The sequence below is a fragment of the Collimonas fungivorans genome, from assembly GCF_001584145.1.
Taxonomy (GTDB): Bacteria; Pseudomonadota; Gammaproteobacteria; order Burkholderiales; family Burkholderiaceae_D; genus Collimonas; species Collimonas fungivorans.
Genome location: NZ_CP013232.1, coordinates 2012501 through 2236576 on the forward strand (window position 1 = coordinate 2012501; position 224076 = coordinate 2236576).

Here is a 224076-nt window from a genome sequence, read left to right on the forward strand (position 1 = left end):
CAGCAGGCTCAACGCTGGGATCGGCAAGGTGCCGTCCGACAGTGCTGTGATTTCGACATCGCCGAGCTGCATCCGGTAGTAGCCAGCTTGGGTCTGCGATAAATTCGGTTGCTGCGTCTGCGCGTAAGTGCTGGTGTACGCGGCCCCGACGCTGACCATAATCGTTGCTGCAATGAGTTTGCGAAGTAAGTGGGACATGTTGTTCCTTGATGGTGAATGAGGGAATCTAAAACATCAACTTGCAGACAGCAGGGGACGCTCGTCAGACATTTTGGGGAAACATGGCACGCCGAGCTTCTTCGTCGAAGTCGGTTTTCAGTAGCAGTTTTTCCTTGAGCGCTTGGGCACGCACTGCCGCCGGGCGCGCCGAGATTTCGTCAAGCACGCGCTGTACATGCGGATAATCGCGCAGTCCCTGCTCTCCAAAAATGTAACCGGCGGAAATGCCCCAGCCCCACAGGGCCATGTCGGCAATCGTGTAAGCATCACCGGCCAAGTAAGGAGACACTGCCAGGCGCTCATCAAGTACGCGGTAATGGCGCGCGACTTCTTTCACGTAACGATTGCGGGCATACGGGAGAACTTCAGGGGCGTAATGCAGGAAGTGCGCCGCCTGACCCGAAAATGGCGATAGTCCGGTGGCGACAAACATCAGCCATGCCAGCATCTCGGCGCGCCCAGCGCTGCTGTCCGGCAGGAATTTTCCGTGCTTCTCGGCCAGGTAGAGCAGGATGGCGTGGGAATCGAAGACGCGCACGCCGTCGTCCACCAACGCCGGCACTTTGCCATTCGGATTAATTGCCAGGAATGCCGGCGCATGTTGCTGCCCCTTGAGCGTATCGACTGCGACCAGTTCGTACGGCATTTGCAGCTCTTCCAGCAACAATGCTGCCTTGATCGGATTGGGGGTAGGATGAAAATAGAATGTAAGCATGAAAATTCTTTCGTGTGTTTAGGGGAGTCAGGCTCAGCATGGTGCCGTGTTCTCGCCAGCGAACCAAGGGGGCTGCTACTAATTGACTATTCCATCTTGAGCAACAAAGTGGCAGAATATGTATTTGGTTACGGATGGTGAGAGCATGGCCTTGGATAAATTATTAGCCATGCAAACGTTCGTCCAAGTCGTCGATGCCGGCACGTTCACCCGCGCGGCCGATGTCATGCATATGCCGAAATCGACCGTCACACGCATGGTGCAAGCCCTGGAAAAGGACGTTGGCGCCAAATTACTGCATCGGACCACCCGGCAATTGAGTGTGACGCAGGAAGGGGCTATTTATTACGAGGGCGCACTGCGCCTGATAAACGAACTTGGGCAATTGGAACATCGTGTGGCGGGTGCCACTGCAGTGCCAATTGGCCGGATCAAGGTCGAGGCGCCGGGTGCGATTGTGTACAGCGTCTTGCTTCCCGGATTGCCTGCTTTTTTTGAGCGCTATCCGCAGGTACAAGTCGAACTCGGCGTCGGAAACCGCACAATCGACCTCATTGCTGACCACGTCGATTGCGTGATACGGCTCGGACCGATCATGAACGAGATGCTGGTTGCCCGGCCGCTTGGGTCGATCCCCATGATTACTTGCGCTAGCGCTGGGTATCTGGCGCGATGCGGCGTGCCCAACGATTTGAACGATGTGGCGAAGCACCACACACTGATCCAGATCGTTGCACCGAGCTCTGGCCGCACCTTCATCAATACGCTAGCACATGATGGTGCAGAGGCAACTATCGAAGGCCGTTACCAAATCGCCGTCAATGATTCGACGGCGGCGCTCATTGCTGGGGTAGCCGGTCTGGGAATCGTCACTACCTATGAGTTTCTTGTGCGCCCCTACCTGGAATCCGGCGTATTGCAGCGCGTACTGCCGGAATGGCAGGGCGAGATCGTTCAGGCCCATGTTGCTTATCCTCTAAACCGCCACCTGCCGTCCAAGCTGCGCGTGTTCGTCGAATGGGTCGTTGAACTGTTTCAGCAACGGGCATAAAACCTGTCCTCGTGTATGAATCAGGCTTCCTGGTGTGCTGCTTGCCGATGAATCGCTGAGGCGAAAATGTCAGCCGTCCATGACTCTCTAAGCGCTCGGGCGAACAGCATTTGCTGGCTTTCCGGCGCAAGGCCGCCCACCGGCGGGTCATTGTCAAGGTTCGTGGGAAACGGATAGCCCTCGGCGCAGGATGCAATGGCTGCATTGGCTTCAGCTTCAGTCATCTTTGACGTCGCGAGCTTGTCCAGTAGGACCGGATACAAGACCTCGCACATTCTTGCCCGATTCAGCGACTCCATTGCACGGCCGTAGGCTGAGGAAATCTGCAGCAGATTGGCCATGCGCTGAACGCCTGCGGTCCGGTTCGCTCCTGCCGCGTGAAAGAGTGCGGGACTGAAGAAGATTACGTCGCCTTTCTCGAGGGGCAGCTGGACATGGTTGGCCTCAAAGTAGTCTCGAAAATCCTGGCGCCGCCATGCAAGATAGCCTTCAGCGTATCGCTGCGAGAACGGCAGCAGCTTGGTGGGGCCGCTTTCCACGGGCATGTCGCTGTGGGCGACGGCGCCTTGCAGCGTCAAGAAGGGCGACATCGTATGGACGTGCGCCGGATAACGTTCGGCCTGGGCGACGCTCTGGAATCCCAGGTGATAGTCTCGGTGTGCCTGTTGCGCATCTCCGCCGGGGCGCACGACGTTCACCTGCGACGTCATCTGGTAGCAGGGCCCTAGCCATGCTTCCGCTGCTGCAACCAGCATTGGGTTTGAGTAGTAACGGGCGAACACGGACGGAGCGCGCAAACAGAGTTTTTGCTGCGCATTCCATATCCTGTCGTTGGCTCCCGCCTTTGCGAAATGATCGGCGGCAGCTGCGCCAGTTTCCCGCTCGTTGCGGATGATCGCTTCAAAGACCGCTGTCGCATCGTCAATCTGCGCGGGATCAGGAAAGGCGCGCTTCAACACCAGCACGCCCGCGCCGTGGTTCAGGACCTCCACCCACTCATCTTGCAGAGCGGCGCGGCTGGCTGCGTCGTCGAGCAGGCGCCCCAACTCGGCACAGTCGTAAATCGGCACGTGCTGCCATACTTCGCGGGCGTATTCGAGCTGAACGCCGTCGCGGCGGTCCTGCAAGACTGCGAGAAAGTCGCGCAGCGAGCAATCCTGCTCCCGATATCGCCGGCGTCGGTTTTCATCTGAGTGCAAGTGGGCTTGATCCATGGTGTTTCCTCACGTAGTCCCTCATGTAGTTCCTCATGTAGTTCTTCAATCATACCCATCCTGCGGCGGCTTGCGTTACCATGAACACCTCAAAAACACCTCAACCGGGATCCATGCCGCATCGTTTTCTCATGAAGGAAATCGCCCTGCAGGCCGGCGTTGGCCTGGCCACGGTCGACCGCGTGCTGAATGGCCGCTCGCACGTGCACGAACGCACCTGTCAGCGGGTTCAGCACGCGATCAAGGAGCTCGAAAGGCAGCAGTTCCAGCTGGCGACCAGCGGTCGAAAGCTCATCGTCGACGTCCTCGTGGAAGCACCGGGCAGGTTTTCCGAAGAGATACGCGAGGCACTGGAATCGGAACTTCCGATGTTGCGCCCGGCCGTGTTTCGACCGCGGTTCGCGATGCACGACACCATGACTACTGCCCAGGTCGTGGCGGCGCTCGAGTCGGTGGGCCGCCGAGGCAGCCATGGCGTATTTCTCAAGGCGCGCAATGTCCCCGAGATAGCTGACGCAATTGCCGACCTGCAGCAGCGAGGGATCCCCGTCGTGACCATATTCACCGACATACCGGGATCGGCGCGGATAGCCTATGCGGGTCTCGACAACCGGACGGCGGGTGCAACAGCCGCCTATCTCATCGGCCAGTGGCTTGGCCGGCCCCAAGGGCACGTCCTGATAACCATGAGCGACAGCTGCTTCAGGGGCGAGGAAGAGCGCGCGGCTGTCTTTCGCGGCGAGCTGCGTAGGCGCTATCCGAACTTGACGCTGGTAGACGCCAGTGGCGGGCACGGGCTCGATGCACAGACTGAGGAGCGAGTGCGAATAGCCGTCGGCAGGAAAAGAGAAATCGCGGCGGTGTATTCAATGGGGGGAGGGAATGTCGCGATACTCCGCGCCCTGCATGCCATGAAGAAAACGCCAAGTTGCTTTATTGCGCATGACCTCGACAGGGACAATATCCGCCTGCTGCGGAACGGGCAGATCAGTGCGGTATTGCACCATGACCTGCGACAGGATCTGAGGAACGCCTGCCACCAAATCATGTATTTCCACAAACTGCTGCCTGTGTCGGCCATCGGCGATTCATCGTCCGTGGTTGTGGTCACTCCGGTAAACATTCCGCAGTATATAGACCGCCGTTTTGGCAAAGCCCAACAGGATTAGTCCATTTTGCACGCCAGTTCCTGCGACAACTCGATTTGGGCACGTCGCAAAGTTCGAACGATTCCGGGCCGCCAAATGTTTGAGTATTATCGCTTTCATTGCAAATCCTTATTTCTATAAAAAGGAATATCGGGAATTTTCGATATTTACTCGTAAAAATTACAATTCTTTCCCTATGATCTCGGCAAGAGCACTGATGGTTGCTTCGTTCCGCTTCGTACCACGGTTTCTCTTGGTGTCGCTCCGGATGTCGGAGAATGCCAACAAGAGTGTTAACTCTTGCAAAATTTTCCATTCCTCAATATTTCCTCTTGGTAACTAAAGACATTGCCAGTTATGATTTAGTGAAATACTTATCAAGTAAGGCGTCAATAGAGTTTGTTGTCAAAAAAACATAACATTGATGTCGATCTAATTTCCAGGGCGTCGCATGAGCAGTGTGTTTAAGTCTTTGATAATGGGCCGTCAGCATGGCCGCATATTGCGGCTCTCTTTCCCGCACGACGATGGCCCGCAAGCCCAACTCCTGGTTAATAAACTCGATGCAGTAGAAAGCCTGTCCCGCGATTTCGAATTCAATGTCGAATTACTGTCAGATGATTCGGCACTGGCACTCAAGGACTTGCAAGGCAAGCTGTTCAGCGTAGAGCTGGTGCGGGCAGATGGCAGTCTTCGATATTTCAGCGGTTTTTGTTTCGAATTCAGTTTGACCAGGACCGATGGCGCCATCACGTTCTACCAGGCCAAGCTGGGTCCGTGGCTGCAGTATCTGCGGCTGCGCAAAGACAATTATATTTTTCACGGCAAGACGCTGCGCGAGCAGACAGAAAACATTTTCAGCGACTACGGCACTCATCCCGACTGGGATTTTCAAGTGCGTGGCGAAGATGCTGTAATGACTGACGCTTGCCAGTTCGACGAGAGCGACCACAATTATTTGCATCGTCGCTGGGAGGCCGCCGGCTGGTCGTACTGGTACGAACATACCGAAAAGGGTCACAAGCTGATCCTGACAGACGATACCACCCAGGCTGCAGCCATCGACAATGGTCCCGATATACGTTTCCAGCGCCACGGCGGCGCAACTGAAGAAGACGGCATAGGCGACTGGTCGCCGGTGCGGCAGATCGTGCCAGGCAATGTCACGCTGGCGGGATTCAATTTCAAAAGGCCCGTTCCGGTTAGCGCGGGCGTGCCGACACTGAACAAGCAAGGCAATGTCCTCGACATCGAATCTTATGAATATACCGGTGCCTACGGCGTCAAGGATGCCGGGGATGCGGATACATTGGCCCGGCTGCGCATGGAAGAAATCGAAGCGACCGGCAAGCATTTCGAGGCAGCAGGCAATAACCGCTCGGTCCTTCCCGGGCGTTATTTTCGTCTGACGAATCACTTTGCCTTCAATCCCTTCGGCGGCAATGAAGAGGCCGGCAAGAGTGAGTTCCTGATCCTGTCGGTCCATCACGTTGCCGTCAATAATTACCTGCAACAGGCCGACGAAAAAGCAAACTACGACAACCGCCTGACCTGCATCCGCAAAGCGATCCCATGGCGGCCAGGTCGCGGTTTCAATAGTGCCGCCACGAAAATCCTGGGACCGCAAACCGCCACGGTAGTCGGTCCCTCCGGACCGGACAGCATCCACACCGATGAATACGGCAGGATCCGTGTGCAGTTCCATTGGGACCGCATCGGCAACAACGACGAAAAGAGTTCGGCCTGGGTGCGTGTCGCCAGTTCGTGGGCCGGCAGCCAGCTCGGCGCCAAAGCGATTCCCCGGGTTGGCGCCGAAGTGATCGTGATGTGGCTGGACGGTAATCCGGACCGCCCGCTGGTGACTGGCGCTGTCTATAACCAGCGCAATATGCCGCCATGGAAACTGGCGACGCAACAGGCGCTGATGGGATTGCGTAGCCGCGAGCTGACGCCCAACGGTGGCAATGTTGCCGGCGGCCGCAGCAATCACTTGATCCTGGACGATACTAACGCCAAGATCCAGGCACAGCTCAAGAGCGACCATCAGCACAGCCAGCTGAGCCTGGGACATATCACGCGCATCGAGGACAACGCCGGCCGCAAGGATGCGCGGGCGAGGGCTGGGAGCTGCGCACCGACGGCCATGGCGTGGTACGTTCAGCGAAGGGCATGCTGATCACCACCGAAGGCCGTGGCAACGCAGCCTCGCACATGAAAGACATGGGCGAGACTGTGCAAAGGCTGACATCTGCGCGCGACCAGCATGAGACTCTGGCAGAGATGGCGCAGCAGGCGGGTGCCCAGGACAAACAGGGGCAGCAAGCCGACATCGCGAAAATTCTTAAAGCCCAGAATGATGCGGTGAAAGGCAATGGCACCGGCAGCGACAGCACTTTCCCTGAATTGTCGGAACCGCACCTGGTGCTGGCCAGCCCCGCCGGTATCGAGTCCACCACCAGTGGTAGCACCCATATTGCCAGTGGCGACCATGCCGCCATCACAACGGGCAAGAGCCTGTCGATTGCCAGCGGCGACAGTTTGTTTGCGAGCGTTCGCCAGGCATTTAGATTGTTTGTACAGAAAGCAGGGATGAAGATGGTCGCAGCAGCTGGCGACGTCGACGTAACGGCTTTGAAAGATAGCATCAATCTGCTGGCCAAACTCAATATCACGCATACTGCAAACCGCGTCACGATTACGGCCAAGGAAGAAGTGTTGATCAACGGCGGCGGTAGCTACGTCAAATACAATGCTGCAGGCATCGAACACGGAACGAATGGCGCCTATGTTGCGCATGGCGCTACGCATAGTTTGCCTGGAGCGAAGAACCTGCCAGTGCCTTCCGTGGCTCTTCCCGTGGTGGAAATGGAGCAGGACGTAGCGCACAAGTACGTCCAGACATTCGACATCACCACCCTAGTTGATTACGCTCCCATGGCCGCAGTGTTGCAAGGCCAGCCTTACCGAATTTATTTGCCGGACGAGAGCCTGGTTCAGCAGGGTACAGTTTCCGAGACAACAGCTCAGGTCCGCACAGAAAATTCGACCAAGGTGCGCTGTGAGATCGGGGCCGGCGATTGGAAAGTGCATGAAAACGGCTACGACCACGACCAGATCGCCGACGGCGACATCAAGCAAAATGACCACAACCAAGGCATCGCGTAATGGCTAACCCTTCTTCCAATACCCCGACCGATGGCACTTCACCCGCAGGCGCCAATGCCGCGCAACCATCGCCACCAGCGGCAGCAGCTCCTGACCCTGTCGCACCTGTTGTACATAAGCCTGGCGACCCCGAGGTAGAAGCCACTTTCGTCTTCGTGGATGCGGTCAAACATGGCATTAAAGGGTTGACTGTCAAGATAGAAGGAGGCGGTAAAAGCGAGACTGCCACGACCGGGGTCGATGGTACTGCTGTTACGTGGACCGATGCCAAGCGTGGTCAACCCATCAAAATTTATGTCAAGAAGAAAAGCGGCGATTTCGATCTCAAAGGCACCGTGACGCCCAAGCTGGATGTCAATAATTACACCATCCAGAGTCCGGAATATCACCTCGAAGCAATCACTAAACTGGACGCTGAAGAACAGCTAGAAACGGACTTGCATATTCCCACCGTCAAGGACGGTGAAGTCATGACAGTGGAGCGATTGACGGGGGAACTGGCGCCATTTATCGCATCCAAGCAAATGGTATCGGAAATAGGCAAGGTGCTGAAGGATACACCAACCAAGAAAAAGACTGTTACGGAAGACCCGAAGACGCACAAGAAAAAAACAAAGATCGAGATCGAGCACCATTACAAGGCTGTAGAAACCGGTAAACCTCGTACGGTCGCGATGTATGTACTGGGATCGCGTTTAAATTATCCAAAATCATTGGATGTGAGTGACGCAATGTACAAGTGGATGCAAAACGAGCTAAATCAGACGTTGATTTCCATGAAAGTCATCAAGGCCGGTGATCCGGGGATTGAGATTGCGGCAATTAAAGCAGTAACTACACAAGAGGCCGGTGGCAGCGGATTCGTCATAAATGGTTTACCAAAAATTCTTTTTGAGAGGCATATTTTTTACGATCTGACTGCTCCACCAGCGCCAGCGAAAGGAAAGAAACCGCAGCCGCATCCTTACGCAAAATTTCCCGATATTTGCAATCCCGATCAAGGTGGATATGACAACGGACTTGGCAAAGAGGTATTCGGAGAGGTCGAGTTTGAGAAAAAACTAAGCTATGAAGATAGGCACGAACTCTTTCAATACGAACGGTTTGTCAAAGCAGCGCTATTGGACAAAGATGCTGCAATACGCGCATGTTCGTGGGGAGCGTTTCAAGTAATTGCAAAGCCTTACGCAGAATTCGGATACTCAAGTCCATCTGAAATTGCAAATACTTGTATGGAATCAATAGACGGGCATTGCCGCTTGTTCATTGCATTTTTAAAGTCCAAAGATAAAAAATCAGCAATTGCGTCCTTGTACAACAAAAACTGGGAAGATTTTACAACAAAGTACAATGGCGGAGGCTGGAGAACCACTAATCCGGATTACGCTTCCAATATGAAAAGAAATTATGAAAATTTTAAATAAACTGGCTTTTTTTTTATGCCTATTTTGTTCCTTGAACTCACTTGCTGGGACGCTTTATAGTTTTGATAACGAGAATTTGATCGGGTTTGAGGATGGTGGGAAAATCATTGGTTCTTATTTGAGCGAAGACCATGCAGATGGTCATTTGCTTGAGTGCAAATTCAATTTTAAGACAATAAATTCAAACACAAAAAAAGAGAAAAATAAAATAACGGCATGGGAGAAAAATAAATACTTCCAAGCTAAAGCCAATGGCTATCTTTATATTGATGATGATGGCTGGAGAATTCAGATAAATTTTCCAAGTCAAGGGTGCAAAGGCTTTCCACGATCGGTATTTTCGTCAATCAAAATGGAGGCCGAAACAGCCGCCATCTCGGGGAAGAAAAATGCCTTGGGGATTTTTGTTTTAAACAAAAATACGAACTACTACAGCAAAAGTGTTGATGGTTTTCATCCTATACAAACCAAAGGCGATAATTTGGCAAAAGATGATCTAGTGTCCGCCATCGAAAAGCAAGGTGACTTCACGTATATCGAGCACTATTCATGGACGTCCCGCGCAATAAAATCGTCTGGATGGATTAAGTCGATTGACCTCGGGGATTCTATTTCTCAATAGTGATGGCGTGATCAAGATTGCTGATACCTTCAACATTGGGGAACTTAGGTTACTTGCTGTTGAAGAATCGATGACTGACCTACTTCCTCGTACCTTCGTTCGTTATGACTGCTGGGGTATTCAAATGAAGATTGGGATTTGTTTATTGGCTATCATTACGTTCAGCTGTGGCATGGCCAGAGCAGAGGTTCAATCAGAAACAGCCTGTTATGTGTATGTGCCACGCGATAGTTCCAGCAAGCCCATCAAATTTGCGTTGCGGACATATGTCGACAAAGACCTGAAAAAAGAGGTTGGTGCTTTCGTTCAATACAATGCTTCAAAAGAAACCATTCCTCTCGTATTTACAAAGTACGTCAGTACCGACACGGACTCTCCTGATTTAGGTAATTACGAAATTTCCAGGGTTGAAATCGTCGATAAAAAAATAGCAGGCGAGTATGTCTTTATTCAGTCGGGTGCTGGTAATACTCAAGGAAAATACGTGGTGTATACGAAAGCTAAAACAGGAAAACGTATAACATTCATGTACACGGGTGATAATGATGCCGACTGCAAAATCGTGAACTGAGTGTCCAGATCAAGAATTCGTTTTGAGCGGTTTGCGCAATTTGACGATTGAATGACATGCTGCCTATCCGGCAGCATTGACACCCAAGTTACAGCTTGCGGTGGATGAAAACAAGAATGACAGACCCTCGTGACCTGCACCGGGATTTTCAAGATGTCCTAAGCTTGTAATTCCAGGGTAGGCAGGTCTGCCCACCCTATGAGAATTACTTGATATAACGTCCTTGACGCATCACCCGTTCAGCTTGCGCCTGCGATGTCTGCAAGGCAGCGTCGACTGTCGACTTGCCTGCCAGTGCGCCGGCAATCGCCTGGCCGACTACCGTGCCCAGCGACTGGAACTCGGGAATCGTCACGAACTGGATGCCGGTGTAAGGCACTTTCTGCAAGGTGGCGTCCTTGGTGTCCGCCGACTGGATCGCGTTCAGCACGAAGTCGGAGTAGGGCGCAGCCTTTTTATACTCAGGCGAGGCGTAGGTCGACATGCGGGTGCCTGGCGGCACCAGGCCCCAGCCCTTTTCCTTGGCGACCAGTTGCACATATTCCTTGGAAGTCGCCCAGGCTGCGAATTTCTTGGCGGCGTCCTGCGATTTCGACGATTTCGGAATCGCCAGCGACCAGATCCACAACCAATGCGAACCCTTAGGCGTGACCGCCACCGGCGACGGCGCGAACGCTACTTTGCCGACTACCTTCGATTCCTTGCTGCTGTAGACCATGCCGGCAGCCACCGTGGCGTCGATCCACATGCCGCATTTGCCGCTGGAGAATAGCACCAGGCTTTCGTTGAAGCCGTTCGAGGTGGCGCCTTGCGGGCCGTACTTGCGCAGCAGGTCGACATAGGCTGCGATGGCGTTTTTCCATTCCGGCGCATTGAGCTGCGGCTGCCATTTTTCATCGAACCAGCGGCCGCCGAAAGTATTCACCATGGTGCCAATCAATCCCATGTTTTCCCCCCAGCCAGCGCGGCCGCGCAGGCAGATGCCGGCGATGCCATTTTTTTTGTCGTCGAGTTTTTCAGCGAAACGGGCGATGTCCGCGTAGGTCGGATGCTCTGGCATCGTCAAGCCTTTTTCCGTAAACAGATCCTTGCGGTAGTAGGTCATCGAGCTTTCGGCGTAGAACGGCAGCGCGTACAGCTTGCCGCCTTCGGTCAGGCCTTCGCGTACGGTCTTGATCAGGTCGGCTTCGTCGTAGTTGGCCGGCAAGCCTTCCATCGGCGCCAGCCAGCCTTTCTTGGCCCAGATCGGCGCTTCATATGCGCCGATGGTCATCAGGTCGAACTGGCCGCTGCCGGTGGCGATGTCGGTGGTGACGCGCTGACGCAGGATGTTTTCTTCCAGGACTACCCAGCGCAGCTTGATGTCGGGGTTGGCGGTTTCGAAATTCGAGGAGAGTTTTTGCAGTTCGATCATGTCCGGATTATTGATCGTTGCGATGTTCACGGTAACCGGGGCGGCCCAGGCGCTGCTGCAGAGCACTGCCATGGAAAGCGGGGCCAGGATTGCTGCCAATGAACTGCTGCCGATGCTGCGACGTTTCATGTTTGTCTCCGTGGTTGAAATCATCGATTAGCCGTGCCGACTTGTGCGGCTTCGCTATGTTATTTTCTGCAGTATCCGGCGTATTCCCGGCGCCCTGCCATACAGCTACGATGAAAAGGCGAGCTTATATCGGCGGTTTTTTATGATCTCTGGCTGGATAGATTCCGATTTTTCCCATTGAACATTCCGATGCGCTTTTCGAATTTGAATTTTCTACGCATGACGAATCAATTCTTTTAAGGCAGGAATCTGAATCCGTTTAGCGGCCGAGAATTATCTTATCGGCCAATGCATGCCTCGTCTATTTCCACAATGCCGGTTCCCGCATTTAACTTAAATATGACACCACATGACATTTGTTGTGTGTTGCATCAGCCACACACCGCGCATTTCGTCACGGAACAACAGGCATAGGGGTGCCAGCCAGCTGCCTGAATTTCCGGCCTCATCTCTAAATGCATTCTCAAAAATATTGGCTGCAATAGTGCTCGCGATGACGGCACCAGGCAAAAAAACATGAAGGTTTTCCGGCGGCGTGGAAATAAAGCGATGCCAACGCATCGTGGCACGCGGTTTGGCGCTGGCTAAATACAAAAAACCGATCGTCACTGACGCGTCATTCAATGTCACTTGGTGACAACCAAAGTCAATTGAGCCAATCCGCATAAATTTTTCTGAAAATGTGGCCCTGTTTTTTCTTCCAATTGGCATAGCTAATAGAAGTGCAGTAACGATCTGTCAGATGGCTCTTTGAATCACCGTTCGGAATTTTGCGCCATTACTCGCGATGGAAATGAAATGCGTTCAGAACGATTTTCTTTTTTTGTTAACCCAGTTACCTCAACCGGATTTTGTTTTTTTGGGCGGCATCGCTAGCGATGGTTTTTGATGCCGGGCATCGCAGATGTATGAAAAACGGAGGCAGGAAATTTGATGCGAGTTGGGGTGGTTTTCTGCGCGATAGCGCGCAGCGCAAGGCGACGCCTTTCCTGCCCGGCCCGGCAAGATATGCCCAAAGCTTGCCGCGAGCGGGAAATAAGCGATGAGCAGAGGTGCGAAAACAATCCCTGTCGTTGGGCAAGCAGCCATTACTAGCCTATGCAGAAATTTCCCCAGCCGGATGTAATAAAAGGATTCGCGCCAAGCGGGTTGGTGCGCTTGCTGTTTGAATATCTGAAGAAACAGGATATAGACCCTGTTGCCCTCCTTGGCATCCCCGCCCCTGAGCCATTCGATCGCGGCCTGCGGCGCTATCCGATGCAACAGTGGCGGGCGATGCTGCAGCTTGCTTCCGACCGATTGAATGATCCTCTTTTGGGCCTGCGGCTAGGCGGCAATATCACGGCTACTCATTTGGGAGTAATGGGATATATCTTTTCATCCTGCCGATACTTGGCTAATGCCCTGATAAGGTTGAAAGATTATCATCGTTTAGTATATGAAACCAGCAAGCTTCATATTGGTGTTCAAGGTTCTGATCTGACTCTTACCTGGGAAGCGGAGCCTGGTTATTATCATGGACCGCTTGTGGACGAATGTGCGATTGCAAGCTTCGTACAGTTTGTCAGGAATATTTCAAGCAAGCCTATCTCACCGTCACAGGTCTGTTTTATTAACAAGACGCCGCCGGATATCCAGCCTTATATCGATTTTTTTGGCTGTCCTGTGTTATTCGAGCAGCCAGTGAATTCGATACGCGCCAGCTTATGGCATCTGGCTACAAGAATACATCAGCCGGACGAAATGTTGCTGCAAATGCTTGAGCAGCTAGCCGATGCGATGTTATTGGAGCTGCCTCAAACCAATAATATCGAACAACTTGTCCGGCAATCCATTGTCCGGTTGATTCACGATGGAAGACCTGAGTTGGAACAGGTAGCTCACGAACTGAATATGACTGCACGCACTCTTCGGCGCCGCCTGGACGAAGAGGGATTAAATTATCGGGCATTGCTTGAAAATATACGCAAGCATCTAGCTGAACATTATTTATCGGATCCTCGCCTGCGGCTGAGCGAAATTGCGCAATTACTTGGCTATTCCGAGCAAAGTACTTTCAACCGAGCGTTCCGACGCTGGACCGGACAGACTCCTCATGAACGGCAGCAGCAACTTTTACACGGGCATCGAAAGGAAAGGTAAATGCACAACAGAATGTTATTATTGTTATGTCCAATCCTTGCAAATCCCGGCATCACCACAGCGACCTGTTCTCGTTAAGAGACGCCATTGTTTTTCATCATTGTGCGGCTTGATTTTTATTGATATTAAGTAATAAGATTTCATTAAAAGATATCGTCGTTTAGCACTGATCTACGCTGTTTTATCGGACACATGGGGACCGTCGCTTTTGAGTATTCAAGGGCATAGATGGGTTCAAAGGATTCCGTAAAAACAGCTGCGGGGTCAAATCTGCCAATCATTTGTCCATTCGAAGTTACTCATCACATCACATCGCAGAGAAAGGCAAAGCAATCATGGCTACCAACACAGTTCGTTTTCACCGTGTGCTCCGGGCGCCTCCGGAGAGAATCTACCGAGCGTTTCTTGACGCCGACGCGATGGCTAAATGGCTGCCGCCGCATGGCTTCACGGGCAAGGTCCATCATATTGATGCCAAAGTCGGCGGCACTTATAAAATGTCGTTTACGAACTTCTCCACGAAAAATAGCCAATCCTTTGGCGGAGAGTATCTCGAGCTGATACCCAACGAAAAAATCCGGCACACGGACAAATTCGACGACCCTAATTTGCCGGGGAAATGCAGACGACGATTTCTTTACGGAAGGTCTTTTGCGGCACTGAAGTGAATATCGTGCAAGAGGGCATACCGGAAGTGATTCCGGCTGAGGCTTGTTATCTCGGGTGGCAGGAGTCGCTCACTCTTCTCGCGCAATTGGTTGAGGCTGAGATTCCAGAGTAATCATTTGGCGAGCCGATGCCTGGGCGCGGCGGATGCCATGTTCCTCCGGCATTGGCGCCGCCGGCTTTTCTACAAAGTTCTGGCCCAATCCATGGCGCCATCGGCAAACTTGCGAAGCAGGCGAGACAAGTTGCGCACGTCTTCGGTTTCCCAGCCTGCAAGCAGGTCATGAATGATCTTCTGGCGTGCAGCATCCAGCGCCGCTGTCATGGTCCGCCCTTGATCCGTGATGATCGCTGCGCGAACCCGGCCGTCCTCGGGACTTGGGCAGCGGGCGACCAGTCCCAGCCCCTCCAGCTTTGTTATCTGCCGGCTGACCGTACTGTGGTCCCGTCCGGCCAGTTCCGCCAGTTCAACGATGCCAATCGGCCCTAGCCGGTCGATGCGGACAAGCAGTGGAAAAAGTGCGCGGTCGAGGTCGACTCCCGCGGCTTCAATAAGCGCGCTATCGGGTTGGGGGCGGTTCAGCACGCCCGCGAGGTCCAGCATAGCTTCGCGCAATTCGCGGATTTCTTTTTTCATGAAACTCAACTCCTTACCGATTTTAATTATGTGTATAATACACGCATATTGGGGTTGCCCAATCCCGGATGACGCCGATACCCAGACACTTTACCAAGGAGAACGGATATGAAAGCAGCACTCGTTCAAGAGCCCGGCACAACGCCGGTTTACGCCGACTTCGCCGAGCCGGCCGTTACTGAAGGCACGGTGCGCATCGCGGTTACAGCGTCCGCTCTGAGCCATCTCACGAAAAACCGGGCATCGGGCAAGCACTATAGCTCCAGCGGGAAGTTTCCTCTTGTGCCCGGCGTCGACGGCACCGGCATTCGCGAAGACGGAACACGCGTCTATTTCGTGCTGCCGGAAGCGCCCTTTGGCGGCATGGCTGAGTACTGTGTTGTCAAGGAGACGCATTGTATTCCTTTGCCAGCGGCGCTGGACGATGTGACGGCAGCGGCAATCGCGATTCCGGGAATGTCGTCATGGGCCGCCTTGCTTGAACGTGCCAAGCTGGTCAAGGGAGAAACCGTGCTGATCAATGGTGCGACAGGTGTCTCGGGTCGTCTTGCAGTGCAAATTGCAAAGCATCTGGGCGCCGGCAAAGTCATAGCTACCGGCCGCAATGCGGAAGCCCTGCAATCTCTGCGAGCGCTTGGTGCCGACGTGACGATCAGCCTTGCGCAAGACCAGGAGGCGCTCGAAAGCGAATTCCAAGCGCAGTTCCGCGATGGCATTGACGTCATTCTCGACTATCTGTGGGGGCAGAGCGCAGAGCTGCTGCTGGTGTCCGGCGCCAAGGCGGCGCCGGAGGCGGTCCCGGTCCGCTTTGTTCAGATTGGCGCGGTTAGCGGGCCAAACATTACGCTTCCAGGTGCGGCGCTTCGATCATCGTCCATCGAACTCATGGGCAGTGGCTTGGGCAGCATTCCGATGCCGCGCATCTTCGATGCGATTGAGCAGCTGCTCAAGGCCACGATCCCGGGCGGCTTCAAGATCGCAATCAGGCCGGTCCCGCTGTCCCAGGTAGCAGATCACTGGTTAGGCGATGAAAGCTCGGCCCGGACTGTATTTACGACTGGACTCCGGTAGCATATGCCACCCAGCCTTTGATGCTCAAGCCGGCGTAGAAAAGGCTGATATCCGAAAATCCGGCAGCTTCAAGCATCGCCACATCTTCCTCTGGCGACAGGACTGACAGCTTGCTGCTGATTGCTTCTCGGGTGGCTTGCGCATGGGCCGGGCCTGCTCCATCGGGGAGGCCATAGGCGACATGGCGAGCTATCCATTTCGACCGCTCGGGCTCAGTCTGCGGGAAGCTCAGGTGGACCACGATGAACGGCGCACCATCTTTCAATCGGCGCCGCAGTTCTTTCAGGGTTTCGAGACGCTGTTCGCGTGAAATGAAATGGAAGGTCAATATGCATGTGGCGGCGTCGAAAAGCTCCTCCGGTGCGCTGCCGATGTAACCCTCATGCAAACGCACCCGCGCATCGTGTGAACTAGTCACCCGCCTGGCCAACCGCAGCATGTCGGCCGAGGGGTCGACGCCATCGAATGACCATCCTGGATGCGCTTCCGCCAGTGCCTTGATTTCCTGGCCGCCGCCGGCTCCCAAGACCAGCACGCGTCCGTCGGCAGGCATGTGCTCGGCGAGTAAAAGAGACACCATGCGATGCAGGCTGGAATAGCCCGGAACCTGCCGTGGCGGACCTTCGTTATAAGAATCCACGGTGCTTCCGGAAAACGCAGAGTCGGTATTATTGGACATGGAGCGCGTCCGAGAAATGGCTGGTTTTATTCATGCAACATATGTTGTTACATAATATCCGATGTGTCAAGGACAATGCCTGCTACTCGTCGTCCTATTGGTAATCAGGTATGAATCGCGCGGTCCGGGAGGAGTCGCCGTCCATCTGGATGCGGTAGAAGTAGCTTTTGTCGGCCTTGAGGTCCTGGTCTATGGCATTCAGGGAGCGCATGTCAAACGGATCGGTTGGCGCCGCGCCGAAAACATGCTTGCCTGGCGTGAGCATGAATTCCACTTTCTCGCCGGGATTCAGTGAGGCCGCTTTTTTGCCGTCTATGTAGAGATGCTGATATACGCCGGGGCCAGAAGATCCGGCATCTCTCACAAACACCGCGCGGGCGCTGTTCGCCAGCGGCAGCGCATCGGCGCGGAATACGCGTTCCATCGGCACCGACCGGGCATTGTTGATAGGGGCCGTGACAGTGGCGCAGCCGCCGGCCGAAATGAGTACCGAGAGTGCAAGCAATGTGTTTTTCATTTTTACTCCAAACAATTGATTGTCATAAAGTAATTTGCAGCATAACCGATAGCGCATTTTTTACCAAAATAGTTTACGCGAGTCGCCAGGCTTGATCTCATCAAGATCATTAGCTGTTGTGGCTCGAATGTACCGTCGCGCAGGGGATAGTTTGTGAGAAATTGACGATATTCCTCATTTGCAAAAAATACTGTTTCCTGCAATGATCGCCGCTTGGCAATGCCTGGGAAAAGCCGCGCAATAGCCTTTTGGATCAGTCGATCTTAATGCTCGAAGTGAAATGAACCGTCATGCGTTACCAGGGAAAAATCGCCAATTGGAAAGATGACCAGGGTTTTGGTTTTGTCATCCCGAACGGTCGCAAGGAAAAAGCTTTTGTGCATGTCAAGGCCTTCGCCAGCCGTTCGCGTCGCCCGGCTGAAGGCGATCTCATTACCTATGAGTTGATCATGGACGAGAAGGGGCGTTTTCGTGCCGACGAAATCAGGTTTGCCGGCGAGAGGGCTGTGTCGGCGGCTTCCTCAGGAACCAGGTGGTTCGGCTTTGTCTTTATCGCTCTGTTCTTCTGTTTCTTGCTGGCGGCCGCATTGACGGCGTGGATTCCGCTGGCAGTGCCTGTCCTCTATCTTGCGGCAAGCGTCATTGCCTTTCTTGCGTATGCATTCGACAAGGACGCCGCGCAGAACAAACGATGGCGAACCAAGGAGAGCACGCTGCACCTGCTGGGACTTGCCGGCGGCTGGCCGGGCGCTTTCCTGGCCCAGAAAATCATGCGCCACAAATCGAAGAAAGAAGAATTCCAGGCAGTATTCTGGATCACCATCATCCTGAATTGCTGTGCGCTCGGCTGGATTTTGACAAAGCCTGGCGCCGGTTTTTTGCGATCCGCCATTGCCCTGGCGGCGTGATCCAAGGATTGTCGATTTTCACTTTGAATTTGGGCCTGATGAATTTGGGCCTGATACATGATATTGCGCAGACGAACTAAGATGTCGTTGGCGAGAGAGCAATATGTTTGCAATGCTCGGTATCGCACATACGGCCGTGAAGGTTTCCGATAGATTCAAATTTTAGATCGGAGACTATCATGTCAGCCAAGCGAAATTTTTCCCTATCCATATTTATTGCTTGCAAGGCAATGCGGCAACTGGCCATGGCGCTTTTTATCTCTGGCGCCTCGCTGGCCGCAACGGCCGCCGGCAATCCGCAAGATGCGAATGCGCGCTACCAGGCGGAACGGGCGGCCTGCCTGAACGGGCAATCGAACCAGGCGCGCGCAACTTGCCTGCGCGAAGCCGGCGCGGCTTTGCAAGAGTCGAAAAGAGGCCGTCTCGGCGACGATCAGGCGGCCGATCAGAGGAATGCTCTGTTGAGGTGCAATGCCTTGCCGGCCGATGACCGCGACGCTTGCCAGCGTCGCATAGCGGGCGAAGGCACGACCACCGGCAGCCTGCTTGAAGGCGGCGTGCTGCGCGAGCTGACCGTGCCGGATCGCAAATAGGCGTGCCGCCGCGGCGAATTGAAATGGGCCGGCTTGGCGGCAATCACGGGTATTTCCAGGCCGGCCAAAACCATGCCGCGCTGTTTGCTGCTTGTGTGGTCTGGATGTTTCATTGCTAAATGTTCAATGCATCAGTTTTCATGCATTCAGACGCTGCTAAATGCATGGAATTTTGAACTTGCGAAACGGGCGTGATGTCTTATTCCATCAGCTCCATCGCAGGCGTCCGTGTGGCTTCAGGGCAGGCGCGGTTGTTAATGTCCAATACTGAGATGGGAATGCTGGTTTTACCACCTATTTTCAGGAGAGAAGAAAATGCGAATTTCCTTTCTCGGTGCAATAGTTCACGATCCCAATTCCAACAGCGTCATCATTCCAGTCGTAATCGATAACAAGCTGACAAAATGCAATGTCACCAAGGAATGCCTGGATAATAAATTCTATGCCGGGCCGCAGCCGGAAGACCGGCTGGCGACTTACCGCGGCCACAAGGTCGAGATCCAGATAGCGCTTGCCCACAAGCTCAGGGCGACGGGACGCCGCAACGGCGTTACACTGTTGGCAGACGATTTTAACGATTAGACAATCCTTCATTATTGCAAGCCGGTATACAACCGGAACAGCGGATGGCCTAGCCTGCATATCAAACCAGTCATATCCAGGCTGATCGCTCTCTGCGCGGTCAGCCTCGTTTTGTGCGCGGGTGCGGCGCAAGCGGATGAAATCGATGTGATGAACTCGGGCGGTTTCACTGCCGCCTACAAAACCCTGCAGCCAAAATTCGAAGCGGCTGCCGGCCATGTGCTGATAACCGCCTGGGGGCCGTCAATGGGCAAGGCGCCGGAAGCGATTCCCAACCGCTTGTAGCGGGGCGAGCCGGCGGATGTGGTGATCATGGTCGGCTATGCCCTGGATGACCTGATCAAGCAGGTCCAGAGCATCACCACCTTTGCGGTCGGCATTCATCGAATATTCATTCGTAGGCAGCGGCGGCAATCGATTACCATGTCTGATCTGCCGACCAATATCTCTATCTGAACCATATGAAATTACCGATCGCTATAGTCATAGGCTGCGCCATCATCGCAGTCGCCATATTCCTGGGCCTTACCTACGACAAGCGCACATGGATGGAGTCATGCACCAGCGGTAACGAACTTTTCCTCAAGGACCAGACGACGCAAACCTGCGAGCTGCAATACGTCAAATCCAGAAAATGAATCGCGAGGGTGGGTAGCTTGCCATTGTGACCTGGCGCTGCTGGGACGATTTTTTCATCTTTCGGTCAACGCCAGCTTGACCGCCAAGGCGCCGAACGCCGCTGCAAAACTGCGCCGCATCCAGGCCATGACATTCGGCCGCGACACTACGCGGTCGCGCATGACTGCGGCAAACACGCCATAGCCCGAAAAAATGACGAAAGTGGCCAGCATGAAAGTGCCGGACAGCTCCAGCATGCGCAGCAGCGGGTGCGCTTCCTGGGGGCTGACGAACTGCGGCAAGAACGCGACGAAGAAAATCGATAGCTTGGGATTGAGGATGTTGATGAGGATGCCATCGATGATCACGCGCAGGTCCGAGCGTTGGTCCTGGACCTGGTCGACCCGCAATGCGCCTTTTTCGCGCAGGGAGTTCCAGGCCATGAACAGCAGATAGGTGATGCCCGCATATTTGATGGCGTTGAAGGCGAGCGCGCTGGCGTGCAGGATCGCCGCCAGTCCGAAGATGGCGGCGCCGAGGTGCGGCAGGATGCCCAGCGTGCAGCTGAAGGCAGCCAGGACGCTGGCTTTAGCTCCGCGCGACAGGCCGGCAGACAAGGTGTAGATCACCCCGGTGCCGGGCGATGCGACAATGATCAAGGTCGTCAGCAGGAATCCGAGCGTCATGGGCTTGCCCTCAATGGTTTGAGCTTGCAGGGTGGATGGCTAGTCGCGATTGCAAAGTCTATCATTGAAAACCGGTTTGGAATCCGGGGAGCAGCCGCGGGAGAAGGAGGAGGGCAATGGGAGGAGGGCAATGCGGGGGAAAATGCACTGACGCACAAGCCGGCAACGGCAGCGAGTCACGGCTTCCAGTCATGTTTGCTGCGCGCCATGCCTGGACTTTACTGGCCGGTCCCCATGCTGGCGAAACCAGATGACACCGTCCAGCTTTGTGCAGGCAAGTCTTGCGACGCCAGGTATTTTATTCGAAAGCTGCAGGACAGCTTTCGAGGTCTAACACTCGTAATCGAGTTTCAGGGATTTTGAATGTTGGATGCCTGCTTGCCTTTCGGGCCTTGGGTAACATCGAATGTCACTTTCTGGCCTTCTTTGAGCGTCTTGAAACCTTCCATGTTGATCGCGGAGAAATGCGCGAACAAGTCTTCGCCACCATCGTCCGGCGTAATGAAACCGAAACCTTTGGAGTCGTTGAACCACTTAACAGTACCTGTTGCCATAATGATCTTTCAAATGTGTTAGCTACGGGCCAAGGTTAGTAGCGCCAGGAAAATGCTTCTGTACGTTAATTAACATAGCGCCGCGGGTCGGGCCGAAAACAGGGTGCGTCCCGGCATCGATAAGTATCCTCCTAAATTTCTGTTTTTGCCAAGAGAGTTGCCGAAATAATACAGATATCCAGCTATTTGATATCTGCCATCCCTTAGCGAACGTTCGCCAATGCTTCCAGAAACTGCCCGCACCACCAGTGCACATCGTATTTGCGCACGTTCTCCAGCAGCGCCGCATGGCGCGCCTGGCGCTCCGCCAGTGGCATTTGCAGGGCGCGCTGGATGGCTTGCGCCGTGCCCGGGATGTCATAGGGATTGACCAGCAGCGCTTCCTTCAACTGTTCGGCGGCGCCGGCAAAACGCGACAGCACCAGTACTCCCGGATCGGCGGCATCCTGCGCCGCGATGAATTCCTTGGCGACCAGGTTCATGCCGTCGCGCAGCGGCGTTACCAGCGCCACGTCGCAAGCCTGGTATAAACCTGGCAGCCGGCGCCGCGCCACCGCGCGATGGATATAGCGTATCGGCATCCAGTCGAGGTCGCCGTAGTTGCCGTTGATGGCGCCGCACAGGCTTTCCAGCTCATGCTGGATGTCGCTGTAGGCGTCGACATCTTCGCGGCTGGGCGCAGCTATCTGCAGCAAGGTCGCGCTGTGCCGGTTCTCGGGATATTCATTGAGCAGTTCGCCGAAGGCGCGGATGCGCTGCGGCAGTCCTTTTGAATAATCGAGGCGGTCAACCCCGATCAGTAGCCGCCGGCGCGAATATTCGCGGCAAGTGGTTTCATAGGTTTCCTGCGATTCGCGCGCCCGCCCCAAGCGATGGAAGTCGTCGATGTCGATCCCGATCGGAAACGCACCGGCTTGCACCGTGCTGTTGAAGGCGCGGAACTGGCCGACGCCGACGGTTTCCGCGGTGGCTTCGGCTTTCACGTAGTGAGCGAAATTCAGCAGGTCGGCCTCGCTCTGGAAACCCACGAGGTCGTAGGCGAACAGGGCACGCATCAGCCATTCATGGGACGGGATCGCCGCCAGGATCTGTTGCGGCGGCAGCGGGATGTGCAAAAAGAAGCCGATCTTGTTGCCGCAGCCCATGGCGCGCAGTTCGGCTGCCAGCGGGATCAGGTGGTAGTCGTGGATCCAGATCATGTCGTCCGGCTTCAGCAGCGGCATCAGCTTGCGCGCGAACAGATGGTTGACGCGGCGATAGCCGCTCAGGTAGCCGGACTCCAGGTTGGCCAGGTCGAGCCGGTAATGGAAGATCGGCCACAGCACGCCGTTGGCGTAGCCGCGGTAATAGGCGTCATGGTCTTCCTGGCACAGGTCCATTTCGGCCAGCGTCACTTGGCCGGCCTGGTGCACGCGCAGTTCTCCCTCGCCGGGAGTGCCGTCCTTGACCACCGTACCGCTCCAGCCGAACCACAGGCCGCCGGTTTTCTTGAGGGTTTCGCCTAGCGCCACCGCCAGACCTCCTGCCGCGGGTTTGCGCGGATCAGCGAGTCGGTTGGATACTACGACCAGCCGGGACATGGGCAGATTCCTTTCTTGTTGTGGATGAGGTGTTTTGCAATCGCGTTCAGATGGCGCTCTCCCAGGCTGCGGAAAGGCGCATGGCGCAGTTGATGATGCCAACCATGGAATAGGTCTGGGGGAAGTTGCCCCACATTTCGCCGGTGACCGGATGGGTGTCTTCGGACAGCAGGCCGAGATGGTTGCGGGTAGCCAGCATGGTCTCGAAAATCTCGCGCGCCTGTTCTTTGCGGCCTATGCGCGCCAGCGCGTCGATGCGCCAGAAGGTGCAGATATTGAATGCCGTTTCCGGCCGGCCGAAATCGTCGGGTGCTTCGTAGCGCCGCATGTAAGGGCCGTCGCACAGATATTTTTCCAGGGCGTCGACGGTGGCGATGAAACGCTGGTCGGTCGGCGCGACCAGGCCGACTTCCACCATCAGCAGCACGCTGGCGTCGAGGTCGCGGCCGCCGAAACTTTCGGCATACGCCTGGCGTTCCTCATTCCAGGATTCGCTCAGGATGCGCTGGCCGATGGTCGCCGCGCGTTCGTGCCAGTAAGCGGCGCGTTCTCCCAGCTCCAGTTTGCTGGCGATCTTGGCCAGGCGGTCGCAGGCGGCCCAGCTCATCAGCGCTGATGAAGTATGGATGCGCGAACGGGTGCGCAGCTCCCACATGCCGGCGTCCGGCTGGTCATACAGGGTAAAGGCGCGCTCGCCGCAAGCTTCCAGATGCTGGAACTGTTCGACGCCGGAGCGGTGCAGCAGCCGCTCGTCGTGGAACGACTGTGCAGCGCCGAGCACGATATTGCCGTAGACGTCATGCTGGAAATGCTCGTAAGCCTGGTTGCCGACGCGCACCGGCTGGTGGTTGCGGTAACCGGGCAGGTGGTCCAGGGTGACTTCCGGCAGTGCTTCTTCGAGGCCGATGCCGTACAGGGGCTGGATATGGCCGCCGGCGCTCCTGACAACGACATTGCCGAGCCAGCGCAGGTAGTCTTCCATGGTGCCCAGTTCGGACAAACTGTTGAGTGCGCGCACCACAAAAAACGCATCGCGCAGCCAGCAAAAGCGGTAATCCCAATTGCGCGCGCTGCCCGGCGCTTCCGGCACGCTGGTGGTCATCGCGGCGACGATGGCGCCGGTGTCTTCGCACAAGGACAGTTTGAGCGTGATGGCGGCGCGGATCACGGCGGCTTGCCATTCCAGTGGCGTCGCCAGGGCGCGGCTCCAGCTGCGCCAGTAAGCCAGGGTTTCCTGTTCGAAGGTGCGGGCGGTGTCGCCGATGCCGTTGACCAGGGTTTCGTCCGGCCCCAGGAGAAAGTTGTAAGGCCGGCTGACCACGAACGAGGTTTCCGCCAGCAGGTAGCTGATGGGAGCGTCGGTATTCAGGCGCAGGGTCTGTTCCGAGCCGACATATCGCAGGTGGTTGCTGCCGCGCGTGATCACCGGTATTTCGCGGCCCCAGTCGAAACGCGGGCGCAGCAATATGCGCAGGCGCGGCGCGCCGCTCAGCGGATGCAGGCGGCGCACCAGGGTCAGCGGCCGGAAGAAACGGCCACGGCTGGGAAAGCGCGGGGCGAAATCGGTAATTTCCACGCCTTGTCCCAGAGTGTCGAACAGGCGGGTATGCAGCACCGCGGTGTTCGGTTCATACCATTGCTCGCTATGGGAAAAATTCTCCAGCTGGAAACTCCACAAGCTGCCGTTTTCGCTGGGATCGAGCAAGGCGTTGAACACCGGGTCGCCGTCGAAGCGGGGCAAACAGCACCAGACCACGCGTCCGAGCTTGTCGATCAACGCATTCAGCGCGCAGTTGCCGACGACGCCGAGGTCGAGAGAAGAAGTGGATGGTATGGCGCCGGCTGTAATCACATCGGCAGCCGGCGCTGCGGCAGCCGTTGCTGCTGCAACCGGCGCTGCTGCAACCGGCGCTGCGACAACCGTAGCGGCCAGCGTTTCGGCGGCCGACGCTTCGGTAGGTGGCTTGGTCATGACTTCCCCTTCGATTATTATTGTGAATGCTTCAGCACCTGCGCCAGCATGCTGCGTACCGCGGCCGGGCTGGCGATGCGCGCGCGCGCCAGGCTGGGGCCGGGGCCTACCTTGATGCCGAGGCCGCCGGCTGCTTCCGACTGGACCCAGGCAAAGCCGACCTCATCGGTAATGTCGTCGCCGATGAACAGCGGCCGGCGGCCGGCAAACGGCGCTTCTTCCATGAAAGCTGCAATCGCCTTGCCTTTGTCGGCGTCGGCCGCCTTGGCTTCGACCACCATATTGCCGCGCAATAGCGCAAATCCTTGTTCGTGCGCCAAGGCTTCGCTCATTGCTTGCACGCAGATCTGTTCCAGGTGAGGAGCGCGCCGGTAATGCAGGGCCAGTGCGCCGCGTTTGACTTCCAGCAGCAGTCCGGCATGCTGCTGCGTCAGCGGCTGCAGGCAAGCCAGCAAGCGTTCGATGTCGGGCACCTGCAGTTGCGTCATGCGGCCATCGGCGCTGCGGCGCTCGGCGCCGTGTACGCCGGCCACGGGTAAACGCAGGGGCGCAAGAAAATGGTCGATCTGCTTTAACGGACGGCCGCTGACAATGGCCAGCGCTCCGTTTGCAGCATGTTGGAGCCGTTGCAAGGTTGTTATCAAGTCTGGCGGCAGCACCACGCTTTCCGGCAGCGGGGCAAAATCGACCAGGGTATTGTCGAAGTCCAGAAACAACGCATCAGCGGCAAAGTCGTAGTCACGATTTTGTGGAGGCATGTTATGTATGGTGGCGGAACGCCGGATTAGTTCCATGACAAAAGTGACAGATGATCATTTGTCATCAAAGCCAGGCTGAAAAAACGCTCGGGAAACGGGGCGGCGGCGCTGTCGATGCGCCGCCCCGGCTTGCTATAGCTGAGCTTTCATTGCTGCCGATTCCATCGCCGCATTGCGCTCTTCGCTGGCTTCGATCGGATCGACAATATCGTCGCTCGCTGCCGCCGCGCGCTCGGCGGCAGCAATGGCCGGATCCAGGCCGGTGCCGAACTCTTCCTCGTCGTCGCCCGGCGGCTCCAGCATGTCTTTCAGCATGGCGCTCAGCTCCGCCGTATCCCACGGCTCGCCATGGCGTTTTTTTACCGTAATGTAGTGCCTTACTTCTGCGTCTTGCTCCGGAGTCAACGGCAGCCCCCGGAAACTGCTCTTGGGTTCAATGTCGGTCATGATGTCACTCCCGCGTTGCGCTGGCTGGTGTGGGTTTCATGGTTTGCGAAACACCACACTGAGAGTGTAGACCTATTGCGCGAGCTGGTGGGGCCTTCGGCGGTTTTATCTGGCCGCACTGGCCATTTGCGCCTTTGCTTACAGTTTTGGAATCCTGATGCGGCTTACCATCAAGGCCCCGGACAGGGCGAACATCAGCACTAGCGGGTGGAACTGGAAGCCGGCGACATACACCACGCCCAGCCACAGTTGTTCGCCCAAGGCGCCGTGCCAGGCAGCCGCCGCCAGCACCATGACCAGCAGCAAGGAAGTGGGGATCGGCGTGCCTTCGAAATATTTCACTTTGTCGCCGCCTTCCGAAAGTTTTTCGGATGTGACGTTGTAGCGCGCCAGGCGCGAGACGCCGCAAGCGACAAAAAACACCAGGATGATGCGGTCCACCAGCCCCTGCATGCCGCAGCCATAGGCAATGATTGCCGGCGCCACGCCAAACGAGATGATGTCGGCCAGCGAATCGAGTTCGCGTCCCATGGCGGAGCTTTGCGCGCGCCAGCGGGCGATGCGGCCGTCCAGCACGTCAAATACCAGGGCTGCCGGAATCAGGCTGCAGGCCAGGAGGATATGCAGCACTTCGCGGGTCTGCAGATAAGTCATCACGGAAAACAGGGAGCCGACGCCGCAGAACGCGTTGCTGAGCGTGAACCAATCGGCGAGATGGAATTCACGTATCATCGAAAAAGGCTTAGGTCTGGTCATTGATTCAATCCGGATGTGATAAAAAAAGTGGGGCAATCAATTGCCCGCACCAAATTTATCACATACGGCGCGCCAATCCATACCTGAATGCCTGATCTAGGGCCTGTTAGCACTTAATTCGGGAGATGCGTTCCCACCAGAACGAGCGCTGGCAAGGCGCGTGGCACAGCTGGGGCTGATGCCCCAGCAAGCCATGCAACGCGGCCAGCGCTCGTTCTGGTGGGAACCCTCCGGGAACGGCTGCAGGCGTCACATGCCGTCGTTGCGCCTCCTTGCCGTAGCACCGCTACGCCGCGTCGTCGCGCCTAGGCCTGTAACGCCTGCCGCGCGTTCGCACTCCCGAATTAAGTGCTAACAGGCCCTAGCGCGATGCGACCTTGGTAAGTGCCGGCTGGGCGCGGTACATGGCTGGAAACAGGCGCTTCAGGTCGTCGATTTTCGGCAGGTCGTTGACGACGATGTAAGGGTAGCCAGGATTACGTGTGAGGAAATTCTGGTGATAGGACTCGGCGGGATAGAAGCCGTTGAAAGGCTCGATCCGCGTCGCCAGCGTTTTGCCGAACACTTTGCTTTTGTCGATCTGGCCGACATACGCTTGCGCCAGGTTGCGCTGCATGTCGTTGGCGGGAAACACCGCCGAGCGGTACTGGGTGCCGGAGTCTGGACCTTGGCGATTCAACTCGGTCGGATCATGGGCGACCGAGAAAAATATCTGCAGCAGCTTGCCATAAGTGACCTGGGCCGGATCGTAAGTGATCTGCACTGCTTCCGCGTGCCCGGTGTCGCCATCGCTGACCCGCTCGTAGCGGGCCGTATCGCGGCTGCCGCCCGCGTAACCGGACACCACGTCAGTCACTCCACGCACATGCTGGAACACGCCTTGCACGCCCCAGAAACAACCGCCGGCGAAGACAGCCGTCTCCGTGTGCGCAGTGGCAGGCGGCTGTTCATCGCTGGCGGGCGGCGGCACGACTTTCGCCGTCTCTGACGAGAGCGCCGGATTCTGGCTGAGCAGCGCGGCAAGCCCGAGCCCGCATGCCGCCAGCAATCCCTTGGCCCAGGTAATGGCAACTGCCTGCCGCCTGGTTTTGCTTGATAAGTTATCCATGACATCCATCCTCTTCGATATGATCGGTTTTTTGCGACACTGGTACTTAGTCGGCAAAGCCTGGATTTCCTTACGGAGAATGGAGTTTATCTTTGTAGATTGCGTAGTTCCAGCATACACCCAGGCGGAAATGCAGGCTCGATGTTGCTTTGCCAATTTGTCCGTGGCAACATGCTGCGAGGCATTTTGTGTCTTCGATTGTTGTCTGGAAGAGAGCGTATGACCGTATTGATGTTGAGGCCGCCTGTTGCAGCGGATTATGCCGCCGTCGCCTCCTGGATCCCCGATGCCGAGGCTTGCGTGCGCTGGGCCGGTCCGCAGCTGGCGTATCCGTTTGACGCCGGCGCATTGCCGCAATTGCTGGCGGTAGAGCACGGCGCCAGTTACGCTCTGTGCGACGCGCAGGCCGCTTTGCTCGGCTTCGGCCAGTACCGCTTGCGTCAGCCCGGAACGGCGCACTTGTGCCGCATCATCGTCGCTCCCGAGGCGCGCGGCCAAGGCATGGGCAAGGCGTTATGCCGCTTGCTGATTGATGAAGCAAGCCGTGCGACTGCGGCGGACGCCGTGACACTGCGCGTTTATCGCGATAACCTTGCCGCTTACGCAGTTTATCTGGACCTGGGATTTGTCCCGACCGACGAGGAAGCGGACGCCGAAGTGCTCATGATGAAATTGACGCTCAAGGCCTGACCGCTGCCGGCGGCAGCGGCGCGCGCAGGAAGGCCGCCCTGAGCCAGGCGTTCACCGGTTCCGAATAGAATCGGGCGACAAGGCCGGCGACGATCGCCGAAATCGCCAGGAACAGGGTCAGCAGCGGCAGCTTGTAGCCATAAGCCATGGTCCCGCGCGGTATGAAGCTGCGCATCAGCCCAAGTACGATGATGTGGAACAGGTACAGCTCATAGCTGTGCCTGCCGAGCCAGCGCACCCCGGCCAGCAGCCGGTTGCGCCGTAGCCAGGCGGGTGTGGCGCGGCTGCCGGACCCTGCCAGCAGGACGGCGGTGCCGGCCGCGACCAGGCTGAAGCCGAACACCTCATGGCCGATGATGCCGCGCAGGTAAGTGACGGCGACCAGGCAGGCCGCGGCAAGCTGGATCAGCGCTCCGGCCTTCCCCTGCAAACGATTCCTGGCCGCAAACAAGGCAGCACAGCAGCCAAAGGCCACGGCGTCGAAACAGGCCGCGTAGGCATACATGAAATAGATCTCGTCACTGGCATGGAAGCTGCGGTAAACCGGGCCGATCACAATCGCCAGGATCCATACCGAGGCGATCGCCCACTCGCGTTTCAAGCCGAAACAGAGCAGGGGAAACACAAGATAGAACACCTCTTCCACCGACAGCGACCAGTAGATATTCATCGCATAGTTGAAATACCATGCGTGCTGCATCAGCACATTGTGCCAGAAGGTCAGGACAGACAGGACTGCTAGCGGGTAGCCGACATCCGGCCAGCCGTGCTGGGCGGAATTCATGAACGCGGGCTGCCCGAGCAGCCCCAGGATAACGATGGCTGCAAGCGCCACCAGCAGGCACGGCATGATCCGCGCCAGGCGGAAGACATAAAAGCGGCGCAGGTTGACCTCGCCGAGGCTGCCATAGCGTTTGATGGCAGTCGAGGTGATCAGGTAGCCCGAGATCGCAAAAAACATCGTCACCCCGTAGTTGCCGTTGACCGCAACCGCCTTGATGGCTTCCTTGGAAAACAGCAAGGCCAGCGGACTGTTGGTGAGCGCGTAGGACAGATGATAGTGGAGGACGAGCACCAGGCTGATGGCAATCCCTCTGAGCAGATCTATCCTGAAGTTGCGCGAGTCATCAAGAGCCATTGGGGGTTTCATTTTCCAGGACGATAGGAACTGCGGGCCGGCAAGCATCATAAACGTAAACTGCGACTTAAACTGCGTGGCTTGCGTTCGCAGATAGGGAGCTCAATTTGCGAACTGAAGTTTAAATTGCCATTTTTTCTATTCGGAAACAAAGTTGTTTCTAAATGTTTCCGTATGCATATGCTTGGTGACGCCGGGAATTGGAGCCGATATGATGCATTTTTCTCAATCACAATCTCCTTCCATGAAAAACATCGTTCTGGGCTTGATCGGCGCGTCCCTTGCATTGCCTTGCTTTGCGCAATCCGTCGATGCGCCATTGGTCAAGGCCGGCGATAGCTGGACCTATCGCCTCACTGTGGAGAGAGGGCCTTCCGGATGGAGCCAGAGCCGTTCCGAAGTTGCGGTTTCCCATGTCACTTCTTCCAGCATTTATTACTCGACAAAACAAAGCGGATCGACGCAGGCTGCCAATGACATGTTTGCCGGTACCGACTGGAGCCGGAGCCGCGATGTGAACGGTAAGGAGACAGTAGTCAACAAGCCGTTTTCATTTCCATTGAGCGCCGGGAAAACCTGGGAAATCCAATACACTGAGCAACATCCCAACAAGGCGCACAGGTTTGAGCAATGGAGCCACAAATTCACGGTGGTCGGTTTTGAAACGGTTGAAGTACCGGCGGGGAAATTCAAGGCAATCAAGATTGAAGAAGAAGGCCGATGGAATGCGGAGATGGAGCCGGCTCAAACAATTTTGCAAGGAGCACAAACAGGACAGGGCGGCGCCACCATGGTCACTCAGGTGCAAAAAACCACAGCCGGACCGGCGACTGGCAGGACCTACAAGGCATTCTGGTATGTGCCGGAAGTTAAACGCTGGGTCAAGTCGGTAGAAGAATATTACGGAAATGGCGGCGTCCGCACGGAACGTTACACCGGCGAGCTGGAATCATTCAAGTTGAGCGAGTGACTTCCCGGTCTGGGCGAAATGCCATAGGATGAGGGTCTCGTCCAGCTGGTTTCTGATACATGAAGACAGCCTCATTCCGTGAAATTTAATTTATGCGCTACGTTGATCTTCCTGGATTTGCACATGAACTCGTTTACATGCGTCCGCTGAGCCGTGCCGATGCGCCATCCTGGTATGCGTATCTGACCAAACCGCATGTGCTGGAACATACCAGTTGGCATCTCGCTTCAATGGATGAACTGCAGCTGAAATTCGACGCCATGGAATCCTCGGACCTCGGAGCAGAAATGCGGTTCGCGATTATCCTGAATGACTCCGGCGCGCTGGTCGGAACTGTCGGCTTTCATAGCGTATCGCCGCTGAACCGGACAGCGGAAATCGCCTACGACCTTGCCCCCGATGTCTGGGGCAGGGGCATTGCGGCTGCAGCATGCAATGCCGTGGTCGAATGGGGATTCTCGCATCTTGGCGTGGTCCGGATCCAGGCTACCACACTTGACACCAATACGCGGTCAGCCAGGGTATTGGAAAAATGCGGTTTCCAATGCGAGGGCTTGTTGCGCAGTTTCCGCATGGTGCGCGGCAATCCGCGCGATTTCTGGATTTACTCCCGCCTCAATCCGCACTCCGCGGTTGCAGAAACCTAGATAGCGTCAGTCATACTCGCCCGAATCGTCGTCGGCGAGAACCGTCGCGGCATTGTCTCCCAACAGGTAGCGCGGTCCCGTGCCGCGCCGTTTTGCGGCATCTTCTGGATTGTATAGCGCGCACTTTTTCAGCGAAAGGCAGCCGCAGCCGATGCACGAAGTCAGCTGGTCACGTAGCGCCGTCAGTGTATCTATGCGCTGCTGGAGTAGGGGGTGCCAGGAACGCGAGAGCCGTTCCCAATCCTGTTTGGTTGGCGTGCGTTTCTGCGGCAATGTCGACAAGGCCGCCTTGATTTCGTCGAGACTGAGGCCGACTGTCTGCGCCACGCGGATGAAAGCGACCCGGCGCAATACGTCCCTGGAGAACTGGCGCTGCCGTCCGCTTTCGCGCGTGCTGCTCAATAATCCTTGTTCTTCATAGAAGCGCAAGGCGCTGGCTGCCACGCCGGAGCGTTTCGCCAGTTCGCCGATGGTGATCAATATTTCGCTCATGCGGTTTCCCTGAAAGTCATTGAATTCAAGTTTACTTGAACTTCATGATAGTTGTGCGTGATGGTCCCGGTTATTTTCCGAATTCATCCGGTGCCAGGGAAGATCCGTGCTAGATTCTCGGTTCGGTGTATGAACTCATGGAAGGTACGTATTGCCAACATGACACAGTATCCTCATTCGCAATTCGGTAGTTGAGCGCGATGGCCCAACACCGCTTCACCCCAAGCTCGGGTCCATAGCAATGATTACCGCCATCCAAACTGTCGAGCCTCAAGATATTCCAGAATTGCGCAGTTTCATGGAACGCGTTATGCGCTCTGAACGCGTATTCGACGATCTCAGCCTGCAAGCCGAACTTGTCCATAACGTGAATCAGAATCTTGACTGGTGGTCGATGAATAGCGATGAATGTTGTCATCTCAAATTCATCCAGGACGGACAGATTGCCGGAGTGGTGTTGGTGAAAAATTTCTGGAACCTATGCAGTTTGTTCGTGGCGCCGGAACTGCATCGGCAGGGTATCGGCCGGCAGCTTGTTGTTGCGGCCATTCAGCATTGCCGCAATTTTACTGACAGGTCGTCGATTCGACTCAATGCCGCGCCCAATGCAGTCGTTTTCTATGAAGCAATCGGCTTCTTGCCGGCAAGCAGTACCAGGATCCTTCCGCCTGGATTTAAACCCATGGAATTTCATCTATGAAGCACGATGTGCCTCAATAGGAACCGAGGAAACGGCGAGAGAGCCAAGTTGAGCGTGTCGATGTGGGCGCTGCACCCGACGCCGGCTGAAACCGGCAATATCTTCGGAACCGGCCTGCCGATTTAACCTAGCATTTGGCAAAGAACATTTTTGTCTTGGCGTCCTTGCGTTCCTTGTCTATCCACTCCTTGGTCTGGACCGGGCTTTGCTGTGCGCCGGTCCGTCCGCCACGGGCGATGCGTTCGTCGTCCATCCTGTCGAGTTCGCTGACGCGGTCTTGCAAGCGCCGGCATTCTTCGCTAGCTTGCGGTTTTGCCGTATCCAGCGATACGCGCGGGCCGGCTTCCTGGGCCTGCGCTACGGCAAGGCTGGCCGCCGTCAGCAGCATGGCAGCAAGGGGTTTGTGGAATGTCATGGTCGTCATAGATTGATGTTCCTTTGAATCCAGGCACCGGCACTGGCCTTTGCCTGTTGTCATGCAGTGCAGCGCTTAGCGATGATAGCGGTCGTTGTCGCGGTGGTCATAGCCACGGCGACCGTCGCCGCGGTGATGGTCGCGCCTGCCGTCATATCCGCCGCGATGGTCGCCGCGCTGCCAGCCGCCGCGGCGGAGTTCCCAGCCGTTTCGTCCCTGGCGCCATTCCGGCCGGTTATACATATAGCCGTTGCGCGACCTTTCCCAGTGCCCGCCAGCCCAGACATGGCGGCGGCCATCCCAGTTCCAGTATCCGGGCGCCCACATGTAGCCAACGCGCGGCGGCGGCATCACTTCGTATCTTGGCGGCGGTGGCGGCGTGCCGATGATGATGTTGACGCCGACTTGCGCCATGGCCTGGGTCGGCACTAAGGCGGCGGCGCTGACGGCGGCGAGGGCAACTGCGCAGAGCAAACGTTTCATGGATTTTTATAGTGTGGATGGATTGCACTAACTATACCTGCGAATGTAAACCGGCCAAGCAATGATGCAATTAATTACATTCATTTATAACTGGCATTTAAATACGCTTCCGCTTATATTATGTATGCATACATACATAATTCAGGAGTTTGCCAACATGCAGGATTTTCGCGGACAGATGATTTTGAAAGCCATCCAGCTTTTGCCGACGCATGGTTACGCTGGCATCACGCTGATGCATGTCGCCCGCGCCTGCAAGGCTCCCAGAGGATCGCTTTATCATTATTTCCCCGGCGGCAAGGATGACTTGATGGCGGCAGTGCTGGAGGCGGCCAAGGAATACAGCCTGGGCACTTTCATAACTTCCTGCTCGCGCGCGCCGGAACTGCAGGATTACATCGCTGACATGGGCAGGGCCTTGTCGGCCGCGCTCAGCAAATCCGGCTTCGAGCTCGGCTGTCCGGTGGCGGCGATTGCGATGTCGACTGCAAAGACCCATGTCCTGAATCAGGCATGCAAGGCCATTTACGCCGACTGGCGCCTGGCGCTGCAAGCAAGGCTGCAGGCTTACGGCTTGCCGTCCCGCGAGGCGGCTGTGACGAGCCTGAACATCCTGAATGCCTTCCAGGGAGCGCTGCTGCATGCCCGCATGGCGGCCTCCTGCGAGCCGATCGAACAGGCTGCGCTGCTGCTGCAGCGGGATATCCAGCAGCGTGGCCATTAACACACACTTACCGCCGACACCTACCGGAGCAATCGATATGAACCTGTTTCTGCGTCTTTTTTATGTGCTGCTCTCGTCTTTCTTTCGTCCGCGGCTCACGGTAGGCAAGACCGTCAGCGAAATCAGCATGCTGACCATGCCCAACGATCTCGACATCAACCTGCACGTCAACAACGGCCGTTATCTCACCTTGTGCGACTTGAGCCGGGTCGATGTATTTATCCGCACCGGGCTGGCGCGGGTCATGATCAAGCAGGGATGGATGCCCATCATCGCCGAGCACACGATGACTTACCGCAAGTCGCTGGGCATGTTCAAGAAATTCAAGGCGACGCTGGAAATCACGCACTGGGACGAAAAATATTTTTTCATGACGCACCGTTTTTCCGTGAATGGCACGATCATTGCCGACGGCACTTCCAAAGGCGTGGTGAAAGGCAAGCAGGGCGTGGTCCCGCCTGACGCGGTGATCGCTGCGGTGCTCGCTGCAAATGGCGGCGCCGTGCTTCGATGAAACCTGGCGGAAAATGGTAAAGTTCCTGCTTGCCGGACATCCTAGAACGATCTCATGCTGCAGACTTCCATCGATCACCTGGTCATTACTGCGGCGTCCCTGGCGGACGGCGTGGAGTATGTGCGGCGCGCGCTGGGCGTGACGCTCGAAACGGGCGGCGAACACCCGCGCATGGGAACCCACAATTGCCTGCTGAAACTCGGCGACGAGATTTTCCTCGAAGTGATCGCGGTAAACCCGGATGCACCGCGTCCTGTCCGCCCGCGCTGGTTCCAGCTCGACGAACTGGCTGCCGATTGCCCGCCGCAGCTGGCGACATGGCTGGCGCGGACCGGCGACATCCATGCTGCAATCGCAGCCTCGCCGGTCGATGCCGGCGTGATCGAGCCCATGACGCGCGGCCGGCTGAACTGGCTGATCAGCATTGCAGCGGATGGCAAGCTGCCTCTGCACGGCATCGCACCGTCATTCATCGAATGGCAGGCCGCAACCCATCCGGCCCGCAAGCTGCAGGACCTGGGTTGCTCGCTGATTCGCCTGGAAGCGTTCCATGCCGAAGCAGAGCAAGTCGACCGCATGCTGGCATGCGTCGGTTTTCAAGGCGCATTTTCGGCAACCGCCATCGCCGCAAGCGAACAGCCTTACCTGGTCGCGCATATCCAGACCCCTGCCGGGCTACGCCAGCTTGGCGGGCCGGCAGCTTACGCCGCCAAATAACCCTTCTCCCCACCTGAATCATCAGCCAGCCCTCATGACGGCTGTCGCGCATGCGCCACGCCTGGCGAGAATTCCTGTTTGTCAGGATTTTGTCAGCTTCCCTTCAGGTTCCTGACAGGATAGCCCGGTAGCCTGTGCGGGTCCCGGTTTGCTGGGACTGTACTTATCTCCGGAGCTGCAGCGGACGACATGTGTCGCTGCATGCAAGATCCCTGCGCCGCTCTTCTGCCGCGCTGACCCAAACCGGTGCCGCCGGCGATGTCCGGCAACTGTCCCGGTTGAAAAAAAAACGGCATTCCGCCCTCCGGACAGCGATCTGGCCAGGGGCTGACGTGAACCACAATCTCTTAACACGAGCATGACCATGAACAAGAATATTTTCCGGCGCAAACCCCTGATGGCCCTCGTCGTCGTCGTCCTGATTGCCGGCAGGCTTGCCTTCGTCGTATTCGACAGCAAGGCGTCCGCCGGCGCTGCCGACACGGCATCGACCGTGAACTTCACCAAGCAAGGCGAGCGCATCGCCATTCCGGAACATTCGCCGCTGCGGCAGCGCCTTGCAGTGCAGGCGGTGGCGGCGCTGGATGCTTCACATGTTCTGGAGCTGCCAGCGCAGGTGGAGGCGGATCCTGCCCGCACCATCAATATCCTGCCGCCGGTGGCCGGCAAGGTGCTGGAATTGAAGGTAGGCCTTGGCGACCGCGTGCGCAAGGGCCAGCTGCTGCTGGTGATGGCTTCCGGCGATTTCGCCCAGGCTAGCGCCGAGCTGCAAAAAACCCGCGACGCCCTGCAACTGGCTAAACGCGCGCTGGAGCGGCAACGCGGCGTGCAGCAGGCCGGCGCCGGCGCCGCCAAAGACCTGGAACAAGCTGAAAGCGCTTATGCCCAGGCCCAGGCCGAATTCGCCAGCGCCGATACGCGTCTCAAGTCGATCAGCGCCGCCGGCAGCAGCGGCCAGCGCCTGAACCTGGCCGCACCGGATGCCGGCAGCATCACCGAACTGGCGGTCGGCGCCGGGCAATCGGCCAACGATACGAACGCGGCCCTGATGACGATCGCCAACCTGGAAAACGTCTGGATCACCGCCAACGTGCCGGAAAACATGCTGTCGTCGATCAGGAAAGGGCAGGCGGCCAGCATCAGCCTGCCGGCATACCCTGGCGAGCAGTTCCACGGCAAGGTGTCGTTCATCAGCGACGTGCTGCAGGCCGATACGCGCCGGGCGCTGGTGCGCATCAGCGTGCCCAATGCCGATGGCAGGTTCAAGCCCAACATGTTCGCCAATGTTTCTTTTGCCGTGGCACAGACGGCAGCCCCTGCGGTGCCGCCGTCGGCGCTGCTGATGAATAACGAAAACACGACCGTGTTCGTCGAAGTCGCGCCCTGGACATTCGTCCGCCGCACCATAGAAACCGGCAACCAGGAAGACGGCAGCATACGCATCCAGAGCGGCTTGCAGGTTGGCGAACGGGTTGTCACCAAGGGCGGAGTGCTGCTCAATGATTAACAACATCGTGCGTTACTGCCTGCAGAAGCGTTATGCCGTCATCCTGGTGACCCTGATGGTGACGTTGTTCGGCTACTACTCGTGGACCCGGATGGCGGTCGAGGCTTATCCCGAGCTGTCCGATATCACCGCCCAGGTGACAACCCAGGCGCCAGGGCTGGCTGCCGAGGAAATCGAACAGCAGATCACCATCCCGCTGGAGCGCGAACTGAGCGGCACGCCAGGCCTGGTGCACATGCGTTCGTCCAGCACTTTCGGCTTGTCGCTGATTACCCTGACATTCAAGGATGGCGCAGAAGATTACTGGCAGCGCCAGCGCGTCAGCGAGCGCATGGCGCAGGCGAAACTGCCGGCCGGCATTACGCCAGGCCTGGATTCGGTGACCAGCCCCGCCGGCGAGATCTATCGCTATACGCTGGAGTCAGACAGCAAGAACCTGATGGAGCTGTCCGAAATCCAGCGCTGGATCGTGATCCCTGAGCTGCAGCAGGTGCCGGGCATCGCCGAAGTCGGCAACTTCGGCGGCCTGACCATGGAGTACCAGCTGGAAGTCGACCAGAAGCAACTGGAGCGTTTTGGGGTTTCGCTGTCGGATGTGACGACCGCCATCGGCGCCAACAACGCCAACGCCGGCGGCAGCCGCATCACGCGCGGCGAACAGAGTTACGTGGTGCGCGGCATCGGCCTGATGCGCAGCCTGACCGACCTCGGCAACGTCGTGGTCAAACAGACTGGCGGCGTACCGGTGCTGGTGCGCGACCTCGGCAAGCTGCAGTACAGCCACCAGGAAAGGCAGGGCATCCTCGGCAAGGACAATAATCCCGATACCATCCAGGGCGTGGTCAAGCTGCTGAAATATGCAAACGCCTCGGAGGTCATCAAGGGTGTGCACGCCAAGGTAGATCAGCTGCAAACGCGGCTGGCGGCGATGGATGTCAAGCTGGTGCCGTACATCGACCGGAACGACCTGATCCAGATGACCATACACAAGGTCGGGCGTACCGTGATGGAAGGCATCGGCCTGGTGTGCATCGTGCTGATCCTGTTTCTCGGCAGCCCGCGCAGCGCGCTGGTGGCCGCGGTCACGATTCCGCTGGCGCTGGTGGCGGTGTTCATCATGATGTACCTGACCAAGATGCCAGCCAACCTGTTTTCCCTGGGGGCGCTCGATTTCGGCATCATTGTCGATGGCGCGATTGTGGTCACGGAGGCGATACTGCGCCGGCGTGAAGCCCGGCCCGACGTCGAGCTGAGCGAGACCGACGTGCGCGACGCCACCACCGAAGTGATCCGTCCGATCTTCTTCGCGACCCTGATCATCATCGTCGCCTACCTGCCGCTGTTCGCTTTTGAGCGCGCCGAAGGCAAGCTGCTGTCGCCCATGGCTTTCACCGTGGCGTATGCATTGATCGGGGCGCTGTTGTGCAGCATCGTGCTGGTGCCCGGCCTGGCTTACATGGCGTTGCGCAAGCCGCGCCGGATTTTCCATAACAAGCCGCTTGAATGGCTGGGCGCCGCTTACCGGAAAACCCTGGGCCGCCTGCTGCGGCATCCGCTGGTTTCCTATGGCATCGGCGCCGCGGCGCTGGCCGGGGTGATCATACTGGGCGCTGCTACCGGCCGCGAATTCATGCCGAACCTGGACGAGGGTACCTTGTGGCTGCAGGTGCAGATGCCGTCCGGCCTGTCGCTGGAGCAGGGCAGCGAGATGGCCAGCGAATTGCGCCGCACTTTGCTGGAGTTTCCGGAAGTGTCATATGCGGTGACCCAGCTCGGCCGCAGCGACGACGGCACCGATCCCTGGACGCCCTCGCACATGGAAGTGCCGGTCGGTCTGAAACCCTACAGCACCTGGGCCAGCGGCGAAACCAAGGAACAGTTCGTGCGCCGGCTCAATGCGCGCCTGGCGCAACTGCCTGGCTTTTCCATCGGCATCAGCCAGCCGATCAGCGACGGCGTCAACGATGCAGTGGGCGGCGCCCACAGTCCCTTGGTGATTCGGGTCTATGGCGACGATTTCAAGGAGCTGCGCCGCATCGGCAACCAGATCGTCGAGGTGCTGCATGGCGTGCCGGGATCCGCTGACGTGGCGATATTCCAGGAGCCGCCGGTGCCGCAGGTGGCGATCGACATCGATCGCGCTGCCGCCGCCCGCCTGGGCATCAACGTGGCCGATATCGCCGACCTGATCCAGACCGGCATCGGCGGTGCGCCGGTGACCCAGCTGTATGTGGCGGACCGGGTGCATGACGTTACGGTGCGGTTCCCCAAGGGCAGCCGCAACAGTCCGGAGGCGCTGGGCCAGCTGCTGCTGACTGCCGCCGACGGCGCGCGGATTCCCCTGGCGCAGGTGGCGCATATCCGCAGCACCACCGGCGAGAGCACGATCGCCCATGAAAACACGCATCGCCAGCTCACTGTGCGGCTGGACTACGCCGACCGTGACCTGCAATCGTATTACAAGGATGCGCAGGCACAGGTGGCGCAGAAGGTCCATTTCGATAAAACCAGATACCGGCTCGAATGGGCCGGGCAGTTCGAGAACCAGGAACGGGCGCAAGCGCGCCTGGTGCTGGTGTTCGGCCTGGTGTTGGGCCTGATGGCGGTCATCTTGTATGCGGGTTTCGGCAAGCTGCGGCAGGCATTGCTGATCCTGGGAGTGGTGCCGCTGGCGGCGCTGGGAGGCTTGATTGCATTGCGGGTCACCAATGGCACCATCAACGTTGCGACCGGAGTCGGCTTCATCGCGCTGTTTGGCGTCGCGGTGCAGAACGGCATCATCATGGTCTCCAATATCAACCGCGTCCGGCGCCAGGGACTGGCCTTGCTGGAGGCAGTGCTGGCAGGCGCCAGCGAACGGTTCCGGCCGGTGCTGATGACCGCCACCGTGGCATCGGTAGGCATGCTGCCGGCGGCGCTGGCGACCGGCGTCGGCACCGATGTCCAGCGCGGCCTGGCGACGGTGGTGGTGGGCGGCCTGGTGGTCGCCACCATGCTGACCTTGTTCATCCTGCCGGCGTTTTATTACACGCTGGAGAGCTGGATCGAGAAACGTCGCGGCGTAAGCAAAGAACTTGACGGCCGCTAAGCCGGACCGTATCAACATTGGCAGGTAAAAACATGAACACAATACAATTCAAACTGAAGACGCCGGCGCTGGCAGTGTTGCTGGCGCTCGCAGGCTGCGCCGCCGGCCCTGATTTCAAGCAACCGGATGCGCCGCAGGTACAGGGCTACGCCGGGCAGCCGCTGCCGGAAAAGACTTCTTCCGCGGCTACGCTGGGCGGCGATGCCCAGCAGTTCGTCGCCGGCATGGATATCCCCGCGCAGTGGTGGACATTGTTCAATTCGCCGGCGCTGAATGCCGTGATCGAGGAGGCCATCAAAGCCAGTCCCGATCTGCAATCGGCGCAAGCCGCCTTGCGCGCGGCGCAGGAGCTGGTATCGGCGCAGCAAGGGGCATTCCTGCCCAGCGTCAACGCCGGCCTGGCGCCGACGCGGCAGAAGCAGCCGGTGTCTGCCGGGCAGGGCACATCGCCATTCAATCTGCATACCGCTCAGATCAGCGTCTCTTACACTTTTGATGCTTTTGGCGGCAACCGGCGTCAGGTGGAGGGGTTGCAGGCGCAGGCCGAACAGCAAAGATTCTTGCTGGAGGCGGCTTATCTGACGCTGGCCTCGAACGTGGTGGAGGCGGCAGTGCAGGAGGCGGGATTGCGAGCGCAGATTGCTGCGACTCAAGAGGTGCTCAAAGTGCAGGGGCAGCTGCTTGAATTGCTGCAGCGCCAGTATGCGCTCGGCGATGTTGCCCAAGCCGACGTCCTGACCCAGCAGGCAGCGCTGGCGCAGACCAAGGCCAGCCTGCCGCCCTTGCAGAAATCGCTGGCGCAGCAGCGTAGTCGCCTGACCGCATTAGCGGGGCGTTTCCCGAGCGAGGAACTGGAGCAGACGTTCGACCTGGCCGGCCTTGAGCTGCCGCAGAAGCTGCCAGTCAGCCTGCCGTCCAGCCTGGTGCGGCAGCGGCCCGACGTACGTTCGGCAGAAGCCCAGCTGCACGCGGCCAGCGCTGCCGTCGGCGTCGCTACCGCAAACATGCTGCCGCAGGTCACCTTGAGCGCAAACATCGGCAGCGCGGCGGCGGAAATGGGAAACCTGTTTACCTCGGGCACCGGCTTGTGGGGACTGGTCGGCGGCCTGGCGCAGCCCCTGTTTGCCGGCGGCGCGCTGTTGCACAAGAAGCGCGCCTCGGAAGCCTTGCTGGAACAGGCCGCAGCTCAGTACAAGAGCACGGTGATCCTGGCTTTCCAGAATGTCGCCGACAGCCTGCGCGCCTTGCAGTACGACGCCGATGCGTTGCGAGCCCAGGATGCCGCCGAGCGCGCTGCTGCCCGCAGCCTGGAAATTTCGCGCAAGTCGGTGCAACTGGGCGAGGCCGGTCCGCAGACCCTGCTGGCGGCGCAAGGTACCTACCAGCAGGCAGTGATCAGCCTGGCGCAGGCGCAGGCGGCTCGTTTTGTCGATACGGCCGCCTTGTTCCAGGCTTTGGGCGGGGCTGGTGGAATTGCGGCGAGACTCTGGCTGAGACCGTCAGGTAGAAGGATTTGCATAGGAAGCTGTCGTCACGGATCGCTTGTCCGCAAGCACTCGTGACCGGTTTCCTCGCCGCTCTCTATGCCATTTCTTAAATATCATCCAATTGACGCTGGCGCCGATGTGACATCCGTAACCTAAGCAAGCTCGGCCACGCTGCATCATGTAGCTACTTATGGGAGGCTGATTTGACGGGATGTAATTTATGGGATACAGTTGTCGGTGAAAATTATTCAAACAACGCCGGTATTTGATAATTGGTTTGCCTCGTTGCGCGATCGCAGCGTCAAAGTGCGCATCCAGATGCGCATTGATCGTGCCGAGTTCGGTAATTTTGGCGATTGCGCACCGGTCGGAGAGGGTGTCTCCGAGATGCTGGTTCATTTTGGCTGCGGCTACCGAGTATATTTTGTGCAGCGTGGCGATGAAATGGTGGTATTGCTTGCCGGTGGCGGGAAGCCAACACAAAGCAAGGACATCAAGACGGCGTTGAAACTGGCGCGGAAACTTTAGGAGTAACGCATGGGAACGATCAAATTGCGTCAGTGGGACTCTGCCGAGCATCTGCAAACCAGCGCCGATATCGTTGCCTATTTTGATGCATGTCTTAAAGAGGCGGGCGATGATCCTGCCTTCATCGCGCATGCCCTGGGCAATATTGCGCGCGCACGCGGCATGAGCCAGATAGCGCGGGATACCGGGCTGGCGCGCGAAAGCCTGTATAAGGCACTGTCTGGCGAGGGTAATCCCGAGTTCGGAACCATTCTGAAAGTCATGAAAGCGCTTGGATTGAGGCTGCACGCGACTGCGGCATAAATCAGGACTGATCAGCGATAAGCTGATTGGAGGCAACGATAAGGCGGGACCTGGGCATAGGGCGGGCGAAGGTTCTTTTTTGGCAAACACGCAACACGATATCTTGCGCACTTGCCATGCCACATAGATTTTCTGGTATGATCGGAAGCATCCTGTTGCCGTCGCTTTTTTCACTGTTGGCGGTGGCAACTGTAACGAATTCACCATCTGTAAGAGCGAGAAAGGCATCCCGGTTATGACACCGCGAACTACCACCACAATCTGTGAGCGACGCTAGTCGAGGCCTTTTTCTACCTGCATGATGAAAAAAGCGCGGCTGGTCCGCGTTTTTTTTCGTCCGCGTTTTTGTTAAGCACACCTTAGTTAAGTACACCTTAATTTCATTCAATCCGGCGTGGTCCCGAGCGACCGCCGATATGGGGCTCAAAATGATAGCAGTCAAACTTCCCGATGGTTCACAGCGTCAATTCGATGCGCCGCTGACCGTGGCGCAGGTCGCCGCCAGCATCGGCGCCGGCCTGGCCAAGGCGGCGCTGGCCGGCAAGGTCGACGGCAAGCTGGTGGATACTTCTTTCCTGATCGAGCGCGATGTCGAGCTGGCTATCATCACCGACAAGGATGCCGACGGCCTGGAAGTGATACGCCATTCGACCGCTCACTTGCTGGCGTATGCGGTGAAGGAATTGTTTCCCGATGCGCAGGTGACTATCGGCCCGGTGATCGAAAACGGCTTCTACTATGATTTCGCCTACAAGCGCCCGTTTACTCCGGAAGACTTGCTGGAAATTGAAAAGAAGATGGCCGAGCTGGCCAAGAAGGACGAGCCGGTGACGCGCAAGGTAGTGGCGCGCGACGAAGCCATCGCCTATTTCGAATCGATAGGCGAGGCTTACAAGGCTGAACTGATCGGCTCGATTCCCCAGGACCAGGAAGTCTCGCTGTACACCGAAGGCAAGTTCACCGACCTGTGCCGCGGTCCGCACGTGCCGTCGACCGGCAAGCTCAAGGTGTTCAAACTGATGAAGCTGGCCGGCGCCTACTGGCGCGGCGATGCAAAGAATGAAATGCTGCAGCGTGTTTACGGCACCGCCTGGGCAAAGAAGGACGAACAGGAAGCTTACCTGCACATGCTGGAAGAAGCGGAAAAGCGCGACCACCGCAAGCTGGGACGCGCGCTCGACCTGTTCCATTTCCAGGATGAAGCGCCGGGCCTGATTTTCTGGCATCCGAAGGGTTGGACTATCTGGCAACAGGTTGAGCAGTTCATGCGCCGCGTCTACCAGGATAATGGTTATCAGGAAGTCAAGGCGCCGCAGATCCTGGACCGTTCCCTGTGGGAAAAGACCGGCCACTGGGATAATTATCGCGACAACATGTTTACAACTGAGTCGGAAAATCGCAGCTACGCGTTGAAGCCGATGAACTGTCCGGGTCATATCCAGATTTTCAATTCCGGCCTGCACAGCTACCGCGACTTGCCGCTGCGCTATGGCGAATTCGGCCAGTGCCACCGCAACGAACCGTCCGGCGCCTTGCACGGCATGATGCGGGTGCGCGGTTTTACCCAGGACGACGGCCATATTTTCTGTACAGAAGAACAAGTACAGGACGAAGTGGCGGCCTTCGATAAGGTAGTGCGCCAGGTGTACACCGATTTCGGTTTTACCGAAGTGGCGGTGAAGCTGGCTTTGCGCCCTGAAAAGCGGGTTGGCGCAGACGAAGTCTGGGACAAGGCGGAAAACGCCCTGCGCGAAGCGATCCGGGCTTCCGGCACGGAATGGGAAGAATTGCCGGGCGAGGGCGCGTTCTACGGTCCGAAAATCGAATATCACCTGAAAGATTCGATCGGCCGCTCCTGGCAATGCGGGACCATGCAGGTCGACTTTTCGATGCCGGGCAGGCTCGGTTCGGAATATGTCACCGAAGACAACGGCCGCAAGGTGCCGGTCATGCTGCACAGGGCGATTGTCGGTTCGCTGGAGCGTTTTATCGGGATCCTGATCGAAAATCACGCCGGTGCGATGCCTTTGTGGCTTGCTCCTGTGCAAGTTGTTGTTTTGAATATCTCCGACGCACAGTCAGAATATGTTAAAAATGTTGCACAAACGCTGAAAAAACAAGGGTTTAGAGTAGAGACCGATTTGCGTAATGAGAAGATTACCTATAAAATACGGCAGCATTCTTTGCAGAAGCCGCCTTATATACTGGTTGTCGGTGATAAAGAGCGGGATGCAAACACAGTGGCCGTGCGAGCGCGGGCAATGTCGACCTGGGCGTGATGCCTATCGACGTACTGGTGGAACGCCTCAAGAACGAGGTTGAAACCAAAGCCTGAACGGGGCGACCCGAAGCGCAAGAGCACGGCTTAATTATTTGATTTTTAAAGGAAACTGCAATAGCTACGGACAAGTCACATCGCATCAACGGCGAAATTACTGCGCCAGAATTGCGCTTATCCGGTGTCGAGAACGAAGCACTCGGTATCGTCAGTCTGGCTGAGGCCTTCCGCCTGGCGGAAGAGGCAAACGTCGATCTGGTGGAAATCGCACCGACTGCGCAGCCGCCAGTAGCCCGTTTGATGGACTACGGCAAGTTCAAGTACCAGGAACAGAAAAAGGCGCACGAAGCCAAGTTGAAGCAGAAGGTGATCCTGGTCAAGGAAGTCAAATTCCGCCCAGGCACCGATGATGGGGATTACAACATCAAGCTGCGCAATTTGACCCGCTTCCTGGATGAAGACGGCGACAAAGTCAAGATCACGCTGCGTTTCCGCGGCCGTGAAATGGCTCACCAGGACATCGGTGTACGCATGCTGGAACGTCTGAAGCAAGACCTGGAGCCGTACGGACAGGTCGAGCAGTGGCCGAAGATGGAAGGGCGCCAGATGATCATGATCATTGGGCCCAAGAAGAAAAAGTAAGATTTTAGGTGGTCTCGGCGAGCGATCGTCGAAGCCATCCAAAAGCGGCGGACTTGATTCCGCTGCGAAATCCAGTTGTGGCTGTGGTGCAGCTGGGTTTAAACAAGTGAGAGCAGGCATCCAAGCGTAACGTCATGTTGCCACCTGCAATCATGTTAAAAAAGGAGCTGTCCCTAGAGGACAGATAGTGTCATGCCAAAAATGAAGACGAAAAGCAGCGCCAAAAAGCGCTTTCGTGTGCGTCCGGGTGGAACCGTTAAACGCGGTCAAGCGTTCAAACGCCACATCCTGACCAAGAAGACCACCAAAAACAAACGTCAATTGCGCGGTTCCGTTGGGGTCAATGACCACAACATGGTATCCGTTTCGCGCATGTTGCCGAACGCTTAACCTCATACTAAGGAGTTATTATGCCTAGAGTAAAACGTGGGGTTACAGCTCGTGCCCGTCATAAAAAAATCTTGGTGCAAGCCAAGGGTTACCGCGGTCGTCGCAGTAAAGTCTATCGTGTAGCCAAGCAAGCGGTTATGCGCGCTGGTCAATACGCATACCGTGACCGTCGTAACAAGAAGCGCGTATTCCGTGCATTGTGGATCGCCCGTATCAACGCCGCTTCGCGTGAGCATGGCGTGACATACAGCGTATTCATGAACGGTCTGAAGCGTGCTTCGATCGAACTGGACCGTAAGGTTCTGGCTGATATGGCAGTGATGGACAAGCCAGCGTTTGCTGCGATTGTCAATCAAGTCAAGGCCAACATCGCTGCGTAACTTAGTTGCGTAGTTTTGCCACTGCCGCGCGGTTCTGCGGCTTGGCAATCCCGAGCGGGGCAGAGGTCAACACCTTGTGCCCCGTTTGTGTTTTTAACCGCTGGTTTTAGTTTTTATATTTGCGGGAAAGAGTTTATGAGCCGCCGCAGTGCGGCGAATTACTCTGTCCCCAACTAATATCAGCGTATTTCGGCTTCATTGGAGCAGGAAAACTGCATGAACTCCCTAGAACAATTAGTAACGCAAGCCCAGGCTGATTTCAGCGCCGCCGCCGATGCCGCCGCGCTGGAAAATGCCAAGGCCAAGTATCTCGGCAAGACCGGCCAGATCACCGAGCAGATGAAGGGGCTGGGCAAGCTGGCGCCGGATGAGCGCAAGGTCCAGGGCGCAGTCATCAACAACGCCAAAGAGCAGATCGAAGCCGCGCTGAATGCGCGCCGTGATGCCTTGGCCAACGCACAGATGCAAGAGCGCCTGAATGCGGAAGCAATCGATGTCACCTTGCCCGGCCGCGGCCGCGGCGTCGGCGGCATCCACCCGGTGATGCGTTCGTGGCAGCGTATCGAAGAAATTTTCCGTTCCATCGGTTTCGACGTGGCCGACGGCCCCGAGATCGAAACCGACTGGACCAACTTTACCGCGCTGAACAGCCCGGAAAACCATCCGGCGCGTTCGATGCAGGACACCTTCTACATCGACGGCAAGGACACTGAAGGCAAGCAGCTGCTGCTGCGCACCCACACCAGCCCGATGCAGGTGCGTTATGCGCGCATGAACAAGCCGCCGATCAAGGTCATCGCGCCGGGCCGTACTTACCGCGTCGACAGCGACGCCACCCACTCGCCGATGTTCCACCAGGTCGAAGGCTTGTGGATCGCCGAAGACATCAGCTTCGCCGACCTCAAGGGCGTGTACCTGAATTTCGTCAAGGCTTTCTTTGAAACCGACGACCTGCAAGTGCGTTTCCGTCCATCCTACTTCCCGTTTACCGAGCCTTCGGCCGAGATCGACATTGCCTTCGGCAGCGGTCCGCTGAAAGGACGCTGGCTGGAAGTATCCGGCGCCGGCCAGGTGCATCCGAACGTGGTGCGCAACATGGGGCTGGATCCGGAACAGTTCATCGGCTTCGCGTTCGGCTCCGGCATCGAACGCCTGACCATGCTGCGTTATGGCATCAACGATCTGCGCCTGTTCTACGAAGGCGACCTGCGTTTCCTGAAACAATTTAACTAAAAGCTCCTCGCCGAAGACGCTTGGGTTGTCTTGGAGTCATGCTCCCGATCTTGCTCCCGATTTTGCTCCGATAATCCAGCGTTCCCTGCTTCTGTGACTAAAGGTTTTTGAAGGTTTTACCTATGCAATTCTCTGAAAGCTGGCTGCGCTCCATGGTCGATCCGAAGATGACTTCGGACGAATTGTCCCATCTGCTGACCATGTCAGGTCTTGAAGTGGAAGAGGTCGAGCCGGTTGCGCCGCCTTTTACCAATATCGTGGTCGGCCTGGTGGTCGAGACCGCCAAGCATCCGAACGCCGATCGCCTGAATGTCTGCCAGGTCGATGTCGGCACCGGCACCATGCTCAATATCGTGTGCGGCGCGCCGAACGTGCGCCCAGGCCTGAAAGTGCCGTGCGCGATGGTCGGCGCAATCCTGCCGCCGGGCGCGGACGGCAAGCCGTTCGAAATCAAGCTGGGCCAGCTGCGCGGCGTCGAATCGCAGGGCATGCTGTGCTCGGCGCGCGAACTGAAACTGGCGGAAGACCATGGCGGCTTGCTGGAATTGCCGGAAGATGCGCCGGTCGGCCAGAATTTCCGCGACTATTTCGAACTGAACGATCTCAAGTTCACCATCAAGCTGACGCCGAACAAGGCGGACTGCCTGTCGGTGCTGGGCGTGGCGCGCGAAGTGTCGGCGCTGACCGGCACGCCGCTGAAGCAGCCGCTGTTCAAGACTGTCAGCGCCAATATCGCTGAAATCCTGCCGGTGAAGATTTCGGCGCCGGACCTGTGCGGCCGTTTCTCCGGCCGCGTAATCCGCGGCCTGAACGCCAAGGCAGCTACGCCGCGCTGGATGAAGCAGCGCCTGGAGCGCAGCGGCCAGCGGCCGATCTCGGCACTGGTCGACATCTCCAACTACGTCATGCTGGAACTGGGACGTCCTACCCACGTGTTCGACCTCGACAAGATCCACGGCGGCCTCGATGTGCGCTGGGGCAAGGCAGGCGAATCGCTCAAGCTGTTGAACGGCAATACAGTCAGCGTCGATGACTGGATCGGCGTGATTGCCGATGACCGCCAGATCGAATCGCTGGCCGGCATCATGGGCGGCGACGCCACTGCGGTATCGCTGGAAACGCAGAATATCTATCTGGAGGCCGCATTCTGGTGGCCGCAGGCGATACAGGGCCGCGCCCGCCGTTTCAATTTTTCGACTGACGCCGGCCATCGCTTCGAGCGCGGCGTCGATTTCGCCACCACGGTCGAGCACATAGAACGCATTACCGCCTTGCTGGTCGAAATTTGCGGCACACCTGAAACCCAGGTCGGCGCGGTCGACGACCAAAGCGTCAACCTGCCGAAACGCGATCCGGTCAAAGTGCGTACTTCACGTGCCATCAAGGTGATCGGTGTACCGTTGTCGGACAGCCAGATCGCCGATATCTTCACGCGCCTGGGACTGGGTTTCACCCAGGAGAACGGCGTGTTTTCGGTGACGCCGCCGTCGTTCCGTTTCGATATCGAGATCGAAGAAGACCTGATCGAGGAAATCGCCCGCGTCTACGGTTTCGAAAATATCCCGGCCTTGCCGCCGGTGGCGCCTAACGCCATGTACATCGCGCCGGAAAACCAGCGCTCGCTGTTCCCGATCCGGCGCCAGCTGGCCGACCTGGATTACCAGGAAGTGATCAATTTCAGTTTCGTCGAAGAAGCCTGGGAAGCCGATTTCGCCGGCAACCTGCAGCCGATCAAGCTGCTCAATCCGATTGCCAGCCAGATGAGCGTGATGCGCTCGTCGCTGGTCGCCAGCCTGGTGGCCAACGTCAAATACAATCTGAACCGCAAGCTGAACCGGGTCCGTATTTTTGAAACAGGCGCCGTGTATACGCGCAACCAGGAAGTCCAGAACGGGCCGCTGGCGGTAGCCGGTTTTGAACAGCCGAAGCGGGTCGCAGGCCTGGCCTATGGTCCGCAAGCCGACGAACAGTGGGGACAAGCCAGCCGCACCGTCGATTTCTTCGACGTCAAGGCCGACCTGGAGGCCTTGTTTGCGCCTGCCGTTTTGCGTTTTGCCAAACTGGAGCATCCTGCTTTGCATCCGGGTCGTTCGGCGCAGGTGCTGCTGGGCGACGTGGCGGTAGGTTTTATCGGCGAATTGCATCCGCGCCTGCAGCAGAAATATGAGTTGCCGCTGGCGCCGGTTTTGTTCGAAGTCGACGCCTTGGCGTTGCAGCATCGGCAAGTACCTGCGTATGTCGAGATTTCGAAGTTCCCGGCCGTGGTGCGCGATCTCGCGGTGGTGGTCAAACAAGCCGTTTATGCACAGGATTTACTGGACGTTTTTGCTGCTGAGCAGCAAGGAAATCCAGCTTGCCGGATTCTGCAAGCCATTGTTTTATTTGATGAATATCATGGCAAAGGACTGGAAAATGACGAAAAAAGTCTTGCTTTCCGTTTTACCTTGCAAGATACTGAAAACACCCTTCAAGATGACACAGTAGAAGCCGCCATGTCGGCTTTGATCGCTGCTGTCAGCAAGGTGCCAACAGCAAGATTGCGCGCCTGATCTGTAATTGAGTGGCTTTAACTGAGTGGCTTTAATGATGATTAAACCTGCAGCAAATGCCGGTGCGCTCGACACAGAGCGGCGTCGGCAGCGGCAATCCCAAAAAGACAGGGGCGTAACGACAGAATGAACAATATGCAGACAGTAGAATTCGAATCCGTTCTGGACGCCGACCTGAACCGGGCGATGCGTGAAGCGCAAGCCCGTTCGCAGGCAGAAAAGAATTTGCCGACATTGACCAAGGCGGAACTGGCTGAACTTTTGTTTGAACAGGTTGGCCTCAACAAGCGTGAGGCCAAGGACATGGTTGAAACGTTTTTCGATGAAATCCGGGATGCGCTGGAACGCGGCGAATCAGTGAAATTGTCGGGTTTCGGCAATTTCCAGCTGCGCGACAAGCCGCAGCGCCCGGGCCGCAATCCGAAGACCGGGGAAGAAATTCCCATCACTGCGCGCCGCGTGGTCACTTTCCATGCCAGCCAAAAACTCAAGGGCATGGTTGAAGCTGCAAGCCTGCAGCCGATCCAGCCTATCCAACAGTTTGCCGCCGCTCTTCCAGCTAATTCATGAACGATCGCATTAGTAAATCCGAACTTGTCGTATTGCCGCCGATTCCGGCCAAGCGTTATTTCACCATCGGCGAAGTCAGCGACCTGTGCGGCGTCAAGCCGCATGTGCTGCGTTATTGGGAACAGGAATTCACCCAGCTCAAGCCGGTCAAGCGGCGCGGCAACCGTCGTTATTACCAGCACCACGAAGTGCTGCTGATTCGCCGCATCCGCGAATTATTGTATGAACACGGTTTCACCATCAGCGGCGCCCGCAACAAACTAGATGGCCGGCTGGGCGGCGCGGCCGAAGCCGAGCTGGCCGAGGCCCGGCAAAACGAAGTCAATCTGGTCGAAGTGCGGCACGAACTGGAACAGATACTCGATTTGCTGATACCGAAGGTCGAGCAAGCCACTCAGTGAATATTGAGTGAATATTGAATAAACTAGGGAGAGCAATCTCCCTTTTTTGTATTTGGAATAATTACACTTATGCTCAGCGATCCGCGTTTCCCCAATCTTTTCATCCTCAACCACCCGCTGATCCAGCACAAGCTGACCCACATGCGGAGCAAGGAAACATCTACCCGCACATTCCGCCAGCTGCTGCGTGAAATCACGCTGCTGATGGGTTACGAAATCACGCGCGACCTGCCGCTGACGACACAGCAGATCGAAACGCCGATGCAGAGCATGCAGGCGCCGGTGATTGCCGGCCGCAAGCTGGCGGTGGTGCCGGTGCTGCGGGCCGGGATAGGGATGAGCGACGGTTTGCTGGACCTGGTGCCGTCGGCGCGGGTCGGGCATATCGGGGTGTATCGCGATCCCGATACGCATCAGCCGGTCGAGTACCTGGTGCGCTTGCCGGACCTGGCGGAGCGGATCTTCATCGTATGCGATCCGATGGTGGCAACCGGCAATTCGGCAGTGCATGCCGTCGACGTCCTGAAAAAGCGCGGCGTCAGCGACGAGCAAATCATTTTCCTGGCGCTGGTGGCGGCGCCGGAAGGCGTGCAAGTGTTCCAGGGCGCCCATCCCGGCGTCAAGCTGTACGTGGCAAGCCTGGATTCGCACCTGGACGAGCATGCTTATATCGTGCCCGGACTGGGCGACGCCGGTGACCGCATCTTCGGCACCAAATAATCCGCCGCAGCAGTTAAATAGGGTCGGAGTCGAATTATTTTAATTCGACTCCGACCCTATTTAATGGTGACTACATCAGCTCAGAAATTTCAATACATGCTGCGCCACTGCAACTGAAGACGCCGGATTTTGTCCGGTAACCAGATTGCCGTCGGTAACGGCATAGCTCTGCCAATCGGCCAGCTTGCTGTAATTTCCGCCCAGGCGTTTCAGTTCAGCTTCCACCAGAAACGGCACGATATCGGTCAACTGCACGGCTGCTTCTTCGCTGTCTGAAAAACCGGTGACTTTCTTGCCTTTCACCAGCGGGCTGCCATCTGCCGCGCGTGCATGGCGCAGTACGCCAGGTGCGTGACATACGGCCGATACCGGCTTGCCCGCAGCGTACATGGTTTCGATCAAAGCGATCGAGTCCTTGTCTTCCGCCAGATCCCACAGGGGGCCATGGCCGCCCGGATAGAATACGGCGTCATAAGATGCAGCTTGCACGGTCGACAGCTTGATGGTCGCTGCCAATGCGGCCTGCGCCGCGCCATCTTTGCGAAAACGTTCGGTGGCCTCGGTTTGGGCATCGGCTTCGTCGCTCTTCGGATCGAGCGGCGGCTGGCCGCCTTTTGGCGACGCCAGCGTGATGTCGGCGCCGGCGTCCAGGAAGGCGTAATAGGGAGCTGCAAACTCCTCAAGCCAGAAACCGGTTTTTTTGCCGGTATTGCCCAACTGGTCGTGGGAGGTAAGCACCATTAATATTTTCATCTGGATTCCTTTTGAGTGTTTACTGCGTGATGTCTCATTCGTCGCCGGCGCGTATCACCAGCTTGCCGAAGTTCTTTCCCTCCAGCAGGCCGATAAAGGCTTGCGGCGCATTCTCCAGGCCGTCGACGATATCTTCCCGGAATTTGATTTTGCCGGCGGCGAGCCAGCCGCTCATGTCCTTGAAGAACTCTGGGTAGCGATGGTAGTAGTCGAAAATGATGAAACCTTGCATCTTGATGCGGCGTACCAGCAGCTTGCCCATCAGCCCCGGCAGATGATCCGGTCCCTCGGGCTTGCCGGCGGCGTTATAGTTGGCGATCAGGCCGCATACCGGCACCCGGGCGTGCAGGTTCAGCAACGGCAGGACGGCGTTGAAGACAGCGCCGCCGACGTTCTCAAAATAAACGTCGATACCCTTGTCGCAGGCGGTTGCGAGCTGTTGCGGGAAGTCGGCGGCGCGATGGTCTATGCAGGCATCGAAGCCCAATTCTTCGACTGCGTATTTGCATTTGTCGGCGCCGCCGGCGATACCGATCACGCGGCAACCCTTGATCTTGGCGATCTGCCCGACCACCGAACCGACCGCACCGGTGGCTGCCGCCACCACCACCGTCTCGCCGGCCTGCGGTTGGCCAATGTCAAGCAAGCCCATGTAGGCGGTGAAGCCAGGCATGCCAAGTACGCCTAGAGCGTAGGATGGCTTGGCGAGTTTTGCGTCGAGCTTGGTCAGGCCCTTGCCATCCGACAGCGCGTAATCCTGCCAGCCGCTGTAGCTGAGGACCAGGTCTCCGGCTTTGTAGTCGGCATGTTCGGAAGCTTCGACTCGCGACACGGTGCCGCCGACCATCACTTCACCGATTTCGACATGTGCCGCATAAGAAGGGGCGTCGCTCATGCGCCCGCGCATGTAGGGATCGAGCGACAGGTAAACGGTGCGCAGCAGCAGCTGGCCGGCAGCCGGCTTCGGCACCGGGCCCTGGTCGAGCTTGAAATTGTCGGGCGTCGGCGCGCCTTGCGGACGTGAAGCCAGCAAGATGCGGCGATTGACTGTTTTATTTTGTGGCATGTGGTTACTCCTTCAGTGGAATGAGCGCCGGCGACGAACTGCCGGCACGGACAAAATCAGTTGTGCATCACAACGCTGCTTCGAGAATGGTGCGGCTGACAGCCAGGGTATGGTCCTGATGTTCGCCCAACGCCGTCATGCCATGCTTGTCCAGCTGCCCGAGCACGGTTTCGACCGCGTCCTGGCCCAGTTCATAATCCGCCAGGCGGGTCTTGATGCCCAGGCTTTCGAAGAAGTCGCGGGTGCGCTGGATTGCCAGGTCGATGCGCGCATCTTCGCTGCCTTCGGTGATCTGCCAGACGCGCTCGGCATACTGCAGCAGCTTGGCGCGCTTGCTGTTGCGGCGCACCGACAGCAACGACGGCAGTACGATCGCCAGCGTGCGCGCATGGTCGATATCGTATTGGGCGGTCAATTCATGGCCCAGCATATGGGTGGCCCAGTCCTGCGGCACGCCGGCGCCGATCAGGCCGTTGAGCGCCAAGGTGGCTACCCACATCAGGTTGGCGCGGGCGTCGTAGTCGTTGGGTTCGGCCAGCACTTTTGGTCCGGTTTCGATCAGGCTCAGCAGCAAGCCTTCGGCGAAACGGTCCTGCACCTGGCCTTGCACCGGGTAAGTCAGGTACTGCTCAACGGTGTGTACGAAAGCGTCGACCACGCCGTTGGCAATCTGCCGCGGCGGCAAGGTGAAGGTCTTGATCGGATCGAGGATGGAGAATTGCGGGAACACCAGCGGGCTGTGGAAGGCCAGCTTGGCTTGTATCGATTTGCGGGTGACGACGCCGCCGTTGTTCATTTCCGAGCCGGTCGCCGGCAAGGTCAGCACACTGCCGAAGGGCAGGGCGCTGGTAATGTTGGTACCGCGCTTGACGGCGATATCCCAGGCTTCGCCTTCAAAATTCGCCGCCGCGGCGACGAACTTGGCGCCGTCGATGACCGAGCCGCCGCCTACCGCCAGCAGGAAATCGATCTTTTGCGCGCGGACTTGCTCGACTGCCTGCATCAGCGTTTCGTAACTTGGGTTGGGTTCGATGCCGGCGAACTCGTGGATTTCACGTTTGCCTAGCGCTGCCTTGACTTCGTCCAGGGTGCCGGTTTTCTGGGCGCTGGCGCCGCCGTACAGGATCAGCACGCGGGCATCATGGGGAACCAGGTCGGCCAGTTTGGCGATGGTGTCGCGTCCGAAGACGATCTTGGTGGGATTGTAGAATTCAAAATTCAGCATGGGGTTTCCTTGGGAAGTGATCCGCTCGTCGGCGGAGTGGTAAAAAATGTGCGAACTGTGTTGTGCTTCAGTTGTGCTTTAGTTTGGGGGCGGCGCCAGGATGTTGAGGGTGACGTCCATGGCGCTTTCGAGTGCGCTGCGATCGCGCTGGAGTTTTGCCAGCAGGCTGGCGCCCAGCCACAGCTGGTAAAGCATCTGCGCGGTTTTCTGCGGTTCCAGTTCGATCCGCAGCGAGCCGTCCGCGATGCCTTCTGCGATGCAATCGGCCAGGCGCGCCATTACCTGCGTCGTGCCTTCGCACAAGGCCAGGCGCATGTCATCCGACAGGTCGGAGACTTCGGCGCTGAGCTTGACCACCAGGCATTTGTCCATGGCTTCCGCACCGGACTGGGTGTCGAGCCAGTGGCCCCAGTAACGCAGCAACCGTTCGCGGGCCGGTTCCTGCGCCGGTTGCACCGTAATCTGCAAGACTTCATCCATCGCCTGCAGGTAGTTGTCGACGTACTGCTCCATCAGGGCTCGGCCGTATTGTTCCTTCGATCCGAAGTAGTGGTAGAAGGAACCCTTAGGTATCGCCGCGGCGCTCAGGATTTCGCTGAGGCCGACGCCGGAAAAGCCTTTGACGGCGATGATCTTTTGTCCGGCGTCCAGGATGTGGCGCTTGGTGGTGTCGTATTTTTCTCTCATGATTCAGCTATTCTAATTCAAAATTAGACCGGTCGTCTAACGATGGCTGTTTTTACCGTAATTTCCCTATGGAAAACTTGATACGATTCGATACCTGAGGTAGCGCCTGTCGTGCTCAGGCGATGGCTACCCATGCTTATGCATATCCGTTATGCTAGTGGGGTTTATTGTGCAATTTTCTTGCGCATTTTTGTCTAAACGTTCGCACTCCTATACTAATTCTAGCGCCGCCCATGACATCGCGTACCAACCATCACCTCGATACCTATCTGCTGCGCGTTTTGCACACCTTGCTGGTGGAAAAAAGCGTATCGCGCACCGCCATCAAGCTGGGACAATCGCAGCCGACCATCAGCAATACGCTCAAGCGCCTGCGCGAGCTGACCGGCGACGCCATCCTGGTGCGCGGCAAGACCGGCATGGTGCCTACCGAACGCGGCCAGGAGTTGCTGGCGCTGGCGAAGCAGGGCCTGGAAGTGATAGAAAAAATCGCGGCGCCGGTAGCGGCGTTTGAGGCCGACAGCACGGCGCGGGTATTTCATATCGCCACGCCGGATTACCTGAACATGCTGCTGATTCCCTCCATCATCGAGCAGCTGCGGCGGCGCGCCCCTGGCGCCAGCCTGATGGTGCACGCGCTGGACGCCAACCTGGACTACGCCAGTGCGCTGGAAAACGGCCGCTTCGACCTGGTGATCGGCAACTGGCCAGATCCGCCGGAGCATTTGCACCTGGCGCAACTGTTCGATGACGATGTGGTGTGCATGATGCATCGCGACCACCCGGTGGCGAAGAAGGGCTTGACCCTCAAGTACTATCTCGAAATGCCGCACCTGGCGCCGACGCCTTATATTGAAGGGCATCGCAGCGGCATCGACGTCGCCTTGGCCGAGCAAGGCCTGAAGCGCAACGTGCAGGTAACGATTCCGTATTTCGCGCTGGTGCCGCATGTGCTGGCAAAATCGGACCTGATTTTCACCACCGGCCGCCAGTTTGCCGAACACATCATAGAAGACTGGCCGATAGGCATGTTTACGCTGCCGTTCGACATGCCGAAGATGCGTTTCTACATGCTGTGGCATGCGCGCTCGCATGTGGCGCCGGACGTGGTGTGGCTGCGGCGCCTGATTGCCGAGGTGTCGGCCGACCTCGGCAAGGCGGGAAAAAAATAGAAAGAAGTAGGGTGGCACGATGTGCTCACCCTACATTAGTTGCCTGATTTGTCGCTGAAGTCGACCGTAGGCCGCTGCGGCGATTTGCGTGAAGTCGCGCGCATGTATTGCGGCGCCCATGAAGTGACATCGTGCAGCGCATCGGCCGCGTGCAGCGGCCAGTAAGGATCGCGCAGCAGTTCGCGCGCCATCAGCACCAGGTCGGCCTGTTCGGTGCGCAGTATGTGTTCGGCCTGGCCGGGATCGGTAATCATGCCGACCGTACCGCTGGGGATGCCGGCTTCATTGCGGACCCTGGCCGCAAACTGGGTCTGGTAGCCTGGTCCTACCGGAATCGCGGCGGCCGCGATATTGCCGCCGCTGGAAACGTCGATCAGGTCAACCCCGGCTTCGCGCAGCAAGCGGCTCAACGCCACCGTTTCATCTACATTCCAGCCGCCGTCAATCCAGTCCGTGGCCGACAGGCGCACCAGCAGCGGCAGCTGCTCCGGCCACACCTGGCGTACCGCCGCCACTACTTCCAGTGCCAGGCGCGCACGGTTTTCAAACGAGCCGCCGTACTGGTCGGTCCGATGATTGCTGATCGGCGACAAGAACTGGTGCAGCAGGTAACCATGCGCCGCGTGGATTTCGACTACCTTGAAACCTGCTTGCTGGGCGCGCAGCGCGGCGTCGGCAAACGCCTTGACGACGCCCTTGATGCCGTCGACGGTGAGCGCGCTGGGCGTGGTGTAGTTGGTGTCGAACGGAATCGCCGACGGACCGTCGGTGCGCCAGCCGCCCTGGTCGGGATGGACCCGGCCTTGCTGTTCTTCCCACGGACGCCAGACGCTGGCCTTGCGGCCGGCATGCGCCAGCTGGATGCCGGCTACCGTGCCTTGCTGCTCGATAAAGTGCGTGATGCGGCGCAACGGCGCAATATGCTCGTCCTTCCAGATGCCGAGATCCTGCGGCGAAATGCGCCCCTCCGGCAGCACCGCGCTGGCTTCAAAAATGATCAGGCCGGCGCCGCCGACCGCGCGGCTGCCCAGATGCACCAGGTGCCAATCGTTGGCGAAACCGTCTTCTGCCGAATACTGACACATGGGGGCAACTGCAATGCGGTTTGCCAAGGTTACGCTGCGCAGCGTTAGCGGAGAAAATAAAAAAGTCATGTCTGTCTTTCTTTCTGTAGGTTGGTTTATGCGTCGACCAGGCCGTTGAACTGCAATGCCGCCAGGCTTGCGTACAAGCCGTTTTGCGCCACCAGTTCGGCGTGGTTGCCGGTTTCCACTATGTGCCCATGCTCCAGCACGATGATGCGGTCGGCGCGCTGCACCGTAGCCAGGCGATGGGCGATGACCAGGGTAGTGCGTCCCACCATCGCCGCTTCCAGCGCGCCTTGCACCGCACGTTCCGATTCCGCGTCGAGCGCGCTGGTGGCTTCGTCCAGCAGCAGCAGCGGTGGATTCTTCAGCAGTGCGCGGGCAATCGCAATGCGCTGCCGCTGGCCCCCGGACAAACGTACGCCGCGCTCGCCAAGGAAGGCCTGGTAGCCTTCCGGCAGGCGTTCGATGAATTCGTGGGCGGCAGCCATTTTCGCCGCCGCGATGACTTCGGCGTCGCTGGCGCCGACCCGGCCGTAGCGGATATTCTCCATCGCATTGGCGGAAAAAATGACGGTGTCTTGCGGCACGATGCCGATCGCGTTGCGCAAGGTATGCAGGTCGAGATACTTGATGTCGACGCCGTCGAGCTTGATGCTGCCTTGCTGCGGATCGTAGAAACGCAGCAGCAGCTGGAACAGGGTGGTCTTGCCGGCGCCCGAAGGGCCGACCACGGCGACCGTTTCGCCCGGCCGGATGTCTAGCGACAGGGCAGACAGGGCGGCGCTGTCGGGGCGCGAGGGATAGCGGAAATTGATGTTTTGCAGGGTTAGCGCAGCACCTTGCGCGGTGCGCGGCGGCAGCGTGTCCGGCAGCAGCACTGATTGCACCGGCGACTGCGCCGCCAGCAGTTCCAGCAGCCGTTCGGTGGCGCCGGCGGCGCGCTGGGCGTCGCCCAGGACTTCCGCCAGGGCACCGATGGAGCCGGCCAGCAAGGCCGCGTACAAGATGAACTGGCCGAGTTCGCCGCCGCTCATGCGGCCTTGGACCACGGCGTGCGCGCCCAGCCACAGCACAAACACGATGGCGCCGAACACCAGCAGGATCGCCATCATGGTCAGTACGGAGCGTGCGCGTATGCGTTGCATCGCGGTGCCGAAGGCATTTTCAATCGAGACCTCGAAACGCTGCGCTTCGATGCTTTCATGAGTAAAAGCCTGCACGGTCGGCATGGCGTTGAGAATTTCGCCAGCCATCGCCGAGGCATCGGCGACGCGGTCTTGCGAATCGCGCGACAGCTTGCGTACGCGGCGGCCGTACCAGACTATCGGCAGCACTACCAGCGCCAGCATCAGCAGAATGATCGCACTCAGCTTGACGCTGGTGATGAACAGCATGGCCATGCCGCCGGCGAACAGCAGGGCGTTGCGCAAGGCCATGGAAATGCTGGTGCCGACCAGGGCCTGGATCAGGGTGGTGTCGGTGGTGATGCGCGACAGCACTTCGCCGGTCTTGGTGGTTTCGAAGAACTGCGGGCTTTGCGTGACGACATGCGAATAGACCGCGCTGCGCAGGTCTGCCGTGACTCGCTCGCCAAGCCAGGACACCATGTAGAAGCGCGCCGCGGTAGCCACGCCCAGCACGCAGGCAACGCCGAACAGGGCCAGGAAATACATGTCAATATGGTTGGCTCCTTGTATACCGCCGGCGCTGAAGCCAAGATCGATCATCTGCCGGAACGCATAGGGAATCGCGAGGGTGGCGCCGGCCGCTACCAGCAGGGCCAGGCTGGCCATCACGAACTGTCGTTTATACGGGGCCAGGAAGGGGACCAGCCCGACGAGCGTGCCCAGACTGCTTTTTTGAGGTTCTTTGGAAGTTATGGTTGTCATGTCGGTTTCAGTGGAGGCTGTGCAATTGCCTGCAAGCTTGGTCTGGCAACGCTGGCGCAAGGTACGGCAGATGCCGCGGGTGCGCCGGAAAAATGTGTTTGTGCCAATATTTTTTGCATTTGTATTGCAATCCGTTAAGAGACCGGCTGCGCATTGTATTCTCTTGAAAGGGAACTTCAACCGTCAATCGAATATCGATATACTTTGTACCGCATGCTTAGCTTGAAAGAGCAGCTTGCTAGTGTAGTGGATGTTGCGCGATAGCGCAGGCCCTCAATCGAGCGGACTTGAATCCCGGCAGTGGAATATGATTGCCATCTCAGGAGAATCTTTTGGCTCAATTGTCGCAAGTGGCGCAAACCAGCGTGGCGCAAGACGAAATCCAGGAGCAGCTGGTGGCCGGCCTGCTGGCCGCGCACGCTCATACCTCTCCCAAATACCTCTACGACGTGCTTGGTTCGCGCCTGTTCGCGGCGATCTGCGAACTGCCCGAATATTATCCGACCCGTACCGAGGCGGCGATTTTCGCGCAGAACGAACAGCAGATTGCTGCCGCGGTCGGACCCGCTTCGATTTTCATCGACCTCGGGGCCGGCAATTGCAGCAAGGCGGCCCGCTTGTTCCCGAGCCTGCAGCCGCGGCAGTATGTAGCCGTCGATATCTCGGTGCAGTTCGTGGCGGAAGCGGTGAGCGCGCTGCAGCAGCAGTTCCCCCAGATCAAGATGACTTGCCTGGGCATGGATTTTTCCGCCGAACTTGAATTGCCGGCGACGCTGGACATGCGCCATCGCCAGTTCTTTTATCCGGGATCGTCGATAGGCAATTTTGCGCCGCTGGAGGCATTGATGTTCCTGCGGCGGATTCGCAAGGCCATGGCTGGCAGCGACAGCGGTTTGCTGATCGGGGTTGACCTGATCAAGGACAAAGCGATCCTGGATGCCGCTTACGACGATTCGCTGGGTGTTACCGCAGCGTTCAACCTGAATCTGCTGCATCATCTGAATCGTTTGCTGGATGCCGATTTCCGGCCGGCCGACTGGCGCCACCGCGCTTTCTACAATAGCGGACAGTACCGCGTAGAAATGCATCTGGAAGCCAGGCGCGAGCTCACCGTCCGCTGGCAGGATGGCGGCGAGCGGCGCTTTGCGCGCGGCGAGCGCATCCATACCGAAAGCAGCCATAAATATACCCGCAAGGGATTTATCGAAATGCTGCAGCTGGCCGGCTTCGGCGCCGTGCAGACATGGTCCGATCCCGACAACTGGTTCATGGTCTGCCATGCCCAGGCCGCCTGAACAAAAACATCCAGACAGGAACACGATGCACAAGCTGGCAAAAGCTTTTTCCACGATCCGCGACCAGACCCGCAAGCTGGTGCAGCCGTTGTCGGCAGAGGATTGCTGCGTGCAATCGATGCCTGACGCCAGTCCGGCGAAATGGCACCTGGCGCACACTACCTGGTTTTTTGAAACCTTCATCCTGGAACGGTTCGAAGCCAGCTTCCAGCCGTTTCATCCAGCTTTCCGGGTGCTGTTCAATTCGTACTATGAAGGAGTCGGCGAGCAGCATCCGCGCGCGCAGCGCGGCCTGATGACCCGGCCCGCCCTGGATGAAGTGCTGGCTTACCGGCACAACGTCGATCAGCGGCTGCTGGCTTTGCTGGGACAAACGCTGGTCCCGGAGCAGGCGCAGCAGTTGTCGGTGCTGGTCGAACTCGGATTGCAGCATGAACAGCAGCACCAGGAGTTGATGCTGACCGATATCAAGCATCTGCTGGCCATGAATCCCTTGCTGCCGCCTTATCTGGCGTCGCATGCGATGACCGAACCTGGCACCGGAGCCGGCGCGGCGGCAGCCTTGTCATGGCAGCCGTTCGAGGCCGGGATTGTCGAGGTCGGCCATGCCGGGCAGGGGTTTTTCTTCGATAACGAAACACCGCGCCACCGCCAGTTTGTCGAACCGTTTTCGATGGCGTCGCGGCTGGTCAGCAACGGCGAATACCTGGCGTTTGTGGAAGATGGCGGCTACCGCAATCCGCTGCTGTGGCTGGCGGCCGGCTGGGAATGGGTGCAGCAGCAGAAACTGACGCGGCCGCTATACTGGCAGAGCGCGCACGCGCAATTCGACTCCGCCTGGCGCGAATTCACCTTGCAAGGCCTGCAACCGCTGGCCCTGCATGAAGCGGCTACCCATCTTTCCTTTTTCGAAGCCGAGGCCTATGCACGCTGGGCCGGCGCCCGTTTGCCTACCGAGGCGGAATGGGAGTGCGCGGCGGCGAGCCAGTCTGCGGATTATTTCGGGGTGGCGTGGCAATGGACTACCAGCAGCTATGCGCCGTATCCCGGCTACGTCGCCTTGCCGGGCGCGGTAGGCGAATACAACGGCAAGTTCATGGTGAACCAGTATGTGCTGCGCGGCTCGTCCTCCGCCACGCCGGCCGGCCACGCGCGCCTGAGCTACCGCAATTTTTTCCCTGCCACCGCGCGCTGGCAGTTCAGCGGGATCCGCCTGGCGCGTTCTTAAGCGATTTTGTGCACGATTTTTTGCGTCATTTCCGGCTGGTCAGCAGGAAGCTGCACCTTGCTCAGATGTTCAATCAGAAAATCGACGAATACCCGCACTGCCGGCAACAAGCCGCGCTGGGTCGGGTACACCACTTGCACATGGCCGGCCGGCGTGGTCCAGCCTGGCAGCACATGGACCAGCCGGCCTTGCGCCAGGTCTTCGCTGCAATACTCGGTAGGGAGCATGGTCAGGCCGAGGTGCCGCAGCGCCGCCCGTTTGCGCAAGGGAAAATCCTCTACAGCCAGGCGCGCTTCCGTGACCAGTTCATAGCGTTCATCGCCGGGTCCGTCGAGCAGCTGGTGGACGCGGCGATCGCGTTCAACCGCGCCGAGGAAGGGCAGTTTTGTCAGTTCGCGCGGATGGTTAAGCACGCCATACCTAGCCAGCAGCTCGGGCGTCGCCACCAGCACGCCGGAGGCGGAGCGCAAACGCCGCGTCGCCAGGTTGGGATCTTCATCGTCGGTGGCGCGCACCCGCACCGCGACATCCACCCCTTCTTCCAGCAGGTTGATGCGGCGGTTGGTGAACAGCAGGTCGATATTCACTTTCGGATAGCGCTCGAGGAAAGCCGGCAGCGCGAACGCCACTTCCGTCTGCGCAATCGCCACCACGCAGCTGACCCTTACCGTGCCGCTCGGTTCCGCCAGCGAACTGGTCACCGCCAGCTCCGCCGCCTCGGCGGCGGCAATCACCACCTGGCAATGCTGGTAATAGCGATTGCCGAGGTCAGTCAGGGCGATGCCGCGTGTATTGCGCTGTAGCAAGCGCGCGCCAAGGCGGGTTTCCAGGTCCGATATGCGCCGTGAAAGACGCGACTTGGGGATGCCCAGGCTGCGGCCGGCGGCCGTGAAACCGCCTTCCTGCACTACGTTGGCGAAGAAATACAGGTCGTTCAAGTCTTGCATGGCAGTCATCCATTGTTCTGTATATAGAACAATATATCTTATTTTTGCTATCTAGTTCTATTTTTGAGGCGGGGGTAGGATGTGCCCAATGGTTCAGAAACCAGTAAATCAAACTCTGTCGGCATCGCGATATTACGGACGCTATAGATTTTGACCCACTCTTAATTTAATCGAACGGTATATATCATGAAACTCTTACAACTCGACTCCAGCATCCTCGGCGATGCTTCGGCTTCGCGCCAACTGACCCGTGAAGTGGTGGCTACGCTGCAAGCCGCCGATCCGGACCTTGAACTGACTTACCGCGACCTCAGCAAAGACGTTACCGCCCATTTGAGCGGCGCCACCTTCGCCGCCAAAGGCACGCCTGCGGAAAAACGCAATCTGGCGCAAAAACTGGAAGTGGATCTCAGCGAAGCGATCCTCAATGAATTCATGGCATCCGACGTGATCGTGCTCGGCGCGCCGATGTACAACTTCAGCGTGCCGACCCAGCTCAAGGCATGGATCGACCAGATCAGCGTCGCCGGCGTGACTTTCCGTTATACGGAAAAAGGCCCGGAAGGCCTGGCCACAGGCAAGCGCGTCGTGATCGTGTCGACTGCAGGCGGCAAGCATGCCGGCGGCCCTACCGGCATCGCTCATGAAGACTACCTGAAACTGGTGTTCGGCTTCCTCGGGATTACCGATATCGAAGTGGTTCGTGCCGACGGCCTGGCCTACAGTCCGGAAGTGAAAGAAGCCAGCTTCGCGGCAGCGCGTGCGCGTATCAGCGACCTGACCAGCGCCGTGGCAATGGCCTGAAAGACAGGGCAGAAATGAAAAAACCGCTACCTGGTAGCGGTTTTTTTTCGTCTGCTGCTGATAGCGGCAATCGGTGCCTTGCACTTGGTAGGGTGGGCAGATTTCTGCCCACGCTGAAATCACTCCTGGAATAACCAGCGTTCTGCGTGGGCACAGGTGCTCACCCTACGGCTGCTGAGGGCACGGTAATGCCCAGGCTGCACCGGACCGGTTGTCGCGTGATCGCCACGGCAACCGGATAAACAAAAACTAGGCTGCGGCTGCGCTGCCCGCGATTTCCTGGTTGGCGGCGTTGCCGGCGATTTCGATCTGGCGGTTGACTGCGCTCAGGATAGCCTTGAACGATGCCGTCAAGGTATTGGCGTCGATGCCGACGCCGAAACCGGTAGGAGCGTCGTTGAGGCGCAGTTCGATGTAGCTGGCGGCTTGCGCATCGGCGCCGGCGCTGATCGCGTGCTCATGGAAATCCATTAGCTTGATGTCCAGTCCCAGCGCGTTGACGAAGGCGTCGATCGGGCCGTTGCCATGGCCGCTGCTGGTGTGCGCCTGGCCGTCGCGGACGATGTCGATTTCGATCTTCACCGGCTGCGCCTGGCTCGAATCTTCGCTCATGCGGTGGCCGCGATAGACATATGGCGTTTGCTTGTCCAGATACTCTTGCTTGAAGATGTTGTAGATGTCGCTGGCGGCGATTTCCTTGCCGGTGGCGTCGGCTGCTTTCTGGATCGCGCGGCTGAACTCGATCTGCAGGCGCCGTGGCATGGCCAGGCCGTATTCCTGTTCCAGCAGGTAAGCCATGCCGCCTTTGCCGGACTGGCTGTTGACCCGGATCACGGCATCGTAGCTGCGGCCAAGATCGGCAGGATCGATAGGCAGGTAAGGGATTTCCCAGATGGCGTCGGCTTTTTGCGCGGCGAAGCCTTTCTTGATCGCATCCTGGTGCGAACCGGAGAAGGCAGTGAACACCAGGTCGCCGACATATGGATGGCGCGGATGAACCGGAATCTGATTGCAGTCTTCGACGCACTGGCGCACTTCGTCGATGTCGGAAAAATCGAGACCCGGGTTGACGCCCTGGGTGTACAAGTTCAAGGCCAGGGTCACCAGGTCGACATTGCCGGTGCGTTCGCCGTTGCCGAACAGGCAGCCTTCAACCCGATCGGCGCCGGCCATCACGGCCAGTTCGGCGGCGGCGACGCCGGTGCCGCGGTCGTTATGCGGATGGACGCTGATGATGGCCGCGTCGCGCCGGGCCAGGTTGCGGTGCATCCATTCGATCTGGTCGGCGAATACGTTCGGCGTACTGCATTCGACTGTGGTGGGCAAGTTGAGGATCACTTTGCGGGTGGGGCTGGCGTGCCAGGCATCGACCACGGCGTCGCAGACTTCTTTCGAAAAATCCAGCTCGGCCATGCTGAAGGTTTCCGGCGAATATTCGTAGCGCCATTGGGTTTCCGGACGGGCGTCGGTCAGTTCCTTGATCAGGCGCGTGCCGGACACGGCGATTTCCTTGACTTCATCGCGGCTCTTGTCGAACACGATGCGGCGCCAGGCAGGCGCGATCGGGTTGTACAGGTGGACAATGGCTTGTTTGGCATTCTGCAGCGAATCGACGGTGCGGCGGATCAGGTCTTCGCGCGACTGGGTCAAGACGATGATGGTGACGTCGTCGGGTATATGGTTTTCTTCGATCAGCTTGCGCACGAAATCGAAGTCGGTTTGCGAACCGGAAGGGAAACCGACTTCGATTTCCTTGAGGCCAATCTTCACCAGCAACTTGAAGAAGCGCAGCTTGCGATCGGCATCCATCGGTTCGATCAAGGCTTGGTTGCCGTCGCGCAGGTCGGTGCTCATCCAGATCGGCGGAGCGCTGATGATCTGGTTGGGCCAGGTGCGGTCACTCAATGGAATCGGCGGGAACGGGCGATATTTGACAGCAGGGTTGTGCAACATCATGGTAGGCCTCTCTTGGAGCTGGTGATTGTGCTGAAGAAAAATGAAACGGAATGGTGCGGTGGCGGGAGGGTTGCCTGACTGCCACTCGGAAATTAACGCGAGGCCAGGCAACCGATCGCTAGCGATAGCAGGAATAGGGCCGGCAAACGCAAGGCGGCGAGCGTGTTGCTGTAACGAAAGGATGTAGGGCGAATTGGCTGGGATTGCATAGAATCGTGCTCTTCAAAATCGGGATTCCGTATTGGAACTAACTATCGGAATCTCAGTTTTACTACCGTTGATTTCTTGGCTGGCGCTGGTGTTGCCTTTGCTGCCAGTTGCGTCCCCGTCAGAACGGGGTCGAGATCATAGTGCGCGTAGTAGCGATAGCGCTAGTAGCGGCACTAGCAGCATCGCTGGCAGGGCGCCAGCAATGTGCAGTAGGGAGCGGGATTGGATGCGTGTGGAAAACATGCACTTAATGTATGAGATAAAGCCGGATCTTGTCAAGCGCCGCTTGCCGCATGGCGAAAATATGGCGGAATCTGTGCAGATATAGCGGCCAGAGGGCGTTGTTAGCGGCCAAACAGGCCGATCAGGCCGATGACGATCAGGTACAGGGCGATGATGTAGTTCAAGAGACGCGGAATCGCCAGTATCAATACCCCGGCGATCAGCGAAACGATAGGGGTCAGGTGCAGGCTGGTAATCATGTGCGCTCCTTTTTTCGAGTGGGGGAATTGCTGTGCTGCTGACTCGATGGTACGTCGCCGGCGTTTATTCCCGTGTAGGACAATGTCGCCCGATAGCGTAGGAGTTGCACTGATTCTGGGAGAAAAAAACGGCTTGGCTATCCATTGCGGCAGGAGGAGATACTGCAGCAATGTTGGCTAATGCCGATAAGGACACACACTCCGTCAGGTGTCCGAGCTGGAACTTGGCGGTCATCGTCAGCAACGGGCAGGTCGTTGGCGATCACCATTCCAGGTCGGGCAAGAGACGGATTTACTCCCTTCCCGGGGAATCCATCAGCGGTTTCGCAAATCTGCCGAAATCCGCCTTAAATCAATATGGCATTACAGCGCGCGGGTGCCGGAAATCAGGCGCGTGACGAATGCCGAATATGCCGAACGCTCGGTCTTTTGTTTGGGCAAGGCGCGTTCGATGACCGAGGTCCATTGCTCCGACAGCTGCTGGCAGGTGGCGCGCAGCACCGGCGCCAGTTCAGGCCAGTCGGACAGGGTGCGCAGGTGCCGCTCAATCGTCCTGGCCGACTGCACGCAGGCGTCGTTTGCCAGGTTGTGCATATTGTATTGAGAGATCAGGTGCAGCACCGCCGAGATCAGGAGTTCAGGCGGGGTGCGATATTCCTCGGCCGCGGCCGGATCCGCCGCATTGCGTGAACTGTTCATCAGATGCTCCTAGCTCGGCTGGTTTTAAATAGTAATGATTCTCATTTAAATTATTATCCAAGCCGATCCCGAATGCAAGCATTTTGCTGTTTTTTTATTTCCGGCGCAGGTCAGGCGGCCTCAACCAGCCGGGGAAAGCCGCTCTGGCCAGGGCGGGCAGAGCATCAGGTGTTCGGCGTCCTCCTGGCTGATCTCCTTGAAGCCGAGCGCTTCGTACAGGCGCCTTGCCGGATTGCCGGTCAATACCTTGAGCGCCGTCGGCAATTGCTCACGGCTGGCTTGCTCCAGCACCTTCTCGATGATGGTTCGGCCCAGGCCTTGTCCCTGGAATTGCGGCGCGATCTGGATTTGCGCGATATACCACTGGTTTTGCTCGCGGTAAGCTTTCAGCAAGCCGGCATCCTGGCCGCCGACGGAGACGATCCGTGCATGTTCGAACTGGACCAGTACGCGAGCCAGCTGCGATGCCTCATCGCGCGCAGCGTTAACGCGCGCCAGGTGTTCGCTCATGGTCGCATGGCGCAGGGCAATCAGGAAAGGCAGGTCGGCCGTGGTGGCGCTTCTGAATTCCAAGGCTGGCATGCTTTCCTTCCTGGCGGCGAGGCGACTCGGGGTTATTTGTTCACCAGGTGCTTGGGCACCGATAGCGTCAGCAGGGCGCCCAGCACCAGTGATGCCGCCAGCACGAACATACCGCTGTTGGTGCTCTGGGTCTGGTCTTTCAGCCAGCCGACCAGGTAGGGGCTGACGAAACCGGCCAGGTTGCCTAGCGAATTGATCAGCGCAATCCCGGCCGCCGCCGCGGCGCCGCCAAGGAACGCCGTCGGCAAGCTCCAGAACAGCGGCAGCACGGTAATGATGCCGATGGTCGCCAGGGTCAGCGCCGACATCGCCAGCAGGGTATTGTGGTCGTATACCGTGCTGAGGATCAGGCCGATGCTGCCGAGCAGCGCCGGGATCGCCACATGCCAGCGGCGTTCGCGCCGGCTGTCGGCGCTGTGGCCGATCAGGATCATGGCGACAGCGGCGCTGGCGTAGGGAATCGCGGTCAGCAGGCCGATGTTGAAGGTGTCGGTGACGCCGGTAGCCTTGATGATGGTCGGCAGCCAGAAGCTGACGCCGTACAGGCCCATGACGAAACAGAAGTAGATCAGCGCCATCAGCCACACGCGCGGGTTGGCGAACATCTGGCCGAGCGTAGCTTCCGGTTTCTGGCTGCTTTCGGCGTGTATCTGCGATTCCAGCAATTGCTTTTCCGCTTCGCTCAGCCAGCCGGCGCCGCGGATCCGGTCTTGCAGGTAAAAGATCACGACCACGCCCAGCAGCAAGGAGGGAATCGCTTCCAGGATAAACATCCATTGCCAGCCTGCCAGGCCGTGCACGCCAGGCATGGCTTTCATTATCCAGCCGGATAAAGGCCCGCCGATCACGCCCGAGATCGGCACGCCGGTCATGAACAGCGCCGTCATCTTGCCGCGCCTGTGGGCCGGATACCAGTAGGTCAGGTACAGGATCACGCCCGGGAAAAAGCCGGCTTCGGCCACGCCCAGCAGGAAGCGCATCACGTAAAACGTGGCCGGGCTGTCGACAAAAATCATGGCGCCGGAAACGATGCCCCAGGTGATCATGATGCGGGCGATCCAGAGCCGGGCGCCGACCCGGTGCAAGATCATGTTGCTGGGTATTTCAAAGATGAAGTAGCCGATGAAAAAAATCCCCGCGCCCAGGCCGTAGACGGTTTCGCTGAATTTCAGGTCGTTGAGCATCTGCAGCTTGGCGAAGCCGACATTCACGCGGTCCAGGTAGGAGGCGACATAACAAAGGAACAGCATGGGCAGCAGGCGCCAGGTGACCTTGGCGTAGGTAGCGGCTTCGAATGCACTGCTGGCTGGCGCGTTTGAATTATCTGACATGTCTCTACCTGTTGGTTTAGTTGTAAGAAACGGCGGGGAAGAATTCAGCTCGGCCGGGATGCCGGATTGGAATGCATTGTAGCTGCACCACGGTGGAATGGCTACGGCGCGCTTGCCGCCGCAAAGGTCTGGGGAGGAGCAGGAGTTGCAGGTCGATGATTGGGGAAAAACGGTTTGACCCGCGCAGTTTTGGGCTGCGCGGGTCGGTCTGATTCAACGTTTCCGGCAGCCCAGATCGCCGCGCAGATACCAGTCCGCGCGCGGCTCGGTTTCCTGGGCAATGCCGGGAGTGGCTTGCGGTATCCGTGCATCTAGCAGGACAAACTGCCAGCAGTGCCCGGCCCGGTCGCGCAGCCTGACCGGTTTGTCGAGCTCTACCGGCTGTGCTGCTGCCGGCCCATCGACGCGGATGCCGCCGCCGGCGTCGCGCTCCAGCAGGAAACCAGGCAACAGCTCGCGATGGAACGGACCGTTGGCTGTCATCCTGAGCCAGGGCGTCTTGGCGCGAGGAGCACGCAAATCGAGCGACTGGATCGCACCGGCCGGATGCATGGTGCGGCGAAGCGTGACGTATTGCGCACCGAGATGCCTGGGTAAGGCAGCCGGCCACGGCGCTATCCTTGCCGGCTCCTGTTTGCCGAGATCGATCACCAGTGCGCCGTCGGCAGCGACATCCAGGCGCTCTGCCAGCAGCGTCTGAGCCTCGAAAGGAACGCCGTCAAACCGCAACGGCGCGGCTGTGCCGTAGGCGGCGCAGCCGAGCAGCAGGGCGCCGCACAGGCATAGCTGAAAGGAGCGCGGCAAGGCGTCCATCAACGTGCCGACTTGCGCATGTTCGCCAGGTCCCTGAGCAAGCTGGCCGGCGGTGCATCTTCCTTGACCAGCGTGCCGAGCACCGGCAGGCTGGTCGTCCTGCTGCTGGCTTTCGACTGGGCTGCGCCTGGCAGCGGATCGGTATGCGAATTGAGCACCAGCTGCAGCTTGCTCCAGTCGTCGTTGTCGCTGAGAATGCCCGCGCCGGATCCGTTCAGGTCCATGCGATAGCGTTTTGCCTGCTGCACGCCATCGTAGTTCCAGTCGCCGTAGGCGCCGGCGTCATGGCCGCGTCCGATATTGTCGCTCTCCAGCAGCGAGGCTTCGTTCAGGTTGGCGCCAGAGCCATTCGAGTAATCGATCCTGAAACTGTTGGTCATGGGGCCGTCGTCCAGCGCGCTGGACGGCATGGCATCGGCTGCATATCCCGGCACTGCCACGTGGATCGTTGTATTGATGGTGTGATACCAGCGCTGGGTCGGTCCTATGCCTTTCGGGTTGGTGGGCAAGCCGTCCAGCTGGTACAGGTAGTTCATGATGCTGAAATAGTTGGGTTTGTAATTGGCATCCTCGAATCCGCCGTGATGCAGGCCGATGGTATGGCCGAATTCGTGCATGATGGTGCCGGCCTGGTAATTGATCAAGAGATTCTTGTATTTCTGGACGGTCAGGTCGAGGCCGCTGAATCCCCATTGCCCAAGCGTCACCAGGAATTTATTGCCAGGCAGTTCAGCGATGCCTGAACTGCCTGAACTGCCGTCGGACTCCTGCGAGGACGCCATCAGCATGTAGCGGAACACCGGCTTGCGGCGGACGTCGAGCGAACCGCTGGAATACTGGTAGAGGGAGCCGCAGTTGGCGTTCTGCGGGTCGTCAGGCGTGTTGGTGCATTTATCAAACACCTGTGCGCGGCTGACGTCGCCCGACAAATTGAAATCTGCGGGGGCCAGCGCCGCGTTGAACAGGTTGCCGACGTCGAAATGCACTTGCGTGTTGTGCGCCTGGAATGCCGCCGCCACTTTTTGCAATGCTTCCTTGCGCGGACTCAGGGCCGGGTCCGCGCTGGTCATGTAGTCGACCTGTATGAACAGGTCTTTCTGGCCCTTGCGCGCACCCAGGCTATACAGGTCGAGGCCGGCGAACCTGCCTCCGGCGACTTTGGCGGTGTCCGGAATGCCATCGTTGTCGCTGTCCACCGTGCCTGCTGGCACATCGTTAGGGCCGCCCGGCGTGGGGAACTGCACCAGGGTCCAGTCGCTTTTGCCGGCGCTGGCTCGGAAGTCGCTGCTCAGGCGCACGATTGAACGATCGAAGTTGTCGAGCGGATCGAGCGTCTTGGCTGATACAAAATTCGGCAAGGTGGGAAATGCGGCTACGTTGTCGCCGCTCCATGCGGCAACAGTGGCCGGCTTGGCCGCCTCGCTGCCGAAGCGGACGAAGTCCACTGTCTTGCTGTCGGCGACAGTCACCAGTTCGACAAAACCGGCTTTGTCGGTCCAGTACGGCAGATATGTTCGGGCGCTTCCCGTGGCGGGCGGCTGCGGTGCGACCGAGGCCAGGATATAGGCCGATTTGTCGGTGTCCTTGAGGTAAGTTGAGGATTTGCCGGCAAGGACAAAATAGCCGCCGGCCGGGATATCGATTTTCGGAAGGTCAAATGTTACCGGATTCGGACTCAGCGCCTTGCTGGCGTTGTCCAATCCGTTGGCGCGCAAGCGGTAGTCGTTCAAATGAATCGTTGCCGGCGAATTGTTGAAAACTTCCACCCAGCTTACTCCCGCCGTTCCGCGATAGTTCGCCGCCACTTCGCTGAGATACAAGCCTGGTGCAACCGCGGCTGCCTGCTGCGCCGGCGATTGCGCCTGGGCCTGCGAGGAAGCGGCTTTTGCCTGGGCACTAGTGAGATTGCCGCCATTGCCGTTGCCATCGCCGCAGGCGCTGAGGGTTGCGGCAAGGATCACCGGTAATGAAGCCTGCGTTATTTTGTTAGATCCAAGACTGAGCAAATAGGATTTGATATGCATAGGAACTTTCAGTGATATAGAAATGACGGTTTTCGCGTAATCGAAATGGCGGGTAAGCCTTTCATCTGCAAAAACCTGCGCTGTGCGGTTGGCGTGATCAGATCCGGATTCCTCCTTCAGTAAAGGCTTGCGATATTTGGCCGGTTCGCCGGAATGCGGCCGGACCGGCCTAAGCAAGGGAAGGCGGGCTGTGCGGGTGCTTGCCGTTCCCTTATTAGGGTTGCCCGTCAACAAGAAAAAAGGGGACATGTTTTGGTGAAATTATTTATATCGATTCGGCGGATTCCTCCAGGCCCTTGCTAAGTGCTTGATTGCGCAGGGTGCACATTGCCTGGCTGTGTTTGATGGAGGCGGGCCGGCCGCGATGGCAGGATTGCAATTCGGCGGCGCCGGAACCGGGATGAAATGCGTCCCGATTGCAATGATCTCAACTATACTCAGCGCATCCACCCCACAGCACTGAGGTTCCTATTTCATGGAGTTGCGTCAACTGCGCTATTTTGTCGCCATCGTCGACCATGGTTCGCTGTCGCGCGCTGCGCGAGTCTTGCATATCGCCCAGCCGGCCCTGACGCAACAGATCAAGCAGCTGGAGGATGAGCTGGCGGCGCAGCTGCTGCATCGCTCGGCGCAGGGGGTGATCGCCACCGACGCCGGCAAGATTTTCTATGAACATGCGCAGGCGATCCTGAAGCAGGTGACCGACGCCAGATCGGCCGTGGCCCAGTCCACCGACAAGCCGGCCGGCACGGTCGCCCTCGGCATCCCGCAAAGCGCTTCCGGCATCCTGGCCTTGCCTTTGCTGACGGCGATGCGCGCCCGCTATCCGGATATTTCGCTGCAATTGACCGAGGAACTGACCGGCAACCTGATCGAGCAGTTGAAGACCGGCCGCATCAACCTGGCGATACTGTTCGACGATGGCCAGCTGACTGCGTTCGCCACCACGCCGCTGGTGGAAGAGGAGATGATGTTCATCACGCGCAGCGGTTCCCAGTATGCGGGCAAGCGCCGCTCGATAACCTTCGCGCGCGCCGCCAAGGCCAGGCTGATATTGCCCGGCATGCAGCACGGCGTGCGGCCGCGCATCGAAAGCGTGGCCCGTGCCGCCGGCCTGACGCTCGATAACGTGGTGGAAATCAGTTCGGTGACGATCATGAAATCAGCCATCCTGGCCGATATCGGCGCCACCATCCTGCCGGTGGCGCCGCTGCTGCCGGAAATCAAGCGCGGCGAGATGAGCGCTTACTCCATCAGCGGCGAAAAGCTGTCGCGCACGCTGACGTTATGCGCGTCGAAGAATATTCCGTTGACCACGGCGGCAGCGGCGGTAGAACGGCTGGTGCTGGAGGTGACCGACGAATTGTGCCGCAGCGGACAATGGCTGCATGCGAAGATTCTGGCGCGGCCGTGAGTCCGGTATCCGAGCCATCGTTTTTTCTTATATCCCTATCCAGAATCAGTATTTCCTGTTGGCGCCGCCAGTCCCTTAGACTTCAGTCACAGCAGAGTTCAATGCGTGCTGCGAGGGCCGCCACCATGGCCGTCTGGCCTGACAGTCGGATACCTTATCGGGTGTTCACATGGCAGGTTTGTTTCCGGACCATCATTCTGGAATCGTATCGAAAACCGCACATGCAGCGTCGTCTGCCGTTATCCGGAATCCGTGCCGCAGCTCCGTCCTGATCAAACGGAGCGAGCCGGAATCACGCCTGACTCCGGCCGTATTTTTCAGCGTGTGTTTTCCTGGCGCCGGGCCAGTTCGTCGTGTTCGGCAAATACCTCTTTTGCCGCAAACATGCCGTTCAATGCCGCAGGAAAGCCGGCATACAGCGCCATCTGCATGATCGTTTCGGTGATTTCCAGGCGCGACAGGCCAACGTTTAGGGCCGCCGCCAGATGCACCTTCAATTGCGGCTGGGCCGTGCCCATTGCGGTGAGCGCAGCCACCGTCGCCAGTTCGCGCTGCTGCAGGCTGAGGCCGGGGCGGGAATAAATTTCGCCGAAACCGAATTCGATGACGTAGCGCCCGAGATCGGGAGAAATATCGGCCAGGCTGTCGATTACCTTTTCGCCGGCGATGTCGTCGACTTCCTTCAAACGTTGCAAACCTCTTTCATAAGTGCTTTGTTCCATGTTTTTCTCCAAGTGAGTCATTCGTGGTGGTCGGCCTGCAGCTGCTGTTCCATGCGGGCATACAACGCGACCTTGTCGCGCAGCATGCCGAGTGTTTCCTGCAGCTCCAGCAGTTCAGCTTCCAGCGCAACCGTATGCTGCTCCAGCAATGCCTTGCGTTCTGACACACTGCCAAGGCGGTCCCCCAGCCTGCGCAATTCGGCATAACGCAGCATCTGTTGTATCGACATGCCGGTAGCGCGCAGCCTGAGCAGGAATGCAATCCAGTTCAGGTCTTCCTGGCGGTACAGGCGATGCTGGTTGCTTTGCCTCGGGACAGGATCGATCAAACCTATCTTTTCGTAATAGCGCAAAGTGTGGATGCTGAGCCCGGTGGCTGTCGCAGCTTGCTGGATCGTGATGGAAGTGGCCATGGAATAAAGTTTAGAAGTTAGAGTGCACTCTAGGTCAAGCGTTTATTATCGCAGCACTGCAATCTGTTCACCGCAATGGCCCGCTAAAAGTCGGGATAGGCATTACGGGATATGATTACCTGACCATTTCTCCCTGCTCTATCCCATTTCTTCAAACGAAAGGATCATCATGGAATACCGACGTTTAGGAGCATCAGGATTCAAGGTGCCGGCGCTCAGTTTCGGCACCGGCACGTTTGGCGGCAAAGGCGATTTTTTTGGCGCCTGGGGCAATACCGATGTCGCCGACGCCAGGCGGCTGGTCGACATTTGCCTCGATGCCGGCCTGACCATGTTCGACAGCGCGGACGTCTACTCCGACGGCGTAGCCGAATCGGTGCTGGGCGAAGCCATCAAGGGCCGGCGCGACCGCGTGCTGCTGTCGACCAAGGCGACCTTCCGCACCGGCGAGGGACCGAATGCGGTCGGCTCTTCTCGCTTCCACCTGATCCGGGCTTGCGACGCCGCGCTCAAGCGCCTCGGCACCGACTACATCGATCTGTTCCAGCTGCACGGATTCGATGCCCTGACCCCGGTCGAAGAAGTACTGTCGACGCTGGACGACCTGGTACGCGCCGGCAAGATCCGTTATGCCGGCGTGTCGAATTTCTCCGGCTGGCACCTGATGAAATCGCTGGCGGCGGCTGACCGCTACGGCTACCCGAGATATGTCGCCAACCAGGCATATTATTCGCTGATCGGCCGCGACTATGAATCGGAACTGATGCCGCTGGGCCTCGACCAGGGCGTCGGCGCCGTGGTCTGGAGCCCTCTGGGCTGGGGCCGCCTGACCGGCAAGATCCAGCGCGGCCAGCCGCTGCCGGAGCAAAGCCGCCTGCACAAGACTGCGGACATGGGGCCGCCGGTGGCGGACGAGCTGTTATACCGGGTGGTGGACGCATTAAAGGAAATCGCTGCGGAAACCGGCAAGACCATCCCGCAGATCGCGCTTAACTGGCTGCTGCAACGGCCCACTGTCGCCACCGTGGTGATCGGCGCCCGCAACGAGGAGCAGCTGCTGCAGAACCTGGGTGCCATCGGCTGGAACCTGAACGCCGAGCAGGTCGCCAGGCTGGACGCCGCCAGCGCGGTGACCGTGGCCTATCCATACTGGCACCAGCGCGGCTTCACAGAGCGCAATCCGCTGCCGGTCTGATAACCCGGCTGCACCATCATCGCTTTTCGTCATCAAGATTGCAAAAATAAAGTGCTGAAACAGCTGCATCCTCATTAAAATCAGCGACTTGATTGTAAGTAGCCATTGCAGCTAAGGAAATCAAGTGCATATTCTTTTGGTGGAAGACGATTCGGTGCTGGCGGACGGCATCTTGCGCATCTTCAAAGGCCACGGCATGGTGGTCGACGTGGTGCAGAACGGCAGCGACGCCGATGCGCTGCTGCAGCGCACGGAAATTTCGGTGGTGGTGCTGGATATCGGCTTGCCTGGCATGGACGGCTTTGAAGTGATCCGCCGTTTGCGCGCGCGCGGCAGCAACATCCCGGTGCTGTTGCTGACTGCGCGCGATTCGGTGCAGGACCGGGTCTACGGCCTGGAGCTGGGGGCCGACGATTACCTGGTGAAACCGTTTGCCACCCAGGAGCTGGTGGCCAGGGTACGCGCGCTGCTGCGCCGCAGTGCGCCGCAGCCGCTGGAGATGCACCTGGGCGGGCTGTCGCTGAACACGTCGTCGCGGCGCGCCAAAATCAACGGCAAGGCGATCGAGCTGTCGGTGCGCGAGTGGGCGGTGCTTGAATACCTGCTGCAGCAGGCGTCGCGTGTCGTATCCCGGCAGCAGATCATCGACGCCATCCTGCCCTGGGGCGCCGAGCTGACGCTGAACGCGGTGGAGGTATACATATCCAGGATCCGTTTGAAAATCGCCGATGCCGGCATCGAGATCCGCACCATCCGCGGTTTTGGCTACATGCTGGAAAAAACAGAAGCATGACCAGCATTCGCGTCAGGCTGCTGAAATGGCTGCTGCTCCCGCTACTGGTCGTCAACCTGGCCGGCGCCGGGCTGGTTTATTGGCTGGCCTGGAGTCCGGCCCGGACTGCAGTCGACCAGGCTCGGATCCTGATGGATATGGTGTGGCTGGAGGCGGTGCTGGTCCCGGTGCTGGCGGTTGTCATCTGGCTGGCGCTCGGCAGGGGATTGCTGCCGCTGAAAAAAATGACCGCCGACCTGGAGACGCGCAGCGACGACGATTTATCGGCGCTGGACCAGCGCCATGTGCCGCTCGAACTGAGCCCGGTGGTGACAGCCATCAACCGCCTGCTGGACAAGGTGCAGCAGGATGCCAAAGCGCAGCAGAATTTTCTTGCCAACATGGCGCACCAGCTGCGCACGCCGCTGGCCGGATTCCGCACCCAGCTGGAATGGCTGCTGCAGAAACACATCGGCGAAGAGGAGAGTGCGCATTCGATCGCACTGATGACTTCGTCGACCGAACGCATGATCCGCCAGACCAACCAGCTGCTGACGCTGGCGCGCGCCGAGCCGGCCAAGTTCGAGAAGGAGCGCTTGCGGGTGGTCGAGCTCAACCGGCTGGTGGAAGAATCGATCCAGCATTTTGTCGAGCAGGCGCACCGGAAGAATATCGACCTTGGCTTCAACCTGCAGCCGACGCGGGTGATGGGTGATCATTTCCTGTTGCGCGACCTGATCGACAACCTGATCGACAATGCGATCCGCTATTCACCCCAGGACGGCAAGGTCACCGTCAGTTCGCTGCATGGCAAGGACGGCGGCATTTTCTCGGTGGAAGATTCTGGTCCCGGGATTGCGCCTTCCGAGCAGGAGCTGATCTTCAACCGCTTCCGTCGCCTCGACGACAGCGTCGCCGGCAACGGCCTGGGGCTGGCGATCGTGCGCGATATCGCCAAGGACCATGGCGCCAGGATCACGGTTGAGCCCGCCGCCGCAGGCGGCACGGTGTTCTCGGTGCATTTCCCGTTTCCCATCCTCGGCGCGCCGTCAAGACTGCCTCCCGGGTAAACTGCTGCCCATCCTCCGGATGCCTGTCCAGCGCTGATTTGTTCCGCCAGCGCAAAAGTCCTATTCCCAAACTGCACATTGTTGTACGCGGCAGATTCCTTCATTCTCCAACCTTGCAGATATTTCCATATGGAAATGTCGACGCAAAGCCAGGCGGCAAGCCAGTCTACATGGCTTAACGTCAATGTTTCCGAGTGGCATATTTGTTGCTTAGTGTTTCTGCGGAAATGTTTCAGATTGCAACTACCTGTAGCAATACGAGAAATTTCTGCTGGAAATGATTGACGCAAAAGAAACCTGTGCGCCAGCAATTGGTGCAACGGTGACCGATGCATCGCCCAAAAGGCGATTAACAAATGGTTGTATCCGTCACAAAAATTAGATTTCTACTCTGATACTTACCCATGGGGAGTGTGGTTATGATGAAAGAAAGAAGACTGCAACGTTCGCTGCGACTGATGTTTTCCGGCGGCGTCGCTGTCGGATTCGGGCTGCTGGCGCAATCGGTGCACGCGCAGGAGACCAAGACCGACGACGCACCACAACAGATGCAACGCGTCGAAATCACAGGCTCGTCGATCAAGCGGATCACCAAGGAGGGCGCTCTGCCGGTGCAGACACTGACCCACGAAGACATCGCCAAGAGCGGCGCCAACAGCGTCGCCGACCTGATCCAGGCCTTGCCGGCGATGCAGGGGTTCATCCCGCAGTCGAGTTCTGTGAACGGCAACGGCAGCGGCGTCGAGACGGCTTCCATCCATGGCATCGGTTCCGGTTACACCCTGGTGCTGCTGAACGGACGGCGCATCGCCAAATCGGCAATCTCCCACAACGACTATGCGGTCAACCTGGCCAGCATTCCGCTGGCGGCGGTGGAACGGGTTGAAATCCTGACCGACGGCGCCTCCGCGCTGTACGGCTCCGACGCGATTGCCGGCGTGGTCAACTTCATCCTCAAGAAAAACGCTACCGACGCCACCATCACCGCCACCTACAATGCACCGACCAAGGCCGGCGGCAAGAGCTTTAACGTCGGCATCTCCAAGGGTTTCGGCGACCTCGACAAAGACGGCTACAACGTGCTGCTGGCATACAGCCACGACGAGCAAAAAAACCTGGTTGCGGGACAGCGTGGGTTTGCCAGCAGCGGCATAGTGCCGTTCAGCGTCGGCGGCCAGAATTATTCGCTCTACCAGACCAGCAGCTATACCGCGCCGGGCGGCGTTTCATTGCGCCATGCGGACGGTTCCGATCCGACCCAGTTTTCGCCTGACTTCCTGAAAAACGGCAGCTGCGGACCGAATACTTTCCAGGCCGGGAATTATTGCAAATTCAACTATGCGGCGACGGTCGAACTGATACCGGAATCGCAGCGCGACAGTTTTGTCGTGTCAGGCAACTTGAAGCTCAACAGCGCCACCAACCTGTTTGCCGAGGCTGTCGCTTCGCGTTATTCCATCACGCCGCAATATGCGCCGTCCGCCCAGCCCTTGGCGCTGTCGCTGAGCAGCCCGCTGTACGCCAAATATGTGACGCCTTACCTGGCGCAGCTGGGAGAAAATCCTGCAAACATCAACGGCGCGGTGATGAACCTGCGCCTTGTGGACGCCGGCGGCCGCACCGATGAATACCGCACCGACGCCCTGCACCTGGCGTTCGGCATAGACGGCAACGCGCTGGGCTGGGACTACAACGCGTCCTACACCCATTCGCAAAACAAGTTCTACGACAAGGCGATCAACGGTTATCTCAGCAACAATATGTTCCAGAACATCGTCGCCGCCGGCGGCTTTGATCCGTTTGCGCCTTCGGGAACCGGGGTAGCCGCGCTGGCGCCGGCCGTATTGCACCAGACGCTGGACCAGGCGACCTCCAAGCTCGACATCATCAACGCGCATGCTTCCCACGACCTGTTCAAGGCGCCGGGCGGCATGTCGCAAATCGGCTTGGGTGTGGAAGCGACCAAGGAGCAGCATACCGACAGTCCTAGCGCGATTTTGCAAAGCACCAACGCGCTGCAGCCGAACTTCACCGATTCCATCATCGGCGGCAACGCCGGCGCCTTGCCGTTTTCGGCAAGCCGGATGAACTACGGGACGTTTGCCGAAATGCTGGTGCCGGTCATGAAGAACCTGGACGTCACGGCGGCGCTGCGTTACGACAGCTACGATGCGGCGAAAAACGATGCAAACTTCGACAACGCCGGCAATCCGCTCGGTTCCGCAACCCAGGGCAACTCCGCCAGCAAATCCACGTACAAGATTTCTGCCCGCTGGCAACCGGTCGAATCACTGTTGCTGCGCGGTTCCTACGGCACCGGCTTCAAGGCGCCGACCCTGTCGCAGATCACTTCGCCGATCCAGTTCAGCGGCAATACCGCGCAACAGCACCCATGTCCGGTTTCGGCGCCCGATCCAAGGGCTGCCGGCTGCCAGGGCGTGACCCAGTATGACGTGCTGCAAGGCGGCAACCAGCTCAGTGGTTCGAGCGGCTTGAAGCCGGAAACCTCGAAGCAGAGCACGGTCGGCTTCCGTCTTGAACCGATACGCAACCTGTCGATCGGCTTCGACTTGTGGACCGTCAGCATCAAGAACCAGATCAGCATCCTGCAGGAAAATATCGCGTTCTCCAATCCGACCGCTTATTCCAACCTGTTCACCTTGTTCAACGACCCGATCCAGGGATCGCAGACGATCGCCTTCCTGCAGACTCCGGTCAACCTGGCCAGCGCCAAATACCAGGGGATAGACTGGGACCACAGCTTCAAGACCAAGACCCCGATCGGCGACATGAGCCTGCAATGGACCGGCACCTACATGCTGAAAGCCGAGCAGGATTTCCCGGGTACCGGCACCCAGAGCAGCCTGGGTAAATACGGCGCCGACCAGAACGTGGTGTTCCGCGTGATTTCGCGCCTGGCAGGATCATGGAAACAGTCGGATACCTGGACTCACACCCTGACCGCCAACTATCGCTCCGGCTATCACGACCAGACCTATACGGCGGACGACGCCACGGTCCGCATCGTCAATCCTGACGGCTCCTACGGCGCTTTCGTCGCCATGCCTAACCACGAGGTGGCGTCTTACACCACGTTCGACTGGCAGACCAAGATGACGGTCAAGAAAGGGCTGGAATTCACCGGCGGCATCAAGAACCTGTTTGCCCGTACTCCGCCTCTGTCCCTGGTGACTGCGGGCGGCGGCAACCAGGTTGGCTACGATGCCCGTTATACCGATCCGCTGGGACGCCAGTTCTACATAACCGGCACCTACAAGTTCTAACAGCCGTTTAATTTGCAAGCTGCCAGGCCGGCCGGATGCGATGTTTGCGTCCGGCCGGTTTTTTTTCGTCCGGTCGTTTCCTTGCACCAAAATGTTGCAGTGAAGAACTGATAAGATAGGCCGATCAACTTGATTGAAGCAGACGGCGAGTGCTGTCGATTTTCTAACAGGAAGGCCTGCCCATGAACTTATCGAGCCGCCCAGCGGTGCTGGACCTGATCGGCAATACCCCATTGATAGAAGTGACGCGGCTGGACACCGGCTGCTGCCAGCTGTTTCTCAAGCTGGAATCACAAAACCCGGGCGGCTCCATCAAGGACCGCATCGGTTTATCCATGATAGAAGCGGCTGAACGGGATGGCCGCCTGCAGGCTGGCGGCGTCGTGATCGAAGCTACCGCCGGCAATACCGGCCTGGGCCTGGCGCTGGTGGCTTGCGCCAAGGGCTACCGCGTGATCCTGGTGGTGCCGGACAAGATGTCGGGGGAAAAAATACAGCACCTCAAAGCGCTGGGCGCCGAAATCCATATCACCCGTTCGGACGTCGGCAAAGGCCATCCGGAGTATTACCAGGATTATGCCGCGCGGCTGGCGCGCGAAATGCCGGGCGCCTTTTATGCCGATCAATTCAACAATCCCAGCAATCCGCTGGCGCATGAACAAAGCACCGCCCCCGAGATCTGGGAACAGTGCGGGCACCAGCTCGACGCCATCGTCTGCGGCGTCGGCTCGGCCGGCACGCTTACCGGCCTGACACGGTTTTTCCGCAAGGCGCAGCCGGCGCTGGAGTTTGTGCTGGCCGATCCCAAGGGCTCTATCCTGGCCGAATACATCAATACCGGAAAAATAGAATCGACCCCGGGTTCTTGGGCAGTGGAGGGCATCGGCGAGGATTTTGTGCCGTCCATCGCCGACTTGTCCGGCGTCAAGCACACCTATACGATCAGCGACGAAGAAAGCTTCAGCAGCGCGCGCGAACTGGTGCGCGCCGAAGGCATCCTCGGCGGTTCCTCCACCGGCACCTTGCTGGCGGCGGCGCTGCGCTATTGCCGTGAACAGAGCCAGCCCAAGCGCGTCGTCACCATCGTCTGCGACACCGGCACGCGCTACCTGTCCAAGGTCTACAACGACAACTGGATGCACGACCAGGGCCTGCTCAAGCGCGAGACCGTGGGCGACCTGCGCGACATCATCGGCCGCCGTTACGAAGAAGGCGGCGTCATCAGCGTGGCGCCAGGCGACACCTTGATGACCGCGTTCAACCGCATGCGCAGCGCCGAGATTTCGCAGCTGCCAGTGATCGACGGCGCAGAGCGGCAAGTAATCGGGATTATCGACGAATCCGACTTGCTGCTGAAAGTCGCCGCCGACGCTGCCAATTTCAGCCAGCCGGTAAGCAGCACCATGACCAGCGCGATAGAAAAACTGGCGCCGACCGCAAGCGTCGATGCGCTACGCAGCACCCTGGCCCGCGGCCTGGTCGCCATCATTGCCGACGGCGACCGCTTCTACGGCCTGATTACCCGTTTCGATCTACTCAACCATCTTCGAAGGAGTCTTTCATGAGCAACAACAAGGATAGCGGGCAACCGTCCGACCTGCATTTCGCCACACGCGTGATCCACGCCGGGCAAGCCCCCGATCCCACCACCGGCGCCATCATGCCGCCGATCTACGCCACCTCGACGTTCGTGCAGCAGAGTCCGGGCGTCAACAAGGGGCTCGACTACGGCCGTTCGCACAATCCGACGCGCTGGGCGCTGGAGCGCTGCGTGGCGGACCTGGAGCAGGGCTCGCAGGGCTTTGCCTTTGCCTCCGGCATGGCCGCCGCGGCGACCGTGCTGGAGTTGCTGGACAGCGGCGCCCACGTGGTTGCCGGCGATGACCTGTATGGCGGCACTTACCGCCTGTTCGACAAGGTGCGCAAGCGCAGCGCCGGCTTGTCGTTCAGCTTCGTCAACCTGGTCGACCCGGCCAACCTGCTGGCGGCGATACGGCCGGAAACCAAGATGGTCTGGGTCGAGACGCCGACCAATCCGATGCTGAAGCTGGCCGACCTGGAAGCGATCGCCAAGATCTGCCGCGAGCGCGGCATTATCGCCGTCGCCGACAATACTTTCGCCAGCCCGATGGTGCAGCAGCCGCTGACTTTCGGTTTCGACGTCGTGCTGCACTCGACCACCAAGTACCTGAACGGCCATTCCGACATCATCGGCGGCATCGCCGTGGTCGGCCGCGAAGCGCGCCAGGCGGAATGGCTTGAGCGCCTGGCTTTCCTGCAGAATGCGGTGGGCGCCATCGCCGGGCCGTTCGACAGCTTCCTGGCTTTGCGCGGCGTCAAGACGCTGGCGCTGCGGGTCCAGCGCCATTGCGAAAACGGGCTGGAACTGGCCAGCTGGCTGGAAAGCCAGCCGCTGGTAAAACGGGTCCATTATCCGGGCCTGGCTTCGCATCCCCAGCACGAACTGGCTCAGCGCCAGATGCAAGGTTACGGCGGCATCATCTCGGTCGAGCTCGATACCGACCTGGCCGGCGCCAAGCGCTTCCTGGAACGCTGCGAGATCTTTGCGCTGGCGGAGAGCCTGGGCGGGGTGGAAAGCCTGATCGAACATCCGGCCATCATGACCCACGCCACGATTCCGGCGGAACACCGGGCCAAGCTCGGCATCAGCGATTCGCTGGTGCGGCTGTCGGTCGGTGTGGAAAATATCGAGGACCTGAAAACCGACATGCGCAACGCGCTGGCGGCCATCAGGCAATGAGCGACGGCATGCACGACTGGGAGACGCGTGTCGCTGCGCTCTGGAAGCAGGTCGACTCGGTGACGCCGGAGCAGCTGGTCAGCCGCATCGATCTGCTGGCGGCCGAGCGGCCTGCAGATGACGCCCTGGCTTTATTCGAGCGCGCCTGCGCGCGCGACACGGCCGGGCTGGAATCGGCGGCGGAGCCGCTGTACCGGGCGGCGCTGGCAAGCCAGGGCCTCGATCCTTACCGCCAGGCGCGAGCCTCGATCCAGCTTGGCAGCACCTTGCGTCTGCTGGGGCAACTGGATGAGAGCGAACGTTTGCTGGCCGCGCAGCTTCAGCGCTACGCCGATGCTGCATATGGCAAGGCTCTGTACGATGAAACGCGCGCTACGCTTGCGCTGACTTACCTGCTGCAGGGAAGGGCGGCGGAAGCCGCCTGCCTGGCGCTGGCTACGCTGGCGCCGCATTTGTCCCGCTACAATCGTTCGGTGGCGGCTAACGCTGCTGAAATCCTGAAGAATACCGCCACTGCTTCCAACTGGTCCTGATCCTGCATTCAACCAAGGATCCGGGCCGCTCGCCCGATGTGCAAGCAAGCGGCCCGGGTTCGCCTCGTCTGCCGCTTACTGGTAGTTGGCGACCAGGCTGGCGTTGCTGACAGTGCGGTAGGAATTCAGCAGCAGGTAATACGTTCCTGCTTTCGGTGCGCTGATGGTCACGCTTTCGGAATTGGTGCCGCCTTCCGATTTGCCGTCGTAGGAACTGGTGGTCGGCGTGGCATTCCACTTGACGTAGATGTCGCCGTCACCGCTGCCGCCAGACAACTGGAAGCTCAGGTTCCTGGCGCCGGCCGGCACCGTGATGCTGTACACGTTGCTGGCGCCGGTGGCAAGCGAGATGCCTGTGACAGGCACGCCCTTGACCAGCACGTTGCCGCTGCTGGTGCTGCAGCTGACGCCCACCGCCTTGAATGCCGCGGTAACATCGGCTACGACGTAACCACGGCTGGTGGCGGCTTTCTCGACACCGCAAGCGCCCTGGTTAAAGGTGCTGTTGGCGGTCCAGTACAGGTGGTTGGCGTCGGCCATGACTTCGAACGCTTTGCGGGTGCTCCAGCCGGCGGTGGTCGCCAGCAGGTAGAACGCCTTGTTGTACACGCCGCTGCTGTAGTGCACGTCGAGGCTGCTGGTGTAGTTCTTGGCGTTGTCGATCGAGCGGCCATCCTGGGTCGGATTGGCCATGTAGCGCAGTGCGCCGGTGGCCTTGAAGATTTCGGTGCCGACCAGGAAGTCGTTGGTGCCCTTCATGTAGTTTTCGGAAGCTTCGCCGGCCATGTCGGAAAAGGCTTCGTTCATGCCGCCTGACATGCCGCTGTACACCAGGCCGGAATTCTGCTCGGTGAAACCGTGGCTGACTTCATGGCCGGAGACGTCCAGCGCTACCAGGGGATAGAAGGTGGAAGCGCCGTCGCCGAAATTCATGGCGCTGCCGTCCCAGAAAGCGTTTTCATAGCTGTTGCCGTAGTGGACCTTCATGTACAGGGTCTGACTGATAGGGCGCAGGCTGAGCCAGTCGCGGTACATGTTGAACACCACATTGCCGAAGTAGTGGGCGTCGTTCAGCGGCGAAAACGCGCCGTTGACAGCCTTGTAGGTATTGCGCGGGCAGGTGAAATGGAAGGGGGTGCTGCCGCTGGTGCCGTTCTGCAGGTCGACAGTGATCACATTGGTGGTGATCATGTTGCAGTTGCTGTCGACAATCAGCGGGCCGTATTTGCCGCCGGGCTGGTACTCGTACTGGCCGGTCTTGGCATTGCCGCCGGGACCGCTGGCTTCGTAATGGGTGATGCCTTCCCATTTTTTCAGGATGGCGCCGGTGTTGGCGTCAATGATGAAATACGGACGGCTTGGCTTCGCTGCGCTCTTGTTGACGAAGGACACCACATAGATCAGCTGCGCCACATTATTGCTGCCGAGCTGGACATACAACTTGGCCTGCTCGTTTTCGGTCACCGCGGCGCGTGCAATCGATTTGGCTTGCAGCAGCACGTCAGCGGCGGCATAGACCGGTTTGGCGCTGGCAGGTCGTTCTCGATATTGCGGATCAGGCTGCCGGACATGGCTGGCTGCGCCTGGCTGGCGCTGCGCTGTTCGACAATGGCCTGGTCCCACAGCGGCACGCCCTGGAAATATTGCTGGTAGCGGGTGACGACCTTGCCGTTGGCGTAGTTCTGGCTGCGCAGCGGTTTCAGTTCATCGGCGGTCAGGCCGAGAAAGGCTTGCGCCGTTATCGGGCCAGGTCCGGCTTGTTTTGCTGCGGCTGCCTGTGGCGTGTAGCTTTCAAGATCAACGCGGTCGGCTGCGATGGCGCTTGAACTTGCTGCTAGCAGCAGTGACAGAAATAAAGGGCCTTCGACGTGACGTAATGCTGGCTTCATGTTATCTCACTCTCTTTAAATGGATGCGTGGATATTTCATAAGATTGACCAGATACTTCGCGAACAAAAACACTACCGGCAGTCCAGGACGGTTCCCGACCCGATCGATTGGTGCGCTGGATCGCTTGCGGCTATTGCGATTGATTCAGCGTGTACGAAGAGCCGTTGACCACCAGGACGGCGGCGATGACTTTCACAAATCAAATACGTGACTAAAGTTACGTATTGTTACAAAATGAATGCCATGCGGCAACATACCTGCATTCCCAATGCCTAGACAGCTGTCATTTCTTACAGGGTGGCGCGGCGCCGGATTGCCGGCGAAGGAGGGAGACGGGAAGATATTTCGCAGTCGGACAACCGCAAGAAACGTTAAGAGTCCTGTTCTGTCGAAGTACAATTACAGATATACAAAACGTTTCATTGAATGGAGAGAAAAATGAAAATCAAATCCATGTTGGGCCTGATTGCCTGCTGCGGTTCGTTCGCCGCCTGTGCCGCAAGCCCGTATGACGACGGTTATCCCCAATACCCATCTGCCGCGCCCGGCTACTATGGCGATGCGCCTGTTGTCGCTTATGGCGGATACGGCGATTCTCCTTCGTACGGCGACCGCAATGACGATCGTTATGGCGGCCGCGACAATTGGACGCCGCCCGGCAGCTACCGCGATTCCTGCCGCGATATCGTGGTCCGGCGCGGCATGCTGGAAGCCACCTGCGGCGGCGACAATGGCGGCAGAAGGACGTCGATCCCGCTGTCTTCCTGCCGTAGCGGCAGTTTTGATAATATAAACGGCAACCTGCAATGTGCTGGCGGCGGTCGTGACTACGGTCGTTCCAACAGAGACGTGCCACCGGGGAGCTACCTCCAATCTTGTTCGGATATCGGGGTTCGCGGCGGTGTATTGGAAGCAACCTGTGGCGGCAGAGACAACAGCAGGATACGGTCGTCGATCTCCGTGCGTTCCTGCAGGAGCGGCAGCTTCGCCAATATCAACGGCTACCTGCAATGCGACCGCTAGCCAATCAAAGCAGCTCCACGCTCAGCAGGTTGAGGTAGCAGCTTTCGCGCGTAGTGCCGACAAAGTCGGCCAGATACGATTGCTGCGACATCTCCGGCAGGCAGGCGGCATACAGCCGCCCGGTCAGGCCGGCGGCGGTGATCCTCTTGGCCAGCACATAGTCACGTGTCAGGTAGTTCTGCGCAGCCCAGATCGGCAAGGTAGCGATGCCGCGCCGGCTGGCGACCAGCTGCAGCATCGCCACCGTCAGTTCGGTGGTGCGGCGCGCGGTCTGGATGCCGGCCGGCTTCAATACCTGGCGTACCACATCCAGCATGTCGTCCGGCACCGGATAGGTAATCAGCGTGTAGCCGGCGAAATCTTCCGCCACCAGATATTCCTTGCCCGCCAGCGGATGGTCGTGCGCCACCAGCGCCACGATCTCGAAACTGAACAAGGCGTGGTAATCGACTTTTTCATCGGGATCGACTTCCGCCACGATCGCGACATCGGCGCGATGTTCATATAACAGCCCGACCGGATCGGCCTGGAAGCCGGAGACGATATCCAGCTCCACTTCCGGCCAGCGCTTGCGGAAGATATCCATGGCCGGCATCAGCCAGTCGAAGCAGGTATGGCATTCCACCGCAATCCGCAGCTGGCCGGCCACGCCTTGCGCCAGCCGCACCAGGTCACGCTCGCTTTCCGCCACCTGCGGCAATACCGCATCCGCCAGTTTCAGCAAACGTTCGCCGGCCGGGGTAAACCGTACCGGCACCGATTTACGTTCGAACAGGGTGGTGCCATGGTGATCTTCCAGCTGCTTGATCTGGTGCGACAGCGCCGACTGGGTAACGTTGAGCAGCGTCGCCGCGCGCAGCAGGTTGCCGGCTTCGCGCAGGGCATGCAGAGTTTTCAGGTGGCGTAATTCCAGGATGGATTGCATATTGATTGCTTAGTTGATAATTAAAATTCGGTGTATTAGTAAAATTCAAGTTGATTCTTAATATTTATCGTTTGAATCATAATCCAAGCTGGCCCAACATGCGAGACATCGAACTTGTTTTTTATGGAGATAAAGATGGCATTGGCACACGTATTAGGGTTTCCGCGCATCGGCGCTCACCGCGAACTGAAATTCGCCCAAGAGTCGTTCTGGAAGGGCGCTTCCGATGAAGCGGCTTTGCGCGCCACCGGTGCCACGCTGCGCGCCCGCCACTGGCAGGCGCAGGCCGATGCCGGCCTGGATTTCGTCACCGTCGGCGATTTCGCCTGGTACGACCAGGTGCTGGGCACGCTGGCCTTGCTGGGCGCGATTCCAAGCCGCTTCGGCTTTGCTCCGAAACAGCTGACCCTGGCTGACTATTTCACCCTGGCGCGCGGCAGCAAGCAGCACTTCGCGATGGAAATGACCAAGTGGTTCGACACCAACTATCACTACCTGGTGCCGGAATGGACTGCCGATGTGCAGTTCGACGGCGGCGTTGACTGGCTGCATGATGAAATCGCCGAAGCGCGCGCCCTTGGTCATAAGGTAAAAGTGGCGCTGGTCGGTCCGCTGACCTTGCTGTACCAGGGCAAGATCAAGTCCGGCCTGGGCCACAAACTGGACCTGCTGCCTAAAGTGGTGGCCGGCTACCAGCAGCTGCTGCAGCGCTTGCACGCCGCCGGCATCGAATCGGTGCAGATCGACGAGCCGATCCTGGCGCTGGAGCTGGACGCCGCCTGGCGCAACGCTTTTGCACCGGTCTATGCACAGTTGGCTGATACCGCGCCGGCCTTGTTGTTGACTACTTATTTCGGTGAAGTCAGCGAACACGCTGAGCTGCTGCGTTCGCTGCCGGTAGCCGGTGTCCACCTGGACCTGGTGCGCGGCGCCGGGCAGCTGGAACAGATCGCTGCCGGCTGGCCGCAAGACAAGGTGTTGTCGCTGGGCGTGGTCGACGGCCGCAACCTGTGGCGTACCGATCTCGACCAGGTGCTGACCAGCCTCAAGCCTTTGCAGGCGCAACTGGGCGACCGCTTGTGGGTGGCTTCAAGCTGCTCCTTGCTGCATGTGCCAGTGGACCTGGCCAACGAACCCAAGCTCGACGACGAACTGAAAAGCTGGCTGGCGTTCGCCACCCAGAAGCTGGCGGAAATCGTCGCCCTCAAGCAAGCCTTGAACGGCAACACGGCAGAAGTCGAAGCGCAGTTCGTCGCTTCGCGCGCTGCCCAGGCCAGCCGCCGCAGCTCGAGCCGCATCCACAATCCGCTGGTGCAAAAGCGCCTGGCCGCGGTGACTGCCGCCGATGCCGAGCGCTCCGCCGGTTTTGCCGCGCGCATCGCCAAGCAGCAAGCCAAATGGCAGCTGCCGGCTTTCCCGACCACCACCATCGGTTCTTTCCCGCAGACCGCGGAAATCCGCCAGGCGCGCGCCGCCTACAAGCGCGGCGAGATCGGCCACCTGGATTACCTCGACAAGATGCGCGAAGAAATCCGCGTCGTGGTGGAGAAGCAGGAACAGCTTGGCCTTGACGTGCTGGTGCACGGCGAGCCGGAGCGCAACGACATGGTGGAGTATTTCGGCGAACAGCTGTGGGGCTACACTTTCACCGCCAACGGCTGGGTGCAAAGCTACGGCTCGCGCTGCGTCAAGCCGCCAATCATTTATGGCGACGTATATCGCCCGGAAGCGATGACTGTCGGCTGGAGCCAGTTTGCCCAGACTCTCACCTCGAAGCCGATGAAGGGCATGCTGACCGGCCCGGTGACCATGCTGCAATGGTCCTTCGTGCGCGACGACCAGCCGCGCGAAACCACGGCGCTGCAAATCGCCTTGGCGCTGCGCGACGAAGTGTGCGACCTGGAAAAGGCCAACATCGGCATGATCCAGATCGACGAACCGGCGTTCCGCGAAGGCTTGCCGCTGAAATCGCGCGACTGGCCGCATTACCTGGACTGGGCGGTGCGCGCATTCAAGATCAGCGCGGCCGGCGTCGGCGACGAAACCCAGATCCACACCCACATGTGCTATTCGGAATTCAACGACATCCTGCCGTGGATCGCCGCGATGGACGCCGACGTCATCACGATCGAGACTTCGCGTTCGGACATGGAACTGCTGGACGGTTTTGGCCAGTTCGCCTATCCCAACGATATCGGCCCTGGCGTCTACGACATCCACTCGCCGCGCGTGCCGCAAGTCGACGAAATGGAACGTTTGCTGCGCAAGGCGCGCGGCGTGATTCCCGATGCGCGCTTGTGGGTCAATCCGGATTGCGGCCTGAAAACCCGCGGCTGGCCTGAGACTTACGAGGCGTTGGAGAACATGGTGCTGGCGGCCAAGCGCTTGCGTGAGACGGTAGAGCAGGAACGCAAGGCAGCGTAAAGCTGAATGAAAAAAAGGAGCGAGTAATACTCGCCCCTTTTTTTTAAGCTGTTGCGATTGGTAGCAATCCTGCCTTAAGAAACTTCCTTGGCGCTGACGATGGATTTGGACACCAGGCCATACTCTATCGCTTCCGGCGCCGACATCCAGAAATCGCGGTCGATATCGGCCGTTACCTTTTCCAGCTTTTGCCCGGTTTCCTTGGCGATCAGGGCGCCGATCCTTTCGCGCACGCGGATGATTTCGCGCGCCTGGATGGCGATATCGGAAGCCTGTCCGCCGACGCCGCCGCTTGGCTGATGGATCAGGAAGCGCGTGTTTTGCAGGCAGAAACGGCGTTCCTTGGGCACCGACAGGAACACGTTGACCGCGGCGCTGCCGACCCAGCCGCTGCCTATCATGTTGACCGGCGCATCGATGAAGCGGATCACGTCATGGATCACATCGCCAGATTCCACGTGGCCGCCCGGCGAACAGACCAGGAAATTGATCGGCGCCTTGGATTCGCCGGAGAGGGCGATCAATTGGCGCACGGTATCGCGCGCTACGGTGTCGTTGATCTGGCCGAACAGCAGTACGGTGCGTGACTTGAACGCTTTCTCTTCCAGGAAGGCGTCGCGCTGGGATGCATTGGTTTCCACTTTTTCTTCCATGATGTACCTCTAAGGTGTTGGGGAGTTCATTAACCGCAAAAGAGCCAGTGTAAACCAAAAAGCCCCCGCAAATCGCGGAGGCTTCTTTTGTTATTGCTGTCTGACTGTGGTCAGGGCGATCAGAAGGCGGGTACTACTGCACCCTTGTATTTCTCTTCAATGAATTTCTTCACTTCCGGCGAGTTCAAGGCCGCGGCCAGTTTCTTGACGGCGGCGCTGTCCTTGTTGTCCGGACGGGCGACCAGCAGGTTGGCGTAAGGCGAATTGGCATCTTCGATGAACAGCGAATCCTTGACCGGATTGAGTTTGGCTTCGATCGCATAGTTGGTGTTGATCAGGGCCAGGTCGACCTGGTTCAGCACGCGCGGCAGGGTGGCTGCTTCCAGTTCCTTGAACTTCAGGTGCTTGGGATTCTCGATGATGTCCTTTTGGGTCGCCGAGATATTGCCAGGGTCCTTCAGTTTCAGCAGGCCCTGGCGCGACAGCAGCAGCAAGGCGCGGCCGGAATTAGATGGGTCGTTCGGAATGGCGACCGTGGCGCCGTCCGGCAAGTCGGCCAGTTTCTTGTACTTGGTCGAATAACCGGCGAACGGCTCGACGTGGACCTTGGTGATCACTACTTCGATATCGTTCTTGTGGCTCTTCTTGAATTCGTTCAGATAGGGCTGGTGCAGGAAGAAGTTGCCGTCGACCCGTTTCTCGTTGGTCTGCACTGCCGGCTGGATATAGTCGGTGAACACCTTGACCTGCAGGTCGACGCCTTCCTTGGCCAGGATCGGTTTGACGAAATCGAGGATTTCCGCATGCGGCACCGGCGTGGCGGCGATCACCAGCTTGTCGGCGGCTTGCGCCGGCGCGGCGGCGATCAGGCTGAAGGTAGAGAACACGGCCGCAGCCAGTCCCAGAGACAGTGAAAATTTGCGTGACATATAAACTCCCTTTTTTTGATTTTAAAAAAAACAGAAAAATTACTTGCGCGTGAAATGCTGCACCAGCCGGTCGCCGGAAAACTGCAGCGCCTGCACCAGCACCACCAGCACCGCAACCGTGGTGACCATGACTTCGGTCTGGAAGCGCTGGTAGCCGAAGCGGATCGCCAGGTCGCCCAGGCCGCCGCCGCCGATCACGCCGGACATGGCGGCATACGACATCAGGGCAATCGCGGTGACGGTAGTGGCGGCGATCAGGCCGGGCAGGGCTTCCGGCAGCAGCGCGCCGAAGATGATCTGGCGCTTGTTGGCGCCCATGGCCTGGCAGGCTTCCACCACGCCGCGGTCGATTTCGCGCAACACGTTTTCCACCAGGCGCGCGAAGAACGGCGCGGTGCCCAGCACCAGCGGCGGAATCGCGCCCTGCACGCCGAGCGAAGTGCCGACCAGGATTACCGTGACCGGGATCATCACGATCAGCAGGATCAGGAATGGCACCGAGCGCAGCACGTTGACGACCAGCGACAACGCCCGGTAGATGCCGCGCTGTTCCAGCAGCTGGCGTTTGCCGGTAATGAACAGCAGGATGCCGAGCGGCAGTCCGAGCAGTATCGTGAACAGCAGGGAAAAGCCGGTCATGGCCAGGGTTTCCCAGGTGGCTTGCCAGATGTCGCCCCAGTCGATGAGAGAGAAGTCCATTATGCGAGCACCTCATGGCGGATGTTGTGCTGATCGAGCGTGGTGAAGACTTGCGCGACGTCGGCCGGTTCGCCGCGCAGTTCCACCAGCAGCTGGCCATAGGGCGTGTCCTTGATGCGGGCGATGGTGCCTTGCAGGATGGTGATCAGCGCCGGCGTGGCGGCGGCGATGCTGCTCAGGATCGGCTGGTAGGTGATGTCGCCGACATAGGTCAGGCGCACCAGCAGCCCGCGCAGCTGGCTGGCGCCCGGTACCGTCGACGGCAGCAATGCCGTCTCTGCAGAAAACGGCGTGCTTTCGGCGACCATGCTTTGCGTTACCGCATGCTGCGGATGGAGGAACACTTCGGCTACGTCGCCGCTTTCGACGATGCGGCCGCCCTCGATTACCGCAACGCGGTCGCAGATGTTGCGGATCACCTGCATCTCGTGCGTGATCAGCACGATCGTCAGGCCCAGCTTGCGATTGATGTCGAGCAGCAGGCGCAGGATTGCTTGCGTGGTCTCCGGGTCAAGGGCGGAAGTGGCTTCGTCGCATAACAGCAGGTGCGGGGTATTGGCTAGCGCACGGGCGATGCCGACCCGCTGTTTCTGGCCGCCGGACAGTTGCGCCGGGTATTTGTCGCGGTGCTCGGCCAGTCCGACCAGATCCAGCAGTTCGCTGACCCGGGCGGCACGTTCCTGCGGCGTGTATTTGCCGGTGATCTTCAGCGGCCAGTCGATGTTGGCGGCCACGGTCTTGGCGCCCAGCAGGTTGAAGTGCTGGAAAATCATGCCGACGCGCTGGCGCAGCCGGTGCAGTCCACTGTTGTCCAGCGCGGTGATGTCTTCGCCCTCGATCAGGACTTTCCCGCCGGACGGGCGTTCCAGCATGTTGAGGGTGCGGATCAGGGTGCTTTTGCCGGCGCCGGAGCGGCCGATGATGCCGAAGATTTCACCCTTCTTGATGTGCAGGTTGATGTCGGACAATGCGGCGACGGGCGTGCCGGCGGTTTTGGCATTGCGTTCCAGCGGGTAGGTTTTATGCAGGTGCTCGATGCGGATCACAGGTTTGCTTCACAGATTCAGTCAGGCTTGCCATTTTATCAGCGACCCTATATACACCAAAGTTATATCTTGTTATTTGTATATAACAATCTCGTTGTTAAGCCGGTTATTAATGAATGAAGATATTGTGATGAGAACATGCAAACGATGTTTTTTTATGGCATAGTAAAGAAACTATGAAAGCACCTCAGAGCGAATTGGCCAAAAAAATTCTTGCTGACCCGCAGGCTGCGCAGCAGTTGCGCGCATATCTGGCCAGCAAGAACTCGAGGTCATCGTTGTCCACCGCTGTCCAGCCTGACAATGTGATCAGCTTGCACTCTGAGCAAGAGGGAACGGTCCGCTACCGGATTACCGTCGTTCCCATCGCTGCCTGAGCGTATTGATGAATGTAGCACTGCCTGCTTTCATTATCTTCCTGCTGTTGCTCCCCGGTTTTATCGCCCGTTCCCGTTTCAAACGCGCAGAGCGCGTTTCCTTTGATTATTCTCCGTTCGGTCAGATTGTCACCGAGGCGGTGTTGTGGGACTGCATTTTCCACTCCGTGTGGCTGCTGCTGTCTGCAGTCTTGTTTGGACGCGTATTGCAGCCGCTGCTGTTGCTGGAACTGCTGTCTTCTGATCCAGCTAGCCAGTCCAGGGCGATTAATGGGATCGCCTTGGAATTTTACTGGATCGGTTCCTACTTCCTGAGCTTGTATGGTGGAGCCTGGCTAGTGCCGACTGTTTTCCGGCTGCTCATCATCCGCTTCCGGTTAGACGGGACCGGCCGTTTTTCCCCCTGGCTACGCTTTAACCAGGCGCCGTGGTACTACCTGCTGACCGGCGCCGATTCTGAAGAAGGAAGGCCGCCGGATCTGATCGCGGTATCAGCGATTGTCGACGTGGCTGGCCAGGCGGTACTGTTTACCGGCCTCCTGACGGATTATGTTTTTGACGTCGACGGTGTCCTCGACCGGCTCATCCTGCAGCAGGTAATGCGTCGTCCGCTGGTCGCCGACAAGGAGAACGACGCCACGGTGGAGCAGGACCTGGCGCGCTTCTATGGCGTCGACGGCAATTATTTTGTACTGCGCTATAGCGAAGCGATTACCTTGAACATCGAATACATCAAGCTGGCGAAGCTGGCGGCGGAAACGCCAGCCGACGACAGCGTGCGGCCAGACTAGCCGCTACATCGCGATCATTCTCAGGGCAGGGGAAACACCAGGCAGGTAGTGGTCGCATGCGCATAGATCTTGCCTTCGGCGTCCACGATATTGGCTTCCGCCACGCCGACCCTGCCGCCGACCTGGATCACTTTACCAATGGCGCGCACCGGCCCGGTCTTATCCGTGAGCGCGCGGATCAGGTTGACTTTCAGTTCCAGCGTGGTGTAGCCGCTGCCCTTGGGCAGCGCCGACTGCACCGCGCATCCCAGCGCCGAATCCAGCAAGGTGCAAAAGTAGCCGCCGTGTACGCTGCCGATCGGGTTGTAATGCTGCATGGCAGGCGTGCCCTGGAACACCACACGGCCGAATTCGGCTTCGATCAGGTTGAAGTCCAGCGTTTGCGCAATCGGCGGAATCGGCAATTCGCCCCTCAGGATGGCTTGCAAGAATTCAACGCCGCTATATTGCTTGAGCTGTTCCAGCGAGGCCACGCCGGGCGCCGCCAGTCTGGTCCGCACGGCGCTATCCTCTGCCTGCCATTGCGCCACGGTTTCTTCACGATTCGACATTCATTCTCCTGTCTGTTGCTGATGAGAGGCTGGGCCTGTCGCCGTTGCGGCGCAAGTTCATGCCAAGGCAATCGATTGTAAGCGGGATTTTAACCGCGCATCGGAGAAGGAGGCGGCATGGCCGCCGCCCGGGTTTGCCTGATGAACAACACGCGGTTCAATCCATGCAACTGTGTTGCAATTGACTTGCAGGCGATGCCGGTTCCCGATTACACTCGCAGCTTCAGTCCTTGATTTTTTACCAGAGACATAACCAGGCCGAACCGCATGTATCGTCAGCAAACCAGCTCCACCATGTCGTCGCCGTGCTTTGCACGGGCGGCCGGTGCGCGTTTGCTCGAAGCGGACGTAGCTGGCGGTTGCACGGGTGCCGCATGCGCCTGATCGTCGAACCGCATTTCCACGCCAAGCGCCGGCTCAAGCTGCGCCTGCAGCAGTTGGCGTTATGGCTGGCGCTGGCTATCCTGGTGCTGCAGCTGGTCGGCATGGCGTTCCATCACCACAGCCTGGCCGAAATTTCATCCGATTGCGTCAGCTGCGACCTGGCTGCCGATTTCCCTTCTCCTGTCCCGTCCAGCCCGGTGCCGGTGCTGGCGCCGGTCCTGGTGTTTGCTTACCGCAGCGCCATCGAACTGGTGTATGCCTTCATCCCGGCGCAGAAGCACTACCTGACTCCGCATTCTCAAGCCCCGCCGACCTCCATCGCCTGACCCCCTCTTTGTTTTTCCCTATTTGTTGCTGACCCAGCCTTGAGGCTGCGCCATTTCCGATCGTGTTGCGGCGTTTGCCACCGGCCGCCGGATCGCCGGCCGGCTTATCTGCGGGGTTAATCCCGCTATTGGAGTTTTGAGAATGAAAACACGCTTGTTGCGTCCACTACAATTAAGCGCCTTGATTGCGCTCGCCTACGGTTTTGCCGTTCCCGCTGCTTATGCGCAGTCCGCTGCCAAACAAATCAGCGGCGCCATCCATGACGCCCTTGGCCACCCCTTGCCTGACGCCACGGTTGCCTTGAAAGATGCAAGCGGCAACGCCGTCGGCAGCACCCGCAGCGACCAGCAGGGACATTTTGTCTTTAGCGGCATCGCGCCCGGCAGCTATGCGATCAGCGTCGGCAAGCCTTCCTTCCAGTCGGAAAACGGCACGGTGACGGTGGCCGACGAGGCTGGCGCGACTGCCGATATCACGTTGAAAGCCAGCCAGGCCGGCACGGTCACGGCCAGCAATGCGGTGGTGGTCACCGCCGATCGCCTGGATCGCGCCAGGAATGGCATCCAGGTGGAAACCGGCAGCAGCATCTATCGCATCGGCCGCAAGGAAATCGCCGCCATGCCGCAGGGCGAGGACACGGCATTCAATGAAGTCTTGCTGCGCGCGCCCGGCGTGGCCCAGGATTCCTTCGGCCAACTGCACGTGCGCGGCGACCACGCCAACCTGCAATACCGCCTGAACGGCATCATCCTGCCGGAAAGCATTTCCGGTTTCGGCCAGACACTGGACACTCGCTTTGTCGACAGCGTCAGCGTCCTCACCGGCGCCTTGCCGGCGCAATACGGCTACCGCACCGCGGGCGTGGTCGATATCCATACCAAGAACGGCGAGTTGCAGAACGGCGGCAATATCGGCGTGCAGATCGGCAGCAACAACACGCGCCAGGTCAGCGGCGATGTGAGCGGCAGCACTGATTCCTTCAGCTACTATATCAACGGTTCCTTTGAAGCCAACAACCTCGGCATCGAAAATCCTACCGGCGCGTCCAGCGCCTTGCATGACCGCACTTTGCAAAACAAGGCTTTCGGTTATTTCTCTTACCTGCTCGACGCCGATACGCGGGTCAGCCTGATCCTCGGCAATTCGGACGGCCGTTTCCAGATACCCAACAGCGCCGGCCAGACTCCGGGTTTCCAGCTGGACGGCGCGGCCGATTTGCCGTCCGCCGACCTCAACGAACGGCAGCATGAAACCAACCGCTACGGCATCCTTGCCCTGCAAGGAAAAATCGGTTCCGACATCGATTACCAGGTGGCGGCATTCAGCCGTTATTCAAAAGTGCTGTTCGAGCCGGACCAGGCGGGCGACCTGTTGTATACCGGCGTCGCCTCGCGGGTGTTGCGTACCGGCCTGGCGAACGGCCTGCAGGCTGACGGCAGTTACCGCCTGAACGCCAGCCATACGCTGCGCGCCGGCATCAACTACACCCGCGAGAACTTGAAGAACAGCGACAACTCGCTGACTTTCCCTGCGGACGACAGCGGCGCGCAGCTGTCGACGCAGCCGATCGCGCTGGCCGACAGCAGCCAGAAGACGACCAACCAGACCGGCATCTATCTGCAGGACGAATGGAAACTGAGCGATAAAGTGACCTTGAATTACGGCGCCCGCGCCGACTGGGTGAATGCCTATGTCAGCGCCAGCCAGTTCAGTCCGCGCATCGGCGTGGTGTACCAGATGACGCCGCAGACTACCTTCCATGCCGGTTATGCCAGGTACTTCACGCCGCCCGCCAGCGAACTGATCGGTTCGAACACCATCGCCAGCTTCAACGGCACCACTAACGCTCCGGCCAACAACCAGAACGACGCGGTGCAGGCCGAGAGTTCGGATTATTACGACCTGGGCGTCAACCACCAGTTGACCGAGCATGTGACGCTGGGGCTGGACGGCTACTACAAGAAGGTCAAGAACATGCTGGACGAAGGGCAGTTCGGTTCGGCCTTGCTGTACACGCCGTTCAACTATGCGCAGGGCAAGGTGTACGGCCTGGAGCTGACGGTTAACTATCACAAGGACAACCTGTCGGCCTACCTGAACCTGGCGCGCTCTACCGCGCTGGGCAAGAACATCGTGTCGAGCCAGTACAACTTCGGCCAGGATGAACTGAACTACATCTCCAGCAACTGGGTGCACCTGGACCACGATCAAAGCATTACCGCCTCGACCGGGGTTTCCTATCTGTGGCAGGGCACCACGCTGACGGCGGATGCATTGTTCGGCAGCGGCTTGCGCAGCGGTTTCGCCAATACCGAGCATTTGCCGGCGTATACCGAAGTCAACCTGGGCGCCAGCCATACCTTCAACGACAGCCCGATCGGCAAGTTCACCACGCGCCTGAGTGTGATCAACCTGCTCGACAAGGTCTATGAAATTCGCGACGGTTCGGGCATCGGCGTCGGTGCGCCGCAGTTTGGCCAGCGCCGCGCTTTCTACCTGGCCTTGACAAAATCGTTCTGAAGCAAGGGACGGCCATAAGGACGGGAAACTCGCGGGGAGCTTGCTCCCCGTTTTTTTTCGCATATTTCAGGATACGACATGCGTTTCATAATATGAAATTTTAAAATGCGAAGCACCATTTTCATATTTCACTCTCAGGAATTTTATTTCATATCGCAAAAAATGAAAGTTAAGTTATTGAATTTAAACAAAATAAAAATACTTATATGTCTTATATAAGACATTGTTGCCTCGCACAGATAGGCCTACTATTTAGTCATCGGATTTGATTTTACTTTTTGTTTTTAACAGGAGAACGACGATGACTACACGTGAACAGCAAGTTGCCGCACTGGCCAAGGACTGGGCCGAGAATCCACGCTGGAAGGGCGTTACCCGCAATTATTCTGCAGAAGACGTGGTGCGTCTGCGCGGTTCGGTCCAGATCGAACACACGCTGGCAAAACGCGGCGCCGACAAACTGTGGAAGTTGCTGCACGAAGAGCCATTCGTCAACTCCCTCGGCGCACTGACCGGCAACCAGGCGATGCAGCAAGTCAAGGCAGGCTTGAAAGCGATCTATCTGTCGGGCTGGCAAGTCGCCGGCGACGCCAACCTGGCCGGCGAAATGTATCCCGACCAGTCGCTGTATCCGGCCAACTCGGTGCCGCTGGTGGTCAAGCGCATCAACAATACTTTCCAGCGCGCCGACCAGATCCAATGGTCGGAAGGCAAAAACGATATCGACTTTTTCGCACCTATCGTGGCGGATGCTGAAGCCGGTTTCGGCGGCGTGTTGAATGCCTATGAACTGATGAAATCGATGATCGATGCCGGCGCTGCCGGCGTCCACTTCGAAGACCAGCTGGCTTCGGTCAAGAAATGCGGCCACATGGGCGGCAAGGTGCTGGTGCCGAGCCGGGAAGCGGTTGAAAAGCTGAACGCGGCGCGCCTTGCGGCTGACGTTTCCGGCACTTCGACCCTGGTGATCGCACGCACCGATGCGGAAGCGGCCGACCTGCTGACTTCCGACGTCGATGAAAACGACAAGCCGTTCCTGACCGGCGAGCGCACCGTCGAAGGTTTCTACAAGACTCGCCCAGGCATCGAGCAGGCTATCTCGCGCGCATTGGCTTATTCGCCGTACGCCGACCTGGTGTGGTGCGAAACCGGCAAGCCGGACCTGGCTTTCGCCAAGAAATTCGCGGAAGCGGTGCATGCCAAGTTCCCAGGCAAGATGCTGGCGTATAACTGCTCGCCGTCGTTCAACTGGAAAAAGAACCTGGACGACGCCACTATCGCCAAGTTCCAGAAAGAACTGGGCGCGATGGGCTACAAGTTCCAATTCATCACGCTGGCCGGTTTCCATGCATTGAACTACTCGATGTTCAACCTGGCGCACGGTTATGCCCGCAACCAGATGTCCGCATTCGTCGAACTGCAGGAAGCCGAATTCGCTGCCGCCGACAAGGGCTTCACCGCGGTCAAGCACCAGCGCGAAGTCGGCACCGGTTATTTCGATGCAGTGACCCAGGCGATCCAGCAAGGCCAGTCCTCGACTACCGCTTTGCACGGCTCGACTGAAGATGAACAGTTCTTCGAAGCCAAGGTTGCTTGATTAGATTGATTCAGTAGAACGATCAGGTTTATTGAACGCCGGTCCGCCGGCAGAGTGCGGGTGTTATCTCGCCAGCGCTCCAGAAAGCCGCATCCCACAAGGGTGCGGCTTTTTCATTTGAGCGTTGCTTCAGGCCGGTGGCAAGGGCAGCATGTTGGTCGACTTGATTTCATCCAGACAGACGCTGGAGCGCACGCCGCTGACGCCGCGCATGCGCATCAGCTTTTCCATCAGAAAATCCGACAACTCTTTCAAGTCGTGCGCGGTGACCTTGAGGACATAGTCAAAGTCGCCGGTTACCGAGTAACATTCCAGGATCTGCGGCCATTCGTTGATGGCGTTCTTGAAGCCGGACAAGTCGTTGATATGTCCTTTTTCCATCGAGACATGGACGAAGGCGATCACGAACAAACCCAGGCTGGCTGGATTCAGGCGGGTTTCATAGCGTACGATAAACCCCGCTTCTTCCAGCCGCCGGTGGCGCCGGTGGCACTGAGGAGCCGACAGATTGACTTCCTGTGCCAGCTCCAGGTTGGACACGCGGCCGTTCTGCTGCAGAAAAGTCAACATTTTGCGGTCGATTTGATCGATGTCTATTTTGTGCAATTTATTCTCGATTTACGGGTTTTCTGCGAAATTATATTTCATAACCGGGTAAACATCGGCCTCAAGTCGCAAGCCAATTTTTAGCGTTAAAAGCTATACTTTTTTCAAAATAACATATGGCGCAGCAGGGGAACAGCATAGGTACAACATGATGCATGTTCCTGTTGCAATATAATAACGAAGCCGATTTCCGGCAACCAAACTGACTCATTTGGAGACAAAGTCATGAAATTTCCTTTCTTGCGTTCCGCTATTGCATCCATAGTCTTGCTTAGCCTGGCGGGCGTATCCGCCTCCGCTGCCTATGCTGCCGATAAAACAGTAGTGGTGACGGCCATCGTTGAACATCCGGCGCTCGACGCTGTGCGCGACGGCGTCAAGGACGAGTTGAAGGCGGCCGGCTATGAAGCCGGCAAGAATCTGAAGTTCGAATACCAGAGCGCGCAAGGCAACAACGCTACGGCGTCGCAGATCGCCCGTAAATATGCCGGCAGCCAGCCGGATGTCGCGGTCGCGATCGCCACCCCGTCGGCCCAGGCGCTGGTGGCCGCCACCAAGACCGTGCCTATCGTGTACGCCGCGGTGACCGATCCGGTCGCGGCCAAGCTGGTGAAGAGCTGGGATGCGTCCGGCACCAATGTCACCGGCGTTTCCGACATGTCGCCGCTGGACAAGCAGATCGAGCTGATCCGCAAGGTGGCGCCGAAAGCCAAGCGCATCGGCGTGATCTACAGCCCGGGCGAAGCGAATTCGGTATCCATCGTCGAATCGCTCAAGAAGCTGCTGGCCGGCACCGACCTGACCCTGGTCGAAGGCGCCGCCGCCCGCACCATCGATGTGCCTAGCGCTGCGCAAAGCCTGGTCGGCAAGGTCGACGTCATCTATGCACCTACCGACAACAACGTCATGTCAGCCTTCGAAGGCATCGTCAAGGTGGCGGAACAGGCCAAGCTGCCTGTGGTCGCCGCCGACACCGGCGCCGTGAAACGCGGCGCGGCCGCCGCCATCGGCCTCAACTATTACGACCTCGGGCGCCAGACCGGCAAGATCGTGGTGCGCATCCTGAAGGGCGAAGCCGCCGGCAAGATCGCTTCGCAAACCAGCACGACATTCGAACTCTACGTCAATCCTAAAGCTGCGCTGAAACAAGGCCTGACCTTGCCGGCTGACCTGGTCAAGTCGGCCAAGGTAGTCGAACAATAAGATGCGCGCGGATGGCCGCAACGGCCATCAGTCTGCGCATTGTTGGTGATTGATTGTTGGTGATTGTCTTGTTGGTGAACCGCCTGCCGCCTTGCCGGCAGGGCGGTCCCGAGCTTATTGAAGGAAGTTTATGTCGCTCATCGCTTCGCTAGGCGCCATTGAGATCGGCCTGATTTTTGGCCTGGTCGCGCTTGGCGTGTTCTTGTCTTTCCGTGTCGTCAATTTTCCCGACCTGACGGTCGACGGCAGTTTTCCCCTCGGTGGTGCAGTTGCCGCTACCCTGATTGTCTCCGGCTGGAATCCTTTCCTTGCCACTTTCATTGCACTGCTGGCAGGCGGACTGGCGGGCTGCGTGACGGCCTGCCTGAATGTATACCTGAAGATCATGCAATTGCTGGCCAGCATCCTGGTGATGATCGCGTTGTATTCGGTCAACCTGCGCATCATGGGCAAACCCAACGTGGCGCTGATCAGCGAGCCGACGGTGTTCAGCATGACCAGCATCGGCGGCCTGTCGGACTACTGGGTGCAGCCATTGGTGATGCTGGTGATCGTGCTGATCGCCAAGCTCTTGCTGGATGCCTTTTTTGCTTCCGAAACTGGCCTGTCGATGCGCGCCACCGGCGCCAATGCGCGCATGGCGCGCGCCCAGGGCATTTCCACCAACCGGCAAACGGTGTGGGGCCTGGCGATTTCCAATGCGCTGGTAGCGCTGGCCGGCGCCTTGTTTGTGCAGACCCAGGGCGGCGCCGATATCTCGATGGGCATCGGCACCATCGTGATCGGCCTGGCAGCAGTGATCATCGGTGAAACCGTGCTGCCGGCGCGCAGCCTGGTAGTGACCACGGCGGCCTGTATTTTCGGCGCGGTGCTGTATCGCTTTTTCATTGCGCTGGCGCTGGACATGGATTTTATTGGCCTCAAGGCGCAGGACCTGAATCTGGTCACGGCGCTGTTGGTCGGCCTGGCGCTGCTGATTCCCAATTTCAAGCGCAGTTACAGGCGCATGCGTGGCAATGGAAAAACCAAGCCTTCCGCCAGTATCAACAATGGCCTGGCAGCGCGCAAAGGGGAAAACTGATGTTGAAACTCGATAACCTGGAAATCACTTTCAATCCCGATACGCCGATCGAAAACAAGGTCTTGCGCGGTCTGTCGCTGGAAATTCCTTCTGGCCAGTTTGTCACCGTGATCGGCTCCAACGGCGCCGGCAAATCGACCATGCTGAATGCAGTCTGCGGCGACCTGATGGTCGACAGCGGCAGCATCACCATCGACGGCACCGACGCCACCCGCCGTTCCAGCTGGCAGCGCGCCGACCTGGTGGCGCGCGTATTCCAGGATCCGATGGCAGGCACCTGCGAGAGCCTGACGATTGAAGAAAACATGGCGCTGGCCTGGAAGCGCGGCAGCCCGCGCGGCCTGCGTTTTTCCCTGAACCGCAACCTGCGCGCGCTGTTCCGCGAAAAGCTCAGCATCCTCGGCCTGGGCCTGGAAAACCGCCTGTCCGACCGCATGGGCCTGCTGTCCGGCGGCCAGCGCCAGGCGGTCAGCCTGCTGATGGCTTCGCTGCGGCCGTCGCGCATCCTGCTGCTGGATGAGCATACCGCCGCGCTGGATCCGAAGACGGCAGCCTTCATCTTGTCGTTGACGGCCAAGATCGTCGAATCGAGCAAGCTGACGGCCATGATGGTCACCCACAGCATGCGGCAGGCGCTGGATTACGGCACGCGCACGGTGATGCTGCACGAAGGCAAAGTCATCCTGGATGTGCACGGCGAACAGCGCCGCGGCCTGGATGTGCCGGATCTGCTGCGGATGTTTGAAACCACGCGCGGCGAAAAAATCGATGACGACAAGCTGCTGCTGGGTTAATTGCGTAGATAGCGGCAGGGTCGTCGTAACCAAGGAAATCTGAAGGAGCAGCATGAAGGCTTTACTCAACGCGTTTGAAAGCAGGGCGCCGGAAATCGTCTTTGAATGGCATGACGCGGAGACCCCGGCGCGCGGCTGGATCGTGATCAATTCGCTGCGCGGCGGCGCGGCGGGCGGCGGCACCCGCATGCGCAGCGGCCTGGACCGGCGCGAAGTGGAATCGCTGGCGAAGACCATGGAAGTCAAGTTCACCGTCTCCGGCCCGGCCATCGGCGGCGCCAAGTCGGGCATCGATTTCGATCCTGCCGATCCGCGCAAGGATGGCGTGCTGCGGCGCTGGTACAAGGCGGTCACGCCTTTGCTGAAAACCTATTACGGCACCGGCGGCGACCTGAATGTCGACGAAGTCCATGAAGTGATTCCGATGACCGAGAGCTACGGCCTGTGGCATCCGCAGGAAGGCATCGTCAACGGCCATTTCCAGCCTAGCGACAGCGCCCGCATCCAGAAAGTCGGGCAGTTGCGCATGGGCGTGGCCAAGGTAGTGGAAGATGCGCGTTACACGCCAGCCGCCAGCCGCAAACACCTGGTGGCGGACCTGATCACAGGCTGGGGCGTGGCCGAATCTGTGTTGCACTACTACCGCCTGTATGGCGGCAGCGTCGCAGGCAAGCGCGTGATCGTGCAGGGCTGGGGCAATGTCGGTTCGACCGCGGCGTACTACCTGTCCAAGGCTGGCGCGCGTGTAGTCGGCATCATCGACCGCAACGGCGGCCTGGTGAAAGCCGAAGGCTACAGCCACGAAGAAGTGCATGCCTTGTTCCTGACCAAGCAGGGCAACCAGCTGATTGCCGGCGACATGCTGTCGTTCGATGCCTGCAATGCGGCGATCTGGAGCGTAGGCGCGGACATTTTCCTGCCTTGCGCCGGCTCGCGCCTGGTGCGGCAGGAACAGGTCGACCAGATGGTCGCCCACGGCCTGGAAGTGGTCGCCAGCGGCGCCAACGTGCCGTTTGCCGACAGCGATATTTTCTACGGCCCGATCTATGAATACGCCGACACCAAGGTCGCAGTGATCCCGGATTTCGTCGCCAACTGCGGCATGGCGCGAGCCTTTGCGTTCCTGATGCAAAGCGAGGTGGAAATTTCCGATGAAGCCATCTTCGGCGACGTTTCGGCCACCGTCGCCGCGGCGCTGGAAAAATGCCACGGCCGTTCGGCCAGCCGTACGGGCATCGCCAAAGTCGCTTTTGAAATCGCCTTGCAACAACTGATTACGCCAGAAACCTCGGAATCTGCCGCTACCCGCGGCTGATCCGTTTTGATCCAGTCCACCAGACTTTATTTGCAGGAGTACATCATGTCCGATCTGTTTGAAAACCCCATGGGCCTGTGCGGCTTTGAATTTGTCGAGTTCGCCTCGCCGACCCCGAATGTGCTGGAGCCGGCATTCGAAGCCATGGGCTTCTCCAAGGTGGCGCGCCACCGCTCCAAGGATGTGACCCTGTATCGCCAGGGCGATATCAATTTCATCATCAATTACGAGCCCAAGAGCCCAGCCTATTATTTCGCCAAAGAGCATGGCCCGTCCGCTTGCGGCATGGCGTTCCGCGTCAATGACGCACACCTGGCGTACCAGCGCGCGCTGGAGCGCGGCGCCGAGCCGATGGAAATCAACACCGGCGTGATGGAATTGCGTTTGCCGGCGATCAAGGGCATCGGCGGCGCGCCGCTGTATCTGATCGATCGTTTCACTCCCGGGAAGTCAATCTATGACATCGATTTCGAATTCATCGAAGGCGCGGAGCGCAACCCTGTCGGCGCCGGCCTGAAAACCATCGACCACCTGACCCACAATGTATACCGCGGCCGCATGGCGCACTGGGCGGCGTTCTACGAGCGACTGTTCAATTTCCGCGAAGTCCGTTATTTCGACATCAAGGGCGAGTACACCGGCCTGACTTCCAAGGCGATGAGCGCGCCGGACGGCAAGATCCGCATTCCCCTGAATGAAGAGTCGTCCAAAGGTTCGGGCCAGATCGAAGAGTTCCTGATGCAGTTCAACGGCGAAGGGATACAGCATATTGCTTTGCAAACTGATAACCTGGTGCAGACATGGGACGCCTTGAAGAAGATGGGCACGCCATTCATGACAGCGCCGCCGGCTACCTACTACGAAATGCTGGAAGGGCGCCTGCCAAACCACGGCGAGCCGACCGCCGAGCTGCAGATGCGCGGCATCCTGCTGGACGGTGTCTCGAACCAGGATGGCCAGCGCCTGCTGCTGCAGATTTTCTCGGCCACCACTTTGGGTCCGGTGTTTTTCGAATTCATCCAGCGCAAAGGCGACGAAGGCTTCGGTGAAGGCAATTTCAAGGCGCTGTTCGAGTCCATCGAGCGCGACCAGATACGTCGTGGCGTACTGAAATCCGAATAAACTTAGTTGGATTTTAGCAACAACTTGTTTTGGGGGAAAGTTGTGCTGATATGATGTCTGCTCAGCTTTACCCCGGCAACGCTGAAATGGCAGCGTGAGGTAGCAGCAGTGGCGGTAAAGCGATGGCGGGGCGACGTGGGAGCAGGCGTCGCCAGGCCGTCGAATAAAATCTAAAAAATGTTTAACTTACGGAGAGATGCATGAAAAAATATTCCTTGATGCTGGTAGCAGCAGGTTTGGCCAGCGGGAGCGCGATGGCCCAGACTAATGTCACGATCTACGGCATTGTCGACACCAGCATCCGTTATCTCAGCAGCGATAACGCAGCCGGGCAAAAAAACTTTGTCATCACGAATGGTGCGATCTCGAACAGCCGTATCGGTTTCAAGGGTACTGAAGACCTGGGCGGCGGCCTGAAAGCTATTTTCCGCCTGGAGAATGGCTTCAATTCCGATACCGGCAGCATGTCCAGCGCCAATACTCTGTTCAGCCGTCAATCCTACGTCGGCCTGAGTGGTTCTTTCGGCACGGTCACCCTGGGTCGCCAGCAAACTCCGCTGTTTGACCTGATGGCGGACCATTTCGATCCGCTGACCGTCGGCAACTACGACCAGAATGCCTGGATGCCGGCCGGCGCCACCCTGATCCGCAATTCGAACATGCTGAAGTACTACGGCACTTTCGGCGGTCTCGCTGCAGGCATCAGCTATGCTGCCGGCGAGAAGGCCGGATCGGTCAAGCTGGGCAGCCAGATCGGCGGCACCCTGGCCTACACCGCCGGCCCGTTTGCCATCGGCGGCGGCTTCCAGCAAACTGTCAGCCCGACCAATTCGGACTGGAAAGACACTGCCTACAACCTGAGCCTGTCCTACACGCTGGGCGCGGCCAAGCTGTTCGGCGGCTACTATCGCATCAAGGACAGCACCGGCACGACCCCGGCATATTTCGGCGTCACCAACAGCGCGGCTTCGATCAATGGCGGCATCGGCGGCGTCGAGCGCAAGGACGATGCTTACTTCCTGGGTGCGACCTACCAGGCAACTCCAGCCTGGTCCCTGACCGCGGCCGGCTACTATGACAAGAGCAAGAACGTTACGGTCGCCACCTTGGGCAACCTGGGCGACGGCACCCGTTACGCGCTGGTCGGCGTGGCGGAATATGCTTTGTCCAAGCGCACTCAGGTCTATGGTACGGTCGACTACAACAAGGCCAAGAACGCGGCCTTGTCGGAACTGGTTGGCAAGGATAGCGTGACCGGCGTTGCGGTCGGCATCCGTCACATTTTCTAAATAAAGAAACCCGGTGATAAAAAGCGCAGCTTCGGCTGCGCTTTTTTTTATACCCTGGCCGGCGGCGCGATCATGCCGTCGCGGATCTCGAAGATCTCGTCGCCCAGCAAGGCCAGGTCGGCAGGGTCGTGGGTGATCACCATCATCGGCACGTTCAGCTGCTTTTGCAGCTCGGACAGTTCACGCCGCATGCGGTCGCGCAAGCTCAGGTCGAGTGCGGAAAACGGTTCGTCCAGCAGCAGGATGTCAGGCTCCAATGCCAGCGCCCTGGCCAAGGCCACACGTTGCCGCTGGCCGCCCGACAACTGGTGCGGATAACTGTTGGCGGCTGCGCTCAGTTCGAACGAGGCCAGCCATTTCTTGACGACCGGATGGTCGTGCGGGCGGCGCAGGTTGAAGCAGCCCGGGCGCAGGCCGAAAGCCACATTCTGCGCCACGGTAAGGTGCGGGAACAAGGCATAGTCCTGGAACAGGTAGGCGACCTTGCGCCGCTGCGGCGGCAGGCAAATGCCGCCGGCGCTGTCGAACAAGGTGTTTTGCTTGAGGCGGATCATGCCTTCATCTGGCGTCAGCAAACCGGCGATCGCCTGCAAGGTCAGGCTCTTGCCGGCGCCGGACGGGCCGTACAGCACCACCCGGTCGCTTTCGGTTTGCAGCGCGATATCGAGATTGAAGCCGCGGTCGTCGGCCTGCAGATGCTTGCGTATGCTGATCTCGATGGTCATGGTGAATTCGTCATGTCTGCCTGCGCTGAGGGCTTTTCGGCAACAGGCGGCCGGCGATCAGCAGCACCACGATACAAGTGGCGGAAGTGATCAGCACCAGCAGGTTGGCGGTCTGGTCGTCGCCAGCCTGCACCGCTTCATAAATGGCGACCGACAAGGTCTGGGTACGGCCAGGCAGGTTGCCGGCGATCATCAGGGTGGCGCCGAATTCCCCGAGCGCGCGCGCAAATGCCAGCAGTACACCTGCCGCGATGCCCTTGGAGGCGAGCGGCAAGGTGACGCGGAAGAACACGCCGGCTTCCGACACGCCCAGCACACGCGCGGCGTTTTCCAGTTGCACGTCGACATTCTCGAAAGCAGCACGGGCCGACCTGAGCACCAGCGGAAAGGCGACGATGGTGGCGGCGATCACTGCGCCTTGCCAGGTGAATACCAGCTGGATGTCCCATTTTTCCAGCCAGGCGCCGAACACGCCGCGGCGGCCCAGCAGCACCAGCAGGTAATAGCCGAGCACGGTCGGCGGCAGCACCAGCGGCAGGGTCAGGATGGCGTCGACCAGGTCGCGCGCCGGCGAGCGCCAGCGCGATAAGCCATAGGCGGCAGCGACGCCAAACAGCATGTTGAGCAGGGTGGCCCAGCCTGCTACTTTCAACGACAGCAGCAGTGCAACCCAGACACCGCTGTTCATGGCTTCTGCTTTCTATTCACTACTAACCTTTACCGCTGTCAGGGGAGCTTGACGATAACACCCTGTCATCAGGGTTTCAAGAAACCGTAGCGCGCCAGCGTGGCCTGGCCGGCCGGCGACAGTACATAGGCGACGAACTTGGCAGCCATATCGGCCTGCCTGGTGTTACTGGTGACAGCGATCGGATAACTGACCGCGGTTTGCGACGGCACCTGCAATGCGACCTTGACCTTGTCCGGCATGATCGCGGCGTCGGTGGAGAACACAAAACCGGCGTCGACTTCGCCGCGCGCCACATAGTCCAGGCTCTGGCGTACGTTTTGCGCCGGCACGCCCTTGGCGGCAACCACGTCCCACAGGTTGGCGTGCTCCAGCGCGGCCTTGGTGTAGCGGCCGACCGGCACCGAAGCAGGATTGCCGTAGGCGACGCGCTTGACCGCCGGCTGCGCCAAGTCCTGCAATTGCTGTATGCGCAGCTGGCTGTCGGCCGGCACGATCAGCACGATCTGGTTATTCGCAAAATTCTTGCGGCTGGCGGCCAGCACGGCCTTTTCGGCTTCGGCCTTGTTCATGGCTTCCTGGTCGGCCGAAGCGAAGACGTCGGCCGGCGCGCCTTTGATGATCTGCTGCAGCAAGACATCGGAGGCGGCAAAGTTGAGAATCACCTTGGTGTTGGGGTTTTGCGCTTCAAACGCCTGGCCGAGGTCCTTGAAGGCATTGGTCAGGCTGGCGGCTGCCGAGACCACCAGGTCGGCCGCATGGACTGCCGGCGTCGATAGCAACAGCAGCAACAGAGGCAGGGCGCTGGCAAGGATCAGGCGTTTAAGACGGCGCAACATGGAATATCTCCTGAGTGGTGGGTGGCAAGCGGGTGGCAAAATCGGGCAACATCGAAATATATGGCAGGATATAGCGTAGGTCAACTCGCAGTGTAACTTTCCAACACGGAGTCAGTGCTAAATCTTGCCGGCATGGCGAATATGCCAACAAAATACCTGATTTGCCGCCTGCCTCCTTGCTACAATCCCGCATATGGCAAATTCCAAATCGGTTCGGCTCAGAGTGTTGCAGGGCGATGCAATCGCCTTCGGTCCAGGCAAGGCAGCGCTGCTGCTGGCCATCCATCAAAGCGGTTCGATTTCCGCAGCGGCACGTTCGCTGGGCATGTCATATCGCCGCGCCTGGCTGCTGGTCGAAGCGATGAACCAATGCTTCCAGTCGCCGCTGGTGGCGACTGCGACCGGCGGCGCCAAAGGCGGCGGCGCGCAGGTGACGCCGATAGGGCACGAAATCATGGCGCGCTACCAGGCCATGCAAAACAAGGCGGAAGCAGCGGTTGGCACGGATATGGCGTACTTCGACGCACTGATGGCGGCGCCAGACAATCCTGCCGGCGCTTGAAACGCTAGTATTCCAGTCACATAACCAATCAAATAAGCTCGCCACCACACACCATGCCCTCAAGCAGCACTGTACGTAGCACCGCAGGTAGCACGCTTTTAAGATACCGGATCCGCCTGCAACGCCTGTTCCATTTTTCCGAAAGCCATTCGATGCTGCTGTGGGCAGCTGTGGTCGGCTTCCTGGGTGCGCTGGCGACGGTGCTGTTCCGCGAGTGCATCTATGGCTTGCAGCAGCTGCTGACCGGGCACAGCGGCAGTTTTGTCGCCATGGCCAAGAGCTTGTCGTGGCCGATGCGTTTGCTGCTGCCGGCTGCCGGTGGTCTGCTGGCCGGGGCGATCCTGGTGCTGGCGAAGCGCGTGCCGTCCAGCGCTACCTCGGATTACATGGAAGCGGTGGCGATCGGCGACGGCAACATCCCGGTGCGGCAGAGCCTGCTGCGCAGCCTGTCTTCGCTGGCGACAGTGGTCTCCGGCGGGTCGATCGGGCGTGAAGGGCCGATGGTGCAGCTGGCGGCGCTGGCGGCATCGCTGGTAGGCCGCTTCACTCATTTCAGCCCAGCCCGCTTGCGCCTGCTGGTGGCATGCGGCGCGGCGGCCGGCATCACCTCGGCCTACAACGCACCGATTGCCGGCGCTTTTTTCGTCACCGAAATCGTGCTGGGCGCGATCGTCATGGAAAGCTTCGGGCCGGTGGTGGTGGCCTCGGTGGTCGCCAACATCACCATGCGCGAGCTGCCCGGCTACCATCCGGCTTACGAGATGCCGCCGTTCCCGCCGGTCGCCGGCATCGAGATCCTGTGGTTTGTGCTGTTGGGCATCATGGCCGGCGTCGCCGCGCCGCAATTCCTGCGCTTGCTGGCGTTCTCCAAGAAGATGTTTACCCGGACCGCCTTGCCGCTGCCGCTAAGGCTGGGACTGGGCGGCTTGCTGGTGGGCCTGATTTCGGTCTGGATGCCCGAAGTCTGGGGCAACGGCTACAGCGTGGTCAATTCGCTGCTGCATACGCCCTGGCTGTGGTGGAGCGTCTTGCTGGTGCTGGTGCTGAAGGTATTGGCCACCGCCATCACCACCGGTTCAGGCGCGGTCGGCGGCATCTTCACGCCGACCTTGTTTGTCGGCGCCGCCATCGGTTATCTGTTCGGGCAACTGATGCATATCATCCTGCCGGACCTTACTTCGGCGCCATTCGCCTACGCCATGGTGGGCATGGGTGCTTTCCTGGCGGCGGCCACCAGCGCGCCGCTGATGGCGATCCTGATGATTTTCGAGATGACGCTGAGCTACCAGGTGGTGCTGCCGCTGATGCTGTCCTGCGTGGTGGCTTATTTCATCGCGCGCAGCATCAACGGCGCTTCCATGTACGACATCACGATCAAGCGCAATCGCGATGCGCAGGAACGGGTGCGCCTGCGCGGCATCCACATGAACGAACTGATCCGGCCGGCCGATACCGTGCTGCCGCTGACTGCGCCGTTTGCTGAAATCAGCGGCCTGTTCCTGAAATATCCGGTGAAATACATCTATATTGTCGACCAGCGCAATCGCTATTGCGGCGTGGTGGCCCTGCAGGACATTACCTCCTGCCTGCTGGAGAAGAGCGAAACGCAGGGGAAGGTGGCCGCCGATTTCGTGCGACGTGAGTTCCTGCACGTGGTGACGCCCGAGATGTCGCTGGGCGACGCCTTGCAATCCTTCCTCGACCACCAGGGCGAACGGCTGCCGGTGGTGCGTAGCCATGAAGATCCGGAGCTGCTGGGCGCGGTCTACAAGACATCCTTGCTGGATGCCTATTTCAGGCTGGACCGGTCGCAGGAACTGCATGCCTGAATCATGTTGTCGAGACAATATTTTACATAAATTTAGCTCTAATTTAGTACACAAGCGCTGCGCGCAGCCGGAGTTTGCTCTATATTGGACAGCGGGTCACCGGCTTGGCAGCCGCCCTGCAAACAATATCAACTCTTAGGAGCAGCAATGGGAATTCTGTGGACAATCATCGTAGGTTTCGTAGTCGGAGTGATTGCTAAATTTCTTCATCCGGGGAAGGAGAACATGGGTCTTATCGTGACTACCTTGCTAGGTATTGCCGGTTCGTTTTTGGCTGGATACATCGGCCAGGCCCTGGGCTGGTACCAAGCCGGCCAGGGCGCGGGTTTTATCGGCTCGATCGTCGGCGCTCTGATCCTGTTGCTGATCTACGGCTTTGTCAAAGGCAAGGCGGCCAGCTGATGCTGGACGCCCTGCGTGGCCGTCTGCCTGGACGCAAGATGCCGTCCAGGCAGACGGAACTGGTCCTGATTCCCGCTACCGAGCACGCGCTGCACGCGGTGCGTCACCGTTGCCGCCAGATGGTAGCGAAGCGGGCCTTGCTGTCGGCCGGGGCTTCGGCGCTGCCGGTGATGGGCGTCGATATCGCGGTCGACATCCACCTGCTGTCGCGCCTGATCGAAGACATCAACGCCGAGTTCGGCCTGACGCCGCAGCAGATCGACAAACTCCAGCCGAAACTCAAGGTGGCGACCTACAGCACCATCGTCGGCCTCGGCAGCACGCTGATAGGGCGGGCGGTGACGCGTGAACTGATGCTGAAAATCCTTACCCGCAGCGGCGTCAAGGTGCTCTCCAAGAATGCCACCCGGCTGGTGCCTATCGCCGGCCAGATGGTGTCGGCGGCGATCGGCTTCTCAGCCTTCCGGGCCATAGGCAACCGCCACATCGAAGCCTGCGTCGCGGTGGCGGAAGAGATGCTGAAAATGCAATCTTCTATCGAATAGCTTTTTCTTATCGATTGCCGCGATGGTAGAATGCGGGTCGTTTGCGCACGGGCGCCATGTGCCGCGCAGCTCCCGAGCCATCTACACCATACCTTTACACAGCAGCCGAGCGGCGCTTTGATGTAGAGTGTGGCAACACACTTCACCACGATAGAGTTTCCTATGTTGAGTTACCGCCATGCCTTCCATGCGGGCAATCATGCCGACGTGCTGAAGCACTTGGTCACCATCCAGCTGTTGCGCTACCTGGGCCAGAAAGACACCTCCTACATGGTGATCGACACCCATGCCGGCGCCGGCGTGTATGCGCTGGACGGCGGTTATGCGTCGAAAAACGCCGAATTCGAGACTGGCATCAGCCGCCTCTGGGACCGCAAGGACCTGCCGCCGGCGGTGGCGGAATATGTGCACGTGGTGCGGCAGCTGAACCCGGACGGCAAGCTGAAGTTCTATCCCGGTTCGCCGTATTGCGCCGACGCCATCATGCGCGAGCAGGATCGCTTGCGCCTGTTCGAGCTGCATCCGAGCGACAGCAAGATCCTGACCGACAACTTCCGCCGCCTGGAAGCGGAACGCGAGCGCAGCAATAGCCGCGGCAAGCGCGTCATGATCCAACAGGGCGACGGTTTCCTCGGCCTGAAATCCTTGCTGCCGCCGCCCTCGCGGCGCGGCCTGGTCCTGATCGATCCGCCGTATGAAGTGAAAGAGGATTACCGCCACGTCAAGAACACCATAGAAGATGCGCTCACGCGTTTCTCCACCGGTACTTACGCCGTCTGGTATCCGCTGCTGAACCGCATGGAATCACGCCAGATGCCGGACAAGCTGAAGCGCATGAAGGCGAACGGCTGGCTGAACGTCACGCTGACGGTGAAGACGCCGTCGCCGGACGGCTTCGGCCTGCACAGCAGCGGCATGTTCGTGATCAACCCGCCATGGACGCTGGAGCCGATGCTGAAGGAACTGATGCCCTACCTGGTGAAAGTGCTGGGCACCGATTCCGGCGCCGGCTTTACCCTCGAATCGGGGCAGACCAAGGCGGTGGATACCGGCACCCGGCGGGTATAAGGACTGGCAGCGCAGATTTTGGTTTTAGACTGGCAATAAAGTAATGATAAATATAAAAGAGTTTTATCCAGCGTTCGGCGGCGGCTTGCCGCTCCCGGCCAAAAGAAAATTGCTGATTACCGTGATTGCCGCTGCGACAGCCCAGATGGCGCATGGGCAGGGCGTTCCCGATCAAAAGGAAAAAACGGCAAACCCATCCGGCCAGGCTGCGCAATCACCAGCCCGGCCGGAAGGCGATCCGACCTTGCCGACCATTACGGTGACCGGCGCTGGAACCGGCGCCGACAGTTATCGCAAGAACTCGGCTTCGATCGCCACCTTCGGCGACGCCTCCCTGCTAAACACGCCTGCTTCGATCTCAGTCATTACCCGCAGCCAGCTGGACGACCAGCAATCGCGCCTGCTGAGCGAAGTGGTGCGCAACGATGCTGCAGTTGGCGACAATTACACGCCGGTCGGCTACTACGAAAACTTCACCATTCGCGGCTTTGCGCTAGACCTGGCGTCCAGCTACCAGATCAACGGCATGAGCATTGCCGGCGAACAGAACGTGGCGCTGGAAAACAAAGAGAGCGTCGAAATCCTGAAAGGCCTGGCCGGGTTGCAAAGCGGCATGGCGGCGCCCGGCGGCCTGATCAACTATGTGACCAAGCGGCCGGCCGACGTGCGTTCGGTGACCATGGAAACCGATTCGCGCGGCTCACGTTACCTGGCGGCCGACATCGGCACCTTGTTCGGCGAACAAAAGCAGTTTGGTATCCGCATCAATGCCGCCCACGAAACCCTGCATTCGTATGTGAACGACGCCGACGGCCAGCGTAATTTCGCTTCGCTGGCGGCCGACTGGGTGATCACGCCGCAGGCACGGCTGCAATTCGACGCCGAGTACCAGCATCGGGAACAACGTTCGGCGCCCGGTTACCAGCTGCTGGGCGGCACAGCCGTCCCAAGCAATGTTTCACCCGGCAAGCTGCTGGGCGCGCAGCCGTGGGCCAAGCCGGTGACGATCAACTCGCTGAACCTGAATCTGCGCCTGGATCTCGACCTGGCGCCGGACTGGCACGCATATGTGGCGGCCAGCCGCAGCCGGGTAGTGATCGACGATAATTCGGCCTTTCCGTACGGCTGCGGTTACGGCAGCACTTGCGGCGAGGGCGGAACCCCGGCTCGCTATTTCAGCGCCAGCGGCGATTTCGACATCTACGATTACCGGTTTCCGGACGACACCCGCCGCAACGACCAGCTGCAAGCCGTGCTGCAGGGGCGTTTCGATACCGGCAAGCTGCGCCACGACCTGACCCTGGGCGCCAGCACTTTCCGCCGCACTGTGGCACAGAGCGATGGCGTCAATGAATATGTCGGCAGCGACAATATCTATAACCCGAATCCGATCGTGTATGCGCCGTCGGCATCGACGCCGGATGCTGCCTACCTGCGCCTGGACAGCCGGCAAAAATCGCTGTTTGCGGTCGACCGCCTCAGCTTCAATCCGCAATGGCAACTGATCGCCGGCGCGCGCCAGGTATGGGGCAACGAACGGGCGTTCGACATCAGCGGTGCGGCGACGCGCACTACGGACAAGACATTGCTGCTGCCGCAAATCGCTCTGATCTACAAGCCGCAAGCCGACCTGTCGCTGTATACCAGCTACAGCAAAGGCTTGACGATGGGCGGCCAGGCGCCGTGGTGGACCGAGAACGCCTATGCCTTCCTGGCGCCGACCGTATCGCGCCAGATCGAGGCCGGCGTCAAGTACGACTGGCGCGACCAGCTCAGCCTGAGCGCGGCGATCTTCCAGATGAGCAAGCCTTATGAATATCCACAGCCGGACGCGAACGGTTTCAGCTACGTCCAGCAAGGTACGGAAACCCACCGCGGGATAGAACTGAGCGCGGCAGGCCAGGTCAGCAAGCAGCTGCGGCTGACGGCTAGCCTGGCCTTGATCCAGGCGCGCGCCGAAGATACCGGCACGGCGGCCTACGACGGCCACCAGGCGATCAACGTGCCGCGCCTGCGCGCCGCCTTGTACGCTGCGTATGCCGTACCCGAGGTCACCGGCCTGAGCCTGCTGGGTGGCTGGCAGTACAGCGGCAGCAAAGCGGCGACGCGGGAAGGCAATGTCGATGTGCCGGCTTACCATCTGTTCAACGCCGGCCTGCACTACAAGACCAGCTGGTGGGGCCACTCCACGGTGCTGCGCCTGAGCGTGGACAATCTGTTCGACAAGCGCTACTGGAAAGATGTCGGCGAATACATCGGCGATGGCTACCTGCACCTGGGCGCGCCGCGCACGGCGCGGCTGTCGGTCCAATACGACTTCTGATACAGGCCGGGAAACGCCGCATGAACGAAGCAAGACAAGATGCTGCTGCGGACAATGGCACGGTGCTGAGCCACGGCATGGGTTTTGACGTGGTGACGTCGAGCTGGCCTGCATTGACCCTGGACGAGGTGGCGCGGCTGTTGCGCCACTATCCGCAGGCCGGCGCCGTCACGCGCCTCGGCTGGCACAGTCCGCGGCCGTTTTCCAGCGCCTGCGTAGCGGACACCGGGTCCGGTCCCTTGTTCATCAAACGCCTGTTGCGCGAAATACGGACTGTCGACGAACTGACGGACGAACATCGCTTCATGGCGCACCTGCGGCAGCGCGGCCTGGCGGTCAGCGAGGTATTGCAAGCCAGCGACGGCAGCACCGCCCATGCCGACGGCGGCTGGACCTACGAGGTGCAGCGTGTCGGCCAGGGCGTCGACCGCTATCGCGACGCCACCTCCTGGACCCCTTTTGTCAGCACCGAAGACGCCGCAGCGGCCGGCAGCGCGCTAGCCAGGCTGCATCTTGCCGCTGGCGGCTACGACGCGCCTGCGCGCAGCACCAAGCTGCTGGCCTCCGGCTTTACCTTGTTCAATACCGAAGATCCGCAACAGGTGCTGGAGCGGATCCGGCGCTACATACAGGAGCGGCCGGCGCTGGCCGACTATCTGGCACAGCGCGACTGGCGGCAGGAAGTAACGCAGGTACTGCTGCCGTTCCATGCGCGGCTGGCCCCGCTGCTGGATGGCCTGGCGCCCTTGTGGACGCACAACGACTGGCATGCTTCCAACCTGCTGTGGCAAGCGCAAGAACCTCCGGCGGTGGCGACGGTGGTCGATTTTGGCCTGGCCGACCGCACTTGCGCGGTCTACGATCTGGCCATCGCCATCGAGCGCAACATGATCGAATGGCTGGCTTTGCCGTCGATGCAGCCGACTGCCCAGCGGCCGCTGGTGCATATAGGCCAGCTGGACGCCATGCTCGACGCTTATGAAGCAGTGCGGCCATTGTCGGCGCTGGAAGCGGCCGCCTTGCCGGCGCTGCTGCCGTTGGTGCATGTCGAATTTGCATTGTCGGAGCTGGCGTATTTTCACGGCGTGCAAAAATCCGCCGAGAACTCGGCGCTGGCCTACGATACCTATTTCCTCGGCCATGCCGCATGGTTTGATAGTGACGCTGGCCGTTACCTGCTGGGTCACCTGCAGCGTCGCTGTGACCGTAAAACCCGCCCACAGGAGCTTTGATGTCAGGTCTGGAAATCATTGCAGTCATATTCAGCGCCCTGGCTGTCTGGCTGACCGCGCGCCGCCACCTGTGGTGCTGGCCGGTCGGCCTGGTTTCGGTGCTGCTGTATGCGCGCATATTCCTGGTGGCGAAGCTGTACTCGGATCTGCTGCTGCAGCTGATCTTCGCCGTCATGCAACTTTACGGCTGGTGGCAGTGGAAGAGGGGGCGTCGGACCTGGATGGCCAGCATATCCAGCCGCAGCGCCTGCCGAAGCAGGGTTTGCTGGTTGGCTTGCTGGCCGGCGCGGTGGGCAGCGTAGTGCTGGGTTATGTCATGGCCAGTTTCACGGATGCCCACATCCCATGGCTGGATTCGGCGCTGACCAGCTTCAGCCTGGTGGCGCAGTTCTGGATGGCGCGCAAATACGTCGCCAACTGGTGGCTGTGGATCGCGGTCGACATCATCTACGTCGGCGTGTATATCTATAAAGACCTGGACCTGACCGCAGGGCTGTACGCAGCGTTCATCGTGCTGGCGGTTGTCGGCTTGCGCAACTGGCAGCGGCAGCTGCCGGGGAATCACCCGCCAGCTGCGGCCGCAGCGCTTTAGGCAGGGTGGGAGTGCAATGCCCACGCGTTTGTAGATGACGCAGCGACTGCGTGGGTACAGGTGCCCACCCTGCAAGAGGGCGGGCGGAGAATAATTGCCTACGCTGCCGGCACGCCCAGTTTTTGCGCCCACGCCAGTGCCGACAGATGCGCCAGGTTGACCTCCTCGGGGGTGATCTTGAGCGAGCTGGCCAAGGGGCCGACCAGCGGCGAATTCAGTTCGCAAGCCTCGGCCAGCGCTACATAGGGACCATACGGTCCGGAACGGGTCAGCAACGCTGCGGCCACCTGGTCGGACAGCTTGATGCTGGCCAGCACTTCCTCCATGCTGACGCCCAGCAGCCGGTCCAGCAACGAAAAAATCCCCGCGACAAACAGGTTTTCCGATTCGCCCCTGGGCAGGTATTTTTGTCCCAGCAGTTCCGAGAAACGGCCGCGGATGATGGCGGTTTCCATCAGCACCGGCGAATAGCCGCTGCTGCTGGCGGTGGCCAGCAGCAGCGACAGCCACTGGAACAGCGCCTCGTAGCCGAGCAAGGCGAGGGCGGCGCGCAATGACTGGACTTCAGTCTTCAGGCCGAACGCCGCCGAATTGATGAAGCGCAGCAGTTCATAGGACAAACCGGGATCGCGCTTGAAGATTTCTTCGATCTTTTGCAGGTTCTCGTTCTTGGCGACCAGGTTCATGATCTGCACGATGATCTGCTGCGCCGGGTTCAGGCCGGTGGCGCGCTTGCCCGGGCGCGGCGTCAGGTGCAGCTTGCCGATGAAGGCATCCAGTCCCAGCATGGCGCAGGCGTCATAGTCCTGCCAGTTGCTGACCGGCCGGCCGACCATGCGCAGCGACGATTTTTTCAGCGAAGCGTAACGACGTGCCTGCGCCGCAAAATCGCCGGCGGAAAATCGCACTTCAAGATGGGAAATGTCGGCAGGCAGGGCGCCGCTGCTGAGTTCTGCGCCGCGCAGGGAGATGCCGTAACCTGCGGCGCGCAGGGTTTTTACCGCGGCCAGGGCGGCAGGGTCGGCCAGGTCGCCGTGCTTGAGCGTCAGCACCGTGCTGGCGGCCGGCATCCTTTTGATCGCAACGCCGCTCAGCAGGGCCGGGGACGCTTCCAGGAACAGCAGCTTCTTGCCCAGCAGCCAGCCGTTTTTTTCATCGCTCAACTGAGCGGCAACGAAACTCAGCAGCGCATGCAAGTCCCCTTCGTCGGCCTGGCCGTCGGCGCCGCCGCCGCCGTCGCCGATTTCCTGCCAGGTGAGGTCGTAGCCCACTACGCCTTGTTTCGGATCAAGTAAAGGTTCTCGAACTATGAAATTGTCATTGCGCATCTTGGATTTTTTTTATGGTGGATGGTGAAGGGGACTGCAAATCGGTTTTCCTGAATAGTGTTAACGGTTGTTTTCAGGAAAAATTGAGCGATTTCTTCGTCCACATGGAAATGTGTCATTGAATCCAATAAAGTTGTCGTATTTGCACTACAAAATTACACGTTGCTGCCGGGTATTGATAGTGTTTCCGCCGAATAATTGATTGCCGCCAGGATTTTTCAAAATTTCCAGAATCGCCCTGAAAGGGGCTAGATCATTGGGGTTTGCACATTCAATTGATTGTTGTAAATAGTAATAAATATACAAATTCTGAGAAATATTCGCATTGTTTATTGCGATCAGATAACTAATGATGGTTAGTAATTGTTAAACATTGTCATGAATGCACTTTTGTGACTTTTTACCCCTAGAATGTGCTTCGCCGTGTTGGCAATTCATTAATTTGAATCGAACATCCACTTTATATCTGAGGGTAAAAAATGAAACAAATGACTATCGCTAAGTTGGTTGCAGTTGCTGCTGCAGGTTTGTTGTCGCAAGCGGCCTTCGCTGACGGCGGCACAGTAAATTTCAACGGCAATATCGTTGACTCCCCATGCACAGTCGACCCATCCAGCCAAAACATCACCGTACCTATGGGCGACGTGTCGCGCACAGTGTTCGGCGCCGTTGCCGGCAAGAAGTCGACACCGTCGAAGTTCACTATCCTGCTGACCGACTGCGGTCCGACTGCCAAGGGCGCAACCGTGACCTTTACCGGCACCACCGACGCTACAGTGAAAGACGACCTGGCGATCGCTAACGCCGGCCAAGTCGGCGTGACTGCTGCAACAGGCGTGGCGATCGAGCTGGGCGACTCCGCCGGCACCAAGATCCCTGTCGGTTCGGCATCGGGCACTTACGTTCTGGGTCTGGGCAACAATCCTTTGAAGTTCCAGGCTGCCTACATTTCGACCAGCACTGCAGTGACCGTTGGTCCAGCTAACTCGACGGCACAGTTCGTCGTTGCTTACCTGTAATCGACGCGCTTCACAAAAATCCTAAAAAGGTTTTATCCCGTTTCGCTCCGCTAAGTGCGGAACGGGCAGCCTGGCGCTTGCGACGGCCAGGTTTTAAGGATGGGCTGGTTTGCCGCAACGGTAGCGGCAAGCCGGCCGTCATTTTCCCGCACTACCCATGCATCAATTTGTGAGTACGCGAATCCTGTGCTTGCTTAGAAATTTGTGCATAGGACATTTTGATAGACGAGGTCTTCCATGTTAGGCAAACAATTCTTCACTTCCGTTGCGATCGGCGGCGTGCTGGCATTCAGCGCACTGTCGGCTGGCGCCGGCGTGATGCTGGGCGGCACCCGCGTGATCCTGGGCGAGAAAGACCGGCAAGCGTCGATCCCGCTGAAGAACACCGGCACCGCGCCATATGTGGTGCAAACCTGGATCGATGCCGGCGAAGGCAAGAACAAGACGCCGCTGCTGGTGACGCCGCCTCTGGCGCGCATGGATCCGGGCGCGGAAAACATCTTGCGCATCGTCCGCATCGCCGGCGACTTGCCGAGCGACCGCGAATCGGTATTCTGGCTCAACGTCAAGGAAATCCCGGAAAAATCGGATCAGCAGAACGTGCTGCAGGTCGCCGTGCGCACCCGCATCAAAGTGTTCTACCGGCCGACCGGCCTGGCTGGCAAGCCTGACGAGGCGCGTGGCCTGGTCACGCTGTCGGTGGTGCCTGGCGAAGATGGCAAGGGCGCCGCGCTGCGGGTGAACAATCCGAGCACTTACAACATCACGTTTACCGGTTTCAAGATCAACGGCGACAAAGAGCAGACCCGAGCTGGCATGGTGCCGCCTTTCGGCGCGCTGGATTTTCCGTTGACCGTTATCAGCGCGCCGCAGGCGATTGACGCCAGCTACACCACGATCAACGACTACGGCGGTGAAACGCCGGAAGTAACGGTCAAGGTCGCAGTTGGCAGCGCCGCGCCTGCCGCAGGCAAATAACACCATCGTCGTCTCCCAGATAGCAAGCAACGGATCCTGTCAAGGCAAGTCAGTCTGCCGCGCAAGGCAGAAATAGAGGAAGGGAAAGCTGTGATCAGATTGTCGCATCAACGCAAACCGGTACGCCTGGCACTGTCCGCGATTACGCTGGCCGTGCTGGCGCAGGTGGCGCACGCCCAAGGCCAGGGCGGCTCGATATTCAACGAGCAGTTCCTGGACATCGGCGGCGATCAAAGCCGTGCCGACCTGTCCTTGTTCGCGTTCGGCAACCGGGTCTTGCCCGGCAGTTATCTGGTCGATGTCAGCCTGAATGAAAGCAGTGTTGGCCAGAGCCAGGTCAATTTTGTCGACAATCCCGACGATGCTGCGGACAGCAAGAGCGCCCAGGCCTGCATCACCCGCAGCATGCTGGAGGGCTGGGGCGTCAAGGTAGAAGTATTCCCTGCGCTGATGGCGGCCGGCGACCAATGCGTTGACCTGGCAAAGGTCATTCCCGGTTCCAGCGTTTCCTATAATGGCGAGAAACTGCGCCTGACGCTGAGCATTCCGCAGGCCGCCATGAAGCGCCAGGCGCGCGGCGCCATCACTCCGGACAAATGGGACAAGGGCATCAATGTCGGCATGCTGGACTACCAGTTTTCGGCGGCGCGCTATGATGGTGGCAACAACTTCGGCAGCAACAACGCCGGCAGCAGCACCAACAGCATCACCGATTTCAATGGCAACCCGAGCACCCCCACCAGCCAGGCCCGCAATACCTTGTATGCCGGCCTGCGCGGCGGTTTCAACCTGGGCGACTGGCGCTTCCGCAATTTCTCGACCTACAACCGCGGCCTCGACGGCCAGGGCCACTGGCAGTCGGTGACTTCCTACCTGCAGCGCGATATCGCTGCGCTGGGCGGCCAGCTGACGCTAGGCGACAGCACCACGCCGGGCAATTTCTTCGACTCTTTCCAGTTCCGCGGCGTCCAGCTGGCGTCCGACGACGGCATGCTGCCCGACAGCCAGCAAGGTTATGCGCCAACCATCCGCGGCGTGGCGCAAACCAACGCCCGCGTCACGGTGCGCCAGAACGGCTTCGTGGTGTACAGCACCTATGTCGCACCCGGCCCATTTGTACTGGATGACTTGTACCCGACTTCCACCAGCGGCGACCTGGAAGTGACGATTACCGAAGCAGACGGCCGCGAAACCAAGTTCAAGCAGGCGTTCTCCGCCGTGCCGACCTTGTTGCGCGAAGGCGTCTGGCGCTACAGCGCTACCGCCGGCCAATACCGCAACGGCCTGGGATCGAATGTCAGCGGCTCCAAGCCGTTTTTCATGCAGGGCACCGTGGCGCGCGGACTGGGGCGGGAATTTTCGGTATACGGCGGCCTCATCGGTTCCGATATCCATCAGTCGGTGGTGTTCGGGGTCGGCAAGAATTTGCGCGATTTCGGCGCCATATCGGCCGACCTGTCGCAAGCGCATACCAAGGGACCGTTCAACCAGAGTTACGACGGTCAGTCGCTGCGCTTCCTGTACGCCAAGTCGTTCGAGAATTACGGCACCAGCGTGCGCATGGCCGGTTATCGTTATTCCACCGGCGGCTTCCGTACGTTCCAGGAAGCGGCGCAGATGCAGGACCTGCAAAGCGGCCAGGTGCTCAACAACCGCCGCAGCCAGCTGCAGCTGGATTTTGCCCAGCAGCTGGGCAGCCGTGGCGGCAGCGTCTACGCCTCGGCGCAGCAGCAAAGCTATTGGGGCACGGACCAGAAGACACGCCTGATCCAGCTCGGTTATTCTAATTTTTACAAACAGTTCACCTACAGTTTTACCTATAACAACAGCACCAACCTGAGCGGACCGTCGAGCCGCCAGCTGATGGTGTCCTTGTCGATGCCGCTGGGTGACAGCCGTTCCTACGCCCGCTACTCGGCGACCCAAGGCAACGACGGCGAGGTCAGCCATCAGGCCAGCGTCTATGGTTCGGCGCTGGATGACGGCCGCCTGACCTATAACGTATCGACAACCCATTCGAACCGCAGCGACAACAGTGGCAGCGCTTCCGCCAGCTACCTGTCGCAATACGGCCGCTTCGACTTCGGCCGCGCGCAAGGTTCGGGCTACGGCCAGACTACCCTGGGTGTGGCAGGCGGCCTGGTGGTGCATGGCGGCGGCGTGACCTTGTCGCAGCCGCTGGGTGAAACCATGGCGCTGGTGGAAGCGCCGGACGCCGCCGATGTCGGCTTCGAGGTGTATCCGGGTGTCCGTACCGATAGCCGCGGCAATGCGGTGCTGGCGAACCTGAGCCCGTACCGGATCAACCGCCTGGCGGTGCGCACCGAAGACCTGGGCGACGAAGTGGAAATCAAGAACGCCGCCATGGATGTGGTGCCGACCCGCGGTGCGGTGGTGCTGGCCAAGTTCGAGACTTCGATAGGCCTGCGCCTGATGCTGAACCTGAGCGACAAGAGCGGCAAGCCGCTGCCGTTCGGCGCCAGGGTCGAGAACGAGCAGGGACAAGAGATGGGTATCGTCGGCAGCGATGGCCAGACCTTCGTCACCGGCGCCAAGGATGCCGGCGCATTCAGCGTCAAGTGGGGCCAGGGCGCGGCTGATCAATGCAGCATCAAGTACCAGGTGCCGGTCGAGAAGAATCCGGCGCCGATCCGTCAAATGAATGCGCAGTGCGAATGAGCACAATATGCACGCAAGGAAAACAAGGATGATGTCATGAGCAACGGGAATAGCGTATTCAGCAGATGCGCGCGAACATTGGCGGAGCGGCGCCGCAGCCTGTCCGGCATGCTGCTTTTTATCTGCCTGCTGGTCAGCGCTCAGCTGGCGCAGGCGGCCTGCTTTAAGAATCCGTCTTATACGGAAAAAACGATCAACATGTTTTTCGGCAAGGTCTATCTGCCGAGCGATCTGGCTGTGGGAGCGCTGATTGCAAGAAAAGAATTCAACCTGCCGCTGAAAGGCGGGCAACTCGACAAGCCATGGAATTGCACCAACGGCGGCGTGGTAAACGGCGACATGCTGCAAGGACAGATGATCACGGGATACGATCATGTGTACTCCACCAACGTCACCGGAATCGGCGTTCGCCTGTCGCGGTTTTTTAATGGGACTGACTCCACTTATTACGCCCACACCCGCACCACTACCAGCGATTTCGGTCTCTTCGACGCCAATTCCAAATTTGTCGTTGAGCTGTTCAAGACCGGCCCCAAGACCGGCAGCGGTCCTTTGGCGCCAGGCATCTACACCAAATATTACAGCGTCGCGGACAGTTTATCCGTGCTCACCACCTATCTTGACGTCAACGCCATTACTATCGTTACTCCCACCTGTACGGTTGACGTCGGTTCAAAGAATATAGCGGTCAACCTGGGCTCCGTTTCCAGGAGCAATTTCAAGGGAGTCGGCAGTTCGGCCGGCGAGAAGGATTTCAATATCAAGCTCAATTGCCAGCGCGGCGAGAACACCCAGAACATCATTGCACTGAACATGGCGGCGACATCCGATCCCACCAACAAACCGGGCGTCTTGCAGCTGACCCAGGAACCTGGCGTGGCGACCGGGGTTGGCATCCAGGTGCTGGATCAGACCAGGACGCCGGTGAAATTCACGACCTCTACGGTTGCCGACACCAATTCCATCAATGTCGGTCCTTCCGACGATATCCAGTACGTGGTGCCGTTCAAGGCCAGGTACTACCAGACCACGCCCAACATCAATACCGGCAAGGCCAACGGCACTGCTACGTTCACGATCGTGTATCAGTAGCGAAAGGATGCACCAGCTACCGCCTAAGGGCGCGGCGCGACAGACTGGTTCTGTGCGGCGCGCTGCTGCAGCAGCGTCAGCCAGCGCTCGCCGCATTCGGCGTCGCTGATGCACAGCGCATAGTCGGGTACGGTGCGGGCGGCGCGTTCCAGCAGCTGGATGTCGGCTTCGTGCTGGCGGGCGACATGCGGATCTTCCAGGAACAATACGCGCCGGCATTGCTGGCGGTCCAGGATCAGTTCGGCGATCTGGGCGTCGCCGCCCAGCGGGCCGCTGAGGAAGGGCTTGACCCAGTTGCGGCCGGCTTCTTCGCCTTTGATTTTCTGCGCCAGCTTGTTGAGCAGGCTGCCGGTGGTGCCGGTGGCGCAGCGGAACGCAAACTGGTCGAGCAGGGCAAAATGGCGTTCTGCAATATCCAGCATCCGGTCTTTCATGGCATCGTGGGCAATCAGCGCGATGCCTTCCTGCGCCAGCTCGAAGGTCGGGTCCAGCGCCGGATTCGGCGCGGCGCCGGCCGCCATCGCCTCCAGCTCCAGCCATTCGCGGGCGCCGGCCAGCGTCGACAGGAACGGCTTGCCGTGGATTACGCATTGCCGTTTCAAGGCCACCGCTTCCGGAAAGGTGGATGAAGGATCGACCGGGTCCATCAGGTAAATCACTGCATCCAGGGTGCGCGCCGGATCGGCGTCGACCACCCGCGACACCAGCTTCATCAAACCGCCGTGGCGGCCGTAAGGAAAACGCTCGATATGCGGATAGTGCTCCAGCAGGCCCAGCTGCTGCATCGCGTCCAGCGTGCGTCCGACCACCACCAGCTGCGGTTTCAGCTGTTGTTCGATGCTGTGGCGGCTGCCGGTGAGCAGCTGCGCCAGCGCCGAATCCGGGCCCTGCTGGTGGCTGCGGTTGGCGGCGAGGCCGATCCGGAACGGAGCGGAAGAGGCATTGCGGGAAGGAGAGGAAGGCATATGGCGAAAGTCAGCACGGGCAACATTGCACTAGCCTGACTTTACCATACCGCCATGCAAGAAAAGCCATGGTTCCGGGCTAAATCGGCATCCGTAGTCTATTTGGAACTACAATGTCAGCCATGAACAAGGCATTTGTAAAAGAATCCGAAGGCGATGACGACGATCTCGAATTCGGATTGCCGGCGATCCCTCCCGGCACCAAGAATTACATGACCCCGGAAGGCTATCAACGCATGAAGGATGAGCTGTTGCGCCTGATTGACGTGGACCGGCCGGAAGTGGTGCGCATCGTTTCCTGGGCTGCTTCCAACGGCGATCGTTCGGAAAACGGCGATTATATCTACGGCAAGCGCCGGCTGCGCGAAATCGACCGCCGCATCCGCTTCCTGACCAAACGGCTGGACCTGGCGGAGGTGGTCGATCCCAGCGTGCATCACGGCCGCGACCAGGTGTTTTTCGGCGCCACGGTGAGTTACCAGAACCATGCCGGCGAAGAGCATACGGTGACTATCGTCGGCATCGACGAACTCGATCCGCTGCACGGCAAGATCAGCTGGATTTCGCCGGTAGCGCGGGCCCTGACCAAGGCCCGTGAAGGCGACAGCGTGACCCTGATGACCCCGGCCGGGATTGACGAGCTGGAAATACTGGCGGTCAGCTACCCCGAGCCGCAATAGCAGTACAGGGAAGGCCAATCCCCGCGCGCTTACCGTTTCTGATACTGCTGGCTGCCAAACAGGATATCGCGCGCCTTGTCGTCGGTCAGCGGCTTGCGGGCCGAAGTCAGCACCTCGACGCCGCGTTTCACCGCCGGCCGTTCGCTGATCGCATCGAACCAGGTTTTCAGGTGCGGATATTCGCTCAGTTCTATGCCCTGGTTTTTCCAGGAACGAAGCCACGGGAAAGTGGCGATGTCGGCGATCGTGTATTCGTTGCCGGCCAGGTAAGGATGCTGCGACAGTTGCTTGTCGATCACGCCATACAGGCGCTTGGCTTCGTTGGTATAGCGGTTGACCGCATACTCTATTTTTTCCGGTGCGTAGATGCGGAAATGGTGGGCCTGGCCCAGCATCGGCCCGACGCCGCCCATCTGGAACATCAGCCATTGCAAGGTATTGAATTTTTCGCGGTCGGTATGACCGAGGAAGCGGCCGCTCTTGCCTGCCAGGTAGAGCAGGATCGCACCGGATTCGAACAGCGAAATCGGCTTGCCGTCGGGGCCGTCTGCATCGACGATGGCGGGGATCTTGTTGTTGGGTGAAATCGACAGGAAATCCGGCTTGAACTGGTCGCCGGCGCCGATATCGACTGCATGTACCCGGTAAGGCAGGCCCAGTTCTTCCAGCAGGATGTGGATCTTGTGGCCGTTCGGCGTGGCCCAGCTATAGACATCGATCATGGCGATTTCCTTTGTTGTGCAATTGCGCGTTTGAATTCTGCTGATGAGTTGTGCTTAGATTTTTGCCAGCCGCTGCAGCGCCTGCTGCAAGGTCTGGTCTTGTTTGGCGAAGCAGAAACGGACGATGCCCGATTCGCGTGGCGACTGGTAGAACGCCGACACGGGGATCGCCGCGACACCGATTTCGGAAGTCAGCCAGACCGCAAAATCCGCCTCGCTCAGCGAGGAAATGGCGGAATAGTCGACGCACAGGAAATACGTGCCGTCCGCCGGCAGGAGCTTGAAGCGGGTGTGTTTCAAGCCATCGCGGAACAGGTCGCGCTTGCGCTGGTAAAACGCCGGCAGTTCGAGATAGGGTGCGGGATCCTGCATGTATTGCGCGATCCCGTGCTGCACCGGCGTATTGACGGTGAAGATATTGTATTGATGGACCTTGCGAAATTCCGCCGACAGCATTGCCGGCGCCGCCACGTAGCCGATTTTCCAGCCGGTGACATGGTAAGTCTTGCCGAAGCTGGAAACAACAAAGGCGCGCGCGGCGAGTTCAGGATCGCGGCAGACCGATTCGTGGCGGGCGCCGTCGAACACCATGTGTTCGTAGACTTCGTCCGATAGGATCAGGATCTCGGTGCCGCGCACGATATCCTTGAGCGCTTCGATGTCGGCCTGCTTCAGCACGCTGCCGGTCGGGTTGTGCGGCGAGTTGATCATGATCATGCGGGTGCGCGGGCTGACTGCCGCGGCAATCCGGTCCCAGGGCACCTGGTATCCGTCCGCGCCCAATGTCATCTGCACCAGCACCGGCTTGCCGCCGGCCAGTTCGATAGACGGCACGTAGCTGTCGTAGGCGGGTTCAATCACGATCACTTCATCGCCCGGATGCACCGCGCACATGATGGCGGTCAGCAGGCCCTGGGTGGCGCCGGCGGTGACCGTGATTTCGGTGGCTGGATCGTAGCTGTGGCCGTAGATCTTGCCGATCTTGGCGGCGATGGCCTGGCGCAAGGCCGGCACGCCGGGCATCGGCGGATACTGGTTGAAGCCGTTTTTCATGGCGTCGCCGACAGCGTCGACCAGCGCCGGATCACAGTTGAAATCGGGGAAACCTTGCCCCAGGTTGACCGCGGATTTTTCGCTGGCCAGGGTCGACATCACCGTGAAAATGGTGGTGCCGACTTTGGGTAGCCTGGATTGAAGCTGTGTGAGCTTGGAGTCTGCGCCGGCTGCGCTATCGGGAATTCTTAAATCGCGGTTCATCTGCTGTCAGTCTTGGTGTCTGGATTTCGCATTTTAGCGGTTTGTCCGAGACTGCACAGGGCTGGGCGTATTCCTGGCTTCTAGATGCCGGCCGGGCTCCATGCTTGCGGCGCGACGATGGCAAAAAGCCCGGCCTTGGCGGTCTTGCGCGCCAGTTTCAGCAACGCCTTGTCCTTGGTGATCAGGGTGGTGGCGTGGGCGCCCAGCGCCAGCTCCAGGAATTTCTGGTCGTCGCGGTCGGTGCAGATAGGTAGGCGGACGCCGGGACGCGGGCTCAGCGCCTCAGCCTCCAGGCAGGTGATCAAGGCGTCGAATTCAGCATTGCAGGCCGGCCGGGTGTCGTCGGTGACGGGCAGATGCGAATAATGCAACACCATTTGCCATTCCTGGCGGCAGTCGGCGCGGGTGACGGCTTCGACTGCGCCGTTTTGCAAGGCGGCCATCAGGCCGGCCCAGCGCGGGTCGCGAAAGACAAACAGATCGAGGCAGACGTTGGTGTCGATCACGATGCGGGGTTTTGGCTGGCTGGCCTGGGCTGGTAAGTCTTGGTTCATGCGGGTTTCCATCAAACGATAGCGCGCATTTTACCTCGGCCGGCGATCCGGCGGCCGGCGATCCGGCGGCCCGCAGGCCGGCAAGCCATCTTCCAGCAGGAGCGAGAAAGCGGCGGCGAAGCGGTGCACGTCGCCAGGCCAGCGGGCTGAGACGTAATTGCCGTCTTGCACCACGAAAGCAGGGCGGCTGTCGTCGGCGCTGTCGCGGAACAAGCCGCTGCTTTTGCGAAAATGATTTGGCGCGCCGGCGGCGATGTCGATGAAGTCGCCCGGCTGCGCCAACGCTCGCGTCACTTCGGCCTGGACGCCGCGATAACCGGCGGCTTCACCTACTTGTTCGCCATAGGTGCGGTAATAAGCCGGGTCCCAGAAACGGCCGCAGAATTTCATCAAGTTCCAGGCGCTGCGCTCCAGCTTCCATGTCAGCGCGGTGGTTTTCCGGCCATGCAGCGCGGATTTGCCGCTGCGCGGCGAGCGGCTGCGGGCGGCCAGGACGACACCGTGGCAGATCGCGGCCACCGGCTTGCCGCTTTCGAAGAAGGCGCCGGTAAAATCCTGCAGCGGCTGGCTTTCCAGGTAAGCCAGCATGCCGCGTGCACGGTGGCCGCCGGGCAGCAGCAGGCCGTCGTAGCGGGCGACATCCAGCTCGGCATAGGCCAGCGGCGCCTGGAACGCGCTATCGCCTGCCAGCGCGGCATAATCGGCGCGCGCAGCGGTATTGGCGCGCAGCGCCAGTCCCAGCAATTTGATTTTCTTGAGCAGCGGTATCCAGCCCCAGGCATCCAGGCCTTCCCCGGACAGCATCAGCGGATCGGCCTCGGCCACCTTGCCGTCGGGCGTGGCGAACACCACCTGGTGTCCGCGCGAGGTCAGGATGCGCCACGAGACCGCAACTTCGCTGGGATCGAAATCCAGGCTGGGCAAGGGGATCAGGACGGTTTTCCGGATTGGATTCATGGGATCGCCGAGATGGGGTCGCCTAGATGGCGGTGTTCTGGATGGGACGCCTAGACAAGCTTCAAGGCATTGCTTATGCTGCGATCCTACAGGGAAATACCTGACTCATAGGGAAAATCGATGACGGTTCTTGCAACAGAACGGCTGGTCTTGCGCAAGCTGACCACGGACGACGCCGGGTTTTACCTGCGCCTGGTGAACGAGCCCTCGTGGCTGCAGTTCATCGGCGACAAAGGCATACGCAGCGTGGAAGCGGCGCGCGCCGCGCTGCTGAGCGGGCCGATGGCGATGTATGAGAGCCACGGTTTCGGTTTCTACATGGTGGAGCTTAAGGATAGCGCCACGCCGATCGGCATGTGCGGCCTGATCAAGCGCGAGACCCTGCCGGGCGTCGACATCGGCTATGCCTTTGTGCCGGAATTCTGGGGCAAGGGCTACGCTTACGAAGCGGCGTCGGCGGTGCTGGCGTTCGGCAACCAGACCTGCGGCCTGCAGCGGATAGTGGCGATTACCGCGCCGGACAACCATCAGTCGATCCGGCTGCTGGAAAAGATCGGCTTGAAATTCGAGGCATTGCTGGAGCTGAAGGGCGACGGCGAAAAAACCAAACTGTTTGCCTGCCAATTTTAGTTCGCTCTTGCCGCAATGCGGACCAGGCGCCGGCGTGCTATGGTGGCAGTTCGCAATCTCACTTCAGGAGGCGGTAATGAAGCTGATTGAGCCGGATGAAATGGAAGATTTCCAGGCGATCTTGCAGGCGCGGCATCTGGCTGCGGACGACTTCGAATTGCATCAGGTGGATACCACCGACCCCAAGACCGATGAAATATTCGGACTGACCGGTTTTGTCACGGTGAGCAGGAAATCCAACGGACACAAGAAGCAGTATCCGATAGGCGACGGTTCCAGCTGGGTAACCGAATTCGAGCGCGATCTGCAGCGAGGCGCTTTCGCAGGGTAATTAAGCGCCGGCAGCGAGCTGCCGCCAGCGCCGTTATGTTTGTTTCGGTATCATTGCGGACATTCTCAGGTTTATTTGGATATCGTCATATGCTGATTGTTTTGTCGCCCGCAAAATCCCTCGATTACAGCACTCCCAGCAGCACCGAAACACACACCACGCCGGATTTCATCAGCCATTCAGCCGAGCTGATCGGCGTCCTGCGCCAGCTGTCGCCGGCCGAGGTCGGCAGCATGATGAAAATCTCCGATCCGCTGGCCCAGCTCAATACCGCGCGTTTCGCTTCGTGGTCGAAGAAATTTACCAGCGCCAATTCCAAGCAGGCGATCATGGCTTTCAACGGCGACGTCTACGAGGGCCTCGATGCGGCCTCCCTGAGTACAGCGCAGCTGAACTACGCGCAAAGCCGGATCCGGATCCTGTCGGGCCTGTACGGCGTACTGCGGCCGCTGGACCGGATGCAGCCGTACCGGCTGGAGATGGGCACCAGCCTGGCCAACCCGCGCGGCAAGAATCTCTATGCGTTCTGGGGCGACACCGTGACCCAGGCCCTGAACCAGCAGCTCAGCCAGCAGAAATCCGACACGCTGGTGAACCTGGCGTCGGAAGAATATTTCAAGGTGGTGCGGCCGAAGGTGCTGGCAGCCAGCATCGTTACTCCGGTATTCGAAGATTGGAAAAACGGCAAGTACAAGATCATTTCGTTCTACGCCAAGCGGGCGCGCGGTTTGATGGCGCGTTATGCGGCGCTGAACAAGATCAGCGATGCGGAAAAGCTGAAAGCGTTCGACCTCGGCGGCTATCGATTTATTCCGCAGGATTCCGACAGCGGCCGCTGGATGTTCCGGCGCCGCCTGGCAGATTAAGATTAATTACAAAGGATGAAAAATGGCTGCAACTGAATTGGCCGTCGCCTACGCGGATATCGCCGCCGCCGCCAAACGCCTTGAGGGCGTCGCCTACAAGACGCCGGTGCTGACTTCCAGCCAGGCCGACCACCAGGCGGACGCCAGCGTGTTTTTCAAGTGCGAAAATTTCCAGCGGGTGGGCGCTTTCAAGTTCCGCGGCGCCTATAACGCCATCAGCTGCCTCAGCGAAGAGCAGAAGCAGCAGGGCGTGGTGGCGTTTTCATCCGGCAACCATGCGCAGGGCATGGCGCTGGCGGCGCGCATGCTGGGCGTGCACGCAACCATCGTCATGCCAAGCAACGCGCCGGCGATGAAGCTGGCGGCGACGCGCGAATACGGCGCCGAAATCATTCTGTACGACCGCGAGCGCGAAGACCGCGAGGTGATCGCCGCGCAACTGTCGGCCGAGCGCGGTTGCGCCGTGATCCCCGCATACGATCATGCGGACGTGATTGCCGGCCAGGGGACGGCGGCGAAAGAGCTGTTCGATGAAGTGGGGCCGCTCGATTACCTGTTCGTATGCACCGGCGGCGGTGGTCTGCTGTCCGGTTGCGCTATCGCCGCGGCGCAATTGTCGCCCGGCTGCATCGTCATCGGCGTCGAGCCGGAGGCTGGCAACGATGCACAACAATCGTTGCGAACCGGCAATATCGTGCATATCCCGGTGCCGGACACGATTGCCGACGGCGCCCAGACGCAGCATGTCGGCAAGCTGGTGCTGCCTATCCTGCAGGCATATGTAAAAGACATCGTTACCGTCAGCGACGACCAGTTGCGGACCCAGATGCGCTTCTTTGCCGAGCGCATGAAGATCGTGGTCGAGCCGGCGGGCTGCCTGGCGGCTGCCGCGGTCCTGCACCGGGTGTTGCCGTTCGCGAGAGAAAAAGTAGGGGTGATAGTCAGCGGCGGTAATGTCGATATGGAACTTTTTGCGCGCAGTATTGCTGTCGCGAAACCATTTTCCTGAACTCTGCCAGATAAAACCGTATGCCATATATTTCCTGCCGGTTTGACCGCCTTCCCTGCGAAGCGTTAGAATGCCGGGTTATTGAAAACTTGGGCCTCGGTAAATATGCGTCGTAAACTTGTAGCCGGTAACTGGAAAATGAATGGCAGTCTGGTTGCCAATGCTGCATTACTGGCGGAAATCAAGGCTGGGCAGGCTGCTCCCGGGCTGGCCGCAGCTCCTGCTTGCGATATTGCTATCTGCGCACCGGCGCCTTATCTCGCGCAATGCCAGGCCGAACTTGCCGGATCGGCAATTGCCTGGGGCGCACAAGACGTTTCCGCGCACACCGCCGGCGCCTATACCGGCGAAGTAGCGGTCAGCATGTTGCAGGATTTTGCTTGCCGCTACGTTATCGTCGGCCATTCCGAGCGGCGCGCTTATCACGCGGAAAGCGATGAGCTGGTGGCGCAGAAGGCATTGCGTGCCTTGCAGGCGGGTGTCGTGCCTATTGTGTGCGTCGGCGAAACCCTGGCCGAGCGCGAAGCTGGCCAGACCGATGCGATAGTGGGGCGGCAACTGGCGGCAGTGCTGGATGTGCTGGATGCGGCCGACCTGGCTCGGATCGTGGTGGCGTATGAGCCGGTATGGGCGATCGGCACCGGCAAGACAGCGACGCCGCAGATGGCGCAAGATGTGCATCTGGCCTTGCGCGCCAAGCTGGCGGGGAAGAATCCCGCAGCGGCGGCTGAAGTAAAGATTTTGTATGGCGGCAGCATGAAACCCGACAACGCTGCCGAATTGCTGGCCATGCCGGATATAGACGGCGGCCTGATTGGCGGCGCAGCGTTGAAGGCGGTTGATTTTCTGGCGATTGTCGCTGCAGCCCGGTAGTTCGATAGTCCGGATTTAGTAAAAATAAAGCATTAACTCTCCTTGGAAATCTATTAAATGAACACAGTATTTAACATCATTGTCATCGTTCAGGTGTTGTCGGCGTTGACGATCATCGGCCTGGTGCTGCTGCAGCATGGCAAGGGCGCCGACATGGGCGCGGCTTTCGGCTCCGGCGCTTCCGGCAGCTTGTTCGGCGCTACCGGCTCTTCGAATTTCCTGTCGAAATCGACCGGCGCGGCGGCCGCGCTTTTCTTTATCGCGACATTGGCATTGGTGTACCTGGGGAATCATCGTTCGGCGGTTACCGGCGGCGTGATGGAAAATCTGCCGGCGGCTTCGGCCCCTGCAGCGGCAACTCCAGCAACAGCGGCGCCTGCGGCAGCAATTCCAGACACATCGGCGGCGCCGGCTGCGGCTTCTGCGGCAGCCTCCGGATCGGCTAGCGCGGCAGCTTCCGTGCCGGCACCGTCGACCGGCAGCGCACAGTCGAATCAAATTCCAAAGTAAGACTAGTCTCACAGTGAAATTGCTGACTTTTAATCCGATTGTGCATTGAACAAAAGTAGCAAATCAGGTTAAAATACGCGCTTATGCCGACGTGGTGAAATTGGTAGACACGCTATCTTGAGGGGGTAGTGGCGAAAGCTGTGCGAGTTCGAGTCTCGCCGTCGGCACCAAAGAATATGAGGCCAGCAACGGTTGCCCCTGCGCTGGCTTTTTGTCGAGGAACTTGTGGCGTGGTTTGCCGGATTGGGGGCGTCAGGTTTGAGAATTCGAACCGGCAAATCATTCTGCTAATCGTTCAAACTACTGGCGCAAAATTGTGAACCTCGAAAATTATTTTCCCGTCCTGCTGTTTATTCTGATCGGTATCGCGGTTGGCATCGCCCCGCAAGTGCTTGGTCGTGTACTTGGGCCGCATCGGCCCGACTCCCAAAAAACTTCTCCATACGAATGCGGTTTTGAAGCATTCGAAGACGCGCGCATGAAGTTCGATGTGCGTTATTACCTTGTCGCCATTTTGTTCATTTTGTTCGATCTGGAAACCGCATTTTTCTTCCCGTGGGGGGTTGCCATGCGCGACCTCGGATGGCAGGGCTTTGTCACGATGATGGTGTTTATCGCCGAATTCGCGGTGGGCTTCTGGTACATCTGGAAACGCGGCGCTCTGGATTGGGAGTAAGCCATGTCTATTGAAGGTGTATTGAACGAAGGCTTTGTCACCACTACTGCTGACAAATTGATCAACTGGACCCGCACCGGTTCGCTGTGGCCGATGACGTTCGGCCTGGCCTGCTGTGCCGTCGAAATGATGCATGCCGGCGCCTCGCGCTACGACATGGACCGTTTTGGTGTAATCTTCCGGCCGTCGCCGCGTCAGTCCGACGTGATGATCGTGGCAGGCACGCTGTGCAACAAGATGGCGCCGGCCTTGCGCAAGGTGTACGACCAGATGCCGGAGCCGCGCTGGGTGATTTCCATGGGCTCTTGCGCCAATGGCGGCGGCTACTATCACTATTCGTATTCCGTGGTGCGCGGCTGCGACCGCATTGTGCCGGTCGACATTTACGTGCCTGGCTGCCCGCCGACTGCCGAAGCGCTGCTGTATGGCATCATCCAGCTGCAAAACAAGATTCGCCGCACCAATACGATTGCGCGCTAAGAGAGCACCATGACGACCAAACTGGAAACCCTGGAAGCCGCCGTGCGCAATGCGCTTGGCGACGACCTGCAAAGTCTGACCGTGGCCTTCGGCGAGATCACGATCGTGGTCAAGGCTTCGAATTACCTGTCGGCGATGCGCGTGCTGCGCGATCACGCCGATACCCGTTTTGAAGAACTGATCGACCTCTGCGGCGTCGATTATTCGACCTACGGCGACGGCGCCTGGGACGGCGCGCGTTTCGCGGCGGTTTCCCACCTGCTGTCGATCGAGCACAACTGGCGCCTGCGGGTGCGCGTGTTCGCGCCGGACGACGAGATGCCGCTGCTGGCTTCGCTGACCGAGATCTGGCCGTCGGCCAACTGGTATGAGCGCGAAGCATTCGATTTCTTCGGCATCCTGTTCGAAGGCCACAACGACTTGCGCCGCATCCTGACCGACTACGGTTTCATCGGCCATCCGTTCCGCAAGGATTTCCCGGTGTCGGGTTATGTCGAGATGCGCTACGACGCTGAGCAGAAGCGCGTAATTTATCAACCCGTAACGATCGATCCGCGCGAAATCACGCCGCGGGTGATTCGTGAAGAACATTACGGGATCAAATAATGGCAGAAATCAAGAACTACACGCTGAACTTCGGCCCGCAGCATCCGGCCGCGCACGGCGTTTTGCGCCTGGTGCTGGAGCTGGACGGTGAAGTGATCCAGCGTGCCGACCCGCATATCGGCCTGCTGCATCGCGGCACCGAAAAGCTGGCGGAACAGAAAACCTACCTGCAATCCGTACCCTACATGGACCGCCTCGACTACGTGTCGATGATGTGCAACGAGCACGGCTACGTGATGGCGATCGAACGCCTGCTGGGCCTGGAAGTGCCGCTGCGCGCCCAGTACATCCGCGTCATGTTCGACGAAATCACGCGCCTGCTGAACCACCTGATGTGGATCGGCGCGCATGCGCTGGACGTCGGTGCGATGGCGGTGCTGCTGTACGCATTCCGCGAACGCGAAGATTTGATGGATTGCTACGAAGCCGTATCCGGCGCCCGCATGCATGCGGCTTATTATCGTCCAGGCGGCGTTTACCGCGACCTGCCGGACACCATGCCGCAGCACAAGGCCTCGCTGGTGCGCAATGCCAAGGCAATCAGCGCCCTGAATGAAAACCGCCAGGGTTCGCTGCTGGACTTCATCGAAGATTTCACCGTGCGCTTCCCGAAATACGTGGATGAGTACGAGACGCTGTTGACCGACAACCGTATCTGGAAACAGCGCCTGGTCGGCATCGGCGTGGTGTCGCCGGAGCGCGCCAAGGCCATGGGCTTTACCGGCGCCATGCTGCGCGGTTCCGGCGTCGAATGGGACCTGCGCAAGAAGCAGCCGTACGAAGTGTACGACTTGCTGGACTTCGATATCCCGGTCGGCAAGAACGGCGACTGCTACGACCGTTACCTGGTGCGGGTGGAAGAAATGCGCCAGTCCAACCGGATCATCAAGCAATGCGTAGAGTGGCTGCGCAACAACAGCGGCCCGGTGATGACCACCAACCACAAGGTTGCGCCGTCGTCGCGGGTCGACATGAAATCGAACATGGAAGAGCTGATCCATCACTTCAAGCTCTTCACTGAAGGTTTCCATGTGCCGCCGGGCGAAGCGTATGCCGCGGTGGAGCATCCGAAGGGCGAGTTCGGCGTCTACATCGTTTCCGATGGCGCCAACAAGCCGTACCGCCTGAAGATCCGTGCACCTGGCTTCCCGCATCTGCAAGGGTTGAACGAAATGGCCAAGGGCCACATGATTGCCGATGCCGTCACCATCATCGGTACGCAGGATATCGTTTTCGGTGAAATTGACCGTTAAGTCTGCTGTTACCAATTAACTATAGCGCAACATACCGCGCACGAATGGCCAACACATGTTGTTAAGTCAAGACACATACAAAAAAATCGATCGCGAAGTAGCGAAATTCCCCGCCGACCAGAAACAGTCGGCGGTGATGGCCGCGCTGGCGATTGCGCAGGATGAAAAGGGCTGGCTGGCGCCGGAAACCATGCAGGATGTCGCAGACTATCTGGGCATGCCGGCCATCGCGGTGCAGGAAGTCGCGACCTTTTACAATATGTACAACACCAAGCCGGTCGGCAAGCACAAGATCAGCATCTGCACCAACCTGCCGTGCCAGCTGTCCGGCGGCGAGCGCGCTGCAGAGCATCTGAAGCACAAGCTCGGCATCGGTTTCCGCGAAACCACGGCCGACGGCCAGTTCACGCTGGTGGAAGGCGAGTGCATGGGCGCTTGCGGCGATGCGCCGGTGCTGTTGGTGAACAACAAACGCATGTGTAGCTGGATGTCGAACGAGAAGATTGACGGCTTGTTAGAGGAACTGAAAAAATGACCAGCCTGCACAATCGTCACATCAATCCGCTGATCCTGGCTGACCTGGACGGCAACAACTGGCACTACGCCGATTACGTCAAGCGCGGCGGCTATACCGCCCTCAAGCGCATTCTGTCTGAAAAAATCACGCCGGAACAAGTCATCGCCGAACTGAAAGCCGGTTCGCTGCGTGGCCGTGGCGGCGCCGGTTTCCCGACCGGCCTTAAGTGGAGCTTCATGCCGCGCCAGTTCCCCGGCCAGAAGTACCTGGTCTGCAACACCGACGAAGGCGAGCCGGGCACATTCAAAGACCGCGACATCATCCGCTACAACCCGCATTCGCTGATCGAAGGCATGGCCATCGGCGCTTACGCCATGGGCATCACGGTCGGCTACAACTACATCCACGGCGAAATCTGGTCCGGCTACGAGCGCTTTGAAGAAGCGCTGGAAGAGGCGCGCGCCGCCGGCGCCCTGGGCGACAAGATTTTCGGCAGCGAATTCAATTTCCAGCTGCACGCATTCCACGGCTACGGCGCTTACATCTGCGGCGAAGAAACCGCCTTGCTGGAATCGCTGGAAGGCAAGAAGGGCCAGCCGCGCTTCAAGCCGCCTTTCCCTGCCAGCTTCGGCCTGTACGGCAAGCCGACCACGATCAATAACACCGAGACTTTCGCGGCCGTGCCTTTCCTGCTCAACATGGGCGGCGAAGCCTATGCGGCCCTGGGCAAGCCGAACAACGGCGGCACCAAGATCTTTTCGATCTCGGGCGACGTTGAACGGCCGGGCAATTACGAAGTGCCGCTCGGCACGCCGTTCGCCAAGCTGATGGAACTGGCCGGCGGCATGCGCGGCGGCAAGAAGATCAAGGCTGTGATCCCTGGCGGCTCGTCCGCTCCGGTGATCAAGGGCGACGTCATGATGGACACCGATCTCGATTACGATTCGATCGCCAAGGCCGGCTCGATGCTCGGTTCCGGCGCCGTGATCGTGATGGACGAAACGCGCTGCATGGTGAAATCGCTGCTGCGCCTGTCGTACTTCTATTTCGAGGAATCCTGCGGCCAGTGCACGCCATGCCGCGAAGGCACGGGCTGGCTGTACCGCCTGGTGCACCGGATTGAAACCGGCCACGGCCGTCCGGAAGACATGGATCTGCTGGACACGGTTGCCGGCAACATCATGGGCCGCACCATCTGTGCGCTCGGCGATGCGGCAGCGATGCCGGTGCGCGGTTTCCTCAAGAATTATCGCGAAGAATTTGAATATCACATCGAGCATAAGCATTGCTTGGTGCCGGCATACGTTTAAGCCTGCGCAAGCAGCGTGCAAAACACTTAGGCAAGAAAAGCAAAAGCCATGGTTGAAATCGAAATAGACGGCAAGAAAGTGGAAGTCCAAGAGGGCAGCATGGTAATGGATGCTGCCAACAAGATTGGCACTTACATTCCGCACTTCTGCTATCACAAAAAACTCTCCATCGCGGCCAACTGCCGCATGTGCCTGGTCGAGGTGGAAAAAGCGCCGAAGGCGCTGCCAGCCTGCGCCACGCCGGTGACCGCCGGCATGATCGTACGCACCGCCAGCGAAAAAGCCACCACTGCGCAAAAGAGCGTGATGGAATTCCTGCTGATCAATCACCCGCTGGATTGCCCGATCTGCGACCAGGGCGGCGAATGCCAGCTGCAGGATCTGGCGGTCGGCTACGGCAAATCGTCTTCCCGCTACGAAGAAGAAAAGCGTGTAGTGGCGCCGAAAGACGCCGGTCCGCTGATCTCCATGCAGGAAATGAGCCGTTGCATCCAATGCACCCGCTGCGTCCGCTTCGGCCAGGAAATCGCCGGCGTGATGGAATTCGGCATGGTCGGCCGCGGTGAACACTCCGAGATCACTACCTTTGTCGGCAAGACTGTCAATTCCGAACTGTCGGGCAACATGATCGACCTGTGCCCGGTCGGCGCCTTGACATCCAAGCCGTTCCGCTACAGCGCCCGCACCTGGGAATTGTCGCGCCGCAAATCGGTCAGCCCGCATGACGGCCTGGGCGCCAACCTGGTGGTGCAAGTCAAGTCCGGCAAGGTGATGCGCGTGCTGCCGCTGGAAAACAACGACGTCAACGAATGCTGGCTGTCGGACAAGGACCGCTTCGCCTATGAAGGCCTGAACAGCGCCGAGCGCCTGACCAAACCAATGCTCAAGCAAGACGGCAAGTGGCAGGAAGTCGAATGGCAGACCGCGCTGGAATATGTGGCGCACGGCCTGCGCAATATCCGCCATGAGCATGGCGCTGACGCCATTGCTGCTGTAGGCACTCCGTATTCGACGCTGGAAGAATTGTCGCTGCTGCAAAAAGTGACGCGCGGCCTGGGTTCGGAAAACATCGATTTCCGCCTGCGCCAGTCCGACTTCGCGCTGGATGGCAAGGTCATGCCATGGCTGGGCATGTCGATCAACGAATTCGCACAGCTCGACCGTACCTTCATCATCGGCTCGTTCCTGCGCAAGGATCATCCGCTGCTGTCGGCGCGAGTACGCTTGGGCATCAAGCGCGGGGCCAAGCTGAGTATCCTGCACGCAACTGACGACGACCTGCTGATGCCGGTCGCCAACAAGATGATCGTGGCGCCGTCGGCCTGGCTGTCGGCCCTGGGCCAGGTAGCTGTCGCAGTGGCGCAGGCCAAGAGTATTGCGGTTCCTGCCGGTTTCGAGAATGTCGAAGCCTCGGCGGCAGCCAAGCAGACCGCCGCCAGCCTGCTGTCCGGCGAATCCAAAGCGGTATTGTTGGGCAACGCCGCGGCGCAACACCCGCAAGCTTCGCAACTGCATGCAGTGGCGCAATGGATTGCGCAGCAGACCGACGCCAAGTTCGGCTACCTGACCGAAGCCGGCAACACCGTCGGCGGCTACTGGGCCAATGCCTTGCCTGCCGCCGCTAATGGTGGAAAAAGCGGCCGCAATGCACAGCAGATTTTCGCGCAGCCGCACAAGGCATATGTCTTGCTGAACGCCGAGCCGGAGCTGGACAGTTTCGATCCGCAAACTGCTGTTGCCGCGCTGAAGCAGGCCGAGATGGTCGTGACCTTGTCGGCTTACAAGCACGGTGCCGAATACTCCGACGTGCTGCTGCCGATCGCGCCGTTCACCGAAACCTCCGGCACTTTCGTCAACTGCGAAGGCCGCGCGCAAAGCTTCAACGGCACCGTCCGGCCAATGGGCGACGCTCGTCCGGCATGGAAAGTGCTGCGCGTCCTGGGCAACCTGCTGGGCCTGCCTGGTTTCGACTACGATACTTCGGAAGCGATTCGCGATGAAGTGCTGGGCACCGGCGAAGTTGCTGCCGCCAACCTGGCAGCGCGCCTGAACAACATCAGCGACCTGCAGCCGCAAGCCGTGGCGCAAACCGCCGACGGCGCGCTGGAACGCATCGCCGACGTGCCGATCTATTTTGGCGACGCCGTGGTGCGCCGCGCCGCTTCGCTGCAAGAGACCGTGGATGGCCAGGCGCCGCAAGCATGGCTGTCGGCTGCGCTGGCGGCAAAACTGGGCATCGCCGCCGGCGATCGCGTCAATCTCAAACAAGGGCAGGGCGCTGCCGCGCTGGCAGCGGCAATTGATCCTGCGTTGCCGGAAAACGTGGTGCGCGTTGCAGCTGGGCACGCCTCGACCGCGGCGCTGGGCGCAATGTTCGGTTCTATCGTAGTGGAGAAAGCATGATGGATCATTTCATCGCCGCCATCAATGCCACCGGCGCCGACTGGTTCGGCTTCATCTGGCCGCTGATCTGGAACCTGATCAAGATCGTCGTCGTAGTCGTGCCGCTGCTGCTGTGCGTGGCTTACATGACTTACTGGGAGCGCAAGCTGATCGGCTGGATGCATATCCGCCTCGGCCCTAACCGGGTCGGTCCGGCCGGTTTGCTGCAGCCTATCGCCGACGCCCTCAAGCTGCTGCTGAAGGAAGTCACCTTGCCGGCGCGCGCCAACAAGGTCCTGTTCTTCATCGCTCCGATCATGACCATCATGCCGGCGCTGGCCGCCTGGGCGGTGGTGCCGTTCGGTCCGGAAACCGTGCTGGCCAACGTCAACGCCGGCCTGCTGTTTGTAATGGCGATCACTTCGATGGAAGTCTATGGCGTGATCATCGCCGGCTGGGCTTCCAACTCCAAGTACGCTTTCCTCGGTGCTATGCGCGCTTCGGCGCAGATGGTGTCCTACGAAATTTCGATGGGCTTCGCCCTGGTGATCGTGCTGATGGTGTCCGGCAGCCTGAACCTGACCGATATCGTGATGGCGCAAAGCAAGGGCTATTTCTACGATCACGGCGCTGCTTTCCTGTCATGGAACTGGCTGTCGCTGCTGCCGGTGTTCCTGATTTATTTCATCTCGGGCATTGCTGAAACCAACCGTCACCCGTTCGACGTGGTGGAAGGCGAATCGGAAATCGTTGCCGGCCACATGATCGAGTACTCGGGCATGTCGTTCGCGATGTTCTTCCTGGCCGAATACGCCAACATGATCCTGGTCTCTATCCTGACCACGCTGCTGTTCATGGGCGGCTGGGCCTCGCCGCTGGCGATGCTGGACTGGATCCCGGGCTGGATCTGGCTCGGCGCCAAGACCTTCTTCATGCTGTCGGTGTTTATCTGGGTGCGTGCATCGTTCCCGCGTTATCGCTATGACCAGATCATGCGTCTCGGCTGGAAAGTATTCATCCCCTTGATTCTCGCCTACCTGGTGATTGTCGCTGCCTGGATTCAAAGTCCATGGAATATCTGGAAGTAATGGAAGGTTAGTGAAAATGGAAGCCATCAAGGATTTTTTCGGCAGTCTGATGCTGCTGGAGTTGCTCAAAGGGTTGCGGCTGACTGGCCGTTACCTGTTTGCGCGCAAGATTACCGTGCTGTTCCCGGAAGAGAAGACGCCGCAATCGCCGCGTTTCCGCGGTTTGCACGCGCTGCGCCGCTACCCGAACGGCGAAGAGCGTTGCATCGCCTGCAAACTGTGTGAAGCGGTTTGCCCGGCAATGGCGATCACCATCGAGTCGGAACAGCGCGCCGACGGTTCGCGCCGCACCACGCGTTACGACATCGACCTGACCAAATGCATTTTCTGCGGTTTCTGCGAAGAGTCTTGCCCGGTCGATTCGATCGTCGAGACCCACATCCTGGAATACCACGGTGAAAAGCGCGGCGATCTGTACTACACCAAGGAAATGCTGCTGGCCGTGGGCGACCGTTACGAACCCGAGATTGCCGCGGCGCGCGCCGCGGATGCTGCATACCGATAACAACGCTGGTGTTTGATGACTGGCGATGCTTTTTTAGCTGACGTTTTTTAGCCGAATTTTTGGGCCATTATGGAATTTAAGACCTTCTTGTTCTACGCGTTTTCGGTGGTGCTGGTGATCGCCGCCTTGCGCGTGATTACTGCACGCAATCCAGTACACGCCGCGCTGTTCCTGGTATTGTCGTTTTTCTCCGCGGCCGGCATCTGGATGCTGCTGAAAGCCGAATTCCTGTCCATCGTGCTGGTGCTGGTGTATGTCGGCGCGGTGATGGTGCTGTTCCTGTTCGTGGTGATGATGCTGGATATCAACCTGGACAAGATGCGAGAGGGATTCTGGGGGTACTTCCCGCTGGCGGCGACCGTCGGCACGGTCATCGTGCTGGAAATGGCCGCGGTCATCTTCCACGGTTTCCAGGGTTCCGAGGCCGACGTTCCCGCCATCTCGGCCAACATCGGCAACACCAAGGAGCTGGGCAAGCTGATCTACACGGAATATGTGTACGCGTTTGAAATCGCCGCTGTCATATTGCTGGTGGCGATTGTCGCCGCGGTGGCCCTGACGCTGCGCCGCCGCAAGGACTCCAAGTACTTCTCGCCGTCCGCCGCGGTCAAGGTCAAGAGCACCGACCGGGTTCGCATCGTGAAGATGAAATCGGAAGCCAAGGTTGACCCGGTCGCGCCCGCGAATCCCGCCGCGCCTGCTGCAACTCCGCCGGCCGCACCAGCAGCCCCACAAAAATAACAAGGACGCAATATGGCAATTTCGCTCGCTCATTATCTGATCCTTGGCGCGATCCTGTTTTCGATCGGCATCGTCGGCATTTTCCTGAACCGCAAGAACCTGATCGTATTGCTGATGGCAATCGAACTGATGCTGCTGGCGGTGAACATGAATTTCATCGCCTTCTCGTATTACCTGGGCGATGCGGCAGGGCAGATTTTCGTTTTCTTTATCCTCACGGTAGCGGCTGCCGAATCGGCAATTGGCTTGGCCATCCTGGTGGCGTTGTTCCGTAACCTGGACACCATCAATGTGGAAGATCTGGACAGCCTGAAGGGCTAGGGCTGACGAGGTATGGCGCCGGCGGCCTGGCTGCCGGCACATGGAATACGCAGACAACAAATAACGAATAAAGATAAGGTTCATCATGGCGGGGCAACTTAACCCACAATTACTTCTTGCCGTACCGTTGGCGCCGCTTGCTGGCGCTGCGATCGCGGGCTTATTCGGCACCAAATTCTTCGGCAACCTGGTCGGTCGCAAGACCTCGCACACGGTCACGATCCTGGGCGTGCTGATCGCCCTGATCATTTCCGTGCAGACCTTGCTGGCGGTGATCGACGGCGCCAGTTTCAACGGCACCTTGTACACCTGGATGACGGTCGGTGGCGTCAAGCTGGAAATCGGCTTCCTGGTCGACAGCCTGACGGCCATGATGATGTGCGTGGTGACCTTTGTCTCGCTGATGGTGCATATCTACACCATCGGCTACATGAAAGACGACGAAGGCTACAACCGCTTCTTCGCCTACATTTCCCTGTTCACCTTCTCGATGCTGATGCTGGTCATGAGCAACAACTTCCTGCAGCTGTTCTTCGGCTGGGAAGCGGTGGGCCTGGTGTCGTATCTGCTGATCGGTTTCTGGTACACCCGTCCGACCGCGATTTTCGCCAACATGAAAGCGTTCCTGGTCAACCGCGTCGGCGACTTCGGTTTCATCCTCGGCATCGGCTTGCTGCTGGCGTATTCCGGTTCCATGAACTACAGCGAAGTATTCGCGCAAAAGGGCATGCTGGCGCAGCTGACCTTGCCGGGCAGCGACTGGATGCTGCTGACGGTTGCCTGCATCTGCCTGTTCATCGGCGCCATGGGCAAATCGGCGCAGTTCCCGCTGCACGTCTGGCTGCCGGATTCGATGGAAGGCCCGACCCCGATTTCCGCACTGATCCACGCCGCTACCATGGTCACCGCCGGCATCTTCATGGTGACCCGCATGTCGCCGCTGTTTGAACTGTCCGATACTGCCTTGTCGTTCATCCTGATCATCGGTTCGATTACCGCCTTGTTCATGGGTTTCCTCGGCGTGATCCAGACTGACATCAAACGCGTGGTGGCTTACTCGACCCTGTCGCAGCTCGGTTACATGACCGTGGCCCTGGGCGCTTCGGCCTACTCGGTGGCGGTATTCCACCTGATGACGCATGCTTTCTTCAAGGCCTTGCTGTTCCTTGGCGCCGGTTCGGTCATCATCGGCCTGCACCACGACCAGGACATGCGCAACATGGGCGGCCTGCGCAAATACATGCCGATCACCTGGATCACTTCGCTGGTCGGTTCGCTGGCGCTGATCGGCACGCCATTCTTCTCCGGTTTCTATTCGAAGGACAGCATCATCGAAGCGGCGCATGCATCGACCCTGTTCGGTTCCGGTTTTGCTTATTTTGCAGTACTGGCAAGCGTGTTTGTCACGGCTTTCTACTCGTTCCGCATGTATTTCATGGTGTTCCATGGCGAAGAGCGCTTCGGCAAGGCTCATGACGGCCACGACGCTCACGCGGCGCATGCGGCCAATGATGCGCACACCGCGCACGCAGGGCACGATGGACGTGACGATCATCACGACGATGAGTATGAACACGAGCACCATGGCCTGGCTCCCGGCCAGAAGCCGCAGGAATCGCCTTGGGTGGTGACCTTGCCGCTGATCCTGCTGGCGATCCCGTCGGCCGTCATCGGTTTCCTGGCGATCGAGCCGATGTTGTATGGCAGCTTCTTCAAGGACGTGATTTTCGTCAACGAAGCACACCATGCGATGGAAGAACTGCGCCATGAGTTCCACGGCCCGGTCAGCATGGTCAGCCATGCGTTTTTCTCGGCGCCGTTGTGGCTGGCGATTGCCGGCGTGGCGGCAGCGTACTACTGCTACATGGTCAACCCGCGCCTGCCGGCGGCGATCAAGCAGAAGGCCGGTCCGATCTTCACGCTGCTCGACAACAAATACTATATGGACAAGTTCAACGATGTGGTGTTTGCCGGCGGTGCCCGCCTGCTCGGCCGCGGCTTGTGGAATGCCGGCGACCGTGGCCTGATCGACGGCCTGATCGTCAACGGCAGCGCCAAGGCAGTCAGCTGGTTCTCGAAAATCACCCGTCTCTGGCAGTCCGGATACATCTATCACTATGCATTCGTGATGATTATCGGGGTGCTGGGTTTCCTGGTTTGGTTCATGCCGTTTCCGTTTGCCAAATAAGCTGGCGAAGCAAACTCAGTTAGGTTAGATCAATAACAAATATGTCAACTTTCCCTCTTCTCAGCCTCGCGATCTGGTGTCCGGTCGCGTTCGGTATCCTGGTCCTGGCAGTAGGCCGCGACGATAATCCAACCCTGGTGCGCTGGCTGTCGCTGCTCGGTGCCGCCGTCAGTTTTGTGGTGACGCTGCCCTTGGTCAGCGGCTTTGATAATGCCTTCCACGGCATGCAGTTTGTTGAAAAGACCACCTGGATCGACCGTTTCAACGTCAACTACTATCTCGGCATCGACGGCATCTCCCTGTGGTTCGTGCCGTTGACGGCATTCATCACGGTACTGGTGGTGATCTCCGCCTGGCAGGTGATCGAGAAAAAAGTCGCGCAGTATATGGGCGCTTTCCTGATCCTGTCGGGCCTGATGATCGGCGTTTTCTGCGCGCTGGACGGCATGCTGTTCTACGTGTTCTTCGAAGCCACGCTGATCCCGATGTTCATCATCGTCGGCGTCTGGGGCGGCGCCAACCGCGTCTATGCCGCGATCAAGTTCTTCCTGTACACCCTGATGGGTTCGCTGCTGATGCTGATCGCCTTGCTGTACCTGTATATCCAGTCGGGCGGCAGTTTCGAGATCCTGACCTGGCACCAGCTGCCGCTGACGATGACCGCGCAGATCCTGATTTTCCTGGCCTTCCTGATGGCGTTTGCCGTCAAGGTGCCGATGTGGCCGGTGCATACCTGGCTGCCGGATGCCCACGTGGAAGCGCCGACCGGCGGTTCCGTGGTGCTGGCGGCCATCATGCTGAAGCTGGGCGGCTACGGCTTCCTGCGTTTCTCGCTGCCGATCACGCCTGACGCCAGCCACTACCTGGCCGGATTCATCATCACTTTGTCGCTGATCGCGGTCATTTATATCGGCCTGGTGGCGCTGGTGCAGAACGACATGAAAAAGCTGATCGCCTATTCGTCGATCGCCCACATGGGTTTCGTTACCCTCGGTTTCTTCATTTTCAACGATATCGGCTTGCAGGGCGGCATCGTGCAAATGATCTCGCACGGTTTTGTATCGGGTGCGATGTTCCTTTGCATCGGTGTCCTGTACGACCGCATGCATACCCGCCAGATCGCCGAATACGGCGGTGTGGTCAACGTCATGCCGCGTTTCGCCGCCTTGTTCGTACTGTTCTCGCTGGCCAATTCCGGTCTGCCAGGCACCTCCGGTTTTGTCGGCGAATTCATGGTGATCCTGGGCGCGGTCAAGTTCAATTTCTGGATCGGCCTGCTGGCGGCGACCGCCTTGATCCTGGGCGCGGCGTATTCGCTGTGGCTGGTCAAGCGCGTAGTGTTCGGCGCCATCACCAATTCGCATGTGAAAGAAATGCTGGACCTGAACAAGCGTGAGTTCGTCATGCTGGGCGTGCTGGCGATTGCCGTCATCGCAATGGGCGTGTATCCGGCGCCGTTCACCGATGCGATGCAAGTATCGGTGGCCGACCTGCTGAAGCATGTCGCGGTTACCAAGTTAAACTGATTACATAGCGCAAGCGTTGCATAAAAAATAAGCGGCAAATAAATGAATAACATGAATCTGATCCCTGTTTATCCGGAAATCTTTCTGCTGATTGCGACTTCGGTCGTGCTGCTGATCGATATGTTCGTTTCGGATGCCAAGCGCTACCTTACCTACTACCTGACGCTGGCCGTGCTGGCCGTGTGTTTCGTATTGACGTTTGGCGCATTCCAAAGCGGGGAGACGGTTTACACCTTCCACAACATGTTCGTCTCCGATCCGCTGAGCAGCCTGCTGAAGCTGGTGTCTTATGTGGCGGTGGCGATCACGCTGGTGTATTCGCGCCGTTATGTGAGCGAGCGCGGCATGGTCGGCGGCCATCTCGGCGGCGAATTCTATCCGTTGGCGCTGTTTACCCTGCTGGGCCAGATGGTGATGATCTCGGGCAGCAATTTCCTCAGCATCTACCTCGGCCTGGAACTGATGTCGCTGTCGCTGTATGCATTGGTGGCATTGCGACGCGACAGCGCCGGCGCGACTGAAGCAGCCATGAAATATTTCGTGCTGGGCGCAATGGCTTCCGGTTTCCTGCTGTACGGGATGTCGATGCTGTACGGCGCCACCGGTTCGCTTGACCTGATCGAAGTCACCCGCGCCGCATCTTCCGGCGGCATCAACCCGACCGTGCTGCTGTTCGGCGTGGTGTTCATCGTCGCCGGCCTGGCGTTCAAGCTGGGCGCCGTGCCGTTCCACATGTGGGTGCCTGACGTCTACCAGGGCGCACCGACTGCCGTTACCCTGCTGCTGGGCGGCGCGCCCAAGCTGGCGGCTTTTGCGATCTGTTTCCGCCTGCTGGTGGAGGCGTTGTTGCCGCTGGCGACCGACTGGCAGCAAATGCTGACCGTGCTGGCGGTGCTGTCGATGGCGATCGGTAACATCACTGCGATTGCCCAGACCAACATCAAGCGCATGCTGGCGTATTCGACCATTTCCCACATGGGCTTCATGCTGCTCGGCCTGCTGGCCGGCGTGGTCGACGGCAACCTGTTCTCGACCGCCAATGCATATAGCTCGGCCATGTTCTATTCGATCACCTACGTGATGACCACGCTCGGCACCTTCGGCGTCATCATGCTGCTGGCGCGCTCCGGTTTCGAAGCGGAAAACATGGACGACTTCAAAGGCTTGAACCAGCGCAGCCCCTGGTTCGCCGCGGTAATGCTGGTCCTGATGCTGTCGCTGGCGGGAATTCCGCCGATGATGGGCTTCTACGCCAAGCTGTCCGTGCTGCAGGCCGTGCTCGGCACCGGCAGCGGCCAGCTCTGGCTGGTGATAGTGGCCGTGCTGTTCTCGCTGATCGGCGCCTTCTACTACCTGCGTGTGATCAAGCTGATGTATTTTGACGAGCCGCAAGACAGCTCGCCGATTGTCGCCCACCTTGATGTGCGCGTATTGCTCAGCCTGAACGGCATGGCGGTGCTGGTGCTGGGCTTGTGGCCAGGCTGGCTGATGGATGCCACCACTACAGCTATCGTGAAGACCTTGACCTCGTTCCTCGGCAGAGTGGTGCAGTAACTCCGTGAATGTCTCTCTCTCCAGCTGGTTCGTGATCCTGTTGGCGCTGCTGGCCGCAAACCTGCCGTTTATCAACGAACGCCTGTTCGCCCTGGTGCCGCTGAAGTCCGGCGGCCAGGCCGCGGTCAAGCCGGTCTGGGTGCGTTTGCTTGAGCTGTTCGCCTTGTATGCGCTGGTTGGCCTGTTTGCGTATGTGCTGGAAGCGAATATCGGCAATACCTTTCGCCAGGGCTGGGAATTTTATGCCGTGACCGGCTGCATGTTCCTGGTGCTGGCCTATCCCGGCTACGTGCTGCGCTACCTGAAGAAGCACCGCTGACCTGGCTTCCTGCCTGGCAGCCCGGCCTGCAGCCTGCGCCTGCATTACAATCTTCCTCTCGTCTGCCTTATCTTTCCTCGGAGTTCCCGCATGGATAGTCACCTGATAGAAACCCGGATCGCCAGCGCCGAAGCTTATGACGGCGACTTCCTCAAAGTACAGCGCGATACGGTGCAGCTGCCCGACGGCAAAGCGACCACGCGCGAATACATCAAGCATCCCGGCGCAGTAGTCATCCTGCCGCTATTCGAGGATGGCTCGGTCTTGCTTGAACGCCAATACCGTTATCCGCTGGAGCGCGTGTTCATTGAATATCCGGCCGGGAAAATCGATCCGGGCGAAGATCACCTAGACTGCGCCAAGCGCGAATTGCTGGAAGAAACGGGTTATACAGCGACCGAATGGCAGCATGTCTGCACCATCCATAATGCGATTGCGTATTCCGATGAGCACCTGGAACTCTACCTGGCGCGCGGCCTGGTCGGCGGCGAGCGCAAGCTGGACGATGGCGAATTCCTGGACGTCTTCAAGGCGCCGCTGGCGGATATGCTGGGCTGGGTGAGGGAAGGCAAGGTGACCGACGTCAAGACCGTGATCGGCACCTTCTGGCTTGAAAAAATTGTCGCCGGCGATTGGAAACTACCGTAGGAGCGCAAGCGGGATATTTTTTCCCCGTCCTTGTTGCTGTGTCGACGAGTTGAGCTTATCCGCTTTCCCCTGGCGGCGATGTATTGTCATTAAATTAATTGCATCTCCACAGCACAGATACTGAAAACTTCAAGCTGTCATTAATAGCAGGTTGCTGTGCGGAAATTAATTTCGTATTCTTGCTCTTAGACTGACAAATCCCGCTTTGGCTGGAGCTAAATGCAGCAGCATTTTGCGTGCGGCCATCCTTTTTTTTCAGTGCATACAGGCAACTCAAAAACCCAACATCACGATTGAAGGGTCAGATTTTCAATGCGCGCTTCCGTATGAAAAATCTCGAGCTGAATCGCCTGAAAACGCAGTTGTTGTTTGCGCAAGATGCGGCCAATCAGTTGGACGCATCGTTAGACCAAAGCCAGATCAAGAAAATGATCCCGCATCGAGCGCCTTTTCTCATGGTTGACAATGTGGAGCTGATCAATCTTGAACTCAGATTAATACAAGCAACAAGATGGATAGACCCAAAAGATCCGGTATTCGAAGGGCACTTTCCCAACAATCCCATCTACCCGGGTGTTTTGCAGCAGGAAAGTATGTTTCAAACTGCTCTCATCTTGATGTATTTCTTATTAAATGAAACGGTTGTCCCGCCGCTAGAAGAGCAAGTCACCAATGCAGTCGGCACCCGGATCTACGATGTTTTTCATTTGTCCGCGGTACGCCCCGATGACTTGATGACGATTCGATGCTGCATCGCTGAATACGATTCGCTGGTAGCGACCGCCATTGTCCAGATTGCGGTCAACCAGCAGATCGTAACCGTAGGAAAAGGAGAATTTTTTGTCTTCTGATCGCATCGTTGTAACGGGTATCGCTATCAACACTCCTATTGGCGACACATTGGACAATGTGGGCAATAATTTATTGTCCGGAAAATCAGCCATTGGTTACTGGCAAAATATCGACACCAGCAACACCTATTCAAAGATTGGCGGGCAGCTTCGTGGGTATGATATCGAAGGCAAGCTGCACACATTTGAAGGACGCATTCCCGATATAGTCCTCGCCCGTGCCAAGCGGGTATTTAAACAGACTAACAAAGGGGTCCAACGCTCCGTGCTGATGGCAATGGATGCCTGGCTGGACGCAGGCTTATTCGAACGTTCCATTGACCCCTTCGGCTACGGCATAGTCTGCGGAGGCCATAACCTCTCTGACAAATATCTGCTTGACCAGCAAGAGGTTTTTGCCGACGAGCCGGAATTCATCGATGCCTTTTCCGGCCTCAATTCGATGGATACAGACCACTCATCTTCTGTGGCTCAGGTTTTAAATGCAAAAGGATTCGCCTATCTGGTCGGCGGTACCTGCGCCACCGGAAATGTGGCGATACAGGCTGCCATCAATGCAATTAAGGTAGATAAAAAACTGGTAGTGGCGGTCGTCAGCCCCATGGCATCTTTTCACCCGATGATGCTGCACTCGCTGACCATACTGGAGGCCATTTGTTATAGCCGGTATCAAGATCAGCCGGCCAAAGCCAGCCGGCCCTACGACGCGGATCGAAGCGGCTTCCTGCCATGTGAGGGCGGCGCCGTATTGATCCTTGAACAGGCCGAACATGCACAAAGCCGCGGCGCCAGAATATATGCCGAACTTCTTGGGGCAAGCGTCAACTCCGACGCCAACCATCTGGGAGACCCTTCTCATGAGGGGCAGGTTCGGGTAATTCAAGATGTACTGAAAAAATGCAATGTCTCTGGCGAGCAAGTCGATTATGTAAGTGCCCACGCCACTTCCACAAAAATTGGGGACATCGTCGAACTGGAATCGATTAAAAAAGTGTTTGGCGCGCACGCTGAAAAACTCCTTATCAATGCGCCTAAATCCTTGCTGGGGCATACCATGTGGGCATCCGGAGTGGTGGAGGCAGCGGTCGCAATCTGGCAGATGAGACGCGGGGAATTTCATCAATCCCATAATATCGAAACCCTCGACTCCGCTGTCGATCTCGACGTCTGCGCATACGGAAATGTAAAAAAAGAAGTCGATTTTTTTCTCAATAACTCTTTTGGCATGGGCGGCATCAATAGTGCCAGTCTCTTCAGACGATACCATGGCTGAGATGAGCCTCTTTGTCAGCGGCGGCGCCAGCGGTATCGGGCGCAGCGTGGTTATTGCCGCTTTGCGCAGGGGCTGGCATGTTGGTTTCAGCTATTACAGCAACATGGATGGCGCACACCGGCTTCTCGACACTGCGGCGACTGAGTTTCCCCGGCAATTGTGCCGAGCCTATCAACTGGACATTGCCGACAGCGGCGCAGTGGAGTCGGTGGGAGACGGTGTTCTCGCTGACTTCACCAACATTGATGCCCTTATTTGCAACGCCGGAATGGATTTGCCGGGCAACCTGGTGTCGACGACAGATGAAGACTGGGCCTTGGTGCTCAACACCAATTTAAGCGGCACGTTCTATCTGATTCGTTATTTCCTGCCGTCGTTTATTGCCAATAAATACGGGCGCATCGTTACCCTGTCTTCGCTGGCCAAGGATGGCTCTTCGGGACAAGCGGCTTATGCCGCATCAAAAGCGGGCCTGGTGGGATTGACCAGAACTACGGCCAAAGAGTATGGCCGCTTCGGCATCACGGCCAATGTACTGGTGCCGGGTCTGATTGATACAGACATTATTGGTAGCGACGCCAAGGGCATTACACAATTTTTTTCGCAGCATGCGCCGGTTGGAAGACTGGGGGCGGCCGCTGAAGTGGCTGAGGCCATATTGTTCCTGGCTAGCAAAGAAAGCAGTTATGTGAACGGCTCCGCCTTCAATGTAACCGGAGGCATTGACTGGGTTTATTAACATCTGGACTGTTTAATGAACAACATCGGCATTGAGAAAATCAGTATCTACCCAGGCAGCCTGGCGCTGGAACTGCATGAATTGGCGCAAGCGCGCGGCGGAGACTCCGGATACATCCGGGAATCGCTGATGGTCGTCAGGCGCAGCCTGGTGCCGCTGTGGGAAGATGCCGTCACCCTTGCCGTCAATAGCGCCAAAGAAATGCTCACCGATGCGGACCGTGCAGAGATCGGCTTGTTCATCGTAGCAACCGAATCAGGCCTGGACCAGGAAAAGGCCGTCAGCACTTGGGCGCATCGTTATCTGGAACTGCCATCCACCTGCCGTGTCTTTGAACTGAAATCGGCCTGCCATGCTGGCGCGGCGGGGCTGAAAATGGCGGAATCGTGGATATCGTCCGGCCTCAACCGCGGGCAGAAGGTGCTGCTGATCAATGTAGACATCAGCAATAACATGACCCGTCACGGAAAGATGGAATACAGCCTTGGCGCCGGCGCCATCGCATTGCTGATCTCGGACCAACCGGATTTTGCGGTCATTGAAACGGGGAAATCCGGCATCCACACGCACGAAGTCACAGATGTCATTCGGCCTCTTCCCTGGAAAGAAATTGCTTTTGATGTGGAGGCCAGTCTTTTTTCCTATCTGGACGGACTCGAGAGCACTTTCGAAGAATATTGCAAACAGACGCCAGAAGCCGGCGATATTGCCTATTTTGATCACAATATCTATCACTTGCCTTTCCCCGGCATCAGCAAACAGGCGCACAAGGTCTTGCTGGAACTGCAAGGGCAATTCGGAAAGGAACAGTTGATCGCTTCATTCGAGCAGAAAGTCATGCCTTCCCTGTATTACCCGCAGCAAATCGGCGCTACCTATTGCGGCAGCATTTTTCTTTCCCTGTTCTCGCTGATTGTGAAGGCGCCGAAGCTCAAGCAAGGGGACCGGATCGGAATCTACTCCTATGGTTCCGGATCCTGCGCGGAGTACTTCAGCGTGCTTGTCGGAGGACAGGCATTAGAGATCGCCCGGCAGCAAGGGGCCAAGCTGGATGCGCTGTTGGGCCAGCGAAAAATACTGGATGTGGCGTCTTACGAACAGCTGGAGGATGCGCGCAGCGCACAAATGCAAGGGCACGACTACAGCCTGGACAGGAACGGCTTACAAGACTGGTGTGCAGGTCGCTACAGCGGAAGCGGCCGCCTCATCCTTGAGCGCATCGATAACCACCTGCGGAGTTATCGCCATGCATGAATGCGTCGCGGTACCCTTGAAATTCAATCCTGGCTCGCTGGCCGATTTCGCAAGCAGGTTTGCATCAGCGCTGAATAATGAGCGGAACAAAGTCATCGTGCTCACGGGAGGTGCCACTTGCTTCAGCATGGGCATGGATCTTGTTTACATCTCGACCGCTTATGACGCCAGCTTCGTGTCGCAATTCGCCGCTATCCTGAAAATGGTAAGAAGCAGCCACAAACCGGTTTTGGCCAAGGTCGAAGGCGATGTGATTGCGGGAGGGATGGCGCTGCTGGCAGTCGCGGACGTAATTCTCGCTAGTGAATCGGCTTCCTTTAGTTTGCCGGAAGCCTCGTTCGGCATTACGCCAGCCATTGCCATGTCCTGCTTGCTGGAGCGTATCAGGCCGCATCATCTTAAATACCTGGTGTGGAATTCAAATGTCGTTGCGGCAAAACAAGCTTTGGAGTGGGGGCTCGTAGATCATGTCAGCACGCCGGAGAACCTGGAGCGGGATATCCAGGTGCTGAACAGGAAACTGTCTCGTCTCGTGCCATCCGTCATAGAGGAGAGCAAGATGCTGCTGGCTGAACGCCATTCTTTCGAGAGAACGCTGAATATAGGGTGTCAGCTTCTTGAAAATAAACTGAATGATGCCCAGGCCATGGAAAAAATACGTCGCTACCTGGAAGACATCAGGTTGTTCAATGATGAATATGCCGGTGATTGACATGAAAAAAGTCTGCCTGGAAAAGGGCGAAGAAGGGATTGTTTTTCTGCGCATTGATGATCCAGTCAACAAAAATGCCATTGACGATGACTTCTGCCTGCAGTTGCGTGAAATTGTCGACGCCATAAAAAAAGACAAAACCATCAAGGTAGTGATTCTGGCAGGCTTGCCGGACATATTTTGCAGCGGCGGCACCGAAGCGTTTTTACAAGGCCTGATTGCTCACTACAAAACCGACATTGAGCATGAATATGCCAATCATCTTAAGCATTTCTTGAACATACCGATCCCGGTTATTGCGGCGATGGAAGGCAGCGCCACAGGCGGCGGACTGATATTAGGTTTATATGCCGATATCCTGGTCGCGGCGGAAGAGAGCCGCTATGGCATGTCGTTCATGAACATGGGCTTCACTCCGGGCATGGGCTCTACCGCCATGAGCAAAGAAGCATTTGGCTATCACACCGGTTTTGAGATGATGGTCACTGGAAATTATATGAAGGGCAGTGAGCTGAAAGGCAAATGCTGCTTCAATTATATTTTGCCGCGCGCCACGGTGATGGACAAAGCTATCGAACTGGCCACGGCGATTATCGAGAAATCTCGCCACAGCCTGGAGTTATTGAAGAAGTACATGTCGATTGAAAGACGCAAAGCGCTGGAAGAAACCAGCACTATCGAGGCCTTCATGCATCATATTTCGTTCAATCAAAATAATATCGAGCAGCAAATACAAGATAATTACACAGGCTAGCCATGTTTGATAATTTTGGTGAAATGACCGTATTGGTGACAGGCGGCACTAAAGGTATAGGCCGCGCCACCGTTGAAAGTTTTGTTAAAGCCGGCGCAAAAGTATATGGCACTTATTTTTGGGGAGACAATCTGGAAGAACTTGAACGGTATTTTTCTCACTACCCTAACCAGCCTGTATTTTTTCAGGCAGATATCAGTGATGAGGATGCAACTGTCCGTTTGATCGACGCCATTGCGCAAGAAAACAAAAAAATCGATGCCCTGATTGTTAATGCCGCCTTTGCTCCCCAGTTTAACGACACCTATAAATTCCGAGAACTGCTGGATAGCATCAGACATAATGCCTGGCCGCTTGCCACGTATATCGATTGCATCAGGCGGCGCATGGGGCAATATCCCCGCCATGTCGTCGCAATCACTTCCGAAGGACATCGCAGCTGCCATATAAAAGACTATGACTATGTTGCGGCATCGAAGGCCGTCTTGGAAACATTTACCAAATATATCGGCGCGCGGGAAAATATCATCATTAACTGTATCTCACCTGGCGTGGTGGATACGGAAGCTTTCGAACTGGTTTTTGGCAAGAAGGCGCAAACGTTCATTCGAAAATTCGACCCGGATCTCATTGTCCAAGCGGAAGCGGTTGGTAATGTGAGCGTTGCCCTATGCAGCGGCTTGATGGATTCCGTGCGCGGTCAGGTAATCTCGGTCGATAACGGCAGGATGTTTACCGACAATTTTGCCAAATGGATCGAAATGATTGATGAACATTTCGTTGAAAAATAATCGAAAATTTCATTGTAACGAGATAGAGAATATTGATGATGCCTGACTCCAATAGAAACCAGTTTGTCGGCCGCTGGCAGCTTGAATCCTGCATTGGCAAAAGCGCAGATAAAAATATCTATCCCATAGGTGAAAATCCATTCGGCATGCTGACCTACACCGAGCGCTACGTAATGGTATTCATCTCGTCCGCTGAGAGATACAAATTCAGCACGAATGATGTGCGCGCGGTTCCCGCCGAGCAGATCGTCGCGGATTTTCCGAAATTCGAGACATATTGCGGCCATTATGAGCTTGATCATCATAAGAAAATCATCAGCCATTTTATTGAGAACAGCAAGATTCCCAACCAGATTGGCACGGAATTCCGCCGATATTTCAGCTTCAGGGATGAGAAGCTGGTGCTGGAAACCACTGATAGCCTGCTGCTCAATGGCGAGCCATGGTTATTTGAGCTTGTGTGGAGCCGGCAGGAATAGAGCCCGAACAGGTCCGGAATCATTGATCAACGAAGCGGAGAAAACATCATGGATAGAAATCACATCACCAGTATTGTAAAAAAACACATTGCGAATGCAGTTGAAGGCGTCAATGAATCGAACATCGATTTACAGAAATCGATGACAGACTACGGCGCAAGCAGTTTAGACATTGTTTCTGTCGTTTCGGGCGCCATGCGGGAATTGAAAATAAAAATCCCACGCACCGAACTCAAGAATGTCAAAAACATCAACGGACTGATTGATATGTTCGTAACCAGCAGCGCGGGATAGTAAGAGGTTGCTCTTGGCATCGGATCGTGCAATTTTATTTCCCGGGCAGGGGCACAACGCCCGGGCATGGGTGCATCTGTTTTTGATGCCTATCCGGAATTGCTGGCGAACGCTGAAGGCATTGCAGGATTCAGCATTCGCGATTTTTTTCGGGGCTGTCCTTCCGAGCGGTTTACCGACACCCGCTATGTCCAGCCGGCTTTATATACCGTCAATGCCTTGCATTATCGCCGCTACATTGACGAGGGCGGCGCGCTGCCGATATTCTTGGCCGGGCATTCACTTGGCGAGTTTAATGCACTGCAAGCCGCGGGTGTGTTTGACTTTGAAACCGGTTTGCACCTGGTAAAAAAACGGGCGTTGCTGATGTCTGAAAGCCATGGCGGCGGCATGGCCGCCGTGCTTGGTCTGAATGGAGAAGAAGTGGTTCAAGTGATAGCTGAAAACAATCTCTCTGATCTGTCCGTGGCAAATTTCAATTCCGACTTGCAGATGGTGATATCGGGGCCGATTGAAAGCATCAAGCAGGCCGAAGAAGTGTTTTACGATAACTATGCAATCAAGTACGTTGTGCTGAAAGTGAGCGGCGCTTTCCACAGCGCCATGCTGGACACTGCGGCCGTCAAATTCGGTGAGTATCTCCAGGAATTCTCGTTCTCGCCGCCGCAGCTTCCCGTCATCTCAAATAGAACAGGCCGCCCATATACGGCAGCGTCTGTTGCGCGGAATCTTGCCGAACATATCAATCAGCCTGTCATGTGGCGGCAATCGATAATCTATATGCGCGCACACGGCGCAGGCGAGTTTATTGAAATGGGCGGCGGCGTGTTATTGCTGGACATGACCAAGAATATTAGCGCCGATAAAATTTGACGGTGCCGCGGCTTGCGATTGGATAGCTATGAAAAAGGCTGCATACGCAGCCTTTTTTGCACATCACATATTCGGATAGTTCGGCCCGCCACCGCCTTCCGGCGTCACCCACACGATATTCTGCGTCGGATCCTTGATGTCGCAGGTTTTGCAGTGCACGCAGTTTTGCGCATTGATCTGCAGCCGCTCGGTATTGTCTTCATTGGTCACGAATTCATACACGCCGGCAGGGCAGTAGCGCGCTTCCGGCCCGGCATAGTCGCGCAGGTTGACGTTGACCGGCACGTTCGGATCTTTCAAGGTCAGGTGGATAGGCTGGTCTTCGGCATGGTTGGTGTTGGAGATGAACACCGACGACAGGCGGTCGAAGGTCAGCTTGCCGTCCGGTTTCGGATACTTGATCGGTGCGTAATTGGCGGCCGGCTTCAGGCATTCGTGGTCGGCATGGGTGTGGCGCAAGGTCCATGGCGCTTTGCCGCCGAACACCACCTGGTCGATGCCGACCATCAACGTGCCGAGATACAGGCCTTTGCTCATCCACGGCTTGAAGTTGCGCGCCTTGTGCAGTTCCTGGTGCAGCCAGGACTGTTCAAACGCCTCGCTATAGGCTGTCAGCTCGTCGAACTGGCGATTGTTGCCCAGCGCTTCGAACGCGGCGTTGGCGGCCAGCATGCCGGTCTTGATGGCGGCGTGGCTGCCCTTGATGCGGCTGGCGTTGAGGAAGCCGGCATCGCAGCCGATCAGGGCGCCGCCCGGGAAGGTCAGCTTGGGCAGCGACTGCAGGCCGCCGGCGGTAATCGCGCGGGCGCCGTAGGAAATGCGCTTGCCGCCCTGGAAAAACTTGCTGATTTCCGGATGCGTCTTATAGCGCTGGAACTCTTCGTAAGGCGACAGGTAGGGGTTTTCATAAGCCAGGCCGACCACGTAGCCGACCGCGACCTGGTTGTTTTCCAGGTGGTACAGGAAGGAGCCGCCGTAGGTCTGGGTATCCAGCGGCCAGCCCGCGGTATGCACCACCAGGCCAGGCTGATGCAGCTTGGGATCGATTTCCCACAGTTCCTTGATGCCGATCGCATAGGTTTGCGGATCTTTGCCCTTGTTCAGGTCGAATTTCGCCATCAGCTGCTTGCCCAGGTGGCCTCGTGCGCCTTCGGCAAACAGGGTGTACTTGGCATGCAGCTCCATGCCCAGCTGGAACGCGTCGGTAGGCTGGCCGTGGCGGTCGACGCCCATGTTGCCGGTGGCGACGCCCTTGACCGAACCGTCCTCGTTGTACAGCACTTCGGCCGCCGGGAAGCCCGGGAAAATCTCGACGCCCAGGATTTCTGCCTGTTGCCCCAGCCAGCGCACCACATTCGCCAGCGAGATGACATAATTGCCATGGTTCTGGAAGCAGGCCGGCAGCATCCAGTTCGGTGTCTTGTAGGCTTTTTTCTCAGTCAGGAACAGGAAGCGGTCTTCGCTGACTTCGGTGGTCAGCGGCGCGCCCAGCTGTTTCCAGTCTGGCAGCAGTTCGGTCAGCGCTTGCGGGTCCATCACAGCGCCGGACAGGATATGGGCGCCTATTTCGCTGCCTTTTTCCAGTACGCAGACCGACACCTCGCGGCCTTTTTCAGCTGCCTGCTGTTTCAGCCGGATCGCTGCCGCCAGGCCGGCCGGGCCGCCGCCGACCACCACCACGTCATATTCCATGGCTTCGCGCGGACCATATTGTTCCAGGAGGTTCTGCTGGTTCTGCCCTTGGGTTGGAGTCATTGTCTCTTTACCTATAATTAATTTTTCGAACGGATGTGCTAATTGTCCGGGATTTTGCGGCAGAATGCTAGGTTTCGCAGGCAGGTTAGTGCTGTTCCTCGCTTGCTGGACGCCAATTTACAGTATTCAGGAAAGTCAGTGCAATGGAAAACAGAAAACACATCCATACCACGCGCATCGCCATGCGCTGGGGCGATATGGATGCGCTCGGCCACGTCAACAACACCGTGTATTTCCGCTACATGGAGCAGGCGCGCATAGAGTGGCTGCAGCAGATCGGCAGCGACTTCGATGCGCGCCACGGGCCGGTACTGGTCAACGCTCAATGCAGTTTCCTGCGGCAGTTGAAATACCCGTGCGAAGTCGAAGTCAAATCCTACATCGGCGCCGTCGGCCGCTCCAGCTTCGAAGCCAGCTACGAAATCCGCCGCGCCGATTTGCCGGAAGTGGTGTTTGCCGAAGGCACGGCGAAGATTGTCTGGGTCGATTTCGACCTGGAAAAATCGATGCCGCTGCCTGAGGATCTGCGCCAGTTGCTGCTCAATCCCGCGCCTGCGGCTTAAGCGCCTTCGCTCTGGGCGATGCCCAGCAGGCGGTGCACCAGTTCGCTGGAGGTCGACGCGGTGAATTTCTTCATCAGGTTGGCCCGGTGCATCTCCACCGTGCGTGGGCTGAGGCCGATCTGCTTGCCGATCAGCTTGCTGGTCTTGCCCTCCACCAGCAGCGCCGCGATTTCTCGCTCGCGCGGCGACAGCGTGGATGAGGCGCGGCGTTTTTCACTCAAATCTTCAAAGGTCCAGATGCCTGCGGCGTGGGTGTCTTCCGGCACCAGGGCGTGGCCGGTGACATGGCACCAGAACAGTTCGCCGTTGGCGCGCCGCATGATTCTTTCGTCGGAATAGATGCCCTTGGCGTTCATGATCGGAACGATGCGGGCGCCGGTGCGCTCGAACTCGTCCTGGGTCGGGTACAGCACCTTGAACGACTCGCCGTTCAGTTCGCCCTGCTGGTAGCCGAACATGCGCGCCAGCGCCAGGTTGCACACCTGCATGATGCGGCGTTCGGAGACGCACATGCCGATCGGCGCATGGGCAAAAATCGTTTCGTAGTCGATAGCTAAATTAGGCAATGGCACTTGGCAGATCAGTCTGGTGTTGGTTTCGTATTTTTACGGTATTGTTGGAAGCAGCGCTTCGTCATATCCTAACAGACTGCACGCAAACCAATAATAGTTGGAGTTTACACAAACAGGAGGCATTGGCATGAACAAAGTTTATCCTGACGCGGCAAGCGCGTTGGCCGGCATAGTCAAAGATGGCCAGACCATCGCCGTAGGCGGCTTCGGCTTGTGCGGCATCCCTGAAGCGCTGATCCTGGCGCTGCGCAATTCGGCGGTGCAGAACCTGACCGCGATCTCGAACAACGCCGGGGTCGACGGTTTCGGCCTGGGGCAATTGCTGGCGACGCGCCAGATCAAGAAAATGATCGCCTCGTATGTCGGCGAGAACAAGGAATTCGAACGGCAGTACCTGGCAGGCGAACTGGAGCTGGAATTCACGCCGCAAGGCACGCTGGCGGAAAAGCTGCGCGCCGGCGGCTCCGGCATCCCGGCATTCTTCACCAAGACCGGCGTCGGCACGCTGGTCGCCGAAGGCAAGGAAATCCGCGAATTCGACGGCGCCAAGTACGTGATGGAGCGTTCGCTGGTGGCCGATGTTTCCCTGGTCAAGGCCTACAAGGCGGACCGCAGCGGCAACCTGATATTCAACAAGACGGCCCGCAACTTCAACCCGAACGTGGCCATGGCCGGCAAGATCACCGTGGTGGAAGTCGAGCATCTGGTGGAGGTCGGCGAGCTCGATCCGGACCAGGTGCATACGCCCGGCATATTCGTCCACCGCATCGTGGTCAATGCGACGCCGGAAAAGCGGATCGAACAGCGCACCGTTCGCACGGCATAACCCACAGAATACGGAGAACAACATGGCTTGGACACGTGACGAAATGGCCGCGCGCGCGGCAAAGGAATTGCAGGACGGGTTTTATGTCAACCTCGGCATCGGTTTGCCGACCCTGGTGGCGAACCACGTACCGCAAGACATCGAAGTCTGGCTGCAGTCGGAGAACGGCTTGCTGGGCATAGGACCGTTCCCCACCGACGATGCGGTCGACCCCGACCTGATCAACGCCGGCAAGCAGACCGTGACATCGTTGCCGGGATCCTCGTATTTCAGTTCGGCGGATTCGTTCGCCATGATACGCGGTGGAAAAATCAACATCGCCATACTCGGCGCCATGCAAGTGTCGCAGCACGGCGACCTGGCGAACTGGATGATACCGGGCAAGATGGTCAAGGGCATGGGCGGCGCCATGGACCTGGTGGCCGGCGTCGGCAGGGTAGTGGTGCTGATGGAGCATGTCGCCAAGAGCAAGGACGGCTCGACTTCGCACAAGATCCTCGAAGCCTGCAACTTGCCGCTGACCGGCGTCGGCGTGGTCAACCGCATCATCACCGATCTCGGCGTGCTGGATATAACGCCACAAGGTTTGAAGGTGGTCGAGCTGGCGCCGGGCGTGAGCCAGCAGGACATCATCGAGCAGACCGGCGCGCCATTGGACCTTAGCGCGCTGCACTGAAATCCATCTGAAGAAATGGCGCCTGGCACCGATCGTGTGTCAGGCGCCATTTTTTATTGTCCGGCAGCGGCAGCGCAGCCTAAGCCTGTTATTCCCACAGCCAGTTCCAGAGTCCGGGCAGGTGCACGGCTTGCGTACCGTCGCCTACGCTTCTTGCCAGTGCCGCCCGTTCCAGCGCAGCCTTGTCGTCGTAAAAAGCCTTGCTTGCAGTCGGCAGCTGGACCGCACGCGCGCAATCCATCAGTATCTGCAGATATTCCGCCATGTGGTCTGCGGTGTAACTGTTTATATCGTGAAAACTCACTACCACAGGGATACTTCCGTCGACCGCCGGCAACTCGCCTGCGGCAATCCGCTCGCGCACGGCCGTCAACAGATGCAGCATATTGGAGCGTCTTCTCAGGCTGCCCTTGATGCCATATATCTTGCCGTCGTTCGCGCTCAGGTCCGTCAGCAGAATGTGCATGCCCCGTTGCTGGTAAGCGGCAAACGTACGCTTGTCGTAGTTCCAGAACGGCGGCCGCACCAGTTTCGGCGGACTCCCCTGAATCGAAACAATATCGGCAATGCCATCGTTGAGCGATTGCTCGAATATTTCGGGGCTGAGGAAACGATGGTTTGCATGATGCGGCGTGGCGCTGTGGAAGCCGAGCAAATGGCCTTCGTCGGCTTCGCGCCGCAATATGTTTCGCCCAAATTCTGTCTCGCCGGCGTCAGACGAACGGGTTTGCACAAAAAACAGGGCTTTGACGCCGGGTTGCAGCGGATTGTGCGCGAGCGTGGTCAGTATGGACAGTGTCGGATTATCAGTCCTTGGTGCAGCCGGGCCATCGTCGAAAGTCAGCAGGAATCGAATTGGGGCCTGGGATTTCAGTCGCTCGGCGGTCTGAGGCGACATGGGAACCGGTTCAATGGCGCAAGCTGCGACGCCGATCGCCACCAAAACCACCATCAAGCCGGAAATGATCTTTTTGATACGCCGTGGCGAGCTGGAAATTGGCTTGCGCAATGACATTAATGAAACGGGAAGCGAAGACATGCGGTGATAGATATCAGGACAGTGATTGGAAGGGAACGGCGCAGCGCGAATGATACGCGCACAGCCTGTGCTCTCGGCTGGCTGTTACAAACAACTACAGTTGCGGCGGTCGCATAGCCAGGGTTTGCGGGGAGAAAATCCGGATTTTACTGGCCGTCTGTGCGAGCTGGCGTGCAAGGGTAGCGTCATATGCGATAAGATGTTGCATATACGCAAAGCAAAACATATTGTCTGACCGTTGTTTTGATCCATCGAGTTTTACCGAAACGGGACCGCAATGACCATACCAACCCACAAGTCCGTCCAGTGTATTTCGCCCGCCGGTCTGCATAAAATGGCTTACCAGGAATGGGGCGATCCGCATAATCCGAACGTGTTGCTGTGCCTGCATGGCGTGACCAGGGTTTCGGACGATTTCGACCAGCTGGCGCGCACCGTATGCGATACCTACCGGGTCGTGTGCCCGGACGTGGTCGGCCGCGGCCGCTCGGACTGGCTGCGCGACCCGCAATATTACGTGCTGCCGCAATACCTGAACGATGTGGTGACCCTGCTGGCGCGGCTCAACGCCGAAACCGTCGACCTGGTCGGCACCTCGATGGGCGGCCTGATCGGCATCGGCCTCGCGTCCCTGCCGGAAAATCCAATACGCAAGCTGGTCCTGAACGACATCGGTCCCAGCCTGAATGCCGAGGCGATGGGACGCATCGGCGAGTATATCGGCGCCGACATGCGTTTCGCCACATTCGACGAAGCCGCAGCCTATGTGCGCGCCATCTCGGCATCGTTCGGCCCGCATACCGACGCCGAGTGGCACAAGCTGGCCAGCGATGTATTGCGCCAGAACGCAGATGGCCAGTGGATCCGCCATTACGACCTGAAACTGGCCCAGCCTTTCATCTCGACCAGCGCCGAAGTCTTCAAGCTGTCGGAACAGCTGCTGTGGAAAGCCTATCAGGCGATCACCTGTCCCACCTTGCTGGTGCGCGGCGCCGAATCCGACCTGCTGTCTGTCGAGACCGCTCGCCTGATGACGGAAAGCGGGCCAAAAGCCAAGCTGGTGGAACTGGCCGGCGTCGGCCATGCTCCAACTTTTTTGCATATCGACCAGATAAAAATCGTCACCGACTTCCTGATCGACTGATTTACTGCTTATTTTATTGCTTATTCTATTGCTTAATCGAGGAGATGAAACATGACTATCCAGCGCCTGCACGTCGGCAAGAGACTTTCGGAAGTCGCCATTCATAACGGCACGATCTACCTGGCCGGCCAGCTGGCCGAAGACACCACCCAGAACATCGAAGGCCAGACGCGCGAATCGCTCGGCCATATCGACCGCCTGCTGGTGGAAGCCGGCAGCGACAAGCATCACATCCTGTCCTGCCAGATCTACCTGGCCGACGTCAAGGATTTCGATGGCATGAATGCGGTCTGGGACAGCTGGGTCTCGGCCGGCAATGCGCCGCCGCGGGCGACGGTGGAAGCCAAGCTGGCGCGTCCGGAAATCCTGATAGAAATTATCGTGGTCGCAGCACAAAAATAAAGATGTAAGCATGGTTTCGCTCACTGCAACACAACGCGCTACGCAAATCCAGCTGTGCACCGCCGGCTTGAGTGCCGAGGACAGCGCACGCGTGCTCGACGCCCTGGCTTTTGTCGAGCCTCTGTACGCCGACAACGTCATTACGACCGGCCAGAGCACGCTCGATTTCTCGCAGGGCGTCACCAGCATCCTGGCGCTGCTCGATACCGATGTCGAAACCCGCATCGCCGGCCTGCTGTTCGAGCTGCCTTTGCTCGACGCCAGTTATGCCGACACCATCGAACAGCGCTTCGGCAAGGAAATTTCGGACCTGGTCAGCGGCATCCGCCAGCTGATGCGGCTGCACGGCTTTACCTTCGGCTTGCCGCAGGAAGTCATGCGCGGCAAGAACGCTGCCCAGCAGGCCGCCAGCCAGGTGGAAACGCTGCGCAAGATGCTGCTGGCGATGGCGACCGACATGCGGGTGGTGCTGGTGCGGCTGGCTTCGCGCGTGACCGCGCTGCGCTATTTTTCCGAGCACAAGATGGAAAACGAGCGCACCAGCCAATATGCGCGCGAGACCCTCGACCTGTACGCGCCGCTGGCCAACCGGCTGGGTATCTGGCAGCTCAAGTGGGAACTGGAAGACCTGTCGTTCCGTTTCATCGATCCGGTCACCTACAAGCGCATCGCCAAGATGCTGGAAGAGCGGCGCATCGAACGCGAAGGTTTTGTCGATGCCGCCATCACGCGCCTGCGCAGCGAGCTGGCGGCGGCCGACATCAAGGCCGAAGTCTCGGGCCGGCCGAAACACATCTACAGCATCTGGAACAAGATGCAGGGCAAGGAGCTCGACTTTTCCGAGCTGTACGACGTGCGCGCTTTCCGCGTGATCGTCGACGACGTCAAGACTTGCTACACGGTGCTCGGCATCGTCCACAACATCTGGGTGCCGATCCCGAAAGAATTCGACGACTATATCTCGCGGCCCAAGCAGAACGGTTACCAGTCCCTGCACACGGTGGTGCTGGCCGATGACGACCGGGCGCTGGAAGTGCAGATACGCACCAACGAAATGCATCATTTCGCCGAGTACGGGGTAGCGGCCCACTGGCGCTACAAGGAAGCCGGCGGCTCCAATTTCTCGGCGCAGAAGTACGACGAAAAGATCGCCTGGCTGCGCCAGCTGCTGGCCTGGAAAAGCGAAGTGGTGGATGCCGTGGTCGAGCACGAGGACAGCCGCCGCGAATGGCTGGAAAAGCTCAAGCAGGCCACGCTCAACGACCACATCTATGTACTGACGCCGCAAGCGCGCGTGATCGAACTGCCGAGCGGCGCCACGCCCATCGATTTTGCTTACTACCTGCATACCGACGTCGGCCATCGCTGCCGCGGCGCGCGGGTGGACGGCAGCATGGTGCCGCTGAATACGCCGTTGAAGAACGGCCAGACGGTAGAAATCATCACCGCCAAGAACGCTCCCGGCGCCGCTGGTCCTGGCCCCTCGCGCGACTGGCTGACGCCGGGTTACGCCGCCAGCGCGCGCACCCGCTCCAAGGTGCGGGCCTGGTTCAACGCCATCGAACAGCAGGAAACCCTGGCCAGCGGCCGCAGCTTGCTGGACAAGACCTTGCAGCGCGAAGGCAAGACCGCGGTCAACCTGGAAGAACTGGCGCGCAAGCTGGAATTCGCCAAGCTGGAAGACCTGCTGCTGGCGATAGGTAAAGATGAATTCAGCCTGCGTCACGTTGAGCATGCCTTGCACGACGATCCCGGCGCCAAGCCTGCCGAGTACGGCAGCGAACTGGAAGAAGCCGCGATTACCCGCAAGAGCCGCGCCTCCAGCGTGGCGCACGGCGGCAGGTCGGGCGTGCTGGTGGTGGGCACCGACGGCTTGATGACGCAGCTGGCCAAGTGCTGCAAGCCGGCGCCGCCCGATCCGGTGGTCGGCTTCATCACGCGCGGCAAGGGCGTTTCCATCCATCGCGAAAACTGCAAGAATTTCGCCGAGATGCGCATCAAGGCGCCGGAACGTGTGATCCAGACTACCTGGGGTGCGCCGGAAGCGGAAACCGTCTATCCGGTCGACATCTTCGTGCTGGCCAGCGATCGCCAGGGCCTGTTGCGGGATATCTCGGAAGTGTTCCTGCGCGAAAAAATCAACGTCATCGGCGTCAGCACCCAGAGCGCCAAGGCCCACGCACGGATGGCGTTCACCGCGGAAATCGCCTCTACCGCCCAGCTGCAGAAGGCGCTGACCGTGATCCGCGAGGTAAAAGGAGTGCTGGAAGCCAAGCGCCAGTAAGGCTGGCGGAGCAGGGGCCGGGAAATATGTTGCATCATCTCGGCGCCTGCTTTATTTACTGAAAATTCTATGTCATAATAGCGCCCTCTCCGGGAGGTTAGCTCAGGGGTAGAGCGATCGCCTCACACGCGATAGGTCACAAGTTCGAAACTTGTACTTCCCACCAGAATTCCTGTTTTAAATCAATAAGTTAAGCCGGTAATGAAAATCCCAGGGATGACCCGGGGATATTTTCATCAATCCGAGCCTCGATTCTCATCATTTCCTGGTTAGTCCGCCTCGCATGGCTCCGGTAAAACACGTCCCGGCCATCTTCCGATTATGGTTTATGATGATCGGCGGCTGTGTAGCAAACTTAGCCTGTCCCGTAAAAACGATCGCCGTCCTTGCCTCTCGAGTCCCCAAACGATTCCAAGGGAGTGTTGCCCATGGCAGTTAAGCCCGCACTGGAGCCGGCACCGGCCCGATCTCTGGCGTCGCCGAGCAAAGACCTGGAAAACGAAGCGCCGGCAAGCGAAGATATTTTCACCACGCCATTCGGCAATTACAGGTATTCCTCGAGTCCCTTGCGGCGCCCGATCGGCAGCGAAGCCCTGTCGGCGGCTCCTGAACAAAAAAGCGATGGCATCGTGCAGAGGGCAGAAAAGGATGCTGCCGGAGCCGCGCTGCCGCGGCAACCCCTACTTATACCCAACCATACCGGCTTGCCGGACAGCCTGAAATCCGGGATAGAGGATTTATCCGGTCTCTCGTTCGATAACGTCAAAGTCCATTACAACTCGCCGCAGCCTGCCCAGTTGAATGCCCTGGCATATACCCGGGGGACAGAGATTCATGTCGCGCCGGGGCAAGAGCGGCATTTGCCGCACGAGGCCTGGCATGTGGTGCAGCAGGCGCAGGGCAGGGTGGCGCCGACGACTGCGGTTGACGGGGTGGCGCTGAACGATGAGCCGAGCCTGGAGCATGAGGCAGATCAACTGGGTGCGACGCTTTCAGCAATGCCGCCGGTTGCTGCCGGCGCAGCCGTGCACGCGTCAACGGCATTGACTCCGATCCACGGCAATCAGGCAAGGCCGGTGCAAAGAGTCATCAATTTTCCCGACAAAGTCGAAGTCCAATATACAAAAAATACCTATCTCACAAAGTTATGGAAAGCGGCCCAGAAAATATCGGCCGAGATCACCTTCGACCAGGTGCGACGGGCATGGATAGAAGCGGAAGCAAGCGGTCGCAAGGTGGATTTGCCCGATAACATTGATTTGGCCTGGCAAGGCATAGCGCCTTACATGGCGCGGAGAAAAGCGAGACTGCGCCTGGCCCTGGATGACGAGGCAGAGCTGGCCGCCTTGGATGAGGCAGGATCGCAAATACCGATGACGGAGCGAACCGGCCTGGATAAGCACAGGGCATCGGTGCGCAGCAACGCCGAGGTGATTTTTCCTGCCGCGCGCGTGGAACAAGACGATGAGCGGCGCACATGGGATCCCCGCAATCCGGCGGAATTTGAAACAAAACTGCCGACGGTCGATTACACGACTTGGGACAATTTGCTGGACAGGCAAAAACGCTTCCTGCTGGAGAATCAAAGCGACATAAAAGCATTGATGGGCGTTTTGCAGGCGGAAGTTGAATTGGGAAATCGCCAGTTGCTAGCGCAGGCGAAACTGCCTCCGGGGAAAAAACAGTCAAAAACCTATAGCGACTATATCGTCGCATTATTTAGCCATCTCGCTGTTGCTACGGCTAACCCGCAGCAGGTAGCGAAAGACGCCGGCATTGCCGACGGCGGTAAATATCTGAGCGCCGTGTTTAATGTCCGGCGAGGAGAGCAGGACAAAAGCATTGTCGCCTACAAAGCCGCGCCAAAAACGGAAACGGACGCGGAGAGAAAAGCCCTGGCCAAAGGACAGCCCCCGATTGACTGGCTGAATGAAGTCCGAATGGTGGAAATGTTAAGGGAAGACGCGCCGTTCTTGCGGCAAAGAGCAAGGCAGGTTGCGCATCTGAAGAAAAATCTTGATGAATTCGACATTCTCAAGAAATGGGCCAGCGGCGGTTCAAATGTACAGGACCATAACAGCAACATGGATTCGGATGTGCTGACGACAATAGCGACCACGGCTGGGGCGAAAGATAAACAGTCGCCAATCGCAAGCATCAGCCTGCTGGATTCTCTGCTGGCGAAGATCACGCCGGTCGAAGGCACTGTATATGCCGCTTATCCACGTAACGACAGTTTGCGGGTTGGTTACCTGTTTAGCCTGGGAACACCCATGAGCGCAAGTGAATCGGCGGGCGGAACCGTTGCTTTTTCAAAAAATACGGCGGGCGGCGCGGACCGCTACAAAATCTATGCCACCGGCCATAACGGCATTCCCATCAGCGCGGTCGTGCCTGGCGTGGGGCAAGGTCAAAGGGAAGTACTGTTTAGAGCGCAGGCAACTTTCAAAGTGCTGTCGATCGAGGGAGGCGATTTTGGCGCCAATGTCAAGCGCCAGATCACCATGGTGGAACAAGGGGCAGCCGTCAGCCGGCAGCCAGCGGGCCGGCGCGACGACAAAACCGTGCAAACCAGCCAGGAGACGTTGTTAAACCAGCGTGACAAATGGATCACCAAATTTGCCGGACTGGATGTGGATGCGGAAACCCAAGCCTGGTTCATCTCGAATAATACCGCCGACAGGTTTGAGGGCCGGGCCGATGCCAGTTTTGCTTTCCCTTACGGCAAAAAGACTGCGCAGGCATGGCATGACGTGATCACCAACAGCGATATAGACATCTGGTCGATGGATGGATTTATCCAGATTGCCGCCAGGCTGTTGGGAAACAGTCCTGCAGAAATCAAGTTTATCGTGGCGGGCGAAGATCCCGGCAGTTGGGGCGAGGCGTTTGAATTGCCTGACAAAGACAAGGCAGTATTGATAGCAAATGGGCTGTTGGTGGACAATTTGTATTCGATCGCCGGGGCACTCTCGCAAGAGCTGTTTGCTCAAGTTGCTGCACGAGCGGGGGCGGAATTTTCGGTTAGCGGCAATATGTTCAGATTGCGGTTAACTGCCAAGCAAGTGGCATTGATTTCAGGGCGCTGGAAGGCGATAAAGGAGAAAAGCACGGAAAAAGATGGGACAGCTATCTATAAAATTTCGCAGCAGGCAAGCGGTAAAAAAGGCGGCAAGCTGATCAAGGGGGACATGGAAGCCGCGGGGCAGATGAAGACGCTGCTTGTGAGCCTGGCCGGCGGCACTGCGGATGGGATGCAGGTGCCGCTATCAGCCGCTGCGGTGGAAAAGATCAAGGTGGACCAGGAAGACGAGATTGCAGGGACCAAAAAAAGCAAGGTCAGCTATCAAAACGAAGATAAGAGAACGGCATTGGCCGGGATATTGAAGCGCGGCGCTGAAAGCATGGCGGCGATAAATGCACCTGTCATCGGAGAAAGCCGCGAAGAAGGGTACAAATTAACCGAGAGCGCCAAATTGGCCGCACGGATTCAGCAGCAATTGAGTGTGCTGCATCCTTTACATGACGGCAATGGCCGCATCAGCCGCGCTTATGCTTACCTGGTATTGCGCAGGCAGGGCTTCGGCGATATTCCTTTACCGCTGTTTGACCAAGACCGGGATCAGTCGACCGCGGCAGACGAATGGGAAAACCAGTTTGCGGCTCAGGCAACGGGAGGCGTCAAGGAAAAAGGCGGCGATTCAGGGCCGGCCGAAGAAATCCCGGCCATTGCAAGTGAAGCCGATGCTCTCAAATTCATGCAGGTCTACGCCGGCGACAAGATGAAAGGAGCGATCCAGAGCGCCAATGCCGAACAGGAAAAAATGAGCTTGGGTAAGTCCCTCCAGGCGGACGACATGTGGCTGGTGGACGAGATGCTGAAGTATATCGGCCAGCGTCCGGAATGGCTTTCCAAGGAACTGAAGAAAGACATGGACGATTTGCGGAGAAAACGGGACACCGAATCAACAACGAATATGGATGTATTCAAGCAAACGCTGGCTTTGAAAAAGCGGCTGGTGCTTGAAATAACGGAAAAAATGCGCAAGGCGCGGGCTGCATCGAAAGATGCAAGCGAAAAGCCCGCCACCAGCTCGGAATCGCTGACGCCGGATTCTCTTGGCAAGAAAAAAGAAGATGCAGGCAGCAGCTCATCCAAGGGAGAAAAAGCAGGCGCTGGTTTTGTGCAAGCTTCCCTGCTGGACAATCCGGATTTTGCCGAACGCCTTAACTTGCAGATGCAAAGCGCGACGGCGGCCGTGGCGCTGGGAGGACAGGATCAATTGGCGGATGATGTTCTGGATCGTTATGATGAGCGGACACACGGCGTCCAGGCGCATCTGATCGCCTATATGGTACTGATGAACAGGCAGCCGGCTTATCCCAATTTTTTGCCTAGTACGGCAAACATGCTGATGGCGCTGGATGCCATTCCTTCGGACACAATACATGAGCGCCTCAATACCGTCATTATTCCTCGCGCCCTCATGTTTTTCACCTGGGAGCAGGAAGTCGAGCAGGCAGAATTGCGCTGGGTGCAGAACAGCGGTCTAGGCGCAGGAGTGTTGTGGCAAGAGGAAATGAATTACCGGACACGGCTTGCGCGCGCCTGGGTAGAGCGCAATCCGGACTATGGCGCCCGCGTGGATGCAGCACAGCGGACTATCGTGACGGATGCATTAGGTGCGGCAGAGAGAGCGCGGCTGCAAGGCGTGGCGATAGCAACAATCGATCGCTCCTTTGTAAACGGCGCCCAGCTAACTGACGGCAACTGCCTGTTTGCCGCGCTGGCGGCGCCGGGCAATGTCAACCTGGAGAGCGCCAATGCGATTCGCGCCAACGTAGTCGCCGGTTTGCAAGACGCCGATGTGGCAAACACGCCGCTTGCCGAATTGCGGCAACTAGGCGGCAGCAGCCCTGCGGCGAGGCAAGCGCGGCTGGCTTATGATGCAATGCGCGACCAGGGCATTTCGGTGCCGCGCTATCAGCAGTACATGGGTACAAGCGGAGTATGGGGCGGCGATCCTGAAATACGCGCCTGGACCCGGTTGCATGCGGGCCAAACGGTGTATCTGCTCGAGCCAGGCAATGTCTTGTTCAGGGGGATCAGCAATGCCGCCGGCATAGGCACGCGAACTGTGGATCAGGTTCTTGCGGCTGTGAACCTGGGAACCGCCATAGCCATACGCAATACCGGAGGGCATTACATCAGGCTGTTGCCGCGGCCGCAGCAGCAGGCAGGCCAGGCGGCGTTGCCAGGCAGTTCGAGCGGCAGCAGTTCCGGTCCCAAGCGGAAAAGAAAAAGTTCTCCCAAGTCCAAACCGGTGAAATCTGTTTCCGGAAGCAGCGGGACCGATCTCAAGAAGAGGGGGCGGTCGCCCGATAAAGAAGCGGATGCTGGCGAGCCGGCCAAGAAAGCCAAAAAAGAACTGTTTGCATGCCAGGAAAAAAATTGCGGGAAGTCGTATACCACTCAATCAAACCTGACAAGGCACAGGCGCACCGCGCATGGGAAATGACGATGCAAATCAATGGCCGTTGTGATTGCCGTTGACTGGAATAACCGCACATTTCCTTTTGATAACTTAATCGACCTTACCAGACAGAGACGCCAAGCATGCAGAAAATGAAGCCGCCGTCACCGGCACCGGTATCACAGCTGATTGCGCAAGACGGCATTCCGGCGGAGCCTCGCGCAACGCGTGACGACAGCGCGAGCATGGTGGCAATGGGTAATTACCATTATGCTGCCAGCCCTCTTCAGAAACATGCCGTGGGTTTGCCACCAGCGGCAAGCTTGTCCTCAGCTGAGGATAACCGCACAGGCCTTCCCGGCCGCTTGAAGTCCGGTATCGAAAACCTGTCCGGGATGACGCTGGACAGCGTCAAGGTCCATTGCAACTCTCCCTTGCCGGCACTGATGCAGGCGCACGCATATGCCGCGGGCAGCGAGATTCACCTGGCTCCCGGCCAGCAAAAGCATTTGCCGCATGAAGCCTGGCACGTGGTGCAGCAGAAGCAAGGCAGGGTAAAACCCACGCTGCAAATGAAACAAGGTGCGCCGGTCAATGATGATGCGGCGCTGGAACATGAGGCGGATACGATGGGAGCAAAAGCTGTCCAGGCCGGTAGCCGGTCTTTCCTCGATGTCGGGCCGTTGACCAGGCAGCCGATGCCCATTGAGCGAATGCCATTGACGCAAGCGGACGGCATGTCGGTCATCCAAAGAAAACTCACCCTGAAAGGCGAGGAGAGCGATAAGGACCAGGCGCTAGCGCAGTTAAACAAGCTGGCAGGTTCCGCGGCAGTTACCCTGGCGGACGCGGGAGCCGGCGCCTGGGAGGCGAGCATTGGCGCAAGTGCGACCAGTGGCGCACGTGCGACCAGTGGCAGAACGTTGTTAAGCAACCTGATCAATGACGAACAGCAGTTTTTTTTCGATTTTTCCTCCGCCGTGCCTGCTCAGTACGATCCTGCCAAGCATACTGTCTTCATGAATGTCAAGGGCGTAAGTACGGCTGTCCTGCCGGCCAAAGGATTGCCGGAAGGTGACCCGGAGGGCGACTATACGCGGGAAGGCAATCAGGATATTTATCTGGGCCATGAGTTCAACCATGCCCTGCGCCACTTGAAAGGCCATGCCAAAGACCGGTACAAGGATGAAGAAGGTCTGCCGGTCAGCGACCAGTGGGTAAGGATCGATTCGATTTCCGCAGGACATACACTAAGCTATTACATGCAATTGGAAGAGGCCGAAAACATAGGACTCAAGCCGACCCTGGATACCGGCAGCGGGGCCTGGGTCGGGACCTCCGAGAATGCCTTCCTGGCGGAGCAAGGCAAGCCGGTCAGGCTCGGCTACTTCAAGAAGGATTCGCAGGAAAACAAGCTCAACCGCCTGGATTATCTTAAATCATTGACCATCACCACCGGGGTACGGTATGCAGAATTTCTGCGCAGGACAGCGTCGCTGGTAGGCGGGTCGGTTACCAATATTCCCTTGAAAAACGCTGTCGAATTGGTGGCGGCCAGTAAAGATCGGATAGACGATTGCAAGAAAAAAGCTGAGGCAGCGGAAAAACACGAGAGCGACTGGCTCGGCCACAAGAACGAAAATCTGTTGCCGCGAAAGGACGCGGCCAAGATACCCGATGAGGCCGCGGCCGCGGAGTTGCGTAATTACGACGATGCCGGTCAGTGGGCTGCATGGGTAGCACAGAACCCGGCCCATGCCGGAGGTGCAGACAGCGGCTATAACTCGGAGTGGGATGACATCGTCGATCCAAAAAAGGAGTCTTCCGATTATGAGTCGGCCTGGTTTCAGCAGGTGCGCCTGATTAACGCAAGACGATTTGAGCTGGAAGGCGCGAAAACGACGGCAGAAACTTTTTTTAAAAATCATACGGCGCTGGCCGATAAACTTTCAGGCGACGGGCTTGATGGCTCCACTGAAGCCGGCAAGCTTCATCTGGCGATCATCAAGGAGATAGGCGAGCAAGTCGATGCGGCAGAATCCCAGCTTATCCCCTTGGTGGACCAGGTGCTGAACCTGATGACAAGTGAATTGAACGGCCTGCAAGCCGAGAACCTGGACAAGGCCGCTGACATAACCATTCTGAAAAACCTGGTAACTACCTGGCGGCCAGTCGCCCGCTACAATTCAGACGAATAAATGACGTTGTCCTGTTCCTGGATTGCCTGCTGAGGCTAGGTCTTGCTGTTACGCCAGGGCGGCACCGGCCCGAACTGCCGGACCGCATATTCAATGAATTTTTTCGTCCGCGCCGACATGCCTTTACGCTGCGGCACCAGAGCGATGACGTCGGCCGGCGCGATATTCCATTGGGGGAGCAGCGCCACCAGCTTGCCGCGCCGGATATTTTCGGCGACATCCCATTCGGAGCGGATCATGATGCCTTTTCCCATCAACGCCCATTGGTGCACCACTTCGCCGTCGTTGGAACTGAGGATGGGGTCGACCCGCACGCTTTGGCCAATCGCTCCTTTGGCAAACTTCCACAGGCCCACGTCTTCATCGTTTTCCTGTAATACCAGGCACTGGTGCCCAGAGAGCGATTGCGGGTCGGCCGGTGATCCCATGCGGCGGATATAGGCCGGGGCTGCGCACAGGATTCTTGCATTGGCGCCGATCTTGTAGCGCACCAGGCTGGAGTCGGCCAAAGCGCCGATGTGGAACGTGATGTCCGCCCTATGCGCTTCGCCCACGCTGATGCGGTCGAACAGAGTCAGCGAAACCTTGACGCCGGGATGGTCGCTCTGGAATTGCGCCGCCAGCGGCGTCAGGTAGCGGCGGCCAAAGCCGAACGGGGCGTTGATGCGCAGATGTCCCGCGACAATGCCTTGCCGTGCTTTCAGCATTTCAAAAAGGGCATCGTTGCGCTCGCAAATCGCCGCGCCTTCTTCCGCCAGCAACTGGCCTTCGTCGGTCAGGCTCATATTCCGCGTGGAACGGTCAACCAGGCGCACGCCCAGCCTGGCTTCCAGCTGCTGCAGGCGCTGGGTCACGGCGGAAGGCGTCACGTTGATCTCACGCGCGGCGGCGGCGAGGCTGCCGGTTTTTACCACGATCATGAAAAAGTGGATGTCGTCGACCGGGATCATTATTAAGTAAAACTTAAGTTAGCCATGTATTTCATTTAACCACAATCTTGGGAATACCATCGATAATTCAGCCATACCAACTGGATCGGGACTGACATGGCGCAAAAGTATCAGGCAATCTTGTTCGACCTGCTGACTGCATTGCTGGATTCCTGGACCGTCTGGAACCATACCGCCGGTTCGGAACAGGCCGGGCGTGCCTGGCGCGCCGAATACCTGCGGTTGACCTATGGTTGCGGCGCTTACCAGCCCTATGAAGAACTGGTGGCGCAGGCTGCGCAGAACGTTGGACTGGCGCCGCAGCTGGCGCAACAGCTGGACCGCAACTGGCGCAGTCTGCAGCCGTGGCCGCAGGTAGTCGCAACGCTGACTCGCCTGCAGCAGAATCATCGCCTTGGCGTGGTGACCAACTGTTCCGCCAGGCTGGGCCAGCTGGCGGCCGACCAGGTAGGCGTTCCGTTCGAGGTGGTGGTGACGTCGGAGCAGGCCGGATTTTACAAGCCCGACCCGCGGCCGTATCGGCTGGCGCTGGAGCAACTGGGCCTGCCGGCGGAGCGCGTGCTGTTTGTCGCCGGCTCCGCCTACGATATGTTCGGCACGGCGCAAGTCGGCCTCGATACCTTCTGGCACAACCGCATCGGCCTGGCGGCGCCAGCCGGCGCGCCGGCGCCGTTGGCGGAGTCGGCGCAGATCGCCGACCTGCTGCAGTTTGTCGAAACCAGATAAATCAATCCAGGAAATGACATGAATGATTCCGCACTCGATCCGGCGCGCTGCCTGGGTGACCTTGAAACGCCGGTCCTGGTCCTCGACCAGGACCGCATGCAACAGAATATCGCCCGCATGCGGACCAGCCTGGCTCGTTTCGACGTGGCGTTCAGGCCGCACGTCAAGACCAGCAAGTCGGTCCAGGTTGCGCGCTCGACGCTAGGGCAAGCCAGCGGGCCGATCACGGTCTCGACGCTCAAGGAAGCCGAATATTTTGCAGCCAATGGCTTCACGGATATCCTGTACGCAGTCGGCATTGTTCCCGGCAAATTCGATCATGTGACCAGGCTGCGGCGGCAGGGCATAAGGCTGACGGTGGTCCTGGACAGCCTGGAGATGGCCCAGGCCCTGTGCGCCAAAGGCCGGCAGGAAAACATGCGCTTCGATGTCATGATCGAGATCGACTCCGACGGTCACCGCTCGGGCGTGGTTCCCGATGCGCCAGAGCTGCTGGAGATCGGCCGTTGCCTGGTCGCCGGCGGCCAGCATCTGGCTGGCGTCATCACCCATGCCGGCAACTCCTATAACTGCCGCTCGATAGCCGCCATCAGGCAGATGGCGCAGCAGGAACGCGATGCCGCCGTCGGCTGCGCGGAACGCTTGCGCGCGGCCGGCATCGCTTGCCCAGCAGTCAGCATCGGCTCGACGCCGACCGCCATGTTCGCCGACAACCTGGATGGGGTCAGCGAAGTGCGCGCCGGCGTGTTTGTGTTCGGCGACCTGGTCATGGCCGGCCTGGGCGTCTGCCGCCAGCAAGACATCGCGCTATCCGTGCTCACCACGGTGATCGGGCACCAGAAAGAAAAAGGCTGGATCATTACCGACGCCGGCTGGATGGCGATGTCGCGCGACCGCGGCACCAGCAGGCAACCGCAGGACCAGGGATATGGCCTGGTCTGCGATCTCGGCGGCGAACTGCTGCCGGACCTGCTGATGGTCGACGCCAACCAGGAGCATGGCGTGATCGCGCACCGTTCCGGCGATCCTGCGCAAACACCGGACCTGCCGATCGGCGCCATGCTGCGTATCCTGCCGAACCACGCTTGCGCGACCGGCGCACAGCATTCCCGCTACCATGTGGTTAACCGGGAGTCTCAGGATATCCTGGAGGTATGGGAACGCTTCCGCGGCTGGTAGGACATGAGCTGGCCCCATCATTCACCCTCGTCACGCAAAGAGACCATGAAAATCATACACACCCCGGACGTGCCGGCGCCGCGCGGCCATTATTCGCAAGCGGTCGAACAGAACGGTTTTGTCTTTTTGTCAGGCATGCTGCCGGCCTCCGATACGGTCGACCCGGCCATACATGATTTCCGGCAGCAGTGCGAAGCAGTGTTCCATCAATGCCAGCACGTCCTGCAAGCCGCTGGCTGCGGTTTCGGCGACGTGGTGCAGGCTACGGCGTATCTGGTCGGAGTTGAAAACTGGGGCCTGTTCAACGAGATTTACGCCAGCTACCTGGGCGCGCACAAGCCGGCGCGCGCCGTGGTGCCGGTGCCGGCCTTGCATCACGGCTATGCGGTAGAGCTGCAGCTGATTGCTTTCGTTCCCAGCGGGGTTTAGTCATGCTAAATTAGCGTTTCGCAATCCATGCCTCCTTAGACAAGGAAAAAATCATGTGGACTCATGAAGAGAGCATTGAAACAAGCGCAACGCCGGCGCGGATCTGGCAGCTGTTTGCAGACGTGCAGGGATGGAAAAAGTGGAACAAGGGAATTGACAATATCCAGATCCACGGCGCATTTGCGGATGGCACCACATTCACGATGCAACCGCCCGGCGAGGATGTATTTACCACCACCCTGATCGACGTCAGGGAGAACCAAAGTTTTACCGATGAAACGATCATCGACGGCACTCGCGTACTGGTGCATCACAAGATCGTGCCGCTGGCTTCCGGCGGCAGCAAGGTCATCTACAGCACCGAAATCACCGGCCCGGCCGCGGCGGATTTCGGGCCGATGGTGACGGCGGATTTCCCGGATGTGCTGGGCGCGCTGAAAAATATCGCGGAACTTAGCTGACGGCCAGGGCGAGCAACTTGGTAACCGTGTTGATGTTGCGCACGGTGGCGATGCCGGTCGACGACGGCAGTTTCAGCTTTGATTTTCCCATGCCTTCCGGATAGTGGATATAGATTTCCTTCTTTCCCGGCCGGACTTCTTCGGCGCCGGGGATGCGCAGCAGATCGAGCCAGCCCTTAGGCAGGCTGCCGTTGCAAAAAACCACCGCGACTTTCGACGGCTCCGCATCCGGGAAGGGATTGGCTTTTAATATGGCGCGCAGCTCTGCCGCGGTGCGCAGCAAGACATCGACCGGCTTGCCCATCTTGCTGCCGAGCGCTTGCGCCAGTTCCTGGCCGACGGCGTCTCTGCCCAGAGCGCTGTCGAAAATCACGTTGCCGCTCTGGATATAGGTGCGGACCTGGCCGAAGCCCAGCCCGCTGCACAGCGCCGCCAGTTCTTTCATCGGCAAGACGCCGGTCCCGCCGACATTCACTGCGCGCAATAGCGCGACATACACCGTCATGGCCATCCTCCTTTCAATAAAGGGTGGCTTTGACCCGCGCCGGCAATTCGCGGTCGTAGGCATCGGCATCGAAACTACTGCTGCCCAAGCGTTTCAGCATGGCGCCAGGGCTCGGAAAACTGCTCCGTTCGATCTGCACGGCAGGATCCCAGAGTTTTGAGCGCACCAGCGCCTTTGAACAATGAAAGTAGGTCGCTTCCACCTTGACGATGATGACGGTGCGCGGCAACTTGCCATCCACCGCAAATTGCTCGAGCAGGGCCGGCTCCGCGGAAATCTCGGCGCGACCATTGACGCGCAGGGTTTCGCCGATGCCGGGCACGATGAAAAGCAGGCCGATGCGCGGGTCCACGATGAGATTGCGCAGGGTGTCGATACGGTTGTTGCCGGGACGGTCGGGTACCGCCAGCGTGCGTTCATCGAGGATCTTGACGAAGCCTGGGGCATCTCCCTTGGGTGAGCAGTCCATGCCTTCCGGGCCGTGGGAAGCGAACACCACAAATGGCGAAGCTTTGACAAAGGACTGGTAATCCTGGTTCAGGTAGTCGATTTCCTTCCACAGCGACCGCTCATGCGGCTTGCCGTAGATTTCTTCCAGCTGCTCGACGGTGGTAAGCATCTCTGTCCCCGGACATTGGTTTGTCCCCGGATTTTACCGGAAACCGCCGTCTTTACCGTTTTTTACAGTCCACTAGAACCGCAGGGCCGAGGCGCTTGCCTGCGCGCTGAGCCAGGCGCAGGCGTCCCGCAGTTCGGCACGCCTGGCTTCCGGATACGCCAGGTAGAAGGCATAATTGCTAAGCACCGGACCGAAAGGCTGCTCCAGCACGCCGCTCTGCAATTCGGGCTCGATCAGGGCAGTGCTTAGCAAGGCCACGCCTTGGCCGCCGATCGCCGCCGAGATGGCGTGGCTCTCGTCCGAGAATACGATGCCGCCCTGGCTGTCCAGTTCGCTGAACTTGGCACGTTGGGCCCAGGCGCGCCAGGTCGACGCCTTGCGCAGCATGCTCTGCCATTCGCAGTGGATCAGGGTGTGCTTGAGCAGGTCCCTGGTTTTTTTTACCTTGAGCAAAGGGCTGCACACCGGCGCGATGCGATCGTCGAACAATTTTTCCGCCCCCAGTCCCGGCCACGATCCAAGCCCGTAGCGAATCGCGATATCCGCGGTATGGCCGTCCAGCGGCGCGATTTCCACCGAAGTATGGATGCGCAGGTCCTGCTTCGGATACGCCTTCCTGAACGCGCCCAGCCGCGGCAGCAGCCAGCGTGCGGCAAACGCCGGCGTGGTGGAAATGGTGAGCATGTGGGCCGTATCGCGCAGCTGGATACGGTTGATGGCGGCGGCAAACAGATCAAAGCCTTCGCGCAGCGCTACATACAATTCCGAGCCGGCCGCCGTCAGGCGCAATTGCCTGGGCAGGCGCTGGAATACGGCGACGCCAAGACCATCTTCGAGGCGCCGGATCTGGTGGCTCACCGCGGTCGGCGTGACCGAAAGTTCTGCTGCTGCGGATTTGACGCTCAGGTGCCGCGCCGCGGCCTCGAATGCCTTCAGGGCGGCCAGCGGAGGCAGGCGGCGCGTGGTCTGGTTATCCATATGGATGAGTTTTATTTTCCATAATCAAGAAAAAATTGTCGTTTGTCCAGAAACTACAGGGAGATTACAGTTTATCCGGAAACTGATGCATGAATCTAATTCACAAAGGATAACTGAAATGACTACCTTGCTACATCTCGATGCCAGCGCGCGCGGCGGACGTTCTGACCGGCAGGCGCATGGTTCCCATACGCGCAGGCTGACGCACCGCTTTGTCCAGCAGTGGCTGCAGCAGCGGCCGGGCGACCAGGTCAGCGTGCGCGACGTCGGCCTCAATCCGCCGTCGCCGGTGAGCGGCGAATGGATACACGCCGCCTTTACTGCGCCCGCTTTGCGCGCAAGCTGGATGCATCAGGTGCTGGCGGAAAGCGATATGCTGGTCGATGAAATCCTGGCGGCCGATATCCTGGTGCTGGGCGTGCCCATGTATAACTTCAACGTGCCGGCGCAATTCAAGTCCTGGATCGACAATATCGTCAGGGTTGGCCGCACCTTCGGTTTTGACCGGCAGCGCCAGGGCGAGCCTTACTGGCCCATGCTGCAGGATGCCGGCAAGCGCGCGGTAGTACTGTCGTCGAGGGGCGATTACGGTTACGGGGCAGGGCAGCGGATCGCCGCCATGAACCATGTCGAGCCCAGCATCCGCAGCGCCCTGTCTTACATCGGCATCAATGAGGTACACAGCATTGCGGTCGAATACGATGAGTTCGGCGATGAGCGCCTGGCCGCCTCGATCGCCGTGGCCGAAGCCGAGATCGCCGGTCTGGTGAGCCGGATGAACAGGGATGCCAGCTAGCCGCATCAATTGAGCAGCTTCAATTGAATTATTGCAGAGGAAATAATTGCTGCATAATAATTGCGTATCTCAGGACCTATACCTTGTTCCAGCAAAGGAAATTCATGCAATTGACGAAAGCGCGGATGAGCGCCGCCATCCTGTATTCCACCGTTCTGCTTGCGCCGCTGGCAACTACAGCCTTGGCCCAGGCGACGCCCGCCGCAGTCGCAGCCTCGGCCCCGGCCCCGGCCCCGGCCCCGGCCCCGGCCTGCCTCACCGGGGCCTACCAGTCGCCTGCCGGCGAAATCGTTACATTGACCCAGCGTCCGGGATTTCCGGCCACCCTGCTTGCCAGTAACCTGGACGGCCGCACCGGGACCTTCGAGGCCGGCGCCGAAAACACCATGAATGCGGCAGCCGATACCGACGGCCAGCCCAGGCTGGCGGGCCGCTTGCGGTATGCCGGATGCCAGGATCAGCCGCTGGTTTTCCAGTTCGATGGCGGCCCGGAGCAGCAGTGGTCGCGCCTGCCGTTGCGCATCACCAGGACGCAATTCATGTCCGGTACGCTCAAGCTGAACGGCGAGCTGATCGAACCGGCGGCGCCTGCCGGCAAGCCGCCGCTGTTTGTGCTGGTGCATGGTTCGGAATCGACCGCGGCGGTGGATGCCAGCAATCGCGCCTTCCTGATGGCGAGCCAGGGCGTCGCTGCATTCGTGTTCGACAAGCGCGGCACCGGGCAGTCGGAGGGCGTCTATACCCAGGATTTCGTGAAGCTTGCGGACGATGTCGCCGCGGCGGTGGTTGAAGCGCGCAGGCTCAGCGCCGGGCGTGTCGGCCGCGTTGGCGTGGCCGGGTTCAGCCAGGGCGGCTGGGTGGCGCCGCTTGCCGCGGCCAAGGCGCCGGTCGACTTCGTGGTAGTGGGGTACGGCGTAATAGGCACGCCGATAGAGCAGGACCAGTGGCAGGTCGATTATCAGCTGCGCAACCTTGGGTACGGCGAGGAGGTGGTCGGCAAGGCGCGCTCGCTGACGGCGCTGGCCGGCACGGTAGCGGCGTCGAATTTCTACGCCGGCTTGCCGCAGCTGCAGAAAGCCAAAGGCAAATACGCCGGCGAGCCATGGCTGGACAAGGTTGACGGCCAGTACACGGGCGAGTTGCTGCGCGGCGAGGTGGAGCGGGCGCGCAGCGAAAGTCCTGGCGTAATCTGGTATTACGATTCGGAGGCGGTTTTGCGGCGTCTTGCGATTCCACAATTATGGGTGTTTGCACAAGATGATTCGGTCGCCCCGAGTGCGCCGTCCATTGCGCGCCTGGACCGTTTCAGGGGCAACGACAAAACCATCGACATCGCCGTCTTTCCCGGCTCCGACCATGGCATCCGGACCTTTTTGGTGAAGCCTGACGGCAGCCGCAAATATGCGGGTTATGCGGCAGGGTACAACAGCCTGCTGGCAGATTGGATGAAGGGGCAAGCGCTGGCGCCGGACGCCCAGGATAAGATGCTGGGGCCGACGCGGGGTTTGCGCTAGCAGCCGATCATCCTAAGTGCTAACAGGCCCTAGGGTCAGGCCTTGAACTTGTTCTTCAGGGCGTCCAGTTTTGAGACAGATGCTGCTTGCCCGGGAGCGTCGTCAGTTTCTGTATCCTGCTCGTCGGCAAATTCGTCGGCCAGGTTCTTCCAGCCCTTGCTGGCCGCGAAGTCGTTGAATTCTTCCGGCGCTTCCAGCACGATCAGTTTGTCATCTTGCAATCCGAGGTCGCCGTGGCCGAAGTCAGGGCCGACATAGCCAGCCCGGCGCAACTGGGCCAGCACCTGGGCGATCAGCACCTTGTCTTCATACAAACGCTCTTTGCCGATCGCCGCGGCGAAATCGACATAAACGTCGATGATGCCGTAGCCTTCGTCGAAGATGCGGATTGCTTTTATGTTATGGCCACGGCCGGCAGCGTCGGTGACGCTGAATGGCCCGCTGAGTTGGATATCGGTTTCGCTGTTCATGCCAAGAGGATACACCAAATGCCGCTGAACCTAAGCCCTCGGCTGGCGTCAGAATAGTTACGCCGGGCGTGATTCACCGGTAGACTGAGGGGAAACAAATTCGTCGAGAGGCGCACCAGCGCCCGCAGAGAGAGGTTGGCAGAACCTGCCCGAAGGAGACAAAATGCGTGATATGTCATACAACAGGTCGGCGGAGCATTTTTCCTGCGATCCCGCGGTGATTGAAAAATCGCACCGGAGATCGAGCGCCTTCGGCCTGGACCAGAACGACAAGCCGGACATCATGCCGCTGGACCGCAGTTCCCTGTCGCTGTTGCTGGAACAGAACCGGGTCTTGCATGCGCATGCCTTGCCGGTCATGGAAACCCTGTACGAGCAGATCGTCAACACCCACAACATGGTGATCCTGACCGATGCTCACGGCGTGATCGTGCATGCGCTGGGCGACGACGATTTCCTGGTCAAGGCCAACCGCGTGGCCTTGAATCCGGGCGTGACCTGGTCCGAGCAAAGCAAGGGTACCAACGCCATAGGCACTGCCATCGCGGAAGGCGTGCCGACCACTGTGCATGCCGACGCCCATTATCTTTCGGCGAATCATTTCCTGACCTGTTCGGCGGCGCCGATTCTCGACTACCAGGGCAATATCCTCGGCGTGCTCGATGTCAGCGGCGATCGCGGCAGCTACCACAAGCACACCATGGCGCTGGTGCGCATGTCGGCGCAGATGATTGAAAACCAGTTGTTTACCGCGGCGTTCGAGAACGCCGTCACCCTGCATTTCCATAGCCGGCCCGAATTCATCGGTACGCTGGTGGAGGGCATCGCCTGCTTCACGCCCGGCGGCCGGTTCCTGTCGGCCAACCGCAGCGCCTTGTTCCAGCTGGGTTTGTCGCAGGCGGCCTTGCATTCGCATACCTTCAGCTCGCTGTTCGGCTTGCCGCTGTCTACCCTGTTCGACCACTACCGGGCCGCCGCTCCAGGTCTGCTCAATCTGTGTCTGCACAGCGGCGTAAAGGTTTACGCCCGCGCCGAGCTGAGGCTGTCGAACAGCGTGTTCCAGCACTACAGCGAACTGCCTTCCTTGCCTGCGGCTGCGGCGAAGATGGCGGCGCGCCGCCTGTCCAGCCTGCGTTACCTGAATACCGGCGATCCGCACATGGCGACCCTGATCGGCAAGCTCGACAAAGTGATAGGGCGCGATATTCCTATCCTGATTGCCGGCGAAACCGGCACCGGCAAGGAGCTTCTGGCACAGGCGATCCATAACGATTCGCCGCGCAAGAGCAGTGCTTTCGTCGCCGTCAATTGCGCCTCGATTCCGGAAACGCTGATCGAGTCTGAACTGTTCGGTTACGAAGAAGGGGCGTTTACCGGCGCCCGCAAAAAAGGCGGGCAGGGCAAGCTGCTGCAAGCCGACGGCGGCACGCTGTTCCTCGACGAAATCGGCGACATGCCGCTCAGCCTGCAAGCACGCTTGCTGCGGGTCTTGCAGGAGAGAGTGGTGACGCCGCTAGGCAGCACCAGGGCGATCCCGGTCAACCTGGCCGTGATTTGCGCCACCAACCGCAACTTGCGCGAATTGATTGCGGCCAACCTGTTTCGGGAAGATCTCTACTATCGCTTGAACGGCCTGGTGGTCAAGCTGCCGGCTTTGCGCGAGCGCAGCGATCTCGATGTGATTGTCGACAGGTTGCTGGCGGAAGCCGGCAGTGAAGGACGCTGCTGCAGCGTCGCGCCTGACATCATGGAACTGTTCCGCAGGCACAGCTGGCCGGGAAATTTCCGTCAGTTGAGCAACCTGTTGCGGACGGCGGTAGTCATGGCCGGGGATGACGGGATCATCAGGCTGGAGCACCTTCCCGACGACTTCCTGGAAGATGTGCAGGCTGTACCGCCGCTTGCGGTTGCGGCGGTTTCAACTGCCGGCGCCGGCAGCCTCGAAGGCCTGGCGCAGGCTGCGGTCAGGAAAGCCTATGAGGACTGCGGCGGCAATATATCCGCTACCGCCAAGGCATTGCGGGTTTCGCGCAATACCGTGTACCGCAAGCTGAACCAGCGTTAAAAGGTGACGGTGGCGACCACGGTGTCGGTATATGTCGTGGCGATGCCGGTCTGTCCCGACGGCACGCGGGCGTAAATCGTCAGCGGCGTTGCTGTTCCCGTGGAGTTGACTGTTGCCGGCGCGGTGGCGACGGTGTTGCCCCAGGTCGTGGTGCGGCCGGAATCCGAGAACAGCGAATAACTAAGGTAGGTCGGCGTACCGCCGCCGCTGGATACGCGCCGCAGCGGCACCGAATCGGTGGAGCCGGTATTGGCGTTGGCGCCTTGTCCCAGCGTGATGACGGGTGCAGCGCCGGGGGTGCAGGTGGTGGTGACGCTGGCGGTCACGTCCTGGTTGGCGGTGGCATTGGTCACGATCGGATCGTAGGTGGTGGTGAAGCCGATGGTGGCAATGCTGCAGTTGTTGGCGATGGTAACCGTGTTGGTCATGGTCGCCGTGGCTGTCGCTGCAAAAGCGCCGGCGGCGCTGCATGCTGATGCGACAAGTAAGATAAAACCTTGAGTAGACTTTTTCATGACGAATCTCCCGATTGCCACTGCCTGTTTGTCCGGTCCGGACCACGCTTGATCCACGTCTTGCTATACGCATCTATATCATATAAATTTCCTTATGGAAATATTTATTTATTTATAGGCTTGCCGACAACCTGCATGGCTTGCCATGCAAGTTGTCATAGGTGCATTACAAGGTTGGCAGGACCAAGGTCGATTGCTGGCCGGGACTGAATTCAAAGCGCACGCCAAATCGTTCGCCCAGGTTCACCGGCGAGGCATACAGGCTGTCGGCGGTATCCAGCACCACGCCGATGTGATGGCCGGTCGGTACGTCATAGGCGGTAGCCGAGAATTCGATCGGGAAATCGACGGTCTGCCCTGGCGTCGCCCAGTGCAGGGTGGTTGCGCCATGGGTAATCAGGACGCCGGTGCCGATCGCATCAACGTCATACAGGTAGGCTACCACCTGGGCTCGCGCCTGCGAAGGCGTGGCGCGCAGATTCAGTTTCGGAATGCCGCGGATTTTCTGCGTGGCGCCGAGCGCCGGGGCTTCGTAGCGGACGCCGGCGGCAAGGTTGACTGTCAGCAGCGAATTGACCACCGGCAGGTTGATGGTTTCGCCCAGGGTGGAGAGGATAGGAATCAGGCCGCTGCTGGCGGTGGTGTCGAACAGGTTCTGGATCAGGTCGGAGTCGGTGGTCTTGTTCGGCGAACTGGAGATCAGGCCTTTGTCGCCTTTGCCGCAGAAGCAGCTGAGGTCGAAGTGGATTGCGCCGCGCGGACCCAGATAGTAGGTCTTGTTGGTGAGCTCGGGCGCCGGCCAGGTGGCAAACGATTCGCGGCGGTCGCTGAACTTGATCTGCATCGAAACCTTGGGCTCGGTATCAACGCCGTTTTTCTCACCCTTCAGCCAGCGGTTGAACCAGCGGTGGGCCTGGTCGTAAGGATAATTGGGCGCACCCAGCAAGGCGCCTGTCAATTCGGCAGAAGCATGGATGCCGGCATTGAGCACGATTTTTTTAGGCCCGGTCAGCGCGGCGAACATCGCCAGCGAAGAATTCGGCGTGAACATGTCGTCCTGGAAGTTCTTGCTGATGAATACAGGCGCGTTGCGCTTGTTGATGGCGGCTATATAGGTGGACGGCGAGCGCGGCTTGGCCCAGGCGGTGATTTCGGCGATCCTGGCGGCGCTGGTGTTAGGGTCGAGCAGGGCCAGTATGTTCTGGTTCACCTCAGGCGCTGGGCGGCCAGTGACGCTGCCGGCAAGGCCGAGCACGGTGGCCCAGGTCAGGTTGGGCGAGCCGGAAGTATACAGCTGGTCCGCCAGCGTGGCCCAGCCGGACAGGGCGACCGCGGTCTTGAAGCGCGGGTCTTGCCCGAGTGCGATCAGCGACAGGCCGGCGCCATAGGAAATGCCGCTGGCGGCGACGTTGTTGATGTCGATAGGCGCATTGGCTTGCAGCCAGTCGAGCACCGACGAGACATCGCGTGCATCTTCCGGCGCGGCGACGTCTACCTGGCCTTCGGACAGGTAGAAACCGCGCGCGGTGTAGCTGACCACGACATAACCGTCTTGCGCCAGCTTCTGCTGCTGGCCGATATATTCGACGCGGCCCGGCGCCGCCCAGCTGGCGATCATGACGATGGCGGGGAATTTCTGGTCGCTGCTGCCGTTACGTTTTGGCAGGAACAGGTTGGCCGCCAGTTTGGTGCCGTCGAAACTGGTGATGGTCATGGCGGGGATCCAGCAGGTCCCGTCTATGGGGGAAACAATTCCCGGCGATTGCATGGGGCTGGCGTAGCTGGCTGCTTCTGCCGGGCTGGCGCTGCGGCACAGTTCGGCGTTGGCGCCGCTGGACGCCAGGCTCAAACCTAGCGCCAGGGCGATGCCGGGCAGGGTAAATAAAGACGAGATGCGCATGCGACGTTCTCCTGTATTTATGATTGATTATTCAGTGTTGCGGGGGATTCAAAACTGCGTGCTGCGGGAAAGCCGATGACGGTGAGCGATCGTTATCCGGCAGGTCATCTGCATGCGGTGTTTGCGGCAGATGGGAGTGCGCGGAAATTAAGTGAACGATCGTTCGTTTTTCATCTTTTTATTAACCCACGCATCGCGTTGCAGCATCAATAAAAAGATTAGAAGATGGCGACTAATGATCAATGTGCACTGCCGCTTGTCAAACCGAATCGGAGGGCGACGATGTTAAAACAGATCGAAGCAGGCGTTCTTAATGTTACCTACGCGGAGAGCGGCGACGCCGACGGCCGCGCGGTCCTGCTGTTGCACGGCTTCCCCTACGACATCCACGCATACGACGACGTCAGTGCATTGCTGGCGGCGGCGGGGTGCCGCGTCATCACGCCGTATCTGCGTGGTTACGGTCCGACCCGTTTTCTCTCGGCTGCTACGCCGCGCTCAGGCCAGCAGGCAGCGCTGGCGCATGACCTGTTGGCCTTGATGGATGCGCTGGCGATTCCCAGTGCGGTGCTGGCAGGCTACGACTGGGGCGGCCGCGCCGCCTGCATCGTCGCCGCGCTGTGGCCGCAGCGCGTGCGCGGCCTGGTGTCCGGCGGCGGCTACAATATCCAGGATATTGCCGCATCGGTAAAACCGCAGGCGCCGGAAAACGAATGGCGCTACTGGTATCAATATTATTTCCACGGCGAGCGCGGCCGGGCCGGGCTGGCGCAGGACCGCTACGCCTTTTGCAAGCTGCTGTGGCGCCTGTGGTCGCCCAACTGGCGGTTCGATGAAGAGACTTACCGGCGCAGCGCCGCCGCCTTCGACAACCCGGATTTTGTCGAGGTCGTGATCCATTCCTATCGCCATCGGTTTGGACTGGCGCCAGGCGATCCTTCATATCAAAATACGGAATCGCTGCTGGCCGCGCAGCCGCCGATCAGCGTGCCTGCCGTAGCGCTGGACGGCGCCGGCGACGGCGTCAGCCCGAACGGCGGCTCGGAAGGGCATGGGCGATTTTTCAGCGGACCATACCAGCGCCGGGTGATCCCGCTTGCAGGACACAACCTGCCGCAGGAGGCCGCGCAGGATTTTGCCGATGCGATCCTTGGGCTACTATGAGGATTCAATAACAAAGGAAAGGGTAGCATCATGCTGCGTCTGGTACTGCTGCTGTTAGGCGTCGATTACTTGCGCGACCGCTGGCGCGGATTGCGCATCATCGGCTGGCTATGGGCTGTCGCGGGAGTAGTGATATTTGTCGACGCCCTGGATAATGCATTGTATTTCCCGATCAGTTTTTTCGCCTACTTCCTGCTTGCCGAAGGCATCGCCACGCTGGCGGTGGCATGGACGGGGGTTGCCGGGCAGCGCGTCCTGCGTCACATCAAAGGCGCGGCGTTCATCATTTCCGCACTGCTTATCCTGGCCGGGCACCACCACGGCAATTTCATCTTGTCGATGATTTTCGGCACGCTGTTCCTGGCTGATGGCCTGCTGCAGGCCATTTCGGCAACCGTGGTGCGTTATCCGCGCTGGCGGCTGGCGCTCGCAGGCGGCGTCGTCGAGTGCGCCATCGCGATTTTTTTCTACCAGCCGTATCCGACCCACTACGTCGGCACCGTGCCTTACTGCATCGGCCTGGGCCTGGCGTTCGGCGGCTGGCAGATGCTGCTGCTGGCGTACCGCGTGCGACGCCTGTCGGCCGAGGCAACGGTCGAGTCCCTGCTGCAAAGAGCCGAGGCCGGCTCCGCCCAGCAATATGCAGGAACAGCGGCCAAGAATAATGTGCAGGAATGGGATGGTCCGCCGGCTGCAGGCGAAAAGGCCCTGACCGTCCATGTCTGGACCCCGGTCGGTTCCTCGCGGACGCCGGCGCAGCGGCTGCCGATCATCGACCGCTATATTGCCGCGGTTGATTCCAACGGCGTGATTTCAACCGGCCACGCGGCGCTTGAGACGCCTGAAGGCGTTTATATCAGCCTCTATCCGGGAGTTGAAATCGACCGCTCGCCGGATCAATTCGGCCGCCTGCTGCGGGCTACGCCGGACAACGATGTAGCAGGCGTGTTCCAGCCGGACTATCCGACCGAATCGCGCGCCTGGTGCGAATCGACCGTCAAGGTCAGGATCAGGAATTACAGCGCGGAACGGTTAAGCGCTTTTTGGGAAAGCTACAGGCAGGACAATACCTATAACCTGACTTACCGCAACTGCTCGAGTTCGGTCGCGCGTGCGCTGGAAGCAGCGCTTGAGGGCGCGGCCGGCAGGATCCGCGGCCGCAGCTGGAGCGCGTTTGTGCGGCTGTTCCTGACGCCGGAACTGTGGGTCGCGGCGCAAATCCGCAAGCGCGCGAAAACCATGGCATGGACGCCGGGACTGGCCTTGGATTACGCGCGCGCCATGAGCATGCTGGCGGACCCGCGGCCGTTCGGCTGGCTGAAGATGGCGCGCCTGGCGCTGCGCACCATGTCGCGTTCGCGCCGGACCTGGCGCCAGGAACATGCAATGGCCAGGCAGCCGGCACCTGACGGCGAAGAAAAAATCACCTCCTGAAACCGTTTTACAGCTGGCTCGCTTCTATCTTGCCGAGCAGCCATTGCAGGCCAGCCAGGTGCTGCTGGTCGTGGCTGCACAGATAATGCACCAGGCTGCGCAGGGTCAGCGCACCATAGCCTTCGAATTCGGCGCTGCGTGTGAACTGTTCCGGCGCCAGGCTCGCCAGCAGCGCCACGGTCTTGGCGCGGGCGAGGCGGAAGCTGGCGAAAACTTCGGCTGCGTCCGCCGCGCCATAAGCACGCTCGCGGGCAAGCACGTCGCTGTCGATGGAAGCCAGCAGCGGCCTGGTCTCGTCGAGGGTACGCTGGAAGCGCAGATGGTAACCGTCGATCTCGATGTCGCGCACATGGCAGATCTGCTCGATGGCGGTGAACGGTTCGCTCGGCACGCCATCCCAGGACGCCGGCGTCCAATGCCGGAATTCGGCGGGAATGGCGGCGTAGTGCGCTTCCAGCTGCTGCGGGAAAGTGGTGAGGGTGTCGATGGTAATGGAATGCATGGCTGGCGCGCCCGGAGGCGTGGATTTGCGGACAGGCAATTATATGGCAGCGCGAAAAACACGTTGCGGCACCGCCGTTTTTCCATGCCGTTGCCGGCCCGTACCTGGTTACGGCGCTTTTTTCCTGTCGCCGAGAAAAGACGACAGCAGGTCCATCGGCAGCGGGAATACTACCGTGGTGTTCTTGTCGGCGCCGATCACCGTCAGCGTTTCCAGGTAGCGCAGCAGGATGGCCTGCGGCTCTTGCGCCAGCACGTGGGCGGCCTGGTAAAGTTTTTCCGAAGCTTGCAGCTCGCCCTCGGCATGGATCACCTTGGCGCGCCGTTCGCGTTCCGCTTCGGCCTGGCGGGCGATGGCGCGTATCATCGATTCGGTCAGGTCGACCTGCTTGATTTCGACGTTGGACACCTTGATGCCCCAGGAGTCGGTCTGCGCATCGAGCGCTTGCTGGATCGCGAGGTTCAGCTTTTCACGTTCGGCCAGCATGTCGTCCAGCTGGTGCTTGCCCAGTACCGAACGCAGCATGGTTTGCGACAGCTGGCTGGTGGCGTTGAAAAAATTGGCGACTTCGACGATGGCTTTCTTGGGATCGACCACGCGGAAATACACCACGGCGTTGACCCGCACCGAAACGTTATCGCGTGAGATGACATCTTGCGTCGGCACCTCCAGCACGACGGTGCGCAGGTCGACCCTGACCAGCTGCTGGATCGCCGGCACCAGCAGCACCAGCCCCGGGCCCCTGACGCCGGAAAACCGTCCGAGGGTGAACACTACGCAGCGTTCATATTCCCGAAAAATGTAAATTGCCGCGTTGAGCAGTATCAGCAGGATGAAGATGATTGCGGCTAGTCCGAACCAGGCGAAATTCCAGGGCATTTTGTGCCTCCTTCCTTGTCGAGGATGGTCTTGCGTCTGTTGTCCGGCAACCGGCAAGCAGCGACGAGCAGGCCATACAAACAGTATAGGTCACCATGCGCTACTTAACATCCCCCTGGCCCTGAACCACAGGCGCCAGACATGAATCGAGATTTTTTTCGAAGTTTCTCAATTCGCAACAAACCTGCTTCAAGCCGGACGCCGCCTGAACCAGCCTGCAAGCGAGAGCCGGTCGCGCGTCGCCGGCAAGACTTCGTGCAGCATGTCGGCCGAGAGGAACAGCACCAGGCGGCTGCCCATCGGCGCAATGTCTTCGGTACACTTCCCAAGCGGATGCAGGCGCAGGGCGCCGCCTTGTTCCGGCAGCCAGTCCTGGTTGAGGTAAATGACTACGGACACGGTGCGGCAGTCGTCGTCGCGGAAACGGTCGAGATGGGTCTGGTAGCCGGCGCCCGGGGCGTAAAACGCGAAATGGCTTTCGTACTCGTCCAGCCCAAGGTAGAGCTCGCGGTTCAGCGCCATGCGCAAGTTTTCCATGATCTGCAGGTAGCGGTCGCACGCCAGCGACTGTCCGGCTTGCAGCCAGAGGATGCGGTCGCCGCGGATGTCCGCGCGCAGCACCTGCGCCGCGCCTCTGCCTACGCTGGCCTGGTTCAGTACGCCGCTGTCTGCCAGCACACGGCATTCCGCGGCCAGTTCCTGCGTCAGTTCCAGTGGTAAAAAAATGTTGTGCTGCGACCAGCCGTGTTCGGTCAGGCCGTCGGCCATGTGCGACGGCAATGCCGCGCTGAAGTGCTCGGGGAAAGCAGGGGACTGCATCGCTACCACTCTTTGCTGGAACGTGCTTTAACTGCAGATCGTCAATATTCCAGGAGCGCTGTTTTAACGATGCCGCCAAACGAAGCCGCGCAAGCGGATTGTGGGGCTAACCGGTCCATCATAACACCGCAGCGGGCGCTGCGGAGGCCGGTCTTCAGGTCTCGCTCCATTGCCGCATCAGGTTGTGATAACAGCCGACCAGGGTGCGGCGCGCCTGTTCGTCGGCATTGGTCTGGTTCAGTTTCTGGATGGCGTTGTCCATGTCGAACAGCATGCTGCGCTGGCCGTCGTCGCGCACCAGGCTTTGCACCCAGAAAAAGCAGGCGGTGCGTACGCCGCGCGTGATCGGCGTGACCTGATGCAGGCTGGTAGCCGGGTACAGCGCCATGTCGCCGGCCTGCAGCTTGACGGCGTGGGTGCCGTAGGTGTCGTTGATCTGCAGTTCTCCGCCGTCGTAGGACGTGGGATCGGACAGGAACAGCGTGGCGGAGATATCGGTACGCAGCTTACGGCCGCTGTGTGGATCGATGCGCACGCTGCCATCGACATGGGCGCCGAAGGTCATGCCTTCGCCGTAGCGGTTGAACATCGGCGGGTAGACGGTATTCGGCAGCGCCGCACTGATAAAGCGCGGATGGCGCTCCAGCGCCTGCAGGATGATCTGCTGGCATTGTTGCGCCACTTCCGAACGTTCGTCGATCTGCTGGTTGAACTTGACTGCCGCTCCTTGGTAGCCGGCCGTGACGCGGCCATCGACCCAGGCCGCTCCGGCCTGGTCCAGCAACTGGCGCACGGCGTCCAGCTGCCGGGCGTCGAGCACTTCGGGAATGGCAATCAACATGGGCTCTTCCGTTTTTTACATGCGATAGTTGACCGACAGCATGGCGGTGCGGCCATTGCCTGGCACCGAACGGCCGCCGTCGGACTGGATCAAGGCATCGTAATACATCTTGTTGGCCAGGTTGAACAGATTCAGGCGGATATCGTATTTCGGTTGCGTATACGCCACCGTTGCATCCCAGCGCGTATACCCGCCTGCCTGCACGGTATTGGTCGGATTGGCGTAGCGCGCCGACATGTAGCTGGCGCCGCCGCCGACTTCCCAGTGCGGTGCGACCTTGTAGGTGGACCAGCTGGTCAGCGTGTTCTTCGGCGTGTTGACCGGGATCTTGCCCAGCGTGCCGTCGAGGCCGGAAGACTGGATCACCTTGGCGTCCAGGTAGGTATAACCGAGCGCGACCTGCCAGTCCTTGGTGATGTGCCCAACGGCGCCGGCGCGCGCGCCGTTGACCCTGACCGTGCCGTCCAGCACATAGACGCCGGTGGTGATCTGGCTGCGTGCGTTTTCCTTCTTGATCTGGAAAATGGCGGCGTTAAGGGACAGCTTGTCATTGAGCAGATCCCACTTGCCGCCCAGTTCGTAGGAGCGGTTCTTTTCAGGATCGAGGTTTTGCTGGCCGGTGGTGCCGGTAAGCTGTTCCAGCGACGGATTGAACGAAGTGCCGTAGGACAGGTAGTAGGACTGCGCCGCGCTTGGCTGCCAGATGCTGCCAAGGCGCACGCTGGTGAAATTGATGGTTTGCTGCGCTGAAGGCAACGCAGTGTTCTTGGCCGCCGCAGGTGCATTGGTCGAGTTCAGCGAGTTGGTGATGCTGGCGATGTATCTGTCGAAGCGCAGGCCGCCGACCAGCTTGAATTCCGGCGTCAGCGTCATGGTGTCGTTGACGTAGGTGGCGATGGTGTTGGCAGAACCGCCGGCGCGGTTGCCGGCCTGGCTGGCGACGTTGCTGCCGGCCGCGCTGTAGCTTGGATTGACCAGCGGCACGCAGTCGGCATAACCGGCTACCGTCGAGGTCGGGTTCAGCGCCACGCCGTTGCATCTGCCGTTGCGATAGTAGCCCTGGTTGTCATAACCGTCGTGGCCGAGTTCCAGGCCCAGCAGCAGCTCGTGCTTGATGCTGCCCGTGGCGAGTTTGGCCGACAGTTCAGTCTGGTTGAAGATCGAGTAGTCGCGGATGTCGCGGTCATGGCTCTGGCCGCGTACGAACAGGCTGCTCAGCGGCAGGTTGCTTGATGCATTTGTCAGCGGCGTGAAGACGCCGTTGGCAACCGTACCTATGCCTTGCGGCGCGGTTTCGACTGCGCTGGTGCGCACATAGTTGAACTGCGTCTGGTTGCGCAGTACTACGTCCGGCGTGATCTTGTGCTTGATCGTGGCGTTCAGAGCCGCCACGTCCTGGTTGGTATGGTCGCTGTTGAGGCCGTAGGCGGTATCGCGGCCGACTGGCGCCGGATGGCCGTTGAGCGGCGGCAGGCCGTAGTCGGGCATGTCATGGTTGTGCTGGATCAGGGCCGACAAGGTGATTTCGGTCGGGGTGCCGATGCCGAACACGTAGGAACCGGCCAGGCCGAAATCCTGCACATCGGTCTGGTCGCGCGTGGTGGCCTTGCCGCTTTGCGCCATGGCCGACAGGCGCAATGCCGAGGTATCCGACAACGGACGGTTGTAGTCTGCCGTGGTGCGCACCAGGCCGTTGGTGGTGGCCGATGCCGAGACTTCGGTCGAGGCGTGCAGATTGGCTTTCTTGGTCACCTGGTTGATCACGCCGCCGGTGGAGCCGCGGCCGAACAGCATCGACGACGGTCCCATCAGCACTTCGACTTCATCGATGGCGAAAGTGTCGCGGTAGTACTGGCCGCGGTCGCGGAAGCCGTCCAGGTAGATGTCGGTGCGCGCCGAAAAGCCGTTCAGGTTGATGTTGTTGCCGATCTGGCCGCCTTCCGCGCCGCCCAGGGTGATGCCGGCGACATTGCGCAGGGCATCGGCGAGCGAGTTCGCGCCTTGCGATTGCATCAGCGCCTTGTTCACCACAACCACCGATTGCGGCACGTCATGCAAGTCAGCCGGCAATTTGGAGAGGGAAGTGGCGTTGGCGTTGAAATCGCCGCGGCTGCCTTCCACCACGACTTCCTGCAGCACGGCGGGGCTGGCTTCTGTTTTAGGGCTTGGGGTTTGCTGAGCGTGCGAGGACAGGGGAGCGGCGAACACTGCGACCAGCGCAGCGGCAATCGGGTTAAGGCGGTTCATTGTTTTAGTTATCAAAGGTTTAGCTTCAAGAAAGAAGCAGAAATTTTGGCTGGCTAATACGGCTATCCCCGTTTCACTGGCTGGCAGGTATTGCTAATGAGAGTGATTGTGTAATCGATTCTTATTTAGTGTTATTTCGCGAGGCAATTATAAATGAGTCTCAACGTAAATTAATAGCCGGGAATTGTAAAAAGCACCTGATTGCAACAGTTTTCAGGGTTCTTAATTGTTCTTTCAAGAGGTATATCAAGACACTAATTATTGATATCGGGTCAAATATCATTTGATTATATATGTATTTTTCGCAACAAAAAATGAGCGCACAGTATGTCTTTCGCTAATCGGCGCAGTGACAGGGCGCAATATGGACCGATCTCGTCGTCTCTTTCAAAGGAATTTCATGAATACCAGCATCCCTAACATCGGCCTCGGCACCTTCCGTCTGCAGGAGCAGGTGGTGATCGATTCGGTCCGCACCGGCATCGAAGTCGGTTATCGCCATATCGATACCGCGCAGATCTACGGCAACGAAGCCGAAGTCGGCCAGGCAATCGCCGACAGCGGCGTCGCCCGCGACGAACTGTTCGTCACCACCAAGATCTGGATCGAGAACCTGGCGCCCGGCAAGCTGATCCCGAGCCTGAAGGAAAGTTTGCGCAAGCTGCGCCTGGAACAGCTGGACCTGACGCTGATCCACTGGCCGTCGCCGAAGGATGCGATCCCGGTGGCGGACTATATGGCGGCCTTGGCCGAAGCCAAGGCGGCAGGCCTGACCAGGCTGACCGGCGTTTCCAATTTCACCAACGCCCAGCTGGCGCAAGCCATCGCTGCGGTCGGCGCCGCCGAGATCGCGACCCAGCAGGTCGAGATCCATCCGTTCCTGCAGAACCGCAAGGTAGTAGAGTTTGCCCGCAGCCAGGGCATCCATATCACCGCTTACATGCCGCTGGCCTACGGCAAGGTCATGCAGGAACCGGTGATTGTCCGCATCGCTGAGCAGCATCGGGTCAACCCGGCGCAGATCGCCTTGGCCTGGGCGCTGCAGCAAGGCTTTGCGGTGATTCCGTCTTCGACCAAACGCGCCAACCTGGAAAACAACCTGAAGCTGCAGGGCATCGTGCTGTCGGCAGAAGACATGGCGCAGATCGCAACCCTGGAGCGCAATGAGCGCCTGGCTAATCCGGAAGGCTTGGCCCCGGCCTGGGATTAAATCATGTCATCCGCGCTTTCTACATTGGGCGCCGGCGGTTTCAGCGTCGGCCTCGAACTGCCGCTGGACAACGACTGGTCGATGGCGGCGCGCCAGGCTGGCAGCCCACGGCTGCCGGGCGAACCGGACCTGCAGCGCCATGCCGAACTGGCGAAACTCGCGGACCGCCTGGGTTTCCGCGCGCTGTGGCTGCGCGATGTGCCGCTTTATGATCCGGCCTTCGGCGATGCAGCGCAGGTGTTCGAAGTATTTACCTATCTCGGCTACCTGGCTGGCATCACCCGCAATATCCTGCTCGGCACGGCCGCGGTGGCCTTGCCTTTGCGCGAACCGCTGCTGACCATGAAAGCAGCCGCCAGTGTCGACCAGCTCAGCAACGGCCGTCTCTTGCTTGGCATCGCCAGCGGCGACCGGCCGGTTGAATACCCGCTGTTCGGCCGCGATTTCGCCGGCCGCGGCCAGGCGTTCCGCGAACAGGTGGGACTGATCCGCAACTGGGCTGCGGACTACCTGCCGCCCGGCATCAAAGTGCTGCCGCGGCCGCCGCGCCCTTTGCCGTTGCTGGTGGCCGGCCTGGCGCAGCAGACGCCGGCCTGGCTCGGCCAGCAGATGGACGGTTGCCTGGCCTATCCCGGCACGCCGGAAGATCACGCGCATCGCGCCGCCGCCTGGCGTGCAGTGGCCGGCAACGACAAGCCGTATATCAGTTTCATCCACCTCGACCTGGCCGATGACGCCCACGCGCCGATGCGCCGGCACCGCTTTGGCGGCAGGGTCGGGCGCAAGGGCTTGGTGGCGGAACTGGCGGCGATGCAGGAGGCGGGCGTGGGCCATATCGGCCTGCACTTTCGGCAAAACCGGCGGCCGCTGGCGGAGACGATGGCGGAAATCGCTGAATTTGTGTTACCCGAATTTCATCTGGCAGGCAACGTCGCAGACGTCGCTGAAGCAGCAGTTGTCTAATCCATTTAACAAAATCAAGGAAATCTCATGCGTATCAATTTACCCGGAAAAGTAGGATTCGGCACCGCCCCCTTGGGCAACATGTTCCGCGATATCCCGGCGCAGGAAGCGCTCGATACGGTGGAGGCGGCGTGGCAGAACGGCATCCGCTATTTCGACGCCGCGCCGTTTTACGGGGCCGGCCTGGCCGAGCTGCGGCTGGGCCAGGCGCTGGCGCCTCATCCGCGCGACGAATATGTGCTGAGCACCAAGGTCGGCCGCCTGATCCTGGACGAAATCGAAGACACCAGCACGCGCGACCTGGGCGAGAAGGGCGGCCTGTTCGTGCACGGCTTGCCCAACAAGGTGATTTACGATTACACCGCAGACGGCACCTTGCGCTCCATCGAAGACAGCCTGAAGCGCCTGCGCACCGATCGCATCGATTATGTCTGGATCCACGACATCGCCCAGGATTTCCATGGCGAGAACTGGCTTGAAGTATTCGATGTCGCCATGAACGGCGCGGCCAAGGCGCTGACGCGTTTGCGCGAAGAAGGCGTGATCAAGGGCTGGGGCCTGGGCGTGAACAAGGTTGAGCCGTGCTTGCTGACCCTGCAGCAGGCCGATCCCGACGGTTTCCTGCTGGCCGGCCGCTACACCTTGCTCGATCACCGGCATGCGCTGGAACAGCTGATGCCCGCCTGCGAACAACGCGGCGCCGGGATTGTCGTCGGTGGACCTTACAACTCCGGCATCCTGGCCGGCGGCGAACACTTCGAATATCAAAAGGCGACGCCCGAAATGATCAAGCGGGTCCAGCATATCCAGGCAATCGCCGCCCAATACCAGGTCGATATCAAGGCTGCGGCCCTGCAATTCTCGCTGGCCCATCCTGCAGTGGCGGCGGTGATTCCGGGCGCCAGCCGTCCCGAGCGCATCGCGGAAAACCTGGCGCTGGCGGAAACGCAAATTCCGGCTGGATTCTGGCTGGCGTTGCGTGAGCAAGGATTGGTTGCGGCCAATGCGCCGCTGCGAAACGCCTGATCAGCCTTAGGCGGAGTTGGCCGGCCCTAGCGCTCTTCCAGCAGGAAATTGCGTTCGGGCCGTTGCAGTTCGCCGTGTTGGCTTGCGGTTTCGTCCTTCAACTGCACGCCGGACAACTGCCGCTGGCGCGCCTGCGTCAGCAGGTAGTGCAGCTTGTAAGCCGCTTCCGCATAAGACAAGCCGGCCGGCCTGACGTTGGAGATGCAATTGCGGCTTTCATCGGTCAGGCCGACGCGCGGCGCCCACGTCAGGTACAAGCCCATGCTATCCGGTGAACTCAGGCCGGGGCGTTCGCCGATCAGCACCACTACAGCTTTGGCGCCCAGCAGTTCACCCACTTCATCGCCGATGGCGACTCGTCCCTGGCGCACGATGGCCAGCGGCGCCAGCGTCCAGTTGTCCGGCGCCAGCCTTTGCTTGAGGGCGTCCAGGAAAGGCAGGGCGTTCTGTTCAATGGCGAGCGCCGACAAGCCGTCAGCGATAACGATGGCCAGGTCGTAACGGCGCGAGGCGCTGCGCGGCTGTTCTGTCAGCGCACTGCGCGAAGCAGCGTCGAGGCGGCGCCCGAGGTCGGGGCGCTGCAGATAAATATCGCGCGTTTCTGCCGCGCTGGACAGGGTGATGCAGATATCGCCGTTATTGTTCAAAGCCTGTCTCAATGCCTGCGTGTCGAGGGCCAGGTGCACTGCATCGCGCGCTCTCGCATGGGCCAGCTGGAATTCCAGCTGCGCCGAGGTGGGCAGGCTGACGCCGCTGCGCCCGAGGGCGATGCGGGCGGCGGTGAACTGCCGCAGCGCCTGCCAGGGATTGTCGACTACGGTGGGATTCGAATCGCTCATGTATGAACCTCAGGACAGCTCAGGATAAATACTGCAACGCCTGCCGGAATGCCGGCGGCAGTTGGTCGCCCAGCTTGACGTAGCTGTCTTCGGTAAAGATTTTCATGGCCTTCAGCCATGCCTCGAATTCCGGCGCCGGCTTCAAGCCGAGCACACGCCGCGCGTAGAGCGCGTCATGGAAAGAGGTGGTCTGGTAGTTGAGCATGATGTCGTCCGACCCCGGGATGCCCATGACAAAGGTGCAGCCCGCGGCGCCGAGCAGGGTCAGCAGGATGTCCATGTCGTTCTGGTCGGCTTCGGCGTGGTTGGTGTAGCAGACGTCGCAGCCCATGGGCAGGCCGAGCAGCTTGGCGCAGAAATGGTCTTCCAGGCCGGCGCGGATGATTTGTTTGCCGTCGTACAGGTATTCGGGGCCGATGAAGCCGACTACGGAATTGACCAGCAGCGGCTTGAACTTGCGCGCCACGGCATAGGCGCGCGCTTCGCAGGTCTGCTGGTCGATGCCGTGATGGGCATTGGCCGACAGCGCGCTGCCCTGGCCGGTTTCGAAATACATGACGTTGTTGCCGACGGTGCCGCGCTGCAGCGACAGCGCCGCATCGTGCGCTTCGGCCAGCAGCTTGAGGCTGATGCCGAAACTGAGGTTGGCGGCTTCGGTGCCGGCAATCGACTGGAATACCAGGTCCACCGGGGCGCCGCGGTTGATTGCTTCTATGGTGTTGGTGACGTGGGTCAGCACGCAAGACTGGGTGGGAATCTGGTAGCGGTCTATGATGTCGTTGAGCATGCTGACGATCTTGATCACCTGCGGCACGTTGTCGGTGGCCGGGTTGATGCCGATGACGGCGTCGCCGCTGCCGTACAGCAGGCCGTCGAGGATGCTGGCGGCGATGCCGGTGGCGTCGTCGGTCGGATGGTTCGGCTGCAGGCGTGTCGACAGGCTGTGCGGCAGGCCGATGGTGTTGCGGAAGCGCGTCACCACCCGGCATTTTTTTCCGACCAGGATCAGGTCCTGGACCCGCATGATCTTGGATACCGCGGCCGCCATCTCAGGGGTGATGCCGGGGGCGACTGCCGCCAGCACGATTTCATCAACCTGGTCGCTCAGCAGCCAGTTGCGGAAGTCGCCCACTGTCAAATGCCTGATGGCGGCAAAAGCGGCAGCGTCGTGGTCGTCGACGATCAGGCGGCTGATTTCATCCTGTTCGTAGGGCACCGGCAGGTCGTCCAGGAAGGTCGCCAGCGGCAGCTCGGCCAGCCGCATCTGGGCCGCCACCCTTTCCTCCGCGCTGCCGGCGGCCAGCCCTGCCAGGTAGTCGCCGGAGCGGGGCGGCGTAGCCTTGGCCATCAAGTCTTTCAGGTCGCGGAACAGATAGGTTTTCGCTCCGACGATATGGCTGAACTGATGCGTTCTGTTATTCACTGACAGCGTCCTCCAGACAGATGGCCAATGTGCTCCCTATACAACATCATAGGCGCTTTGCTCGGTGCCGCGGCTGTTTTTCGTCATCAGGAACACCGCGTAGCCGCAAGCCAGGAAGGCAGCGAAGATGCCGAAGATCAGTGCATTGTAATAAATCATGGTGGCCATGCAGACGCAGGCGCCGACCAATGCAAACGCCGGGAACCATGGATAGAAGGGCGCGCGGAACGGCCGTGCCATGTCGGGCGCGCTGCGGCGCAGGCGGAACAGGCTCAGCATGCTGATGATGTACATGGTGATGGCGCCGAACACCGACATGGTGACGATGTTGGCGGTCAGGGTCTGGCCGCCGAGCGTGATCAGCTGGTCGCTGTAGATGGCGGCGATGCCGATCACGCCGCCGGCCAGGATCGCCCGGTGCGGGGTCTGGAAGCGCGGATGGATCTTGGCGAAATAGCCAGGCAGGTAGCCGTCGCGCGCCAGCGCAAAAATCTGCCGCGAATAACCGAGGATGATGCCGTGGAACGATGCGATCAGGCCGAACAGGCCGAGCCAGACCAGCATGTGCAGCCAGCTGCTGTGTTCGCCGACGATCAGTTTCATCGCTTGCGGCAGCGGATCGTTGATGTTGGCCAGCTTGGTCCAGTCGCCGGCGCCGCCGGCAAACACCATGACGCCGATGGCCAGCAGCACCAGGGTGATGATGCCGGTGATATAGGCGATCGGGATAGAGCGTTTCGGATCCTTGGCTTCTTCGGCGGCCATCGCCACACCTTCGATCGCCAGGAAAAACCAGATGGCGAACGGGATGGCGGCAAACATGCCGGGAATGGAAGCCAGGCTGAAATTGTCCTGGCCGGACCAGCCGCCCTTGGTGAAATGCGCAATCGAAAATCCCGGCGAGACTACGCCCATGAACACTAGCAGTTCGAAGATCGCCAGCAAGGTCACGCACAGTTCAAACATGGCGGCGATCTGCACGCCGACGATATTCAGCGCCATGAACACCACATAGGCGCCGACCGCGGCGGTCTTCGGATCGAGCGATGGAAACTGGACGTTGAGATAGGCGCCGATCGCCAGCGCAATTGCCGGCGGCGCAAACACGAACTCGATCAGGGTGGCGGCGCCGGCAAAATAGCCGCCCAGCGGCCCGAAGGCTTTTTTGCTGTAGGCGAACGGGCCGCCGGCATGCGGGATGGAGGTGGTCAGTTCGGTGAAGCTGAAGATGAACGCAGTGTACATGGCGGCGATGAACAGCGCCGTCACGGTGAAGCCGAGCGTGCCGGCCGAAGCCCAGCCATAGCTCCAGCCGAAATATTCACCCGAAATCACCAGGCCGACGGCGATCCCCCATAGCTGTATCGTGCCCAGGGTCTGTTTCAAGGCGGGGGCTGCGCTGGCGCCTGAGCCGGTTTTTGCATTCATGAGGCTTCTCCACGGGATAGGTGCACGAAAATCGAAAGAAAAGGTTCCAGATCACACGCTACTGCGCTTCTGCTGCGCCACTTTGGGCAGCGTGCAGGCGAAAGCGGTGCATATCTGTTGTCGGCTCGGCAAGCTGCGATTGCAGCCTGGTCTTGCAGGCACGCAAGAGCAATACAAAAGCAAAATACGTGCCTTTGTGGTGCACAATTATTCGGCGGCTTGTTCGCCCAGCAGTAGCGGGGCTGCGGCCAGCAGCGCATATTCGTCGTCGCTGAACAGTCGCGAACGGCTCAGGAAGCGCCGCCCGCTGCCGTTGTCGACAGAAAACATGCCGCCGTTGCCTGCCACCACATCGATGATCAGCTGGGTATGTTTCCAGTATTCGAACTGGTCGGCGCCGATATAAAACGGCGTACCGTCCAGGTCGCCGAGATAGACGTCGGCATCGCCGACCTGGAAATCGCCGATGGCGTAGCACATGGGCGAACTGCCGTCGCAGCAGCCGCCGGATTGAAAGAACATGAGAGGGCCATGTTTTTGCCTGAGCTGCTGCAGGAATTCCAGTGCGGCGCCGGTGGCGCTGACGCGGGCGGGGATGGCGGGCATGATGTGTGGTCGCTGGCGAAGGGATAAGGCGATGCTGGCTCCTGCCCGGTGCAGATGGGGCAGGAGCCAGCGCGTTTAGAAAAAGCCCAGTGCGTTCGGGCTGTAGCTGACCAGCAGGTTCTTGGTTTGCTGGTAATGATCCAGCATCATCTTGTGGTTTTCGCGGCCTATGCCCGACTGCTTGTAGCCGCCGAATGCCGCATGGGCCGGATACAGGTGGTAGCAGTTGGTCCATACCCGGCCGGCCTGGATCCCGCGTCCCATGCGGAAGGCGCGCGAGCCGTCGCGGGTCCACAAGCCTGCGCCCAGGCCGTACAAGGTGTCGTTGGCCAGCGCCAGCGCTTCTTCTTCATCCTTGAAGGTGGTGACGGACAATACCGGGCCGAAGATTTCTTCCTGGAAGATGCGCATCTTGTTGTTGCCTTCGAAGACTGTCGGTTCGACGTAGTAGCCGGCATCGAAATCGCCGCCCAGCTGCTTGCGCACGCCGCCGGTGAGCAGCTTGGCGCCTTCCTGCTTGCCGATGTCGATGTAGGACAGGATTTTTTCCAGCTGTTCCTGCGAAGCCTGGGCGCCGATCATGGTGGCGCTGTCGAGCGGGTTGCCTTGCTTGATGGCTTTGACCCGTTTTAGTGCGCGCTCCATGAAACGCTCGTAGATCGACTCCTGGATCAGCGCGCGCGACGGGCAGGTGCAGACCTCGCCCTGGTTCAAGGCGAACATGGCAAAACCTTCCAGGCACTTGTCGAAAAACGCGTCGTCCTGATCCATCACGTCGGCAAAGAATACATTCGGCGATTTGCCGCCCAGTTCCAGCGTCACCGGGATGATGTTTTGCGAGGCATATTGCATGATCAGGCGGCCGGTAGTGGTTTCGCCGGTGAAGGCGATCTTGGCGATGCGTTTGCTGGAGGCCAGCGGCTTGCCGGCTTCGAGGCCGAAGCCGTTGACGATGTTAAGCACGCCGGGCGGCAGCAGATCCTGCACCAGCTCGACCCAGACCATGATCGAGGCCGGCGTCTGCTCAGCCGGTTTCAGCACCACGCAATTGCCGGCGGCCAGCGCCGGCGCCAGTTTCCAGACCGCCATCAGGATCGGAAAATTCCATGGGATGATCTGGCCTACCACGCCGAGCGGCTCGTGGAAATGATAGGCATAGGTCTGGTCGTCGATGGTGGCGACCGAACCTTCCTGGGCGCGGATGCAGGCCGCGAAGTAACGAAAATGGTCGATCGCCAGCGGAATGTCGGCGGCCGTGGTTTCGCGTATCGGCTTGCCGTTGTCTATGGTTTCGGCAATCGCCAGCAATTCCAGGTTGGCTTCCATGCGGTCGGCGATCTTGTTCAGGATGTTGGCGCGTTCGGCCGGCGAGGTCTTGCCCCAAGCGGCTTTGGCGGCGTGCGCCGCGTCCAGCGCCAGTTCGATGTCTTCGGCGCCGGAGCGGGCGATTTCACAGAAGGTCTTGCCGATCACCGGGCTGACGTTCTCGAAATATTCACCCTTGACCGGCGCCACGAACTTGCCGCCGATGAAATTGTCATAACGTTGCTTGAACGGATTGCGAGTGGCTAGCTTGCTGATGTCTGCGAGATTCATGTCGTCCTCTGGCTTGGAATGAGTGAGTGGGGTTCAGCGCTACAAACTGCATCTGTCATTGCGCAACGAATGTGCCAGTGCCGCGCCGGTGCGGCGGCGGCTCGGACGGGATCTCCTGGAGCCTTGCCTGGCGCGGCTTGCGAAGGATGGAGTGGTTGGCGATGGCGGATTGGACAACAGTCTGGTATTTTAAAAGCACACGACAACTGTTCCGTTTCTGAACAGTGGCTGAGCACAGTTGCTGCAAAAGGTGTCAGTGCGTGCCAGTGTTATTCCCAGTGCATTCGGAGAAAATGCATTAAGCTAAAGATTGGCAAATTGGCAGCTCAGGAGACTATGGTCAGGCCTTGCCGCCAGCTGGCAAGACACCATTCAACCGACAGCAATCTTCAGGGAAGATTTCATGCAAAACAAGATAATGACATTGGCATTGCAGGGCGGGGGTTCGCATGGGGCGTTCACCTGGGGCGCGCTGGACCGCCTGCTGGAAGATCCCAGGATAGAAATCGAGGGCATCAGCGGCGCCAGCGCCGGCGCCATGAACGCGGTGGCGATGAGTTACGGCCTGGCGATCGGCGGCCGCGACGGCGCGCGCCAGGCGCTGGCCGATTTCTGGGATAGCGTCAGCACCCGCGATCTCTACAGTTTCATGCGGCCGGACGCCCTGAGCGAGGCCGGCATCGCTTCGCAGGCTACTTCCTCGGCGCTGCTCAAGCACATGTTCTCCGTGACCAGGATGTTTTCGCCGTACCAGCTCAATCCGTTTGACCTGAATCCCTTGCGCGACATCCTCGGCAAGCAGATCGACTTCGAACGCTTGCAGGCGGAAGGCAAGGTCAAACTGTTCATCGCCGCCACCCAGGTCAGCACCGGCCGCCTGCGCATCTTCCGCAATGACGACTTGACGCAGGACGCCTTGCTGGCGTCGGCCTGCCTGCCGTCGATGCACCACGCGGTCGAGATCGACGGCGAGGCCTATTGGGACGGCGGGCTGACCGCCAATCCGCCGATTTTTCCGCTGCTGCATCTGTGCAACTCACCCGATGTGCTGGCGGTGCTGCTGCACCCGTTCCGCCGGCCGCTGACGCCTACCGGCACCGACGAGATCGGCCAGCGCCTGAGCGAGATCAGTTTCAGCTCGACCTTCTTTACCGAGCTGGGCGGGCTGGCGCTGGCCAAGCGCGAGACCGAGGCCGATCCGAAGGCACGCGGCAAAATGCACGACCGGCTCAAGGAGCTGCGCATCCATGTGATCGATTCGGATGCCTTGATGAGCCAGCTGAGCTCGGCCAGCAAGCTGAACACCAAAGCCTCTTTCATCCATGCTTTGCGCGACGCCGGCAGGGCGCGCGCAGAACTCTGGCTGACCGAGAAATTTTCCGGCGCCGATCTGCAATCGAATTTCGACCTCGACCAATTCCTGGCCTGATACCCATGAAACTATCCCGTTCAGAATTCCTTGCCCTGCGCGGCTTGCGCTATCACATACGCCACTGGGGCCGCGCCGGCGCCCCGAAAATCTTCATGATGCACGGCTGGATGGACGTATCGGCCTCATTCCAGTTCGTGGTTGATTGCCTGCAGCGCGACTGGCATGTGATCGCGCCGGACTGGCGCGGCTTCGGCCTGACAGAAGGGCCTCCGGTGGAGAGCTACTGGTTCCCCGATTACCTGGCCGACCTCGACGCCATCTTGCAGCATTATTCAGCCGACGCGCCGGTCAACCTGCTCGGCCACAGCATGGGTGGTTATGCCGTGGGCCTGTATGCCGGCACCCGGCCGCAGCGGATCAAGGCGCTGATCAACCTGGAAGGTTTCGGCGGCGAACACCTGTCGGCCGAGCTGGCGCCGGCGCGTTACGCCAAATGGCTGGACCAGCTGATTGAAGCGGCTGCGTTGCTGAGCTACCCGGACCTGGCAGCGGTCGCCGCGCGCCTGCAGAAGACCAATCTGCGCCTGGACGACCAGCGGGCGGCGTTCCTGGCCCAGCACTGGTCGCGCCAGAACGACCTGGGGCGCTGGGAGATCCTGGCCGATCCTGCGCACAAGATCATCAACCCGGTGCTGCCGCGGGTGGAGGAAATGCTGGCCTGCTGGCGCGCCACCACGGCGCCGGTGTTATGCGTCGAGGCGGAATTTACCAACATGTGGCAGTGGATGGGCGGCAAGGATGTCATGCGCGGCGAGATCGACAGCCGTATCGCCATGCTGCCGCACGCCAGGACCGCGGTGGTCGCCAATGCAGGGCACATGCTGCACCACGACCAGCCGCAGGCACTGGCGACACTGATTGAACAGTTCCTGCTCTCGTAGGGTGGGCACGCTTTTGTGCCCACGCGGGAACTCACACCACGTACATGCCATTCCGACGCCACGCAGGCATGTACTCCGGCTATCGCGGTCACGCGTGGGCACAAAAGCGTGCCCACCCTACCGGGCTGACTGCCGTTGTCGTTCGCGCAGTTCCTCGATTCAGCAGTGGCTTTCCTCGAAGGCATTGATCAGCCTGATCATGTCGTCCATGCGGCTCTGTTCCTGCGTTGTGGTGCGGCGGTTCCACAGGATGTCGAATTCAACCACGGTCAGGTGGTATTGGATTTCGCTCAGCTCGTCTATCTCGCCGATAGCGCCGGCATTCATTTCTTGCTCAAACATGTGTACCTCCTGACATGCAGATCAATGTCAAATTTTCGACAACAGCTTATGCAGCAATTCTTTCAGCTTGCTGGTTTCGTCCTGGCTGAAATCCGCCAGGAGCTGGTCCAGCACATGGGTGATGCATTCGATCAGTTTCGGGTAAATCGACCAGCCGGCTGCGGTCAGTTCGAGCGTGATTGCGCGGCTGTTCCGCGGCGAACGCAGCCGCGTCACCAGGCCTTTCCTTTCCAGCCGCCTGACCATGCGCGTCATCGCGCCGGGATCGTAAGCCAGCAATTTGCACAGCGCCGCGATCGACTCTGTGCGCGAGTTGGCCAGGTTGACGATGATCACGTACTGCGCCGCCGTAATATCCAGCACCTGCAATTCCCGGTTCAGCGCGTCCAGGATCGCGCCGTGTGCGTGTTCCATCAAGGCATCCAGGCCGGCGGCGGATTGCCGCTGTTGCCGGAGATGGGTTAGGGTAGCCATGGCAGCTTGATGGTTTCGTTAGTGCGCCGCCGAGGTGTCGGCAACGCGTTTGGGTTTCGGCGCGAACCATACCGCGGTCGCCGCCAGCAGGAATGACAGCGCCGCCATCATGAAAATATGGTTGGTCGACAGCATGATGCTTTGCGACTGCACGGTCTGCTCGATGCTGAGCCGCGCCTGTTCCGCGCTCAGGCCGGACTGCACCAGGGTATTGCTGGCATTGCCGGCCTGGTCGACCAGGCCCGACAGTTCGGCGTGATAATAGATCGCCTTGTTTTCCCAGCTGGTGTTGACCAGCGAAGTAGCGATGGCGCCCGACATGGTGCGGCAAAAACTCATCAGGCCGGCGGCGGAAGCAGTCTCGGAAAAATTGACGCTGCTCAGCGCCAGCCCTGTCAGCGGCACGAAGAACAGCGGCATGCCTATGCCTTGCAGCAGCAGCGGCCAGCCGATCTGGAAGGTGGTCATGTCGGTGCTGTTGAAGCTGCGCAGCAAGGTCACCGAACCGAGCCACAGCACACCCAGGCACACCAGCTTGCGCGGATCGACTTTGGTCGACAGCTTGGCGACGAAGGGCGCGGTCATGACCGCCAGGATGCCGCTCAGGGCGGTGGTCTGGCCGGAGTGGGTAGCGGTGTAGCCCATGTAGCCCTGCAGCCACAGCGGCGTCAGCACGGTGGCGCCGAAGAAGGCGCCGAACGCCAGGCAGATGGTGATCACGCTGGCCGAATAGCCGCGGTGCCGGAACACCCGCAGGTCGACCACCGGATTGCGTTCGGTCAGTTCCCAGATCAGGAAGGCGATGAAGCCGATGATGGCGATCAGCGCCAGCGCCATGATTTCAGGCGAAGCGAACCAGTCTTTTTCCTTGCCCTGGTCCAGCATCAGCTGCAGGGCGGCGACCCAGACGATCATCAGTCCCATGCCGACTTTGTCGATAGGTACTTTTACCAGCGACGACTCGTAGCGCTTGAACATTTTCCAGCCGAGGTAACCGCAGATCAGCGCCACCGGCACGTTGATGTAGAAAATGTAGGGCCAGCTGTACTGGTCGCACAATACGCCGCCGAGGATCGGTCCGGCGATTGGCGCAATCAGGGTAGTCATGGCCCACAGCCCGACCGCGGTAGGCGCTTTCTCCTTGGGGAAAACCCGCAGCAGCAAGGTCTGCGAGAGCGGGATCAGCGGGCCGCCGGCCAGCCCCTGGAATATGCGGAAGGCGATCAGCAGGCCCAGCGAGTTGGCCAGGCCGCACAAGGCCGAGAACACGCCGAACATGACCATCGAAGTGATGAACACCCGCACCGCGCCGAAGCGGTTGGCGAGCCAGCCGGTCAGCGGCACGGTGATCGCTTCCGCCACCGCGTACGAAGTGATGACGTAAGTGCCCTGGCTGGACGAGGCGCCCAGTGCGCCGGAGATGGTCGATACCGAGACGTTGGCGATGGTGGTGTCGAGCACCGCGATGAAGTTGGCGGCGGCCAGCAGCAGGCCGGCGCCGATCAGCTGCGCGCCGGCCAGGGGCTTGATCGGCAGTTCCGAAGAAGTGGATGACATGATCTGCTTTCTTGCTGCTTACATGGGCGAAGGCTGTGCGCTCTTGACGCCGCGCGTATCGATAGCCACTTCCATCGACAAGCCGACGCTCAAGGGTTTGGCGATCAGCTCCTTGCGGTCTATCGAAATCCGCACCGGCAGACGCTGCACCACCTTGATCCAGTTGCCGGTGGCGTTTTGCGCCGGAATCATGGCGAACGCCGAGCCGGTGCCGCCCGACAGGCCGACCACGGTACCGTGGTATTCGACCGAACCGCCGTAGATGTCGGCGCTCATGGTGACCGGTTGCCCCAGTTGCACCTGGGTCAGCTGGCCTTCCTTGAAATTGGCGTCGACGTGCATCGACTGGGTCGGGACCACCGTCATCAAGGCGGTGCCAGCTTGCACCCGCTGGCCGACCTGGACCTGGCGCCGCGCCACCACGCCGTCCACCGGTGCGCGCAATACGGTGCGCTCCAGGTCCAGCTTGGCCTGGTCGCGCTTGGCCCTGGCCAGTTCCACTTCAGGATTGGTGGCGACGGTGGTGTTGGCGGTTAGCACCGTGCTGGCTTGCTGCGCGCCGATGGTGGCGCTGCGGTTGCTTTTGGCTTGTATGGCGCCGGCTTCGGCGACTTTCATGTTGGCTTGCGCGGTCAGCAGAGCGGTGCGAGCGTTGGTCAGTTCTTCGCCGGAGACCGAACCTGACTTGGCCAGCGCTTCGCGCCGGTGCAGGTCGAGTTCGGCGCGCTGCAAGTCTGCTTGCGCCGACAGCACCTGGGCCGCGGCGCGGCTCTGCTCGGCATCGCGCGCCAGGACCTGGGCCGCCAGTCCGGCGTCGTTGGCGAAATAGCTCTGCACGCGGCGCTCGGAGCGATCGAGGTCGGCCTCGGCCTGCAGCAGCGCCAGCTTGGCGTCGCTGTTGTCGATCACGACCAGCACCTCGCCTTGTTTCACATATTGGGTGTCGACCACCTTGACGTCGGCGACGATGCCGTTGATGGCCGGCGTGATCTGGGAAATTTCAGCCTCGGTATACGCATTGTCGGTGCTGATGTAGCGCGAGCCGATGAAATGCCAGTAAGTGGCGTAGGAAAGGCCGCCGAGCAGGATGACGCCGCCCAGGATGGCGAATAGTTTCTTGCGTTTTTTGGTGGTGGCCGCCTGTTCTGCCTGCTCTGCCTTGAGAGCGGCTTCACTGGATGCGAGTTCTTGGACTGCCTGGGAATCGGAATGTGACATGTTGTTCTTACCTATTGAGTTTGATCAGATTGCAGCCTGGCGATAACCGCCGCCCAGCGCCCGTACCAGTTGCACGTCCAGCGCGAACATGCGTGAACGCAGCGTCGACAGGTCGCGCTGGTTGGTGAGCAGGGTGTCTTGCGCGTTGAGCACGTCGAGGTAGGTCGCCAGTCCGCCCTCGTAGCGGTTCTGGGCGATCTGGGCTGCGGCAGCAGCGGCGTCGACCGCTTCCTGCGTCTTGCCCAGGCGTCCCGACAAGGCTTTTTCGCTGACGGCGGCGTCGGCGACGTCTTGCAATGCCTGCGTCACGGCGCTGTCGTAGTTGGCCACCGCTTCGTCATAGCTGGCGCTGGCCTGGCGATACTGGCCGCGCAGGCGGCCGCCCTCGAAGATCGGCAGCGAGATGGCCGGGCCGATGCTGCCGATGTCGGAGCCGGCCTTGGTCAGCATGCCCAGTCCCAGCGATTGGAAGCCGAGGTAGGCAGTCAGGTTCACGTTCGGATAGAACTGCGCCTTGGCGACCTTGATCTGCTTGGCCGCGGCTTCGGCGCGCAGGCGCGCGGCCACCACGTCCGGCCGCCGGCCGAGCAGGTTCACGGGCAACTGCGACGGCAAGGCAAACGGCTTGGACAGGTCGAGCACCGGCCGCTGCAACGACAAGCCGCGGTCCGGTCCGGCGCCGAGCAGCGCGGCCAGCTTGTTGCGCTGCAGGGCGATCGATTCGTCCAGGCTCAGCAGGTCGGCTTCGGCGCTGGCTTTGCGCGCCACTACCTGCTTGACGCTGCCCAGCGTCTCCAGGCCGTTGAGGCGGCGCTGTTCAAACAGGTCCAGCGTCTGTATCCGCACCTGCAGCGCTTCTTGCGCCGTATCGTGCTGGCTCAGCAGGCGTTCGAATTCGGCGTAGGCGGCGGCGATCGAAGTCGCCAGCGTGATCTTGGCCTGGGCGGCGTCGGCCCTGGCGGCTTCCAGGTCGGAAGTGGCGGCGGCCAGCGCGGCGCGGTTCTTGCCCCAGAAATCGATTTCATAACTGAGGTTGAGCGTGGCCTGGCCTTCGAAGTTGTAGTTCTGCGGCACGAACTCCGGCGGCACGCCGTTGTTGTAGCTTTGCTTCATGTAGTCAGCCGAGGCATTCGCGCTGACTTGCGGCAGCAGGGCGGCGCCTTGCTGCTGGGCCACGCCCTGCGCTTTCAGCAGGCGCGCCTGGGCTGCCGCCAGCGACGGCGCGCCCTTCAAGCCTTCGGCGATCAGTGTGTCGAGTTGCCGGTCGCCGTAAATCGCCCACCAGTTGTCGTCCGGCCAGCTGACGGCATTGCCAGCCAGCTGGCCGGTTTGATAACTGCTGATGTCCTTGGGCACGGCGCGCGGGCCGATTTCGGAAAACGGCGCGCAGCCGCTGATGCTCAGCGCCAGCACGCACATGCTGGCGATGCCGCGCAGGCCAGGGGCGGCGTAGGGTGGGGAATGAGGGCGTGACATAGGAAATATCCTGTTGTAATCGACGTAGCTGAATGACATAACTGAACTGTACGGTATAGTATAGTATTGACTTTTCGGCGTCGTCAAGTAAAACTGTTGGCCCTAACAGGGGTAGGTTTTTTACAACAGTGGCGCGGCAAATTGCCGCCAGCGCCGCAGGCAGGCAAGGACAAGGAACACGCAATGCGCAAGAAAAGTGAAGAACGACGACAGGCGATCCTGGATATCTCTGCGCAGATGTTTAATGAATTAGGGTTCGAAGGGACTTCCATGTCGGACATATCGGCGCGCCTGGGCGGGTCGAAGGCGACGCTATACAACTATTTTTCGTCGAAAGAGGAAATTTTCGTCGAAGTCCTGTTGCGCCAGGCTGGCGCGCAGTTCGACCTGACCTTCGCCAGCCTGGTCGAGTCCGACGATCTGCGCGCCGTCTTGCAGCGTTTCGGCACGATGTACCTGCAGGCCAAACTGCAGCCCGAGATCATCGCTGCGCGCCGCCTTATCCTTTACCATGCCGAGCGCTCCCAGCTGGGCCAGGTCATGTACGAGCGCGGACCAAAAAGAGGCACGACCAGGATGGCCGAATTCTTCGCCAGCGCGATGGCGCGCAAACAGATCCGCGAAGCCGACGCCTGGCTCGCCGCCTTGCAGTTCCACGGCCTGATGGAAGCGGAGTGGATCGAAGTCAGGATGCTGGGAGTCGTCACATCTGTAACGGCGGCCAAGGTGCGCGATTCGGTGGAGCGCGCCGTCGATGCCTTCATGCGGATTTATGCCGTTTGAGGATGTTCCCGCGACGGGGAAATGTGCGCTCGCAGCATGGGACCACCAAGGAGCGTACAATCGAGCCATGACAGCTGCTTTCCCTGTACGGACCAATAGATGTTGAACGTTGATCTCCATTGCCATTCCAATGTTTCCGACGGCACCTTGACGCCGGCGGCGGTGGCTGAACGCGCCAAGGCTAATGGCGTCGATATCTGGGCCCTGACCGATCACGACGAAATAGGCGGCATCGCGCCCGCGCGGGCCGCGGCGGCCGAGCTCGGCCTGCCGTATGTGGCGGGAGTCGAGATATCGATCACCTGGGCCGGACAGACCATCCATATCGTCGGTTTGCAGATCGACGAAACCAATCCTGAGCTGGTGCAGGGACTGGCGGCTACCCGCGGCGGCCGCGAGCGGCGTGCGCGCGAAATGTCGGAACAGCTGGCGGCGGTAGGCATTCCCGACGCCTTCGAAGGCGCCTTGAAACATGTCGGCAATCCAGACCTGATATCGCGCACCCATTTCGCCCGCTACCTGGTGGAGATCGGCCGCTGCGCCGACACCAGCGAAGTGTTCCGCAATTTCCTGACCGAAGGCAATCCCGGTTATGTCCCGCATCGCTGGGCCTCGCTGGAGCAATCGGTACGCTGGATCCGCGGCGCCGGCGGGGTGGCGGTGGTGGCGCATCCGGGTCGCTACAAGCTGAGCGACCTGGCCTTCGACGCTTTTTTCAACGAGTTCAAACAGCTCGGCGGCAGCGCGATCGAAGTCGTCACCGGCAGCCATACGCCGGACCAGTACGGTTATTACGCCAAGGTCGCCGCCGACTACGGTTTCCTGGCTTCGCGCGGTTCCGATTTCCACAGCCCGAGCGAATCGCGGGTTGATCTCGGCGCCTTGCCGCCGCTGCCGGCCAGCCTGACGCCGGTGTGGCACAACTGGTGATTCCCGTAGCACTGCCTCCGCAATAATCTCCCCGCCAGGCCCTGAAACAGCCGGCTATGCTGCTGCGTCGCAGCATAGTTACTGCCTTTGCATGTCGATGATTCTGTACTACTCTGAATTTGAACCTGTTGCAGAATTCGTGCGCGGGGTCTTGTCATATCTGCAGTAATGATGTGGCAGTTGCTGATTGCTTTTGAGGAGGTCGTCATGGAACTTCACATGCATTCGCATCACCTGGAGCATCGCTTGCCAGACTGGCCGGCGGCAGCCGTCTCCGGTTTTGCCGCCGGTGCGGTCGTGATGGTGCTGGAACTGCTCTGGTCAACCCTGTTCATGGATACCAGCCCCTGGATCACTTCGCGCATGGTGGCCGCCATCGTCCTCGGACCTGACACGATGCAAACCAGCACTTTCAGCGTCGGCGTGGTCGCTGTCGCGCTTGCCACCCACTATGTGCTGGGCATCGTGCTCGGCCTGATCCTGGCGGTCATCATTGCGCCTTTCCACTTTGACTCCAGCGTCGGCATGATATTGCTGACCGGCGCTGTGTTCGGCCTCGCCGTCTACCTGTTCAATTTTTACGGCATGGCGCGTTTCTTCTCATGGTTTAACGACATGCGCGGCTGGTCGACCTTGGCCGCCCACCTGATCTTCGGCATGTCGGCAGCGATCATTTACTGGAAGCTGGAACGGCCGATAGGACAATAACAGCCACGGCGTGTTCCGATCAGGGGGTTGCCGGCGGACCAGGACAGCGATCCTGATCCGCCCAGGATGGGTTTCGCTGCGCTGGCGTCTGTAGCGCTCAATAGAAGTCTTCATTGCGTCTCAATCACTGCTGCGAGCGTGTTTCGCAGGAGAGAGGATAGCTATGGCCATGGCTGTTGCGCTCGTCTTGATGGTTGCCGCCTCGCTGCTGTTTCATTTTCTCAGCCCTTGGTGGGCCACGCCGCTGGCGTCGAACTGGCGCCAGATGGACGATACGCTGACCATCACGCTGGTCATCACCGCCATCTTCTTTGTTGTCATCAACCTGTTCATCGTCTACACCTTGCTGCGTTTCCGCCATCGCGAAGGGCGGCGCGCGGCCTACCAGCCCGACAACAAGAAACTCGAACGCTGGCTGATCGTCGCCACCAGCATTGCCATCATGGGCCTGCTGGCGCCTGGCCTGTTTGTCTACGCGGCTTACGTAACGGTGCCGGCAAACGCGCTGGATGTGGAAGTGGTCGGCCAGCAGTGGCAGTGGAAATTCCGCTATCCCGGACCCGGCGGCAAGCTGGGACGATCCAGCATCGACCTGGTCAGCGCCGCCAATCCGTTCGGGCTGGATCCGCGCGATCCGGCCGGCCAGGACAACATCCTGGTCAACAATAATGAACTGCACCTGCAGATCAACCAGCCGGTCAGGATGCTGCTGCGTTCGCAGGACGTGCTGCACGATTTCTACGCGCCGCCGTTCCGCGCCCGCATGAACATGGTGCCGGGCATGGTGACTTCATTCTGGTTCACGCCGAACAAGCTCGGCCGTTATGAAGTCTTGTGCGCGCAGCTGTGCGGCGTCGGCCATTCGGGCATGCGCGGTTATGTCGTGGTGGAGGACGCCGCCAGTTTTCAAAAATGGCTGAAGGCGCAGCCGACGTTTGCCCAGACCATGGCGCCGCCGGCTCTTGTTGCGCAGCCCGCCGCTGCCGCTGGCGGCGCTGCGGCAGCCGTGACTGGCGATGCGCTGGTGGCGCAAGGCAAGGCGCTGGCTGAATCCAAGGCTTGCGTGGCTTGCCACACGGTGGACGGCAGTCCGCGCGTTGGTCCGACCTGGAAAGGTTTGTTCGGTAAAACCGAAACCATGGAAAACGGTTCCACCGCAAAAGTGGACGAAACTTACCTGAAGGATTTCATCCGCAATCCGCAGGCGCGGGTAGTCAAGGGTTTTGCGCCGATGATGCCGAAGATCGACATGAGCGATGCCGAGCTGGAGGCGCTGGTGGCTTACATCAAATCCTATGGCGCGCCGGCGGCAAGCCAGCAGGCGCAGCAATCTCCTCCCTCCCGCGCACCATCCCAATAAGCAAGGAATGCCATGGCCCACACCGACGACAGCGCACACCATGACCACGGACCGCAAGGTTTCTTCCGCAAATATGTCTGGAGCCAGGACCACAAGGTGATTGCAATCCAGTACGCTAGCGTCGCCATCCTGGCCGGGCTGGTGGGGGTCGGGCTGTCGAACCTGATGCGCCTGCAGCTGGGGTTTCCCGGCAAGTTTGCCTTCATCGATGCGCAGCATTACTACCAGTTCATGACCATGCACGGCATGATCATGGTGATCTACCTGCTCACGGCGCTGTTCCTCGGCGGTTTCGGTAATTACCTGATCCCGCTGATGGTGGGTGCGCGCGACATGGTTTTTCCTTACCTGAACATGCTCAGCTTCTGGGTTTACCTGCTCTCGGTGATCGTGCTGATGGCGAGTTTTTTCGTGCCGGGCGGGCCGACCGGCGCCGGCTGGACCTTATACCCGCCGCAGGCGATCTTGCCTGGCACGCCGGGTTACGAGTGGGGCATCATCCTGATGCTGGTGTCGCTGCTGATCTTTATCGTTGCCGCCACCATGGGCGGCCTGAATTACGTGACTACCGTGTTGCAGGCGCGTACCCGTGGCATGACGCTGCTGCGCATGCCGCTGACGGTGTGGGGAATTTTTGTTGCTACCATCCTGGCGCTGCTGGCCTTTCCCGCGCTATTCGTAAGCGGCATCATGATGCTGCTGGACCGTACGCTGGGCACCAGTTTCTTCATGCCGGCGCTGGTGTCGATGGGGCAGGTCAGCGGCTATAAAGGCGGCAGCCCTTTGCTGTTCCAGCACCTGTTCTGGTTTTTCGGCCATCCCGAGGTGTATATCGTGGCCTTGCCGGCATTTGGCATCGTCTCGGACCTGATCAGCGTGCACGCGCGCAAAAGCATCTTCGGCTACCGCACCATGGTGTGGGCAATCCTGGCGATCGGCGTGCTGAGCGTGGTGGTATGGGCGCACCACATGTTCGTCAGCGGCATGAATCCGTATTTCGGTTTCTTCTTTGCCACCACCACCCTGATCATTGCCGTGCCTACCGCGATCAAGGTCTACAACTGGGTGCTGACCTTGTGGAATGGCGATATCCACCTGTCGGTGCCGATGTTGTTCGCGCTGGCGTTCATCAGCACTTTCCTGATCGGCGGCCTGACCGGGCTGTTCCTCGGCAATGTCAGCGTCGACATCCCTCTGTCCAACACGTATTTCGTGGTGGCGCACTTCCATATGGTGATGGGGGTGTCGCCCTTGCTGGTGGTGTTTGGCGGCATCTACCACTGGTACCCGAAGGTGAGCGGCCGCATGTTGCACGAAGGAATGGGGAAATTCCATTTCTGGATCACTTTTCTCGGCACTTATGCGATCTTCTTTCCCATGCATTACCTCGGCATCCTCGGCATGCCGCGCCGCTACTATGCCTTCGACGGCTATAAATTCATCCCCGACTCGGCGCACGCGCTGAATGCCTTTATCAGCGTGGTGGCGCTGATCGTGGCGACGGCGCAACTGGTTTTCATCTTCAACCTGATCTGGAGCATATTCCGCGGCAAACCGGCGCCGGCCAATCCATGGCGCGCCGCGTCGCTGGAATGGCAGACGCCGGAAACGCCGCCCACCCATGGCAACTGGGGCGAACAGCTGCCGGTGGTGTATCGCGGCGCTTATACCTATAGCGTGCCGGGCGCCAAGGAAGACTTCATCGCGCAAAACGTGCCGCCGGTAGCCGGCGACGCCGAGTCGCTGGTGGTCAAGGAGACATACGCATGAGGACGCTTGATGCATCGATCAGCTCGAACCAGGCCGTCATCCTGAAACCCCCGGCTGGCGGTTATGTGCGCTACGGCTATGGCGCCGAAGGCATGCCGCCTGACCTGCGCGATGCAGCTGTCAGCGTTGCCTTGTGGGTATTCATCGGTGTCGCGACATCACTGTTCCTGCTTTTCCTGGCCGCCTACGGCATGCGGATGGATGCCGGCGACTGGTCGCCGCTGGCGATGCCATGGCAGCTGTGGCTGAGCAGTTCGTTGCTGCTGCTTGCCAGCGCGCTGCTGCAGCTGGCGGCAATGGCGGCAGGTTCACTGCATCTGCAGCGAGCCCGTTACCTGCTGGTCGCTGCCGGCGTTTGCGGTTTCGCTTTCCTGGGCGCGCAACTGTGGGGATGGCAAGCGTTGCTAGCCATCCATGTGACGGCCAGCGGCAACCCGGCCGCCAGTTTCTTTTATCTGCTGACAGCCATGCATGCCTTGCACGTGGCGGGTGGGCTTGCCGGCTGGGGCATCGCCGCGCATGGCGCCTGGCGGCAGGATGCCAGCCGCCAGGCCCGGCGCATCCGCTTATGCGCGCGTTACTGGCATTTCTTGCTGGCGCTGTGGCTGTTGCTGTTTGCTGCATTGGGCTGGCTGACGCCGGAGCTGGTGCGCATGGTTTGCGGTACGCGTTAAGGAGGCCATATGAACACGGTGAGCACGACCGCAGCATCTCCTGCAACCGCTCCGGCTACCGGACGCTGGCGGCAGCTGGTGGCGGACTGGTCGTCGGACCAGCAGGCGTTCCAGGTATCGTGGGGCAAGGCCATGATGTGGATTTTCCTGCTGTCCGACACCTTCATCTTCAGCTGTTTCCTGACCGGCTACATGACGGTGCGCATGGCCAACACCGTTCCCTGGCCGAACCCGAGCCTGGTGTTCAGCCTCAATATCGGCGGCGTCGAAGTGCCCTTGCTGCTGATCGCGATCATGACTTTCGTCTTGATCAGCAGCAGCGGCACCATGGCGATGGCGGTCAATTTCGCCTACCGCCGCGAGCGTGTGCGCGCCGCCATCCTGATGTTTGTCACGGCGGGTTTCGGCGTGTGCTTCGTCAGCATGCAGGTGTTCGAATGGAGCAAGCTGATTCTGCAGGAAGGCGTGCGCCCCTGGGGCAATCCGATGGGGGCGGCGCAATTCGGCTCGACTTTTTTCATGATCACCGGTTTCCACGGCCTGCATGTGAGCGCCGGCGTGATCTACCTGATTACGGTGGCGGTGCGTTTGCTGCGCGGCAGATATGACGCAGTTGGCAAGACCGGCGGGAATTACCAGATCGTCGAAATCGCCGGGCTGTACTGGCACTTCGTCGACCTGGTCTGGGTTTTCATTTTTGCCTTGTTCTATCTCTGGTAGGTGCGCTCATGACTTCCGCCACAGGACAACAACATCCGATCAGCCTGTACCTGAAGATATGGGGATTGCTGTTCGTGCTCAGTACGCTTTCCTATCTGGTCGACTACTTCAATTTCCACAGCTACCTGCGCTGGACCCTGATCCTGGTCCTGATGCTGATGAAGGCGGGCCTGATCGTCGCCTTCTTCATGCACATGGCCTGGGAACGGCTGGCGCTGGTGTTCGCCATCCTGATCCCGCCGCTGTGCCTGCTGGTGCTGGTGGGCCTGATGGCGACCGAAGCCGACTACACTTTCCTGACCCGGCTTTCGTTCTTTCGCTGAAGTTTGAATTGCAGCTTGAATCAAAGTTTGAATTACAGCTTGATATACCAGCGCTGCCGGTCCATCACATACACGATCAGCCACCAGACAGCGACAAAGGTCATTGCGAAAGCCAGCGACGCTATGTAAGGACCGGCCAGAGGCGCGATCCAGCTGGCGAACAATCGTTGGTACAAGGTTTCCTGGCCTAGTCCAGGCAGCACGATCTGCATCAGTTCCGAGCCGGCATACGCTGCCACGGCATTGAGGCCGAAGCGCCGTCCCAATGCCGGCCAGTTGCACCGGTCCACCAGCCAGTGGAACAGCAGCAGCGCCAACGTGGCCCAGCCGGCGCACCACAGCACAAACGATGAAGTCCACAGGTTCTTGTTGAGCGGCAGCGCCAGCGACCACAGCGCCCCCAGGACCAGCGCCGCGACGGCGGCAAATAGCAACGGCTTCAAGCGGTTCTCGCGCAGCCAGCGGCCGGCGCACAGGCCGAGCAAACTGGTCGCCAGCGACGGCAAGGTGCCGAGCAGACCTTCCGGATCGTGGCCGCGGCCGCTGGCGGCGTCGATCTGGTAAACGAAATGGCCGAACAAGGCGCTGTCGCTGCGGCTGGCCAGGTTGAGCCACGGCTCCAGCGAACCGCCGAGCGTCAGCAGGCCCCAGTAACCGAGCAGGATTGCGGCGATCAAGCCCCATTGCGTGCGCGGCCGGGTATAGATGGAACATAGCGCGGTAGCGGCGAAGCACAGCCCTATGCGTTGCAGCACGCCCGGCAGGCGCATGTGGGCGCCGGGCATGATGAGCCAGGCCAGCAGATTGATCAGCAAACCCAGCGCCACGATGCGCAGCGCCCGCAGCAGGGCGGCGCGCGCCAGCATGCCCGGATTGGCGCCTTGCGCCAGCCGCGGTTCGATGCCCAGCGCGGTCGAGACGCCGACCACGAACAGGAAAAACGGAAACACCAGGTCAGTCGGCGTGCAGCCGTGCCAGGCCGAATGTTCCAGCGGTGCGTAGACATGACCCCAGTCGCCGGGATCGTTAACCAGCAGCATGGCGGCCACGGTGCAGCCGCGCAGCGCATCAACCGACGCCAGGCGGCGCGTCATGGAGCGGCAAACCGTTGTGATGCACAAAGCATGATGTCCCCTGATTTTTTTGTTCGCCAAAGATAGCAGAATTTAAGCCGGCAACTAAGTCAGCAGCCCCCAGGCAATCAAGGCCGATAACGCCAGGAAGGGGAAAGAGTACAGATGGAAGCGCAGCCAGAGATGGCGCTCGGGCGCCATGCGCAGCGCGATGATGTTGGCCAGCGAGCCGATCGCCAGGCCGAAACCGCCGGCGTTGACGCCGTATGCGATCACCTTGTAAGCGTCGGAATAATTGACCAGCAGGATAGTCGCCGGCACATTGCTGATGACCTGGGAGCCGAGCAGGGCGGTCAGGAACAATTCAAGTTGTGAAAAATGCGGAATCGCCGCCACCCAGTCCTGGATGACATGCAGCTGCGTCAGCAGGCGGATGTCGATGAACATCAGGATGAAGACCAGGATCAGGCTCCAGTCGACCTTGGCGATGATCTCCCGGCAAAACAGCAGCGCCGCAGCCGCCACGCCAAGCAGGCCCCAGCCTGGATGGCCCAGTTCCACCGAGGCCACGAACGCCAGGTAGAGCAGCCCGCAGGTGCGCAGCAGCCCGACCCGGTAGGACGCCGGATTGTCTTCCAGCTCAGTGTGTATGGTTTGTCTGGGGAAGCAGAACCAGGTCGCCAGCAGTAATAGTAAAAAAATCGTTAGCGCCAGCGGCGCCATCTGCCAGGTGAAGCCGGCGAAGGACAGGTGCGAGCGCTGCCAGAGCAGGATGTTTTGCGGGTTGCCGATAGGCGTCAGCAAGGAACCGGCGTTCACCGCCAGCGCCTCGAAGATCACCAGGCGGCCGATCGGCAAGCCGCTGATGCCGCCCAGGCCGACCGTCAGCGGCACCATGATGAACAGCGCGATGTCGTTGGTCAGCACGGTAGACAGCAGGGCGGACGCCGACACCAGGAAGATGGCCAGCACGCGTTCCTGCTGCAGCCGGTTGATGATGGTGCGTCCCAGGTGTTCCAGGTAGCCGCTGACTTCGATGCCCTTGGTCAGCAGCAGCATGCCGGCCAGCGTGGCGATGGTGTTCCAGTCGACCCAGTTGCGGTATTCCGCCAGCGGCTGCGCCGAGAAAATCGAGAGGATTATCGCGATGGCCAGCAGCAGATGCATCAGCCGGTCGCGCAGGAACGGCAGGCCGATTTGCTGGATGAAAGATGGCGCCGTGGCTGGTTCAGTGGTTGTGTGCATGGATGTTTGCGGAAGTATGGCGCAGATAGGTTGCTTTTGTTGTGCAAATATTATGCAAATGTGATGTTTTACGGGGCGGACAGTCTGGCATAATTGCTTAGCGGCCAGAACCTGTGCCCTTGAAATTTGCGGCGGCGACCTTATTTTAAATGCACTTCCTTCCCATTCCGGAGTTTTCTACATGAAACGTATTTTCCTGTTCCTTGCTACCAATATCGCGGTGATGGTTGTGATGAGCATTGTTCTGTCGCTGCTGGGTGTGGACCGTTTCCTCACGCGCAGCGGCCTGAACCTGCCGATGCTGATGGTGTTTTCGCTGGTGGTCGGTTTCACCGGTTCGATTTTCTCGCTGCTGATCAGCAAGCAGATGGCGAAATGGTCGACCGGCGCCCGCATCATCACCACGCCTTCCAATTCGACTGAGCTGTGGCTGGTGGATACGGTGACCAAACTGGCGCAGCGCGCCGGCATCGGCATGCCTGAGGTGGCAGTGTATCAGGGCGATCCGAATGCGTTTGCCACCGGCGCATTCAAGAACTCGGCGCTGGTCGCGGTGTCCACCGGCCTGCTGGAAAGCATGACCAAGGAAGAAGTGGAAGCGGTGCTGGGCCACGAGATCGCCCACATCGCCAACGGTGACATGGTGACCATGACCCTGATCCAGGGCGTGGTGAATACTTTTGTGGTGTTCCTGTCGCGCGTCATCGGTTATGCTGTCGATCGCGCTTTGTCGCGCGGCAATAACGACGGTCCCGGCATCGGCTATATGGCCACCGTGCTGGTATCGCAGATCGTGCTGGGCATAGGTGCATCGCTGATCGTCGCCTGGTTTTCGCGCCACCGCGAATTCCGCGCTGACGCCGGCTCGGCCAAACTGCTGGGCAGCGCCTTGCCGATGCAGCGGGCGCTGGCAAGGCTGGGCGGGGTTGAACCGGCGACGTTGCCGGAATCGATGGCGGCGCTGGGCATCAACGACAAGCCGGGTTTCATGGCGCTGTTTTCCAGTCATCCGCCGATAGAACAACGTATAGCTGCATTGCGCGATCCGCAAGCAACAGCCTTGTAATTTTAATTTGCATGCAAGGCGGCGCTGGCCTTCGGGCCGGCGCCGCTTTTCATTTAGAAGATTGAGCCATGAGCCAGTTTTTCCAGATCCATCCGGATAATCCGCAGCTGCGCCTGATCAAGCAGGCAGTGCAGATCATCCAGTCCGGCGGCATCGTCGCCTTGC

The 224076-nt window shown here is 59.2% G+C and carries 217 protein-coding genes, 2 tRNA genes and 4 pseudogenes (2 of these 223 only partly in view); 142 read left to right on the top strand and 81 right to left on the bottom strand.

From position 1 onward, the window contains the following. Both CFter6_RS08585 and CFter6_RS08590 read right to left on the bottom strand, forming a co-directional pair. Positions 1–198 carry the start of an MBL fold metallo-hydrolase gene (locus tag CFter6_RS08585; protein WP_061539576.1) on the bottom strand. The gene continues 795 nt to the left of window position 1, outside the view, so only the first 198 of its 993 coding nucleotides appear in the window; the start codon lies at positions 196–198; its stop codon lies off the left edge, out of view. Between the two features lie 64 nt (positions 199–262). Beyond that, positions 263–934, bottom strand: a complete 672-nt coding sequence (locus CFter6_RS08590; RefSeq protein ID WP_061539577.1) for a glutathione S-transferase family protein — start codon at positions 932–934, stop codon at positions 263–265. 145 nt (positions 935–1079) lie between these two features. Between CFter6_RS08590 and CFter6_RS08595 the strand changes: the two genes are divergently transcribed. Next, a complete protein-coding gene (locus tag CFter6_RS08595; RefSeq protein WP_236904576.1) occupies positions 1080–1985 on the top strand; it encodes a LysR family transcriptional regulator in 906 nt (301 codons plus the stop codon). A gap of 20 nt (positions 1986–2005) precedes the next feature. On the opposite strand, the gene CFter6_RS08600 is transcribed toward CFter6_RS08595, so the two are convergent. Continuing rightward, complete coding sequence (locus CFter6_RS08600; RefSeq protein WP_061539578.1) at positions 2006–3199, bottom strand: phytanoyl-CoA dioxygenase family protein; 1194 nt, start codon at positions 3197–3199, stop codon at positions 2006–2008. 80 nt (positions 3200–3279) lie between these two features. Between CFter6_RS08600 and CFter6_RS08605 the strand changes: the two genes are divergently transcribed. The 6 genes and pseudogenes from CFter6_RS08605 (at position 3280) to CFter6_RS08625 (ending at position 10129) form a co-directional block, all read left to right on the top strand. Beyond that, positions 3280–4368, top strand: a complete 1089-nt coding sequence (locus tag CFter6_RS08605) for a LacI family DNA-binding transcriptional regulator (RefSeq protein WP_335340312.1) — start codon at positions 3280–3282, stop codon at positions 4366–4368. Between the two features lie 457 nt (positions 4369–4825). Beyond that, positions 4826–6573: pseudogene (locus CFter6_RS26400) on the top strand (type VI secretion system Vgr family protein); the annotation flags it as partial. A 54-nt stretch (positions 6574–6627) separates the two neighbouring features. Next, positions 6628–7512: a DUF2345 domain-containing protein gene (locus tag CFter6_RS26405; RefSeq protein WP_236904662.1), complete on the top strand. Its 885-nt coding sequence runs from the start codon at positions 6628–6630 to the stop codon at positions 7510–7512. Then, on the top strand, positions 7512–8936 hold the full coding sequence (locus CFter6_RS08615; protein ID WP_061539580.1) for an N-acetylmuramidase family protein: 1425 nt from the start codon (positions 7512–7514) through the stop codon (positions 8934–8936). The genes CFter6_RS26405 and CFter6_RS08615 overlap by 1 nt, the downstream gene beginning before the upstream one ends. Beyond that, positions 8920–9558: a hypothetical protein gene (locus CFter6_RS08620; protein WP_061539581.1), complete on the top strand. Its 639-nt coding sequence runs from the start codon at positions 8920–8922 to the stop codon at positions 9556–9558. The genes CFter6_RS08615 and CFter6_RS08620 overlap by 17 nt, the downstream gene beginning before the upstream one ends. A gap of 7 nt (positions 9559–9565) precedes the next feature. Continuing rightward, positions 9566–10129, top strand: coding sequence for a hypothetical protein (locus CFter6_RS08625; RefSeq protein ID WP_150118683.1), 564 nt, complete (start codon positions 9566–9568; stop codon positions 10127–10129). 205 nt (positions 10130–10334) lie between these two features. Here CFter6_RS08625 and CFter6_RS08630 read toward each other — a convergent pair whose 3' ends face one another. Both CFter6_RS08630 and CFter6_RS25560 read right to left on the bottom strand, forming a co-directional pair. Next, positions 10335–11672: an ABC transporter substrate-binding protein gene (locus CFter6_RS08630; protein ID WP_061539583.1), complete on the bottom strand. Its 1338-nt coding sequence runs from the start codon at positions 11670–11672 to the stop codon at positions 10335–10337. A 333-nt stretch (positions 11673–12005) separates the two neighbouring features. Continuing rightward, positions 12006–12338 (bottom strand): hypothetical protein, encoded by a 333-nt coding sequence (locus CFter6_RS25560; protein WP_150118684.1) that lies wholly within the window; start codon positions 12336–12338, stop codon positions 12006–12008. A 432-nt stretch (positions 12339–12770) separates the two neighbouring features. On the opposite strand from CFter6_RS25560, the gene CFter6_RS08635 reads away from it, so the two are divergent. Both CFter6_RS08635 and CFter6_RS08640 read left to right on the top strand, forming a co-directional pair. Then, a complete protein-coding gene (locus CFter6_RS08635) occupies positions 12771–13814 on the top strand; it encodes an AraC family transcriptional regulator ligand-binding domain-containing protein (protein WP_061539584.1) in 1044 nt (347 codons plus the stop codon). Between the two features lie 335 nt (positions 13815–14149). Further along, positions 14150–14595 (top strand): annotated as a pseudogene (locus CFter6_RS08640) (SRPBCC family protein). 69 nt (positions 14596–14664) lie between these two features. On the opposite strand, the gene CFter6_RS08645 reads toward CFter6_RS08640, so the two are convergent. After that, positions 14665–15117, bottom strand: a complete 453-nt coding sequence (locus CFter6_RS08645; protein ID WP_061539585.1) for a MarR family winged helix-turn-helix transcriptional regulator — start codon at positions 15115–15117, stop codon at positions 14665–14667. Between the two features lie 108 nt (positions 15118–15225). Between CFter6_RS08645 and CFter6_RS08650 the strand changes: the two genes are divergently transcribed. After that, positions 15226–16188, top strand: coding sequence for a quinone oxidoreductase family protein (locus tag CFter6_RS08650; protein WP_061539586.1), 963 nt, complete (start codon positions 15226–15228; stop codon positions 16186–16188). Here the strand turns inward: CFter6_RS08650 and CFter6_RS08655 are convergent. Together CFter6_RS08655 and CFter6_RS08660 are read right to left on the bottom strand one after the other, a co-directional pair. Beyond that, on the bottom strand, positions 16169–16867 hold the full coding sequence (locus CFter6_RS08655; protein ID WP_061539587.1) for a class I SAM-dependent methyltransferase: 699 nt from the start codon (positions 16865–16867) through the stop codon (positions 16169–16171). The two genes, CFter6_RS08650 and CFter6_RS08655, sit on opposite strands and share 20 nt — an antisense overlap. Before the next feature lie 94 nt (positions 16868–16961). Continuing rightward, the gene (locus tag CFter6_RS08660) at positions 16962–17384 is read right to left on the bottom strand and encodes a hypothetical protein (protein ID WP_061539588.1); all 423 of its coding nucleotides are present in this window, start codon (positions 17382–17384) and stop codon (positions 16962–16964) included. Positions 17385–17674: 290 nt separating this feature from the next. Here CFter6_RS08660 and CFter6_RS08665 point away from each other — a divergent pair, with 290 nt between their 5' ends. From CFter6_RS08665 to CFter6_RS25965, 5 genes and pseudogenes are all read left to right on the top strand, one after another. After that, positions 17675–18292 (top strand): DUF1294 domain-containing protein, encoded by a 618-nt coding sequence (locus tag CFter6_RS08665; RefSeq protein ID WP_061539589.1) that lies wholly within the window; start codon positions 17675–17677, stop codon positions 18290–18292. Between the two features lie 245 nt (positions 18293–18537). Beyond that, entirely contained in the window at positions 18538–18885 is a 348-nt protein-coding gene (locus CFter6_RS08670) for a hypothetical protein (RefSeq protein ID WP_236904577.1), read from the top strand. Between the two features lie 315 nt (positions 18886–19200). After that, positions 19201–19467, top strand: coding sequence for a DUF1488 family protein (locus tag CFter6_RS08675; RefSeq protein ID WP_041741488.1), 267 nt, complete (start codon positions 19201–19203; stop codon positions 19465–19467). Positions 19468–19548: 81 nt separating this feature from the next. Beyond that, positions 19549–19815, top strand: a pseudogene (locus CFter6_RS24985) (substrate-binding domain-containing protein); the annotation flags it as partial. A gap of 113 nt (positions 19816–19928) precedes the next feature. Next, positions 19929–20105: a hypothetical protein gene (locus CFter6_RS25965; protein ID WP_167351372.1), complete on the top strand. Its 177-nt coding sequence runs from the start codon at positions 19929–19931 to the stop codon at positions 20103–20105. Positions 20106–20159: 54 nt separating this feature from the next. On the opposite strand, the gene CFter6_RS08680 is transcribed toward CFter6_RS25965, so the two are convergent. From CFter6_RS08680 to msrA, 8 genes are all read right to left on the bottom strand, one after another. Then, positions 20160–20771 (bottom strand): LysE family translocator, encoded by a 612-nt coding sequence (locus CFter6_RS08680; protein ID WP_061539591.1) that lies wholly within the window; start codon positions 20769–20771, stop codon positions 20160–20162. A gap of 350 nt (positions 20772–21121) precedes the next feature. Beyond that, complete coding sequence (locus CFter6_RS08690) at positions 21122–21325, bottom strand: cold-shock protein (RefSeq protein ID WP_014005464.1); 204 nt, start codon at positions 21323–21325, stop codon at positions 21122–21124. Between the two features lie 203 nt (positions 21326–21528). Then, complete coding sequence (gene otsA, locus CFter6_RS08695) at positions 21529–22905, bottom strand: alpha,alpha-trehalose-phosphate synthase (UDP-forming) (RefSeq protein ID WP_061539593.1); 1377 nt, start codon at positions 22903–22905, stop codon at positions 21529–21531. Between the two features lie 46 nt (positions 22906–22951). Next, entirely contained in the window at positions 22952–24877 is a 1926-nt protein-coding gene (locus tag CFter6_RS08700; RefSeq protein ID WP_061539594.1) for a glycoside hydrolase family 15 protein, read from the bottom strand. 17 nt (positions 24878–24894) lie between these two features. Beyond that, positions 24895–25635: a trehalose-phosphatase gene (gene otsB, locus CFter6_RS08705; protein WP_061539595.1), complete on the bottom strand. Its 741-nt coding sequence runs from the start codon at positions 25633–25635 to the stop codon at positions 24895–24897. 132 nt (positions 25636–25767) lie between these two features. Further along, entirely contained in the window at positions 25768–26082 is a 315-nt protein-coding gene (locus tag CFter6_RS08710; protein ID WP_061539596.1) for a hypothetical protein, read from the bottom strand. A gap of 138 nt (positions 26083–26220) precedes the next feature. After that, positions 26221–26838 carry a CDP-diacylglycerol--serine O-phosphatidyltransferase gene (pssA, locus tag CFter6_RS08715; RefSeq protein WP_061539597.1) on the bottom strand — a complete coding sequence of 206 codons (618 nt, stop codon included), beginning with the start codon at positions 26836–26838 and terminating at the stop codon, positions 26221–26223. Between the two features lie 361 nt (positions 26839–27199). After that, positions 27200–27955, bottom strand: a complete 756-nt coding sequence (gene msrA, locus CFter6_RS08720; protein WP_417924793.1) for a peptide-methionine (S)-S-oxide reductase MsrA — start codon at positions 27953–27955, stop codon at positions 27200–27202. 210 nt (positions 27956–28165) lie between these two features. Here msrA and CFter6_RS08725 point away from each other — a divergent pair, with 210 nt between their 5' ends. Further along, entirely contained in the window at positions 28166–28636 is a 471-nt protein-coding gene (locus CFter6_RS08725; protein WP_061539598.1) for a GNAT family N-acetyltransferase, read from the top strand. On the opposite strand, the gene CFter6_RS08730 is transcribed toward CFter6_RS08725, so the two are convergent. Further along, positions 28626–29774: an acyltransferase family protein gene (locus tag CFter6_RS08730; RefSeq protein WP_061539599.1), complete on the bottom strand. Its 1149-nt coding sequence runs from the start codon at positions 29772–29774 to the stop codon at positions 28626–28628. The genes CFter6_RS08725 and CFter6_RS08730 overlap by 11 nt on opposite strands. A 211-nt stretch (positions 29775–29985) precedes the next feature. On the opposite strand from CFter6_RS08730, the gene CFter6_RS08735 reads away from it, so the two are divergent. Both CFter6_RS08735 and CFter6_RS08740 read left to right on the top strand, forming a co-directional pair. After that, positions 29986–30744 (top strand): hypothetical protein, encoded by a 759-nt coding sequence (locus CFter6_RS08735; protein ID WP_236904578.1) that lies wholly within the window; start codon positions 29986–29988, stop codon positions 30742–30744. A 92-nt stretch (positions 30745–30836) separates the two neighbouring features. Next, entirely contained in the window at positions 30837–31391 is a 555-nt protein-coding gene (locus CFter6_RS08740) for a GNAT family N-acetyltransferase (RefSeq protein WP_061539601.1), read from the top strand. A gap of 6 nt (positions 31392–31397) precedes the next feature. On the opposite strand, the gene soxR is transcribed toward CFter6_RS08740, so the two are convergent. Beyond that, the gene (gene soxR / locus CFter6_RS08745) at positions 31398–31883 is read right to left on the bottom strand and encodes a redox-sensitive transcriptional activator SoxR (protein ID WP_061539602.1); all 486 of its coding nucleotides are present in this window, start codon (positions 31881–31883) and stop codon (positions 31398–31400) included. Between the two features lie 241 nt (positions 31884–32124). On the opposite strand from soxR, the gene CFter6_RS08750 reads away from it, so the two are divergent. Further along, positions 32125–32583 (top strand): GNAT family N-acetyltransferase, encoded by a 459-nt coding sequence (locus CFter6_RS08750; RefSeq protein ID WP_082814668.1) that lies wholly within the window; start codon positions 32125–32127, stop codon positions 32581–32583. A gap of 127 nt (positions 32584–32710) precedes the next feature. Here the strand turns inward: CFter6_RS08750 and CFter6_RS08755 are convergent, their stop codons facing one another. After that, positions 32711–33007: a hypothetical protein gene (locus CFter6_RS08755; RefSeq protein WP_061539604.1), complete on the bottom strand. Its 297-nt coding sequence runs from the start codon at positions 33005–33007 to the stop codon at positions 32711–32713. 66 nt (positions 33008–33073) lie between these two features. After that, positions 33074–33481, bottom strand: a complete 408-nt coding sequence (locus tag CFter6_RS08760) for a YXWGXW repeat-containing protein (RefSeq protein WP_061539605.1) — start codon at positions 33479–33481, stop codon at positions 33074–33076. A 157-nt stretch (positions 33482–33638) separates the two neighbouring features. Between CFter6_RS08760 and CFter6_RS08765 the strand changes: the two genes are divergently transcribed. From CFter6_RS08765 to upp, 17 genes and pseudogenes are all read left to right on the top strand, one after another. After that, positions 33639–34205 carry a TetR/AcrR family transcriptional regulator gene (locus CFter6_RS08765; RefSeq protein ID WP_061539606.1) on the top strand — a complete coding sequence of 189 codons (567 nt, stop codon included), beginning with the start codon at positions 33639–33641 and terminating at the stop codon, positions 34203–34205. A gap of 37 nt (positions 34206–34242) precedes the next feature. Beyond that, entirely contained in the window at positions 34243–34719 is a 477-nt protein-coding gene (locus tag CFter6_RS08770; protein WP_061539607.1) for a thioesterase family protein, read from the top strand. Between the two features lie 54 nt (positions 34720–34773). Continuing rightward, the gene (locus tag CFter6_RS08775; protein ID WP_061539608.1) at positions 34774–35436 is read left to right on the top strand and encodes a VOC family protein; all 663 of its coding nucleotides are present in this window, start codon (positions 34774–34776) and stop codon (positions 35434–35436) included. A gap of 364 nt (positions 35437–35800) precedes the next feature. Further along, a complete protein-coding gene (locus CFter6_RS08780) occupies positions 35801–36943 on the top strand; it encodes an efflux RND transporter periplasmic adaptor subunit (protein ID WP_061542273.1) in 1143 nt (380 codons plus the stop codon). After that, positions 36936–40031 carry an efflux RND transporter permease subunit gene (locus CFter6_RS08785; protein ID WP_061539609.1) on the top strand — a complete coding sequence of 1032 codons (3096 nt, stop codon included), beginning with the start codon at positions 36936–36938 and terminating at the stop codon, positions 40029–40031. The genes CFter6_RS08780 and CFter6_RS08785 overlap by 8 nt, the downstream gene beginning before the upstream one ends. Before the next feature lie 32 nt (positions 40032–40063). Further along, on the top strand, positions 40064–41593 hold the full coding sequence (locus CFter6_RS08790) for an efflux transporter outer membrane subunit (RefSeq protein WP_082814670.1): 1530 nt from the start codon (positions 40064–40066) through the stop codon (positions 41591–41593). A gap of 162 nt (positions 41594–41755) precedes the next feature. Continuing rightward, a complete protein-coding gene (locus CFter6_RS08795) occupies positions 41756–42046 on the top strand; it encodes a type II toxin-antitoxin system RelE/ParE family toxin (RefSeq protein ID WP_061542274.1) in 291 nt (96 codons plus the stop codon). Between the two features lie 9 nt (positions 42047–42055). Next, the gene (locus tag CFter6_RS08800) at positions 42056–42349 is read left to right on the top strand and encodes an addiction module antidote protein (RefSeq protein WP_061539610.1); all 294 of its coding nucleotides are present in this window, start codon (positions 42056–42058) and stop codon (positions 42347–42349) included. A 428-nt stretch (positions 42350–42777) separates the two neighbouring features. Beyond that, positions 42778–44684, top strand: a pseudogene (thrS, locus tag CFter6_RS08805) (threonine--tRNA ligase). Between the two features lie 60 nt (positions 44685–44744). Next, the gene (gene infC / locus CFter6_RS08810) at positions 44745–45269 is read left to right on the top strand and encodes a translation initiation factor IF-3 (RefSeq protein ID WP_082814671.1); all 525 of its coding nucleotides are present in this window, start codon (positions 44745–44747) and stop codon (positions 45267–45269) included. 192 nt (positions 45270–45461) lie between these two features. Then, positions 45462–45659, top strand: a complete 198-nt coding sequence (gene rpmI / locus CFter6_RS08815) for a 50S ribosomal protein L35 (protein ID WP_061539612.1) — start codon at positions 45462–45464, stop codon at positions 45657–45659. 20 nt (positions 45660–45679) lie between these two features. Beyond that, the gene (gene rplT / locus CFter6_RS08820; protein ID WP_014005489.1) at positions 45680–46039 is read left to right on the top strand and encodes a 50S ribosomal protein L20; all 360 of its coding nucleotides are present in this window, start codon (positions 45680–45682) and stop codon (positions 46037–46039) included. 216 nt (positions 46040–46255) lie between these two features. Continuing rightward, a complete protein-coding gene (pheS, locus tag CFter6_RS08825) occupies positions 46256–47272 on the top strand; it encodes a phenylalanine--tRNA ligase subunit alpha (protein ID WP_061539613.1) in 1017 nt (338 codons plus the stop codon). A gap of 122 nt (positions 47273–47394) precedes the next feature. Continuing rightward, complete coding sequence (gene pheT / locus CFter6_RS08830) at positions 47395–49821, top strand: phenylalanine--tRNA ligase subunit beta (RefSeq protein WP_061539614.1); 2427 nt, start codon at positions 47395–47397, stop codon at positions 49819–49821. A 126-nt stretch (positions 49822–49947) separates the two neighbouring features. Continuing rightward, positions 49948–50391 carry an integration host factor subunit alpha gene (locus tag CFter6_RS08835; RefSeq protein ID WP_014005494.1) on the top strand — a complete coding sequence of 148 codons (444 nt, stop codon included), beginning with the start codon at positions 49948–49950 and terminating at the stop codon, positions 50389–50391. Beyond that, positions 50388–50792, top strand: coding sequence for a MerR family transcriptional regulator (locus CFter6_RS08840; RefSeq protein WP_061539615.1), 405 nt, complete (start codon positions 50388–50390; stop codon positions 50790–50792). Before CFter6_RS08835 ends, CFter6_RS08840 begins: the two co-directional genes overlap by 4 nt. Positions 50793–50861: 69 nt before the next feature. After that, positions 50862–51512 carry a uracil phosphoribosyltransferase gene (gene upp, locus CFter6_RS08845; RefSeq protein ID WP_061539616.1) on the top strand — a complete coding sequence of 217 codons (651 nt, stop codon included), beginning with the start codon at positions 50862–50864 and terminating at the stop codon, positions 51510–51512. Between the two features lie 75 nt (positions 51513–51587). On the opposite strand, the gene CFter6_RS08850 is transcribed toward upp, so the two are convergent. The 4 genes from CFter6_RS08850 to CFter6_RS08865 form a co-directional block, all read right to left on the bottom strand. Next, on the bottom strand, positions 51588–52265 hold the full coding sequence (locus tag CFter6_RS08850; RefSeq protein ID WP_061539617.1) for a type 1 glutamine amidotransferase domain-containing protein: 678 nt from the start codon (positions 52263–52265) through the stop codon (positions 51588–51590). 34 nt (positions 52266–52299) lie between these two features. After that, the gene (locus CFter6_RS08855) at positions 52300–53331 is read right to left on the bottom strand and encodes an NADP-dependent oxidoreductase (RefSeq protein ID WP_061539618.1); all 1032 of its coding nucleotides are present in this window, start codon (positions 53329–53331) and stop codon (positions 52300–52302) included. Between the two features lie 67 nt (positions 53332–53398). Continuing rightward, positions 53399–54556 carry an iron-containing alcohol dehydrogenase gene (locus CFter6_RS08860; protein ID WP_061539619.1) on the bottom strand — a complete coding sequence of 386 codons (1158 nt, stop codon included), beginning with the start codon at positions 54554–54556 and terminating at the stop codon, positions 53399–53401. Positions 54557–54634: 78 nt separating this feature from the next. Continuing rightward, a complete protein-coding gene (locus CFter6_RS08865) occupies positions 54635–55243 on the bottom strand; it encodes a TetR/AcrR family transcriptional regulator (RefSeq protein ID WP_061539620.1) in 609 nt (202 codons plus the stop codon). Between the two features lie 233 nt (positions 55244–55476). Here CFter6_RS08865 and CFter6_RS08870 point away from each other — a divergent pair, with 233 nt between their 5' ends. Beyond that, positions 55477–56415: a LysR family transcriptional regulator gene (locus CFter6_RS08870; protein WP_061539621.1), complete on the top strand. Its 939-nt coding sequence runs from the start codon at positions 55477–55479 to the stop codon at positions 56413–56415. A gap of 35 nt (positions 56416–56450) precedes the next feature. Here the strand turns inward: CFter6_RS08870 and CFter6_RS08875 are convergent, their stop codons facing one another. Further along, positions 56451–57569: an NADH:flavin oxidoreductase/NADH oxidase gene (locus tag CFter6_RS08875; RefSeq protein WP_061539622.1), complete on the bottom strand. Its 1119-nt coding sequence runs from the start codon at positions 57567–57569 to the stop codon at positions 56451–56453. A 26-nt stretch (positions 57570–57595) separates the two neighbouring features. Beyond that, on the bottom strand, positions 57596–59392 hold the full coding sequence (locus tag CFter6_RS08880) for an ABC transporter transmembrane domain-containing protein (protein ID WP_150118687.1): 1797 nt from the start codon (positions 59390–59392) through the stop codon (positions 57596–57598). 332 nt (positions 59393–59724) lie between these two features. On the opposite strand from CFter6_RS08880, the gene egtD reads away from it, so the two are divergent. Continuing rightward, complete coding sequence (gene egtD, locus CFter6_RS08885; RefSeq protein ID WP_061539624.1) at positions 59725–60687, top strand: L-histidine N(alpha)-methyltransferase; 963 nt, start codon at positions 59725–59727, stop codon at positions 60685–60687. 25 nt (positions 60688–60712) lie between these two features. Continuing rightward, on the top strand, positions 60713–61915 hold the full coding sequence (egtB, locus tag CFter6_RS08890; RefSeq protein ID WP_061539625.1) for an ergothioneine biosynthesis protein EgtB: 1203 nt from the start codon (positions 60713–60715) through the stop codon (positions 61913–61915). Here the strand turns inward: egtB and CFter6_RS08895 are convergent. Beyond that, entirely contained in the window at positions 61912–62871 is a 960-nt protein-coding gene (locus CFter6_RS08895; protein ID WP_205631452.1) for a LysR substrate-binding domain-containing protein, read from the bottom strand. The genes egtB and CFter6_RS08895 overlap by 4 nt on opposite strands. Positions 62872–63048: 177 nt before the next feature. Here CFter6_RS08895 and CFter6_RS08900 point away from each other — a divergent pair, with 177 nt between their 5' ends. After that, the gene (locus CFter6_RS08900) at positions 63049–63666 is read left to right on the top strand and encodes an FMN-dependent NADH-azoreductase (RefSeq protein WP_061539627.1); all 618 of its coding nucleotides are present in this window, start codon (positions 63049–63051) and stop codon (positions 63664–63666) included. 249 nt (positions 63667–63915) lie between these two features. Here the strand turns inward: CFter6_RS08900 and leuA are convergent, their stop codons facing one another. From leuA to CFter6_RS08930, 7 genes are all read right to left on the bottom strand, one after another. After that, complete coding sequence (leuA, locus tag CFter6_RS08905) at positions 63916–65622, bottom strand: 2-isopropylmalate synthase (protein WP_061539628.1); 1707 nt, start codon at positions 65620–65622, stop codon at positions 63916–63918. 554 nt (positions 65623–66176) lie between these two features. Next, positions 66177–66314, bottom strand: a complete 138-nt coding sequence (locus tag CFter6_RS24990; RefSeq protein ID WP_014005509.1) for a DUF3096 domain-containing protein — start codon at positions 66312–66314, stop codon at positions 66177–66179. A 363-nt stretch (positions 66315–66677) separates the two neighbouring features. Beyond that, complete coding sequence (locus tag CFter6_RS08910) at positions 66678–67013, bottom strand: hypothetical protein (RefSeq protein WP_061539629.1); 336 nt, start codon at positions 67011–67013, stop codon at positions 66678–66680. 120 nt (positions 67014–67133) lie between these two features. Continuing rightward, positions 67134–67595, bottom strand: coding sequence for a GNAT family N-acetyltransferase (locus CFter6_RS08915; protein ID WP_061539630.1), 462 nt, complete (start codon positions 67593–67595; stop codon positions 67134–67136). A gap of 32 nt (positions 67596–67627) precedes the next feature. Beyond that, a complete protein-coding gene (locus CFter6_RS08920) occupies positions 67628–68926 on the bottom strand; it encodes an MFS transporter (RefSeq protein ID WP_061539631.1) in 1299 nt (432 codons plus the stop codon). Between the two features lie 213 nt (positions 68927–69139). Then, positions 69140–69739 carry a hypothetical protein gene (locus tag CFter6_RS08925; RefSeq protein WP_061539632.1) on the bottom strand — a complete coding sequence of 200 codons (600 nt, stop codon included), beginning with the start codon at positions 69737–69739 and terminating at the stop codon, positions 69140–69142. Further along, on the bottom strand, positions 69739–71700 hold the full coding sequence (locus CFter6_RS08930) for a zinc metalloprotease (protein WP_061539633.1): 1962 nt from the start codon (positions 71698–71700) through the stop codon (positions 69739–69741). The genes CFter6_RS08925 and CFter6_RS08930 overlap by 1 nt, the downstream gene beginning before the upstream one ends. Before the next feature lie 538 nt (positions 71701–72238). Between CFter6_RS08930 and CFter6_RS08935 the strand changes: the two genes are divergently transcribed. Further along, positions 72239–73177, top strand: a complete 939-nt coding sequence (locus tag CFter6_RS08935; protein ID WP_061539634.1) for a LysR substrate-binding domain-containing protein — start codon at positions 72239–72241, stop codon at positions 73175–73177. A gap of 317 nt (positions 73178–73494) precedes the next feature. Here the strand turns inward: CFter6_RS08935 and CFter6_RS08940 are convergent, their stop codons facing one another. Together CFter6_RS08940 and CFter6_RS08945 are read right to left on the bottom strand one after the other, a co-directional pair. Further along, on the bottom strand, positions 73495–73899 hold the full coding sequence (locus CFter6_RS08940) for a carboxymuconolactone decarboxylase family protein (RefSeq protein WP_061539635.1): 405 nt from the start codon (positions 73897–73899) through the stop codon (positions 73495–73497). A 17-nt stretch (positions 73900–73916) separates the two neighbouring features. Then, complete coding sequence (locus tag CFter6_RS08945) at positions 73917–74312, bottom strand: MerR family transcriptional regulator (protein ID WP_061539636.1); 396 nt, start codon at positions 74310–74312, stop codon at positions 73917–73919. A 169-nt stretch (positions 74313–74481) separates the two neighbouring features. Here CFter6_RS08945 and CFter6_RS08950 point away from each other — a divergent pair, with 169 nt between their 5' ends. The 7 genes from CFter6_RS08950 to CFter6_RS08980 all read left to right on the top strand — a co-directional run bounded on the left by CFter6_RS08950 (position 74482) and on the right by CFter6_RS08980 (position 83927). Continuing rightward, positions 74482–75507, top strand: a complete 1026-nt coding sequence (locus CFter6_RS08950; protein WP_061539637.1) for an aldo/keto reductase — start codon at positions 74482–74484, stop codon at positions 75505–75507. A gap of 124 nt (positions 75508–75631) precedes the next feature. Next, positions 75632–76300, top strand: coding sequence for a response regulator transcription factor (locus CFter6_RS08955; RefSeq protein WP_061539638.1), 669 nt, complete (start codon positions 75632–75634; stop codon positions 76298–76300). Next, positions 76297–77349, top strand: a complete 1053-nt coding sequence (locus tag CFter6_RS08960) for a sensor histidine kinase (protein ID WP_061539639.1) — start codon at positions 76297–76299, stop codon at positions 77347–77349. Before CFter6_RS08955 ends, CFter6_RS08960 begins: the two co-directional genes overlap by 4 nt. A gap of 419 nt (positions 77350–77768) precedes the next feature. Further along, positions 77769–80633: a TonB-dependent receptor domain-containing protein gene (locus tag CFter6_RS08965; protein ID WP_061539640.1), complete on the top strand. Its 2865-nt coding sequence runs from the start codon at positions 77769–77771 to the stop codon at positions 80631–80633. A gap of 182 nt (positions 80634–80815) precedes the next feature. Next, positions 80816–82198, top strand: coding sequence for a pyridoxal-phosphate dependent enzyme (locus CFter6_RS08970; RefSeq protein WP_061539641.1), 1383 nt, complete (start codon positions 80816–80818; stop codon positions 82196–82198). Beyond that, positions 82195–83394 carry a trans-sulfuration enzyme family protein gene (locus tag CFter6_RS08975; RefSeq protein WP_061539642.1) on the top strand — a complete coding sequence of 400 codons (1200 nt, stop codon included), beginning with the start codon at positions 82195–82197 and terminating at the stop codon, positions 83392–83394. The genes CFter6_RS08970 and CFter6_RS08975 overlap by 4 nt, the downstream gene beginning before the upstream one ends. Further along, positions 83391–83927 carry a tetratricopeptide repeat protein gene (locus CFter6_RS08980; protein WP_205631454.1) on the top strand — a complete coding sequence of 179 codons (537 nt, stop codon included), beginning with the start codon at positions 83391–83393 and terminating at the stop codon, positions 83925–83927. Before CFter6_RS08975 ends, CFter6_RS08980 begins: the two co-directional genes overlap by 4 nt. Before the next feature lie 75 nt (positions 83928–84002). On the opposite strand, the gene CFter6_RS08985 is transcribed toward CFter6_RS08980, so the two are convergent. Both CFter6_RS08985 and CFter6_RS26410 read right to left on the bottom strand, forming a co-directional pair. Continuing rightward, on the bottom strand, positions 84003–85427 hold the full coding sequence (locus CFter6_RS08985; protein WP_236904585.1) for a M4 family metallopeptidase: 1425 nt from the start codon (positions 85425–85427) through the stop codon (positions 84003–84005). Further along, entirely contained in the window at positions 85388–85816 is a 429-nt protein-coding gene (locus CFter6_RS26410) for a hypothetical protein (protein WP_236904587.1), read from the bottom strand. Before CFter6_RS26410 ends, CFter6_RS08985 begins: the two co-directional genes overlap by 40 nt. A gap of 439 nt (positions 85817–86255) precedes the next feature. Between CFter6_RS26410 and CFter6_RS08990 the strand changes: the two genes are divergently transcribed. Then, positions 86256–86840, top strand: coding sequence for a CVNH domain-containing protein (locus CFter6_RS08990; protein WP_061539643.1), 585 nt, complete (start codon positions 86256–86258; stop codon positions 86838–86840). 4 nt (positions 86841–86844) lie between these two features. Here CFter6_RS08990 and CFter6_RS08995 read toward each other — a convergent pair whose 3' ends face one another. Then, positions 86845–87765, bottom strand: coding sequence for a LysR family transcriptional regulator (locus CFter6_RS08995; RefSeq protein ID WP_061539644.1), 921 nt, complete (start codon positions 87763–87765; stop codon positions 86845–86847). Between the two features lie 135 nt (positions 87766–87900). Here CFter6_RS08995 and metE point away from each other — a divergent pair, with 135 nt between their 5' ends. Next, entirely contained in the window at positions 87901–90189 is a 2289-nt protein-coding gene (metE, locus tag CFter6_RS09000; protein WP_061539645.1) for a 5-methyltetrahydropteroyltriglutamate--homocysteine S-methyltransferase, read from the top strand. A 74-nt stretch (positions 90190–90263) separates the two neighbouring features. Here metE and CFter6_RS09005 read toward each other — a convergent pair whose 3' ends face one another. From CFter6_RS09005 to CFter6_RS09020, 4 genes are all read right to left on the bottom strand, one after another. Beyond that, complete coding sequence (locus tag CFter6_RS09005; RefSeq protein ID WP_061539646.1) at positions 90264–90842, bottom strand: ATP-dependent Clp protease proteolytic subunit; 579 nt, start codon at positions 90840–90842, stop codon at positions 90264–90266. Positions 90843–90961: 119 nt separating this feature from the next. Further along, positions 90962–91771, bottom strand: a complete 810-nt coding sequence (locus CFter6_RS09010) for a MetQ/NlpA family ABC transporter substrate-binding protein (RefSeq protein ID WP_061539647.1) — start codon at positions 91769–91771, stop codon at positions 90962–90964. A gap of 39 nt (positions 91772–91810) precedes the next feature. Then, on the bottom strand, positions 91811–92470 hold the full coding sequence (locus CFter6_RS09015) for a methionine ABC transporter permease (protein WP_014005532.1): 660 nt from the start codon (positions 92468–92470) through the stop codon (positions 91811–91813). Beyond that, positions 92470–93516 carry a methionine ABC transporter ATP-binding protein gene (locus tag CFter6_RS09020; protein WP_061539648.1) on the bottom strand — a complete coding sequence of 349 codons (1047 nt, stop codon included), beginning with the start codon at positions 93514–93516 and terminating at the stop codon, positions 92470–92472. The genes CFter6_RS09015 and CFter6_RS09020 overlap by 1 nt, the downstream gene beginning before the upstream one ends. A gap of 176 nt (positions 93517–93692) precedes the next feature. Between CFter6_RS09020 and CFter6_RS09025 the strand changes: the two genes are divergently transcribed. After that, positions 93693–93893, top strand: coding sequence for a hypothetical protein (locus CFter6_RS09025; protein ID WP_061539649.1), 201 nt, complete (start codon positions 93693–93695; stop codon positions 93891–93893). A gap of 8 nt (positions 93894–93901) precedes the next feature. Further along, positions 93902–94684, top strand: coding sequence for a hypothetical protein (locus tag CFter6_RS09030; protein WP_061539650.1), 783 nt, complete (start codon positions 93902–93904; stop codon positions 94682–94684). 20 nt (positions 94685–94704) lie between these two features. Here CFter6_RS09030 and CFter6_RS09035 read toward each other — a convergent pair whose 3' ends face one another. Further along, a complete protein-coding gene (locus CFter6_RS09035; RefSeq protein ID WP_061539651.1) occupies positions 94705–95235 on the bottom strand; it encodes a PaaI family thioesterase in 531 nt (176 codons plus the stop codon). A 374-nt stretch (positions 95236–95609) separates the two neighbouring features. Here CFter6_RS09035 and CFter6_RS09040 point away from each other — a divergent pair, with 374 nt between their 5' ends. The 3 genes from CFter6_RS09040 (at position 95610) to aceA (ending at position 100063) form a co-directional block, all read left to right on the top strand. Then, positions 95610–95945 (top strand): hypothetical protein, encoded by a 336-nt coding sequence (locus tag CFter6_RS09040; protein ID WP_061539652.1) that lies wholly within the window; start codon positions 95610–95612, stop codon positions 95943–95945. Between the two features lie 142 nt (positions 95946–96087). Next, positions 96088–98466: a TonB-dependent receptor gene (locus tag CFter6_RS09045; RefSeq protein WP_236904588.1), complete on the top strand. Its 2379-nt coding sequence runs from the start codon at positions 96088–96090 to the stop codon at positions 98464–98466. Positions 98467–98767: 301 nt separating this feature from the next. Next, positions 98768–100063 carry an isocitrate lyase gene (gene aceA, locus CFter6_RS09050; protein ID WP_014005539.1) on the top strand — a complete coding sequence of 432 codons (1296 nt, stop codon included), beginning with the start codon at positions 98768–98770 and terminating at the stop codon, positions 100061–100063. Between the two features lie 129 nt (positions 100064–100192). Here aceA and CFter6_RS09055 read toward each other — a convergent pair whose 3' ends face one another. After that, positions 100193–100669 (bottom strand): Lrp/AsnC family transcriptional regulator, encoded by a 477-nt coding sequence (locus CFter6_RS09055; protein WP_082814673.1) that lies wholly within the window; start codon positions 100667–100669, stop codon positions 100193–100195. A gap of 225 nt (positions 100670–100894) precedes the next feature. On the opposite strand from CFter6_RS09055, the gene CFter6_RS09060 reads away from it, so the two are divergent. The 6 genes from CFter6_RS09060 (at position 100895) to CFter6_RS09085 (ending at position 107473) form a co-directional block, all read left to right on the top strand. Next, positions 100895–101872: an ABC transporter substrate-binding protein gene (locus tag CFter6_RS09060; RefSeq protein ID WP_061539653.1), complete on the top strand. Its 978-nt coding sequence runs from the start codon at positions 100895–100897 to the stop codon at positions 101870–101872. Between the two features lie 130 nt (positions 101873–102002). After that, positions 102003–102953: an ABC transporter permease gene (locus CFter6_RS09065; RefSeq protein WP_061539654.1), complete on the top strand. Its 951-nt coding sequence runs from the start codon at positions 102003–102005 to the stop codon at positions 102951–102953. Next, entirely contained in the window at positions 102953–103747 is a 795-nt protein-coding gene (locus CFter6_RS09070; RefSeq protein ID WP_061539655.1) for an ABC transporter ATP-binding protein, read from the top strand. The genes CFter6_RS09065 and CFter6_RS09070 overlap by 1 nt, the downstream gene beginning before the upstream one ends. 52 nt (positions 103748–103799) lie before the next feature. After that, on the top strand, positions 103800–105062 hold the full coding sequence (locus CFter6_RS09075) for a Glu/Leu/Phe/Val dehydrogenase dimerization domain-containing protein (RefSeq protein WP_061539656.1): 1263 nt from the start codon (positions 103800–103802) through the stop codon (positions 105060–105062). A 45-nt stretch (positions 105063–105107) separates the two neighbouring features. Further along, positions 105108–106184, top strand: coding sequence for a 4-hydroxyphenylpyruvate dioxygenase (gene hppD / locus CFter6_RS09080; RefSeq protein ID WP_061539657.1), 1077 nt, complete (start codon positions 105108–105110; stop codon positions 106182–106184). Positions 106185–106384: 200 nt separating this feature from the next. After that, positions 106385–107473: a porin gene (locus CFter6_RS09085; RefSeq protein ID WP_014005547.1), complete on the top strand. Its 1089-nt coding sequence runs from the start codon at positions 106385–106387 to the stop codon at positions 107471–107473. A gap of 47 nt (positions 107474–107520) precedes the next feature. On the opposite strand, the gene CFter6_RS09090 is transcribed toward CFter6_RS09085, so the two are convergent. The 3 genes from CFter6_RS09090 to modA form a co-directional block, all read right to left on the bottom strand. Beyond that, a complete protein-coding gene (locus CFter6_RS09090; protein ID WP_061539658.1) occupies positions 107521–108198 on the bottom strand; it encodes an ATP-binding cassette domain-containing protein in 678 nt (225 codons plus the stop codon). A gap of 10 nt (positions 108199–108208) precedes the next feature. Then, positions 108209–108886 carry a molybdate ABC transporter permease subunit gene (modB, locus tag CFter6_RS09095; RefSeq protein ID WP_061539659.1) on the bottom strand — a complete coding sequence of 226 codons (678 nt, stop codon included), beginning with the start codon at positions 108884–108886 and terminating at the stop codon, positions 108209–108211. A gap of 68 nt (positions 108887–108954) precedes the next feature. Then, positions 108955–109725: a molybdate ABC transporter substrate-binding protein gene (gene modA / locus CFter6_RS09100; protein ID WP_061539660.1), complete on the bottom strand. Its 771-nt coding sequence runs from the start codon at positions 109723–109725 to the stop codon at positions 108955–108957. Positions 109726–109918: 193 nt separating this feature from the next. Here modA and CFter6_RS09105 point away from each other — a divergent pair, with 193 nt between their 5' ends. The 9 genes from CFter6_RS09105 to pnuC (CFter6_RS27035) all read left to right on the top strand — a co-directional run bounded on the left by CFter6_RS09105 (position 109919) and on the right by pnuC (CFter6_RS27035) (position 118278). Next, positions 109919–110287 carry a winged helix-turn-helix domain-containing protein gene (locus CFter6_RS09105; protein WP_061539661.1) on the top strand — a complete coding sequence of 123 codons (369 nt, stop codon included), beginning with the start codon at positions 109919–109921 and terminating at the stop codon, positions 110285–110287. A 53-nt stretch (positions 110288–110340) separates the two neighbouring features. Beyond that, a complete protein-coding gene (locus CFter6_RS09110; protein ID WP_061539662.1) occupies positions 110341–112116 on the top strand; it encodes a ClcB-like voltage-gated chloride channel protein in 1776 nt (591 codons plus the stop codon). A gap of 147 nt (positions 112117–112263) precedes the next feature. Then, positions 112264–112518 carry a GlsB/YeaQ/YmgE family stress response membrane protein gene (locus CFter6_RS09115; RefSeq protein ID WP_061539663.1) on the top strand — a complete coding sequence of 85 codons (255 nt, stop codon included), beginning with the start codon at positions 112264–112266 and terminating at the stop codon, positions 112516–112518. After that, complete coding sequence (locus CFter6_RS09120; protein ID WP_061539664.1) at positions 112518–113063, top strand: hypothetical protein; 546 nt, start codon at positions 112518–112520, stop codon at positions 113061–113063. The genes CFter6_RS09115 and CFter6_RS09120 overlap by 1 nt, the downstream gene beginning before the upstream one ends. Before the next feature lie 162 nt (positions 113064–113225). Next, positions 113226–114131 carry a 23S rRNA (adenine(2030)-N(6))-methyltransferase RlmJ gene (locus tag CFter6_RS09125; RefSeq protein WP_061539665.1) on the top strand — a complete coding sequence of 302 codons (906 nt, stop codon included), beginning with the start codon at positions 113226–113228 and terminating at the stop codon, positions 114129–114131. A gap of 145 nt (positions 114132–114276) precedes the next feature. After that, complete coding sequence (locus tag CFter6_RS09130; RefSeq protein WP_470294991.1) at positions 114277–116454, top strand: TonB-dependent siderophore receptor; 2178 nt, start codon at positions 114277–114279, stop codon at positions 116452–116454. Between the two features lie 20 nt (positions 116455–116474). After that, on the top strand, positions 116475–117686 hold the full coding sequence (locus tag CFter6_RS09135) for a phosphotransferase enzyme family protein (protein ID WP_061539667.1): 1212 nt from the start codon (positions 116475–116477) through the stop codon (positions 117684–117686). Beyond that, positions 117686–117988 (top strand): nicotinamide riboside transporter PnuC, encoded by a 303-nt coding sequence (gene pnuC / locus CFter6_RS27030; protein WP_470294989.1) that lies wholly within the window; start codon positions 117686–117688, stop codon positions 117986–117988. The genes CFter6_RS09135 and pnuC (CFter6_RS27030) overlap by 1 nt, the downstream gene beginning before the upstream one ends. After that, on the top strand, positions 117949–118278 hold the full coding sequence (pnuC, locus tag CFter6_RS27035) for a nicotinamide riboside transporter PnuC (RefSeq protein WP_470294990.1): 330 nt from the start codon (positions 117949–117951) through the stop codon (positions 118276–118278). The genes pnuC (CFter6_RS27030) and pnuC (CFter6_RS27035) overlap by 40 nt, the downstream gene beginning before the upstream one ends. Before the next feature lie 98 nt (positions 118279–118376). Here the strand turns inward: pnuC (CFter6_RS27035) and CFter6_RS09145 are convergent, their stop codons facing one another. After that, positions 118377–119606: an EAL and HDOD domain-containing protein gene (locus tag CFter6_RS09145; protein ID WP_061539668.1), complete on the bottom strand. Its 1230-nt coding sequence runs from the start codon at positions 119604–119606 to the stop codon at positions 118377–118379. A 479-nt stretch (positions 119607–120085) separates the two neighbouring features. On the opposite strand from CFter6_RS09145, the gene CFter6_RS09150 reads away from it, so the two are divergent. The 4 genes from CFter6_RS09150 (at position 120086) to CFter6_RS09165 (ending at position 125374) form a co-directional block, all read left to right on the top strand. Continuing rightward, entirely contained in the window at positions 120086–120625 is a 540-nt protein-coding gene (locus tag CFter6_RS09150; protein ID WP_061539669.1) for a fimbrial protein, read from the top strand. A gap of 237 nt (positions 120626–120862) precedes the next feature. Continuing rightward, on the top strand, positions 120863–121603 hold the full coding sequence (locus CFter6_RS09155) for a fimbrial biogenesis chaperone (protein WP_061539670.1): 741 nt from the start codon (positions 120863–120865) through the stop codon (positions 121601–121603). Positions 121604–121693: 90 nt separating this feature from the next. Continuing rightward, positions 121694–124282 carry a fimbria/pilus outer membrane usher protein gene (locus CFter6_RS09160; RefSeq protein WP_061539671.1) on the top strand — a complete coding sequence of 863 codons (2589 nt, stop codon included), beginning with the start codon at positions 121694–121696 and terminating at the stop codon, positions 124280–124282. A 36-nt stretch (positions 124283–124318) separates the two neighbouring features. Then, positions 124319–125374 carry a fimbrial protein gene (locus CFter6_RS09165; RefSeq protein ID WP_061539672.1) on the top strand — a complete coding sequence of 352 codons (1056 nt, stop codon included), beginning with the start codon at positions 124319–124321 and terminating at the stop codon, positions 125372–125374. A gap of 23 nt (positions 125375–125397) precedes the next feature. Here the strand turns inward: CFter6_RS09165 and CFter6_RS09170 are convergent, their stop codons facing one another. Continuing rightward, on the bottom strand, positions 125398–126339 hold the full coding sequence (locus CFter6_RS09170) for a hypothetical protein (RefSeq protein WP_061539673.1): 942 nt from the start codon (positions 126337–126339) through the stop codon (positions 125398–125400). A gap of 122 nt (positions 126340–126461) precedes the next feature. Here CFter6_RS09170 and greB point away from each other — a divergent pair, with 122 nt between their 5' ends. Beyond that, entirely contained in the window at positions 126462–127019 is a 558-nt protein-coding gene (greB, locus tag CFter6_RS09175; protein ID WP_061542278.1) for a transcription elongation factor GreB, read from the top strand. 29 nt (positions 127020–127048) lie between these two features. Here greB and CFter6_RS09180 read toward each other — a convergent pair whose 3' ends face one another. The 4 genes from CFter6_RS09180 to CFter6_RS09195 all read right to left on the bottom strand — a co-directional run bounded on the left by CFter6_RS09180 (position 127049) and on the right by CFter6_RS09195 (position 130509). Further along, entirely contained in the window at positions 127049–127741 is a 693-nt protein-coding gene (locus CFter6_RS09180; protein WP_061539674.1) for a glutathione binding-like protein, read from the bottom strand. Between the two features lie 54 nt (positions 127742–127795). After that, positions 127796–128998, bottom strand: a complete 1203-nt coding sequence (locus tag CFter6_RS09185; protein ID WP_061539675.1) for a pyridoxal phosphate-dependent aminotransferase — start codon at positions 128996–128998, stop codon at positions 127796–127798. Positions 128999–129078: 80 nt separating this feature from the next. After that, complete coding sequence (locus CFter6_RS09190; protein ID WP_061539676.1) at positions 129079–129552, bottom strand: putative toxin-antitoxin system toxin component, PIN family; 474 nt, start codon at positions 129550–129552, stop codon at positions 129079–129081. A gap of 30 nt (positions 129553–129582) precedes the next feature. After that, positions 129583–130509: a type 1 glutamine amidotransferase domain-containing protein gene (locus tag CFter6_RS09195; protein ID WP_061539677.1), complete on the bottom strand. Its 927-nt coding sequence runs from the start codon at positions 130507–130509 to the stop codon at positions 129583–129585. 120 nt (positions 130510–130629) lie between these two features. Here CFter6_RS09195 and CFter6_RS09200 point away from each other — a divergent pair, with 120 nt between their 5' ends. The 33 genes from CFter6_RS09200 (at position 130630) to CFter6_RS09360 (ending at position 158862) form a co-directional block, all read left to right on the top strand. Continuing rightward, positions 130630–131139: a GNAT family N-acetyltransferase gene (locus tag CFter6_RS09200; protein WP_061539678.1), complete on the top strand. Its 510-nt coding sequence runs from the start codon at positions 130630–130632 to the stop codon at positions 131137–131139. 76 nt (positions 131140–131215) lie between these two features. Continuing rightward, on the top strand, positions 131216–131470 hold the full coding sequence (locus CFter6_RS09205; RefSeq protein WP_061539679.1) for a hypothetical protein: 255 nt from the start codon (positions 131216–131218) through the stop codon (positions 131468–131470). 89 nt (positions 131471–131559) lie between these two features. Beyond that, on the top strand, positions 131560–132336 hold the full coding sequence (gene yaaA / locus CFter6_RS09210) for a peroxide stress protein YaaA (RefSeq protein ID WP_061539680.1): 777 nt from the start codon (positions 131560–131562) through the stop codon (positions 132334–132336). Between the two features lie 22 nt (positions 132337–132358). Next, entirely contained in the window at positions 132359–133345 is a 987-nt protein-coding gene (locus tag CFter6_RS09215) for a threo-3-hydroxy-L-aspartate ammonia-lyase (RefSeq protein WP_061539681.1), read from the top strand. A gap of 105 nt (positions 133346–133450) precedes the next feature. After that, complete coding sequence (tpiA, locus tag CFter6_RS09220; protein WP_082814675.1) at positions 133451–134218, top strand: triose-phosphate isomerase; 768 nt, start codon at positions 133451–133453, stop codon at positions 134216–134218. A 57-nt stretch (positions 134219–134275) separates the two neighbouring features. Continuing rightward, complete coding sequence (gene secG / locus CFter6_RS09225) at positions 134276–134728, top strand: preprotein translocase subunit SecG (protein ID WP_061539683.1); 453 nt, start codon at positions 134276–134278, stop codon at positions 134726–134728. Between the two features lie 85 nt (positions 134729–134813). Then, positions 134814–134898, top strand: a tRNA-Leu gene (locus CFter6_RS09230). A 146-nt stretch (positions 134899–135044) separates the two neighbouring features. Then, complete coding sequence (locus CFter6_RS09235; RefSeq protein WP_061539684.1) at positions 135045–135404, top strand: NADH-quinone oxidoreductase subunit A; 360 nt, start codon at positions 135045–135047, stop codon at positions 135402–135404. A gap of 3 nt (positions 135405–135407) precedes the next feature. Further along, positions 135408–135884, top strand: a complete 477-nt coding sequence (locus CFter6_RS09240; RefSeq protein WP_014005578.1) for a NuoB/complex I 20 kDa subunit family protein — start codon at positions 135408–135410, stop codon at positions 135882–135884. A gap of 9 nt (positions 135885–135893) precedes the next feature. Further along, positions 135894–136490, top strand: coding sequence for an NADH-quinone oxidoreductase subunit C (locus CFter6_RS09245; RefSeq protein ID WP_061539685.1), 597 nt, complete (start codon positions 135894–135896; stop codon positions 136488–136490). After that, positions 136490–137743: an NADH-quinone oxidoreductase subunit D gene (locus CFter6_RS09250; protein WP_061539686.1), complete on the top strand. Its 1254-nt coding sequence runs from the start codon at positions 136490–136492 to the stop codon at positions 137741–137743. Before CFter6_RS09245 ends, CFter6_RS09250 begins: the two co-directional genes overlap by 1 nt. A 55-nt stretch (positions 137744–137798) precedes the next feature. Further along, on the top strand, positions 137799–138278 hold the full coding sequence (nuoE, locus tag CFter6_RS09255; protein WP_061533772.1) for an NADH-quinone oxidoreductase subunit NuoE: 480 nt from the start codon (positions 137799–137801) through the stop codon (positions 138276–138278). Continuing rightward, positions 138275–139570, top strand: a complete 1296-nt coding sequence (gene nuoF, locus CFter6_RS09260) for an NADH-quinone oxidoreductase subunit NuoF (RefSeq protein WP_061539687.1) — start codon at positions 138275–138277, stop codon at positions 139568–139570. Before nuoE ends, nuoF begins: the two co-directional genes overlap by 4 nt. Before the next feature lie 48 nt (positions 139571–139618). After that, entirely contained in the window at positions 139619–141973 is a 2355-nt protein-coding gene (gene nuoG, locus CFter6_RS09265) for an NADH-quinone oxidoreductase subunit NuoG (protein WP_061539688.1), read from the top strand. Further along, on the top strand, positions 141973–143040 hold the full coding sequence (gene nuoH, locus CFter6_RS09270) for an NADH-quinone oxidoreductase subunit NuoH (RefSeq protein WP_061542279.1): 1068 nt from the start codon (positions 141973–141975) through the stop codon (positions 143038–143040). Before nuoG ends, nuoH begins: the two co-directional genes overlap by 1 nt. Before the next feature lie 16 nt (positions 143041–143056). Next, positions 143057–143545 (top strand): NADH-quinone oxidoreductase subunit NuoI, encoded by a 489-nt coding sequence (nuoI, locus tag CFter6_RS09275; RefSeq protein ID WP_014005585.1) that lies wholly within the window; start codon positions 143057–143059, stop codon positions 143543–143545. 69 nt (positions 143546–143614) lie between these two features. Beyond that, a complete protein-coding gene (locus CFter6_RS09280) occupies positions 143615–144286 on the top strand; it encodes an NADH-quinone oxidoreductase subunit J (RefSeq protein ID WP_061539689.1) in 672 nt (223 codons plus the stop codon). 12 nt (positions 144287–144298) lie between these two features. Continuing rightward, positions 144299–144607 carry an NADH-quinone oxidoreductase subunit NuoK gene (nuoK, locus tag CFter6_RS09285; RefSeq protein ID WP_014005587.1) on the top strand — a complete coding sequence of 103 codons (309 nt, stop codon included), beginning with the start codon at positions 144299–144301 and terminating at the stop codon, positions 144605–144607. Positions 144608–144692: 85 nt separating this feature from the next. After that, complete coding sequence (gene nuoL, locus CFter6_RS09290) at positions 144693–146795, top strand: NADH-quinone oxidoreductase subunit L (RefSeq protein ID WP_061539690.1); 2103 nt, start codon at positions 144693–144695, stop codon at positions 146793–146795. A 41-nt stretch (positions 146796–146836) separates the two neighbouring features. Next, positions 146837–148321 (top strand): NADH-quinone oxidoreductase subunit M, encoded by a 1485-nt coding sequence (locus tag CFter6_RS09295; RefSeq protein WP_061539691.1) that lies wholly within the window; start codon positions 146837–146839, stop codon positions 148319–148321. Positions 148322–148363: 42 nt separating this feature from the next. Next, positions 148364–149875 carry an NADH-quinone oxidoreductase subunit NuoN gene (gene nuoN / locus CFter6_RS09300; RefSeq protein ID WP_061539692.1) on the top strand — a complete coding sequence of 504 codons (1512 nt, stop codon included), beginning with the start codon at positions 148364–148366 and terminating at the stop codon, positions 149873–149875. 4 nt (positions 149876–149879) lie between these two features. Continuing rightward, complete coding sequence (locus CFter6_RS09305; protein WP_014005591.1) at positions 149880–150194, top strand: DUF2818 family protein; 315 nt, start codon at positions 149880–149882, stop codon at positions 150192–150194. 90 nt (positions 150195–150284) lie between these two features. After that, the gene (locus CFter6_RS09310; protein WP_061539693.1) at positions 150285–150842 is read left to right on the top strand and encodes an NUDIX domain-containing protein; all 558 of its coding nucleotides are present in this window, start codon (positions 150285–150287) and stop codon (positions 150840–150842) included. 326 nt (positions 150843–151168) lie between these two features. Beyond that, a complete protein-coding gene (locus CFter6_RS09315; protein ID WP_061542280.1) occupies positions 151169–151693 on the top strand; it encodes a 3-hydroxyacyl-ACP dehydratase FabZ family protein in 525 nt (174 codons plus the stop codon). Further along, on the top strand, positions 151683–152966 hold the full coding sequence (locus CFter6_RS09320; RefSeq protein ID WP_061539694.1) for a beta-ketoacyl-[acyl-carrier-protein] synthase family protein: 1284 nt from the start codon (positions 151683–151685) through the stop codon (positions 152964–152966). Before CFter6_RS09315 ends, CFter6_RS09320 begins: the two co-directional genes overlap by 11 nt. Then, on the top strand, positions 152959–153705 hold the full coding sequence (locus CFter6_RS09325) for an SDR family NAD(P)-dependent oxidoreductase (protein WP_150118688.1): 747 nt from the start codon (positions 152959–152961) through the stop codon (positions 153703–153705). The genes CFter6_RS09320 and CFter6_RS09325 overlap by 8 nt, the downstream gene beginning before the upstream one ends. Before the next feature lie 15 nt (positions 153706–153720). Further along, positions 153721–154959 carry a hydroxymethylglutaryl-CoA synthase family protein gene (locus CFter6_RS09330; RefSeq protein ID WP_061539696.1) on the top strand — a complete coding sequence of 413 codons (1239 nt, stop codon included), beginning with the start codon at positions 153721–153723 and terminating at the stop codon, positions 154957–154959. Next, positions 154952–155671: an enoyl-CoA hydratase/isomerase family protein gene (locus CFter6_RS09335; protein WP_061539697.1), complete on the top strand. Its 720-nt coding sequence runs from the start codon at positions 154952–154954 to the stop codon at positions 155669–155671. Before CFter6_RS09330 ends, CFter6_RS09335 begins: the two co-directional genes overlap by 8 nt. Continuing rightward, positions 155649–156425, top strand: coding sequence for a polyketide synthase (locus CFter6_RS09340; protein WP_205631455.1), 777 nt, complete (start codon positions 155649–155651; stop codon positions 156423–156425). Before CFter6_RS09335 ends, CFter6_RS09340 begins: the two co-directional genes overlap by 23 nt. 2 nt (positions 156426–156427) lie before the next feature. After that, on the top strand, positions 156428–157216 hold the full coding sequence (locus CFter6_RS09345) for an SDR family oxidoreductase (protein WP_061539698.1): 789 nt from the start codon (positions 156428–156430) through the stop codon (positions 157214–157216). 35 nt (positions 157217–157251) lie between these two features. Beyond that, positions 157252–157695 carry a lipocalin-like domain-containing protein gene (locus CFter6_RS09350; RefSeq protein WP_205631456.1) on the top strand — a complete coding sequence of 148 codons (444 nt, stop codon included), beginning with the start codon at positions 157252–157254 and terminating at the stop codon, positions 157693–157695. A 48-nt stretch (positions 157696–157743) separates the two neighbouring features. After that, positions 157744–157989: a phosphopantetheine-binding protein gene (locus CFter6_RS09355; protein ID WP_061539699.1), complete on the top strand. Its 246-nt coding sequence runs from the start codon at positions 157744–157746 to the stop codon at positions 157987–157989. 36 nt (positions 157990–158025) lie between these two features. After that, positions 158026–158862 (top strand): ACP S-malonyltransferase, encoded by an 837-nt coding sequence (locus CFter6_RS09360; RefSeq protein WP_257722416.1) that lies wholly within the window; start codon positions 158026–158028, stop codon positions 158860–158862. A 63-nt stretch (positions 158863–158925) separates the two neighbouring features. On the opposite strand, the gene CFter6_RS09365 is transcribed toward CFter6_RS09360, so the two are convergent. Further along, complete coding sequence (locus CFter6_RS09365) at positions 158926–160617, bottom strand: electron transfer flavoprotein-ubiquinone oxidoreductase (RefSeq protein ID WP_061539701.1); 1692 nt, start codon at positions 160615–160617, stop codon at positions 158926–158928. A 143-nt stretch (positions 160618–160760) separates the two neighbouring features. Between CFter6_RS09365 and CFter6_RS09370 the strand changes: the two genes are divergently transcribed. Continuing rightward, positions 160761–161180, top strand: coding sequence for an acyl-CoA thioesterase (locus CFter6_RS09370; protein WP_061539702.1), 420 nt, complete (start codon positions 160761–160763; stop codon positions 161178–161180). Here CFter6_RS09370 and CFter6_RS09375 read toward each other — a convergent pair. Next, positions 161177–161692 (bottom strand): LuxR C-terminal-related transcriptional regulator, encoded by a 516-nt coding sequence (locus CFter6_RS09375; protein WP_061542283.1) that lies wholly within the window; start codon positions 161690–161692, stop codon positions 161177–161179. The genes CFter6_RS09370 and CFter6_RS09375 overlap by 4 nt on opposite strands. 187 nt (positions 161693–161879) lie before the next feature. Here CFter6_RS09375 and CFter6_RS09380 point away from each other — a divergent pair, with 187 nt between their 5' ends. Then, complete coding sequence (locus tag CFter6_RS09380; protein ID WP_061539703.1) at positions 161880–162578, top strand: CoA transferase subunit A; 699 nt, start codon at positions 161880–161882, stop codon at positions 162576–162578. Between the two features lie 22 nt (positions 162579–162600). Further along, positions 162601–163254, top strand: a complete 654-nt coding sequence (locus CFter6_RS09385) for a CoA transferase subunit B (RefSeq protein ID WP_061539704.1) — start codon at positions 162601–162603, stop codon at positions 163252–163254. Positions 163255–163342: 88 nt separating this feature from the next. On the opposite strand, the gene CFter6_RS09390 is transcribed toward CFter6_RS09385, so the two are convergent. Next, positions 163343–164152 carry a polysaccharide deacetylase family protein gene (locus tag CFter6_RS09390; protein ID WP_236904591.1) on the bottom strand — a complete coding sequence of 270 codons (810 nt, stop codon included), beginning with the start codon at positions 164150–164152 and terminating at the stop codon, positions 163343–163345. A 13-nt stretch (positions 164153–164165) separates the two neighbouring features. Here CFter6_RS09390 and CFter6_RS26690 point away from each other — a divergent pair, with 13 nt between their 5' ends. The 7 genes from CFter6_RS26690 to CFter6_RS25000 all read left to right on the top strand — a co-directional run bounded on the left by CFter6_RS26690 (position 164166) and on the right by CFter6_RS25000 (position 175795). Further along, a complete protein-coding gene (locus CFter6_RS26690; RefSeq protein WP_257722414.1) occupies positions 164166–164300 on the top strand; it encodes a hypothetical protein in 135 nt (44 codons plus the stop codon). A 270-nt stretch (positions 164301–164570) separates the two neighbouring features. Continuing rightward, complete coding sequence (locus tag CFter6_RS09395) at positions 164571–165437, top strand: alpha/beta fold hydrolase (RefSeq protein WP_061539705.1); 867 nt, start codon at positions 164571–164573, stop codon at positions 165435–165437. A 51-nt stretch (positions 165438–165488) separates the two neighbouring features. Beyond that, positions 165489–165839, top strand: coding sequence for a RidA family protein (locus CFter6_RS09400; protein WP_061539706.1), 351 nt, complete (start codon positions 165489–165491; stop codon positions 165837–165839). A gap of 10 nt (positions 165840–165849) precedes the next feature. Continuing rightward, positions 165850–168123, top strand: coding sequence for a RelA/SpoT family protein (locus CFter6_RS09405; RefSeq protein WP_061539707.1), 2274 nt, complete (start codon positions 165850–165852; stop codon positions 168121–168123). Between the two features lie 91 nt (positions 168124–168214). After that, positions 168215–168289 (top strand) — tRNA-Val (locus CFter6_RS09410). A 262-nt stretch (positions 168290–168551) separates the two neighbouring features. Then, positions 168552–173642 carry an eCIS core domain-containing protein gene (locus CFter6_RS24995; protein ID WP_082814677.1) on the top strand — a complete coding sequence of 1697 codons (5091 nt, stop codon included), beginning with the start codon at positions 168552–168554 and terminating at the stop codon, positions 173640–173642. A 98-nt stretch (positions 173643–173740) separates the two neighbouring features. Next, on the top strand, positions 173741–175795 hold the full coding sequence (locus CFter6_RS25000; protein ID WP_082814678.1) for an eCIS core domain-containing protein: 2055 nt from the start codon (positions 173741–173743) through the stop codon (positions 175793–175795). Positions 175796–175830: 35 nt separating this feature from the next. On the opposite strand, the gene CFter6_RS09425 is transcribed toward CFter6_RS25000, so the two are convergent. After that, positions 175831–176745 carry a LysR family transcriptional regulator gene (locus CFter6_RS09425; protein ID WP_061539708.1) on the bottom strand — a complete coding sequence of 305 codons (915 nt, stop codon included), beginning with the start codon at positions 176743–176745 and terminating at the stop codon, positions 175831–175833. A 96-nt stretch (positions 176746–176841) separates the two neighbouring features. Here CFter6_RS09425 and CFter6_RS09430 point away from each other — a divergent pair, with 96 nt between their 5' ends. Genes CFter6_RS09430 through CFter6_RS09445 form a run of 4 tightly spaced genes read left to right on the top strand, consistent with a single transcriptional unit; the run spans position 176842 to position 179540 of the window. Continuing rightward, entirely contained in the window at positions 176842–177471 is a 630-nt protein-coding gene (locus CFter6_RS09430; RefSeq protein WP_061539709.1) for an HAD-IA family hydrolase, read from the top strand. Between the two features lie 18 nt (positions 177472–177489). Next, positions 177490–178650, top strand: coding sequence for a DSD1 family PLP-dependent enzyme (locus tag CFter6_RS09435; RefSeq protein WP_061539710.1), 1161 nt, complete (start codon positions 177490–177492; stop codon positions 178648–178650). Between the two features lie 45 nt (positions 178651–178695). Beyond that, a complete protein-coding gene (locus CFter6_RS09440) occupies positions 178696–179079 on the top strand; it encodes a RidA family protein (RefSeq protein ID WP_061539711.1) in 384 nt (127 codons plus the stop codon). 53 nt (positions 179080–179132) lie between these two features. Next, a complete protein-coding gene (locus CFter6_RS09445) occupies positions 179133–179540 on the top strand; it encodes an SRPBCC family protein (RefSeq protein WP_061539712.1) in 408 nt (135 codons plus the stop codon). Here CFter6_RS09445 and CFter6_RS09450 read toward each other — a convergent pair. From CFter6_RS09450 to CFter6_RS09460, 3 genes are all read right to left on the bottom strand, one after another. Then, entirely contained in the window at positions 179533–180045 is a 513-nt protein-coding gene (locus CFter6_RS09450) for a DUF1697 domain-containing protein (protein WP_061542285.1), read from the bottom strand. The genes CFter6_RS09445 and CFter6_RS09450 overlap by 8 nt on opposite strands. A 13-nt stretch (positions 180046–180058) precedes the next feature. After that, on the bottom strand, positions 180059–180664 hold the full coding sequence (locus tag CFter6_RS09455) for a pyridoxamine 5'-phosphate oxidase family protein (protein ID WP_061539713.1): 606 nt from the start codon (positions 180662–180664) through the stop codon (positions 180059–180061). Between the two features lie 72 nt (positions 180665–180736). Beyond that, entirely contained in the window at positions 180737–181642 is a 906-nt protein-coding gene (locus CFter6_RS09460; protein WP_061539714.1) for a LysR substrate-binding domain-containing protein, read from the bottom strand. A 118-nt stretch (positions 181643–181760) separates the two neighbouring features. Between CFter6_RS09460 and CFter6_RS09465 the strand changes: the two genes are divergently transcribed. Both CFter6_RS09465 and CFter6_RS09470 read left to right on the top strand, forming a co-directional pair. After that, positions 181761–182438: an FMN-dependent NADH-azoreductase gene (locus CFter6_RS09465; protein ID WP_061539715.1), complete on the top strand. Its 678-nt coding sequence runs from the start codon at positions 181761–181763 to the stop codon at positions 182436–182438. A gap of 104 nt (positions 182439–182542) precedes the next feature. Beyond that, positions 182543–183952 carry an alpha/beta hydrolase family protein gene (locus CFter6_RS09470; RefSeq protein WP_061539716.1) on the top strand — a complete coding sequence of 470 codons (1410 nt, stop codon included), beginning with the start codon at positions 182543–182545 and terminating at the stop codon, positions 183950–183952. A 35-nt stretch (positions 183953–183987) separates the two neighbouring features. Here the strand turns inward: CFter6_RS09470 and CFter6_RS09475 are convergent, their stop codons facing one another. Further along, a complete protein-coding gene (locus CFter6_RS09475) occupies positions 183988–184422 on the bottom strand; it encodes a hypothetical protein (protein ID WP_061539717.1) in 435 nt (144 codons plus the stop codon). A gap of 163 nt (positions 184423–184585) precedes the next feature. Here CFter6_RS09475 and CFter6_RS09480 point away from each other — a divergent pair, with 163 nt between their 5' ends. Then, a complete protein-coding gene (locus tag CFter6_RS09480) occupies positions 184586–186487 on the top strand; it encodes a sigma-54-dependent Fis family transcriptional regulator (RefSeq protein ID WP_061539718.1) in 1902 nt (633 codons plus the stop codon). On the opposite strand, the gene CFter6_RS09485 is transcribed toward CFter6_RS09480, so the two are convergent. Together CFter6_RS09485 and CFter6_RS09490 are read right to left on the bottom strand one after the other, a co-directional pair. After that, positions 186484–187002 (bottom strand): spore coat protein U domain-containing protein, encoded by a 519-nt coding sequence (locus tag CFter6_RS09485; RefSeq protein WP_082814679.1) that lies wholly within the window; start codon positions 187000–187002, stop codon positions 186484–186486. The genes CFter6_RS09480 and CFter6_RS09485 overlap by 4 nt on opposite strands. Before the next feature lie 166 nt (positions 187003–187168). Then, a complete protein-coding gene (locus CFter6_RS09490; RefSeq protein WP_061539720.1) occupies positions 187169–188902 on the bottom strand; it encodes a CocE/NonD family hydrolase in 1734 nt (577 codons plus the stop codon). 282 nt (positions 188903–189184) lie between these two features. Between CFter6_RS09490 and CFter6_RS09495 the strand changes: the two genes are divergently transcribed. Next, positions 189185–190066: an alpha/beta fold hydrolase gene (locus tag CFter6_RS09495; protein ID WP_061539721.1), complete on the top strand. Its 882-nt coding sequence runs from the start codon at positions 189185–189187 to the stop codon at positions 190064–190066. Between the two features lie 30 nt (positions 190067–190096). Next, positions 190097–191500, top strand: coding sequence for an HdeD family acid-resistance protein (locus CFter6_RS09500; RefSeq protein WP_061539722.1), 1404 nt, complete (start codon positions 190097–190099; stop codon positions 191498–191500). Between the two features lie 7 nt (positions 191501–191507). Here CFter6_RS09500 and CFter6_RS09505 read toward each other — a convergent pair whose 3' ends face one another. The 5 genes from CFter6_RS09505 to CFter6_RS09525 all read right to left on the bottom strand — a co-directional run bounded on the left by CFter6_RS09505 (position 191508) and on the right by CFter6_RS09525 (position 196788). After that, positions 191508–192002 (bottom strand): DinB family protein, encoded by a 495-nt coding sequence (locus CFter6_RS09505; RefSeq protein ID WP_061539723.1) that lies wholly within the window; start codon positions 192000–192002, stop codon positions 191508–191510. A 108-nt stretch (positions 192003–192110) separates the two neighbouring features. Beyond that, a complete protein-coding gene (locus CFter6_RS09510) occupies positions 192111–192881 on the bottom strand; it encodes a slipin family protein (RefSeq protein ID WP_061539724.1) in 771 nt (256 codons plus the stop codon). A gap of 189 nt (positions 192882–193070) precedes the next feature. Next, positions 193071–193700, bottom strand: coding sequence for a 2OG-Fe(II) oxygenase (locus tag CFter6_RS09515; RefSeq protein ID WP_061539725.1), 630 nt, complete (start codon positions 193698–193700; stop codon positions 193071–193073). A 154-nt stretch (positions 193701–193854) separates the two neighbouring features. Then, positions 193855–194541, bottom strand: coding sequence for a Fe2+-dependent dioxygenase (locus CFter6_RS09520; protein WP_061539726.1), 687 nt, complete (start codon positions 194539–194541; stop codon positions 193855–193857). A gap of 15 nt (positions 194542–194556) precedes the next feature. Beyond that, positions 194557–196788 carry a TonB-dependent receptor gene (locus CFter6_RS09525; RefSeq protein WP_205631458.1) on the bottom strand — a complete coding sequence of 744 codons (2232 nt, stop codon included), beginning with the start codon at positions 196786–196788 and terminating at the stop codon, positions 194557–194559. Between the two features lie 400 nt (positions 196789–197188). Between CFter6_RS09525 and dkgB the strand changes: the two genes are divergently transcribed. Genes dkgB through CFter6_RS09540 form a run of 3 tightly spaced genes read left to right on the top strand, consistent with a single transcriptional unit; the run spans position 197189 to position 199987 of the window. Further along, complete coding sequence (gene dkgB / locus CFter6_RS09530; RefSeq protein WP_061539728.1) at positions 197189–197998, top strand: 2,5-didehydrogluconate reductase DkgB; 810 nt, start codon at positions 197189–197191, stop codon at positions 197996–197998. A 3-nt stretch (positions 197999–198001) separates the two neighbouring features. Further along, positions 198002–198961 carry a TIGR03571 family LLM class oxidoreductase gene (locus tag CFter6_RS09535; RefSeq protein WP_061539729.1) on the top strand — a complete coding sequence of 320 codons (960 nt, stop codon included), beginning with the start codon at positions 198002–198004 and terminating at the stop codon, positions 198959–198961. Positions 198962–198988: 27 nt separating this feature from the next. Continuing rightward, entirely contained in the window at positions 198989–199987 is a 999-nt protein-coding gene (locus CFter6_RS09540; RefSeq protein ID WP_061539730.1) for an aldo/keto reductase, read from the top strand. Between the two features lie 26 nt (positions 199988–200013). Here CFter6_RS09540 and eutC read toward each other — a convergent pair whose 3' ends face one another. The 5 genes from eutC to adh all read right to left on the bottom strand — a co-directional run bounded on the left by eutC (position 200014) and on the right by adh (position 205879). Continuing rightward, positions 200014–200826 (bottom strand): ethanolamine ammonia-lyase subunit EutC, encoded by an 813-nt coding sequence (gene eutC, locus CFter6_RS09545; protein WP_061539731.1) that lies wholly within the window; start codon positions 200824–200826, stop codon positions 200014–200016. A gap of 19 nt (positions 200827–200845) precedes the next feature. Then, on the bottom strand, positions 200846–202249 hold the full coding sequence (locus tag CFter6_RS09550) for an ethanolamine ammonia-lyase subunit EutB (RefSeq protein WP_061539732.1): 1404 nt from the start codon (positions 202247–202249) through the stop codon (positions 200846–200848). A 36-nt stretch (positions 202250–202285) separates the two neighbouring features. Next, a complete protein-coding gene (eat, locus tag CFter6_RS09555; protein WP_061539733.1) occupies positions 202286–203677 on the bottom strand; it encodes an ethanolamine permease in 1392 nt (463 codons plus the stop codon). A 207-nt stretch (positions 203678–203884) separates the two neighbouring features. Next, a complete protein-coding gene (locus CFter6_RS09560; protein WP_061539734.1) occupies positions 203885–204283 on the bottom strand; it encodes a DUF779 domain-containing protein in 399 nt (132 codons plus the stop codon). Positions 204284–204358: 75 nt separating this feature from the next. Continuing rightward, positions 204359–205879 carry an aldehyde dehydrogenase gene (adh, locus tag CFter6_RS09565; RefSeq protein WP_061539735.1) on the bottom strand — a complete coding sequence of 507 codons (1521 nt, stop codon included), beginning with the start codon at positions 205877–205879 and terminating at the stop codon, positions 204359–204361. A 403-nt stretch (positions 205880–206282) separates the two neighbouring features. Between adh and CFter6_RS09570 the strand changes: the two genes are divergently transcribed. Beyond that, positions 206283–207308: a patatin-like phospholipase family protein gene (locus CFter6_RS09570; protein WP_061539736.1), complete on the top strand. Its 1026-nt coding sequence runs from the start codon at positions 206283–206285 to the stop codon at positions 207306–207308. Between the two features lie 5 nt (positions 207309–207313). After that, positions 207314–208192, top strand: coding sequence for an alpha/beta fold hydrolase (locus tag CFter6_RS09575; RefSeq protein WP_061539737.1), 879 nt, complete (start codon positions 207314–207316; stop codon positions 208190–208192). A gap of 159 nt (positions 208193–208351) precedes the next feature. Here CFter6_RS09575 and CFter6_RS09580 read toward each other — a convergent pair whose 3' ends face one another. From CFter6_RS09580 to CFter6_RS09600, 5 genes are read right to left on the bottom strand one after another with little or no spacing between them, the layout of a single operon-like run. After that, positions 208352–208534: a hypothetical protein gene (locus CFter6_RS09580; protein WP_061539738.1), complete on the bottom strand. Its 183-nt coding sequence runs from the start codon at positions 208532–208534 to the stop codon at positions 208352–208354. A gap of 27 nt (positions 208535–208561) precedes the next feature. Further along, positions 208562–209008 (bottom strand): MarR family transcriptional regulator, encoded by a 447-nt coding sequence (locus CFter6_RS09585; protein WP_061539739.1) that lies wholly within the window; start codon positions 209006–209008, stop codon positions 208562–208564. An 18-nt stretch (positions 209009–209026) separates the two neighbouring features. After that, the gene (locus tag CFter6_RS09590; protein WP_061539740.1) at positions 209027–210565 is read right to left on the bottom strand and encodes a DHA2 family efflux MFS transporter permease subunit; all 1539 of its coding nucleotides are present in this window, start codon (positions 210563–210565) and stop codon (positions 209027–209029) included. Between the two features lie 18 nt (positions 210566–210583). Further along, positions 210584–211783 carry an HlyD family efflux transporter periplasmic adaptor subunit gene (locus CFter6_RS09595; protein ID WP_061539741.1) on the bottom strand — a complete coding sequence of 400 codons (1200 nt, stop codon included), beginning with the start codon at positions 211781–211783 and terminating at the stop codon, positions 210584–210586. 24 nt (positions 211784–211807) lie between these two features. Then, positions 211808–213259 carry an efflux transporter outer membrane subunit gene (locus CFter6_RS09600; RefSeq protein ID WP_205631459.1) on the bottom strand — a complete coding sequence of 484 codons (1452 nt, stop codon included), beginning with the start codon at positions 213257–213259 and terminating at the stop codon, positions 211808–211810. Positions 213260–213442: 183 nt separating this feature from the next. Between CFter6_RS09600 and CFter6_RS09605 the strand changes: the two genes are divergently transcribed. The 8 genes from CFter6_RS09605 (at position 213443) to CFter6_RS09640 (ending at position 220527) form a co-directional block, all read left to right on the top strand. Then, the gene (locus CFter6_RS09605) at positions 213443–214042 is read left to right on the top strand and encodes a TetR/AcrR family transcriptional regulator (protein ID WP_061539743.1); all 600 of its coding nucleotides are present in this window, start codon (positions 213443–213445) and stop codon (positions 214040–214042) included. A gap of 99 nt (positions 214043–214141) precedes the next feature. After that, the gene (locus tag CFter6_RS09610) at positions 214142–214972 is read left to right on the top strand and encodes a 3',5'-nucleoside bisphosphate phosphatase (RefSeq protein WP_061539744.1); all 831 of its coding nucleotides are present in this window, start codon (positions 214142–214144) and stop codon (positions 214970–214972) included. Between the two features lie 207 nt (positions 214973–215179). After that, entirely contained in the window at positions 215180–215680 is a 501-nt protein-coding gene (locus tag CFter6_RS09615; protein ID WP_061542286.1) for a hypothetical protein, read from the top strand. Between the two features lie 163 nt (positions 215681–215843). Continuing rightward, complete coding sequence (locus CFter6_RS09620) at positions 215844–217040, top strand: cytochrome c oxidase subunit II (RefSeq protein ID WP_061539745.1); 1197 nt, start codon at positions 215844–215846, stop codon at positions 217038–217040. A 12-nt stretch (positions 217041–217052) separates the two neighbouring features. Beyond that, positions 217053–218810, top strand: a complete 1758-nt coding sequence (gene ctaD, locus CFter6_RS09625; RefSeq protein WP_061539746.1) for a cytochrome c oxidase subunit I — start codon at positions 217053–217055, stop codon at positions 218808–218810. Continuing rightward, on the top strand, positions 218807–219484 hold the full coding sequence (locus CFter6_RS09630; RefSeq protein ID WP_061539747.1) for a cytochrome c oxidase subunit 3 family protein: 678 nt from the start codon (positions 218807–218809) through the stop codon (positions 219482–219484). The genes ctaD and CFter6_RS09630 overlap by 4 nt, the downstream gene beginning before the upstream one ends. Positions 219485–219493: 9 nt before the next feature. After that, complete coding sequence (locus CFter6_RS09635) at positions 219494–220204, top strand: heme-copper oxidase subunit III family protein (RefSeq protein WP_061539748.1); 711 nt, start codon at positions 219494–219496, stop codon at positions 220202–220204. An 8-nt stretch (positions 220205–220212) separates the two neighbouring features. Continuing rightward, positions 220213–220527: a cytochrome C oxidase subunit IV family protein gene (locus tag CFter6_RS09640; RefSeq protein WP_014005656.1), complete on the top strand. Its 315-nt coding sequence runs from the start codon at positions 220213–220215 to the stop codon at positions 220525–220527. Between the two features lie 32 nt (positions 220528–220559). Here CFter6_RS09640 and CFter6_RS09645 read toward each other — a convergent pair whose 3' ends face one another. Both CFter6_RS09645 and CFter6_RS09650 read right to left on the bottom strand, forming a co-directional pair. Further along, positions 220560–221621, bottom strand: coding sequence for an acyltransferase family protein (locus CFter6_RS09645; protein WP_061539749.1), 1062 nt, complete (start codon positions 221619–221621; stop codon positions 220560–220562). An 84-nt stretch (positions 221622–221705) separates the two neighbouring features. After that, entirely contained in the window at positions 221706–222845 is a 1140-nt protein-coding gene (locus CFter6_RS09650) for an SLC13 family permease (RefSeq protein WP_061539750.1), read from the bottom strand. A 181-nt stretch (positions 222846–223026) separates the two neighbouring features. Here CFter6_RS09650 and htpX point away from each other — a divergent pair, with 181 nt between their 5' ends. Further along, positions 223027–223911, top strand: coding sequence for a protease HtpX (gene htpX / locus CFter6_RS09655; RefSeq protein WP_014005659.1), 885 nt, complete (start codon positions 223027–223029; stop codon positions 223909–223911). A gap of 68 nt (positions 223912–223979) precedes the next feature. Further along, a protein-coding gene (locus tag CFter6_RS09660) for an L-threonylcarbamoyladenylate synthase (protein WP_061539751.1) crosses the window boundary here: on the top strand, positions 223980–224076 show its 5' end (the start). It continues 527 nt past the right edge of the window; 97 of the gene's 624 nt are visible here — the first part of the coding sequence; its start codon is at positions 223980–223982; its stop codon lies beyond the right edge, outside the window.

What these genes read in the sequence shown, in the direction of transcription:
- CFter6_RS08875 (WP_061539622.1), bottom strand. Translation starts at nt 57,569, where the DNA reads ATGACTTTTTTATTTTCTCCGCTAACGCTGCGCAGCGTAACCTTGGCA.
- CFter6_RS09190 (WP_061539676.1), bottom strand. Translation starts at nt 129,552, where the DNA reads ATGAACCAAGACTTACCAGCCCAGGCCAGCCAGCCAAAACCCCGCATC.
- secG (WP_061539683.1), top strand. Translation starts at nt 134,276, where the DNA reads ATGAACACAGTATTTAACATCATTGTCATCGTTCAGGTGTTGTCGGCG.
- CFter6_RS25965 (WP_167351372.1), top strand. Translation starts at nt 19,929, where the DNA reads ATGAAATTACCGATCGCTATAGTCATAGGCTGCGCCATCATCGCAGTC.
- CFter6_RS08765 (WP_061539606.1), top strand. Translation starts at nt 33,639, where the DNA reads ATGCAGGATTTTCGCGGACAGATGATTTTGAAAGCCATCCAGCTTTTG.
- soxR (WP_061539602.1), bottom strand. Translation starts at nt 31,883, where the DNA reads ATGAGCGAAATATTGATCACCATCGGCGAACTGGCGAAACGCTCCGGC.
- CFter6_RS09045 (WP_236904588.1), top strand. Translation starts at nt 96,088, where the DNA reads ATGAAAACACGCTTGTTGCGTCCACTACAATTAAGCGCCTTGATTGCG.
- CFter6_RS09015 (WP_014005532.1), bottom strand. Translation starts at nt 92,470, where the DNA reads ATGGACTTCTCTCTCATCGACTGGGGCGACATCTGGCAAGCCACCTGG.
- eat (WP_061539733.1), bottom strand. Translation starts at nt 203,677, where the DNA reads ATGAATGCAAAAACCGGCTCAGGCGCCAGCGCAGCCCCCGCCTTGAAA.
- CFter6_RS09200 (WP_061539678.1), top strand. Translation starts at nt 130,630, where the DNA reads ATGACGGTTCTTGCAACAGAACGGCTGGTCTTGCGCAAGCTGACCACG.
- CFter6_RS08970 (WP_061539641.1), top strand. Translation starts at nt 80,816, where the DNA reads ATGAACTTATCGAGCCGCCCAGCGGTGCTGGACCTGATCGGCAATACC.
- CFter6_RS09295 (WP_061539691.1), top strand. Translation starts at nt 146,837, where the DNA reads ATGTCAACTTTCCCTCTTCTCAGCCTCGCGATCTGGTGTCCGGTCGCG.
- CFter6_RS08700 (WP_061539594.1), bottom strand. Translation starts at nt 24,877, where the DNA reads ATGACCAAGCCACCTACCGAAGCGTCGGCCGCCGAAACGCTGGCCGCT.
- CFter6_RS09250 (WP_061539686.1), top strand. Translation starts at nt 136,490, where the DNA reads ATGGCAGAAATCAAGAACTACACGCTGAACTTCGGCCCGCAGCATCCG.
- CFter6_RS09165 (WP_061539672.1), top strand. Translation starts at nt 124,319, where the DNA reads ATGAGCAACGGGAATAGCGTATTCAGCAGATGCGCGCGAACATTGGCG.
- CFter6_RS08655 (WP_061539587.1), bottom strand. Translation starts at nt 16,867, where the DNA reads ATGTCCAATAATACCGACTCTGCGTTTTCCGGAAGCACCGTGGATTCT.
- CFter6_RS09355 (WP_061539699.1), top strand. Translation starts at nt 157,744, where the DNA reads ATGGATAGAAATCACATCACCAGTATTGTAAAAAAACACATTGCGAAT.
- otsB (WP_061539595.1), bottom strand. Translation starts at nt 25,635, where the DNA reads ATGCCTCCACAAAATCGTGACTACGACTTTGCCGCTGATGCGTTGTTT.
- CFter6_RS08710 (WP_061539596.1), bottom strand. Translation starts at nt 26,082, where the DNA reads ATGACCGACATTGAACCCAAGAGCAGTTTCCGGGGGCTGCCGTTGACT.
- CFter6_RS08680 (WP_061539591.1), bottom strand. Translation starts at nt 20,771, where the DNA reads ATGACGCTCGGATTCCTGCTGACGACCTTGATCATTGTCGCATCGCCC.
- CFter6_RS08760 (WP_061539605.1), bottom strand. Translation starts at nt 33,481, where the DNA reads ATGAAACGTTTGCTCTGCGCAGTTGCCCTCGCCGCCGTCAGCGCCGCC.
- CFter6_RS08965 (WP_061539640.1), top strand. Translation starts at nt 77,769, where the DNA reads ATGATGAAAGAAAGAAGACTGCAACGTTCGCTGCGACTGATGTTTTCC.
- CFter6_RS08900 (WP_061539627.1), top strand. Translation starts at nt 63,049, where the DNA reads ATGAAACTCTTACAACTCGACTCCAGCATCCTCGGCGATGCTTCGGCT.
- msrA (WP_417924793.1), bottom strand. Translation starts at nt 27,955, where the DNA reads ATGGATGTCATGGATAACTTATCAAGCAAAACCAGGCGGCAGGCAGTT.
- CFter6_RS09385 (WP_061539704.1), top strand. Translation starts at nt 162,601, where the DNA reads ATGGCTTGGACACGTGACGAAATGGCCGCGCGCGCGGCAAAGGAATTG.
- CFter6_RS08840 (WP_061539615.1), top strand. Translation starts at nt 50,388, where the DNA reads ATGAACGATCGCATTAGTAAATCCGAACTTGTCGTATTGCCGCCGATT.
- CFter6_RS08995 (WP_061539644.1), bottom strand. Translation starts at nt 87,765, where the DNA reads ATGCAATCCATCCTGGAATTACGCCACCTGAAAACTCTGCATGCCCTG.
- rplT (WP_014005489.1), top strand. Translation starts at nt 45,680, where the DNA reads ATGCCTAGAGTAAAACGTGGGGTTACAGCTCGTGCCCGTCATAAAAAA.
- CFter6_RS08750 (WP_082814668.1), top strand. Translation starts at nt 32,125, where the DNA reads ATGATTACCGCCATCCAAACTGTCGAGCCTCAAGATATTCCAGAATTG.
- CFter6_RS08775 (WP_061539608.1), top strand. Translation starts at nt 34,774, where the DNA reads ATGCTGCAGACTTCCATCGATCACCTGGTCATTACTGCGGCGTCCCTG.
- CFter6_RS08755 (WP_061539604.1), bottom strand. Translation starts at nt 33,007, where the DNA reads ATGACGACCATGACATTCCACAAACCCCTTGCTGCCATGCTGCTGACG.
- CFter6_RS08940 (WP_061539635.1), bottom strand. Translation starts at nt 73,899, where the DNA reads ATGGAACAAAGCACTTATGAAAGAGGTTTGCAACGTTTGAAGGAAGTC.
- CFter6_RS08950 (WP_061539637.1), top strand. Translation starts at nt 74,482, where the DNA reads ATGGAATACCGACGTTTAGGAGCATCAGGATTCAAGGTGCCGGCGCTC.
- pnuC (WP_470294989.1), top strand. Translation starts at nt 117,686, where the DNA reads ATGTCAGGTCTGGAAATCATTGCAGTCATATTCAGCGCCCTGGCTGTC.
- CFter6_RS09280 (WP_061539689.1), top strand. Translation starts at nt 143,615, where the DNA reads ATGGAATTTAAGACCTTCTTGTTCTACGCGTTTTCGGTGGTGCTGGTG.
- CFter6_RS08740 (WP_061539601.1), top strand. Translation starts at nt 30,837, where the DNA reads ATGCGCTACGTTGATCTTCCTGGATTTGCACATGAACTCGTTTACATG.
- CFter6_RS09125 (WP_061539665.1), top strand. Translation starts at nt 113,226, where the DNA reads ATGTTGAGTTACCGCCATGCCTTCCATGCGGGCAATCATGCCGACGTG.
- CFter6_RS09435 (WP_061539710.1), top strand. Translation starts at nt 177,490, where the DNA reads ATGAATGATTCCGCACTCGATCCGGCGCGCTGCCTGGGTGACCTTGAA.
- nuoL (WP_061539690.1), top strand. Translation starts at nt 144,693, where the DNA reads ATGGCGGGGCAACTTAACCCACAATTACTTCTTGCCGTACCGTTGGCG.
- CFter6_RS09480 (WP_061539718.1), top strand. Translation starts at nt 184,586, where the DNA reads ATGCGTGATATGTCATACAACAGGTCGGCGGAGCATTTTTCCTGCGAT.
- CFter6_RS09070 (WP_061539655.1), top strand. Translation starts at nt 102,953, where the DNA reads ATGTTGAAACTCGATAACCTGGAAATCACTTTCAATCCCGATACGCCG.
- CFter6_RS08785 (WP_061539609.1), top strand. Translation starts at nt 36,936, where the DNA reads ATGATTAACAACATCGTGCGTTACTGCCTGCAGAAGCGTTATGCCGTC.
- otsA (WP_061539593.1), bottom strand. Translation starts at nt 22,905, where the DNA reads ATGTCCCGGCTGGTCGTAGTATCCAACCGACTCGCTGATCCGCGCAAA.
- CFter6_RS26410 (WP_236904587.1), bottom strand. Translation starts at nt 85,816, where the DNA reads ATGAAGCCAGCATTACGTCACGTCGAAGGCCCTTTATTTCTGTCACTG.
- CFter6_RS25000 (WP_082814678.1), top strand. Translation starts at nt 173,741, where the DNA reads ATGCAGAAAATGAAGCCGCCGTCACCGGCACCGGTATCACAGCTGATT.
- CFter6_RS09600 (WP_205631459.1), bottom strand. Translation starts at nt 213,259, where the DNA reads ATGTCACGCCCTCATTCCCCACCCTACGCCGCCCCTGGCCTGCGCGGC.
- CFter6_RS09465 (WP_061539715.1), top strand. Translation starts at nt 181,761, where the DNA reads ATGACTACCTTGCTACATCTCGATGCCAGCGCGCGCGGCGGACGTTCT.
- CFter6_RS09060 (WP_061539653.1), top strand. Translation starts at nt 100,895, where the DNA reads ATGAAATTTCCTTTCTTGCGTTCCGCTATTGCATCCATAGTCTTGCTT.
- CFter6_RS09575 (WP_061539737.1), top strand. Translation starts at nt 207,314, where the DNA reads ATGAAACTATCCCGTTCAGAATTCCTTGCCCTGCGCGGCTTGCGCTAT.
- CFter6_RS09470 (WP_061539716.1), top strand. Translation starts at nt 182,543, where the DNA reads ATGCAATTGACGAAAGCGCGGATGAGCGCCGCCATCCTGTATTCCACC.
- CFter6_RS08590 (WP_061539577.1), bottom strand. Translation starts at nt 934, where the DNA reads ATGCTTACATTCTATTTTCATCCTACCCCCAATCCGATCAAGGCAGCA.
- CFter6_RS08980 (WP_205631454.1), top strand. Translation starts at nt 83,391, where the DNA reads ATGAGCGACGGCATGCACGACTGGGAGACGCGTGTCGCTGCGCTCTGG.
- CFter6_RS08895 (WP_205631452.1), bottom strand. Translation starts at nt 62,871, where the DNA reads ATGACTGCCATGCAAGACTTGAACGACCTGTATTTCTTCGCCAACGTA.
- CFter6_RS09170 (WP_061539673.1), bottom strand. Translation starts at nt 126,339, where the DNA reads ATGCCTTCCTCTCCTTCCCGCAATGCCTCTTCCGCTCCGTTCCGGATC.
- CFter6_RS09570 (WP_061539736.1), top strand. Translation starts at nt 206,283, where the DNA reads ATGCAAAACAAGATAATGACATTGGCATTGCAGGGCGGGGGTTCGCAT.
- CFter6_RS25560 (WP_150118684.1), bottom strand. Translation starts at nt 12,338, where the DNA reads ATGCGGATTGGCTCAATTGACTTTGGTTGTCACCAAGTGACATTGAAT.
- CFter6_RS09395 (WP_061539705.1), top strand. Translation starts at nt 164,571, where the DNA reads ATGACCATACCAACCCACAAGTCCGTCCAGTGTATTTCGCCCGCCGGT.
- pssA (WP_061539597.1), bottom strand. Translation starts at nt 26,838, where the DNA reads ATGACCAGACCTAAGCCTTTTTCGATGATACGTGAATTCCATCTCGCC.
- CFter6_RS09515 (WP_061539725.1), bottom strand. Translation starts at nt 193,700, where the DNA reads ATGCAGTCCCCTGCTTTCCCCGAGCACTTCAGCGCGGCATTGCCGTCG.
- CFter6_RS09030 (WP_061539650.1), top strand. Translation starts at nt 93,902, where the DNA reads ATGAATGTAGCACTGCCTGCTTTCATTATCTTCCTGCTGTTGCTCCCC.
- modA (WP_061539660.1), bottom strand. Translation starts at nt 109,725, where the DNA reads ATGTTGCGCCGTCTTAAACGCCTGATCCTTGCCAGCGCCCTGCCTCTG.
- CFter6_RS09335 (WP_061539697.1), top strand. Translation starts at nt 154,952, where the DNA reads ATGCATGAATGCGTCGCGGTACCCTTGAAATTCAATCCTGGCTCGCTG.
- CFter6_RS08915 (WP_061539630.1), bottom strand. Translation starts at nt 67,595, where the DNA reads ATGCCAGCCTTGGAATTCAGAAGCGCCACCACGGCCGACCTGCCTTTC.
- nuoE (WP_061533772.1), top strand. Translation starts at nt 137,799, where the DNA reads ATGTTGTTAAGTCAAGACACATACAAAAAAATCGATCGCGAAGTAGCG.
- hppD (WP_061539657.1), top strand. Translation starts at nt 105,108, where the DNA reads ATGTCCGATCTGTTTGAAAACCCCATGGGCCTGTGCGGCTTTGAATTT.
- CFter6_RS09450 (WP_061542285.1), bottom strand. Translation starts at nt 180,045, where the DNA reads ATGACGGTGTATGTCGCGCTATTGCGCGCAGTGAATGTCGGCGGGACC.
- CFter6_RS09365 (WP_061539701.1), bottom strand. Translation starts at nt 160,617, where the DNA reads ATGACTCCAACCCAAGGGCAGAACCAGCAGAACCTCCTGGAACAATAT.
- CFter6_RS09340 (WP_205631455.1), top strand. Translation starts at nt 155,649, where the DNA reads ATGATGAATATGCCGGTGATTGACATGAAAAAAGTCTGCCTGGAAAAG.
- aceA (WP_014005539.1), top strand. Translation starts at nt 98,768, where the DNA reads ATGACTACACGTGAACAGCAAGTTGCCGCACTGGCCAAGGACTGGGCC.
- CFter6_RS09445 (WP_061539712.1), top strand. Translation starts at nt 179,133, where the DNA reads ATGTGGACTCATGAAGAGAGCATTGAAACAAGCGCAACGCCGGCGCGG.
- CFter6_RS09005 (WP_061539646.1), bottom strand. Translation starts at nt 90,842, where the DNA reads ATGGAAGAAAAAGTGGAAACCAATGCATCCCAGCGCGACGCCTTCCTG.
- leuA (WP_061539628.1), bottom strand. Translation starts at nt 65,622, where the DNA reads ATGATGTTGCACAACCCTGCTGTCAAATATCGCCCGTTCCCGCCGATT.
- CFter6_RS08860 (WP_061539619.1), bottom strand. Translation starts at nt 54,556, where the DNA reads ATGCTGAATTTTGAATTCTACAATCCCACCAAGATCGTCTTCGGACGC.
- CFter6_RS08595 (WP_236904576.1), top strand. Translation starts at nt 1,080, where the DNA reads ATGGCCTTGGATAAATTATTAGCCATGCAAACGTTCGTCCAAGTCGTC.
- CFter6_RS08650 (WP_061539586.1), top strand. Translation starts at nt 15,226, where the DNA reads ATGAAAGCAGCACTCGTTCAAGAGCCCGGCACAACGCCGGTTTACGCC.
- pheS (WP_061539613.1), top strand. Translation starts at nt 46,256, where the DNA reads ATGAACTCCCTAGAACAATTAGTAACGCAAGCCCAGGCTGATTTCAGC.
- CFter6_RS09350 (WP_205631456.1), top strand. Translation starts at nt 157,252, where the DNA reads ATGATGCCTGACTCCAATAGAAACCAGTTTGTCGGCCGCTGGCAGCTT.
- CFter6_RS08990 (WP_061539643.1), top strand. Translation starts at nt 86,256, where the DNA reads ATGAAAATCAAATCCATGTTGGGCCTGATTGCCTGCTGCGGTTCGTTC.
- CFter6_RS08975 (WP_061539642.1), top strand. Translation starts at nt 82,195, where the DNA reads ATGAGCAACAACAAGGATAGCGGGCAACCGTCCGACCTGCATTTCGCC.
- CFter6_RS09155 (WP_061539670.1), top strand. Translation starts at nt 120,863, where the DNA reads ATGTTAGGCAAACAATTCTTCACTTCCGTTGCGATCGGCGGCGTGCTG.
- CFter6_RS08935 (WP_061539634.1), top strand. Translation starts at nt 72,239, where the DNA reads ATGGAGTTGCGTCAACTGCGCTATTTTGTCGCCATCGTCGACCATGGT.
- ctaD (WP_061539746.1), top strand. Translation starts at nt 217,053, where the DNA reads ATGGCCCACACCGACGACAGCGCACACCATGACCACGGACCGCAAGGT.
- nuoN (WP_061539692.1), top strand. Translation starts at nt 148,364, where the DNA reads ATGAATAACATGAATCTGATCCCTGTTTATCCGGAAATCTTTCTGCTG.
- CFter6_RS08945 (WP_061539636.1), bottom strand. Translation starts at nt 74,312, where the DNA reads ATGGCCACTTCCATCACGATCCAGCAAGCTGCGACAGCCACCGGGCTC.
- CFter6_RS08615 (WP_061539580.1), top strand. Translation starts at nt 7,512, where the DNA reads ATGGCTAACCCTTCTTCCAATACCCCGACCGATGGCACTTCACCCGCA.
- CFter6_RS09500 (WP_061539722.1), top strand. Translation starts at nt 190,097, where the DNA reads ATGCTGCGTCTGGTACTGCTGCTGTTAGGCGTCGATTACTTGCGCGAC.
- CFter6_RS09330 (WP_061539696.1), top strand. Translation starts at nt 153,721, where the DNA reads ATGAACAACATCGGCATTGAGAAAATCAGTATCTACCCAGGCAGCCTG.
- CFter6_RS09455 (WP_061539713.1), bottom strand. Translation starts at nt 180,664, where the DNA reads ATGCTTACCACCGTCGAGCAGCTGGAAGAAATCTACGGCAAGCCGCAT.
- CFter6_RS08725 (WP_061539598.1), top strand. Translation starts at nt 28,166, where the DNA reads ATGACCGTATTGATGTTGAGGCCGCCTGTTGCAGCGGATTATGCCGCC.
- CFter6_RS09370 (WP_061539702.1), top strand. Translation starts at nt 160,761, where the DNA reads ATGGAAAACAGAAAACACATCCATACCACGCGCATCGCCATGCGCTGG.
- tpiA (WP_082814675.1), top strand. Translation starts at nt 133,451, where the DNA reads ATGCGTCGTAAACTTGTAGCCGGTAACTGGAAAATGAATGGCAGTCTG.
- CFter6_RS08925 (WP_061539632.1), bottom strand. Translation starts at nt 69,739, where the DNA reads ATGGACGCCTTGCCGCGCTCCTTTCAGCTATGCCTGTGCGGCGCCCTG.
- CFter6_RS09315 (WP_061542280.1), top strand. Translation starts at nt 151,169, where the DNA reads ATGAAAAATCTCGAGCTGAATCGCCTGAAAACGCAGTTGTTGTTTGCG.
- CFter6_RS08690 (WP_014005464.1), bottom strand. Translation starts at nt 21,325, where the DNA reads ATGGCAACAGGTACTGTTAAGTGGTTCAACGACTCCAAAGGTTTCGGT.
- CFter6_RS09525 (WP_205631458.1), bottom strand. Translation starts at nt 196,788, where the DNA reads ATGAACCGCCTTAACCCGATTGCCGCTGCGCTGGTCGCAGTGTTCGCC.
- CFter6_RS09035 (WP_061539651.1), bottom strand. Translation starts at nt 95,235, where the DNA reads ATGTCGAATCGTGAAGAAACCGTGGCGCAATGGCAGGCAGAGGATAGC.
- nuoI (WP_014005585.1), top strand. Translation starts at nt 143,057, where the DNA reads ATGGAAGCCATCAAGGATTTTTTCGGCAGTCTGATGCTGCTGGAGTTG.
- CFter6_RS09150 (WP_061539669.1), top strand. Translation starts at nt 120,086, where the DNA reads ATGAAACAAATGACTATCGCTAAGTTGGTTGCAGTTGCTGCTGCAGGT.
- CFter6_RS09145 (WP_061539668.1), bottom strand. Translation starts at nt 119,606, where the DNA reads ATGCGCAATGACAATTTCATAGTTCGAGAACCTTTACTTGATCCGAAA.
- CFter6_RS09115 (WP_061539663.1), top strand. Translation starts at nt 112,264, where the DNA reads ATGGGAATTCTGTGGACAATCATCGTAGGTTTCGTAGTCGGAGTGATT.
- CFter6_RS09065 (WP_061539654.1), top strand. Translation starts at nt 102,003, where the DNA reads ATGTCGCTCATCGCTTCGCTAGGCGCCATTGAGATCGGCCTGATTTTT.
- CFter6_RS09205 (WP_061539679.1), top strand. Translation starts at nt 131,216, where the DNA reads ATGAAGCTGATTGAGCCGGATGAAATGGAAGATTTCCAGGCGATCTTG.
- CFter6_RS08910 (WP_061539629.1), bottom strand. Translation starts at nt 67,013, where the DNA reads ATGAACAGTTCACGCAATGCGGCGGATCCGGCCGCGGCCGAGGAATAT.
- CFter6_RS09505 (WP_061539723.1), bottom strand. Translation starts at nt 192,002, where the DNA reads ATGCATTCCATTACCATCGACACCCTCACCACTTTCCCGCAGCAGCTG.
- CFter6_RS09325 (WP_150118688.1), top strand. Translation starts at nt 152,959, where the DNA reads ATGGCTGAGATGAGCCTCTTTGTCAGCGGCGGCGCCAGCGGTATCGGG.
- CFter6_RS09135 (WP_061539667.1), top strand. Translation starts at nt 116,475, where the DNA reads ATGAACGAAGCAAGACAAGATGCTGCTGCGGACAATGGCACGGTGCTG.
- CFter6_RS08660 (WP_061539588.1), bottom strand. Translation starts at nt 17,384, where the DNA reads ATGAAAAACACATTGCTTGCACTCTCGGTACTCATTTCGGCCGGCGGC.
- nuoG (WP_061539688.1), top strand. Translation starts at nt 139,619, where the DNA reads ATGGTTGAAATCGAAATAGACGGCAAGAAAGTGGAAGTCCAAGAGGGC.
- CFter6_RS08920 (WP_061539631.1), bottom strand. Translation starts at nt 68,926, where the DNA reads ATGTCAGATAATTCAAACGCGCCAGCCAGCAGTGCATTCGAAGCCGCT.
- CFter6_RS08635 (WP_061539584.1), top strand. Translation starts at nt 12,771, where the DNA reads ATGCAGAAATTTCCCCAGCCGGATGTAATAAAAGGATTCGCGCCAAGC.
- CFter6_RS09130 (WP_470294991.1), top strand. Translation starts at nt 114,277, where the DNA reads ATGGCGCATGGGCAGGGCGTTCCCGATCAAAAGGAAAAAACGGCAAAC.
- nuoF (WP_061539687.1), top strand. Translation starts at nt 138,275, where the DNA reads ATGACCAGCCTGCACAATCGTCACATCAATCCGCTGATCCTGGCTGAC.
- CFter6_RS08880 (WP_150118687.1), bottom strand. Translation starts at nt 59,392, where the DNA reads ATGACAACCATAACTTCCAAAGAACCTCAAAAAAGCAGTCTGGGCACG.
- CFter6_RS08605 (WP_335340312.1), top strand. Translation starts at nt 3,280, where the DNA reads ATGAACACCTCAAAAACACCTCAACCGGGATCCATGCCGCATCGTTTT.
- CFter6_RS09590 (WP_061539740.1), bottom strand. Translation starts at nt 210,565, where the DNA reads ATGTCATCCACTTCTTCGGAACTGCCGATCAAGCCCCTGGCCGGCGCG.
- greB (WP_061542278.1), top strand. Translation starts at nt 126,462, where the DNA reads ATGAACAAGGCATTTGTAAAAGAATCCGAAGGCGATGACGACGATCTC.
- CFter6_RS08665 (WP_061539589.1), top strand. Translation starts at nt 17,675, where the DNA reads ATGCGTTACCAGGGAAAAATCGCCAATTGGAAAGATGACCAGGGTTTT.
- CFter6_RS09510 (WP_061539724.1), bottom strand. Translation starts at nt 192,881, where the DNA reads ATGCCCTGGAATTTCGCCTGGTTCGGACTAGCCGCAATCATCTTCATC.
- CFter6_RS09025 (WP_061539649.1), top strand. Translation starts at nt 93,693, where the DNA reads ATGAAAGCACCTCAGAGCGAATTGGCCAAAAAAATTCTTGCTGACCCG.
- eutC (WP_061539731.1), bottom strand. Translation starts at nt 200,826, where the DNA reads ATGAGCGATTCGAATCCCACCGTAGTCGACAATCCCTGGCAGGCGCTG.
- CFter6_RS09475 (WP_061539717.1), bottom strand. Translation starts at nt 184,422, where the DNA reads ATGAACAGCGAAACCGATATCCAACTCAGCGGGCCATTCAGCGTCACC.
- CFter6_RS24995 (WP_082814677.1), top strand. Translation starts at nt 168,552, where the DNA reads ATGGCAGTTAAGCCCGCACTGGAGCCGGCACCGGCCCGATCTCTGGCG.
- htpX (WP_014005659.1), top strand. Translation starts at nt 223,027, where the DNA reads ATGAAACGTATTTTCCTGTTCCTTGCTACCAATATCGCGGTGATGGTT.
- CFter6_RS09595 (WP_061539741.1), bottom strand. Translation starts at nt 211,783, where the DNA reads ATGTCACATTCCGATTCCCAGGCAGTCCAAGAACTCGCATCCAGTGAA.
- CFter6_RS09110 (WP_061539662.1), top strand. Translation starts at nt 110,341, where the DNA reads ATGCCCTCAAGCAGCACTGTACGTAGCACCGCAGGTAGCACGCTTTTA.
- CFter6_RS09010 (WP_061539647.1), bottom strand. Translation starts at nt 91,771, where the DNA reads ATGTCACGCAAATTTTCACTGTCTCTGGGACTGGCTGCGGCCGTGTTC.
- CFter6_RS09635 (WP_061539748.1), top strand. Translation starts at nt 219,494, where the DNA reads ATGAACACGGTGAGCACGACCGCAGCATCTCCTGCAACCGCTCCGGCT.
- CFter6_RS08645 (WP_061539585.1), bottom strand. Translation starts at nt 15,117, where the DNA reads ATGAAAAAAGAAATCCGCGAATTGCGCGAAGCTATGCTGGACCTCGCG.
- yaaA (WP_061539680.1), top strand. Translation starts at nt 131,560, where the DNA reads ATGCTGATTGTTTTGTCGCCCGCAAAATCCCTCGATTACAGCACTCCC.
- CFter6_RS26690 (WP_257722414.1), top strand. Translation starts at nt 164,166, where the DNA reads ATGGCGCAAGCTGCGACGCCGATCGCCACCAAAACCACCATCAAGCCG.
- CFter6_RS09185 (WP_061539675.1), bottom strand. Translation starts at nt 128,998, where the DNA reads ATGAACCGCGATTTAAGAATTCCCGATAGCGCAGCCGGCGCAGACTCC.
- dkgB (WP_061539728.1), top strand. Translation starts at nt 197,189, where the DNA reads ATGAATACCAGCATCCCTAACATCGGCCTCGGCACCTTCCGTCTGCAG.
- CFter6_RS09535 (WP_061539729.1), top strand. Translation starts at nt 198,002, where the DNA reads ATGTCATCCGCGCTTTCTACATTGGGCGCCGGCGGTTTCAGCGTCGGC.
- CFter6_RS09645 (WP_061539749.1), bottom strand. Translation starts at nt 221,621, where the DNA reads ATGACGCGCCGCCTGGCGTCGGTTGATGCGCTGCGCGGCTGCACCGTG.
- CFter6_RS09560 (WP_061539734.1), bottom strand. Translation starts at nt 204,283, where the DNA reads ATGCCCGCCATCCCCGCCCGCGTCAGCGCCACCGGCGCCGCACTGGAA.
- CFter6_RS09640 (WP_014005656.1), top strand. Translation starts at nt 220,213, where the DNA reads ATGACTTCCGCCACAGGACAACAACATCCGATCAGCCTGTACCTGAAG.
- CFter6_RS09400 (WP_061539706.1), top strand. Translation starts at nt 165,489, where the DNA reads ATGACTATCCAGCGCCTGCACGTCGGCAAGAGACTTTCGGAAGTCGCC.
- CFter6_RS09495 (WP_061539721.1), top strand. Translation starts at nt 189,185, where the DNA reads ATGTTAAAACAGATCGAAGCAGGCGTTCTTAATGTTACCTACGCGGAG.
- CFter6_RS09540 (WP_061539730.1), top strand. Translation starts at nt 198,989, where the DNA reads ATGCGTATCAATTTACCCGGAAAAGTAGGATTCGGCACCGCCCCCTTG.
- CFter6_RS09180 (WP_061539674.1), bottom strand. Translation starts at nt 127,741, where the DNA reads ATGATCGATGTCTATAGCTGGGCCACGCCGAACGGCCACAAGATCCAC.
- CFter6_RS09345 (WP_061539698.1), top strand. Translation starts at nt 156,428, where the DNA reads ATGTTTGATAATTTTGGTGAAATGACCGTATTGGTGACAGGCGGCACT.
- CFter6_RS08850 (WP_061539617.1), bottom strand. Translation starts at nt 52,265, where the DNA reads ATGAAAATATTAATGGTGCTTACCTCCCACGACCAGTTGGGCAATACC.
- CFter6_RS08600 (WP_061539578.1), bottom strand. Translation starts at nt 3,199, where the DNA reads ATGGATCAAGCCCACTTGCACTCAGATGAAAACCGACGCCGGCGATAT.
- CFter6_RS09615 (WP_061542286.1), top strand. Translation starts at nt 215,180, where the DNA reads ATGGAACTTCACATGCATTCGCATCACCTGGAGCATCGCTTGCCAGAC.
- CFter6_RS08620 (WP_061539581.1), top strand. Translation starts at nt 8,920, where the DNA reads ATGAAAATTTTAAATAAACTGGCTTTTTTTTTATGCCTATTTTGTTCC.
- metE (WP_061539645.1), top strand. Translation starts at nt 87,901, where the DNA reads ATGGCATTGGCACACGTATTAGGGTTTCCGCGCATCGGCGCTCACCGC.
- nuoH (WP_061542279.1), top strand. Translation starts at nt 141,973, where the DNA reads ATGGATCATTTCATCGCCGCCATCAATGCCACCGGCGCCGACTGGTTC.
- CFter6_RS09460 (WP_061539714.1), bottom strand. Translation starts at nt 181,642, where the DNA reads ATGGATAACCAGACCACGCGCCGCCTGCCTCCGCTGGCCGCCCTGAAG.
- CFter6_RS09520 (WP_061539726.1), bottom strand. Translation starts at nt 194,541, where the DNA reads ATGTTGATTGCCATTCCCGAAGTGCTCGACGCCCGGCAGCTGGACGCC.
- CFter6_RS08630 (WP_061539583.1), bottom strand. Translation starts at nt 11,672, where the DNA reads ATGAAACGTCGCAGCATCGGCAGCAGTTCATTGGCAGCAATCCTGGCC.
- CFter6_RS09630 (WP_061539747.1), top strand. Translation starts at nt 218,807, where the DNA reads ATGAGGACGCTTGATGCATCGATCAGCTCGAACCAGGCCGTCATCCTG.
- CFter6_RS08670 (WP_236904577.1), top strand. Translation starts at nt 18,538, where the DNA reads ATGGCGCTTTTTATCTCTGGCGCCTCGCTGGCCGCAACGGCCGCCGGC.
- CFter6_RS09605 (WP_061539743.1), top strand. Translation starts at nt 213,443, where the DNA reads ATGCGCAAGAAAAGTGAAGAACGACGACAGGCGATCCTGGATATCTCT.
- CFter6_RS24990 (WP_014005509.1), bottom strand. Translation starts at nt 66,314, where the DNA reads ATGATTACCAGCCTGCACCTGACCCCTATCGTTTCGCTGATCGCCGGG.
- rpmI (WP_061539612.1), top strand. Translation starts at nt 45,462, where the DNA reads ATGCCAAAAATGAAGACGAAAAGCAGCGCCAAAAAGCGCTTTCGTGTG.
- CFter6_RS08960 (WP_061539639.1), top strand. Translation starts at nt 76,297, where the DNA reads ATGACCAGCATTCGCGTCAGGCTGCTGAAATGGCTGCTGCTCCCGCTA.
- CFter6_RS09090 (WP_061539658.1), bottom strand. Translation starts at nt 108,198, where the DNA reads ATGACCATCGAGATCAGCATACGCAAGCATCTGCAGGCCGACGACCGC.
- CFter6_RS09430 (WP_061539709.1), top strand. Translation starts at nt 176,842, where the DNA reads ATGGCGCAAAAGTATCAGGCAATCTTGTTCGACCTGCTGACTGCATTG.
- CFter6_RS09485 (WP_082814679.1), bottom strand. Translation starts at nt 187,002, where the DNA reads ATGAAAAAGTCTACTCAAGGTTTTATCTTACTTGTCGCATCAGCATGC.
- modB (WP_061539659.1), bottom strand. Translation starts at nt 108,886, where the DNA reads ATGAACAGCGGTGTCTGGGTTGCACTGCTGCTGTCGTTGAAAGTAGCA.
- CFter6_RS08735 (WP_236904578.1), top strand. Translation starts at nt 29,986, where the DNA reads ATGATGCATTTTTCTCAATCACAATCTCCTTCCATGAAAAACATCGTT.
- CFter6_RS09380 (WP_061539703.1), top strand. Translation starts at nt 161,880, where the DNA reads ATGAACAAAGTTTATCCTGACGCGGCAAGCGCGTTGGCCGGCATAGTC.
- CFter6_RS08800 (WP_061539610.1), top strand. Translation starts at nt 42,056, where the DNA reads ATGGGAACGATCAAATTGCGTCAGTGGGACTCTGCCGAGCATCTGCAA.
- CFter6_RS09620 (WP_061539745.1), top strand. Translation starts at nt 215,844, where the DNA reads ATGGCCATGGCTGTTGCGCTCGTCTTGATGGTTGCCGCCTCGCTGCTG.
- CFter6_RS09390 (WP_236904591.1), bottom strand. Translation starts at nt 164,152, where the DNA reads ATGTCGCCTCAGACCGCCGAGCGACTGAAATCCCAGGCCCCAATTCGA.
- CFter6_RS08855 (WP_061539618.1), bottom strand. Translation starts at nt 53,331, where the DNA reads ATGCCACAAAATAAAACAGTCAATCGCCGCATCTTGCTGGCTTCACGT.
- CFter6_RS09085 (WP_014005547.1), top strand. Translation starts at nt 106,385, where the DNA reads ATGAAAAAATATTCCTTGATGCTGGTAGCAGCAGGTTTGGCCAGCGGG.
- CFter6_RS09215 (WP_061539681.1), top strand. Translation starts at nt 132,359, where the DNA reads ATGGCTGCAACTGAATTGGCCGTCGCCTACGCGGATATCGCCGCCGCC.
- egtB (WP_061539625.1), top strand. Translation starts at nt 60,713, where the DNA reads ATGCACAAGCTGGCAAAAGCTTTTTCCACGATCCGCGACCAGACCCGC.
- CFter6_RS08730 (WP_061539599.1), bottom strand. Translation starts at nt 29,774, where the DNA reads ATGGCTCTTGATGACTCGCGCAACTTCAGGATAGATCTGCTCAGAGGG.
- CFter6_RS09585 (WP_061539739.1), bottom strand. Translation starts at nt 209,008, where the DNA reads ATGGCTACCCTAACCCATCTCCGGCAACAGCGGCAATCCGCCGCCGGC.
- CFter6_RS08870 (WP_061539621.1), top strand. Translation starts at nt 55,477, where the DNA reads ATGACATCGCGTACCAACCATCACCTCGATACCTATCTGCTGCGCGTT.
- CFter6_RS09650 (WP_061539750.1), bottom strand. Translation starts at nt 222,845, where the DNA reads ATGCACACAACCACTGAACCAGCCACGGCGCCATCTTTCATCCAGCAA.
- CFter6_RS09105 (WP_061539661.1), top strand. Translation starts at nt 109,919, where the DNA reads ATGGCAAATTCCAAATCGGTTCGGCTCAGAGTGTTGCAGGGCGATGCA.
- CFter6_RS09375 (WP_061542283.1), bottom strand. Translation starts at nt 161,692, where the DNA reads ATGTGCGTCTCCGAACGCCGCATCATGCAGGTGTGCAACCTGGCGCTG.
- upp (WP_061539616.1), top strand. Translation starts at nt 50,862, where the DNA reads ATGCTCAGCGATCCGCGTTTCCCCAATCTTTTCATCCTCAACCACCCG.
- CFter6_RS09120 (WP_061539664.1), top strand. Translation starts at nt 112,518, where the DNA reads ATGCTGGACGCCCTGCGTGGCCGTCTGCCTGGACGCAAGATGCCGTCC.
- CFter6_RS09310 (WP_061539693.1), top strand. Translation starts at nt 150,285, where the DNA reads ATGGATAGTCACCTGATAGAAACCCGGATCGCCAGCGCCGAAGCTTAT.
- CFter6_RS08770 (WP_061539607.1), top strand. Translation starts at nt 34,243, where the DNA reads ATGAACCTGTTTCTGCGTCTTTTTTATGTGCTGCTCTCGTCTTTCTTT.
- CFter6_RS09245 (WP_061539685.1), top strand. Translation starts at nt 135,894, where the DNA reads ATGACGACCAAACTGGAAACCCTGGAAGCCGCCGTGCGCAATGCGCTT.
- CFter6_RS08675 (WP_041741488.1), top strand. Translation starts at nt 19,201, where the DNA reads ATGCGAATTTCCTTTCTCGGTGCAATAGTTCACGATCCCAATTCCAAC.
- CFter6_RS09240 (WP_014005578.1), top strand. Translation starts at nt 135,408, where the DNA reads ATGTCTATTGAAGGTGTATTGAACGAAGGCTTTGTCACCACTACTGCT.
- CFter6_RS09405 (WP_061539707.1), top strand. Translation starts at nt 165,850, where the DNA reads ATGGTTTCGCTCACTGCAACACAACGCGCTACGCAAATCCAGCTGTGC.
- CFter6_RS09440 (WP_061539711.1), top strand. Translation starts at nt 178,696, where the DNA reads ATGAAAATCATACACACCCCGGACGTGCCGGCGCCGCGCGGCCATTAT.
- CFter6_RS08790 (WP_082814670.1), top strand. Translation starts at nt 40,064, where the DNA reads ATGAACACAATACAATTCAAACTGAAGACGCCGGCGCTGGCAGTGTTG.
- CFter6_RS26405 (WP_236904662.1), top strand. Translation starts at nt 6,628, where the DNA reads ATGGCGCAGCAGGCGGGTGCCCAGGACAAACAGGGGCAGCAAGCCGAC.
- CFter6_RS09580 (WP_061539738.1), bottom strand. Translation starts at nt 208,534, where the DNA reads ATGTTTGAGCAAGAAATGAATGCCGGCGCTATCGGCGAGATAGACGAG.
- CFter6_RS08835 (WP_014005494.1), top strand. Translation starts at nt 49,948, where the DNA reads ATGAACAATATGCAGACAGTAGAATTCGAATCCGTTCTGGACGCCGAC.
- CFter6_RS09040 (WP_061539652.1), top strand. Translation starts at nt 95,610, where the DNA reads ATGCGCCTGATCGTCGAACCGCATTTCCACGCCAAGCGCCGGCTCAAG.
- pheT (WP_061539614.1), top strand. Translation starts at nt 47,395, where the DNA reads ATGCAATTCTCTGAAAGCTGGCTGCGCTCCATGGTCGATCCGAAGATG.
- adh (WP_061539735.1), bottom strand. Translation starts at nt 205,879, where the DNA reads ATGAATCTCGCAGACATCAGCAAGCTAGCCACTCGCAATCCGTTCAAG.
- CFter6_RS09075 (WP_061539656.1), top strand. Translation starts at nt 103,800, where the DNA reads ATGAAGGCTTTACTCAACGCGTTTGAAAGCAGGGCGCCGGAAATCGTC.
- CFter6_RS09195 (WP_061539677.1), bottom strand. Translation starts at nt 130,509, where the DNA reads ATGAATCCAATCCGGAAAACCGTCCTGATCCCCTTGCCCAGCCTGGAT.
- nuoK (WP_014005587.1), top strand. Translation starts at nt 144,299, where the DNA reads ATGGCAATTTCGCTCGCTCATTATCTGATCCTTGGCGCGATCCTGTTT.
- CFter6_RS08865 (WP_061539620.1), bottom strand. Translation starts at nt 55,243, where the DNA reads ATGAGAGAAAAATACGACACCACCAAGCGCCACATCCTGGACGCCGGA.
- CFter6_RS09610 (WP_061539744.1), top strand. Translation starts at nt 214,142, where the DNA reads ATGTTGAACGTTGATCTCCATTGCCATTCCAATGTTTCCGACGGCACC.
- CFter6_RS09425 (WP_061539708.1), bottom strand. Translation starts at nt 176,745, where the DNA reads ATGATCCCGGTCGACGACATCCACTTTTTCATGATCGTGGTAAAAACC.
- CFter6_RS08780 (WP_061542273.1), top strand. Translation starts at nt 35,801, where the DNA reads ATGAACAAGAATATTTTCCGGCGCAAACCCCTGATGGCCCTCGTCGTC.
- CFter6_RS09490 (WP_061539720.1), bottom strand. Translation starts at nt 188,902, where the DNA reads ATGCGCATCTCGTCTTTATTTACCCTGCCCGGCATCGCCCTGGCGCTA.